Here is a 230,686-nt window from a genome sequence, read left to right as displayed (position 1 = left end):
CCGGATGAAGTCACCTTGACGCCCATCGATCCGTTTAAAGGAGAAGGAGCGAAATTTAAGCCGTTTCTTGGCCCGATGACGGGGGCCTTTATATTGCGTTACGAAGGAAATAAACCGGATGTCGAGCTGGATCTTGATTTATGGCAGCACGGCAAGAAAGTATCCGCGTCCGGTTCGATCGGCGATTTGTTCCTCCACCGGGGCGAACGGGACAATCGCGAGGTCGAAGTCATCCTATCCGTTCAAACCGCTGCCGTTCCGGGTAAGGACGATTTGAATACGGTGAAAGTATCCGTCAGCGGGGACGGCGGATCCGGCCTGTACACGTTTACTCTGCCGTCGGATCCTAAATTGACAGCTCGAGGTTTGATTCAAAATATGAACCCTGTAACCCTGTCCATGGATAAGCCTGCCTACGTATGGGGCATGCAGGCGACCAGCTCCAATTCCATTCGCACGGCGGATTTCTCGCCGGAATCGATGAGCGGACTGGAATGGGCGCTCATTGTCTCCTTGCGTATGAACGGCTGAGCCGGTGTAACCTTGACGTCCGCCCGAGAAGAAACGGCCGGCGCCGTGGATTAACGGAAAGCAGCGGCCTTCTCCGGAATATACAAACAAGCTCAAAGCAGCGGCAGGAATGGACTTGCTTTTACTAAATAACCCCCCGGATTTTTCCGGAGGGTTTGCGCTGTATGAAAATCACACATTTCTGTCCGCCAGCGCGGCGCTGAAGGAATCCAATTCAAAGTCCGCCGTAATTGGGGACATGTACCTTCTGCAGACTTGAACCTGATAGAAGTTGCGGATCCAGCGGTGCGCCTTCAATCGGTGTAGACATGGACCTTCTACAGGCTTTAAGCCTGATAGAAATTGCGGATCCAGCGGTGCGCCTTCAATTTGTCGACCTGCGCCGAGGGCAGTCCTTTGCCGTCGCCGACCTGCATGTTCAGCTCGACGTTGCGTACCGTTCGCATTCCCGGAATGACGGTGGATACGGCCGGATGGCTGAGCACGTAGCGAAGCGCCGTTTCGGCTGCGGCATCGGCGGAGATGCCCAGATCGGAGACGATGCGGTTTACGCGGTCGTACACCTGCTGCTTCCGGTCGCCGCGAAAATAGTTGTTGCGCCAGTCGCCTTCATCAAACGTCGTGTCCGGCGTAATCCGGCCGGTCAAACCGCCTTCGTCGAGCGCGACGCGGACGATGACGCCGACATTGTGCTTTTGACAAGCCGGCAGCAGCTCGTCCTCCGGGCTCTGGTCGAAAATATTGTAAATGACCTGCACGGTATCGACCAGTCCGGTTTCGATCAGCTTGATGGCGTTGGCCGGCTGATGGTCGTTGATCGACACGCCGAAATAGCGGATTTTACCCTGCTCCTTCAGCTTGCGGACGCCTTCCAGCCAGTCGCCTTGGCCGACCCACTCGTCGGACCAGACGTGGAACTGCTGCACGTCGATCGTATCGAGCCCGAGATTGCGCAGGCTTTGCTCCGTACAAGCGATAACATGCTCCGCCGGGAAAGCCTCGTTCGCGGGAATGCCCGCGGGCGCCGGCCACTTCATGTTTTTCGGCGGAATTTTCGTTGCGACGAATATTGGTTCCTTCCGCTCGCGGACGACTTGTCCGACGAGGCGTTCGCTGTGCCCGTCCCCGTAGCCGAGCGCCGTATCGATGAAATTCAGCCCGAGCTCAATCGACCGGTTCAGCGCCCGCACCGACTCGTCGTCGGATGCGCCGAGCCACATCGCTTTGCCGATTCCCCAGGCGCCGTAGCCGATTTCGGATACGCTCAGCCCCGTTTTACCCAGCGTTCTATAATTCATGGTATCCCCTCCAACATCGTTTCGTTTTGTCCACAACCCATTATAATGGAACGCGCATAACCGCATAAGAACTGAAAAACTGTTCAGTTAACGGCTGACCGGTATAGTTAATGTATTTTAAGGTAGTAACTGCGGTTCGTTATCGTATACCAAACGCTGTTTCTATTATAATGAGAGAAAATTAATTTATGGGTTAATCTTCCTTTTTACAGGCGGAAACGAGGTTCGAACGGGGGATGGAATAACGTTTCCGAAAGCGGGTGAAAATAGAGTTGGATCCGTTGATTTCCGCAGAAATGAATGGCTTTCGAGGATGAGCGGCCAAAGCGGAAAGCTGCGGAATATAAATCCATTTTGCGAATAAGGAGGATCCATTTGGCTTGCATATACGTTCCGGCCGATGCGGCTTCCATTATTTACGGCGTGAAATGGGCGAAAAAGCTATGTTACCATGAGGGGCGTCGGGAACGACAGCAATACACCAGAAACTGGAGGGATTTCTTCATGAAAATGCAACCGATTCGTGCAGGACTGGCCGGCGCACTGGCAGCCGGAATGATCGTGTTTGGCGGAGCTGCGGCCATACCAAAGGCGGAAGCGGCCACATTGAATACAACCTCCGTCACGTATAATGTGGTGTCGAACGATACGCTCAGTAAAATTTCCCAGCGTTACGGCATCGATTTGAACAAGCTGATTGCGGCGAATTCCGGGATCACGAATCCGGACGTCATTTGGCCGGGCATGTCGATCAAACTTCCGTGGACATTGCCGTGGCCGTTTAACGGCGCAACGCAGAACCCGCAGAACCCGCAGAACGGCGCACCCCAATACGGCGCACCTCAGAACGGAACACCTCAAACGGGCACGCCGGCAGGCGGCGGCACGAACGCCGGAACGGGCGCAGGCGACGTATCGCAAAGCAATTTCGCTTCGCAGGTCATCTCGCTGGTGAATCAGGAACGCGCCAAAGCGGGCTTGTCCGCGCTTTCTTCGGACGCGCTGCTGACGAAAGTGGCGCTGGATAAAGCGAAGGACATGTACACCAACAACTATTTCGACCATAATTCGCCGACGTACGGCTCGCCGTTCGACATGATGCGCGCATACGGCGTACAGTACTCCTATGCGGGCGAGAATATCGCCAAAGGCCAGCGTTCTCCGCAGGAAGTGATGAACGACTGGATGAACAGCTCGGGCCACCGCGCCAACATTATGAACGCGAACTATAACAAAATCGGCGTCGCTTACTATAACGGCGAGTGGGTTCAGGAGTTTACGTCTTAATCGGACAAGCCTCTTTCCGGCGGCTATAAGCGGTTTGCTCTCTCGGGAGCGGCCGCTTTTTTTGCATCCTGCCGCCGCTTCCGGCCGGGCCGGCTTGACCCGGTGACGAACCGGACGTAAGATATAACCATTGGTTATCAAATAACACGTCTGCGGAAAACGGAAAGGTTGACGGTCTGGATGACGACGAGAAGAAAGAAGCTTACGGAAGATATAAAAGCGAATATCCGCAGCGCGGCCGCCGGCCTCTTTGCCGATAAGGGATACCCGTCGGTAACGATGCGGGAAATCGCCAAGGCGGCCGGCTGCTCGCATACGGCGATCTACCTGTATTACAAAAGCAAAGAAGATTTGCTGCAGCAGATCGCCATTCCGCCGCTCGAGCAGCTGGAACGGCGCATGCGGGAGCAGCTGGACCGGCCCGATCCGGCGGAGGCCCCGCTGATGCGTCTGACCGCCATTTGCAGGGAATATGTCGAGTTCTGCTTGACCAATGCCGGAATGTACAAGGTGCTGTTCACCTCCGGCTCCGTCCGCGTCGACGAACCGGAGCCCGCGCTTGAAGTCAACCGCCTCCGCAACCGGCTGTTCGCCCACATTATGCATTCGCTGCGGCTGACGATCGACGAGACGGGCAGTCTGCCGGACGAGCATGCGCTGCAGGCGGCCCGTATGCTGTTTTATTACGTGCAGGGCTTCGTCAGCACCTATTCGGACCATGCCGAGCCGCTCGGCGAGCTGCTCGTCCGTACGCTCCCCATCATGGAGGAGGGAATTGGCGTCATAGTCGCCGGTTTGAAGGCGAGAGCCGCTGCCGACTGGCGCAAGTCATGAACGTCGCTCTGTGGCTTGAAGTCCGCAGACAGCGCCGGTTTGGCGTGTTTGGCACCATTTTCCGGTTCACAGCGGGGTTTGGAATGTGATATTCTCTAACGCGAGCCGAAACTTAACGTACGGGGGACATTCAGGAAACGAAAGAAACCGTTTCCTGCCGCCGGCCGATACGGTCAATCCAACCGTGATCGGCCGTACGGACTTTGCGGTCCCGCGCCGGCAGGCGCGGCCGCTTGGGGTGAGTCGCACGGCGTCAGCCGGGCGTAGGGCCGAACTCCTTTGGCCCGAATCCGACAACTAACCTCGCAGGCCGCATGCGGGTTCAAGGGCGGATTAACCGCTCGTCCCCGCGATGACGGAACGCGTGCTTCGCGGCGCGTTTTCGTAAATAAAGGAGGATATGGCTTTGTTCTATCGTCATTGGAAGAAGAGCGCGGCGGCCGCAGCGCTTGGCATTGCGTTTTTCCTTCACGCCGGCGCGGCGCATGCTGCAACCGCCGTGAAAGCGACGGACAGCGACACGTTCTGGCTGCTGTCCAAAAAGTACGGCGTTCCGCTGGACAAGCTGATGAACGCCAACCCGACAATCGATCCCTATAACATTTACGCCGGTCTCAGCATCACCATTCCGGCCGTTTCGAAGCCGGGCGGCGATACCGGGGCCGGCGCGCAGGCCATAAAGGCTGCCGGTTCCAACGCTCCTGCAGCCGCCAATAAAAATACCGTCACCGTAGGCGGCAAAACCTACGACGTGTCGGATGTCGTACAAGCGAAGGCCAGCGCATACACGTCGGATCCGTCGGAGAACGGCTGGGGCCCGATCGATTATTTCGGCAATCCGCTGAAGCTGGGCACCGTCGCCGTCGATCCGAAGCGGATCCCGCTCGGCAGCAAAGTATATATTACCGGCTATGACTACGATGGCCTGCCGCAAGGCGGCATGATCGGAATCGCGACGGATATGGGCAGCGCGATCAAAGGTGACCGAATCGATATTTTCGTTCCGGATTCGCAGTCGGAAGCTCGGCAGTTCGGTTTTCAATACGTCAAGGTGTATGTGCTTGACTGAGCGTCTTCGGTTTATGCACGGCAAGCTCCGCCTTCCGAGTGGTCTTCAAAGGGTCTTTTTTGACCGAAAAGCCAAAGGCGGTCTCCTACGGGGGACCGCCTTTGCGTTGTCAACGGCCGGATTGCCGCTCGGCCGGGCGGCCAAGCAGCTCGGGGACGGTTACAAGCTCGTAACCTTTGGCACGGAGCAGCTTGATGATGCGGGGCAGCGCGTTCAGCGTACCCGACAAGTCCTGACCGGTTCCTCCCCCGGCATGCAGCAAGATGATGGAGCCCGGCTGCAGCGTTTTTTGGATATTGGCCATGATTTTACTGCTGTCGATACCCCGCCAGTCGACCGAATCGACATCCCAGTTGACGACGATAAAGCCGCTGCGCTTCAGCCAGTCCGCCTGCTTCGGCATGATTTCGCCGTACGGCGGCCGCACCAGCTTCGGGCTGTAGCCGGCCAGCGGGCGGAGAACCGCATCCGTGCGGACGATTTCACGCTGGAATTGTTGGATCGGCAGCCGGGAGAAGACGGCATGGCTGTAAGAATGATTGCCGATGACGTGGCCTTCCCGGCTCATCCGCCGGACGAGCTGCGGATAAGCCGCCGCCCGCCAGCCGACGGCAAAAAACGTTGCGCGCACCTTGTGCCGCGATAATATGTCCAGCACCTGCGGCGTATATCGGGGGTCCGGTACATCGTCGAAGGTCAGTGCCGCGCGCCGCGTGCCGCGCGGCCCCCAGACGAAGAACGCTCCCGGGTACCGCTTTTGCATCGCGACCCACGAGACGGCGGCCTGCTTACCCGCGCGGCTGCGAGCCGGCCGTTTTTTTCGTTTCTTTTTACGGTCCGCGGAAGAAGCGGATGCCGCCTTTTCGTTTCGGTCGTTCCCTCTAATTTCAGGACTGATCGCCGTTTCGGGTACATCCTGCGTTTTAGCTGCGGTATAGGCCGTCACCGGAGCGGAGGATCCGCCTGCGTACGGCATATATAAACGTTCGGAGCCGGGGTGCGCTCCGCCGGCATGGCAGTCGGTCAGCGCGACCGCGAGCAGGATCAGTACGGTTTTTCTCGCGCCGTAAAGCGAAATCATGTCTTTAAGGCCCTCCTAAAGATTTCCTGTATGCGTCCCTCTAGTGTGCCCCGGCGGTTTTCCGAACATGCACGTTGAAACGGCCGGCAAACGGGGATAACCCCCGTCCCTTTTTTGTATAAACCGCTTTACAATAGGGAGGATTTGCACGTAACATGAAAGTATTCGCTGTTCATCTGAAAGGAGATCGTGATTCGAAATGCCGCTTATCGATATGCCCTTATCGCAATTGAAATCGTATTCAGGAATTAACCCCCGCCCGTCCGATTTTAACGATTATTGGGATCGCGGACTGGCCGAAATGCGCGCGGTCGACCCGCAGATCGAGCTTGTGCCAAGCCGCTTCCAGACGCCTTCGGCCGAATGCTTCGATTTGTATTTCACCGGTGTCGGGGGGGCGCGCATTCACGTCAAGTACGCCCGGCCGCGCGGAGCGGACGGGCCTCACCCGGCGGTCGTTCAATTTCACGGGTATACGGGCAACGTCGGCGATTGGCACGAGCGGCTCGGCTACGTCTCGCTCGGCTTTTCCGTTTTTGCCATGGACTGCCGCGGCCAGGGCGGCCGCTCCGATGATGCGGGCTCCGTCAAAGGCAACACGCATCACGGGCACATCATCCGCGGACTGGACGATGAGCCGGACAATCTGCTGTTCCGCAGCATTTTTCTCGACACCGCGCAGCTTGCCGGCATCGCCATGGGCATGCCGGAGGTCGACGCGGAGCAGGTATACGCGACCGGCTGGTCGCAGGGCGGCGGGCTGACGATCGCCTGCGCCGCGCTTGAGCCGCGCATCCGCAAAGCGGCGCCGGTCTATCCGTTCTTAAGCGATTACCGCCGCATATGGGAAATGGATTTGGCCAAGGACGCTTACGCGGAGCTGCGCACGTATTTCCGCCATTTCGATCCGCAGCATGAGCGCGAGTCGGACATTTTCACGAAGCTTGGCTATATCGACGTGCAGCATTTGGCGGAACGGATCCAGGCGGACGTGCTGATGGGCACCGGGCTCATGGATACGATTTGCCCGCCGTCGACCCAGTTTGCCGCCTTCAACAAAATCGCTTCGGCGAAACGAGTGGAAATTTTCCCGGACTTCGGCCATGAAGGGCTGCCGGGCATGAACGATAAAATTTACCAATTTTTCTTAGGCCAATATTGATTGGGAGGGAAACGCATGTTACTGGGGAAACACGATAAGCTGGTTATGATCGGCGATTCGATCACCGATTGCGACCGGGCGCGTCCGGTCGGGGAAGGGCTGTTCAACGCGCTTGGCAGAGGCTACGCCGGCAATGTGGAGGCGCTGCTGACGGCCGTTTATCCCGAGCTCGGCGTCCGGGTCGTCAATATGGGGATCAGCGGCAATACGGTGCGCGACCTTGCCGCGCGCTGGCAGACCGACGTGCTGGAGCAAAAGCCGGACTGGCTGTCGATCATGATCGGCACGAACGATGTCTGGCGGCAGTTCGATTTGCCCGTCATGACCGAAGCCCACGTCTACCTCGAGGAATACGAGAGGACGCTGGAGGAGCTGGTCGCCAGGACGAAGCCGCTGCTGAAGGGGCTCATTCTGATGACCCCGTTCTATATCGAACCGAACCGGGACGACCGCATGCGCGCCGCGATGGACCGTTACGGTGAAGTCGTCAGGCACCTTGCCGGCAAATACGGAGCCGTGTTTGTCGATACGCAGGCGGCGTTCGACCGGGCGCTCGAACAGTTGTATGCGGCTACGCTGGCATGGGACCGCGTGCATCCGAATCAGGCCGGCCACATGATTTTGACCCGCGCTTTCCTGAAAAGCGTCGGCTTCGACTACAATAAAGGGCTCTAGCAGCCTGGCAGTCCGTGTACACCATGAACCAAGGCAGCCGCCGTCCGGTAAAGGACAGATCGGCTGCCTTGTTTTGATTGTTATGCGGCGATGCCGCGGTTTATCGTGCGCCCTTACAGCCTGACGATCGTCCGGCCGCGATGGCTGCCGCTCAGCATCGCCTTAAGCACGCCGCCGAGTTCGTCCAGCGCGATTTCCCGGCCGATGCCGTCAAGCAGCCGCCGCGGCTTCAGGTCGGCAGCCATTCGCTGCCACAGCTGGCGGCGCGTATCCATGTCGCAGTAGACCGAATCGATGCCGAGCAGGCTGACGCCGCGCAGGATGAACGGGTAAACCGTTGCCGGAAGCGTGCTGCCGCCGGTCAGTCCGCTGGCCGCCACCGAGCCGCCGTACCGCGTCGTGCCGAGCACGTACGCCAGCGTCGGCCCGCCGACGGAGTCGACCGCCCCGGCCCACAGCTGCTTCCCGAGCGGCCTTGCATCCGCCGGCTCCAACTCGCTGCGGTCAATGACCGCGTGCGCGCCGAGCAAGCGCAAATATTCGCGCTCGACGGCTTTGCCGGTGCTCGCCGTCACCTCGTAGCCGAGCCCGGACAGCATCGAGACGGCCAGGCTGCCGACGCCTCCCGTCGCGCCGGTGACAAGCACGGGACCCTGACCCGGACGCAGGCCGTTCTGCTCCAGCCGGCGGATGGACAGCGCCGCCGTCAGTCCCGCCGTCCCGAGCGCCATTGCTTCCTTGGCCGACAGCCCCTTCGGCAGCGGCACGATCCAGTCGGCGGGGACGCGGGCGATTTCGCTGTAGCCGCCGTAATGGGCGGTCCCAAGCTCGTAGCCGGTGACGATCACCTCGTCGCCTTCCCGGTACCGGCCGTCCGCCGAGGACAGCACCGTGCCGGCCAGATCGATGCCGGGGACCATCGGATACGATTTTACGACGCGTCCGTTCGGGGAGCAGGCCAGTGCATCTTTATAGTTGACGCTCGAATAGCTGACGCGAATCGCGACTTCGCCTTCCGGCAGATCGTCCATCGTCATGTCCCGGATGCCGGTGTCCAGTCCGTTCTCCGTTTGCCGGATCAGAAGTGCGCGAAAGCCGGCGGTCATGTTACGACCACCCTTCCAATACGATTTTACCGATCGTCCGGCCGCTTTCGAGCTTCTCGTGCGCAAGCCGGAGATGAGCGGCGTTGATCGGCGACAGCCGTTCCGCGACCGTCGTGCTCAGCCTCCCGCCGTCGATGTCGTCCGCAATGCGGCAAAGCAGATCGTGCTGCTCGATCATATCCGGCGTTTCGTACATCGCCCGTGTAAACATAAACTCCCAGTGAAAGGAGGCGCTTTTGCTTTTCAGCAGATTGAGGTCGAGCGGGCCCTTGGCATCGACAATCGAGCAAACGGCGCCCTGTGGGGCGATCACTTCGGCGATCCCGGTCCAATGCTGCTCCGTGGCGTTCAGGCACAGCACATAGTCGACCGCCGGTATGCCAAGCGCCTTCAGCTGCGGCGCGAACGGTTCGTAGTGGCTGATGATATGCGCCGCACCGTGCTTCTTCGCCCACTCGCCGGATTCGGGGCGGGACGCGGTGCCGATGACGGTAAGTCCGGCACTTGCGGCGAGCTGAACGGCAATCGAGCCGACGCCGCCGGCCGCGCCGATAAGCAGGATCGTCCGGCCGCGGTTGTCCGCCGCGCTGCCGCTGATGCGAAACCGGTCGAAAAGCGCTTCCCAGGCGGTAATGGCGGTCAGGGGCAGCGCGGCGGCGGCGGCAAAATCGAGCGTCTCCGGCTTGCGGCCTACAATCCGCTCGTCGACAAGATGATACTCGCTGTTGCCGCCGGGGCGCGTAATGCTGCCGGCATAATACACCTCGTCGCCGGGCTTGAACAGCGTGACGCCTTCACCGGCTTGTTCCACGATGCCGGCGACGTCCCAGCCGAGAATGCGCGGAGAGGGCTCGACCTGCTCCTTCGGCGCGCGCACCTTCGTATCGACCGGGTTAACCGATACGGCCATCACCTTAACAAGCAGGTCGCGGCCGGCCGGCACCGGCTTCTCCGCTTCGAAATCGAACAGGCTTTCCGGTTCGCCGATCGGCAAATAGCGGGTTAACCCCACGGCCTTCATCGTTGCTTTGGTCATTATCATTTCCTCCTCGGGCGTTTGTTTGAGTCGCGGCTTGTTTCATTCGCATGGTTAAAATTATAAAGCTATTTGCTGCCGCATGTAAGTACGCACATGGATGTAAGACAGTCACAGCAATGTTACCGGCATAGCAAAAAGGCAGGTTCCGTTACGGAGTCCTGCCTGCCGGCTGCGATTCCGGCCAAACGAGGGAAACATAGTGGAATGAGTCCTTTGGTTCAATTTTCGATGTAGACAATCTGTAAAATATATGTTTAAAGAACTAGGTTGATGTCATATAATGGGTCTAAAGTCATTGATATCATCCATATAAATAGACAGAAGGGTGTGGTTGAGTTTGGAGGCAATACCATTAGTTCGACAAATCGAATATGTGTTTAAACAGTTGGAAGAGGAGCTCCTTCATGCCGTCGCCGGCACCGTCATCATTCAAATCCGAAACAACGTCGTCGGGAAATACGGCATCCGCCACAATCCCATCGAAAGCCGCAACGGTCAAATCGGGCAATCCGACAAAGGCATGACAGCGGAGCAGGTGCAGGATTTCCGCAAAATGGCGATCGAATCCATGAAGCTGAAACGAAACTGGACGCACGGCGAAATTTCGTACGATTTTTCCGTTCGTTCCAGCACGGGCGCCTGGTCCGCGAGCATTCAATTCGAATCGAATTACAACTTCGCCAACGGCATGTTCCGTTATCAGCCGAAATTCGCCCAGAAGTCGCTGAGCGAATATCTCTGATCTCCGGCTGTCCGTACATAAAAAATGCTGCCCCGCCTCGTGCAGAGCAGCATTTTTTTGGTTGGATGCGAATTAGCGGTTGAAGCTGCCTGCGCCAGCGATTTGCTGCTCAGCGATTTGCACGAGCTTGCGGGTGATGTAACCACCGAGTGCGCCAGTGTCGCGGGTAGCCATGTAACCATAGTAACCGTCTTGCGGAATTTGAATGCCCAGCTCTTGTGCGACTTCGAATTTCATTTGGTCGAGCGCTGCGCTTGCTTGAGGTACGACCAGCTGATTGCTGCTGCGGGATTGTCCGGCCATAGATGTCACCTCCTTGATGTTGTAACCTTAGTATGGTTGGATTGGAACCTTTTATACAAATTGGATAAACAAAATAAAATGTAAAATTATCCAACTGCAACCCCTCGGTCCGGACGTTTAATCGGGCAAAAGAAAAGCAAGCGCGAGCGGCAGCAGGAACAAGGCGTAAATCAGGGTGTCTTTGAGCAAGGAGCCGGATGGTCCATGGTCGCATTCGCAGTCGTACGGGAGTCGTCCGGCAAGCACGCGCAGAGCGGCGGCGAGCTGATACGCGCTGGTCACGCATAAGCCCGCAGCGGACAGCTTGACGCATACGGCCATGCCGGCCTCGACGTACAGCGCCAGCGCTTCCGTTCGCGCCAAATGGACGATGAAGAGGGCAAAGCCGGCCATAATCGCCGCCCTCAGCAGGTGGTGGCGCAGCAAACGCTTTTGTTCGATCGGCATTAATTCACGGTTCCCCTTTCCGGGCCGGGAAGCGCTACTCGGCTTCCTGGTGCGTATTGCGATGGCGCAGGACAGCGACGAGTCACACGCGGCCGTAACGATTTTTCATTCGCGCAGCTATTGCGAAAGCAGCCCCAGCGATTCGAAGGCGATTGAGCCGGCCAATACGGCGACGAACAGAAATGCGATAATGGCGCCGACCCATTTCCCCTTGAATGTCGAGAGCAGCATAAGCGTGCTTTTGAAATCGACCATCGGTCCGAATACAAGGAAGGCAAGCAGCGCGCCCGGCCCGAAAATACCGCTGAAGGAAGACGCGACGAAGGCGTCCGAGGTGGAGCACAGCGACAGCGCGAAAGCAAGCACCATCATAAAAGCGCTTGACACGACCGGACGGCCGCTCAGCTCCGCCAGCACCTGCTGATTCAGCACCGTCTGCATGACCGCCGCAATCAGCGAGCCGACGATCAAATATTTCCCGATGTCGAAAAATTCGTCCGATGCGTGGGCAAGCGTCGCGCCGATCCGCGCGCGCCAGCCGTAGCCGCTGTAATCGTGGTCATGGCTGTGCGAATGGCCGTGTGTGTGCGGGTGAGAATGCGCGTGCTGATGCAAATGGCTGTGCGCGAGCGGACCGCCTTTCGAATGGACGTGCGTATGCTCGTGAAAACCGGCGCTGTCCTGCCCGGCCGATGCATGGCTGTGCGGAGCGGCGGCATCCGCCGATTTCAGCGGATTTCCCTTCGAATAGCGGTACAGCAGCAGCCCGAGCAGGGCGCAGACGACGAACGCGAGCCCCATGCGGGCGTAGGCGACGGACGGATCGGCCGGAAAAGCGGCATACGTCGACGTGAAGACGACGGGATTAATAATCGGTCCGGCGAAAATATAGACGATCCCGATATAAGCGGGCATTCCTTTGCGGATCAGCCTGCGGACGAGCGGGATCATGCCGCATTCGCAGATCGGCAGCAGCAGTCCGAGCAGGCAGCCGAACAATACGCCGACGAGCGGGCTTTTCGGGGTCAGCCGCGCAACGGTGCGGTCGGAGACGAACACCTGCAGCAGCGCCGAGAAGAACACCCCGAGCAGCACGAACGGAAAGGCCTCCAAAATGACGCCGATGAACAGCAGCTTGAACCTGTGCAGGGCAGGGCTGTTATAGAGGAGCTCCAGAATGCCGTTCCGGTTCAAAAGGAGCAGAATCAGGGCGAAGCTGACGGCGGCGGCGAGCGGCGTTCCGAACCGGTACATCGTTTTCAAGGCGCGATTCTCCTTTGACCGAAACTTCTTTATACATGCTTATGCGGCTCGCACCCGGCACAGGACAACCCCGATGACATTTTCGGACGATCCCCTAAAACGTTTCAACCACAGCTCGTAAAATAATCGTTGCCAAGCAAAGTGAAAACAGGTAAAATGCATCTTGTGATAATGATTCTCATTATTAGTACTTACAACGATCAGAAACGGGGAGAGTCGTACCATGTTGTGGGGGAAAGCCAAACGGGCCAAAGGAGCCGCGGCCGCTTCGGCGCTGCTTGCGTGCTCGGTTGCCGTGACCGGCTGCAGTGACGGCGTGCATGTCAAGGTAAAGGATTACAATTTCGATACGGCGGGCAATATGTTCGCTTATGCCGAGTTCGAGCTGTCTGGCGAGCCGCTCGCCGAGTCGCTCGGTCTCGATCTGGACGTACTGGATGCGGGCAAAATCGATTCGCCGACGGCGTTCGATTACGCGGCGGGCATCGAGTCCTACGAATATTCGGAGGAAGCGATGTACGAGGTGGTGGAGAAATCGGGGCTCGGCCTCCATCTGGCGAACGGTCCTGCAATTGCCGCCGAAGCGCGGAAGTCGGGCAAGCCGGCGAATGAGGTGCTGGCGTCGCGGTTCGTTAAAATGGCGGAAAGCGTCGGCCAGCCGGCCGACCAAATCCAGCAGAACATGTTTCCGACGTTCATCGAATACGCTTCGGGCGATCCGCAGTACCCGCAGAAGGTGGACACGTCCAAATATGCGGATGGAGACAACGGGAGCTACATTCCGAAATACCAGGTCGATTTCAGCTCGCTCCGATGGGATCGCGGCAAAATGAAGAAGCAGCTCATTCCGGCCGCATACGGCGGCACCATGCTGAAGCAGGCGCTTTGGGCGGGCGATTTTCTGGGCAATCTGCACAATGCCGAATCCGACGAAGAAGTGGACGCATCGACGGCGGCGGAAGGTCCGGAGGCCGATCAAGGACTCAAGCTCGGCGTAAGCTCGGTGGACGGCATGCAGGGCATGATTTTGACCGAGGAAGTATGGAACAAGCTGCTGTTTATGCGCGATCACCTGTTTTACTACCCGGCCTCCAAAACGCTCGGCGCACTGCCGGCTATCGGCACCGGCGCTTATTTGCCGCATGCGGTCGATGTGACGGAGAACGGAGACGGCGATTATCCGAATGCGCAAAGCATGACGGTTTCAGACGGCAAAAGCATGCTGCAGGACCAATGGCTGACGCTGTGGCCGGCATCGGAATTTTACGGCATGACCGACCAGCGCAAGGCGAACCCGAACCGCAATCCGGCGTTCGGGCGCGTATTCGACGGCGATCCTTTCCCGGCGGCTCCGGCGGTCAATACGGACGCCGATCCGTCCAACGACGTGAAATCGGACGATCCTTATACGGCCGCCCGCCAGGTGCTGCTGGCCGTGTTCGACAACGTCAAGACGCATCACTGGAACGACAAGCTCGGCGCTTTTGTCACCGAGTACGACGGGGCGAAGCAGGGGACGGCGGTCGATACGTTCCAGGCCGGCTATACGATCGAAGCGCTGCGGATGTTCGAGCGGGCGATCGACGGGCTTCCGGTCGGCTACGCCAACGGCGAAGCTGCGGAAGGGCTCGGCACGAAGGAAGGCAAGCAGGCGAAGGACATGATCGTGAAGCAGGCGGACTTTATCCTGAAATCGCTGATCGGCAAGGACGGGCTGGCGGTGGCCGGCTACGATGCGGCGAAGGGCGAAGCCTCGCAGGAGACGACGCTGCTCGCGCAGCTCGGGGCGATTCGCGGCCTGACCTCCGCTTTCCTCGCCACGGAGAACGAGGCTTACCGCGACGCGGCAAGGAAGCTGTACGCGGCGATGGATGACAAGCTGTGGGACGACAAATTGAAGGCATACAAAACAAACGGCGATTCGGCATCCTACGATCCGTTTACCGTCGGCGGCGTCTCCGCCGTGCTGCGGCTGGCGCTCGAGAACCTGAAAAATACCGGCTCCGAGCCGGATTCGCCGAAATCGCTGGACCAAAGCGCCATTCAAGACCGGTACGTGACGTTTTTCCGGCAGGTCGTGAACGGGCCGGCGCTTGACGAAGGCATGCAGGCGAGCGAATTCTGGGATACCGGAGACGTCTATAAAGAAGGCGACGATTCCGGCAATACGGACGGCGACACGGTGCCGCAGGTTCAGAAGGGACATGGTGAGAATGGCATTGCCCCGGTGCTTCTTCCGGTTGACATTACGAATTAACGGACCGCTTGGCTGGAGGCTGGCGGCGGGCGCGGGAGCGCTCGCCGTCTTGGCGTTCCTTGCCGCCGCCTGCATGCCTTCGGCGGAAAAGGAGCCTGCGGGTCCGCAGTCGGGCAGCAGCATTACCGTCAGCCCGGACGGGGATACGATTTTCGTGGCGAACGGGGATGCCAATACGGTGACCGTCGTCGATGCCGGCAGCCGCAAGGTCGTGAAAGAGATTCAGGTCGGCCGGGAACCGCGGCAGCTGACGGTCTCGCCGGACGGCGGAACGCTCTATGTCACGTGCAGATACGCGAACAGCGTCGAATGGATCGACGTCCGCTCGGGCAAGGTACTCGGCACGGCGAAAACCGGCATCGAGCCGATCGGCATCGTCCGCAGCCCGGACGGCAAAACGCTGTATGTCACCAATTACCGATCGGGTACCGTGTCCGTCGTGGACGCCGTCAAACGGACGATTTTGAAGCAGCTGCCCGCCGGCGACAAGCCGAGGGCGCTTGCGCTGTCCGCCGACGGCGGGACGCTGTACGTCTCGGATTATTTGAGCGCCGATACGCTCGTGTACGATACGCAATCGATGAAGCGGAAGAGCGACGTGAAGCTTGCGCCTTCTCCCGACCAGAAGGACCGCAAAAAAAGCCAGGGCATTCCGAACACGATCGAGCAGATCCGCATTGCCCCGGACGGCAAAACGGCCTGGGAGCCGCATCTGCTCACGAACGTCGATACGACGATCCAGTTTGAGGAAGTTATTTTTCCCGCGTTTTCGGTGCTCGATTTAACGACGGACAAAGAGGACGCGAAAGCGCGCAAGGAGCTGTTCAAAGCGATCGACGTCAAGGACAAGTTCGGCAAATCGACGATCGTATCGAATCCGTCGGACGTTCTTTTCTCCAAAGACGGCACAAAGGCGTACGCGCTCTTGAGCGGCAGCGAGGATCTGCTCGTGTTCGACTTATCGCGCGGCGGCAGGGCCAGCCAAATCATCCGTCATTTGCCCGGGGATTATCCGGTGGCGATGGCGATGTCGCCGGACGGCAAAAACTTGTACATCCATAATGAAAATTCGCACGACATGAGCGTGGTGACGCTCCCTTCGGGCGAAGAGGGCGGGCAGCCGCGCGTGGACGGCGCGCCGGTGAAGCTGATCGCACGGGACCGGCTGACGCCGGAGGAGCGGCTCGGCAAAACGATCTTTTACAGCGCCAATACGGACGATTACCCGATTACCGGCTCGTTCTGGATGAGCTGCGCTTCCTGCCATTCCGACGGCAGAACCGACGGGCTGACGCTGACGACGGGCAAAGGACCGCGGAACGTGCCGAGCAACGTGCTCGCGTTTGAGACCGGGCTGTTCATGTGGGACGGCAGCCGCGACGATTTCGACGATTATATTCATACGATCCAAGGCGAAATGGGCGGTATGATGGATGTCGATCCGGCCAGGCCGATTCCGGCGGATAAGCAGAAGATGTTCGACGCCCTGGAAGCATACCTGCGCATGCCGGACGCCTATCCGGTGCCGCAGAGCCCGTACCGGACGGCGGATGATCAACTGACGCCGGAAGCGGAGCGCGGCAAGGAGCTTTTCGAGGGGAAAGCGCAGTGCATTACGTGCCATGCGACGGACGTTCTTACCGACAGCGTCAAGGCGGTCGGACCGGACGACAAGCTGACGACGGCCAATACCGATTTCCTGCACGACGTCGGTACCGTCAGCAAAACAGATACCGATTACGCCGGCGACGCGCGCGACGGCTTCAAGAACACGCGCAAGCGGGGCGAATACGACACGCCGACGCTTCGCGGCGTATACGCGACGGCCCCGTATTTGCACGACGGCAGCGCGCCGACGCTGAAGGACGTGATCGAGCGCGCCGGCGACAAACACGGCCGTACCAGCGGCCTCAGCGACCAGGAAATCAACGACCTCGTCGCCTATCTCCAGCAGATCGAGTAGTTTTCCGCCCCGCGCAAGCGGGGCTTTTTTGACTCCATGGCCGCGCAGAGGCCAAAAAGACCAGGCAGCCCAAGAGCGCCGAGAGGGAAGTGTGTCCCGCAAGGGACGAAAACGAGTGCAACCGTAAACGCCAGCTTGCGAGCGCCTCTGGACCTCCGACGTTATTGAAAGGCCGCGCAGAGGCCAAAAAAAACCTGGCAGCACGAGCGCACCGAAAGGAAAAGTGTGTCCCATCCCGCAAGGGACGAAAACGAGTACAACCGCAAACGCCGTCTCGCGAGCGCCTCTGGATCTCCAACGTTCTTTAAAGGCCGCGCAGAGGCAAAAAGACCAGGCAGCACGAGCGCTTCAAGAGGAAAAGTGTGTCCCGCAAGGGACGAAAACGAGTGCAATCGCAAACGCCGACTCGCGAGCGCCTCTGGACCTCCAACGTTCTGCTGTTCCGGGTGTCCAGAGGGCCGGGGCCCTTGGGGTCCCCCTCAGGGGGATTTAGGGGGGACTCACACTCTCTTGATCATTCCCCCGCGGACGAGTATAATCATCCTAAATGCAATGATGGGAACAAGTAAGCGCAAGGCGTACGCTTTCAGAGAGCCGGTGGGTGGTGCAAACCGGTGCGGACGCCGGCGGCCGAATGGATCCCGGAGCCGGGATGAGGAACGCGGGCTTAAGCCTGCCGGTATGCATCCCCGTATCGCATCCGCGTTAAGGAGCCAAAGGCTTGTTTATGGCGCTTCGCAATCTCCCGTATTGCGCCGGACAGGCGAATCAGGGTGGCACCACGGTCCTTCGTCCCTAGCAGACGAAGGGCCTTTTTTGCGTCCGTTCGGACATCAGAGTATATGAAGGAGGAATCCCTATGCCGAAACGCGTTCTTTCGGGCATTCAGCCAAGCGGTCAGCTGACCCTCGGCAATTACATCGGAGCGATTCAAAATTTCGTCAAGCTGCAGGAAACGCACGAATGCTTCTTTATGGTGGTCGACCTGCATGCGGTGACCGTGCCTCAGGAGCCGGCGGCTCTGCGCGAGCAGACCGAGGCGGTCGCGGCGCTCTTTATCGCCGCCGGCATCGATCCGGCAAAAGCGAGCGTGTTTGCGCAGTCGCATGTTCCCGCGCATGCGGAGCTCGGTTGGCTGATGACGACGCTGACCTATATGGGCGAGCTGGAGCGAATGACGCAGTTCAAGGACAAAGCCGCGGGCAAAGAATCGGTCGGCGCCGGTCTGTTCGTCTACCCGGCCTTGATGGCGGCGGACATTCTCGTCTATAACGCGGACCTCGTGCCGGTCGGGGACGACCAGAAGCAGCACCTGGAGCTGACCCGCGACTTGGCGCAGCGCTTCAACACGCGCTTCGGCGACTATTTCACGATACCGGAGCCGTACATTCCGAAAATCGGCGCGCGCATCATGTCGCTCGACGACGCTGCGAAGAAAATGAGCAAAAGCAATCCGAATCCGGCCAGCTTCATCGCGCTGCTTGATCCGCCGGACATGATCCGCAAAAAGATCAGCCGGGCGACGACGGATTCCGGGCGGGAGGTTGCATTCGATCCGGCCGGGAAGCCGGAAATCAGCAACCTGATGAGCATTTACGCCCACTGCGCGGGCGTCACGCTGGAGGAGATCGCAGGCCGTTACGAAGGCCAGGGCTACGGCGCGTTCAAGAAGGATTTGGCGGAGCATGTGGTGGCGGCGCTGGAGCCGCTGCAGGCGCGGTATCGCGAGATTCGCAGCTCCGGGGAGATCGGCGATATTTTAAAGCGCGGCGCGGAGCGCGTATCCGCCATTGCCAATCAAACCTTGGCGGACGTGAAGGAGCGGATGGGCTTCCTCGCGCCGCGCTGACCGGGATGATGCGGTAAGCAGGAGAGCCGTTCGAGGAGCAGCCAAGGGCGGCTGAAAACGAAGCAGCCGCACTGACCGGGACGATGCGGCAAGCAGGAGAGCCGTTCGCGGAGCAGCCTAAGGCGAAAACCGGAGGCGCTGAACCGCCGCGGATAACGGAATTCGTTCCGTTATCCGCGGCGGTTCATTTTCGCTTTATAGACGAATCCGGAAGCGATGCTGACCAGCGTCAGCACGAAGAACAGCACGGCGAGCCAGCCGCTGTAGCTGATCGATACCGCGGTGGCGGACATCAGCAGGACGGAGACGACGGCAAACAAAAGCGACATCGATTTGGACACAGGAATTCTCCTTTTCTGCTTTAGCGAAAATGTTTAAAAAATCATTGCAACCGTAAGCATATTCTTTTCGCGGGCGAACCATAATAAGTTTGCAAGCTTGCAACACACAACGTGAAGAGGATGAAAGGAGAATTTCCAATGGCAGGACAATCTCGCAGCAGCAATCAGCTGGTCGTACCTCAAGCAAGCGCAGCTCTTAACCAAATGAAATACGAAGTGGCTCAAGAGCTTGGCATTCAAATTCCGCAAGACGGCTACTATGGCAACATGGCCACTCGCGACGCCGGTTCCCTCGGGGGCTACATCACCCGTAAACTGGTTCAAATCGCCGAGCAGCAGCTGTCCGGTTCGCAATTCCGTTAAGCCGAAGCTGCCGTATAGGCAAATGGTATTAAACTGGCTCAAGGGCAACCTTGAGCTTTTTCCTATTGCCGGACGCAGCAAAAACCCCTTCTATTGTGCAAGAAGGGGCGGCCTATAGTCAATACGTATTCATGCGCAGACGCTTCTGCAGCCGGTCGTCGCTCAGCCAGCCGACATAGGAGCCGAGCGTCAAATAATCCTTATCCATCAGCAGCACGCCGACGAACGGATACTGCTTGCGGTGCCGGTAACGCACATCCGACCAGCGCACCTCGTAGCCCCACGTATGCTCGCGCACTTCGGCACAAGCGAACGAGGTGAAATACAGGAAGGCGCGGATCGACGCGTCGCTGCGCGATTTCTCCACGGCCGGGTGGTCGGAGCATCGGACGCGGTCGACCCAGCGCAGCTTGCCCCGCCGGTAATCGCCGATCAGGAACGTTCCGTCCGGCTGCGATTTGACGACGTTCCAGTCGTAGAGCGAGACGGTCGGGATGAGGATGTAGCTCTCGCCTTTGCGGTAATCGGCGTCGAGAACCGGCAGCCGTCTTCGCAGCGATCGATGCGCAGCGGTCCGCCAAATATAATACACGATCAAGACGGCGTACAGGATCGGGAAAACCGTTCTCGGATCGGCAAGCCGCAGCGCCCACAGCAGAATCGCCAGCACATGGGCCCCGAAAATAAACGGATCGAAAATATGGATGATGTTCCAGGAGATCCATTTTTCCGTAAACGGTCTTGCCGCCTGCGTGCCGTACGTGTTGAACAAATCGGTGAACACATGGACGGAGACGGCCAGCAGCACCCAGCCGCCGAGATGAAGCCAAGGGATGCGAAAGCCGAAGAGGGCCTGGATGAGCAGCGTAATCAAAACCGTCCAAATCGCGATAGCGGGCACGGAATGGGAAGCCCCCCGGTGATTGCGGATATAGACGGCGTTGCTCTTGATGCGTAGAATGCCGTCGAAATCCGGCGCTTCCGATCCGATCACCGTACCGATCAGGATGGCGGCATAAACGGTTTGGTCGGAGGCCACGACCGGATCGATGGAAGCGAGACCGGCCAGACCGAGTCCCATGACCAAATGCGTTCCGCTGTCCATGAAGATGAATCACTCCCCTCTATAGTGGTATACTTTTATATATACGTTTCAGTATTTTCTGAATCGCGGGCGTTTATAACGGGAGGGCGAAAATCATGCCGATCTGTTTTGTCGAATACAGGATCGACCCGGATTTCGAAGCGGAGTACCGTCATTGGATCGGGGAAAAGCAGGCTGCGCCGGGCGGATTCGAGCTGTACGAGGGGACCGATCAGCCGTTTCTTTTTGTCGAAGTCTGGAAGGCGGAAAGCGTGGAGGCGGCGGAGCGCATAAAAAAAGAACGCCTCCGCGAGCGTTCCGAATGGTCGCGCATGGCGGCCTGGGTGCAGGGGGGAGCTCCCAAAATCCATGCGTGGACGTTTCGTCCGGTGGCGCCCGCCTGACGGCGGGAGCCGCTTTTATCGGCCTAACGACGGCGCCGCGGAGCCCGCTGCGCCTCCTGTGGACGTGATCGGCGTCGTGTTCGTAATCGTTGCGCCCTGGAACGGATACTGATAGTTGATCGGCCCATCAAAAGTGACGTAGTCCAGGTTCAGCGTCAGCAGCAGGAAGCGCATGCCGGTCGACGGATCGCTGATAATAATATGGTCGCGTCCGGCCGCTTCGACGATGCCGCGGAAAATTTTGGCGTTCCATTCGCGGTTGTTTTCGTAGGTCATATAAAAGGTAGCCATTTTGCCGCGGTTGAGGCGCAAAATGTTTTCGACGTACGATTCCTCCACAATCGGAACCGCCATGATATTGCCGCCGGCCGGCGTCACGAGCGATCCGCTCGGCACCGCCGGAACGGCCCCCGCGCCCGCCGTCATCGGCATTTGCATCATCGGGAACGCCGAAGCGCCCGCCGTCATCGGCATTTGCGCCGGAAAGGCCGATGCTCCGGCCTGCGGATAAGCCGGATTCATGCCTCCTCCGTAGCCGGCTCCGCCTGTTCTTGCCGGACTGACCGCCGTATTGAAGCCGTAACCGTTTGCCATGTTGCCTCATTCCTCGCTTTCTTGATCTCAGTACACTCTCGGACATTCCCCGCTTGCCGGGGCGAAGAAGCAGTGGGCTTTATAACGCCCGACGTTGCGCTGGTTGTACCACTGCGCCGGACAACCCCCGGATGCCGGACGGAAATACCACAGGGCGTTTGTTGCCGGGTTCTGCCGCTCTCCGTTCACGACGCGTCTGGCCAGCTGGATTTCGCTTTCGCGCGCTCTCTGGTAGAAGTACCCTTTTTGCGTCGCCTCGAAGCCCCCGGGGCTCTGATAAACCATCTGCGGGACGGTCCGGATGTTCCGGAAATCGAGACAGTTTCCGATGATCCGGTTGACGCCGACGTTGCCGACCATCAGCATGCCGAGGTTGCCCTCGCCTTCCGCTTCGGCGCGGAGTAGCCGGGCCAGCAGCTTCAGGTCCGACGAATTTGCTTTTACGACTGCCATATCGAAACGTTCGTCACTTCCTTTCGCACGGGCTGGGCTAAAGACCACAATGACATCATATTGAGCGGCCTCGGAAATGGTAACTTGCCCAGCCCAAAAAAACGTTCTTCAAACCGTCAACAAGCGGTGTCAAAATCATGAACAACGGGCGCGAAGATTGTCAACCGCCTGTTTTTTCGGTATCATTAAGAACGATTTTACTATACAAATGATGGGCCTTTCGTGCCCTCACGCGGATCGGAAGCGGGGAAGCTGGCTGTGTTAAAAGATTATGTGGCCCTAACAAAACCGAGCATTATCCGACTGAACGCGATCGCCGCGTTCGGAGGCTTTTGGGTCGCTTCCAAATGGCATATAAATTGGTGGCTGCTGCTGTTCATGCTGATCGGCTCTGCCCTGACGATGGCTTCGGCTTGCGTCATCAATAATTACTGGGACCGCGAGCTGGACAAAAAAATGGAGCGCACCCGCGGCCGCGCGCTGCCGATGAACCGTCTGCGCCCGGGTCCGGTGCTCGTTTACGGCATCATACTCGGCGTTGTCGGGCTTGCGGTGCTGTTCGTTCTGGTCAACCCGCTGACGGGCTGGCTCGGTCTGCTCGGGTATTTCGTTTACGTCGTCGTGTATACGATGTGGCTGAAGCGCACCTCGACCTGGAGCACGTCGATCGGCGGCGTATCCGGCGCCATGCCTCCGGTTATCGGGTACTGTGCCGTGACCGGGCACGTCGATGCAGGAGCCTGGATGCTGTTCGCGCTCTTGTTCCTGTGGCAGCCGGCGCATTTCTGGTCGCTTGCCATCCGCCGGGTCGAGGAATACCGCGCCGCGGGCTATCCGCTGCTGCCTGTCGTGAAGGGCATTCGCCGCACGAAGCTGCAGATGATTCCGTATACGCTGCTGCTCATTCCAACCGGCATTCTGATGTACCTGTACGGCTACGTCGGCTATTTCTTCCTCGGCATTTCGATACTCGGCGGAGTGCTGTGGCTTGTCCAAACGCTGGTTGGACTGCGGACGTCGGACGATACAAAATGGGCTAAAATCAATTTTATTATTTCGGTCAATTATTTGATGGTCGTATTCCTGGTTATGATCGCGGATACGACTTGGTCCGTTTAAGCGGGAAACGGGCGGAGACCGACGCTGAAGGCAGGTTCTGCCGTACATTCGAATAAGGGGGAGGAGAACGGTGACGTTCGCAAAAAAGCATGCGTTTAAAATCGCGGTGCTCGCATTATGCGGCGCAATGGCCATTTATCTGTATGTTTCGGCTCATAAAGGAACCACGGTCAATCTGAACCAGAATTACAAGGCGCCGGAGTTTGCCATGAAGGATTTGGACGGCAACGAAGTTTCGTTGGCAGATACGAACGGGAAGGTGCGCGTGCTTTATTTCTTTTACGCCAACTGCCCGGACGTCTGCCCGCCGACGACGTTCCTGATGTCGAAGGCGCAGGACGAGCTGAAGAAGAAGGGCGTCTTCGGAAAGGACGTCGAGTTTATGTCGATTGACTTCAATCCGGCCGAAACGAACGACGTTATCCGAAAATTTGCCGGCAACTTCGATGTTGATTCCAGCGGGTGGAAATTTTTGCGCAGCAACAGCGACGAAGATGTCAAGAAAGTGATGGATGGCTTCGGACTCGGGCTCGTTAAGGACCAGAACGGTTACTATACGCATGCCGACGCCATTACTTTTATCGACCGCAAAGGCAACGTGCGCAAAGCGATTGTCGGTGCGAACGACCCGGAGTCGAGCGCGGATAAAATTGTCGATATCGTCGACGCGCTGCTCTGACGGCCTGTCCTCGTCCTGTCAGTCTGTGCGGACGATATGGCGCAGCGGATTATCACTGATCATCTTTGCTCCAGGGAGCGGGGTTTGCGGGAGGGTACACGATGTAGGCCTCCAGCCCCGCTTTTTCCAATTGCTCGATCAAATATTCCTCCGGCGTTTTCTCGACGCCGGGATAGCCGCGCCTCGTATGGATATGCTCGGCATCCGGGAACGCGTCGCGGAGAATCCCCCGAATGCGCTTGCCCGACGAGTCGTTATCGGTAAAAATAAACGGCTGCAAATCCCCCACCTGTTTGCGCAGCTTCTCGAGCTGCTCGGTGCCGGGCGTCCCGTATGTACAGAAGATCGGCACGTCGCCGGTCAGCACGCGCCTCAGCCGGCTCCGGTCGTTTTTTCCTTCCACGATGATCGCAATGTCCATAAGCAACCTACCTCCCGGCGACTATTGTACCAGAGGCCCGGCCGAAACGGAAAGACGGCCCGCCCCGCGAAGGGCAGACCGCCAAGCCTTGCACCGGTTATTTGTTCAATAGAACATGCCGCATAATACGATAACGAGCAGGATGAACAGCACGAGAATCGTGCCGGTCGACGTCCACAATCCGCCTAAGCCACGTTCTTCAGACATTGCGTTACACCCCTCTTTCGTTACGCATCCGGGCGGGCGGACTTGCCGGCAGCCCGGCCCAGCCGCTGCCACACCCTATTTTATGTCGAGGAAGGATAACCGCCCTGTGCAATTACCCAATCCGGGAAAAATGGGCGCCGGCGCCTTTGGTTCGAATCGTGTGGAAAGGCAGGAGGGAAACGGCGATCATGAGCGCGATAAAGGCGATGTAATACGGCGAGACGTAGTCGCGAAGATGACCGGCCAGCAGCGGCCCGATGAATGCGCCGACCGAGAAGGCGATCGACAGGATCGAGAAGGTGCGGCCGTAGCGCGCGCCGCCGCTCAGCTCGATCAGCAGCGTGGACAGCGCCGGGAAAATGACGCCCTTGGCCATGCCGAGCAGGAGCAGCAGCAGGTAAAAGGGCGCCGGGACGCCGGCCGCGATCGCAAAATACAGGAGCGCCAGGACGAAAGCCCCCCACAGCGACCTCATATAGGCGGACAGCTTGTTCAGGAACAGCATGCTGAGCGTCAGCAGCGCGCCGAGGCTGACGACGGAGAACAGGAGGCCGGTCGTCATCATCGCCTCCTGCGTCTTCGCCATCAGCGGCAGCTCGAAGGAAAGAATGCCCTGCGCGCAGCTCATCGCAATCGGCAGCGTATAGACGAGCCAGGGCACCTTGACCGGCGTGCCGGCAGGCTCCCCCTCCGGCCCTCCGTGATGCGGGGCGGCGCCGTGAAAAGCGTGACCTCCGCCGTGCAGGGCGCCCGCCTGTCCGTCCGCTGCGGCCGATGCGTCTAAAGGCACGTCGCGGATAAAGAACAGCGCGCAGGCGGCGGTAGCGACAAGGACCCAGCCGAGGATGAGAAAGGAGGTCGTAAAGCCGATTTGCGCCACGAGGAAGGCTCCGGCCGCCGGCGATACGACGGAAGCGACCGTGTGGACGAGCCCGTTGCCGGCCATCAGCTTGCCCTGCTGAATCCGGTCCCTTGTGATGCGCGCGAGCAGCGACATACACGCCGGGGACAGAAAGGCGAGCACGAAGCCGCTGATGGAGCGCAGAATCAGCAGCTGCCAGGGATTGGTGACGCTTGCCTGGAACACAAGCACGACACCTGCTGCGGCCAGGCTGAACACGATGAACAGCCGGCTGCCGAACCGGTCGACGCCGTAGCCGGCAATGACGTTGCCGGGCAAATGCGTAATCGAATAGAGGCCCATCATCAGCCCGATGAACGACGGCGCGGCACCGAGCGAGACCGCGAACGGCGTCAGGATCGGATACTGGGCATGCAGGTCGAAAAAGGCGACGAACAGGAAAAAATAAAGCCAGATTGCAGTTTTCACAGACGGACCTCCCTTATGGACCGGGCCGGAGCGGGGCGGCATGGCCATCTTTAACGCGTTGTTACTACTTGTACGCATGGATTTGCCGGGTTATGTCTGCCAAACGCCCCGCTCGTTCGTCATAAGGATGGGAGGTGGTTGCAGCTCGGTTTACGCTCCGCCGGGCATGGGATATAATATTTTGTATTAGAATCATCGAAGGCGTATAATGGAGGAGACTTCAGGCGTATGAACGTTGGCGATTGGAATTTCAATTACGATTCGGACGTATGGATGACGTTTTTTAAGGATAATTGGATCCTTTTGCTTGTTGCCCTCATTGTGCTGTTTATTATTGTCCGCATCGTCAACACCGTGGTCAAATGGCTGATTGCCGCGGTTATTGTGATCGGCATCGTCGCATACAGCGGGTATACGCTGCAGGATTTGAAGGACATCGGAAGCAAAGTGACGGATATCGGAGGCAAGGTGGCGGACAGCGTCAAGCAGGAAGCGATTTCGGCGATGGCCGGAGAAGCGAAAGACGCCGCCTATACGGATAACGGAGACGGAACCTATACGATCAAGACACGCAATTTGGAGCTGTCCGGTAAAACGGGAGACACGAAAGTGAAGGTTTCCTACCGGGGAACTTCGCTCGGCAATTGGGAAATCGACGATACGATCCGGACGCTGATCGATCAGGCGAAACGGAACGGATAGATGATCCATGGTTAAAGGAGACAGTGCCATGACATGGGTACATGCCCTGCTGAAGCCGGAACCGGTTGCCCTCTTGGTGCTGCTCGTCCTGCTTGTTTCGCTTATTCAAGGGATGACGAGAGGCGCATCGGGTTCCGCGAAGCGCCTTTTCTATTTTGTATGGCAGGCGATTGCAGCCGTCGTCTCGCTCGTGCTGGCCGGCAAGACGGCCGCCTGGCTGTCGCCGCTCGTCCATGATTGGCTGACGGAACGCCATATTGCCGTTCCGAATGAGCAGCTTCCCGCCTGGAAGGAAGCCTGGTACACGATCGTGACCAGCCTCCGGGACTTCGAGCTGTTTCGCTTCGGCGTGCTGTTTCTCGCCTCATATTTCTTGCTGCGCATCCTGCTCGGCTGGATGCTCCCGTTCGTCATGGCGCTCTTCGATCTGATTGCCGGCGGCGAGCGGAGCACCGGACGCGGCACGTTCCTGTCGCATACGGCCAGCAGAACGACCGGTGCGCTGCTTGGCGTACTGCTCGGCGCGGGAAGGGCGTTTATCGTGATCGCGCTGCTTTTTGTCTATGTATCGCTGCTGCCGGGCGGCCCTTTTGCCGACTCGATCAAAGCGTCGGCCTTCTACAGCAAGACGGCGAGCGAGCTCATCGAGCCGGTAGCCGGCGATGTGCTGAAGCGGGGACCGGTGCTTGCGGAGGCGGTGCAGGCGGAATTCCAGCGTGTGCTGTCGCGTAAATATGAAGTGATCGACTCGGCCATCCCGAACGATATCGCGCAGGCGGCCGTCGCCGTGACGAAGAATGCCCATACCGACAAGGAAAAGGCCCGCGCCCTGTACGACTGGATCGGCTCCCGCATCGCGTACGACTGGGACAAGGCCGACAATTACGAGAAGCACGGCGAATGGAAAGAACAGACGCCCGAGGATACGTTTCGGACGCGCAAAGGCGTCTGCATCGATATCGCCCGGCTGTATGCCGTGATGGCGCGTGCCAGCGGGCTTCAGGTCCAGGTCGTGACCGGGCTTGGCGAGATCAGCGACGGAACCTACGGACCTCACGCGTGGAACGAAGTGCGCCTGGCCGACCAGGGAGGCGTGTGGATTCCGCTTGACGCCACCTGGGCGCCGTCGGGCGACTGGTTCGACCCGAGCGGCTTTGACAGCACCCATGTCAGGCAGGCATGACGATTAGAAGGAGGCAGCTTTCGTGGAGGACGATCCACAGAAACGGGAAATCGCGAACCGGCGCCATTTTTCGTTCCGGCTTAATTTATTTTTCTTTGCGACGTTTTTTTTGTTCAGCGTGCTGATCGTGCGTCTGGCCATTCTTCAGTTCGTGGAAGGGCCGACGCTGAAAGTGGATGAAAAAGACCGTTCCTCGCATTCGGTTCCGACACCGCCGATCCGCGGCAACATTTACGATTCGAGCGGGCAGCCGATCGCCTATTCGACGGCGACCCAGTCGCTGTATTATACGATCCAGCCTGGCTCCGACCGGGAGGATTCCGAAGCGGTCGCCCGTCAGCTGATGGACGTCTTTACGAAGCTCGGCGATAAATCGATCACGCTTCAGGATATCATTGATAACATGGATCTCGACTACAAGAAGTACAGCGCGGGGACGCCGCGGCGTATCAAAACCGGATTGTCCGACCGGGAAGTCGCTTATTTCCTGGAAAACCGCGATAAATTCAAAGGGATCGACATTATCGAGGAGAGCGTTCGCCACTACACGCGCGATCCGGAGCCGATTGCGGTGCAGCTGGTCGGCTATTTGAAAAAATACGGCGGCGGGGCAGACAGCACGATGTATAAAGACAAGCCGAAGCCGACCGATCCGCAGCTGCAATATTTGCCGACGGAGGACGTCGGCTTCGACGGCCTGGAATATATGTATCAGGACTTCCTGCGCGGCAAAAACGGGCTGAAGACGTATCCGATCAATTCCCTCGGTCAGGTTGTCGGCGCTCCGGCCGTGACGCCGCCGCAGCGGGGCGACGACATTTATTTGACGATCAACCGTTACGTCCAGCTGAAGACGCAGGAAGCCATTACGGATCAGCTGCATCATTTGCAGACGACGGGCGGCAGCGATCAGGCGAAGAATGCCAAAACCGGCTATGCCGTCGCGATTGAAGTGAAGACGGGCAAAGTGATCGCCATGGCGAGCATGCCGGATTACGATCCGAACATTTGGGAAGGCGGACGGATCACTACTGACGAATACAACAAAATCCAATACTCGCTGCCGAACGGCACAATTAGCCCGGTCAACCCTTACAGCACGCCGAAAGAACAAAATAAGCATCCGTCCTCCATCGTCTTCCTCGGGTCGACGCAAAAGCCGCTCTCCGTGCTGATCGGCCTGAACGAGAAGCTGTTTACGACGTCGTCGACATGGACGGATACCGGGGCATTTTATTACGGCAAGGACCACCGACGGATCGGCAACGCCTACGGTCATGCCTACGGCACGCTCGATCCGTCCATGGCGATCGCAAAGTCGTCCAATCCCTGGATGGCCAAGATGGTCGGCGATGCGCTTTACCGGAAGGATGGCGACAAGGGCGTCGATATTTGGGACCATTACGTCAAGCAGTTCGGGCTCGGAGTCAGCACGGGAAGCGGCCTGCCGCATGAGAATAACGGCATTATCGGATATTTCCATGAACGGCAGGCGGCCAGTGCGCAATCGGCGCTTATTTTCTCCGCGTTCGGCCAAATGGGGCGCTATACGACGCTTCAGCTGGCTCAGTACGTGGCAACGCTGGCAAGCGAAGGCAAACGAATGAAACCGCAGTTCGTGAGCGAAGTCAAGGATGCGAACGGTAACGTCGTGCAGTCCTTCAAGCCGGTTGTGTTGAATACCGTCAACTTTCCGCAATCATATTGGAACGAAGTGTTTACGGGCATGTCGAAGGTCAGCGTGCCGGCCTTCAACGACGCGCCGTACAAGGTGCTGCGCAAAACGGGAACCTCCGAGCAGCAGGTGAGCGGCGGGAAAATCGTCGATAACGCCGTCTTTATCGCGGCTGCCCCCGCCGAGAATCCGGTGATCGCCGTCGCCGTCGTCGTGCCGGAGGGCGGATTCGGCGCCAGCGGCGCCGGACCGATCGCCCGTAAAATCATCGACGCTTACGACGAAGCGGTCGGCCTGCACGGCGTCCCGAAAAACAATGAGCAGCAATTGACTGCCGGAACGGATACTTCAACGGCGAACAACTAAATAGGTGAGCTCGGATATACGAGTGCCGAAAAGGCGAACGCATCGATTTTCGAATCGATCGCGTTCGCTTTTTTTCGGCCTCCTTTCCACACTGTACGCAGCAATCGGCGTCATTCAAGACGGAAATGCGCTGATCGATCTCGAGCACCCAAAGGTTTATTTTTCGCGCCCATCAATCGCTTCGATCGAACGGAAGAAATCTGCTTCACCGCTAAAAGAGGGGGCTCAGCCGTTTCTTTGTCCAAATTTGCACTCAGGAAACTTTTTTGCATACAAATAAATTATCGACTTTCGGCATGACTAATCGGCATTTCCTCGCGAAAGGAGGCACGTTTGATGCGATATAAAACACCGTCTCCGCTTCGCCGGTTTTTCTGGGCGATCCTTTTCCTGACGGGCGCACTGCTCGTAAATCTTGTCTGTGTCGTGTAATCGAAGTTTGGAATCGTCCGATTTTGTGCTAAAATCGGTGTGAGGTTGTTATTGCTGGGAGGCGCAAATGGGAGACATCAAACTGGTGGCGCTCGATATGGACGGGACGCTGCTGAACGACAGGCAGGAGGTCAGCGAAACGAACGCGCTGTGGATCCGCCGCGCGCTCGATGCGGGCATCACCGTTTCGTTCGCGACCGGAAGGGGATTCCAAAGCGCCGCGCCGTATGCGGAGCAGCTCGGGCTCGACACGCCGATGGTGACGGTGAACGGGAGCGAAATTTGGCGCCGGCCGCATGAGCTGCACAAGCGGACGCTGATGCCGGCGGAGACCATCGAACGGCTGCACGGCATCGCGAAGAAATACCCGGCGTGCTGGTATTGGGCTTATACGGCGGAAGGCGTCTACAACAAGGAGAAATGGCTGGAGCCCGGATCCGGCTACGAAGGCTTCAGCTGGCTCAAATTCGGGTATTACCTGGAGGACCGAGCCGTATTGGACCGGATTTACGAGGAGGCTGCGGCTTTCGGCAGCCTGGAAATCACCAACTCGTCCCCCTGGAACTGGGAGATGAACCCGGCGGGCGTTTCCAAGGCGGCAGGCTTGCGCGAGCTGTGCGCCATGCTTGGCATCGACATGTCCCAGGTCGCCGCCATGGGCGACAGCCTGAACGACATCGCGATGATCCGCGAAGCAGGGCTCGGGGTCGCGGTCGGCAATGCGCAGGAGGCTGTCAAGGAGATCGCCGATGCGATTACGACCGGACATAACGAAGATGCCGTGGCGCATCTGATCCGCGACTACGTGCTGAAGGAGTGAGCAGCCGGTGGAAATCGCCGGATGGATAATCGTCGCCGTATTGTTCGCGGTCGGCATGGCCGGAGCCGTAATTCCGATTTTACCGGGGGCGCTTGCCATATACGCCGCCTTTTTCGTTTACGGCTTCTTTATTTCCTTCAAGCCGTTCGGCTTCTGGTTCTGGACGATTGAGACGCTGATCGTCGCGCTGCTGTTTGTCGCCGACCATGCGGTAAGCGCTTGGGGCGTGAAGCGGTACGGCGGCTCGCGCGCCTCGATTATCGGCAGCACGATCGGCATTATCGCCGGGCCGTTCGTCATCCCGGCCTTCGGCCTGATCCTCGGGCCGCTGCTCGGAGCCGTGATCGGCGAGCTGTTCGCCGGTTCGGACGTAAATACGTCGCTGAAGGCGGGGCTCGGCGCGGTCGTCGGCCTGTTTACGAGCACGGTCGTCAAGTTTATTTTGCAGCTGGTCATGATTATCGTATTTTTCATTTGGATATAAAACGGGAGGCTGAACCAAACATGATCAAAGTGACGGTATGGAACGAATTTTTGCACGAGAAGCAGCACGAGGAAGTACGCAAGGTGTATCCGGACGGCATCCATAAAGCGATTGCGGACGGCATCGGGACGGACGGCTTCCAGGTGAAGACGGCGACGCTGGATCAGCCGGAGCATGGCTTGACGGACGAGGTGCTGGCGGCGACGGACGTGCTGGTCTGGTGGGGACACATGGGTCACCATCTGGTCGACGACGCGATCGTCGAACGCGTACATGCGCGCGTAATGGAAGGGATGGGTCTGATCGTGCTCCATTCGGGCCATTTCTCGAAAATTTTCAAAAAGCTCATGGGCACCGGCTGCGACCTGAAATGGCGCGAGGCGAACGAGAAAGAGCGCATTTGGACCGTCAATCCGGCGCATCCGATCGCGTCCGGCCTGCCGGAATATTTCGAGCTGCCGCACGAGGAAATGTACGGAGAGCATTTCGACATTCCCGCGCCGGACGAGCTCGTGTTCATCAGCTGGTTCGAGGGCGGAGAAGTGTTCCGCTCGGGCTGCACGTTCCATCGCGGCCAGGGGAAAATCTTCTATTTCCGTCCGGGCCACGAGACGTTCCCGACCTATTACGACGAGAACGTTCGCAAGGTCATCCGCAACGGGGTTCGCTGGGCGGCGCCGTCGGGCGCGGCGAAGCCGGTGCGCGGCAACCATAAGCCGCTGGAGGAAATCCGGTCCTAATCCATGTTTTTTCACGTTGGGAGATTTTGAAAGGCTATGGTAAAAAAAGACTCCTTAATCAAAGGCACGCTTATTTTGGCGGCTGCGGCGCTGGTAGCCCGGTTTCTCGGGCTGTTCCAGCGCATTCCGCTCGATTATATGATGGGAAAAGCGGGCGGCTCCTATTACGGGGAAGCCAACAACATTTATTTGATGCTGCTGATCGTGGCGACGGGCGGTATTCCAAGCGCGATCAGCAAAATGATTTCGGAGCGGTATGCGACGAACCGCTTCGCCGAAGCCCGGCGCATATACCGGGCCGCGATCTGGTTCGGTATTCTGACGGGCGTCCTATCGGCTGTCCTGCTGTATGTGCTGGCTCCGTTTATCTCAACGCATATCTTCCTCGACAAGGATGCGAGCTCCTCGATCCGGGCAATCGCACCGGCGCTGCTGCTGTTTCCGCTTATTGCGATGATGCGGGGCTATTTCCAGGGGCGTCAAATGATGGCGGCAGGCGGCATGTCGCAAATCGTCGAGCAGATTCTGCGCGTGCTGACGGCGACCGGCCTGGCGCTCGTGGTCTTGTCGTGGGGCTGGGGCGACCGCTGGATCGCCGCCGCCGCCATGTTCGGCAGCGTGTTCGGCAGCGTGGGCGCTTTTGCGATTATGCTCATTAATGCAAGGAAGCTGCGCCGGTTGGATAAAGCCGAGGCGGCTTCCCGATATGCGGAGGACCGGAGCGATCCGGCTGCGGCAAAAGCGCCTTTCATGGCGATTTACAAAGATATTTTCAAAATTTCGGTTCCGATCGTCATCGCATCCATGACCGTGCAATTCATTTATAATTTCGATACGATGTTTTTCCATCGGTTAACCGATTCGTTTTACGGCGGCTTGGATCGCTCTCAAGCGATTCTGGACGCTTTCTCCATTAAAGCGCAGGCGATGTCCGGCATCCCGCCGATTCTGGCCATTGCGCTCAGCACGTCGATCATTCCGGTCATTTCGTCGGCCTATTCCGTCCGTAATATGAAGGAAGTGGAACGGCAGACGTCGCTCGTCATGCGCATCGTCGTCTTTACCGGCGTGCCGGTTGCGCTGATGATGACCGTCGCTTCGGTTTCGATCACCGGGTTCCTGTTCCCGAACACATACGGCAGCGGAGCGGTTGCCGCCCTGACGGCGGGAACGATATTCCAAATTACGATGATGACCAGCAGCTCGGTGCTGTTCGGGATGGGCAAGCCTCGCCGGCCGATGATGCATACGTTCGCCGGGATCGGCGTCAAGGTCATTGCCAGCCTGATCCTGTCGCCGCTGCTTGGAGTTTACGGCCTGATCCTGTCTTCGACGCTCTGTTTCCTGACGATCGCGACCTTGAATTTGCGGGCGATCCGGCAGGAGGTGCCGCTGTCGGTGCTGGGCTCCCGCTGGGGAGGCTATTTGGCGACGATCGCCGTTGCCTCCGCTGCCGGCTGGCTCGTCGATATGGGTTTCCGGTCGATGCTGGGCGGATTGCCGGCGAAGCTGATGTACCTGGTTTCGGCATCGGCGGCGGGGCTCGTATCCTTCGCGCTCTACATGCTGCTGCTGACGCTGCTGCGGGTCGTGACCGCCGAAGACGTACGCCAGTTTCCGGGTCCGCTGCGCAAGCTGATGAGCCCGATAATCCGCATAACGGCGCGGCATGCGGCCAATTCGAACGGCTGAAACTTTTCATTCCCAATATCCCTGTCCCATGGTAAAATAGGCATTAGTCTTTTTACCCATGGGAGGGGATTTTTTACTGTGTTGAGAGAATGGTCGAGGCGTTACAAAATGATTTTTGCGGCCATGCTTGCCGTCCTGCTGGTCGTGCTTGCCGGCTGTCAGGCGCTCGGCGGGGTCGATTTGAACCAAATGCTGAAGCAGAAGCTGAAGGTAACGTCGGCGGAAAGCAGCCAAACGCTGCAGTTCAAACTGCTCCTTGCCGATAATGCGCTCAGCGGCATGCCGCCCGAGGGGGCGGAAGCGCTGAAGCTGTTATCCGACGTGACGCTGCAGCTGGACGATCTGAAAATTGCCGATACCGGAAGCATGTCGGCAAGCGGCAAAGTGTTATTCGGCGGGAAGTCCGTCGGTTTCGGGGTGAAGGCCGACGGCGAGCTGCTGGAAATCGATCTCGAAGGCGCGCAAAAGCCGTTCGTGCTTCATTTGAACGATTTGGCGCAGCTCGAAGGCGTCGATCCGTCGATGCTGCCGGCTCAGAGCTCGGCAGATCGGGAGAGCATGATTAAGCTCGGCAAGCAAATCGTCGATATCGTCGGCGGCTATGCCATCGATAATCTGCCGAATCCGGACGGCCTCAAGGTCGAGCCGGGACAGGAAAGCGTACATGGCGAAACCGTATCGGGCGTGCACGTACAGGCACAGCTGACCGGCACGCAGCTGTGGACGTGGTTTAAAACCTACATCGACGCCCTGCTCAGTGATCAGGATGGGCTGGAAACGATGCTGTCGAGTCTGATCGATGCACTCGAAAGCCAGCAAGGCGGGCCGGCCGCCGCAGCCGGGCAAAGTATTTTCGGCTCGCTGCCGGCCGGCGACGAGAAGGCCGATGCGGTCAATAAGACGTCAGACAGCATAACCGGCGCGCTCTTGTCGCTGAAGAACGAGATGACGAAAGCCGAGACGGAGCAGAAGAACACGCTGAACGTTTTCGTCAACGACCAGTCTTATGTGAAAGCCGATCTGTTCGTCGACAGCGGCCTCGATGTCCGCCAAACGACGCTGGATGCCGTCTTCAAGCCCGACTTTACGAAGAGTAAAGACAAATCGATGGCGGATTCGCCTGTGCTCGGGTTTACGCTTCATTCGGAAGGCGAGATCTGGAACGTCAACGGCACGGTTCAGCCGGACGCCCCGTCCGATGCGGGCCCGGTGCTCGATCTGAAAGCTGCGGCCAATATGCAAGGTTATGAGCTGCTGCGCAATTTTAACGCGGATTCGGTCGTTTACGGGCTGCTTCGCAACCAATTCCATATCAGCCGGCAGCAGGTGCTGCTCGCTCCTTATTACAGCGACAACGCGCCGATCGTGACGCCGGCGGGCATTACGATCGTGCCTTTGCGCGAAACCGTCGAGCAGCTGGGTGCCGCTTTGACGAAGGACGCCGCTTCGGGTACGATAACGGTATACGACGACGCGACGGCGACGACGATTGCGGTCAAGGCCGGCAGCAGGACGGCTGTCGTGAACGGAACGGCCCGGAATTGGGCTTTCCCCGCCACGGTCATCCAGGGCGTCACTTATGTATCCGCCCGGGATTTGGCCCATGCGCTGGGAGCGACGCTCCGCTGGGAATCCTTCGGGCCGGACGACCGCATTCTCGTTATCGAGCGCGAGCCGTAAACCGCGCGGGCGACGTGCGGGTTACAATGAAAAGGGGTGCCGCGCAGAATGGAAATGATTCGTACGGAGAAAAGCTTTCGCGAAACGATCGCTTCCGGGCAGCTGACCGTTGCCGTATTTAAGACGACCTGGTGCCCGGACTGCCATTTTATCGAGCCGTTTATGCCGGAAATCGAGACCCGATACGCCGACAAAATCCGGTTCGTGCAAATCGACCGGGACGACCTGCCGGATTTGTGCGCGGAGCTGAACATTCTCGGTATCCCAAGCTTTATTGCATTCCGCGAGGGGCGCGAGATCGTCCGCTTCGTCAGCAAGCTGCGCAAGTCGCGCGAAGAGATCGAGCAGTTTTTGAACCGCGCGCTGGACGTTTCGCAGGCGCTGAAACAGGGCTAAAGCCGCAGCGCGGCTGGCCGCCCGGGTGCCGGGGCAAGGCTCTGTAGCGGCAAGTGCCCGGCGCTGGGGAGAAGGTCCTATACTGGCTACCGCCTGGTGTTGGGGTATTACCCTAGTAAAGGCCACCGCCGGTTCTGGGGTAAGCGTCCGCTGCCGCCGGCGGCCTTTACTTTCCGCAGACGTTTCGGGTTTTTCCCGGACGTTCTGCGGATTTTTTGTGATGCCTGGGGAAGGCTTAACGGGAATAGGGGGCGTCCGTTCACAATACCGACAAGGCGCCGCTGCGGCGGGCGGCTGTTCACATTTTCAACATGGCATTTGTCGATTTTGTTCGATATAATGGGAAAGCCAAGAGACGCTAAGCGCTCGGCATTTCTTTTGGAAGCAAGGTGATGGACATGAATGAGGGCCGGTATCGCGTGCTCGCCGTTGTGACATGCATCGGGATGCTGCTTGTGCTGCTTGCCGGCGCGCTCGTGACGAATACGGGGTCGGGGCGCGGCTGCGGCGACGATTGGCCGCTGTGCAACGGCAAATTCATTCCGGCATATACCGTGGAATCCTTAATCGAATATTCCCACCGGCTGATCAGCGGAGCGGTGGGCCTGCTCGTTCTGGCATCCTTTATCGCTACCCTGGTGCTCTACCGGAAGCATCGCGAGCCGGTGTTTTACGCTTCCGGCGCGGGCGTTTTTACGATCGTGCAGGCTGTGATGGGCGCGCTGGCGGTCGTCTGGCCGCAATCGTCGTCGGTGCTCGCGCTCCATTTCGGCTTCTCCATCCTGGCGTTCGCCTTTACGCTGCTGCTCGTCCTGTGGGCGTTGCGGCTGAAGAGGGGCGAAGCGTCGATGCGCATCGAACCGCGGCTGCCCCGCTCCATTTACGGACTTTCGCTGGCGGCGCTTGTGTTCAGCTATGTCGTGATCTATTTGGGCGCTTTCGTCCGGCATACGCAGTCCTACGGCGGCTGTCTGGGATGGCCTTTATGCAACGGCAAATGGATTCCCGCATGGGAGGGAGCCACCCGGATCGTTTTTACGCACCGTCTCGGGGCGGCGGCATTATTTCTGCTCATCCTGTGGCTGCTGATCGTTATTGTCCGCACCGACCGGGTCGACAGGGGAATCAGGCGGTCGGGAAAGGCGGCGTTTATCCTCGTCTGCTGTCAGGTGCTGAGCGGGGCGCTGCTGACGTATACGCTGACCGACACCGACTGGTTTATTTTCACCAGCATGCTTCATAACTTGATCGTGGCGGCAATGTTCGGCGTGCTGGCCGATCTGACGATCCGATCCTGGAAATGGTCCGAAAGGCGGGAAGGTTCATGAGTTTTGCCGATTTACGCGCTTGGATCGAAGCGCTGCGGCGCGAAGGCGATCTGGCCGTGATCGACGCGGAGGTCGATCCTTACCTCGAATTGGCCGAAATTCATCGGCGGGTCATCGACGAAGGCGGGCCGGCGCTGCTGTTCACGAACGTAAAAGGCAGTCCGTTTCCCGTCGTTACGAATTTGTTCGGGACGATCCGCCGGGTCGATCTGGCGTTCGGACCGCGGCCGGAAGCGTTCATGAAGCGGCTGATCGGGGCGCTCGACCGCATCCTGCCTCCAACGCCGCGGGCGCTGTGGGGAGAGCGTTCGCTGCTGTGGGATGCGCTGAAAGTAGGGCTAAAGCAAGTACCGGCGTCCTCGGCGCCGGTACTTGGTGTTTGCAGGCGGGAACAGCCGCTGAAGGGGCTGCCCGCGCTGACGAGCTGGCAGCTTGACGGCGGGCCGTTCATTACGCTGCCGCTTGTTTATACGGAGCATCCTATGCATCCGAAGGAGCATAACCTAGGCATGTACCGGATGCAGATTTTCGACGAATCGACGACCGGCATGCATTGGCAGATCCATAAAGGCGGCGGCTTCCATTATTTCGAAGCGGAGAAGCGGGGTGAGGCTCTGCCGGTTTCGGTGTTTCTCGGCGGACCGCCGGCGCTCGTCGCCTCGGCGATCGCGCCGGTTCCCGAGCATTTGCCCGAGCTGCTGCTCGCTTCGTTCATTCTCGGGGACAAGCTCCCGCTCGTGCAGGATCCGCACGGCCCGCACCGGATACCGGCTGGGGCCGAATTCGTCATCGGCGGCAGCGTACCGCCGCATGTCCGCCGGCCGGAAGGCCCATTTGGCGACCATTACGGCTATTACTCGTGGACGCACGATTTTCCGGTCTTTCAGGTCAGCCATCTGTGGCACCGCAAAGACGCGATTTATCCGGCGACGGTTGTCGGCAAGCCGCGCCAGGAAGACTATTATTTGGGGGACTTCCTGCAGCGTCTGCTGTCGCCCGCCTTCCCGAAGGTGATGCCGGGCGTCTCGGATTTGTGGACGTATGCCGAAACCGGCTTCCACGCGCTTGCCGCCGCCGTCGTTCGGGAAAGCTATTCCCGTGAGGCGATCGGCACCGCTTTCCGCATTTTGGGAGAAGGGCAGCTGACGCTGACCAAGTTCCTGATGCTGACGGACCGGCCGCTCGATCTGGCGGACTTCGGCGGTCTGCTCGAGACGGTGCTCGCCCGCTTCAAGCCGGAGACGGATCTGCTCGTCATCGACAAGACGTCGCACGATACGCTCGATTACACCGGCGGCCGGCTGAACCACGGCAGCAAGGCGGTTATGCTCGGCGTCGGCGAGCCGGTCCGCGAGCTGCCGGCCGTCTACGACGAAGGGCCGATCCCTGAAATTACCGCCGCCGAGGTGTACTGCCGCGGCTGCCTCGTCGTATCCGGCGCTTCGTATGCGGAGGAGCCGGAGCTGGCGGAGCGCCTGCTCGCCCGGCTCCGTCAACGGGAGACGCACTGGCCGCTTGTCGTTCTGGCCGACGACGCGGCGGTCGCCCGCGGGCAAACTTCTTTTCTGTGGACGGTATTCACCCGGTTCAACCCGGCCGACGATATATATGCAAAGACGCATTTGAGCCGTCATCATATCGGGTACGAGCTGCCGATCGTCATCGATGCGCGGATGAAGCCGGGCTACCCGGACGAGCTGATTCCGCAGGACGATATCGTCAAGCTCGTCGACCGCAGATGGAAGGCCTATTTTAACGTCTGAGGGGGTCTAGGAATGCTGCGCATGCTGTTTGGGGAACCGCCGGGGAAGCCGGAAGGCAAATGGGGCGAGACGGTGGAGAAGATGAAACAGTTTGCGGCAATGCTTCACGATCGGATCGTGCAGGGGGACGACAAGGACCATCGGCTGCGCAAAGCAGAGATCTATACCCTCGGCCTGATCGCGTCGCTGGATGAGCTGGAGCAGAGCCGTTACGCGGCGCAGAGGTTTGCCGGGCGGATCGCCTCCGCCACGATCGAGGAGATGACGCCGGAAGAGACGCTCGACTATAAACGATACGTGTATTTCGACAAAAACGCGTTTATCCGGTTGTTTGCCGTGCTCGACAAGCTCGGAACACTGCTGAACGTCTTTCTCGGGCTGGGCACCGAACGGATTAAAGTGCATTTTTCCTATTTCACGGTCATTCGCACGATGCGTCAGCGCGGCGCCCATCCCGAGCTGTCGAAAGCGTTGAACGAGTTGAAAGAAGGCTTCTCCGAGCCGATGGGCCGTCTGCGAAAACGGCGGAACACCGAAATCCATTATATGAATCCGGAGATGCAGGACGATCTGGCGCAGAACGATCAGGCTTACGGCGAACAGCATCGTCTCGAAAATTTGCAGGAGCTTCAGGATGACTTGTCGAAAGGGTTAGAGATGGTTCTCGATTCGCTGCGTATTTCGTTCGACTACACCGGCCGGCTGCTGAGGAAAAGGACGAAGTAGCATCAACTCTGAGGAGTGTGCCAATGGAGCTGAAAGGGAAAACCGCTTTAATCACCGGCAGCGCCAAGGGGCTCGGCAAAATGACCGCACTGGCGCTGGCGGGCATGGGGTGCGATATTATCCTCAACTATGTGAGGAGCGCGGACGAGGCGAGGCTGCTTGCGGCCCGGATCGAGCGGATGGGCGTGCGGGCGACGGCCTTCCAGGCCGATATCGCCGTGCGCGAAGACGTGGACCGGCTTGCCGCGGAAGCGCAGGCGTGGGCCGGAGACGGCGTCGTCGACATCCTGATCAACAACGCCGGCCCGTTCATCCGCGAACGGAGGCTGTTCGCCGAATATGCCGAAGAGGATTTGATCGGGCTGGTGAACGGCAACCTGCTCGGCGTTATGCTGCTTGACCATAAGCTGATTCAGGGGATGCGCCGGCGCCGCTGGGGACGGATCATTCATTTCGGCTTCGGCCATGCGGGCGAAGGCCGCGCCTGGCCGCACCGCGCCGTTTATGCGACGGCCAAAACCGGGCTCGTTTCCTTTACGAAAACGCTTGCCGTCGAGGAAGCGGGCAACGGCATCACGGTACATATGGTTTGTCCGGGCGATATTCGGGGCATGAATAAGGAGCGCACGATCGCCGAGGTGACGGGCGAACGCGATGCGGAAGCGCCGCGCGGCCGCCCGGGCAGCGGCGAAGATATCGCGCGGGTAATCGCATTTCTGTGCCTGCCGCAGTCGGATTATTTGACCGGCAATATCGTCGACGTCACGGGCGGCTTCGACCCGATCAAAACGACGATCTGACCGGAGAAACAGAAAAAGAGTCTTGCCGAATCCTTTCGGCAAGACTCTTATGGTAAGCCGGGAAAATCCGGCTTAGAACACTTGTACAACTTCTTCAATGCCTTCGACTTCTTCGAGCAGGGCGCGCTCGATCCCCGCTTTCAGCGTGATTGTCGAGCTCGGGCAGCTGCCGCATGCGCCCATCAGGCGCAGCTTCACGATGCCATCCTCCACGTCGACGAGTTCAACGTCGCCGCCGTCGCGCTGTAGAAACGGGCGAAGCTTATCCAGGACATCAAGTACTTCGTCGTACATCGTGCTTTGTGCATTCTCGCTCATTGCAATCCACTCCTTTCTATCCTATTATAGTACAAAGCGAAGCAATTGAAAATGGATATCATTACGATTAGGGAGAAATGACCATGCTGAAACCGATCATTGAATTTTGCGCCAGCAATATGCACCACGGCACCGATCGCGTCATGAAGCGGCTTGAGCAGGATCCCGAGCTCGAAGTGATCGAATACGGCTGTTTGGGCAACTGCGGCGAATGTTATTTGTTCCCGTTCGGAATGGTGGGCGGCGAAATCGTTGCCGCTCCGACGGCCGACGAGCTGTACGACCGCATTATGGAAGCGGTCGAGGAACAGCAGGAGGAACGCGAAGCGCTCGACCGTCTTATTGATGACATGTAGACGTTAGAGCGGCTTCTCCGGGTTCCGTCATCAGCCGGAATGACGCTTCGATCTCCAAAGCACGCCGCTTTTCAAAATACGCGGCACGCGTCCCATAATCGGGGTGCGTCCCATCAAACCGAAGCCGGCTTTTTTGCCGAGCGAACCGAGAACGCCCTTGAGCTTGATTTTCGGCAGATGGGGCGTTTCGTTATGCCAAATGGAATGCATGACATGCGCGACCTGCTTGCCCTGCGCCTCCGCGGCCTGCGCGCTCGGCGAGAACGACATGGATGCGCAGTCTCCGACGACAAACACTTCGGTATGATTCGGCAGCTGGTGAAACTCGTTAATGATCAGCCGCCCTTGATGATCCTTGGGCAATTTCATCCGCTGCACGATGCCGACGGGCTGAATGCCCGCCGTCCAGACGGTGACATCGGTCCGGATCGGAATGGGATTGTTCGTGTCGTGGAGCAAGCCTTCCTCAAGCTTGTGAAGGGCGACGCGCCCGCGCATTTCAACCTCGTGCTCGTTAAACCATGACGAGACGTAATGCTGCAGCCTTCCCGGGAACGCCGACAAAATGCTCGGACCGCGGTCGAGAATGCGGAGGTTCAGGTCGGGACGCGCTTCGCGCAGCTCGGCCGCCACTTCGACGCCGCTCAGGCCTCCGCCGACGATCGTCACTTGACCGTACGGCTTGACATCCCCCAATGCCTGATACGCTTTCCGCGACGACGAGAAGGTCTGGATGCTGTGGGAATACAGCTCGGCCCCCTCGATGCCGTGATAGTTGTCCGTACAGCCGAGCGCGATGACGAGCCAATCGTAATCGAGCGGCTCTTGTCCGGCCATAATCACCTGCTTGCCGTGCAGATCGATATCCGTAACCTCGCCATAGGTCACAATCAGACGAGGGTCCGACGGAAAGCTGACGCGCAGGTCGATATCGGCCGACGTCCCCGCCACGAGCGAATAATATTCCGTTTTCAGCCCCTGAAAGGGCATGCGGTCGATCAAAACGACGACGACATCTTCCGGCAGATGGTTTTCCAGCAGTTCGTTTGCAACGGTTAATCCGCCGTATCCGCCGCCTAGAATAACAAATCGTTTCATGGGATATCCCAACCTTTGCGCAAAATAACGTTGTGAAGGTTGCTTAACCGGTAGTATGCTCGAATCCTCATAGGTGCATCACCGGCGCAAGCAGCTTAATAATGGCACTTCCTTACTCGTATACGCGGATTTCGTTGTAGAACGTATCGCGTTCGACGGGAATGCGACCGGCGCCTTTGACCAGCCAGATCAAATCTTCCCGCGTAATGCCCTCCGGCGTCAACGCGCCGGCCGCGTGGCTGATCCGCTCCTTCACGATCGTACCGTGGACGTCGGACGCCCCCATCGTGAGCGCAACCTGCGTAAGCTGAGTGCCGATGTTGATGAAATACGCCTTGATATGCCGGAAATTATCCAGCATAAGACGGCTGATGGCGATGGTCTTCAGATCCTCGAACGCGGAATTGCGCCTGCGGATGCCGGCATTCGGGCTGATCGGCTGCATGGACAGCGGAATGAACACCGCGAATCCGTTCGTCTCGTCCTGCAGCTCACGCAGCTGCACCAGATGGTGAATGCGGTCCTCGTGCTTCTCGACCGAGCCGTACAGCATCGTCGTCGGTGTCCGCAAGCCGAGCTTGTGAGCCGTGCGATGTACCTCCAAATATTGCGAGACGTTCGCTTTATCGACCTTCATCTTCTTGCGGTAATCATCGGACAAAATTTCCGCGCCGCCGCCCGTCAAGCTTTCCAGGCCGGCCTCGATCAGCCGCTCGAGCACCTCGCGATAGCTGAGCCCGCTGATGCGCGAGAAAAAGTCGATCTCCGCCGCCGTATAAGCTTTCAGCGTTACGTTCGGGAAACGCTCATGAAGCGCTTGGAGCGAATCGACGTAATATTGGAACGCTACATGCGGGTTATGGCCGCCTACAATGTGAAATTCGCGCACGCCGGGGGTTATGTGCCGCTCGACGTAATCGATCATCTCCGGGCCGGTCAGCGTATAAGCGCCTTCTTCGCCCTGGTCTTTCCGAAAATTGCAAAACGCGCAGTGAGCCTCGCATATATTCGTGAAATAAAGGCTCATCGTTTCGGTAAAATATACCTTACGCCCGTTTTTGCGAAGATTGACCTCATTCGCAAGCTGCCCGATCGTCAGCAGGTCGTCCGATTGATATAAAAAGACGCCGTCCTCGCGGGACAGCCGCCCGCCCGAGCGCACTTTCTCCGCGATCTGCTGCATTTGTTTCTCTTCCGTCTGGATGGCGATATTCATGACGGCTTTCCTCCTCATCGGTGCCGGGCGCGTCAGTCGGTCCGGTTTCACCCTAACTTTGTGAAAAAAGTAACTTGTGCTGCCTGCTTTGTCACCGTTCACGAACAAGAACTGAACTTATTATAAACCTCCCCGGCCGCAAGGGGCAATACAAAAGTCAAAACCCCTGCCCGGAAGGGAGGCGGAGGCCGGTCATCTATTGAGTACGGGCGGGAAGTGGAGTATACTTTACTATATAAAGTGGCATGACCGTTTGACTTATCCGATTTCAAGGAGGGACCGACATGATTACCATCAGCGAAACGGCGAATGAAAAAATAAAAGCCATGCTCGCGGAGGAAGAAACGCCCGACCTGTTCCTGCGCATCGGCGTCAAAGAAGGGGGCTGCAGCGGCTTTTCCTACGGAATGGGCTTTGACGACGAGAAGCATTCGGGAGACGAGGAATTGATGTTCGACGGCCTTAAGGTTGTCGTCGACGGGGACAGCATGAAATATTTGAACGGCCTCGAAATCGACTTCAAAGAATCCGCGATGGGCGGAGGCTTTACGATTCAAAACCCGAACGCGGTCGCGACCTGCGGCTGCGGACAGTCGTTCCGCACGGCGACCGAAGCGGGTAAGCCGAATCCGGAGCAGTGCTGATCGTGGAATGGCAATAAAGCGGGCCGCATACAGATGCGGCCCGCTTTTGTTCTTGATTGCAGCTTATGCTTTGATAAGCGCTTCAAACGCTTTTACCCATTCTTAGATGGTAGGCATCACGTTGCCGCCGCAAACCGGAATAAAGGCGCCGGTTATAAAGCTGGCCAGATCGGAAGCGAGGAACGCGACAACGTTCGCAATTTCCTGATCTGTACCTCGGCGCGCCAGCGGCACGCTCTTCTGATACCCTTCGTTATACTCGCTGTGCGCCAGCCGGTCGCGCTCGCTGATCATCCATCCGGGTGCGACCTGGTTCACGGTGATCTGATGTTCGCCGATTTCCTTCGCAAGCACGCGATACACGCCGTCCATCCCTCGCTTGCCGGCGACATAAGCGGATTGAGTCGGCGCATTCTGCATCGCGCATTCTGTGTTGATGGCGATGACGCGGCCGCCGCGGCGCTCGATCATGGCCGGCACGAATGCTTTGGACAGATGAACCGCCTGCAGAACGCACGATTCGAACTGGCTGACGTAATCCTCGGACGACTGCTCCAGCACGGACGTCCATTTGTACTGGCTGACCGCGTTAGCGACGACGATATCAATCGGGCCTAAAGCGGTGACGGCGGCTTCCTTCATGCGCAGCACCGAATCCAGCTCGCCTACGTTCGCCTGAACCGTAACGGCTTTGACGCCGAGCGCTTCGATTTCGGCGCGAAGCTCCAGCGCTTTTGCTTCATTATGAAAATAGTTGATCGCAATGTTGGCGCCGCATGACGCGAGCGTACGCGCCATGACGCGGCCGAGTTCTCCCGTCGCGCCGGTGATCAGCGCGTTTCTGCCGTGTAAATCAATATTCATATCGTACTCCTTCCCGCAATCCCGTACTTATTCCGAGACGGCAATTTCGCGGATTTCCGCCAGCGTCGCCTCGTCGAGCGTCACGTCGACAGCAGGGAGCACGCCGGTAATGTGGCTCGGCTTGCGAACGCCCACAATTGCGCTCGTAATCGCCGGGTGCGCCAAATCGTAGGCGACGGCAAGCTGCGGCAGCGTAATGTCGAACCGCGCGGCGATTTTTTTCAGCTTCTCCGCACGGTCGACGTTCTTGCGAAGTCCTTCGCCGGTGTGAGCGGCGTTCCGCGAGCGCCAGTCGCCCTCGGAAAACGTCGTGTCGTAGGTGTAGTTGCCGGACAGCAGGCCCGAAGTGAGCGGGCTGTAGGCGACGACGCCGATCCCGTTATCGAGACAGAACGGCAAAATTTCTTTTTCAACGGCCGGTCGAAGAATGGAATACGGCGGCTGCAGCGAATCGACGTGACGCACGGAAAGCGACTTGGTCAGCAGCTCGACGTTGTAGTTGCTGACGCCCACGTACCGGATTTTGCCGTCCTGAACCAGCTTGTCCATCGCACGCATCGTTTCTTCGGCCGGCACCTCCGCGTCGGGCCAGTGCATTTGATACAAATCGATATAATCGGTACCGAGCCGGCGCAGCGAAGCTTCCGCCTCGCGCAAAATCGAGTCGTAGGCGCCGCTGCGGCTCACATTGCCCGCCTCGTCCCAAACCAGACCGCATTTGGTGGCGACGACCACCTTGTCGCGGTCGCCCTTCAGCGCGCGTCCGAGCACTTCCTCCGAATGTCCGAGCCCGTATACCGCCGCCGTATCGAAAAAGGTGACGCCGGCATCAAGCGCGACGCGAACGCTTTCAATGGAAAGCGAATCGTCCTGCTCGCCCCAGGCGCTTGCCCATCCGCCGCCTCCGATTGCCCATGTGCCGAATCCGATAACCGAAATTTCAGGACCGTTTTTTCCCAGCTTGCGCGTTTTCATATTGATTTAATCAGCTCCTGACTTATTTATCGTCGTCCTCATTATAATGGAACGCCGCCGCCGGCGGAAAGAGCTGAAAATAGGGATACCTACTTACTTGGAGTTTACCCGATTGAGCACCGGAAAACGGCTGCATTCAAGCTCCCGTCGCCATTTCTGCCAGTACATCCCTGACCAAGAGCCCGGATGACCGCGGCCAGTACGAAAGCGGATGCTTTCGGCGCCGGCTTAAACGCACCGGTATCCTCATTCTATTAATCTTTTACGAAATCAGGCGGGTAGACGAGGTCATTCATCCAAGAGACAACTGTCTTTCCGGCATATCGTAGATAGTAGGTTGATATGAAAGGGGCAATGAACCGATGGGTGAGGGACAGGGAAGGCAATTGGCAAGCAAATGGGCCAAGACGGAGGCGCTGCTGTCGCATTCGCAAATCGCGCCGCATATTCCGCCGACCCGGATGATGACGCCGGACAATTTGCGGAGCATGCTCCACCGGCACGGGATGGTGGTCGTTAAACCGGTTCGCGGCACGGGAGGAGTCGGCGTCATCAAAGTATCGCGGGACGGTGCCGGCTACAAGCAGACGTATTATTCGAAAACGCGCCGTTTTTCGAGCTTCTCCGGGCTGCTCGGTTCGATCAACGCCATTCGCGGCAAGCGCAAATATTTGATTCAAAAAGGAATCCGTCTCGCGACGATTGGCGGCCGGCCGATCGATTACCGGCTGAAATACGTGAAGCAGCCCGACGGCAGGTGGGCGATTACCGCGCTCGTCGGACGCTTGGCGCGCAAAGGGCTGTTCGTCACCAACTTGTGCAGGGGCGGCTCACTGCTCTCCGGCTCGGAAGGTATTCGCCGCTCGTTCTCAGCCGGCGCGGTGACAGGGAAAAAACGGCAAATGCGCAACCTGGCGAGAATATCGACAAGTGTGCTGGAAAGCCGGTTTCCCGGAATCGGCCAGCTCGGATTCGATTTCGGCATCGACAAAAGCGGGAAAATTTGGATTTTTGAAGTGAACACCCGGCCTCATTAAAGCAATCGGAAAAGAGGCTCATATAATTGGTTGATAGGATGCTAGATTATTATTAAAGTTTTTTATTGCATGAACGGGTTCACAAGCTGTGTATAAGCGTATCCACAATATCCTCATTGATATTCCTGTTTTTTCGACCTTTACCCACAACTTGCTCACACCCTGTCCACATCCGGCTGTGGATAAGCGGAACGCTTGTTCTGCTCCTTGGGGGCATGCTAAGATGGACAAGGAAGAAACAGGAAGGGAGAGAGGACCATGGAGCTGCTGTCTGACGAACTGCTCGTGGACGCATATCATTCGGCCATCCAATACAATTTGGACGCCGACTTCATTAAATTGCTGGCGGCGGAAATGATACGCAGGCAGATCAATCCCGACACGTACCGGAACACCGCTTAGATAAAACTTTGCGCTGCCGATGCGCGTTTCCCGTTAACCGCCTCCTGGACCGGCTGATCCCATTCCGCTATGGAAACTTCGGACAAATTCCCGCAATTCGGACAATATAAAACATGCATGCAGCATTCGGACGCCTTTTCCGTTTCATCCGTCAATGCGTTCGTTTCTTCGTACGGCTGATAGGGAGCGTAGGGACCGAAATAGTCGACCGTGCGCCCGCAATCCGCGGCCGGCCCTGCACATACCTGACAATCGGCGGTGAGCTGCCTGAGCCCGTTACAAATGGGACATAACATAGAAGGGTATCCTCCTTTGCATGATTTCGGACGCTGTACGTCCGATCCGGCAAAGCTTAGGATACCCTCATTTGTTTGAAATTACAGTTTCATGCTGCTGCTGTGGCCGGGTGACAGCTTCGCGCCGGGATCCACATACACCTTGGCATTGTTTACGGCAGTAGGCGCTTCGCCGAAACCGACGGCAATCAGCTTCAGCTTTCCCGGATACGTCGTGATGTCGCCCGCCGCGAATATGCCGGGCACGCTCGTTTCCATGCGGGAATCGACGACGATCGACCCGCCGTCGATCTCGAGCCCCCATTCGGCAATCGGCCCGAGCGACGAGACGAAGCCGAAGTTGACGATGACCGTATCGACGGGAATTGTCTTTGTTTCGTTCGACTTCACTTCCTGCAGGGTGACCTGTTCGATCCGGTCCGAGCCGTGCAGCCCGGTAATTTCGTACGGCGTCAGGACGTCGACGCGCGAGCGGATCAGGTTCTCCACGCTGTGCTCGTGCGCGCGGAATTTGTCCCGGCGGTGGATAAGCGTTACGCTCGCCGCGATCGGCTCCAGCATCAGCGCCCAGTCGACCGCGGAATCGCCGCCTCCGCTGATCAGCACGCGCTGGCCTTTGAACTGATTCAGGTCGCTGACGAAATAATGCAAATTCCGGTTCTCGAACCGGGGAGCCTCCGGCAGCTCCAGACGCCGCGGTTCGAAGGCGCCGACACCTGCGGTCACGATGACCGCTTTGGCGAAATGGACCGTTTTGTCCGTCACGATTTCAAACAGGCGCTCGTCACGCTTGACGACGTCCTTCACTTTCTCCTCCAGGCAAATCTCGGCCTTGAAATGGTCCATCTGCTTTTTCAGCTGATCAACGAGCTCCTGGGCGGTTATCTTCGGAAATCCGGCCACGTCGTAAATATATTTCTCCGGGTAAAGCGCGGCGAGCTGTCCGCCGAGCTGGGGCATGCTTTCGATTAATTTTACCGTAGCCTGGCGCATCCCGCCGTAAAAAGCGGCGAACATGCCGGCCGGGCCACCGCCTATGATCGCAATGTCGACGACGGCTGAAGAATCGGGTTGTTGCAGCACGGTTGGCACCTCCAAAAAGTGGCATTATCATTTGTTCATTATATCGTTTCGACAAGCTATAATGAAACAAGAACTTTGTATGTTGTTCTAAAGAATTTCGTATATTTTACCCTTGAACTTTTAATGAAAAGTTTGTAATATGTGAGGTATTAAGTGAACGAATTTGTCGAATTCGTGTCGGTTAGGCATGCATAGATAACCGGCTTTTTTCACAAATTACAGAGATAGCCTTTAACGCTTTGTGTAGGATTGTGTATTTTTTCACAAAGCGAAAAGAAACAGGAATGGATGGGATTCTGCGATGAGCAACATACCGAAAATCGTCATATTGGGAGCCGGCTACGGCGGCATCCTTACGGCGCTGCGCCTGCAAAAGGAGCTGAACTACAACGAAGCCGACGTCACGCTTGTCAACAAGCATGACTACCATTACATTACGACGCATTTGCATATGCCTGCCGCCGGAACGGACAAGGCGGAGAACGCCCGCGTCAGCATCTCCAAATTAATCGATGAATTCAAGATCGATTTCGTCAAATCGACCGTCGTGCAAATCCGCACGCAGGACAAAAAAGTCATACTCGAAGACGGCACCCTTTCCTACGATTTTCTGGTTATCGGCGTCGGCGGCGAGCCCGAGACGTTCGGCATTCCGGGAATGAACGAATATGCCATGAACATCCGCAGCATCAACTCCGTCCGCCTGATCCGCGAGCATATCGAATATCAATTCGCCCGCTATAAGCGCGAGCCGCACCGCACCGATTACCTCTCGTTCGTTGTCGGCGGCGCAGGCTTCACGGGCATCGAATTCGTCGGCGAGCTGGCCGACCGCGTTCCCGAGCTGTGCCGGCAGTTCGACGTCGATCCGCAGCTGGTCAAAATCTATACGATTGAAGCGGCGCCGACGGCGCTCCCGGGCTTTGATCCCGAGCTTGTGGAATACGCGATGCAGGTGCTCGCGAAGAAAGGCGTTACTTTCCGCATCGGCACGCCGATCAAGGAATGCACGCCGGACGGCGTCATCGTCGGCGACGGCGAAGAAATCCGTGCGGCCACGGTTGTTTGGGCGGCCGGCGTCCGCGGCAGCAGGCTCATCGAAGAAGCGGGCTTTGAGACGATGCGCGGACGGGTCAAGGTCGACGAATTTCTGCGTGCGCCGGGCCATGAGAACATCTATATCGTCGGGGACAACTCGCTCATGTTTAATCCCGAGGGCCGGCCGTACCCGCCGACGGCTCAGATTGCCATGCAGCAGGGCGTCACGTGCGCGCACAATCTGGTCGCCTCGATCCGCAACCAGCCGCTGAAGAAATTCGAGTTCAAGAACAAAGGCACGGTTGCCTCGCTCGGCAAAGGTGAAGCGATCGGCATCGCTTTCGGCAAAAAATATAAAGGCGGATTTGCCGCGATGATCAAAAAAGCGATTGACATCCGTTACTTGTACATTATTGGCGGTATTCCGCTTGTTATACGTAAAGGAAAGTTTCTCTGATGCGCCACTGCAGCGTGCAGGTTCGCGGGCTGCTGACGCGCGAGGAGCTGGACAGATACAATGCGCTGATGGAGGTCGGGTCCTTCCTGGAATCGCAGGGACGGCACGATCTCGCTTATACGGTGCAGAAGGAAGTCGACATTCTGATTCTGCCGGCGATCGAGCGGTTGAAGGAGAAAAGCCGCGAACGCGACCGCCAGACGGAAGCGTACCTGGAAGCCAAGCGGCTGATGGAAGAGGACGACGAGGATTAACGGAACATAAAAAAACGGATGAAGCCCGGCAAGACGCGGCTCCATCCGTTTTTTGCATGACTCTATTCAGAGGCTGAGCATCCGGTGCAGCTTCTCCTCGTCCAGCCGGTTGCCGACGAAGAACTCGCCGAAGTCGCCGAACCGGGCGCTCACTTCATCGAAGCGCATTTCGTAAACGAGCTTCTTGAACTGAAGCGCGTCTTCGGCAAACAGGGTTACGCCCCATTCCCAGTCGTCGAAGCCAACTGAGCCGGTAATGATCTGCTTGATTTTGCCGGCATAGCTGCGCCCGATCATGCCGTGGCTCCGCATCATGGCGCGGCGCTCGTCCATGCCGAGCATATACCAGTTGTCGCCGCCTTGACGGCGCTTGTTCATCGGGTAAAAGCAGATGTGATTCCATTTCGGCAAAATCGGCTTCAGCCGTGCGACGATGTCCGGATTTTGCATCGGGTCCGTTCCGGGCGCCGCCATGTAATTGCTCAGCTCGACGACGCTGACGTACGAGTGGGCCGGGACGGTGAACGAAGCGAACGACGTCTTGTTGAAAGCCGTCTCGAGTTCGTTCAGTTCTTCCAGCGTCTCGCGCAAATGCATAAAGACAAAATCGGCTTTTTGGCCGACGATCGCGTAAAAAGCGGTGCTGCCGGTTTTCGCTTCTTCGGCGGCTTGGTACTGCTTCAGCAGCGCCTCAAGCTCGTCCGATGCGGCGCGGCGCACATGCTCGTCCGCGCGCTTCCAGGCGTTCCAGTCGATCGAGCGGAAATCGTGCAGGGCGTACCAGCCCTCCAGCGTTTGAGCCGCTTCACTCATGGGTCATCTCTCCCGTCGCGTAAGTGTCCTTCCCATTGTATCGTAACGCCGCTACGAGGCGCAAATGGCGGACTTGTGACAAACGGGCCGCATCAATTGACTTCCCTGGGGGGTTCCACTAAACTAAATCGTAGCGAAAATCCGCCTTTCTGAAGGCGGCAGCCGGCAATTCAACGTTAAGGGGACAACGAATACCATGCTTCAGCTCATTATTGCGACGATTCTGTTTTTCGTCATGATGTTCGGGATCGGGTTTATATTGAACATGCTGCTGAAGACGACCTGGTTTCCCATTTATTTGTATGTCATCGTGTTGATTCCGATTTTCATCTGGCAGACGTGGGATCATTCGAAGACGATCATCGGCAATTTCACCGCATTCACCATTGTCGATATCGTGCCGGCGATCGGCGCTTTGATCGGCGCTTATATCAGCGGATCGGCCATTCGCGCGCTGCGGCGCGGCGGTTACAAAATGTTCTAATGATGATTCGCACGGCGGCAGGGCCATACTAAGGATATTCGTCAGCCAAATTTGACAGATCCGAGGTGTTGAGCCTTGCCTTTTTTTCAAATCGGGGATACGGCCGTCCATGTTCATGAGCAGGGGGACCGCGGAACGCCGGTGCTGTGCGTTCATCCGCCATGCATCAGCAGCAGGCTGTTCACGTATGTGAGGACGGAGCTGGCGGATACCCGCCGCGTCATCACGTTCGATGCACGCGGCCACGGGCACAGTGAAGCGGGAACCGCGCGGCTCACACTGCCGCTGCTGGCTGAAGACATGCGGCGCATATTGGATTGGAGCGGAGCGAAGCAGGCGTATTTGTGCGCCTACGGCCCGGCATCGCTTCCGGCGCTTCAGGCGCTGCTGGCTTATCCGGACCGTTTCTGCGGAGGGATTCTGATTTCCGGAGCGGCCGCTTATACGGATATCGTCAGCCGTTCGAAGCTGCAGGCCGCTTACGTTTCCAGCCTGCTGAAAGCGAGGGAGCTGGTTGCGCTGCAAGCGGCCTGGCAGGAAGCGGACAATCGGACGGCGTTCCAAGCGCTGCAAGAGGAAGCGAAACAGGGCAGCGCCGTCCGCTGGAAGGAATATGTGTCGGCTTGTCTCGACACTTCGTTCGCCCGCGAGCTCGGCCGGATCAGGCAGCCGATGCTGGTCATTTACGGGACGGCGGATATGCGCGGCGCCATGTACGCCCGTGAGCTGCACCGCGCACTGCCGGACAGCGAGCTGTACGGCGTGCTGAAGGCCGGCCGCCATCTGCTTATGAAGGAGCCGGCGCGGACGGCGTTCGTCATCCGGCAGTGGATCGACAAGCAGGAGCGTCCGGAGGTTGCGGATACGTTTGAAGAACGCGAGGAGCTGCTGAAGCAAATCGCCGGACAAGGCGTGACGGCCGGTCTCGAAGAGGAAGGGCCGGGCGTGCGTCAGCCCTGAAGCAGAATCCCCCCGAAAGAAAATTCGGGGGGATTTCTTTTTTTTCGCGCCTCAAATCCGGGCCTTTTTTATGATAGAATAGGAGGACAGTCTAAGGGATGGAGCGGTAAAGCACGATGCGGATCGGAAACTTGCATCAATTTACGGAGCATCACCGGTATTACGTTTTTCGCGATTTTTCGCTGAGCGCGGTCGACCGGAAAATGCTCGGTATCATCTATCAGCCGATGATCGGCGCATTCGCCGCCGCGCTGTACGAGCTGCTGTTCCAGCAGGTGGCTGACGATAGGATCGGCTATTCCCGGCTTGAGCCGCAGCGGAAGCTTCTGCTCGGACTCGGGCTGGAGATGAACGAGCAGGGCCGCCAGGGGCTGGCCGAGCAGGCGTCGCGGCTGGAGGCGGTCGGACTGCTGCAGGTTTCGCGGCTCGGCGTCCCGGATCACGACGATTTCATATACGAATACGAGCTGGCAAAACCGCTGGCGCCCGACGAGTTTTTCCGGACGCCGCATTTGACGCTGCTGCTGCGCGACAAGGTGGGCAAATATGCGGTCATCGCGCTGCGCGAATCGTTCTACGAGAAGGAAGCGGACGAGTTGGCCGGCACGGAGCTGATGCGGGAAAACATTTCCGTGCCGTTCTATGAGCTGTTCCGGCTGAACGCGCAGTCGGTCGACCGGGAGCTCGAGCAGGCGCTCACCGAGGTGGCGCCGTCGCGTCAGCCGGCGGCAGCCAGAGGCTCGTCCGAAACGGCGGGTATCCGGTATGCCGACATCATCATGCGCTTTCCGCGCAATGCGTCGAACCGGCGGCATGTCGAGGGACTGCGAGGCGACGAGGAGCGGCTGGCCGAGCTGAACTACATCGCGTACAAATACGGGCTGACCGTGGTCGATCTGTGCCGGCTGCTGGACGAGGACGAAGCGTTTAACGCCCGCGGCGAGCTGATGCTGGACGAGCTTCAGCTTCGGGCGAACGAGCTTTTCCGCCAGGGACGGAAGCGGGAGGGGGACCGGCAGCGGCTTCTCGGCCGCAGCGGCGCCGCGGACACGGAGCCGGAACCGGCGGACGGCGGCGCCGCAGCGGACGATGTGCCCGAGGAAGCGGCGGTGCAGGCCGAATTTTACTTGGACGTTCCCGCGCAGCTCGCGGACCGATGCGACATTCACCAGTACAATATGCTGATGCGCAACGAACCGCATACGCGGTTTATTACCCGCTTTTTCCCGGGAGCGGTGCCGGAATGGATCATGCGCGTGTTTGAGGTGGTCGACCTCAATTACCGGCTGGACGGCGCGGTTATTAATGTCCTTATTCATTACGTACTCGGCATTAACGACGCCCAGCGGGTGACGAAAACCTACATAGACGCCGTCGCGTCCAATATGCTCGTGAAACGGATCGATACGTTTGAGAAGGCGGTCCGTTACGTCCGGGAGCAGGTCAGGCTCGAGGCGGACAAGGAGCGGCGGAGCGAGAACGGCGGAGCAGCCGGCGGCGCAGGCAGCCGCGGCGCCGCAGCGGGGAGCGGCAGAGGGCGCAGAAGCGCGGCGAAGCCGCCGATCTCCATTATCCAGGACGCGCCGGGCGCGGCGGTGTCGCCGGAGAAGCTGGAGGAGCTGCGGAAGCTGGCGCGCAAACTGGACGGTAAATCTTAGGAGGTGAACGGATATGGCCATGGAATCGCTTGGCGAACTGCTGCAGCGTTGGCCGGGCGGCAGCGAAGCGGTGCGCCGGGCCGACAGTCTGATGAAGGAGCTGCTGGCGGAGCCGCTTGTGCAGAAGCTGCGCGGCAAGCATCCGGAGCTGGACGAGGCGACCGTTCGGCTTCATTTGAACCGGGTATACCAATACGTGAAGGAGTACCGCAACTGCTCGAATTGCCCGGGACTTGGCAGCTGCCCGAACGATTTTGAAGGCCACTATACGCTGCTTTCATGCGATAAGACGGGCGGGACGGTCCAGCTGACCGACCGGAAGGTGCCGTGCAAGAAGCTCCTTGCGCGCCGGTCGGAAGAGCAGATCCGCAGCCGCGTCCGCAGCTTCTATATCGACGACCGGGCGCTGTCGCAGGGCTATTCGGCCGACGAGATTTTAACGAAGGATACGGAACGGATCGGAGCGGTCGGCAGGGTGCTGGAATATATCGACCGCACGAAGGAACACGGGCTGGGGCGGGAAGGACTGTATCTGGCCGGCAGCTTCGGCACGGGCAAGACGTTCCTGATGTGCTATATGCTTTATGAGCTGGCGAAATCCGGTTACACGGGCGCGATCGTTTATATGCCGGAGTTCGTCGAGGATTTGAAATCGCTGATGCTCGAGCCCGGCAAGCTGAAGGAAACGGTCGACATGATGAAGGAGACGGACCTGCTCATATTCGACGATATCGGAGCCGAGAACCTGAATCCGTGGGTTCGCGACCACGTGATGGGCTCGATTCTCAACTACCGGATGAACCGCAAGCCGACCTTCTATACGTCCAATTACGATTTGGACGCGCTGGAGCGGCATTTCAGCTTTACGAGCAAGGACGGGGACGAGCTTCACAAAGGGCAGCGGATTATGGACCGGATTCGCCCGTACGTCGAGACGGTTTACGTGTCGGGGTACAACAAACGCGGCCAGCGCTAAACGTGATAAAGACCGGGAGCACGCTGCTTCCCGGTCTTTGTTTATTTCGGCTGGATTTCTGCCGGACTTGGCCGGCCGGCAACCGGCAAGTAAAAAGGCCCCGCGCGAGGAGATTCGCTGCGAAGCCTTGGAATTACGAGATCGCGAACTTAATGATCACCGCGATGGCGAACACAACGAACAGAAAGCCGAAAAAGACGCTGAAGCCCATAAATACGTCGCCAAAATCGTCTCGCGGTTCTTCGTTTACGTGTTCACGAGGGTCTCTAACATTTTCCATTTTCAACTTCCTCCTCGAAGACAAAAATTGCTTCTCCTAGTATACCCAGAATTCCGAAACGTTGTAAAGCTTCGCGCGTGACAATTGTGAGGCGATTTTGCAAACAATCGGAGCGGCCTGCGCAGGGCGCTCCCGCTATCCGTTTTCCCGCTTCGCTGTGCTACAATAAGGAGAGCGCAGCATGGAGGAGGAGTTAGTCGGATGGAAGAAGTAAAGTCCGGGCGAAAATCCGCAGCCGAACGGATTCGCAGCAAGCTGGCGCTGCTGCCGGATAAGCCGGGCTGCTATTTGATGAAAAACGGCGAAGGCACGATCATTTACGTCGGCAAGGCGAAGGTGCTGAAAAATCGCGTACGCTCGTATTTCATCGGCAGCCATGCGGGCAAAACGCAGCGGCTCGTATCGGAAATACGCGATTTCGAATATATCGTTACGGCCAGCAACATGGAAGCGCTCATCCTCGAGTGCAACCTGATCAAGCAGTACCACCCGCGCTACAACGTGCTGCTGAAGGACGACAAGTCGTTCCCTTACATTAAAATAACGGGCGAGCGTCATCCGAAGCTGGAGGTAACGCGCCGGATCGTTAAGGACAAGGGAAAATATTTCGGCCCTTATCCGAACGCCTACGCGGCGCAGGAGACGAAGAAGCTGCTGGACCGCCTGTATCCGCTGCGCAAATGCAACACGCTGCCCGATAAGGTGTGTCTCTATTATCATTTGGGCCAATGCGTCGCCCCGTGTGAATTCGAGGTCGAGCAGGAGACGTATGATACGATGGTTCAGGAAATCGTCCGCTTTCTGAACGGCGGACACGACGAGGTGCGCAAAACGCTGAAGGCACGTATGGAAACGGCGGCAGAGGCGCTTGAATTCGAGCGGGCGAAGGAATTCCGCGACCAGCTGAATGCGATCGACGCGGTGATGGAGAAGCAGAAAATAACGATCAACGACGCGATGGACCGCGACGTGTTCGGTTACGCGACGGAAAAAGGCTGGATGTGCGTCCAGATCATGTATATGCGTCAGGGGAAGCTGATCGAGCGAAGAGCGACGACCTTCCCTTATTACGGCGAAGCGTACGACGATTTCGTCACGTTCGTGACGCAGTATTACAGCGACAATCCGGCGCTGCCGAAGGAGATTCTGCTTCCTGCTCCGTTGCAGGAGGCGGACGAAGCTCCGCCTGTCGCGGGCGGCGATGAAGACGCGGGACCCGCCCCGGGAACGGCCGGCGATGAGGTTCGCTCGTCGATGCAAAGCTGGCTGAAGGTCAAGATTTTCATGCCGCAGCGGGGCCGGAAACGGGACGTGGTGAAAATGGCGGCGGACAACGCGGCGGTCACGCTCGACGAGAAGTTCCGTCTGCTCGAGCGGGACGAGGACCGGACGCTGAAGGCGTCCCAAGGCTTGGCCGAGGCGATCGGCCTGCCGGAGGTGCGGCGCATCGAAGCGTTCGACAACTCCAATATCCAAGGAGCGAGCCCGGTATCGGCGATGGTCGTGTTTGCGGACGGTAAACCGGACAAGAAGGAATACCGCAAATATAAAGTGCGCACGGTGCAGGGGCCGGACGATTACGAAACGATGCGCGAGGTGATCCGCCGCCGTTATGAGCGAGTGCTGAAGGAAGGGCTGCAGCAGCCGGACCTCATCATCGTGGACGGCGGCAAGGGGCAGATTTCCGCCGCGCTGGACGTGCTTGAGAACGAGCTCGGCCTGAACGTGCCGGTCTGCGGACTGGTCAAGGACAACAAGCACAAGACCGCGCAGCTGATGGCGGGCGATACGATGGAAATCATTCCGCTCGCGCGCGACAGTCAGCCGTTTTATTTGCTGCAGCGCATTCAGGACGAGGTGCACCGATTCGCGATCTCGTTTCACCGCGAGCAGCGCGCCAAATCGATGGTCGCCTCGCGGCTCGACGCCATCCCCGGCATCGGCGAGAAGCGGCGCAAGGCGCTGCTGAAGCATTTCGGCTCGCTTAAAAAAATTAAAGAGGCCTCCGTCGAAGACTTCCGGCCTCTGTCCATCGGCGAGAAGCTCGCCGTTCAAATTATCGAAGCGCTGCGCGAAGAGCCATAAGCTCTGCGGCCGGACCGTTCGACGCCGCTCTGGCGGCGCCGGGCGATAAAGGGCCGCAGGCCCTGCAGCCGAGCCGTCATGCGGTACGGTACCTCCAGCGGGCGAAGCGGGCGATGACCCAAGCGATAACAGCCGGCAGTACGGCATAAACGGCGCCCATGACGATATTGCCGGCCCCGCCGAGGAAAATGAGCGACACCGCCATCATGACACTGTCCATGACGGCGTGAGCGAACAGGACCGTCATAAAGCCGTAGCGGAGCATTAATCCGCTCAGTATGAGACCGATAATTGTGAGCTCGATCAGCCTGGTCGTCGACGGGAATATCGGGTACGTGACGTGCCCGAGCGCCCAGATGACGGTCGGAATGAGCGCGGCGACAAACGTATTCTTGAACCATTTGCGCAGCAGGGCGATGCCGAACAGCCGGTAAACCGCCTCCTCGGATATGGCCGCGCACCACGCCAGCAGCGGGAACAGCCAGGGATAGGCGAAATTGTACGGCGACTGCGTCACGTCGGTCGTCGACCAGGCGCCGGTCGCGTTCATCAGGACGATGAAAATGATCGTCTGCAGGCCGAGCAGCATGAACGCAAACAAATAGCCGAGCTTCATGCTGGACCATACATGTCCGGCGTACCCGGGCGCGGCCGCTCTCGGCCATAGGCTGCGTCCCATCGACCGCCACAAGCCGTCCCCGGCTACAAGCGAGAAATAGGCCGCCAGCGCCATTCCGGCCGTCAAAAAGCAGGTGAAGCCGACCGCCACCGCCGCTTGAAGCGCGGCGTCCGGATCTTCGCCGAAGCTGGCGAGCAGCGCATCCTTCATATTGAAGTTGTTCGCCGTATACATGCCGAGAAACAAAACGGCCATCACGAGTCCGCGCACGAATGACGTGTTCCTGCGGTACAGGACGGCATAAATAATCGCGAGGATGAACATGACCAGCGACATGAGCAGACTGCCGATAAAAGACAGCTTCCCGGCGAGCCTTTCTTGCGCGTCGACATAGGACGAGTAGCTCTGCGGCACGGTAAACGCCGGTTTATACCCGGCGACGCGGATTCGGCCGTCCGCGGTCCGTTCGGTGCGGATTTGCAGCGTCAGCTTCGCATCCCCCGCCGAATAGCCGTTTACGTTCAGCCACACGGTGCCGTTGTTCGCATCCTCCCGCTTCACCGATAACGCATTCGCCTTGAACCCCTGCGAGACGGCGAATTTGACGGCGGCGTCGCGGCTTTCTCCCGCGCCGGGAGCCTTCGCCGGCTGCGGGTCTGGAACGCGGTTCCAGCCGACGATATTGCCGTGCTCCATGTGAATATAGACGAACAACGTGCCGCCACCCGGCATGTCTGCGTTCACCTGATACGTGTCGGTCGGAAATTTGACGTCGTATTTTTTGTCGTAAGCTTTGGTTAACTTCGTTTTCTCCAGGTAGCCGTAGAACAGACTGTCCGACTGGTAAACTGTCTCCATCTTCAGCGGAGCCTGATCGAACTGCCGTCTGGCGAAATCGGCCGCGGTGCGTTCGGCGGCGCTTTTCGGAATGACCTTTTCGCTCGAATTGCCGAAAAAAGCTTCGGACGTGGACGGAAGGACCTGCACCAGCAAAAAGAGAATTATTCCGGCGGCGCCCAGCCAGGCGAACAGGTTCCGGCGCGGCTGCTTCTGATCGTCATTCATACATGCACCTCGGTCGGCTGAATTGGGGGACAAAAAAGGGCTATACAACTACCATATCATAGTTGTTCCGAAATTATCCATGCGAATGGGCAGCCTGCGGATGGAGGATAAGATAACGGGACAAGAAAGCCCGCAACCGACCGATTTGCGGACGCCTAAGGCTCAATTTGAAGCAAAACGGATGGATTTCTTCCGTATTGACGGTTGGATTTTACGCGTCTTCCGTTTTATAATGTGAATCAATTGAATAAAACAGCCGAATTTCAAACTGAAAACGGGGGAACCATACTGCTGTCGGACGCGAACTGCTTATTCAGGCATGCTGCCGGCGGCACGGGGTGAATTTCGCCAAGGACGGGCACCGCGGATTGCATATTTGCCGCCGCAGTCTTCCCGGCTAATAGGGCCGCCTGTCCGGGCCCGAATCCGTCAGCTAACCTCGCAGGCTGGAACGAACAGGAATGACCGCATACAAGCACTCGGATTCCAGTGCTTTTTTTTGTGCGTACGGAGCCGTACAGTGGGGGGAACGAATGAAGATCAAATCGATATTGAACGTGGCAAAATGGTCCCCGCCCCGAATCTTGGTCACGGGCTTCGCCCTGATCATTCTGCTCGGCGGTCTGCTGCTGTCGATGCCGTTCGCGTCGAGCGCCGGCGTTTCGACTCCGTTTATGGATGCGCTTTTTACCGCCACTTCCGCTACCTGCGTGACGGGGCTCGTGGTCGTGGATACGGGCAGCCATTATTCGATCCCGGGTCAGATCATCATTATTACGCTCATTCAGGTCGGCGGACTCGGGTTCATGACCATGTCGACGCTTTTCGCTCTCGTACTGCGAAAACGAATCTCGCTTAAGGAGCGGTTAATCCTTCAGGAGGCGTTTAACCAGACAAGCATGGAAGGGATCGTGCGGCTGATCCGCAGGGTAATCCTGTATTCCCTCAGCATCGAGCTGGCCGGGGCCGTTCTCTTTTCGGTCCGCTGGGCGTTCGACATGCCGCTTGGAAAAGCGGTCTATTTCGGCGTCTGGCATGCGGTCTCCTTTTTTAATAATGCCGGCTTCGACCTGTTCGGCCAATTCGGCACGCCATTCGTCAGCCTGGTCGGTTACGTCCACGACCCGATCGTCAATCTCGTCACGATGCTGCTGATCATCCTGGGCGGACTCGGCTTCATCGTCATCGCCGATTTGATGGACTATCGCAAAAACAAACGGCTTTCGCTTCACTCCAAGGTCGTGCTGTCCGCGACCGGCATTCTGATCGGCGTCGGCGCATTCGTGATTTTCGTGTTTGAGTTTACGAACGACGCCACGCTCGGATCGTTGAGCTGGGGCGGCAAAATATGGGCTTCGTTTTTCCAGTCCGTCTCCCCGCGTACGGCGGGCGCCAATACGATCGATATCAGCTCGATGCGGCAGGCGACGCAGTTTTTTATCGTCATCCTGATGTTTATCGGTGCTTCCCCCGGGTCGACCGGCGGCGGCATCAAAACGACCACGTTCACGACGCTGGTCGGCGCCGTCATCGCCATGATCCGCGGCCGCGAGGATATCGTGATGTTCCGCTACCGGCTGGGGCGCGAGCGGATTTTCAAGGCGCTGACGATCACGATGCTGTCGCTGGCGCTCGTCATCTTCGTCACGATGGTGCTGTCGACGACGGAGGATAAGGCGTTTATCCGCATTTTATTTGAGACGACCTCGGCTTTCGGCACCGTCGGGCTGACGACCGGCATCACGCCGGACCTGTCGCTGGTCGGCAAAATTTTGATCAGCCTCACCATGTTTGCCGGACGGCTCGGCCCGCTGACGCTCGCATACGCGCTCGGTCCGCGCACGGAGAAAGAACTGTACCGCTACCCCGAGGGCAAAATGACCATCGGATAGGATAGGAGAATACATGCATGGAAACGCCAACGACCGATATCATTCACCACCTGCTTTTACTGATCCTATTAATCGTAAGCTCCGGCATGATCGCCGGATTTGTCTCATCCCGTCTGAAGCTTCCGGATGTGGCGCTGTTTATCGTCGCCGGCATGCTGCTCGGACAAGGACTGCACTGGATCAACGAGACGAGCAGCTCGCTGACCAACCAGCTCATCCTCGTGGCCGGGTCGGCCATCATCCTGTTCGACGGCGGGCGCAATATCCGGCTGCACGGCTTGAGGCAGGTTGGGTGGACCGTAGGCCTTCTCAGCGTGCCGGGCGTGCTCATCACGGTCGCCGTCGTCGGAACCGCAATTCACCTGCTGTTCGGGATCGAATGGCTTTATTCGCTGCTGGCGGCTTCCGTCGTCGCCTCCACCGATCCGGCTTCCATCATTCCGGTGTTCCGGCAGGTCAAAATCCGCGAGCGCGTAAGGGAAACGGTCGAAAGCGAATCCGCCTTCAACGATGCGACGGGATCCATCGTCACGTTCGCGCTGCTCGGAGCGGCGACGGGCAAATCCGCGCTGAACGCCGGGCATTTGATCGGCGATTTTCTCATTACGGCCCTCGGAGGCATCGTCATCGGCATCGCGTTCGGTTTTCTCGTCGTGTACCTCGTCGGCCATTTTCGGCTCGGCATCCTGCGCGATTATACGACGATCGCGATGATCGGGACGGCGGTCGCCGCCTACCTGATCGGGGACCTTCTTCACGTGAGCGGTTTTATGGCGACCTTCGTCGCCGGCCTGATCTGGGGGAACGCCGGTACGTTCGGTCTCGATCTGACCGACAAAGACCAGGAAATGACCCATTTTTCCGACAATATCACCGTAATCATGCGGATGCTCATCTTCGTGCTGCTCGGAAGCCAGGTCGATTTACGCCTGCTGGCCGGCTTCTGGTGGCAGAGCCTGATCGCCGTAGCCGTGCTGATGCTGATCGCGCGCCCCCTGACGGTGCTGGCAAGCGCGCTGCCGGATGCGAAATCGCGGTGGACGCTGCGCGAAATGGGGTTCATGTGCTGGGTAAGGGAGACGGGCGTCATCCCGGCTGCGCTTTCCGGCATGCTTGCCGGCATGGGCGTAAACCATGCCGACGTCATCGCTTCGGTGACGTTCATGGCCATCATGCTGACGATTTTGCTGCAGGCCAGCTCGACCGCCTGGATGGCAAGAAAGCTCGGTATGGATTTGGAAATGGAAAAATAGCCAACACTAACAAGGACAGGCCGATTTTGCCGGCGCTGTCCTTTTTAAACGGCTTCCGTTTTTTTGCGGGGGACCCTGCGGGGAATAAGCGAAAGCTTCTAGGGATGGCGTCACTTTTTGGAAATATCCGCGGCCGGCGGCTTCTTCTTGTACATAACGGAGATTTCGTCGATCCACAGCCGGACGGCAAGGCTTGGCGTTTCCGTTTCGGCATGGATGAGCGCCGTCGTTCGTTTCGTTTCGGCGAGCTCCGGAATCGAAAGCGTCATCAGCTCGTTATCTTCGAGCAGCTGCGCACGCAAATACGATTTCGGCAGCAGCGTGGCGGCACGGCACGTATGCAGCAGGCGCAAAATCGCCTCGAACGAGTCGATTTCCATCCGGACGTCGGGCAGCAGCCGGTATTTCTCGAACAGCTCGTCCGTCAGGATCCGGTACCACGTGCCTTTGGAAAATAAAATCATCGGCAGACCGTTCAAATAACTGATTTCCGGTCCGCCCTTGTCCGCGACGAACAGTCCGCGGGGAAGCACCAGCTCGAGGTGGTCGTCAAACAGCGGCACGCAGCGGATCGCCGGGTCGTCGATGCGCGAGGCGACGATGCCGAGATCGGCTTTTTTCTCGCGGACCAGCGTGACGATTTCGTGCGTTTTGCCGGTGATCGCCTTAATGTCGAGCTCGGGGCTGCGGTCCGTCAGCGCCTGAATCAGGTCCGGCAGCGTCGTCTGCAGCGTGGTCAGGCTGGCGCCGATCGTCAGCGTCGTGCGGCCGACGGCCTTGTATTCCGAGACCAGCTTCAAATAACGGAGATGCTGCTGGCGCGTTTCGACCGCGTAATCGTAAGTCAGCTGCCCGATCCGCGTCAGCTCGAGCCGCTTGCCGACGCGGTTGAACAGCTCCACGCCGAGCTCCTGCTCGAGCCGGGCGATTTTGCGCGACAGCGCCGGCTGCGACAAATTAAGCACGGCGGACGCTTTGTTCATGCTTGACTGCTCGACGACGGCGGCAAATATGCTTAACTCCTCCAACATCTCTTTTTCCTCCGGCTGCATATGCAGAATATGCATCATTTTTAATGAAAAAACGGCAATTCCATTATAAGCGAAAGAGGAGTACAATGTGAACGGTGAACAATTGGTGACAGGTAATTTTATTGACGCTTACAGGGGGCAGCGTTACAATGAAAAATGATTTTGGCGAAGTTTGGCGAATGAGACCCAGTTTTGAAAGGAGAACGCACGGATTATGAAAGGAAACTCGTATCTATCCCGCAAAATCCACTCTTTGCTCGGCGTAATCCCGCTCGGCCTGTTCATCATCGAACATATGCTGACGAATTACTCCGCTTTCGAGGGCGGGCCGCAACGATTTAACGACAGCGTGAAGTTCTTGAACGATCTGCCGCTCGTTTTTTTCCTTGAGCTGTTCGGCATTTGGCTTCCGCTTATTTTTCACGGGGTGTACGGCCTTTATGTCGCCTATCAGTCGAATGCCAATACGGGCAGGTTCCAATACGGCCGCAACTGGGCGTTTACGCTGCAGCGGATTTCCGGGGTCATCACCTTTATTTTCGTGTTCTGGCACTTGTATCAGACCCGCTTTCAGGTCATGATCGGCAAGGTGACGCACGAGGAGCTCGGCGCCCTGATGCACGGCATTACAACGAATAACTTTTATTTCGTGCTTTATTTGATCGGCATCGTTTCCGTAGCGTTCCACTTCAGCAACGGCATGTGGTCGTTCCTCGTCAGCTGGGGCATCACGGTCGGGCCGCGCGCGCAGCGCATCTCCTCCCGCATCTGGATGTGCGTTTTCGTCATCGTCGCGCTGCTGTTCATCCTTTCGCTCGTGTCGTTCCGGAGCTCGGAGTTCGCGGCGGCGGCATCGGCGGCTCAGGCTGTTCGGAATATTGTTTAAGTGAAGGAGAAGGAGTGAATCGATATGGCTAACAATAAAATCATTATCATCGGCGGCGGCCTGGCCGGACTGATGGCGACCATCAAAGCGGCCGAAGCGGGCGTGCACGTCGATCTGTTCTCGCTTGTGCCGGTCAAACGGTCCCACTCCGTCTGCGCCCAAGGCGGCATTAACGGCGCGGTCAATACGAAAGGCGAAGGCGACTCTCCGTGGCTGCACTTCGACGATACGGTTTACGGGGGCGACTTCCTCGCCAACCAGCCGCCGGTCAAAGCGATGTGCGAAGCGGCGCCGGGCATCATTCACCTGATGGACCGCATGGGCGTCATGTTCAACCGGACGCCGGAAGGACTGCTCGATTTCCGCCGGTTCGGCGGCACGAAGCATCACCGTACCGCGTTTGCGGGCGCGACGACCGGCCAGCAGCTGCTTTACGCGCTGGACGAGCAAGTACGGCGCTGGGAGACGGCTGGGCTCGTCACGAAGTACGAGCACTGGGAGTTCCTCGGTGTGGTGCTCGACGACGACGGCGTCTGCCGCGGCGTGTCGGCGCAGGATTTGCGCTCGATGCACGTGGAGACGTTCAAGGCGGATGCGGTTATTATGGCATCCGGCGGCCCGGGCATTATTTTCGGCAAAACGACGAACTCGGTCATTAACACAGGCACGGCGGCAAGCGCGGTTTACCAGCAGGGCGTCCATTACGCCAACGGCGAATTCATTCAGATTCACCCGACGGCCATTCCGGGCGACGACAAGCTGCGGCTGATGTCGGAATCGGCCCGCGGCGAAGGCGGCCGCATCTGGACGTACAAGGACGGCAAGCCGTGGTACTTCCTGGAGGAGAAATATCCGGCTTACGGCAACCTGGTGCCGCGGGATATCGCTACGCGCGAAATTTTCCACGTCTGCGTCGACATGAAGCTCGGCGTTAACGGCGAGAACATGGTTTATCTCGATCTGTCGCACAAGGATCCGAAGGAGCTGGACGTCAAGCTCGGCGGCATCATCGAAATTTACGAGAAATTCATGGGTGACGACCCGCGCAAAATCCCGATGAAGATTTTCCCGGCCGTTCACTATTCGATGGGCGGCATGTGGGTCGACTACAACCAGATGACGAATATCCCCGGGCTGTTCGCCTGCGGCGAATGCGAATACCAGTATCACGGCGCGAACCGGCTCGGCGCCAACTCGCTGCTGTCCGCCATTTACGGCGGCATGATAACCGGTCCGAAAGCCGTCGAATATATCAAGGGGCTCAAGAAGTCTGCGGAGGATGTATCGTCGGCCGTTTACGACCGCGAGAAGAAGCGCCAGGAAACCAAATACGAAAGCATCCTGAGCATGAACGGCACCGAGAACGCCTATGTGCTTCATAAAGAGCTCGGCGAATGGATGACGAACAACATGACCGTCGTCCGCTTCAACAAGAAGCTGGAAGAAACGATCGCAAAAATCAAAGAGCTGAAGCAGCGCTATTCGAGCATCAACATTAACGACACGGCGCGCTGGAACAACGCCGGCGTCGCGTTTACCCGCCAGCTGTGGAATATGCTTGAGCTGGCCGAAGCGATGACGCTCGGCGCGCTGCTCCGCGACGAAAGCCGCGGCGCTCATTACAAGCCGGATTTCCCGAAACGCAACGACGAGCAGTACCTCAAAACGACGAAAGCGAAGTGGACGCCGGACGGACCGGAAATCTCGTACGAACCGGTCGACGTGTCGCTTATCCCGCCGCGCGAGCGCGATTATTCGAAGGATCATTAGAAAGGAGCTGGCAGCGATGGCGCAAACGGCAACTGAAGCGAAAACAGTCAAACTGATCATTACCCGCCAGGACGGGCCGGATAAGCAGCCGTATACGGAAGAGTTCGAAGTGCCTTACCGCCCGAATATGAACGTGATCAGCGCGCTGATGGAAATTCAGCGCAATCCGAAGAAGCAGAACGGGCAGGCGACGGCTCCGGTATGCTGGGAGTCGAACTGCCTGGAGGAAGTATGCGGCGCCTGCTCCATGGTCATTAACGGCAAGCCGCGCCAGGCGTGCAGCGCCTTGATCGACCAGCTCGAGCAGCCGGTCCGGCTGGCGCCGATGAGCACGTTCCCGGTCGTCCGCGATCTCGTCATTAACCGCGAGCGGATGTTCAACGCGCTGAAACGCGTGAAAGCCTGGATTCCGATCGACGGCACGTACGACCTCGGACCGGGTCCGCGGATGGCGGAAACGAAACGCCAATGGGCCTATGAGCTGTCCAAATGCATGACATGCGGCGTATGCCTGGAGGCGTGCCCGAACGTCAATGACCGCACGAGCTTTATCGGACCGGCGGCGATTTCGCAGGTTCGCCTGTTCAACGCTCACCCGACAGGGGAAATGAACCAGGAGGAACGTCTGGAGACGCTGATGGAGGACGGCGGCATCGAAGGCTGCGGCAACTCGCAGAACTGCGTCCGCTCCTGCCCGAAAGGCATTCCGCTGACGACTTCCATTGCGGCGATCAACCGCGATACGACGAAGCATCTGTTCAAATCGTGGTTCGGCATGTAATTCGCCGTCCCGCACAACAAGAGGCTGTACCCGATCGCCGTTCGTAAACGGAATCGGGTACAGCCCCTTATTTGTTCGTCCCATCATTGCGGTGCATGCGGCAAATTCACGAAAAGCGGTGCCTTAGCACCACACTTCGCCCCAATTTTGAATCGACTCGATCACCGGCCGGAGCGCCTTGCCTTTCTCCGTTAATTCATATTCGATCCGGACCGGCATTTCGGGATAAACCCGGCGGTTAACAATTTGGCTGAGCTCGAGCTCCTTCATCCGATCGGTCAGCATTTTATCGCTCATTTCCGGGATTTGCTCTTTGATTTCCTTGAACCGCTTAGGCCCTCCAAGCAGTACGCGTATAATGAGTCCGGTCCACTTCTTCCCAAGCAGCTCCGTTGCGCATTCGTATTTCGGGCACATTTTGGAATAATCCAACAGTATCACCCCTCCATAGCTTATCTTATTGTAGCATAAGGCGCTTTCAAAAGGGAGAGGTTTTCGGTAATCTGCGAACATCCGGGACCCGGTTATAGATGATTTTAGTGCAATCGAACTATTTTTATCCCTATATTTCAGGATATGGAATTTGAATTAGGCGAATAGACATGGAGGGTTTTCAAGGCGCGAAAGCGAAGTCTTCCAATTAGTAGATTTCCTGGACACTAACGGAGGATGATGAATGAAAAGGAGAGTCGTGTGGGTCAACAAGCCGTTTGTCAAAAAATATAACCGCAAATGGCTGACGGAGGGCAGCATGCCGCTGCCGATCGTCAATTCACGGATGCTGTTCTGCTTGCTTGAGCAGTCGCTGACCGGCATTTTTCTATCCAGACAGGGGAAGGTCCTTTATTTGAATTCGCGTCTCGCCAATATGTTCGGTTATACGCAGGAGGAAATGATGCGCGCGGAGCCGATGCACCTGGTCCATCCCGAGGATCGCGGACTGGTCGTCCTGGAGATGCAGCGGCGAATGGAAGGCGAGAAAGGGACGTCCCCGTTTTGGATACGGGGCATCCGCAAGGACGGAACGTATTTTTATTATGAAATCCATGCCCAAAAAATCATCTATAAAGGCGCTCCGGCATTATTGGGAACGGTGCTCGACATGACGAGCAAGATCCAAGCCGACGAGCTGGGCCACGAGAACGACCTCCGCTACCAACGGCTCATTACCTATTTGCCCGAGCCGATATTCGTTCATGACGGCGCATCGCTGCTTTACGTCAATCGAGCGGGGATCAAGCTGCTCGGTTCGGCCGAAGCGGAAAGCATCTTGACCCGGCCATACCTCGATTTTATTCATCCCGACAGCCGCAATGCAATCCGGCAGCAGATCGACCAGGCGATGGCATCGGACGAACCGTTCGGGTTTATCGAAGCCAAGCTGATCAATTTGGACGGCAGCGTTATCGATGCGGAGTGCTCCAGCATCCGCATTCACAATTTTTTGGGGCGGCCACACGTGGTGCAGACGGTGTTTCGCGATATTACCGGACGCAAACGCGAAGAAGAGGCGCTGATCAAATCCGAAAAGCTTTCGGTCGCCGGCCAGATGGCAGCCGGAATCGCACATGAAATTCGGAACCCGCTGACATCGCTCAAAGGCTTCAGCCAATTTTTGAAAAAGAAAATTGACGGCTATCATTCCTACTTCGATATTATGCTCACCGAGCTCGACCGGATCAATTCGATCGTGCAGGAATTTATGGCCCTCGCCAAACCGCAGGCCAGCCGGTTCGAGAACTGCGAGATCGTTCAGGTGGTAAAAGGCGTCATCACGCTGCTGGAAACGCAGGCCGTCATGAACAATGTGCAAATCGAAATGGAGGTCAAGGACAGGCTCCCGCTTGTATACTGCGACGAAAATCAGCTGAAGCAGGTGTTTATCAACCTGCTCAAAAACGCGATCGAAGCGATGCCGAGCGGAGGACAGGTACATATCGTGCTGCGCAGCTCCGGTTTCGGTAAGATTGCCGTTTCGATCCAGGATTACGGGGAAGGGATCGCAAAAGACCGGCTCGAGCTGCTCGGCGGGCCGTTTTATACGACGAAAAGCAGCGGGACGGGGCTGGGACTAATGATTTGCAACCGGATTATTAACGCCCACCAGGGCGAGCTCCGTTTCGAAAGCGAACCGGGTTTCGGTACGACCGTCACCGTCGTGCTGCCCGCGGCGTATGCAGAGCCGGCGGAAACGGGCGGGAGAGCGATACATTTGCCTTCCGAACCGTTATAATAGGAGGCATGTATATCATTCTTTCTTCCTATTCTTAAACGATGACCGAGGTGCTGCATGACGGACAATTGGGGTTTTTACGAGAGGCGGTCGGATACGGAGGAGCTTCGTGTCCTGATCAACGTCGGCTACAAAGCCTCCGCTCCGCTGCCGGGCCGCAGCGCATTGCTTTCGGTGACGGTCAACCTGTACCCGGTCCGGGAGCGCAACCGGTCGAAGCGCGATTTCATCCGGCAGCTCGAACGGCTGGAGACGCAGCTTGAGCAGCGGCTGAAAACGACGGCGGACGGCATTTATATCGGGCGAATCAACGCGGCGACGCGTTTGGAATTTTATTATTACGTTCGTGCGGAGATGCTGGACAAGGCGAATTTCGAGCAATGGATCAAAACGGCATGGCCCTTCCGGGCGGAGCATTACGTAAAGCCGGATCCTGAGTGGGATCTGTACCGGTACCTGCTTCCGGACGCGCTTGAGGAGCTGTTCATGCATAACGCCCAAATGATCTATGCGCTCCTTCATAAAGGCGACGATATTAAACGTCCGCGGCACGTGTATCATTGGCTGCTGTTCCGGCAGGATGAGGACCGCCGGCAGGCGGAGTCCGCGCTGCGGGGGCTTGGATACCGGATCGAGCGGGAGAAGGAAGGCAGCCCCGACGACAGCTTTCCCTATCCGCTCGTCATCAGCAAGTTCGAGGATGTACGGCTCGATACGGTGAACGAGCGGGTGCGGGAGCTGTACCGGCTTATTTCGGGCTCGGGGGGACGGTACGACGGCTGGGGATCCGTCCTCAAGCTGACGGGCCTGGGGCGGCTCCGGCAGCAGATGCGCAAAATGATGGACGCGACTCAAGCTTATATTCGAAGAAGCAGCTCGACCCGCCGGTAACGCTTCGGACGGGATCGGCATTGGGCGGGGAAAGCGGCTCTATGACTCCGATTGAGGCGCAGGCTCGTGTCTTTGCCCGTTCCGCTCGTCGCGCTGCTGCTGCAAAAACTGCCTGCCGTATTCGCCGTGCGGATGAATCGTGGCGTGCTCGGTTTGTATCGTCGAGTGCGTGATGCCGTATTTGTCGCGCAGCAGCTCGTTTACGGCCAAAATGACGCAAAAGGGCTGCATATCGGCCGGCATGAAAATATGCGCGGTGAGCGAATAATGATCGGTCGAGATCGCCCACAAATGCATTTCATGGACGTCCTGGACGCCTTCGACCTTCAGCAGGCTGGCCCGCATCTCGTCGAGGTCGAATTTGCCCGGCACCGACTCCATCAGGATCATATACGACTCGCGGATGATTCGAAATCCGCCGATGAAAATGATGCCGCCGATGACGATGCTGATGAGCGGGTCGATCAGCAGCCAGCCCGTGAAATAAATGATGACGGCGGATATAATAACGCCGATCGAACTGAGCAGGTCGCCGATAAAGTGCCATAGCGCGCTCTGCACGTTTAAATTTTCTTCTTCCTTCATGCTCCGGCTGAGCACGATGGTCAGCGTCACATTGACGATCAGACCAATCGATGCGATCGTCAGCATGAGCGGAAAATCGACTACCTCCGGATGGATGAAACGCTTCACCCCTTCGACGAAGATGCCGATCGCGATAATGCCGAGCGCAAGCCCGTTCAAGAAGGACGCAATGATTTCAAAGCGCAGGTAGCCGAACGTATACCGGGCATTCGGCGGGCGCCGCGCCAAATAAATGGCCGCCATGCTGAGGCCGAGCGCGATGACGTCGGATATCATATGGGCGGAATCGGACAGCAGCGCAAGCGAGTTGCTCAGGAGTCCGCCGATAATTTCGACAACGGTGAAAAAAAAGGTCAGGATCAGCGTGACCCATAGCGAGCGTTTGGACGTTTCCTGTTCCTTGACATGCTTCAAATGATGGTAATCGTACATAAATCCCCGCTCCTTCAAAGCCCAGTTTACAATAGCTTGAACGAATTGTTATCGAATTGCAATCGTTTTGTTATCGTCTTTTCATATTACCGGGCTATGATAAGAGACAAGACCCCCTTTTTATTATATATCCTTTTCGGACCTGCCGCGCGCAAGTCCGCTTTTTTTGCCCTCCGGGTTTCGCCGATTCCTTGTGCGCCGGTATTAAAGCGGCACTTTAACCGGCTGCTTTTGTTTAAAATAATACCATTCCGTAAATCCGATTTCCTTCAGCCTTTTCGCAACTTGCTCCCATTCGTCGCCGACCCGGCCCGGCTTATGGGCATCCGAGCCGAACGTCACCTTGACGCCGAAATGAAGCGCCCTCTCCAGAATGGTGTCCGACGGATACCAGCCTCCGCAATCCTTCGTCTTGCCGGATGTGTTGATCTCGATCGCGGCGCTCGAATCCGCAATGAGCTTCAGCGCTTCGTCAATCGCATCGTCCGCCGGAATGTCCGAGAAAGCGGGATAATAGCCTTTCATGGCGTCGATATGCCCGAGTACCTGGAAAATGCCGCTCTGCGCCGACAGGCCGATCAGCTCGTAATAATGGCGCTTCTCGTCGGCATGCCGGTCGGCGGCAAGCTTTTTCCACCGGCTGCGGTTGAAAATGCTGACGCCTCTCGTTTGATGCACCGAGCCGATGATGTAATCGAACGGGTATTGGTCGTACATGCCCCGGTAAAGCTCCGCGTGCTCCGGAAAAAAATCGGATTCGACGCCGAGCAGAACGTCGATCCTCCCTTCGTATTTTGCCTTGAGCCGCAGCACCTCATCCACATAATGGGCGAATTCGCTTTTCGCCATGGCATTGCCCGGAAGAGGATGGTCGTCTTCGTTCGCGAAATAAGGCGAGTGGTCGGATATGCCGATCACGCCGATTCCTTCCTTGATGGCGGCTTGAATATAAGCCTCGATCGTATCGTCCGCATGCCCGCACCGGAAGTGATGCGTATGTAAATCGAATTTCATGGATGAGACCTCCTCAAAGTTTTGCGAAGCAAAACTCGCTTCGTAAGCCTAATCTTCGTTTTGCGAAGCAAAACTTGCTTCGTAAGCCTGATCTTCGTTTTGCGAAGCAAAACTCGCTTCGTAAGCCTGATCTACTCGCTGCTGATAAACTGGTCCTCCGGCATGCCCTTGAGGTCGCTTAGAAACTGCTTCATCGCCGTATTCAAATACCGGCCCGACTTGTACACGACGCCGACGGGGTGGCTCGGGTCCAGCTCGTTTACCTTGATCATCTTCAGCGTACCGAGCCGCACCTCGCCGGCGATCGACAGCTTCGATACGACGGCCGCGCCGAGGTTGATTTCGACCATCCGCTTTACTTCCTCGCTGCTCGACAGCTCCATGACGATATTCGGCTGAATGCCGTATTTGCGGAAAATTTGATCCAGAAACCGCCTTCCGAGCGTATCCGGCGACAGCATGATCATCGGGATGTCCCGCAGCGACTCGACGGTCGTATGCTTCAGGTGGCTCATCGGATGATCGGGCGCAACGACGAGCTCGTACGTATCATAGTATAGAATGGACGTTTCCACATTCGGATTTTTTTCCGACAAATAGGTGATCCCGATATCGACCGTGCCGTTCTCGACCGAAGCCATCACCTGGGAAGAGGGCATGGAGTGGATCGTCGTCTTGATGAGCGGAAACTGGTTTTGAAAATACGACAGCACCCGCGGCAAAATTTGAACCGCCATCGACGCCGTCGTACCGAGCACGATATGACCCTGCGGCGTATGGCTGAGGTCGGAAAGCTTCTGTTTCAGCTCTTCGACGATAGCTAGTATTTTCTCCGCATGCTCCAAAAAAACCTGCCCGCGATCGGTCAGGGTGACGGGCTGGTTCCGGTCGATAAGAACCGTCTTGAATTCGTCCTCCAAGCTTTTGATTTGCGCGGATACTGCGGGCTGCGTCAAATTGAGCAGTTCTCCCGCTTTGCGGAAGCTCATCGTCTTGGAAATGGTGAGCAGCGTTTCAAGCTGGTTAATATTCACGGAAACCCTCCTTTGTCGATTAAAGTTTTTTATCACATTACAATTGATTATAAAGGAATTTCAGCCGGGCGGCAAAGCGGGCGGGCCGGCACACGGATAAAAAGATTGTAAACATGCGCCGATCCGGGCGCCGGAGCCTTTCTTTACAGGAATTTTAGGAGGAATAAAAGCCGACCTGTCGAAAGAATGGGGGCGGCAATCACACAGGGGCATCATGCGGAAGGAGCGGGAAAAAAGGTGGATCGAAAAGCGGTGCGCGGCTGGCTGATGTACGACTGGGCGAATTCGGCGTTTGCCACAACAATTATGGCCGCCGTCATGCCCATCTTCTACAAAACGGCGGCGGGCGCCGGCCTGCCGGGCAACACGGCGGAAAATTATTGGGGGTATACACAGACGGCCGCGATGATCTGCGTGGCGGTGCTGTCGCCGATCTTGGGCGCCATCGCCGATTATTCGGGGTCGAAAGTGCGGTTTCTGACCGCATTTGCCGTCATCGGCTCGTTGTCCTGCGCGGCAATGGGCCTGGTCGGCCAAGGGGACTGGCTGCTGGCATCGCTTCTGGTCGTTGCCGGGACGATCGGTTATTCGGCCGGCAATACGTTCTACGACAGCCTGCTGACCGATTTGGCGCCGCCGGAGCAGCGGGACTCCGTCAGTTCGAAGGGGTATGCGATCGGCTATTTGGGCGGGGGACTGCTGCTGCTCGTGAACGTCGTCATGATCGAAGGCTGGAGCCGGCTCGGCTTTGCCGATAAAACGGAGGCGACGCAGTGGGTGTTCGTGACGGTTGGCGTCTGGTGGCTGCTGTTTTCGATTCCGTTGATCCGCAGCGTCAAGGAGCGGAAGAAGGGAGCGCCCGTCACCTTCGGCGATGCCGTCCGGACGGGCTTCAGCCGGATCGGCCGGACGATGCGGACCGTCAGACGTTACCCGGAGCTGCTGAAGTATATGGCGGCGTTTTGGTTCTTTAACGACGGGATCAATACCGTCATCATCATGGCGACGATTTACGGAAGCGGGATCGGGATCAACACGACCGACTTAATTTTGGCGCTGCTCATTACTCAGTTTGTCGGGTATCCCAGCACGCTGCTGTTCATTCGCGTGGCCAGGCGGTTAGGCTCGAAGAAAGCGCTGTACGTCTCCCTGGCCGTCTATATCGTCATTGTCGTGCTCGGCTTTTTCATGACGAGCGCCGCGCATTTTTACGCGCTGGCCGTCATGGTCGGGCTGGTGCAGGGCGGCAGCCAGGCGATCGCCCGCTCGATGTACGCCAATTTAACGCCGCCGGCGAAAGCGGCGGAATTTTTCGGGTTTCTCAGCCTGTCGAGCAAGTTCTCTTCAGTTGCAGGGCCGCTTGTGTTTTCCGTGGTCGGCACGCTGACGGGCAGCAGCCGGGCCGCGATTTTGTCCTTGGTCGCCTTTTTCGTCATCGGCATTGCGCTGCTGGCGACCGTCAATATGGAGAAGGGGCGGCAAGAGGCGCTGGCGGATTCATAAAGCGCTTTAAGACGGTCCGTTTAGCGTGACCGGCCGGCCGCCGCGCCAAAAACGAGCGTGCGAAAATAAAAAAGCCGGAAGCGTCGTGGTTCACGACCGCTTCCGGCTTCGCCGTCTCGTTACAGCCAATCCTTCTTGCGGAATATATACAGCATGCCGAATCCGAGCAGCAGCATGACGGCGAGAATGATGTACGAACCGTGCCGCACGTGCATGCCGGGGATGTCCTCAAGATTCATCCCGTAAATGCCGGTAATGAAGGTGAGGGGCATGAAGATCGTCGTCAGCGCCGTAAAGACGCGCATGATTTCGTTGGCCCGGTTGGCCAGGCTCGACTGGTACGCCTCGCGCAAGTTCGCCATCAGATCGCGGTACGTGTCGAACGTCTCGGCGATCTTCACGGCATTTTCATAAATATCGCTGAAATATTTTTGCAGCTGGTCGTCGATCAGCTTCAGGTCCTTCTTGTTGAGCGTTGCGATGACGTCCTTCTGCGGACCGAGCACCTTCTTCAGCCACAAAATTTCGCTTCGCAAACCGATGATTTCGTTCAGATGCGATTTCTTCGTATGCATCAGGATGTCTTCCTCGAGACTCTCGATGCGAGCCTCGATCCGGTCGCCGACGGTGAAGTAGTTGTCGACGACGAGGTCGACGAGATGGTACAGAAACCGGTCGGGACGGCTCACTTCCTCTTCCCACAAAATCGGCTTCAACGTTCGCAGCTCGTTAATTTTCGTTTTCGTAACCGTAATAATGAAATGACGTCCGAGAAATATGTTTAGCGCCCGCAGGAAAATTTCCTCATCGTCGAAACGGATGCTGTTGATCACGATAAAATAATGGCCTTCGTAAATTTCGATTTTCGGCCGCTGCTCTTCCTCGCTCAAACAATCCTCCACCGCCAGATCGTGCAGCGAGAAGAGCGGCTGAAGCACCGCAAGATCGTCGACGTCGGCATCGACCCAGTAGAAGCCCTCGACAGGCGGCTGGAGCGTTCTCTCGATGTCTTCGATCGGCGTAAAGACGCCTTGATTCACCAGACGGATTTTCATCCGCGCCCTCTCCTCTCATTCGTGTTATGGTTCGTCCCGTAAAATCCGGCCACACGAAAGGAAGAGGCGCAAGCGGCAGCCCGCCATGCCGGCGTTAGCCGTAAGTTTCGGTTACGGCGATGTGCGAACATGGTCCAAGCTGCGCCAGCGGACGCCTAGTCTTCCGGTACCGGCTTTCGATGCGGTTGCCCGCAGGCCTCGGGTCGCCTTCCATGTTCGTCAACACCCCTTTGTCGGTTCAATTCGGATTTTGGCAAACATAAGGCCGCAATCCTTGTCTAGTATACTCTGAGAGCGACTTTCCATTCAAGAAGAAACTAAACGAAAACAGCCGCTTCTAACAGCAGTATATGCTCGGCGCTTGGGGCGGTGTCCGCCGGCGGCCGCCAGGCCCGGAGTAAAATTTGACCGCTTGACGGGATTTGCGGAATCGGATAAAGTATTGATAAGCTGCAAGACCACAACCGAATAAGAAGCTTTCTTATCAAGAGCAGGCGGAGGGACTGGCCCGATGAAGCCCGGCAACCGGCGTAAAGCACGGTGCTAATTCTTGCGGAAACGGCAGGTTTCTGAGAGATGAGAGGCGCAGGGAACGCGAAACGTCTGCCCCCTCTTCAACCGGAGAGGGGGCTTTTCTCATTTGTCAGGGAGACGCCCGTCAGGATTTACATGCAGCAGAGAAGATGGAACGCAAAGGAGTGACGGAAATGCCGATTAAAGTACCGGACCATTTACCCGCAAAAGACATTTTGGCATCGGAAAACATATTCGTGATGGACGAAAGCGTAGCCTATCATCAGGATATCCGGCCGTTGCGCATTGCCATTCTAAACCTGATGCCGACGAAGGAAACGACCGAAACCCAGCTGCTGCGCTTAATCGGCAATACGCCGCTGCAGGTGGAGGCGGTGCTGCTTCGCCCGAAAACGCACAAGTCGAAAAACACGTCCGCCGAACATCTGGCGTCGTTCTACAAAACGTTTGACGAAATCGCGCACGAATATTTTGACGGGATGATCATTACCGGCGCGCCGATCGAGCATTTGGCTTTCGAGGAAGTCAATTATTGGGTAGAGCTGCAGACGATCATGGACTGGAGCGTCCGCCACGTGACGTCCACGTTCCACATCTGCTGGGGCGCTCAGGCCGGCCTGTACCATCATTACGGCATCCCGAAATACGAGCTGCCCGCGAAGCTGTTCGGCGTCTTCCCGCATACGATCGAGAAGCGCAACGTGCCGCTGCTGCGCGGCTTCGACGAGCTGTTCTACGTCCCGCAATCCCGGCACACCGAGGTGCGGCGCGAGGATATCGAGGCGGTGTCCGATCTGGAAATATTGTCGACGTCGCCGGAAGCGGGCGTCTATCTCGCCGCCTCCCGGAACGGCAGGCAAATCTTCGTGACCGGCCATTCGGAATACGACCCGTACACGTTGAAATTCGAGTATGACCGCGACAAAGCGAAGGGGCTGCGCATCAACGTGCCGAAAAATTATTTTCCGAACGACAATCCCGCGCTTGCGCCGCTGTCAAGCTGGAGAGCGCATGCGAACCTGCTGTATTCGAACTGGCTGAACTACTATGTTTACCAGCAAACGCCTTACGATTTGGGGGCGGGCATCTAAGCCGCCTCCGCAGCGGACGCTCCGGACGAACAGCCGATGCACCGGGATCCTTACCATATCATAAAAAGGGAGACATGCGAGATGAAAATCGAGAGCCGTTTGGCGCAAATCGGGTCCCGGCAGGAGCCCGTAACGGGGGCGGTCAGCTTCCCGATCTATCAGGCGACAGCGTTCCGCCATCCGAAGCTTGGCCAGAGCACGGGCTTTGACTACGCCCGCACGAAAAGTCCGACCCGCACCGTGCTGGAGGAAGCGTTCGCCGATCTGGAATCGGGCGACGCCGGGTTTGCCTGCAGCACAGGCATGGCCGCGCTTCAGACCATTTTTACGATGTTCTCGCAGGGCGACCACCTGCTCGTATCGCTCGACCTGTACGGCGGCACGTACCGCCTGATCGAGCAGATCATGAGCCGGTTTGGCGTCACCGCCTCCTATGTCGATACGAACGACATCGACGCGATGACCTCGCTCTGCACGCCGAGCACGAAGGCGGTGCTGATCGAGACGCCGACGAATCCGCTCATGATGATTACCGACCTTGAGCGCGTCTGCGCCTGGGCGAAGTCGAAAGGGCTGCTGACGATCGTCGACAACACGCTGCTGACCCCGTTTTTTCAGCGGCCGATCGAGCTGGGCGCCGATATCGTCATCCACAGCGCGACCAAATACCTCGGCGGGCATAATGACGTCCTCGCCGGCCTTATTGTTACGAAAGGCAAAGAGCTGTCGGAGCGGATGGCGTTTCTGCACAACTCGATCGGAGCCGTTCTCGGCGCGCAGGATTCGTGGCTGCTTATGCGCGGCATAAAGACGCTGGCGCTGCGTATGGAGCGCCACCAGGAGAACGCGACCCGCATTGCAAGCTGGCTGCTTGAACACGAAGCGGTAGAGGACGTCTATTATCCCGCGCTGCCGCATCACCCGGGACATGACATTCAAAGCCGCCAATCGTCCGGCAACACCGGCATCTTCTCGTTCCGGCTGAAGGATGCCCGCTACGTCGAGCCGATTCTGCGGCACGTCCAACTCATTTCATTCGCGGAAAGCCTCGGCGGGGTGGAGTCGCTGATGACCTATCCGGCCGTTCAGACGCATGCCGACATTCCGGAGGAAATTCGCCGCCGCGTCGGCGTGGACGACCGGCTGCTGCGCTTCTCGGTCGGCATCGAGCATGCCGACGACCTGATCGCCGACCTGGCGCAGGCGCTGGATGCCGCCAAACGCGAGCTGGGGGAGGCTTAAAGCGAATGGCAGGCATCAAATACGATTTCGACAAGATGATCGACCGCCGGGGGACGAGCTCCTATAAATGGGACCAGTCGGAGAAGCTGTTCGGCAATCCCGACGTCCTTCCGCTATGGGTCGCGGATATGGATTTCGAGGCGCCCCGGGAAGTGACGGAGGCGATCAAGAAGCGGGCCGAGCAGGGCATATACGGCTACACGTTCCGTCCCGAGTCCTATTACGAGGCGGTGAGCGGCTGGCTTTCCCGCCGCCACGGCTGGAAGGTGGAGCACGACTGGATCACATCGAGCCCCGGCGTCGTGCCTGCGCTCAGCATGATCGTCATGGCCAACACCGAGCCGGGAGACCGGATCATTCTGCAGTCGCCGGTCTATTATCCGTTCTACGACGTCATCCAAATGAACGGGCGCGTTGTCGTCGACAACCCGCTCCTGCGGAAGGACGGCCGCTACACGATCGACTTCGAGCTGCTGGAGCGGCAGGCGGCGGAGGGGGCGAAGCTGCTGCTGCTATGCTCGCCGCACAATCCGGGCGGACGCGTCTGGACGCGCGAGGAATTGACGCGGATCGGCGACATTTGCGTAAGGCATGGCGTGCTGGTAATCGCCGACGAGATTCATCACGATCTTGTTTTCCGCGGGCATCATCACATACCGTTCGCCTCGATCTCGGACGCCTTTGCGCAAATCTCGTTCACCTGCATCGCCACGAGCAAAACGTTCAATCTTGCCGGTCTGCAGGCGGCATCGGTAATCATTCCGAACGATGAGCTGCGCCGCAAATACAATGCCCTGCTGAAGGCGCTGTCACTCCATATGGAAAGCTATTTCGGACTTACCGCTGTCGAATCGGCCTATACGTACGGCGACGAATGGCTGGAGCAGCTGCTTGATTACCTGGAAGGCAACCTGAATGCCATGCTTGATTTTATGAAAACGGAGCTGCCGGAAATTAAAGTCATGAAGCCGGAAGGGACGTATATGGTCTGGATGGACTGCCGCGCGATCTCCGATCGGCCTGAGGTGCTGAAGAAGCTGATGTTCGAGCAGGCGGGCGTCGCCTTCAGCGAGGGATCGGTCTTCGGCAGGCAGGGAGCCGGATGGCTCAGGGTCAACCTCGCCTGCCCGCGGTCGATTTTGACCGAGGGGTTAGAACGATTCGGCCGGGCTGTCCGCGCCTGCCTGGCGGAGCGATAAGAAACGATTTCGGCCCGGTCCGCCGGCTGAAGCCGCAGGAGATACCGCCGCTTGTCACGTTTTCTTCAAGTGACGGCGGCGTTCTTTTTATGTTACGATGGGGGAGACATGAAGCACGGAGAGGGAGGGTCCGACCGATGAGCAGCGTGGACCGCATCCTGCAGGATGCGCTGAACGGGCGGCGTCTGGAGCTCGAAGACGTCGTCGCCTTGTTCGAATCCGATGAAGTCGAGAAAATGGGACATGCCGCCAACGAGCTGATGCTCCGGAAGCATCCGGAGCCGATTACGACGTTTGTTGTTGGCCGAAATATCAATTATACGAACGTTTGCGACGTTTATTGCCGGTTTTGCGCTTTTTACCGCGCGCCGGGCTCGCCGGAAGGCTATGTGCTGCCAAATGAGACAATTTTGCAAAAAATCCGGGAAACGGTTGATGTCGGCGGCACGGAGATTTTGATGCAGGGCGGTACGAATCCGAATTTGCCATTCTCCTATTATTTGGATTTGCTGCGCGAAATTAAGCGGCATTTCCCGGACATTACGATGCATTCGTTCTCGCCGGCCGAAATTCATAAGATGAAGGCCGTTTCGGACGGCTTGTCGCTCGAAGAGGTTGTGCGGCAGCTTCATGAAGCCGGTCTCGACTCGCTGCCTGGCGGCGGCGGGGAAATTCTCGACGACCGAACGCGGCGGAAGATCAGCCGGCTGAAAGGCTCTTGGACCGATTGGATGGACGTGATGACGACCGCGCACAAGCTTGGCATGAACACGACGGCGACGATGGTCATCGGCTTCGGCGAGGAGATGGAGGAGCGCGCGCTTCATCTGCTGCGCGTGAGGGAAGCGCAGGATGCGTGTTTGCGCAGCGGCTATCCCTCCAAAGGCTTCCTGGCCTTTATCCCGTGGACGTTCCAGCCGGACAATACGAACATGAAACGCGAGAAAGCGACGCCGGAGGAATATTTGAAGACGCTGGCAATCAGCCGCATCACGCTCGACAACATCGATAACTTCCAGTCGTCGTGGGTGACGATGGGGCCGGACGTCGGCAAGCTGTCGCTTTCTTACGGCTGCAACGATTTTGGCAGCACGATGATCGAGGAAAACGTCGTTTCCGCAGCGGGCACGACCCACAAGGTCAATATCGAGCTGATCCTGCAGCTGATCCGGGAAGCGGGCAAAATTCCGGCGCAGCGCAATACGCGGTACGAAATTTTAAAGATGTACAACGAGACGGACGGCGTCGAGCGCGATTTCGTCATGCAGAACTGACCTTCGTCCAGCCGTACGCGGCACCAAAAAAGGAGCTTCCCGCACAGCGCGGTGAAGCTCCTTTTTCTCCTTCAGGCCAGCCGGCTCGAACCGTCCTCGTCCGGCAGCGCGGCGACGACCGTCCGGTTTTTGCCGCTGCTTTTGGCCCGGTACAGCGATTCGTCGACCCGGTTGAAAAAAGCTTCCTTTCCTTCGAACGGCACATATTCCCCGAATCCGATGCTGACCGTGACCGGCTTGCCGGACAGCGCGTCGTGCGGCACGATCATGACCTCCTGGCGGATTTGCTCGATGTAATGGAGCGATTCCGTCATTTTTTTATCGGTAAACAGGATCGCAAATTCTTCTCCGCCGTACCGCGCGACGAAATCGTTGGCGTGCACCCTGCTCCGAATGAGCTCCGCTACGCATTTCAGCACGGCATCTCCCGCCCGGTGGCCGTACGTATCGTTCACCTGCTTGAAGTTGTCGATATCGAGAATCGCAAGCTGAAGAGAAAGCTCGTTCGTGTCGTTCTGCTCGATCAGCTTCTCGAAATATTCGTGAAACGTCATATGGTTGTACAGCTCGGTCAGCGCATCCGTTTTGGACAGCTTGTCCATCCATACATTTTGCACCAGCAGCTCCTGGTTCGTTTCCAGATACGTTTTCAGGTGATTCATCAGCTCGCGGCCGCGCAGCAAAATGCCCCAGGCGATCAGCGTAAAAACGGAAAACATGACCGTGATCGTCCCCATGCCGACAATCGTAATATCCGAATTGATCGCCCCGTTGGTCCAGTAGATCAGGTAAAGCGAGCAGAGTGTATTGAAGTAGGCGATGAGGAGCTTTTTCGGATGAAAATAAAAAATCGATACCATAACCGGCAAAAATAAAGCGATCAGTAGGTAGGTAATTGAATCGTGGATATCGACGATGATGAAGGCCAGCAGGGTAGAGGTGAGTATGATGACGTAATCCTGAAATTTATCGCTAAGCAGCCGTAAAGCGGTTTCAGCGGCGAGGAGCGTGCCAAGCTGCAGCAGAAATGGCAGCACCATGAAATGAAGTATGAAAGCGCCCGTTGGCAATTCGGTAATCGTTAAATAAAGGCATTCCAGGAAAATCGACAGCAGTAATATCGACCAAAAGCCGTTCAGCAGCGTTCGGTTCCATCGACTTCGTTTAAAGTCCAATGTTTCGTAATCCATTTGCTGTGCTCACTCCAAAGGGCAAATTCGTACAAATCCCAATATACCACGAATGCCCTTTCATTCCAATCCCCAACCGCTTTCGGCAGCCTTCTGCATCGTATATATGCTTTTGCAGGACCATATACTGATACAGAACCTTTACAAAACGGCTTCGCCGCGAAATTTGGCATAGGCTTCCGAAGCCAGTTTTGTTTCCATAAAGCCGGCTCCGCACCGGCAAGGCTTTGCTCACAAAACTTAACGTATGCTTCCGAAGTGAGTTTTGTTCCGTAAGCCGGATACTCCGGCATCTTCATACAAAACTTAAGCTTATGCTTCCGAAGAGAGTTTTGTTTAACGCGCCGCCCAAAACCGGCGCTGCTTCGCCACAAAACTTTGAGGAGTGAGCGCATGGAAATCTTCACGGTATCGATCATGTCGGCCACTTATGAAGCGATTGATCGGCTGCACGGCTGTTTGAACGAGGAATTCGCCGATTTACATAGCGCAGCCGGGTTATCCGGACACTCTTGCTCGCTTGAATTTTCAATCGACCGTCCAAATAAACGCATTCGCTGCACCGCCAAGCAGCGCAGCTTCAATGCTCTCGAGGCCGGCCCGTTCGTGATGAGAAAAGCGGCGAACGCCTTCGCCGAATATATCCTCACCGAGCTCGAGCCGCTTCTGCTCAAGGCGATCATTCGCAAGCAGTTCCATTACGAGCGGGAGGACGAGATCGAGACGATTGAACGATACTGCGCCGGTCTGCTCAGCGGCGGCACGCAGCTCAGCGAGGAAACGGCTTCGGAGATGAGGCTCGACCGGGACCGCCGGCGCAACAAGGTCGCCGCCGAGCTGGAGCTTTTCTTAAGCGGCTGCCCGCGCATTCACCTGGACGGCTTTGTCACGTTCCGCCTGGCTTCTTATTGGGAGGAGCTGCGCGAAATCGCGGCCTATGCGGTCGACGAATACGTCATGGATAAGCAGTACCAGGAATTTATATCGCTGCTCAAATATTTTGTGCGGATGCAGGAGGTCAAGCTTCCGATCGTCCACGTCCTGCATAAGGGCGGAAGCGAGTTCGCCTTGTACGACGAGCAGCACCGGCTGATCGACTCGGCTCCCGCGGACCGGATCGTAGCCGAAATGCTCGAGTCGGAAATGAATATGGAGGATATGATCGTCAGCACCCTGATTACCGTTTCGCCTCAGCATATTGTCATTCACACCCGGCAGCCGGATTTGCAGGTGATGCGCACGCTGGAAACGATTTTCGAGCAGCGCGTGCGGCTGTGTACGCATTGCGCCAGCTGCGGCGAATACTTCGGCGAAAGCGTCGCGCAGCCGGCGAAGGCGGCGGAGCCGAAGCCCGTTTTGCCCGCCGGAAGCGTTCGGACTTGACCGCCCCGCAGCCGGGGAATTATAATGTTGTCAGGTGAAAAGCGACGACAAAGACACGTACCCGCCGATTCGCGCGTGCCAGAGAGAGGAACCGTTCGGCTGCAAGTTCCTCACGCTGACGGCGGCGGATATACCCCTTTGAAGCTGCGCGGATGAACCCGGAGTAGGCGGACCTTTCGTCAATCCGGTTGTAAGCCGCGACGGAAGTCCCCGTTACCGGACGCTGAAACAAGGACCGAAGCCGCCATATTCATCATGACGGCCGGTTGAAGCAGGGTGGAACCACGGGTCATCACAAGCACTCGTCCCTTCGCGGGGGCGCGTGCTTTTTTTGTTGGCCGCGCCTCCGGGTAAGCTTGAATCTTCAATAAGTGGAGGGGTTACAAATGGCCATTCAAGTAAAGCTGCCGGACGGCGCCGTCCGGGAATACGAGCGCGGCACGACCGTCGAGGAGGTCGCCGGCTCGATCAGCCAAGGGCTGAAGAAAAACGCGATCGCCGGTAAAGTAAACGGCAAGGTGGTGGACCTGTATGCGCCGCTCGAAGGCGATGCGGACGTCCAGATCCTGACCGTCGATACGCCGGAGGGGCTGGAGGTATACCGCCACAGCACCGCCCATTTAATGGCGCAGGCGATTAAACGGCTGTACGGCAACACGGACGTCAAGCTCGGTATCGGGCCGGTCATCGAGGACGGCTTTTATTACGATATCGACATGGAGCAGTCGCTGACGCCCGAGGATTTGACGAAGATCGAGAAGGAAATGGAGCGGATCGTACAGGAGGACCTGCCGATCCGCCGCCGCTCGGTCAGCCGCGAGGAAGCGGTCGACGTGTTCACCGAGCTCGGCGATCCGCTCAAGCTGGAGCTGATCCGCGATCTGCCGCAGGACGTCGAAATTACGATTTACGACCAGGGCGAGTTTTTCGATCTATGCCGCGGTCCCCATCTGCCGTCGACCGGGCGGATCAAAGCGTTCAAGCTGCTCAGCGTCGCAGGCGCCTACTGGCGCGGCGATTCCAAGAACAAAATGCTGCAGCGCATTTACGGTACGGCATTTCCGAAGAAATCGCAGCTCGACGAGCATCTGCATTTTCTCGAGGAAGCGAAGAAGCGCGACCACCGCAAGCTCGGCCGCGAGCTGAACATGTTCACCTTCTCGCGCGAGGTCGGTCAGGGGCTGCCGCTATGGCTGCCGAACGGCGCCAAGCTGCGCCGCACGCTGGAGCGGTACATCGTCGACCTCGAGGACAGCCTGGGCTATCAGCATGTTTATACGCCCGTACTTGCCAACGTCGAGCTGTACAAGACGAGCGGCCACTGGGAGCATTACAGCGAGGACATGTTCCCGCTTATGGCGCTCGATAACGAAGAGCTTGTCCTTCGGCCCATGAACTGCCCGCATCACATGATGGTTTACAAAAGCGAAATGCGCTCGTACCGCGACCTGCCGGTCCGGATCGCCGAGCTCGGCACGATGCACCGCTACGAAATGTCCGGCGCCTTGACGGGGCTGCACCGCGTTCGTGCGATGACGCTGAACGACGCGCACATTTTTTGCCGTCCCGACCAAATCAAAGACGAGTTCACGCGGGTTATCGGGCTCATTCGCCGCGTCTATGAGGATTTCGGCATCCGGGATTACCGTTTCCGCCTGTCGTACCGCGATCCGCAGGATACCGAGAAATATTTTCCGAACGATGAGATGTGGGAAATGTCGCAGCGAATGCTGAAGGAAGTCGCCGAGGAGCTCGAGCTGCCGTATTTCGAGGCTGAAGGCGAAGCCGCATTCTACGGTCCGAAGCTGGACGTACAGATCAAGACCGCGCTCGGCAAAGAGGAGACGCTGTCGACGGCGCAGCTCGATTTCCTGCTTCCCGAGCGGTTCGAGCTTGAATACGTCGGCGACGACGGCAAGAAGCACCGTCCGGTCGTCATTCACCGCGGTATCATAAGCACGATGGAACGGATGACGGCCTTCTTGCTGGAAAATTTTGCGGGCGCGCTGCCGTTATGGCTGTCCCCGGTGCAGGCGAAAATCATTCCCGTCTCGACCGCGTACGAGGCGTATGCCCGCGAAGTCGAAGACAAGCTTCGGGCCGCCGGCATTCGTGTCGAATCCGACCTTCGCAATGAGAAGCTCGGCTATAAAATCCGCGAGGCTCAGCTGGAAAAAATGCCGTACATGTTTGTCGTCGGCGATAACGAAGCGCAGACGGGCACCGTTTCGGTCCGGAAGCGCGGCGAAGGCGACTTGGGCGGCAAGCCGTTGGACGAAATGATCGGCCTCCTTCAGGAGGAGATCCGCAGCAAAACGATCTGAGGAGGTGGCGGCAGGCTGGCGGTCGGAGCAGCCTGCCGGCCCGCCGCATAAAGCTTGTCACATCGGGGAACCCTTCGTTTAAGGAGGCTGCATCCCAGATGATGACAAGCTTTTTTTCGGCCCGGCGGCGTCTGGGTCTCGTCACGCTACTTAGCATTGCGCTGTTTGCCGGCTCCGTCCCTGCGGAAGGAACCGCTGCCGGCGAAGAGGAAGCGAAGCCGTCCGAGGCCGACAGGCGCGCGGGAGCCGCTGCACATAAAGAAGATGCTTTGCCGGCCGTTCTCTGGAACGATACGGCGGGCGCGAAGGCCCGGCAGGTGCAGGTCATCGCCACCGGCTACACGGCAGGCGTGGAATCGACCGGCAAAAGACCGGGCCATCCGCTGTACGGCATTACGTATTCCGGGGTTAAAGTCAGACGCGGCGCGGTATCGACGATCGCGGCGGACCCCAAAGTGTTTCCGATCGGCACGCTGCTGTACGTTCCCGGTTACGGCTATGCGATCGTAGCCGATACGGGGTCAGCGATCAAAGGCCGGAAGATCGACCTTTATTTTGAAACGAAAAAGCAGGTTTTCCAGCAGTGGGGCAAGCGCAAGGTCGTCGTGCGGGTGCTGCGGCAGGGAAGCGGGCGGCTTACCGAAGCTTCGCTGAACGCGCTGAACGAAGCCGTCGCCGCCGAGAAGCGTCTGCCCGGCAAAAGGCTGGAATCGTGACGAATTTTGCAGAAGAGTGGGACCGCAGGTTTCAAAAGGCGGGACATTCTTCTTTTTTTCGCATTGAAAATGTGGTAAAATAATGCAGGAGTTATCATTAATAGGGGCGGATCGAATGAACAATGAGTTTTCACCGATCGGTTGCGGCGATAGCGTGCAGGATCAGCAGCGTGAGGAGAAACTACTTGAACTTTACAGTCAGATGATTCGCGTCGCTTACTCAAAATGCAGAAACAAATCGGATGCGCAGGATGCGGTGCAGGAGGCGTGGGTGCGCATTTTAATGAAGCAGGACACGTTAAGGGAACAGAGCAAGCTCTCTTCATGGGCCAAGACGATTACGGCCAACGTCGCGATCAACATTAACCGCCAGACGATGCGGGCGCAGGCTTCCAGGCTGTTCGACCCGGCAGGCGAAACGGCCGGAGGCGGCGAAACGGCGCTGATGCTGGAAATTGCGGAGCTGCTGTCGCAGCTGGATTCGCGGTCGAGGACCATGCTATTATATAAATTTTATTACGGATTCAAGGATCAGGAAATCGCAGACAGAATGCATATCCCCGTCGGCACGGTAAAAGCCCGCATTCACCGCAGCAAGGTGCAGCTGAAGCAGTGGATGGGCGGGATGCAGCAGGGCTAAAGCCCGAACATGCGAAGCCGATACATAATGCTCCCAACCACCCGCCATACTAGTGGTGTACGGGGAGGTGATCACCATGGCAAAAAACAAAAACAAAACGAACGCGCCCCAAAACCAATACGATGCCGAATTTGCAACGGATCTCAATACGAACACGGCCAATACGGCCGACACAGCCAACAAAAGCGCTACGCAAAACGCACAAAAATAACGTTCGCCCCGCTTGGCGAACAAAGGAGGAGCCTGTCAACGGGCTCCTTTTTTTATCAAATAAGAAAATCAGCCTTTGCCTTCTTCTCGTTCCAGCCCGCCTGTCCGCGTCAAAAAAGCTGTTTTCAAATCCGTTCCGATCGTGTAAAATTGATCATGTAACGATTTATAACATGCAGGGATAGGGGAATTCTCATGACGGATCCGATTACGTACGGTTCGCCTTCGCGGGTGAAGCATCGCAAAGCTGCGGAAGTGATTCCGTTTTTGGAGGCTTATATCGCGAAGAAGGAACAGGAAATCGCCGAAATCGAGCAGATGGTCGAGCGCTACGAGAAGCGGCGCCTGTTGGAAGAACGCGCGTATCAATCGATGTCTGCGCTTCGCCGCCTGTTATCCGGTAAAAAGCCGGATCACCATCTTGCCCTCGAATATATCCATTATGTGAAGAAGCCGATGGAGAAGGTTCGCGCTCTCCGTCTTGAAGTCGAGAACGCGCGGGAGATCCTGAATCATCCGAATCCGTCCGAAATCGTCGCCGTCTCGAGCGAATTGGCGGGCGAACTGATCCGTTAACCGGAGCCGTCCTTTTCAGGACGGTTTTTTAATGGAAACCGTCAGCATTCCGGCTTCCTTCCCTTTAGCCGCCAGCGCATGGAACGATGAAAAAACCTCCGCTGCCGCGCAGCCCCGAAGGCTGCGCGATTTGCGGAGGTTTGTTTAATTTTCGGCCTTCAGCCGGTCCAAATCGAGAAAGTCGTGCTCCTGATTATAGGCCGGCACGCCGTGAATGCCGACATCGAGACCGATCAGCTCCTCATCCTTCGAAACGCGCACCGGCATTGCCTTGCGGATGAGCCAGAAAGCGGCCCAGGTGAGCGCGAAGCCCCAGACCGAAACGGTTGCAAGTCCAAGCGCTTGTACGCCGAGCAGCTTCCACCCGCCGCCGTAGAACAGGCCGTAGGCGTGGCCTGCGCCGAGCAGCTCCGGCTTCGCGAACAGGCCGACGGCGAGCGTGCCGAGACTGCCGCTGATGCCGTGAACGGCGAAGGCGCCGACGGGATCGTCGATCCGTCTGCGTTCTAGCATTTCGGTCGCAAACACCATCGCAATGCCGCATACGATACCGATGAAGATCGCCGCGCCGTCCGATACGAACGAGCAGCCGGCGGTAATACCGACAAGGCCGGCAAGCGATCCGTTGATGACCATCGGCGGATCTGCCTTTTGATACCGGAACATGGTGAACAGGATGCAGGCCGCGCCTCCGGCGGAAGCGGCGAGCATCGTCGTGACGGCGATATGGCCGATCGAGCCGTTCGTAGCGCTGAGCGTGCTGCCCGAGTTAAAGCCGAACCAGCCGAACCAGAGAATAAACGCGCCGACCGAAGCGAGCGGCAGATTCGAAGGCGGAACGATGCCGGCTTTGCCGTCCGGCATAAATTTGCCGATCCGCGGACCGATGAAGATCGCTGCCGCCAGCGCCGAGAAGCCGCCTAGCGCGTGGATGACCGCGGAACCGGCGAAATCGATCATCCCGAGCTTGTACAGCCAGCCGTCGACTTCCCACACCCAATGGCCGGCCAGCGGATAAATAAATCCCGTCATCACAATCGTATACAGGATGTAAGCGCGAAAATGAATGCGCTCGGCGACGGCGCCCGAGACGATGGAGATGACCGCGATGACGAAGGCGCATTGGAACAGCCAGAACGTATCGTGAGAGATATTCAGCTTGATATGCGACAGATCGCCGCCCAGCATAAAGCCGGACGTACCGATCAGGCCGCCGGCGTCTTTGCCGTACATCAGCCCGAACCCGAAGAAATAAAAAATAAGCGCGCCGAACGTGATATCGACGAACACCTTCATAATAATGCTGACGGCGTTCTTTTGTCTGACGAAGCCGGCCTCCAGCAGCGCGAAGCCGCCCTCCATCAGCAGTATCATGGCCGCCGTCAGGACGACCCATATCGTGTCGAGCCCCTTCGACAGCGTGGCCATATCCATGCGTTCATCCCCTGTCTTGAAGAAATTCATGTAAGGTTTTATCTCGAGCTCCAGTCCGTCCATCATTATATAGGCGCCGCGCAAACGATGTCAACGAATTCGGCGCCGCCCGCTCTCCGTCTGGAGATGTAGGACGGTTTCAACCGTCAGACCCTTTTAGGCTCACATCGGCATCGGGTATACTTTGAATACAACCTGACGACGGCCCCGGACCGGAACGGCCTCCGGCGGCCCTATCAAAGCGGGTGCGTACAAATTTGTAAAAGCGCGATTGGGAGCTGGTGCAGCATATGAACGGACAATTTGTAAGCCGGTTAATGTGGGGATTGTTCATTATCGTAATCGGGATCGGCTTATTGATGAGGCAGACCGGCTTTATCCACATCGACATCGGGGAAGTCGTTCGCCTGTTCTGGCCGGCGTTTCTGATCTTTCTCGGTCTGCAGGGGCTGCTTCGGCGGGCGGTCAGCGGCGGCGGCTCTTACTGGGGCAGCTGGATTCTGATGATTGTCGGCGCGGCGTTTCTCAGCCGCAATTTCGGTTTCTTCTTCAATTGGCAGACGCACGACCTGGTTCAGTCCATCGTCCCGCTCGTCATCATTTTGTTCGGGCTCCGCATGATCATGAGACCGAGGAAACGGAACACAGCCGCCCCTTCCGACGAATGGAAGGCATACAGTTACGGGCCTACGGACGATTCCGTGCCGCCGGCTCCGCCGCTTCATCCCGACCCGACGAAGTCGTCGCCGGACGATCGGGAGAAAGGCGCGCCCTTTTCCGAGGGAGAAGCGGGGCCGGCGGATGCTGGCACCCGCACCGGGTATGATCAGCAGTCGTCCGGTATTCCGGATTCGGGCGGACGCTACTACGGGAAGCATGGCTTTCACGGCATGCATCGCGGCTATCGGATGGAACGCAAGATGGACCGCTGGGAGCGAAAAGCCGAACGGATGCGCGAGCGGCTCGAATATCACGCCCGGAGGCATGCGGGCCGCCATAATCGGACCGAATGGTGGAATTACGATCCGAACGTGCAGAACCGGTCCGGCTTTATCGGCGATATTTATGTCGGGCAGGATTACTGGGAGCTGAAGCCGATGAACATCTCCCATTTTATCGGCGATACGGTGCTCGATCTGACGAAGGCGCAAATTTTGCCCGGCGAGACCCGCATCAACATCTCGTCGTTTATCGGCGATGTCAAAGTATTCCTGCCGAACGATTTCGAAATCGGCGTCAACGTCGTATCGAGCGCGTTCATCGGCGACGTCGCGGTGCTTGACCGCAAGGAAGGCGGCATGTTCCGGAATATGAACGTGGAAACGCCGTATTTTCATGAAACGGACAAAAAAATCAAGCTGGTCGTCAGCACGTTTATCGGCGACGTTCGCGTCTCGAAGGTGGGGTAGCGCAGAGCGATGATGGTTAAATTGCTCCGAAGCGGCAAATTGGAAATGATTTTGCTGTTCCTCGCCTCTTCGGCTTGTTCCGTCCTTATTTGGGAATTTGGCTGCGGCACGATCGATCCCGAGCGTAACAGCGATTTGTGGATCGTCGTGGCCGCCGCCTTTTTGCTTGTCAGTGCGGCGTTCGGCTATTTTGCCGCGCAGCGCATTCAGCGCCGCATCGATGTGCTCTACCTCGGCATCAAGCAGGCGGCGCACGGCAATTACGCTACGCGGCTGCCGGAGGACGGGGCCCGTTCGTTTACGGCGCTGTTCCAGGAATTTAACGATATGCTGCAGTCGATGGACGAGCGGATGCAGTGGATTCAGCGCTCAGGCGAAGAGCAGGTCATGCGGGAGGCGGCTTCCAACGAAGCCGCGGTGCTTGAGGAACGCAAACGGCTCGCCCGGGATTTGCACGATACGGTCAGTCAGCAGCTGTTCGCGATCCATATGTCCGCTTCCTCGCTGCCGAAGCTGCTGGAGCTCGACAGAGAGCGCGCCGGGGCGGTTATGGACCAGCTCATCCAGATGTCTTCGATGGCGCAGAAGCAGATGCGCGGCTTCATCGCGCAGCTTCGGCCGCTTGAGCTGGAAGGGCGCTCGCTGCGCGAGGCGCTCGACAAGTGGTTTCCCGATTACTGCCGGCAGAACGGGCTTCAGGGCGTACTGGAATGGCGGGTGAAGGAAAAGCTGTCGGAGGCGAAGGAACACCAGCTTTTCCTTATTATTCAGGAGGCGATGGCGAATATCGTCAAGCATGCGGGGGCTGAAACCGCGCTGCTGACCGTCGCCGAGACCGAGCGGCAAATCGTCATGACGCTGCAGGACGACGGCGCCGGCTTCCGGGCCGATCAGGTGAAGCGGGGCTCGTACGGGCTGTCGACGATGCGCGAGCGCGCAAGCAAGCTGGGCGGAGACGCCTCGATTATCAGCAAGCCGGGAAGCGGAACGCGCGTGCGCGTGACGCTGCCGAATTATATCAATGAAGGAGCCGAGACTGTCGATGAGCGGGAATGAGCAGTGGAACGTGATGATCGTGGACGATCACGATATGGTGAGGGCCGGCCTGCGCACCTATTTGATGCTGGAGCCGAAATTTAACGTCGTAGCCGAAGCGGGCGACGGCGAGGACGCGCTTAAGATGCTGCGGGAAGGCGTTCCCGCCGGGCAGCCGCACGTCATTTTAATGGATCTGATGATGCCCCGGATGGACGGCGTCGAAGCGACCCGCGCGATCATGCAGGAGTTTCCCGAGCTGAAAATCGTCATGCTGACAAGCTTTCTGGAGGACGAAAAGGTGGTTGCGGCCGTCGAGGCCGGAGCGGTCAGCTACGTGCTCAAAACCGTTTCCGCTGAAGAGCTGATCTACGCGCTGCAGGGCGCCGTCAAAGGCATGCCGGTCATGACCTCGGATGTCTCGCAGGCGCTTACCCGCGGTCTTCGGCAGAGGTCTGCGCAAGGGGCGGACGAGGGACTTACCGAGCGGGAGAAGGAAGTGCTGCTGCTGATCGCGGAAGGGCGTTCGAACAAGGAGATCGCCGACGAGCTGCACATCAGCATTAAAACCGTCAAAACGCACGTCTCCAATCTGCTGATGAAATGCGAGCTCGAGGACCGGACGCAGCTGGCCGTCTACGCCCACCGCAAAGGCTGGGTAAAAACGGGATAGGCGGGAACAAAACGGGGCAATCTATCGGCATGCGAACAATTTGCGAAGGAGATGCCGGTTATGATTCCTCTTCATTCCAGGCTGGAGTCGGTGGAGAACGAGTATGTGCAGGCGATGGCGAAGCTGGAGGAGCATCAGTTTGCGCTCGGCGGCGGATGGGAATACGATCGCGGCTCGTTCGACCGTTTTCTCGACGAAGGGCACAAGGTTTGGCTGCGGCTGCCGTTCCGCGTCCTCAGCGGCAATCTCGACGGCGAGACGGACGACAACAACGCGCGAATCCGTTTCGGGCAGCCGTTTGTACTGAAGCATCTGTACCGCGAAGGGACGGATCCGGACGCCATGACGCCGGCAATCGGCGGCACGCTGAACCAGTTCCAGGATCCCGAAAACCCAGACGCCGAAATCGAAGCGAAATGGATCGACAAGGCCAGACAGGTGCTCGAGCACGTTGAACCGCTATTTCCGTAACAAACGAACGACATCCGGCAGCGGCCGAACCATCGCCCGCACGCCGGATTTTTTGTTGCTTTTCGCCCGTTCCGCTGCGCTGCCTGAAGACGGCATCGGACGTTTCTTCCTTCTCGAACCGGCATTTTGATAGAAAGTCCAAGGTCCGGCGCGGCTAATCTTGTTCATTTGCCGATCGTAGAAGGATTTATTTTTTTATGTCGGTTTAAATTCTTTTTAAGTTTGATTTAAGGTAGATTGTGCATGATAGTAACAACGAAAGCGATATGATAGCAGCATTTCATGGGTAGTCAATACTCCCTTGAACGGGCCGGAGGCCCGGCCGGGGAGGACATGAGGAGGAGAAGACAAATGGACGATCAGAACAAAAAGCATCCTTTCGACGATTTCTTCCAAACCGGAGGACAAAGCGGGAAAGATGAGCACTATACCGAGCAGGACCGCAGTGGCGGAGAGGATCATAAGGAAGAAGCTTCCGGCCAGGAAGCGGGCAAATCGTCGTACTATTACTCTTACGGGCCGTTCAAGCCGGGCGAGCAGCAGATGAACGCGGAGCGTGACCAGGCCGGAAGCGCGGGCCCGGTGGAAATGACGCCGCCGCAGCTGCGGGCGTTCGCGCCGACGCAGCCTTCCCGGAGCGGCTGGCAGGTGAAAGAGCCGCGCCGGACGTCGTTCAGAGCGATGTTCTCCTCGTTCCTCGCTGGTGTCGTCATCGTTGGCGGTCTGATGTTCGCCGCCGACAGAGGGAACTGGTTCACGTTCAACCAGTCGCTTGCCGCGACCGCGTCGAACTCGTCGGGCGGAACCTCCGCTTCCGGCGGCGGAAACGTCTCGACCGCGGCCGACGTTGTACGGCCGAACAATATCGCGCAAATCTTCCAGCAGGCAAGTCCGGCTGTCGTAAAAATCGAAACCTATCAAAATCAGCAGCAGCAGTCAGGAAACCAAGGCAGCGAATTTTTCAACGATCCGTTCTTCCGTCAATTTTTCGGCGACAATTACGGCGATCAGGGCCAGGGCAACAACGGAGGAGACTCCGGTCAAGGCTCCAACAATTTGGTTGAAACCGGACTCGGCAGCGGCTTTTTCTTCGATTCTAACGGGTACATTTTGACGAATGAGCACGTAATCGACGGAGCCGACCAGATCAAAGTCGTGGTTCAAGGCAAGTCTCAGCCGCTCGTCGCCAAAAAGCTGGGCAGCAGCTACGATCTCGACCTGGCCGTTCTGAAAGTGGAAGGAACGGGCTTCCCGACGCTTCCGATCGGCAATTCGAACAACAGTGCCATCGGTGACTGGGTCGTCGCGATCGGCAATCCGGACGGCTTCGACCATACGGTAACGGTCGGCGTGCTCAGCGCGAAGGAGCGGCCGCTCGATATTCCGGATAACCAAGGCACGCGCCATTATCAGCATCTGCTGCAGACCGACGCTTCGATCAACCCGGGCAACTCCGGCGGCCCGCTGATCAACATGAACGGCGAAGTGATCGGCATCAACACGGCCGTCAGCACGCAGGCGCAGGGCATCGGCTTTGCGATTCCGTCCAGCACGATTCAGGATGTGCTTGATAATCTGAAAGCCAACAAGCCCGTTCCGAAAACGCCGCAGCCGTTTATCGGCGCGACGCTCGGCGATATTACGCCGGATATTCAGCAGCAGCTCGGACTTTCGGATACGGACGGCGCCATCGTGGTGAACGTGCTGTACAAAACGCCGGCCTATAACGCAGACCTTCGCCAATATGATATCATCACCGGAATCGACGGTACGAAGTATTCGGCAAAAGAAGATATGATCGCCTATATCCAAAAGAAGAAAGTCGGCGACAAGATCACGCTTAACGTCATTCGCAACGGCAAAACGATGGATTTGACCGTCACGATCGGCGACAAGAATCAATTTCCGCAGGCGCAGCAGCAATAACGAAACGTAAACGAAAGGCGCAGGCAGTCGAAGGGCTGCCCTGCGTCTTTTTTGCGGGCGTCACGGTCGGCGTTTAAGTTTACGGGACCTCCGTGCTTTGCGTTATAATAGGGATTATAGGTTCCGCAAGCCAAACGATGGGGGAAATGAGATGAGACCGCATATTCTGGTCGTGGACGACGACGAAAAAATCACCTCGCTGCTGCGCCGAAGCCTGACCTTTGAAGGCTATGTCGTAGAGACGGCGAACAACGGGCTGGAAGGGCTGAAGCTGATGCTGACCTGCGATCCGGACCTGCTCGTTTTGGATGTCATGATGCCGCACGTGGACGGCTGGGAAGTGTGCCGGCGGGTGCGCGAGGGCGGAAGCGGCGTGCCGATTTTGATGCTGACGGCCAAGGACGACGTGCAGGACCGCGTGAAGGGGCTGGATCTGGGAGCCGACGATTATTTGGTCAAGCCGTTCGCGCTGGAGGAGCTGCTTGCCCGCGTCCGCGCCCTGCTCCGGCGCAAATCCGACAAGCTGGAGGAGCAGACGTCGCGCCTGCAGTTTGAGGACCTGACGCTCGATCTCGACTCTCGCGAGGCGATTCGCAGCGGCCGCCGCATCGATTTGACGGCGAAGGAATTCGACCTGCTGCTCCTGTTCATGCAAAATCCGCGGCGCGTGCTGACACGCGATTCCATCATGGACAAAATATGGGGCTACGACTACAGCGGGGAGTCCAACGTACTGGAGGTTTACATTGCCATGCTCCGGCAAAAAACGGAAGAGGGCGGGACGAAAAGGCTCATCCAGACCGTGCGCGGCACGGGCTATGTGCTGAGAGGGGAAGGAGGCTGACGCAATGTCGATCCGGCTGCGCCTCACGCTCTGGTATTCCGTCGTGCTCGCGGCGACGCTGATCGCTTTCGGAATGGCCGTTTATTTTATTATTCATTATAACTCGTACAACGATTTGAAAACGCGCACCCGGGCCCAGGCGATCGAGCTGAACAACAATCTTACGGTCGTCATGAATTTAAACAATTCGCTGGACCTGTTTGTCGATCCTCAAGCGAATATCGACAACGAGCAGTATATTCAGATCGTCAATTATTCCAACAACAAAGTGAAAACTACGTCCAATTTGGGGGATCTTCAGTTTCCTTATCCGTCCTATGAGGATTTAAAGTCGAATCTTTTCTCGGAAAGATTTGTGCATACAAAGGTTGGCATTTATCCGTTTTTGATCGATGAACAGCCGATCCTGGTGCAAAATCAGCTGGTCGGATTTCTGCAGGTGGCCGCTTACTCCGGCCGGGAGGACAAACTGCTCTCCGACCTGCGCACGATCCTGGTCTTTTCGTCGATGATCGCCGTCCTGATCGCGTTCACGATCGGCCTCTTCCTGGCACGCCAGGCGCTGCGGCCGATCGAAAATATTATCCTGGCGTCCAATCAGATCCAGAACGGGGCCGACTTGAGCGTGCGCATTTCCCGGGAAGGGCCGAACGACGAGATGGGGATGCTCGCCGATACGCTGAACAATATGCTCGGCCGTCTGGAAACGACCTATAACGGCCTTGACGAAGCGTATAAGGCGCAGCGGCGCTTCGTCTCCGACGCCTCGCACGAGCTGCGCACGCCGCTGACGACGATTCGCGGCAACATCGAGCTGCTGGAGCGGATGTGGCTGCCCGAGCTCGAATCCTCTGCGCCCGGACCGGCGGGAGAGGAGGCGGGCAGCGTATCTCCGGCGCTGCGCGAAAAGGCGCAGCGAAGCGCTCTGACGCGCGAAGCGCTGCAGGACATTGCCGCCGAGGCGAAGCGCATGTCGAGCCTCGTCAACGATTTGCTGGCGCTGGCCCGCGCCGATGCCGGCTACGTGATGGAGAAGCAGGTGCAGCCGCTGCTGCCGATCGTCGAAGACGTCGCCCGCCGCGCCCAGCTGCTGCCGCGCAGCGCCGAATGGCGGATCGGCGACCTGAAGCCGCTCGAAGGCGCCAATGTGAACGCGCACGGAGACTTTCTGCGCCAGCTTTTTTTCATTTTCGTGGAAAATGCGTTCAAATATACGCCGAGCGGTTATGTCGAACTGCGCTCGCTCCGTGCGGCCGATCAGGTCGGCGTCGTCGTCGAGGATTCGGGGATCGGCATGGACAGCGACGAAATTCCGCACATTTTCGAACGGTTTTACCGGGCGGACGTTTCCCGCGGCAAAACGAGCGGAACCGGCCTTGGGCTATCGATTGCGAAATGGATTATCGACGAGCACGGAGGCTCGGTGGAAGTATCGACACGAGCGGGCGAAGGAACGACATTTACCGTATGGCTGCCGCTCGCTTTCCCTGGCCAGTCGAATCAGGTATAATAAACAGGACCGGGACTTTAGAAGGTTATCCGGTTTCAGGCTTGGCTTTCGGAAAGCAGGTGCAACAATGGAAATTGTCAAAATATCGCCCCGCGGCTACTGCTACGGGGTTGTCGATGCTATGGTGCTTGCTCTGCAGACGGCACGCAATCTCGAGCTTCCGCGGCCGATCTATATACTCGGCATGATTGTGCATAACAGCCATGTCACGAAGGCGTTCGAGCAGGAGGGCGTCATCACGCTGGACGGCGAGAACCGGCTCGATATTTTGGAGCAGGTGGACCGGGGCACGGTTATTTTCACCGCCCACGGCGTTTCGCCGGAAGTGCGAAGACGCGCGAGGGAGAAAGGACTCACGGTCGTCGACGCCACCTGTCCCGACGTTACCAAAACGCATGAGCTCATCCGCGAGAAGACGGGCGAGGGGTACGAGATCGTTTATATCGGAAAGAAGGGGCATCCCGAGCCGGAAGGGGCGATCGGGATCGCGCCGGAGCATGTCCACCTGATCGAGAAGGAAGAGGAAGTCGACCGGCTGACGCTGGACACGCCGCGGATCATCATTACGAATCAAACGACCATGTCGCAATGGGATATCAAGCATATTATGAATAAACTGCTGGCAAAATTCCCGACGGCCGAAATTCATAACGAAATTTGCCTGGCGACGCAGGTGCGCCAGGAGGCGGTAGCGGAGCAGGCTGGACAGGCCGAGCTTTGCATCGTCGTGGGAGACCCGCGCAGCAACAACTCGAACCGTCTGGCACAGGTTGCCGAGGAGATCGCCGGCGTTAAGGCGTACCGGGTGGCGGACGTAACGGAAATCAAACGCGAGTGGCTGGCCGGCAAGCGGCGGGTCGCGATAACTTCCGGCGCTTCCACGCCGACGCCGATTACAAAAGAGGTCATCGCGTATTTGGAGCGGTACGACGACAACGATCCCGAAACGTGGGAGGTTCGCCGAACCGTCAACAGGAACAAGCTGCTTCCGGCCGTTCGCGCGAAGACGTCCATATGAGCGAAAGGGGCGCAGATATGAAAACACCGCACAAAAAGCGCTCGATCTTCCGCTGGATGAAGCTGAAATATATCGGCTTGATGCGGGCGCCGGGAGGTCCTTCGTTCGTGGCGCTCGGCTTTTCGATCGGCGTTGCGGTCGAAATGTTTACCCTCCCGACGTACGGTCTGGCATTTTTTCTTATTTTCCCGCTCATTTATTGGCTCCGCGCCAGCCTTGCGGGCGCGCTGGTCGGTTTTGTCTTCGGCAAAATCATTTTCCTTCCGATCGCATTCATTAACAGCATGGTCGGCGGTATGGTACTGCCAAGGCATCTGCGGTTCCATTTGCATTTTCTGCCGCACTGGCTCAATCATATTTTGCTCGTCAATTTGAAGCTGATCGTCGGCGGCATTATTGACGGCGTGCTGCTTGGGTTCTTGTTTTATTTTCCCGTAAAGCTCAGCATCCGATATGTCGCCAACAAGCGCCGCGAGAAGCGGAAGCTTCGGCGGACGATGACCGATGTGAAACCGGTCGCCGAATGATAGGAAGCTCAAATCCGGTCTCTTGACGAGATCGGTTTTTTCCTGTATATTTGCTTTAGCGATTAAAAGCATAAAAGCCGCAAAGCATAAAAGCGGACACGCGTTGAAGCGGGAAAAGGAGTTGTCCATTATGATCGTCGTGACCAACAGCAACATTTCGGAAGAGCGTATCGGCGAAATTGTGAAGCACATTGAAAGAGCGGGTGTGCAGGCCCACGTATCGCGCGGGACGGACCGCACCGTTATCGGGATCATCGGCCAGGCGGATCCGACGCTCGCCGAGCATTTGCGCCAAATGAAAGGCGTCGAGAACGTCATTAAAATATCGAAAACGTATAAGCTGGCCAGCCGCGATTTCCACCCCGACGATACGATCATCGAGGTGAAAGGCGTCCGCATCGGCGGGGATAACCTGACCATTATGGGCGGTCCTTGCGCCGTGGAATCCCCGGAGCAGATTGACGAAATCGCCCGCCTGGTCAAAGCTTCCGGCGGCCAGGTGCTGCGCGGCGGCGCGTTCAAGCCGAGAACGGGCCCTTACAGCTTCCAGGGAGTCGGCGTCGAAGGCCTGAAAATGATGGCCGATGCGGGCAGCAAGCACGGGCTGCTGACGATTACGGAAGTCATGACGCCGGAGTATGTCGATATTTGCGCCGAATACGCCGACATTTTGCAGGTGGGCACGCGCAACATGCAGAACTTCGACCTGCTTCGCAAGCTGGGCACGATCCGCAAGCCGGTCCTGCTGAAACGGGGCTTCAGCGCGACGTACGATGAATTCTTAAATGCGGCGGAATATATCCTTGCGGGCGGAAATCCGAACGTTATGCTTTGCGAGCGGGGGATCCGTACCTTTGAAACGTATACGCGCAACACGCTCGACCTGGCGGCCATCCCGGTGCTTCAGGAGCTCAGCCACCTGCCGGTCATTTCCGATCCGAGCCACGGCACGGGCCGGCGCGAGCTGGTGGAACCGATGGCCAAAGCATCCGTCGCGGCCGGCGCGAACGGCTTGATCGTCGAAATGCACACCGATCCGGACAATTCGATGACCGGCGACGGCGTTCAGTCGCTTTTCCCGGACCAGTTCGCGAGACTTCTGAAAGAGCTGGAGCAGCTCGCGCCGCTCGTCGGCAAACGGTTCGAAACAACGAAGCAGCCGGCCGAGCATTTCGCCACCTGGAAGGTTGTATAAACGTCTGGCGCGAACGGTTTTCATACGTTAAGCGAAGGCCGCGGCTCCTTGTCGAACAAGGGCTGCGGCCTTTCTATTTTTCAAGGCTCAGGCGGCGGGAAAACATTCAACAAATGTGTGAAGATACCTGACACTTCCTCAAAAAATATCTTACATAACTATTGACGACAAAGTGCGCGAAATTTATAATAGGCACATAGTTTGTGTAAAAATTGAACGTTCGTCGTTCAAACCAACGCAAATGTTCGGAAATGGAGGAAGCTTACTCATGTCAGTTCAAAACGTTTTGAACACGATTAAAGAAAACAACATCCAGTTTGTCGATTTCCGTTTCGTTGACCTGTCCGGACGCGCCCATCATATTACCCTTCCGGCGACAGAAGTCGACGGCGACACGTTTGTCAACGGCGTTGCGTTCGACGGTTCCTCGATCCCGGGCTTCCGCGGTATCGAAGAGTCCGACATGGTCATGATGCCGGATACGGAGTCGGTTTTTGTCGATCCTTTCACGCAGCATGCGACGCTTAACGTGATGTGCAACATTTTCACGCCCGACGGCGAGCGCTATGACCGCGATCCGCGCAGCATTGCACAAAAAGCGGAAGAGTATCTGCAAAATTCCGGAATCGGCACGGCCGCGTTTTTTGCTCCTGAGTCTGAATTCTTCGTTTTCGACGACGTTCGCTATGAAAGCACGATGAATTCTTCTACCTATGTTGTGGATTCCGAAGAAGCGGCTTGGAACACGAACCGCAAAGAGGAAGGCGGCAACCTTGGCTTCAAAGTTGGCGTCAAAGGCGGTTACGTCCCGGTAGCTCCGGTCGATTCCCAGCAGGACATCCGCAGCGAAATGGTTCGCCTGATGCAGGAAAGCGGCATGCGAGTCGAGCGTCATCACCACGAAGTGGCGACGGCCGGCCAAGCCGAAATCAACTTCCGTTTCGATACGCTGACGAAAACGGCTGATAACCTGTTGAAATATAAATATATCGTACAAAATGTAGCTCGCCAATGGGGCAAAGTCGCTACATTCATGCCGAAGCCGCTTTTCGGCGACAACGGCAGCGGGATGCACGTGCACCAATCGATTTTCAACGGCGATTCTCCGCTGTTCTACGATAAAGGCGCATACGCCAACCTGAGCCCGATGGCTATGAATTACATCGGCGGCATTCTGCATCACGCACCGGCGCTGATCGCGCTGACGAACCCTTCGACGAACTCGTTCAAGCGTCTCGTTCCGGGTTACGAAGCACCGGTTAACCTTGTCTTCTCGAAGGGCAACCGTTCCGCGGCAATCCGTATTCCGGTCGCTGCAGTTACGCCGAAAGGCTGCCGGATCGAGTTCCGTACGCCGGACTCCACGGCTAACCCGTACCTCGCGTTCGCAGCGATGCTGTTGGCAGGTCTGGACGGCATCAAGCGGAAAATCGATCCTGTCGCATTGGGCTACGGTCCGTTCGACAAGAACATTTACGAGCTGTCCGACGAAGAGAAGAAAGAAATCCGTTCCGTACCGGGCTCCCTCGACGAAGCGCTTGACGCTTTGGAAGCGGACTTTGAGTTCATGACGGAAGGCGGCGTCTTCTCCAAGGACTTCATCGAAAACTACGTGGCATTCAAGCGTCAAGAAGCCAAAGCGGTATCGATCCGCGTTCATCCGCACGAGTACAGCCTGTACTTCGATTGCTAATCGAATTTATTCGTTATCTCATCGGGCTTCCCAACCGGGAAGTCCGATTTTTATTGCCCGGATTAGCGGATCAGCCGGCGATCCTGTACCAATAAGGGACCGAAAGCAGCAGGACGCACGACAAGGCAAAACGTGTCGAATAAAAGCGGGCCACAAAGCTTTGCCCAGAGGGCAAGAGCGGGAATTGGCACGAAAGGCCCATCGAAGACGGCCGCGCGGCAGGTCCGCAAATATTCGGGAGTCCAGAGGGCGGAGCCCTTGGGGTCCCTCCCTTGGGAGGGATTTAGGGTGGGGAAGCCCTTAGGGTGTGGGGACTTCATACTTGCTGATAAACTTCAAACTTGCTATCATAGTAGCCATATGTATCTATGAGACTGGAGTGGGTAATGTTGACGAAACGCGCGTTTAATTTTAACGCAGGTCCGGCCGCGCTGCCGCTTGAGGTGCTGGAGCAGGCGCAGCGGGAATTTGTCGATTATGCCGGCAGCGGCATGTCGATTATGGAAATGTCGCACCGCAGTGCGATTTATGAGCGGGTCAACAACGAGGCTCAGGAGCTGCTCCGCGAATTGTTCGGAATTCCGAGCCATTATCATATTCTTTTCCTTCAGGGCGGGGCAAGCACCCAATTCGCCATGATCCCGATGAATTTGCTGCCGGCCGGCAAGACGGGCGCGTACGTGCATACCGGGTCGTGGGCCGACAAGGCGGTGAAGGAAGCGAAGCTGTTCGGAGAGACGGCGATCGCTGCGACTTCCGCGGCGGATAAATACAACCGCATTCCGGACCTTGCCAGCATCGAAATGCCGGACAACGCCGCATACCTGCACGTGACCTCGAACGAAACGATTGAAGGCACGCAGTATAAAGCTTTTCCGCAGACAGGTGACGTTCCGCTCATTGCCGACATGTCCAGCGATATTTTGAGCCGCCCGGTCGATGTACCGAAGTTCGGGCTGATTTATGCCGGTGCGCAAAAAAATCTCGGTCCGTCCGGCGTCACGATCGTCATCGTGCGCGAGGATCTCGCGGCGGAAAGCCCCAAATCGGTGCCGACCATGCTGCGCTACGAAACACACGTCAAAAACAACTCGCTCTACAACACGCCGCCATCGTTCTCGGTTTATTTGGTCGGGCTGATGCTGAAATGGGTCAAAGCAAAGGGCGGCGTTTCCGCCATCGAGCAGCTTAACCGCGACAAAACGATGCTTATTTACGACAAGATCGATCAAAGCGGCGGATTTTACCGCGGATTTGCCGATTCCGGCAGCCGCTCGATGATGAATATTACGTTCCGGCTCCCTTCGGAAGAGCTGGAGAAGCAGTTCGTGAAGGAATCCGAACAGAACGGATTCGTCGGGTTGAAAGGTCACCGCAGCGTCGGCGGTCTGCGCGCCTCGGCGTATAATGCGGTGCCCCTCGAAAGCTGCAAGGCGCTGGCCGATTTTATGGTCGAATTCCAGCGGCGTCACGGATGACCGTCAGCTAGAGCTGTCAAACCAGGACCGCCCGGGTCTGAGATCGATCTCAGGCCCGGGCGGTCTTCGCACAAATAAGGAACCGGTAACGGCCGGACGGAGATCCTTTACCGAATGTTCCCCTGCGGGCTAAGCAGGCGAGGACGAATCGGCGGCGCTCGGTCCGGTCAGCTTGTAGCCGACGTTTCGCACGGTCATAATATATTCCGGCGTTCTGGCGTTGCGTTCGATTTTGTCGCGCAGGTGGCTGATATGAACGTCAACGATGCGGGTATCGCCAAGAAAATGGTAATCCCAGACGCCGTGCAGGAGCTGCTGCCTGCTTAACACTTTACCGCGGTGGCGGCACAGGAAGAGCAGCAGCTCGAATTCCTTCGGCGTCAGTTCGACAGGCTTGCCGTCGACATGCACATCGCGCTGCTCCGCAAATACGGCCAGACGGCCGATTTCATGGACGACGTTTTCGGCGGCTCCGGGCAAGGATTGCGTCCGTCGGAAAATCGCCTGGATCCGGGAAATCAGCTCCTGCGGAGAGAACGGTTTGGTCATGTAATCGTCCGCTCCGTTATCGAGGCCGGCGATTTTATCGGTCACATCCTGCAGGGCCGTCAGCATGACGATCGGCACGGCATTGTTTTGCTTGCGGAGCTCGCGGCATACCTGGATGCCGTCCATCTTCGGCAGCATGAGATCGAGAACAATGAGATCGGGACGGAATGGCTTCAGCATGTCGAAGACGGCTTCGCCGTCGTATACGGACCGGACGTCGAAGCCGGCCAGCTTGAGATTGAATTCGATTAGCATGGAGATGGAAGGCTCGTCATCGACGACCAATATTTTTTTCTTCATAATTCCGGTTCTCCTTTTCTTTCAATCTGGCTCTATTTTGGCAAATGACATTTTTCCGCAGATTAAGGGTACGTAAAATGGGTGTAAAAGTATAAGGAGGCGAAAATCAGAAGTGGCCTTTCATATCGTGCTCGTTGAACCCGAAATTCCGGCCAATACAGGCAATATCGCCAGGACATGCGCTGCGACCGGAACGCATCTTCATCTTGTCCGGCCACTCGGCTTCAACACCGACGACAAGACGCTTAAACGGGCGGGGCTGGATTACTGGTATGCGGTTACGATCCATTATTACGATTCGTTTCAGGAGGTGAAAGACCAACATCCGGACGGCCGTTTTTTCTTTACCAGTACGCGCGGGACGAAACGGTATACGGACTTCTCGTTTCGCGACGGCGATTTGTTCGTATTCGGCAAGGAGACGAAGGGGCTCCCGCAGCGGCTGCTCGACGAGCATGCCGACACATGCATGCGGATGCCGATGACGGACAAGGTCAGATCGCTCAATTTATCGAATTCGGCGGCGATCGTCGTCTACGAGGCGCTGCGCCAAACCGGTTTTGCCGGAATGGAATAAATGGAGCATCCTTCAAAGAACATCCATAACTTGCAGGATATTAAGAAAATGCTAAGCGAGGGCAGGAAAACAGGACACGCCATCGAAAGGTATAGGGGCGTAGGTAAACTTATGCATTGTAAAAAGATCTTGGAGAGGTGAAATCGTTGAAACCTGCTGGCGTTGTACGGAAAGTCGATCAGCTGGGCAGAATCGTGCTGCCCAAATCGCTTCGTAAACGATATCAAATGAATGAAGGAGATCCGGTCGAAATACTCGTTCAAGGGGACCATATCATTTTGGAGCGTTATCGTCCTCGCTGTGTATTTTGCGGTTCGATGGAAGATGTCCGCGAATTTAAGGAGCGTTATTTGTGTGCCGCGTGCATGTCCGATATGACGGCGCTTCGCCGCGGCTGATTCACTCGCACTCGATACTTCCTTTTAAACATAGGGAACGCATACGAAACTTAAAACGAGCTTTGCAGCCTTCGGGATGCAAAGCTCGTTTTAAGTTTCGTCGTGCAGCAAACCAAAAAGCTTCCGGCCGGATTGCATGCGCTAAACGGCGGAAGCTCTTCGGCGTTTATTTTAGATGCCTTTGGTTTTGTCGTCATTGTATGACGCCGTCAGAATGGCGGTCAAAAACAAAACCGTGATGACCACGAGGATGAGTAATTTTATCGACATCCTGCGCACCTCCAGTACTTTCATTATTATACCCAACCGGGCTCAAAAAGAAAATGCGTAAAGATGTGAACAAGTTGTTACGTTCGCGCGAATGAGCGGCGTTTTCGAACGGAACGAGGCGGCTTGGCGAGGAGAAAGGGAATTTCCGGTGGCTTCTCCGCCTATCGATGCGTACACTACTGCAGGGGCAAGTGTACGCAGGACCGCATGCTTAGCAAAATCCGGCAGGGAACTGCGTGCAAATTGGCGCGTGTACGAAGCCGCAAGGGTTCGTACACGCAGTTTGAATGACGAGGAGAGGAGACGGTGAAATGAAAATCCGATATTCGGAACAATTGCGGCGGATGATACCGGAAAACGAGCGCTTGCAGCAGCGGGAAACACCGGGACTCGATGTCGTTTCGTTCGAAGAAGGACTCCCGGCAGACGAGCTGATCCCTGTCGATGCGCTTGGGGAAGCGGCGCAAAGCGTGCTCGGCATGGGCGGGCGGGCACTGCTTTCCGGGCCGGCGGGAGGACTGGCGCCGCTGCGCGAACGGCTGTGCGAACGAATGGCGGCTGCAGGGATGACGGCACAGCCGGAACAGACGATCGTGACTTCTAGCTCGCTGCAGGCGATCGATTTCGCTGTACGGGTATTGGCGGAGCCGGGCGATACCGTGCTGGTCGAACGGCCGGCCAACCGGATGGCTCTGCAGCTGTTCAGGCTAAACGGCCTGCAAATCCTTTCCGTCGACAGCGGCGAGGACGGCATGGACCTTGAGGAAGCGGGGCGGCTCATCCGCGAGAAAAAAACGAAGCTCATCTATGTGATGCCGACCTTCGGCGATCCGACCGGGAGGACATGGAGCGAGAAGCGGCGGCTGCAGCTGCTGGAGCTGTGCGGCCGATTCGGCGTTTCCATTCTGGAGGACGATCCGTACGGCGCGATCAAATTCGGCCCGGAAGCGGGAGAGCGTTCGCTTTTTGCGCTTCAGGGCAATCCGGAAGACGGCCCGGTCATCTATATCGGTACGTACTCGAGCGTAATCGCTCCTTCGCTGCAGACGGCATGGGCGGCTTCCGGTTCCGGGACGGTTCGGATGATGGAGCGGGCGAGACGGGCTGCCGCTCCCGATACCGGCGGGTTCGAGCAGCGCCTGCTTGAGCAGCTGCTGCGATCGTTTCCGCTGGAGGCGCACATCCGGCGCATTGGAGAGGAATACGGCCGGCGAATGCGGGACATGCAGGCGCAGCTGCGCAGCTGCATGCCGGGTGACGTATCGTGGACGGAGCCGCGGGGAGGCCTTTTCCTGTGGCTGGAGCTGCCGGAGGCGCTTGATGCTGAAGCGCTGCTGCGGTGCGCGCTCCTGAAAGGCGCGGCTTTTATTCCGGGCGCCGCGTTTTATGTGGATCGTCCGAACCGCTCGACGGCCCGGCTGAGCTTCGCGCAGACGAGCGGCGAGCGTATGGCGGTCGGCATCGCCCGCATCGCCGAGGCGCTGGAGGAATTTACAGCCCGCCGCTAGCAGCAGCCTGCCCGCAGGGCCAGGGACGCGGTACGGCGGTTCCGTCTCCGGCCTCGCCGGTAGCAGCAGCCTGCTCGCAGGGCCAGGGACGCGGTACGGCGGTTCCGTTTCCGGCTCGCCACTAGCAGCAGCCTACCCGCAGGGCCAGAGACGCGGTACGAGGGTCCCGTCTCCGGCCGACGGGCGAAAAATTTCGTCAAAATGTGACGATGAAGAAATGATTGACAGCGTTTGCAATTGTCTATATGATGGAAACGTAAACGCGCGTTCATACAAACGTGTCAGCATGCCCCCGGCTTGTCCGATCGCCGACCGGCAGCATGATGGTATCGATCGGCGGCTGCAGGCAAAAGATGCGCACCCGATATTTGATATGAAGACGGAGGAGACGAAACGATGGAAAATGCCAGTAAAATCAAAATCGGCCTGATCGGTGCCGGCAACATTGGCGGCGTACATCTCTCGCAGTTTTCCAAGCTTGCGGACGAATGCGAAATCGTCGCGATTACGGACGAAATTTTATCTCGTGCGGAAACGCGCGCCCGCGACTATAACATTCCGGTCGTCGCCCGCTCGAACGAAGAGCTGATCCGGAATCCGGAACTCGATGCCGTCATTATCGGCGTGCCGAACCGTTATCATGCCGAGCTCGCCGTGCAGGCGCTGGAAGCCGGCAAGCATGTGCTGGTCGAGAAGCCGATGGGCATCAATGCGGAAGCGGCAAGACAGATCGTCAGAGCGGCGCAGAAGTCCGGCAACGTGCTGATGGTCGGTCATCAGATGCGCTGGGAATCGGTGCCGATGCAGATCAAGCAGCAGGTCGACCGCGGCGAGCTCGGGCGGATCTATTCGGCCAAGACGGGCTGGTTCCGCCGGAAGGGCATTCCCGGCTGGGGCACCTGGTTTACGCAAATGAATCAGTCGGGCGGCGGTCCGCTGATCGATATCGGCGTGCATATGCTGGACCTGGCGCTTTATTTGATGGGCAGCCCGAAGCCGGTATCGGTGTTCGGCTCGACCTACGCGGAGTTCGGCCCGAAGCGCAGAGGGATCGGCAGCTGGGGCACCCCGGATTGGAACGGTACTTACGATGTGGAGGACTTGGCTTCCGCGCTGATTAAAATGGAAGATGGCAGCACGCTGACGCTGGAGGTCAGCTGGGCCGTTCATATGGATACGGATAATACGCCGTTCATCCACTTGATGGGCACCGAGGGCGGCGCCGCTTACCGCGGCAGCGTCGGCAAGCTGCTCACGGAGAAATTTGACCGCCCGGCCGAGACGGACATTCGCCGTCCGGATAACGATGAAGGCGAGCGCGTGCGTCTGAGCCGCCATTTCCTGCAGTGCATCCGGGAAGGCAAAAAGCCGATCAGCGACGCGATGAGCGGCCTCGCGAACAACCTCGTGCTCGATGCGATCTACGAATCGTCGCGGACGGGCCACGAAGTGAAGCTGAACTGGGAGCTGTAGCCGCCGCGCTGCGCCCGGTTCCGCGCATTTTAACGTTACATGAACCGCAAGGTTCAAAATCGGTCCCAAACGAACAAACGGCTCCCGTGCAACCGCACGGAAGCCGTTTTTTTCGATTACGAGGATGCACACATTCAAACGATGCGGCAAGGCTCCTGCCCGGCATCCGCCGCGGCCGGAAACGCGTGCCGTATCCCGGCACCTTCCCCGTTCGACTTTATATACCCGTCCGGATTCGTTTTAACGTCCACGCTGCAGCTATCCTTCGGCTGACGAACCGTCAGTCGTCTGCCGGTGCCATCCGGCGATGACGTCCGCGAATTCGGCTACGGCGGCTGCGCCCCCGGGGCGCAGCCGGTAGACGCCGCGGCGCGCCCGCTCGAACCAGCCGTAGTAATCCTTCTGCAGGATATGCGCGGCGCGCGGAACGTCCGCCAGCTCCGCAGCCTGGCGCGGAGACAGCTCGCCGTATTCGCCGAGCGCCCACGCCACGCGCAGTGCCTTTTCGCGGTAGGCGGTAACCAGCTTGCGGCCCGTGCTGCCGCCCAAATTGTAATCCCCGGAGCGCTCGTTAAATTCGTCGAGCAGCCGCTCGCCGCGAAGCCTGCGCCGCCCGCGTACCGGCAGGTCGCCCGGCTGGCAAAGCAGCTCGATCTGCGGCGCCTTCGTCTTGAAGAAGGTGACGGTCATCAGCCCGAGCCCGAGCATCCGGCACAGCTCGGCCAGATCGCCGAACCGCTGGCCCACGGCGCCGGTTTTTTTGCGGTTGCGCTCGACAGCCAGCATCACCCGGCTGCTGAGCCGCAGCCGGTCGATCCCCTGCAGCAGCAGGGCGAGATTGAACGTCCGCTTCATTTCGACGAGGACGGTCTCGCCGCTTACCGGATGAACGGCGACCAAGTCGCAGTGCATGACTTCGCCCTTGACTTCGTATCCGCGCGCTTCGTAATACGATTTGATCGGTTGGTACAATTCGGTTTCGTACTTGACGGCCATCTCCCGGCAGCGCCCCTTTCTTCCGAGATTATACCATATTGCTCCGCGGGCGGATTCCGGCTGGAACGAAGAAGTATGGGGGATTTTGGAGAAATCTCAAATATAATTTAGAGCAATTTCCCTTAGGTTCGCGCATAGGTATGTATTACTTCATAAATTCAAAGTCCATTTAGAGTGGAAATGGATAGATAAGGGCCCTCGGCAAAGAATGCAATCAGGCATCGTCGGAAGGGACGAGAGGAGGTACGGCATGGATATTTTGAAGCGGATATCGGCGTACAAGGCGGAAAGCGAGAAGCTGGCATGGACAGGGACGTTCAAGGAATATATTGATATGCTGAGGAAAGATCCAGCCCCGGCCATGACGGCGCATGCGCGTGTCTATGAAATGATCGAGTCGTATGGGGTAGTCGAGGAACACGGACAAAAGAAATATAAGTTTTTCGAGCAGGAAATTTTCGGGCTCGACCGGGCGGTCGAGAAGCTGGTGGAGGAGTATTTTCATTCGGCGGCCCGCAGGCTTGACGTGCGTAAGCGGATTCTGCTCCTGATGGGGCCGGTCAGCGGCGGCAAGTCGACCATTGTCACGATGCTGAAAAGGGGGCTGGAACAGTTCTCGCGGTCGGAACGCGGCGCCGTTTTCGCGATTAAAGGATGTCCGATGCACGAGGAACCGCTGCATCTGATACCGCAGGAGCTGAGGGCGGATGCGGAGCGCGAGCTCGGCGTGCGCATCGAGGGCAGCCTGTGCCCCTCCTGCCAAATGCGGGTGAAAACGGAATACGGCGGCGAAATCGAAAACGTCATGGTCGAGCGCGTGCTAATCTCCGAGGAAAACCGCGTCGGGATCGGAACGTTCAGCCCGTCGGATCCGAAATCGCAGGATATCGCCGATTTGACCGGCAGCATCGATTTTTCTACCATCACGGAATTCGGCTCCGAGTCGGATCCGAGGGCTTACCGGTTCGACGGCGAGCTGAATAAAGCAAACCGCGGGCTGATGGAATTCCAGGAGATGCTGAAGTGCGACGAGAAGTTTCTGTGGAACCTGCTGTCGCTGACGCAGGAGGGCAATTTCAAAGCGGGCCGCTTTGCGCTCATCTCGGCCGACGAGATGATTATCGCGCATACGAACGAATCGGAATATAAAGCGTTTATTTCCAACAAGAAAAACGAGGCGCTGCAGTCGCGGATGATCGTCATGCCGATTCCGTATAACCTGAGAGTGACGGACGAAGAGAAAATTTACAACAAGCTGGTCGGCCAGAGCGACATGAAGCATATTCATATCGCGCCGCACGCGCTGCGGGCCGCGGCCATTTTCTCCATCCTGACCCGCCTGAAGGAAACGAAGAAGCAGGGCATGGATCTCGTTAAGAAAATGCGTATGTACGACGGCGAAGAGGTGGAAGGCTACAAGGAAGCCGACCTGAAGGAGATGCAGAGCGAATATTTGGAGGAGGGCATGTCGGGCATCGACCCCCGTTATGTCATCAACCGGATTTCGAGCGCGCTGATTAAGCAGGATCTGCAGTGCATCAATGCGCTTGACGTGCTGCGGGCGCTGAAGGACGGCCTCGATCAGCATCCGTCGATTACGAAGGACGAACGGGAGCGGTATTTGAACTTTATTTCGATCGCCCGCAAGGAATACGACAGCCTGGCCAAAAAAGAAGTGCAGAAGGCGTTTGTCTACTCGTTCGAGGAATCGGCCCGGACCCTGTTTGAAAACTACCTCGATAATATCGAGGCTTATTGCAACTGGGCGAAAATCAAGGATCCGCTGACCGGCGAGGAGATGGACCCGGACGAAAGGCTGATGCGGTCGATCGAGGAGCAGATCGGCGTCTCCGAGAATGCGAAAAAAGCGTTCCGCGAAGAGATTCTGATCCGGATTTCCTCCTACTCGCGCAAAGGGCGCAAATTCGATTACTCCAGCCACGAACGGCTGCGCGAAGCGATCGAGAAGAAGCTGTTCGCCGATTTGAAGGATATCGTGAAAATTACGACGTCGACCAAGACGCCGGATGAGCGGCAGTTGAAACGGATCAACGAGGTGACGAAGACGCTGATGGACGGCCACGGCTACTGCCCGGTCTGCTCTAACGAGCTGCTGCGGTATGTGGGCAGCTTGCTGAATCGATAAAGAACGCTGCCGAAAAATATAACGGGGACAGCGGCGCCGATGGGGATCGGCGCCGCTGTCCCTTTTGCCGCTTGTTTGCGCTGTTTGCCAAATTCGAGACGCTCGGCAGCGAGGCTGCGACACGCCCCGTATTGCCGGTCTGTTCGATCGGGCGCCCACCTTCCCGGGCTTGCCTGTCGCGACGCTGATGAACAGTTTAACACTAGCACGGCACCCGTCACGGAAGCATCATTGGGGAGGCAGGGGCATGGAGATCGGCCGTTGAGCAACGGCCGAGCATAATGAAAGACCGGCACAACCGCCGTTAACGGGGCTGTGCCGGTCTTTGTCATTCGAGCGCTGCCGCGCACGACAGCCATGCCGGAGCTACGGCGCGATGCCGCTGCCCGTGAAACGGCTGTGCTCGTACCGGCTGAGCGCGCGAGCCGCATCCTGAAGGTCCTCTTCATGCACCTGCAGCTCCAGGCCGAACGGCTTCAGGAAATCGCCTGCTGAATCGTCGCCTGCTTCTTCCGCCAGCAGCCGGCACCGGATGCCGCGCGATTCAAGAAACGCGAGCGTTTCCCGCAAATCGTCCGTGTGCTGTCCCGAAACGGATCGGATCGTTTTCCAGTGGCTGGATCGGAATACAATGGCGACCAAAAATATGAACACGGAAGCAAGAGAAACAACAAACGTCTTCTTGATTGTCATTCACCTCTTCGTTCCGGGGAGAGCCCCCTGTTCTCGCGATCCGATATCCCGCCGGACGTCAAATGAATTTCCGGCTCGTTTTTTTGCCGTCGCAGCTGAATACGATTCGTTTGTCTTCGACGAACGTTTCCAGGTGGACGTTTTTTCCCCACAGCTGCACGACATGAGGAAGCGTTCGTTCCACGTATTTCAGATCGAGCTCCACGCCTTCGTATTGGTGCACGAGATACAGCTCGCCGATGCGGTTGAAATCGCCGTCCGAGACGACGATGCTCGGGAAGCCGCCGTTCACGCGCGAATATACAAGCTGTTCGCGGATCGCCTCCCACGCCTTGTCGGTAATTTTCCATTCGGCGCCTTTTTTCTCGAAAATGTACAGGTCGAGATCGTCGACCAGCTTCTTCGTCAAGTAATTGCGCAAAAAGGAAATGTCCGAGTCCAGCTCTCGCACCTCGAATATTTTGTCTCGGCCCTGGCCGGGCTTGCGGCCGAACCGTTCCTGCTCCTCCTTCGTCGGCTTATCCCAACGCTGCTCGATATCCTCGAAAATTTTTAGCCCGAGATAATAAGGGTTCAGGCTGTGGCGCGACGGCTGCACGACCGAGGAATTGAGCTTGGCGAATTCGATCGTTTCCTCGCTCGTGAGGTCCAGTTCGCGGATAATCCGCTGATGCCAATACGAAGCCCAGCCCTCGTTCATAATTTTCGTCTCGATCTGCGGCCAGAAATACAGCATTTCGTCCCGCAGCATGGACATAATGTCGCGCTGCCAGTCCTGCAAGTACGGCGCATATTCCTCGATGAACCAGATCAGGTCCTTCTCCGGATGGGGCGGAAACTTTTTGCGGTCCTCCGTCTTGCCGTCGCCTTCTTCTTTCTCCAGGTCGTCAAGCGACCACAAATCCTCGTAGCCGGACTGCGCGGGCGGGCGCGGGGAACGCTTCTCCTTCTCCTTTTCCTTGCTCTGCATCTCGATATACCGCGATTTGTCAAGCCTGTAGGGCTTGATGATCGTCGGATCGACGTGCTCCTGAATGGAAAGGACGGCATCGATAAACTGCTCGACCTCCTGCGTGCCGTATTCGATCTCGTATTGGCTGATCCGCTCGGCCGTCGCCGCCATGCTTTCCACCATATTCCGGTTCGATGCGCTGAAGCGGGCGTTGTTTTTGAAAAAATCGCAGTGGGCGAGCACGTGGGCCACGATCAGCTTGTTCTGAATGAGCGAATTGCCGTCGAGCAGAAACGCGTAGCACGGATTGGAGTTAATGACGAGCTCGTAAATTTTGCTCAAGCCGAAATCGTACTGCATTTTCATTTTATTGAATGTTTTGCCGAAGCTCCAATGGCTGAACCGAGTCGGCATGCCGTAGGCGCCGAACGTATAGATGATGTCCGCCGGACAAATCTCGTACCGCATCGGGTAAAAATCGAGCCCGAAGCCCTGCGCGATTTCCGTGATTTCGTCGATGGCTCTCTCCAGCGCCTTGATCTCCTCCTGCTGCAATCGTCACTCCCCCCTTATGGAATGCATGATACGTTCATATCTATGTTTATGGCGGGCCGGGGAACCTTATGCCGGACGCAGCGGCTAATCGGCACCGGAATACGAAGCCCGATCCCGTCGTGCCGAGCCTACGGGTTATATAGCGGTTGCGCTGCTAAAGCTTGGTACATATAGATAAAAATAAAGCGGCGGCTTGTATTCCCCGGCCGCTGCAGGCTTGAGAGGGAGGTGAATACTCGCGATGAAAGGCTTCGATTGCGCCATACCTCTGAACGCCGCGCGAGCGAAAGCGCTTGCCGCGGCCGGCATGACGTTCGCGGCGCGTTACCTGGTGCCGCCGGCTTACGCCTGGAAGCGGCTGACGGCTGCCGAGGCGCAGATCATTTCGGACGCCGGCATGCGGATCGTGTCCGTCTTCGAGCTGTCGGCCAACCGGGTGTCGCAGGGCGCGGCCGCAGGCTTTGAGGACGGCATCTTGGCGCTTGCCGAAGCGCGTCTTGTCGGCCAGCCGGCAGGCAGCGCCATTTATTTCGCGGTCGATTACGACGCGCAGCCGGCCGATTACGATGCCATCGAACAGTATTTGCGCTCGGCGCGCAGCCAAATCTACGGTTACGACGCCGGCGTTTACGGCTCTTACGCCGTCATAGAAGAAATGGCCAGGCGGGGCGCGTGCGAGCGCTTCTGGCAGACGTACGCGTGGAGCCGGGGGAGCAGGAGCGGGCGGGCGAACATTTATCAATACCGGAACGGCGTTTCCGTGGCGGGGGTCCCGCTCGATTTGAATGAATCGTACGGCAGCGAGGGCTGGTGGAGTTTGAAAAAGGAGGTCAAACCGAAGATGAAGCAGGCGGATGCGGAAAAAATCATTCGTTTCCTGTCGGCGGCCTGGTTCGCCGCCACGACGCCGCAGGACAAGGCGGAATTCAACCGGCTGGCCAACGAGGTGCGCAAGGCGGCCGGCCTGCCGGAGCAATCCTGACTCGTGAGCTGTCCCGGGAGACTGCATGGGGCTCGGGACGGCTTATTCGGTCTGCGCGATCCATGCGGGCCGGAGGAAAGGCCATTCCGCCCTCAGCCCTCATGGCCGGACAAGCCTTAAAACCCTTATTTTGCTGGAAAATGCGCCTTTTGGGCACCATATTTTCAGGACAGGGAACGAACGGAAATCTCGGGATGAGGAAAGAGGCGTCACGATGCGAAAACCATTTCAGATGCGGCGGGCTGCGCTGCGGCTTGGGGCCGTCGTGCTTGCCGGCTCGGCGCTGATTGCCGCCATGTACCATTTGCTTGAGCCGGGCAAACGGGGGCTGGCTGCGATGAAGAGCGACCGGCTGGTCCGGGTGACCGATAACGGCAGGTGGATTTCGATGCAGCCGGCGGGCAAAGCGAAGGAGCCCTCCGTCATCTTCTATCCGGGCGCGTTCGCCGATCCGCGCTGCTACGCCGAGTTCGGCCGCCGGGTCGCAGCCGCCGGGCACCGCGTGTACCTCGTCGACATGCCGCTTCGTCTCTCGCTGCTCGGCCTAAACCGAGCGCTCGACGTGATGGCCGCGCAGCCCGGCGAATCGTTCGTGATCGGCGGCCACTCGCTCGGCGGCACCGCCGCCGTCCGCTTCTCCTCGGCCCATCCGGAGAAGGTGAAAGGCGTGTTTCTGATCGCCTCATTTGCCGACAAGACGGGCGATCTGCGGGCGAAAAAGCTGCCGGTGCTGCATATCGCGGCGACGAACGACGGCATCGTTCATGCGAATTTGTGGCGAAACCATATCGGCCGGCTGCCTGCCGATACCGAGTATGTTTCCGTAAAGGGCGGGAATCACATCCAGTTCGGCTCCTACCGCTGGTTTCCTCCGGACGCTCCCTCTTCCTTGACCGAGGCGGAGCAGCAGGAGGCCGTCTCGGCGGCGATGCAGGACTGGCTGCGCAGGCTGACGGGTGGCGGCGATGCGGCAGGGCGCCGGACTGCGGCCGAGTAAGGCCAAAAACAAGTTCCAGGGCCAGCAAGGCGCCGGAACAAGCAGTGAAAACGATCGCTTTCGCGCCGAGAACGGCGCAGACGCGCTTTGACTTTTGCCGGGTTGTGGCGGATAATAGGTTCCGATTTTATTCGAACCCCGATTGTGCGCCCGGAGAGCTTCCTTGATCCGCCGGTCCGCGAGACCGGTGGATTTTATAATGGAAGGAAGGCAATCGAAGCACGATGAGCATCCAGTCCGTATCCGGCAGCGTCAATTACCGCATCCCGCTGTTTTGCGCGGTCACGTTCTTGTTCTGGTTTTCGATGTATACCTGCGTCCCGATTTTGACCGCCTACGTAGAATTTTTGGGCGCATCGGGTAAAATGGCCGGCCTCATCGTCGGCATGTACGGCCTCAGCCAAATGCTGCTGAGGGTACCGGTCGGCGTTCTGTCCGACCGGCTGCATAAGCGCAAGCTGTTCATTATTCTCGGGCTGCTGTTTTCGGTCCTGTCCGGAGCGGGCATTCTCATTACGCACGATCTGACCTGGATTCTCGTGCTGCGTACGATCGCCGGCGTGGCGGCCGCCACTTGGGTCGATTTTACGATTTTGTTCGCCAGCTACTATTTGAAGCAGGAGACGACGCGGGCGATGGGAACGATCTCCGTCTACAACTCGCTCGGCCAAATGTGCGGCATTCTGTGCGGCGGCTGGTTCGCGGACCACTACAGCTGGGAATCGGCGTTTCTGATCGGCGCCGCCGTCGGGCTCGTCGGAGCGGCCGGGGCGCTCTTCATCGTCGAGAAGTTCGACGAGAACGAGCAGAAGATTACTCTGCAGGGCGTCATGGAGGTGGCCGGCGACCGTACGCTGCTGACCGTATCGTTCCTGTCGATCCTGTTTCAGGTGCTTACCTTTGCGACCGTGTTCGGGTTTACGCCCGTTTACGCGCAGTCGCTCGGCGCAACGAAGCTGGGGCTGGGGCTGCTGACGTTCTGCTCGACGTTTCCGACCGCGCTGGCGGCCTGGATGGGCGGCAAATATTTCGCGGAGAAGCTGGGCGAGCGGACGGTCATCGTCATCGGCTTCGTGCTGAGCGGCGTATTCACCGTGCTGATCCCGTTTACGGACTCGCTCGGGCTGCTCATTGCGACGCAGGCGATCGCGGGCTTCGGACGCGGCTTCACCTCGCCCGTGCTGATGTCGCTCAGCATCAAGCATATGGACACGGGCAAGCGCGCCACGGCGATGGGCTTCTATCAGGCCATTTACGGGCTGGGCATGTTCGCGGGACCGCTCTTCATGGGCGCGGCGGGCGACTGGCTGACGCTGCGCGAAGGTTTTGTCATCGTCGGAGCGCTCGGGTGCGTAACCGCGGTGATCGGTTTCATCTTGCTGCGAAGCGTGACGAGCAAACCGAAGCCCGCGAGCAGCATGGCAGTCTAATTGACGAGGAAAGGAATACGGGACGAAAGCGATGAAACCACTCACGATGAGCGGAAAATCCCGCGCGCCGCTGCCGCTTCGCCGGCAGGCGCAGGGGCGGATTCCGCTCTTTTATATCATGGCGCTGCTGTTTGTGCTGAAAATGGTGCTGCTTCGTTATTTCTTCTACGGCGAGATCGCCTGGGGCCGGGTGACGGCGGACGCGGCCTCCGTGCTCGTCCTCTTGAGCCTTGTCGAGCTGCTGTCTCCGATGAAAGCGAAAAATGCGGTCTACTGGGCACTCAATGCCGTATATTCGCTCGCCTTGTTCGCATCGACGCTCTATTTCTCCCACTTCGGCTCGGTGCCGACCTATACGGCGCTGACGGAGCTGCATCAGGTAGGGGAGATCGGGTCCAGCGTGCAGGCGACGATCCGGCTCAGCAACTATTTGTATTTTGCGGACCTGATCGCAGGCGCCGTCATAGGGATCGTGCGGAAGGCGGCCGGCGGCCGCCGTTTGACGAGCGCACGCCCGGTCTGGAAAACGGGCGCGGCGCTGACGCTCGTCCTGTGCGCGACCGTATGTGCCCGTTTCATACAGCTTGGCCTGCCGATCGATAACGAGCTGGTCGAGTCGGAGAACGTCGGTTTTCTGGGCTACCAGGTCGCTTCCGCAATCAAGTCCGCGGAGGATAACAGCGTCGAGGCGGAAGGCAGCCTGAGCGATATCGTGAAGGAATACGACGCGTTCGAGGCGGCCAATCCGTTCTCGCCGCCGGGACTCAAAACGCCCGTTTATTTCGGGTCGATGAAAGGGAAAAACGTCATTCTCGTGCAGATGGAGGCGTTCCAGAACTTTGCGCTTCATCTGAAGCTGGGCGGGAAGGAGCTGACGCCGGTGCTGAACAAGCTGGCGGATGAAAGCTTCTATTTTCCGCATATCTTTCAGCAGATCGGGCAGGGGAACACGTCCGACGCGGAATTTATGTCGAACACGTCCATCTATCCGACCGGAAAAATCGCGATGTCCACCGGGTACGGGGACCGGAAACTGCCAAGCATGCCGCGCCTGCTGCAGGAGCGGGGATACGAAGCCGATACCTTCCATGTGAACAACGTCGTGTTCTGGGACCGGATCAAGCTGTATCCGGCGCTTAACTTCAACCATTATTACGACAAGCCGTTTTACCATAACGATCACTTCAACAGCTTCGGCGCTTCCGACGAGGAGCTGTACCGGGTAGGGGTGGACAAGCTGTCCGCACTGCAGCAGCAGCATAAGCCGTTTTACGCCCAGTTCATCACCGTATCGAGCCATTTTCCGTTCGACGTGCCGGACGACCGCAAGAAAATCGACGTCCCGGCTTCCATGGAGGGGTCGCAGCTCGGCAAATATTTGACGGCGCTCAACTATACCGATTATGCGATCGGCACCCTGATCGACCGGCTCAAGGCAAACGGCATGTGGGACAATACGGTGCTCGTCCTGTACGGCGATCATTTCGGGCTGCAGCCGCAGGACAACGATCCCGGCGAAGTGACGAAGCAGCTAGGCATTCCATACGATCCGCGGATAACGCGATTTAATATCCCGCTGATCATCCATATGCCCGGGGAAACCGCGGGAAAAGTGATCGATCAGGTCGGCGGACAGCTCGACATTATGCCGACCGTCGCCAACCTGCTCGGAATATCGCTGAAGGACGAGAAATTCGTCGCGTTCGGCCACGATCTGCTGAACATCGACCGCAACGTATTCGGCATGCGGTATTATTTGCCGACGGGCTCGTTCTTTAATGACGACATCCTGTTCGTTCCCGGCAAAGGCTTCGATGACGGCACGGCGGTGTCGATCCGGACGCTGAAGCCCGTGAAGGACTTCTCGAAATACCGCAAGGACTACGATTACGTCCTGAAGCTGATGGACATCTCCGACCGCTACGTGCGCGCGCTCCCGAAGCGCAAATAACGGCGGCCGGTATACGCGGCCCGCACAAGGCTTCTTCGCCCTGTGCGGGCTACTTTTTGCGCTCGGCGGGAACGGCCGGACCCGAAAGGCCAAGGTTGGAAACGGCTTCAGCCGGCCGCGGTTCGGACTTCGTCCGCTTTTTCCACGACGCCTGGATGCGTTTTATTTTGCGGTAAAAGGTTTTATCCTTCAGGCCGAGAAAAAGGGCATGGGAAGGGTAATCGAAATTGACCTCGATGATCCACAGCCGGCCGTTCTTGTCGATGCCGTAATCGATGCCGATCTGGCGGCTGAATTTATACCGGTCGAACCGGGCACATACCTTCCGACTGACGGCGACCAGCCGGCCGGTGAAGCGCTCGATCTCGCCGCCGTCAAACCGGCCGGATACCCGCAGCGCGCCCGGAACCGTCATCGTATACCCGCGGCCGCGGCGCACGTTGGTCACGATGCTGCCCGGCCCCGCAACCTTGGCGATCATGCCCGCATACGTCCATTTGCCCCGGTAGCGCATCATCATCACCCGCACGTCGAACGCCCGTCCCTTGACGGAAGCAAGCTCGATCGCGCGCTGAATGACGTAGGCGCCCCGTTTGCCGCCGAGACCCATTTGCTTATGCAGCGCTTCCGTGCCCGGAACGGACGCGGACCTCCGACCGCGGACTTTGATGAAAGCATAGCCTTCGCCCGTACGCCATGCTTTCACGATGCCTTTTCCGGTATGCTCCATATCCGGCTTAATATAAACCGCCCGGTAACGATTCAAATAACGCTTCAGGGCAGCGGGACTGTACAGGGACGTGCTCGGCAGCAGGCCGCGCAGTCCCTCGTCGCGACTGTAAAACTGATGAAGCTTCCATTTTCCCAAACGATTGATCCTCCCGAACGTTGCAGGTATATTCGCGGTTCACGTCCCTTCAGCGATCACTCAGTCCGGAAGCAAAAGGCTTGGCGGTTTTAGGATCCGAGTGCGGTATCGCAAGCATCGGAAACGCTTATTCGCCGGCTTCGTCCTGCTTCCACACGACCAGATCGTGGCTTTCCACGCTCGTGATCCGGTTGTGCTCGTCGACGAACACGACGGCCGGCTTCAGGCGGCCGATTTCCGTTTCGTCGAGCAAACCGAGACTGAGCACGATGACCAAATCGCCAGGCGCGAACAGATGGGCCGGCGGGCCGTTCAGGCACACCTTCCCGGAGCCCTCGGGGGCGGGGATGGCGTACGTCTTCCACCGCGTCGCATTGCGAAGACTGGTGATCTGCACCATTTCATAAGGCTGGATGTTCGCTTCTTTCATCAGCAGCGCGTCGAGCGTAATGCTGCCCACATAGTCCAGCCGGGCTTCCGTGACGGAAGCGCGGTGAATTTTGCCTTTGCACATCAAGCGCAGCATTTGCGGCCTCCTTCACACGTTCCTATCCCATCGTATGGGTATACGGCTCAATGTTTCCCGGGGGCGGCTTAAAATAGGCTTACACCGTTTCGTTCCCCCTGCCGGCGAGTATGTTAAATAGGAATGGTGAGCGACGTCATGCGGCGAGCGAACGTCAAACGCGGGGCGGAGGATGAAATGGAACACTGCAGACAGGTGTGTGCGAAATGCGGCGCAACCGTATCGTTCAGCCTGAACGCGAAATGCGGTTGCGGGGGAACCCTGCTGGTCGAATACGATCTGGAGCGGCTGAGAAAAACATGGCCGAAGTCGTCGCTCGTCGGCCGCGGGACATCGATGTGGCGGTACCGGGAGCTGCTTCCCGTGAAGGATGAGCGGCATATCGTTTCGCTGGGGGAAGGCTGGACGCCGCTGCTTCGGCTGGAAGGGCTCGAACGCCGTCTCGGACTGAAGCGGGTATGGGTAAAGCGCGAAGAGCAAAATCCGACCGGGAGCTTCAAGGCGAGAGGCTTCTCCGCGGCGGTTTCGCTTATGCGCGAGCACGGGATCCGCTATGCGGCCGTTCCCTCCAACGGCAACGCGGCGTCGGCGCTTGCGGCTTATGCGGCGCGCGCGGACATGAAAGCCGCCGTCTTCGTCCCGAAGGACTGTCCGGGCGTTATCGTCGGCGAAAGCGTAAGGTACGGCGCTTCCGTCTATATCGTGGACGGATTGATTCACGACGCCGCCGCGATCGTGGAGGCAGGCCGCGCGGAGCAGGGCTGGTTTCATGCGGGGACGCTGAAGGAGCCGGGCCGGGTAGAGGGCAAAAAGACGATGGGGCTGGAGCTGGCTGAACAGCTCGACTGGAAGCTGCCCGACGTCATTGTGTACCCGACCGGCGGCGGATCGGGTATCGTCGGACTGTGGAAGGCGTTTCGCGAGCTGCATGCGCTCGGCTGGATCGAAGACCGGTTTCCCCGGCTTGTCAGCGTGCAGGAGGAGGGCTGCACCCCGATCGTGGACCGGGTGCGGCAAGAACCGGAATCGCGGAGCGGCTGCGTCTTTCCGCCAAGCCCGAGCCCGACCGGACTGCGCGTGCCGGAGCCTCCCGACGGCGAGCTCATCGCCGGGCTGATCCGGAAGACGGGCGGCACGGCCGTCGCCGTCACCGCCGATGAGATCGCCGCCGCGCAGCGGATCATTGGAGGCTGCGGCATCTCCAGCTCTCCCGAAGGGGCCGCCGCGGCCGCCGGGACGATCCGGCTTGCGGAGCGGGGATGGATTGCGCCGGACGAATCGGTGGCGATCTTCAATACGGCGCATGCGGATAAATATGTCCATTGGCAGCCGGAAATCAAGCTGCCGGTCATCCGGAGCTACGCCGATTTTATCCGCCTTGGCGAACGGACGGGGATTTAGAGGATACAATGCCGCGAACAACGGCAGAAGCGGAGCCGGCTGCCCGGCTCCGCTTCGGTTTGCGTATTAGGCGCCGCTTGCCTTGTTCGTGAAGAACGTTTTCAGCGCTTTATAGACCTCGCCTTTCTCGCGGATGACGGAATACATAAATTTCTTGTTCGAAATATGCTTGAAGGCCGACATCAGCGTACTGCTGCGGTTGTACTGGTTCACTTCTCCATAGCCGAACATGTTCGATTTCGCGAGCAGCTCGTCGATCAGCCGGACGCACCGTTCGTTGTCCGAGGTCAGGTTGTCGCCGTCCGAGAAATGGAACGGGTAAATATTCCAGTTTGCGGTCGGGTAGCGGCTGTCGATAATGTCCAGCGCCTTCTGGTAAGCCGAGGAGCAGATCGTGCCCCCGCTTTCGCCGCGGGTGAAAAACTCTTCCTCGGTCACTTCCTTCGCTTCCGTATGGTGAGCGATAAAGACGATTTCCACGTGCTCGTATTTGCGCCGGAGGAAACGGGTCATCCAGAAAAAGAAGCTGCGCGCGCAATATTTTTCGAAGGAGCCCATGCTGCCCGACGTATCCATGAGCGCCAGAATCACCGCGTTGGACTGCGGCCTTATGACTTCCTGCCACGTCTTGAACCGGAGATCGTCCGGCGAAATGCCGCCGATGCCGGAGATGCCCGCGTTCGCATTGCGCCGCAAATTCTCGATCAGGGTGCGCTTCTTGTCGATGTTGGACATGATGCCTTTTTTGCGGATATCCTGAAACACGATTTCGGTCGACTGCACGTTCTCCTTCTGCTTCTGCTCCAGATTGGGAAGCTCGAGCTCGTCGAATAAAATGTCCTCGAGCTGATCGATACTGATTTCCGTCTCCACATACTCGTCGCCGGGCTGGTCGCCTGCGCCCTGTCCTTTGCCGGGACCTTTGGCGGCCTGCGGATCGACGCCGAGCACGTCGCCTACCTGCGAATCGCCGTCACCTTGTCCGACATGCTGCTTTTTGTTGAAGTTATACACAAAACGGTACTCGTCGAGGCTTTTGATCGGCACTTTAACCGTTTTTTGCCCGTCGGACAGAATGATGCTTTCATCCGAAACGATATCGGGAAGATTCTGTTTGATCGCTTCGCGCACTTTTTCCTGATGGCGCGTTTGGTCCTGGTATCCCTTGCGGTGAAGGGACCAATCTTCACGAGACACGATAAACAGCGGATCTGTCATTGCCCGTCACCCTCTATTCCTTCTGGTATTTAAGCGGTTGTTATTCATTGTATTCAAGTCCCTTTAGGTTATGTGAAGCAAAATGCGCCCGAACTCTAGCAATCCTGAAGGGCTTCGTCGCAAGAAGCCCGGGCATCGGAGGCAGGCCGCCTAAACGGAAGAGCAATTTCGGTGAAAACGTTCGCAACCGCCGCTCTTTCCTTTCCCGGCAGGTGCGGTATGATCGTACCGTGAGCTTGTTTGCATCTGAATAACCGAAGGGAGAGGCTGGAATGCAAGGACCGTTAGGATCGATTTACCGGCTGCAGAAAGGCGTGAGAACGAAGCGGATTTCAAGCTATGACCGGAGCGGAGGAAACGGGGACTGTATCCGGATCGGAGCGGGAGAGACGGCGGAGCTGGCGCGCATCGAAGGGGCGGGCATCATCAAACATATCTGGTTCACGATCAGCGCGAAGGATCCGATGTTCCGGCGGAACGCCATCCTCCGCATGTATTGGGACGGCGAGAAGAGCCCGAGCGTCGAATCGCCGGTCGGCGATTTTTTCGGACAAGGCTGGGGCGAGCATTATACGTATGCCGCTTTGCCGCTGGCGGCCTCGCCGGCGGAAGGAAAAGCGCTGAACTGCTATTTTCCGATGCCGTTCGGCAGCGGCGCACGCATTACGCTGCACAACGATTCGGAGCATGAGGTACAGAGCTTCTATTATTACATCGATTACGAGGAGCATCCCCGGATCGACGATTCGCTCGGCCGCTTCCATGCCTGGTGGAACCGGGAAATCACGGAGGTCCATCCCGAGGAGGGGGAGACGGAGTGGGGTGTCGTGGCGGAGCAGGGACCGAATCAATCGGACCGCAGCAATTACGTGTTCGCGGATATTGAAGGCGGAGGGCATTTTGTCGGCATCAACTATTTTGTGGACAGCCCGGGGCCGATGTGGTACGGGGAAGGCGACGACATGTGGATGGTCGACGGGGAGCCGTGGCCCGGGTCGCTGCACGGCACGGGGACAGAGGACTTCTTCAACAGCTCTTGGTGCCCGAACGAGCTTTACGCGCATCCTTATTTCGGCTACGCCCGCATTCCCGGCAAGCTTGGCTGGATGGGCCGGACGCACTGCTACCGGTTTTTCCTGGAGGACCCCGTTTATTTCGAGAAATCACTCAGAGCCAGCATCGAGCACGGCCACAACAACAACCTGACGCTCGACCTCAGCACCGTCGCGTATTGGTACCAGAGCGAGCCGCACAAGCCGTTTCCCGCCATGCGGCCGCGGGAGCAGCGCGCCAACATGCCGGAAATCGGCGTGCCCGACGTGCACTTGTGGCGGCATGCTTGGCGCCAGGCGATGGGCGGAGCTCCGACGTTATGGGGCCACGAGCGCAAAAAGGAAGACTAAAGCTTCGGGAGCGCGGTTAACCGCGCTCAGCGCCGCCCAAACCTCGCGTGGGGAACCGCGCGAGCTGCGATAAGAGCCTCGCTGCCGCGAGGCTCTTTTTCACGGCCGGCCGGTCCGTCCCCGTGCGGACGTTACCGCGCATAGCGGCTTCGATATTCGGGGTATACGCGAAGTTGAATCGCTTTCGCCCGCCGCTGCGTCCGTTCTTTCGTATCCGGCATCTGCTCCGCCTCGACGTAATCGGCCAGCACGTCAAAAACGTCGTTAAACCATTTCGCCCGCCAATAGAGCTCCATACGCTCGAGGAGGTCTCCGCTTACCCGCTCGGCGAGCCGCGCTTTCCATGTCGGCCAGTTCTTTGACAGATAGAGCGGCCACAGCAGGACGGAATAATCCATCGCGGCATCCCCGCTTGCCGTCAGATCATCCCAATCGATGATCCAAAATGTTCCGTTTTCCCTTCAAGTCCAAAGTAACGTGGCTACTTCCGGTTCCGGTAATACGAGGCGGGGACGCCTTCGATGTTCTTGAACGTCCGGCTGAAGGCGCCCAGGCTGCCGAAGCCGAACTGCTCGGCAATTTTCGTCAAGTTGAGCCCCGTGAACTGGATCATTTCCTTCGCTTTCCCGATGCGCACCATCTGATGATAGTGAATCGGCGTCGCCGCAAACGCTTTCTTAAACAGGCGCACGAGATGGTATTTGCTGATGTTGAAGCGCGCCGACAGCTCGTCCAGCGTCACGTCGCGGTCCGTCAGATGCTCCAGGTACGCTTTGATTGCCGTCAGCTCGTCCATCCGGGAGTAGACCTCCGGATTTTCCGCCCTGTACATTTCGCGCAGCAGATAAGTCCACAGCTTCACGAACATTCCTTTGACGTTCATTTCGTAAAACGGCAGCTTCATCTGAAATTCGGCGATGACGTCAAAAAGCAGCTTTTCGAAATAGTCGGGATTGCCCAGCGCGATTTTGGCCGGCAGCCGCACAGGCAGCCCGGCCGTCCAGTCCTCGCGGATCATCGCCTTCTCCTCGGCGGTCATATGCCGCAGCGGCTTGAAGCTCACCTTGACCTTCGGGCTGTCCGGCCGGTAGATCAGATCGAAATGAATGTGCGGCTGGCGAAAACGGCTCGTCCCTTCCGCAAGCCGGATGGAATGCCGCTGCCCCGGCTTGAATAGGAAAATGTCGTCCGGCTTGCCCGCGTATTGCTCGTCCTCCACCGTTACGATGATATGGCCTTCCTTGACAAACAGCAGCTCGTAATCGAAAATGACCCGTTCCGGGATATGCCAAGGCGGTTCGATCACGCTGTCCATCGCCACGCGGATGTAGGGGGATAAACGATTGATGTCCACCTGCGATTCGCCCCTTTTTTCCAGTAAAAAACAGATTTGCGTCTTCTAATCGGCGGCGCTTTCATTCAGCCGGATTTTCGGAGCCAGCGCTTGCCGACTTTCGTGTTGTAGTCCATAATAGACATGGTAATGAAGACCAGCGGATCACTTATTATACCGCCCATTGTAACCTATTTGTCAGTCATTAGAAAGGATGGAGATGATCGATATGTTTGCCAAATACGGAGCTTTCGGCGCGATTCATGCGCTTCTCGCCGTTCTGCTCGGCGCCTTCGCGGCTCACGGGCTGAAAGAGAGGCTGAGCGAGGAGATGCTGAACGTCTTCGAAACGGGCGTCCGCTATCATATGTATCACGGCATCGGGATGTTTCTGATTGCGCTGGCCGCCGACCGGCTTGGCACGAGCGCTTCGCTCCGCTGGGCGGGCAGAATGATGCACATCGGCATCTTTCTGTTCTCGGGCAGCCTGTATGCGCTGAGCTTAAGCGGGATCAAGCCGCTCGGCGTCATCACGCCGTTCGGCGGCGTGGCGTTTATCGTCGCTTGGGCGCTCGCCGCGTATTCGCTCTGGAAAGCGAAAGAGGAGTAGCCGCCAGGCTGCCGTTTCGGCGGACTTCGCTTTCAATTAAACCACGATCCGGATGTTGGGCATGGGGGGAAGTGAGCGAGATCATGGATGCAGCGGATACGCCGGGCAAACGGCGGCGGAGAAAGCGTTTGAGCGTACGCGTCCTGTGGATGGCCAGCTGCTGCATCGGGGCGCTGCCCGTATTGTGGGACAGTTTTGCCCCGTTTTGGCTCGGACGGAGGGAGTACGGCTGGAGCGCCGCCGCACTGACGGCCGCCGCAATCGCGGCCATCGCCTGGCTGGCGGCTTTGTACGCCAGGCAGGTCCGCAGCGGCGAGGACGATACGTTAGGTTCGTCCATTTTGAACAGCCTGATTCGGTACAGCCCGCTCGCCTTGACGGTCGTAGACCGGAACGGCACGATCGTCGAAGCGACCGAATCGGCCGGCCAGCTGATCGGCTTCCGGCGCAGCGAGCTGATCGGCCAATCGTTCGTGCCGTATATGGACACCGGCAGCCGGAAGCAAGCTCTGCAGCAGTTCGAGCAGACGCTGCTCGGCTACCCGCAGGACGCGGTCCTGTCCCTCCGGCATAAAGCGGGTTATGCCATCGATCTTCACGTGATCGCTTCTCCGTTGAAGCGCGGCTCACGCATCGAAGGAGCCGTCATTTTGACGAACGATATCAGCGAGCGCAAGAGGACGACCGAGCGAATCAAGTACATGGCCAACTACGACGATATGACGGGCCTGCCGAACCGGAAATCGTTTATGCAGAAAGTAAGCGAAGCGCTGCCTCGCGGGGAAGGCCCCATGGCGGCCGTATTTTATTTGGACGTTGACCGCTTCAAGCTGATCAACGCTTCATTCGGCCGGGAGTTCGGCGACATGCTGCTGATGCAGATTGCCGAACGGCTGACCCGGGAACTGGCGTGGCTCGACATAGCCGCTCGCATGGAAGGCGACGAGTTTGCCATTCTGTTTACGGACGTTCTGTCGGAAACGGATGCCGGCGACAAGGCGCGGAGCATTATGCGCGGGCTGGAAGAGCCCTTCGAGCTGCAGGGCGTCCCGCTGCACATTACGGTCAGCATCGGCATCGGGTTAAGCGTGCCGGGATGCGACGACGCGGAAGCGCTTCTGAAGAAGGCGGACATGGCGCTGGCCAAAGTGAAGGAAAGCGGAAAAAACGGTTATCTCGTTTATTCCGAGCAGTGGGACAATCAGTCGCTCGCGCGGCTTACGCTCGAACACGACCTGAAACGGGCGTTCAAGCAGGGCGAATTTGTCCTGATGTACCAGCCTCAATATCATCTGATGACCGGGAACATCGTCGGCGTCGAGGCGCTCGTCCGCTGGCGGCATCCCGAGCGGGGCCTCGTTCCCCCGAGCGAATTCATACCGATGGCGGAGGAAAACGGCATGATCGTCGATCTCGGCGATTGGGTGATGCTTGAGGCGTGCCGTCAAAACAAGGCGTGGCAGGACGCCGGCCTGCCGGCCATACCGGTGTCCGTCAATCTGTCCATCCGGCAGTTTCTGCAGCAAAATTTAACGAAGAAGGTGGAGGATATCCTCCTTCGGACCGGGCTGAAGGCGAAGTACCTCGATCTGGAAATAACCGAAACGATGACGATGGATATCGGACATGCGGCGAAATGTCTCGTCGAGCTGACGATGCTCGGCGTCAATATCAGCATCGACGATTTCGGAACCGGCTACAGCTCGTTCCATTACCTGAAAAATTTGCCGATCGGCAAATTGAAAATCGACCGCTCCTTCGTCCGCGACATCGAGCAGGACCCCGGTGATGCGGCGATTGTGGCGGCCATCATCGCCATGGCGCACAATTTAAACCTGCAGGTCATCGCCGAAGGCGTCGAGAACGAAGAGCAGATGCGTTTTCTGCAATTGCATGCCTGCGATGAAATGCAGGGCTTCCTCTGGAGCCCGCCGGTTCCCGAGGGGCGAATCGCGGAAATGCTGCAGGCGCCGCCCGCCGGATAACGGCTGCGGCAAAAAGGGAACTGCCGGATCGAGCGGCAGTTCCCTTTTTCATGCACGGAAGTCAACATGTAAAATCGTCGATTTCGTTCAATCTGAACGAATAAACCTGTTTTTCGTCGACATGATAGGCGGTAATCGTCTCGCTGGCATCGTCGAAATTAATAATGCGGCAGGGGAGATTCAAGCGAACCCCGAAGCCCTTGTTGACCGACAGGCGGATCAGACGGTTATCCCGGATGATCTGTTTTATGCTGTCCGCCGCAAGCGCTTTGGCCGGGGGAGAATCGACAGGCGGCTTGGCCGGCGCTTCTTTCGCGGCCGTCCCGGCTGCTCCCGATTCCCGTTCGCCGGCGACTGGCGGCAATGAGGAGAGGGAGGGCGAACCTGCCGTTCCGTTTGTTTCCAGCTCCTGGATCAGCCTGCCGAGCCCGATCCCGGATTTGATGCGGAAATCGGCAAAACCGCCCCGGTTCAACGCATGCAGCAGCCGTTCCATCGCGAGCGCGTTCGATTCGCCCCGGACGAGCAGATCCACGTTGAACATGTAGGCGTTTGGCTTCGTATTGGCGTTGTCGGTTGGTTTCATAATGCCTCCGTCGATCAGCATGACTATATACCCACTATACCATGATCGGCCGGGTTCATGTAGTCCTGCTTTTTCCGCGAGGATGGCACCCGCCTTGAATGGGGCAGGTCTACACCGGCCGGCAATCCTCGGCATATAGTAATAAAGAAGCATTTTGCCGCATGAGTGATGACGGCCCATCATCCTTTCGCGGTAAAGGAGGTGGTTTGCATTGATGCGCATGGTTCCGATTCAGTTGGAAGGGGGAGAAACCGCGCTCGGCATCGAGGTCAAGCTTCCCAAGACGACGCTGCTTGCCGTTTCGACCGATAAAGGCTACATCATGTGCGGAGCGCTCGATGTCTCCCTGCTGAACGATCGGCTGAAAGACCGGGGCATTATTGCCGGGCGCGCGGTTGGCGTCCGGACGCTCGAGGAGCTGATGGAGGCGCCGCTCGAATCCGTCACCTGGAAGGCGGAAGAGATGGGAATCGTCAAGGGCATGAAAGGCGCGGATGCGGTCCGCCTCATGGTATGATGCGAAACGGATCGGATGACGAATGTGCCGATGAAGGAAGCAAAGGGCTGCTCCGGCTTGACACGGTAATCGAGCCAAGGCGCGGAACAGCCCTTTTGCGTCAGCGGCGGTTCAGGAGAACAGCGACTTCAGATGAACGTCGAACGGCGGGCGAATGATTCCCTTTTCCGTCACGATCGCCGTTACATATTCGTGAGGCGTGACGTCGAAGGCCGGATTGAACACTTTGATGCCCTGCGGCGCGGTCCGCTTGCCGAAGCCTTCGGTAATTTCCTCGGGGCTGCGTTCCTCGATCGGAATCAAATCCCCGGACGGGGTATTCAAATCGATCGTCGACAGCGGGCACGCGACGTAAAAGGGAATGTTGTGCGCCTTGGCCAGCACGGCGACGCTGTACGTGCCGATTTTGTTGGCGACGTCGCCGTTCGCGGCGACGCGGTCGGTGCCGACGATGACGGCCTGAACCCAGCCCTTGCTCATGACCATGCCGGCCATATTATCGCAAATGAGCGTCACGTCGACGCCCGCCTGCTGCAGCTCGAAGGCGGTAAGCCGCGCGCCCTGCAGCACCGGGCGGGTTTCGTCGGCGAAGACGCGCAAGGCGATGCCGCGCTCTTGGGCCAAATAAAACGGCGCAAGCGCGGTGCCGTATTTCGCCGTCGCCAGGCCGCCGGCATTGCAGTGCGTCAGGACGCCCATGCCGTCCGTAAACAGCGCCAGCGCATGCTCGCCGATGAGGCGGCACGTCTCTTCGTCCTCGCGCTGAACGGCGATGGCTTCGTCCAGCAGCGCCCGTTTGCACGCCTCGAGCGGCAGACCGCCGGCAGCCAGCTCTTCCGCCCGCGCCTTCATGCGGTCAAGCGCCCAGAACAGATTGACGGCCGTCGGACGCGAGGTGGCGAGCCGTTCCGCGCTGTCCCGCACGGCCTGCAGCCATTCGGGTCCGACGCCTTCCGCATCCCGGCTGCCGAGCACGACGCCGTATGCGGCGGCGATGCCGATCGCCGGAGCGCCGCGCACCTTCAGATGGCGGATCGCTTCCCAGACGTCCTCCACGTTCGTAAGCGGGAGATAGACGATTTCGTCGGGTAGCAGCCGCTGGTCCAGCAGCTCCACCCGGTCATGGGTCCAAATGACCGACTGCAGTCCTTGATAACCTTTCGTTTCCATAGCAAGCGTCCTTTCTGCGTTAAGCGTGGAACGCCGCGGCGGCCGACTCGGTGATGCCGGTCAGCTCCTCGATGGAAGCCGCGCTGCGGCCCCGCATGATGATCGACCGGCCGATCGACAGCGCGAGCCGCTGCGCCCGCTCTCTGGCGGCGGCGTCTTCGATGCGGTCGATATCGGCGACGTGGGCGAGTCCGACGATGCGCCGGATCATTTTGCAGCCGGCATAGCCGAACGTGTCGCGCAGCAGCCGCAGCATATAATCGTCCCGGTAGCCCGGCGCCGCCGATGCGAGCCGGTCGATGCCGTCCGATTCCCACAGCGCCCTGAATTTGGCTTCGAATTTCGTCCACAGCTCGCGGACCGTATCCAGCAGGTAGCGCCGATATTCCGCGCGAGCTACATCCTCCTTGTCGTGGCCTTCCCGCGCGGCAAAGTTCAGCAGCAGGTTGGCGATTACCGCGCCGATATCGAAGCCCATCGGACCGAAATAGGCGAATTCGGGATCAATGACCTTCGTCGAATCGGGCTTGATGAAGATGCTCCCCGTATGCAGATCGCCGTGAAGCAGCGCCTGCGCCTGCGTCAAAAATTTTTCGCGCAGCAGGGCGACCTCCAGATGGAGCGGCCCGTCGTGCCAAAGCGCCTGCGCTTCGTCCCGGATATGCGCTTCGAAATTGTTGTTGAGCGAATCGGTATACGGATCGTCAAAGATGAGGTCTTCCGTAATTTTGCATAATTCCGGATTGATGAATTCGCGCACGAGCTGCTTTTTCCGCTGCTGATTCATGCCGAGGTCGGACGTGAAAAAGAGCGTCTGCGCCAGAAAGGTCGAGATATGGTCGGCGAACAGCGGATAGCGCTCCCCTTCCATGAGGCCGCGGCGCATGATGACATGATCGCTTAAATCTTCCATGACCGTCAGCGCAAGCTCGCCGTCGTACTTATATACGGCCGGGACGAGCCCGGGAGCGAGCCTGCCTTCGAGCATAAGCGCTTCGCTCTCGATTCGTGCGCGGTCGAGCGTCAGCGGCCACGATTCGCCGACGACCTTGGCGTAAGGCAGCGCCTGCTTCAGAATGACGCTGCGCGCGCCGTCCGTAATATGAAAGACAAGGTTCAAATTGCCGTCGCCGATTTCGCGGCAGATCAGCTTCGCGTCTTCGGGAAAAAGGCTGTTCAAAGAACGGGCGATTTGCACCGCTTCCCGTTCGGTTAATGGATGATAAGCAGACAACGCTTGTCCACCTCCGTTATGGAATGAGACCGCCACATGCGGCCCGTCGAACCTCAAATAAGTATAGCGAATATTTTTTCGCGTTGGAATAGCCGGATTTGTTATAATGAAGCATAGCAGCTGACGAGCCTGCGCACGGGTTCGTCTGCATTGGGAAGGGTTGCATTGCGACAGGGGGGAACGGGTATGAGCAATACGTATAGTAACCGGCCGGCGGCGCTGCGGGAATGGGCCGTGGCGGTCAAGGCGTTGAAGGAAGGCCGGATGATCGTCGCGCTGCGCAAGGGCGGGATCGCCGAAGAAACGCGCGATTTCAAGCTGATCAGCAAAGGCTTTTATCTGCTGCCGGGATACGAGCACCAGAAGCCGGAGCTGCTGAAGGAGGAATACCGCGGCGGCATCGCCGAAACGCTGGCGGACTGGAGACCGGACAGCGGAACGGTAACGATTGACGTATATGCGGAAGCGGAAGAGGATATCGAAATCCGCGATCAGCAAACGCTGAACAAGCTCCGCGATTTCCATATTTGGACCGATACTTTCGCCGAGGAGCGGCTCCGGTGGAAGCGGACCAAGCCGCTGCATTTGCTGCTGCTTCGCGTATATACGCTGGAGACGCCAGCGGTCATGCCGCTGCGCGATTCCTATGCGGGCTGCAAATCGTGGGTCGCGCTGGAGGATCCGCTGCCGGAATCCCCGCGGATTCCGGTGCTGACGGATGAACGGTTCGCCCGTGCGGCTGCGGGGATCAAGGAGGCGCTTTCACGCTGAATCCGTTGGCAACGTCCCGGCACGGCCGCCTTTCGGCGGTCCGATTTGTTGATTTATAACAGCACTTATAATAAAATAATTATTGAGAATCACTGAGAATCAATTTAGAATAATTATAAAAAACAGGGAATGTCGACAGGGACATACAACGGAGGGAGCAGTTTACCAATGGCAACACATTTCAAAATCGACGGTCTGACGGCATCGATCGAAGATAAAGAAATTTTGAAAGGCATCAATTTGGAAATCAAGGGCGGCGAGATCCATGCGATCATGGGCCCGAACGGAACCGGCAAAAGCACGCTCGCATCGGCGCTGATGGGACACCCGAAATACGAGGTGACCGGCGGCTCGGTGGAGCTGAACGGCGAGGATTTGCTGGAGATGGCCGTCGACGAGCGCGCGCGTGCCGGTTTGTTTCTGGCCATGCAGTACCCGAGCGAAATTACGGGCGTGACGAACTCCGACTTCCTGCGGAGCGCCATTAACGCTCGCCGCGAAGAGGGCAGCGAAATTTCCTTGATCCGGTTCATCCGCCAGATGGAAAGCAAAATGAAGGAGCTCGAGATGAACCCCGAGTTCGCTCACCGCTACCTGAACGAAGGCTTCTCCGGCGGGGAGAAGAAACGCAACGAAATTTTGCAGATGCTGATGCTCGAGCCGAAAATCGTCGTGCTCGACGAAATCGACTCCGGCCTGGACATCGACGCGCTCAAGATCGTCGCGGCCGGCGTCAACAGCATGCGTTCCGAGGACCGCGGCTTCCTCGTCATCACGCACTATCAGCGTCTGCTTAACTATATTAAGCCGGACTTCGTGCATGTCATGATGCAGGGACGCATCGTCAAATCCGGCGGACCGGAGCTGGCGGAGCGTCTGGAGAACGAAGGCTACGATTGGGTTAAAGAAGAGCTTGGCATCGTGGACGAAACGGTCGGACAGGTTTAATCGGAGGAGGCGAACGGGTAATGAGCACACAACTATCGACTCCGGTGAATCGTCAAACCGCCGAGGCGCTGTCGCGCAGCAAAGGCGAGCCGGATTGGCTGACAGAGCTGCGGGCGAAGGGCGCCGAGCTGGCCGAAGCGCTGGACTGGCCGAAGCCGGAGAAAGTGCGTATCGACCGATGGGAATTGACGGCGCTCGGCAGCTACAAAGAAGAGCCGGCCGTTGAAGCGGCGGAGCAGCTGCCGGAAGCGGTGCGCGAGCTGTCTGGAGATGCGCCGGCAGGTTTTGTCGTCCAGCGCAATTCGGGTGCCGTATGGAAGCAGCTGTCGCCAGAGCTGCAGGCGAAAGGCGTCATTTTCACCGACCTGGAGACGGCGGCCCGCGAACACGGCGAGCTGGTGCGCAAGCACCTGTTCCAGGCGGTGCCGCAGGATGAGAACAAGCTGACCGCGCTGCATTCGGCGGTTTGGAACGGCGGCGTGTTCCTGTATGTGCCGCGCAACACGGAAGTGGACATCCCGCTGCAGGCGCTGCTGTTCAGCGACAATGCGGAGGCGACCTTTGCGCCGCACGTGCTGATCGTCGCCGAAAGCAACAGCCGCGTGACCTACGTCGACAACGTCGCGTCCGCGTATCCGGGACAGGCGGGGACGCTCGTCAAGCCGGCGGTCGTCGAAATTTTCGTGAAGCCGGGGGCGCACGTCCGCTTCGCTTCGATCCATCATCTGGCGGAATCGGTCATCGATGCGACCTACCGCCGCGCGATCGTGGAGAACGACGGCCGGATCGAATGGATTATCGGCGATTTGCATGAAGGGCATACGTTGTCCGACACGAAATCGGTGCTGAAAGGAAACGGCTCGACTTCGGATGCGAAGGTAATCAGCGTCGGAACGAAATCGCAGCAGATGAGCCTGACGACAGGCGCCGTCCATATCGGCCGCAGCTCGGAAAGCGGCATGGTGACGCGGGCGGTCATGAAGGACGAAGCGCGCGCGATCATCAACGGCATTACGAAAATCGAGAAAGGCGCGACGAAGGCGAACGGCGAGCAGACGGAGAAGGTGCTGATGCTCAGCCCGAAAGCGCGCGGAGACGCCAATCCGATCCTGCTGATCGACGAGGACGACGTCAAAGCGGGACACGCGGCAAGCGTCGGCCAGGTTAATCCGGAACAGGTGTATTACCTGATGTCCCGCGGCATTTCGAAGCGGGAAGCGGAGCGGCTCATCATTCACGGCTTCCTGGCGCCGGTCGTATCGGAAATTCCGATTGAAGCGGTACAGGAGCAGCTTCGTCAGCTGCTGGAAAGGAAGCTGGAAGGATGAACGCGCGGGAGCTGAAGGAACTGTTTCCGATACTGCAGCAGGATGTGAACGGGCATCCGCTCGTTTATCTGGACAGCGCGGCGACTTCGCAGAAGCCGCGTTCCGTTATTGAAGCCGTCACGCGTTATTATGAGCACGACAACGCCAACGTCCACCGCGGCGTCCATACGCTCGGCTCCCGCGCGACGGAAGCTTACGAGAACGCCCGCGAGAAGACCGCGAAGTTCATCCATGCGGCAAGCGCGCAAGAAATTATTTTTACGCGGGGCACGACGACGGCGCTCAATCTGGTGGCCGGCAGCTACGCGCGCTCCGTTTGCGGCGAAGGCGACGAAATCGTCATTACGCCGATGGAGCATCACAGCAATTTGATCCCCTGGCAGCAGGTTGCCAAGGCGACCGGAGCGACGCTGAAATATATACCGCTTCAGCCCGACGGAACGATCAAACTCGAGGATGCCGAAAATACGATTACGAGCCGGACGAAGATCGTGTCGGTCATGTACGTCTCGAACGTGCTCGGCGTTGTCAATCCGGTCAAGGAAATCGCTGCGATTGCGCACAGGAACGGCGCCGTCATGGTCGTCGACGGCGCGCAGAGCACGCCGCACCGGCGCATCGACGTGCAGGACCTGGATTGCGATTTCTACGCCCTGTCCGGCCACAAGATGTGCGCTCCGACCGGCATCGGCGCCTTGTTCGGAAAGAAGGCGCTGCTCGAGCGGATGGAGCCGATCGAATTCGGCGGCGAAATGATCGACCATGTCGATCTGTACGATTCGACATGGAAGGAGCTGCCCTGGAAATTCGAGGGCGGCACGCCGATTATTGCCGGCGCCGTCGGACTCGGGGCGGCCATCGATTTCTTGACCGAAGTCGGGCTGGACCAGATCGAGGCGCACGAGCATAAGCTGGCCGAGTATGCTTACGGCCGTTTGAGCGAGATCGAAGACGTGACGATTTTCGGTCCGAAGCAGGATCGCGCGGGACTCGTGACCTTTAATCTGGGAGACGTTCACCCGCACGACGTGGCGACTGTGCTCGATACGAAGGGCATTGCGATTCGCGCCGGTCATCATTGCTGCCAGCCGCTCATGCGCTGGCTGAATGTTTCTTCGACGGCGAGAGCAAGCTTTTATTTATACAATACCGAAGAGGACGTTGATCGTCTTGTGGACGCCCTCCATCAAACAAAGGAGTTCTTCGGTTATGGAATTGGATGATCTTTACCGCAGAGTCATCATGGACCATTACAAAAATCCGCGTAATCGGGGAACGCTGGAGGAAGGTTCGGTAACCGTCAACCTGAACAACCCGACGTGCGGCGACCGGATTCAGCTGCAGCTCCAGCTGGAGAACGGGAAAGTGAAACAGGCGAGGTTTACCGGAGAAGGCTGCTCGATCAGCCTTTCCTCGGCTTCGATGATGACGGAAGCGGTGCAGGGGAAAACGCTCGACGATGCGCTCGGAATGGCGGATAAGTTTTCCGGCTTTATGAAAGGCGAATCGGTCGATTTCGGGGACTATGAGGATATCGAGGCGCTGTCGGGCGTCAGCAAGTTCCCGGCGCGCATCAAATGCGCGACGCTCGCCTGGAACGCGCTGCGCAAAGGCATCGAACACGAGAAGACGAAATGAAGGATGCGCCGCCTTGCGGCGCTATACGATGGGAGGCTGTTACGATGGCGAAGCAAATGCCCGATTTGGAAGAATATAAATACGGCTTTCGCGACGAGCATAAGGCCGTGTTTCAATCCGGCAAAGGGTTGACGCCCGAAATCGTCCGCACGATTTCCGAAATGAAGGGCGAACCGTCCTGGATGCTCGATTTCCGTCTGAAATCGCTGGAGCAGTTCAACAAGACGGCGATGCCGCGCTGGGGCGGCAACATGGACGATCTGGATTTCAATGATATCCAGTATTATGTCAAGCCTTCGGAGAAGCAGGGGAAAACGTGGGAAGAGGTTCCCGCGGAAATTAAGGAGACGTTCGACAAGCTCGGCATCCCGGAAGCGGAGCAGAAGTTCCTTGCCGGCGTTTCGGCCCAGTACGAATCCGAGGTCGTCTATCACAGCATGCAGGAAGACCTGGAGAAGCAGGGCGTCATTTTTACCGATACGGATACGGCTCTTCGGGAATATCCGGACATATTCAAGGAATATTTCGGTACGGTCGTTCCGCCGACCGACAATAAATTTGCGGCGCTCAACAGCGCGGTATGGTCCGGCGGCAGCTTCATCTACGTGCCGAAGGGCGTGAAGTGCGAAATCCCGCTGCAGGCTTACTTCCGGATTAATTCCGAGAACATGGGGCAGTTCGAGCGCACGCTCATCATCGCCGACGAGGACAGCTTCGTGCATTACGTCGAAGGCTGTACGGCGCCGATCTACAGCACCAATTCGCTGCACAGCGCGGTCGTGGAAATCATCGTCAAGAAAAATGCCCGCGCCCGCTATACGACGATTCAGAACTGGGCGCCGAATATTTACAACCTCGTGACGAAACGGGCCGTAGCCGAAGAAAACGCGACGATGGAGTGGGTCGACGGCAATATCGGCTCGAAGCTGACGATGAAATACCCGGCCGTCATTCTGAAAGGCCGCGGCGCGAAAGGCATGGTGCTGTCGATTGCGGTAGCAGGCAAAGGGCAGCATCAGGACGCCGGCGCCAAAATGATCCATCTCGCGCCGGATACGACGTCCACGATCGTATCCAAATCGATCAGCAAGCACGGCGGCAAAGTGACGTATCGCGGACTCGCTTCGTTCGGACGCAACTCCGAAGGCTCCAAGGCGAACATCAAATGCGACACGCTCATTCTCGACAACCAGTCGACGTCCGATACGATTCCGTACAACGAAATCATGAACGACAACATTACGCTGGAGCATGAAGCGACGGTGTCCAAGGTGTCCGAGGATCAGCTCTTCTATCTGATGAGCCGCGGGCTGACCGAAGCGGAAGCGACGCAAATGATCGTCATGGGCTTCATCGAGCCGTTCACGAAGGAGCTGCCGATGGAGTATGCGGTCGAGATGAACCGCTTGATCAAGTTCGAAATGGAAGGCTCGATCGGTTAATCCGATACGTGCCCGGCGAAATGACCAGTTTAAAAAACTCCGAATACCGGCTGCCTAAGCCGGATTCGGAGTTTTTGTGCTACATATAGACCTGCTTGACTTCGAGCGACCGGTCGACGGTCAGGTCGACAAAATGGTTGTCGATCTGGATCAGCGGCCGGAAATATTCCGTCGGATGGGTCATAATAATCGTGCCGACCTCGCCCGTATGCAGCTCGACCCGTTTGCCTATGAAGTTCGGGATCATATGACGGATGAACGTATGCGTCGTTTGCGGCTCCAGCTCGCCGAAGCTCATGCGGTACAGCTCCCGAAGCACGAACAACAGATCGCGCTTTTGCTGATAGACGCGGGAGGAAATCATGGCGCTGTATACGTCGGCTACGGCGACGATTTGGGAGAACGGATGCATCCGGTCGCCGGTCAGTCCGTTCGGGTAACCGCTTCCATCAGCTCGTTCGTGGTGCTGCAGCGCGACCAGTGCGGGGACCGTGTCGGCAAAGGAAGCTTTTAAAATGTCGTGCCCGTGCAGCGTATGCGCCTTGATTTTCTCGAATTCGTCCTTCGTCAGGCGGCCCGGTTTGTTCAGGATGCTGCCTTCAATGCGGCATTTGCCCAAATCGTGCAAAAAGCCGGCTTTCCCGGCGTATACGGCATCCTGTTCGTTGTAGCCGAGCCAGGAGGCCAAATAATACGCCAGCATGCCGACCTGTACGGAGTGCTGATACGTATAATCGTCCTTCGTATTAAGCAGCAGCAGCATCGAGACGACGTCGCGTTCCATCCGGAAATTTTCGACGAGCGGCTGAAAGGATTCGTTGGCGTCCCGTTCTTCAATGAACCCTTTCTGAAGCGCATCCGCAAACAGCTGCTCGCAGCCGCTCACCGCATCCTGATAAATCGGCCGGACGGTTTCCAGCCATTTTGGACTGAGACCGGATTCGATCGTGCGATTGACGGTGATAGCGGGCAAACGGTCCTCGACATCGACGTATTCGATCTGATGCTGAAACAAACGGGCAATTTCCTTGGCGAACAGTATCGTTCCTTTCGAAAGCACATGCAGTCCGTATCCGTTAAATGCATCCCGGCTTAACCGATCGCCGTCTTTCAGCTCCATTACATGAACTCTCATGTTCCACCTCTAGCACTAGATTCCATCTCTGAGTTATGTCTATGGTAGCAACAAAACGATCGATTGGCAATAAGATACATTTAAAAAATAGGACAAGCTGCATCCTTTGTTCGGGGGGAACCGCTTGAGGAACCGTTCCTACAAACCGTAGATTTCGCTGTAAATCCGTTTGGCCGCCGCAAGATCTTCCGTCCCCTGGATCAACGTCCGTCCGTCGGGAAAAAGCACGGCCGTCAGCCCGTCGCCGCGGCGAAAGCGCACGAGAAACGGATTGCGTTCGACCTCGCCCGCGGCCGCAAGCCGTCCCGCCAGCTCCTGAAGCCGAATTTGCACCGGCCTTGCGGGCGAGATTTGAATCGTGTTGCGCCCGCACAGCGCGACGGCGGCGGGTTCATAGCCGGCTTCCTCCAGAAAATCGAACCGCCTTCGGCCGCATGCGGGACAATCGTCCTTCTTCGAAGCGCTTACGGCGAGCGGCATAAAGTGCTGGTGCCACAGGTCGATTTGGAGCAGACTGCGGCTGAGGGCGTCCCGGTTGCCGCTTAACCATTTGAGCGCTTCGGCCGATTGCAGGGAGGCGATAACGTCAACCGCCGGCGAGAGAACGCCGGCGGTTTCGCACGTATCGACCGCGCCCGCTTCTGGCACGTCCGGAAACAGACAGCGAAAGCACGGCGTGTCGCCCGGCACGATCGGCATCGTCATGCCGGTGGCGCCGACGACGCCGCCGTACATCCACGGGATGCCGTTCTTAACCGCCACATCGTTGATCAGGTAACGGACCGTAAAGTTGTCCGAACCGTCGAGGATGATGTCGACGCCGTCCAGCAGCTCTTCGGCGTTAACCGCAGTCAAATCGGCGACGACGGGTTCGACCGTAACCTGGCTGTTGATCTCGCCGAGCCGCTCCGCTGCGGCAACGGCCTTCGGCAGCAGCCGTTTGACGTCGCTTTCCGTATACAGCACCTGGCGCTGCAGGTTGCTCCATTCGAGCACGTCGCGGTCGATCAGCCGCACGAATCCGACGCCGGAGCGGACCAGATGCTGCGCGGCGACCGAGCCGAGCGCGCCCATGCCGACGACCGCGGCGCGGCTTTCGCCGATCCGCCGCTGCCCGTCGTCGCCGATCGGCGCGAAGCGGCGCTGCCTGGCATACCGGTCGGCGGACGAAGCAAGCTTTTCGCCATTCTGATTCGTCATATGTGTGACCTCCTAAGCGTTTTCGGAGAAAACGCGCATCGAAAGCATAGGCTCAGGCGTTTTCGGAGAAAACGCAGCATCGAAAGCGTAAGCTCAGGCGTTTTCGGAGAAAACGCGGCTTCCGGGTCAGGGATGGAGCGGCGCGGCAGGGTTCCATGGCCCCTGCTGATGGCCTTTCCATTCCGAGCCGTCTTCCCATACCTCTTTCTTCCAGATAGGTACGACCTGCTTCAGCCGTTCGATGGCATACCGGCTCGCTTCGTAGCAGGCGTCGCGGTGCGGGGCGGAGACGGCAATTACGACGCTGATTTCCGCGATGTCCACGAGACCGATGCGGTGTGCGATGGCGCACAGGGCTCCCGGCCAGCGGCTGCCGAGTTCTTCGCCGATTTGACGGAGCATTTTCTCGGCCATAGGCACATAGGCCTCGTACTCCAGCCGGACCGTCCGCTGTCCCTGCGTCCATTCGCGCGTCGTGCCGGTAAACGTCAGCGAAGCGCCGTGCTCGGGGACGATGACGAGGGCGGTCACCGCCTCGACGGACAGCGGCTCCGTCGTCACGACGTACCGGCCGGCGTCGGAACCGTCCTCCTCGCCGCCGGATACCGGCGGCAGCAGCGCAAGCTCGGACGAAGCGCTGACCGTCTCGCCGTCGGCCGCGTAGGCATGGTTGGAGGCGATAAACGAAACGCGGATCAGCGCTTCCAGCTCGGGGAAACGTCCGATCAGCGCTTCCTTGAGCGCTTGAACCTGCAGCTCGCCACTGTCCAGCTCCAGCGTAACGGCCGGCTGTCCGAACCGTTCGGCCAGTCCGGCGAACAAATGGATTTTCCATTGAAATGTCATGGAAGAAAACCTCTCATCCTTCGAATTGTCGGTTTATATAGCATACCATAATCAGTGTAAAAATGTTATGCTAGTAGGAAGAGGTCCAAAAGGGGTTTACTTCCGAGACAGACTTTGAAAGCTGAGAGGAGCGGGATCGATGCCGGCACTTATAGACCGTTTCGAACGCAAACACGATTACCTGCGCATATCCGTCACGGACCGATGCAATTTGCGATGCTTATACTGCATGCCGGAGGAAGGCGTTCAATTCGCGCCGTCGGACGACCTGCTATCATACGACCAAATCGTCGAAGTGGTGGAAACGGGCGCGGCGCTCGGCATTTCGAAGCTGCGCATTACGGGCGGCGAGCCGCTTGTCCGGCCGGGGCTCGATTCGCTCGTCCGCCGGCTCGCAGCCATTCCGGGCATCCGGGAAATTTCGCTGACGACGAACGGCGTCCTGCTGGCCGATCAGGCCGAGGCGCTTCGAAAGGCGGGCGTCACCCGGGTCAATATCAGTCTCGATACGCTGGATCCGGCGCGGTTTCGTTTTATTGCGCGGCGCGGCGAGCTGAAGCGGGTGCTGGACGGCATCGAGGCGGCAGCGAAAGCCGGCTTTGCGCCGATCAAGCTGAACTGCGTGCTGCTGAAGGGCGTCAACGAGGACGAAATCGCCGCCTTCCTGATGATGGCCCGCGACCAGCCGCTCCATGTCCGTTTTATCGAGTATATGCCGATCGGCCACGCCGACGAGAATTGGAAAAAGCATTATTTGCCGCTTTCGCGCGTCCTCGAAATGGCGCAGGAGCTCGGGCTGCAGACGGAAAGGCGGGACAACGTCGTCGGCAACGGGCCGTCGGACGATTACCGCATTGCCGGAGGGGCGGGTTCGTTCGGCCTGATTCATCCGGTGAGCGATCATTTCTGCCAGCGCTGTAACCGGCTGCGGCTGACCGCGGACGGCAGCATCAAGCCGTGCCTGTATTGGGTCGACGAGCTGAATGTGAAGCCGGCGCTCGGAAACCCGGAGGCGATGCAGGCCTTGTTCATGCGGGCGATGGACATCAAGCCGCTCAATCACGAAATGGCAGCCAAGCTGGCGGACGAGGCGCAAAGCCACGTGCCGACGGAAAGAAGAATGTCGCAGATCGGCGGATAGTCCTCGGGGAGGAAGGTTCGCGAAGAACAGGCGCGCAAGACGGGAAAGGAACGGTAACGATGAGCAGCGATAATCATAGCGTCCATATTCGGATCGAGCATTTTGGACTGCCGCCGCACGACACGACAGCCGGGGAAATGGCGTCGCTGGCCGGCGGCGTTTTTCCGCTGTCGGAGCGGGTGGAGAACGCAGCCGGGGAAGCGTTTGATTTTCACGCCTGGTATTCGGCCTGGCGCGCGGAGCGGCGGCTCGGGGACGGCGTCCCGGCGCCGACGCACCTGAAGACGGAGGCGGCCGATTCGTTCGAGGCGCTGATCCCGTGGGAGCAGCTCGGCCAGGCGGCCTTCCAATGCGGGCCGGGCGGCGAGCCGCTTCCGAAGGGAGGACCGGTCCGGCTTTACGTGCCGGACGGCTCAAGCGCGTGCCTGAACGTGAAAGGCGTCGTCCTGTGCCGCTTCATTCATGAGGAGGCGGAGCGAGGAAGCGTAACCTACGGCTTCAAACGGACGTTCTCGCCGCAGGAGCTGCGGCAAAAACGTTAATCGAACCATTTTCGGAGGCTTACATGAATCAAACGTCTTCCACTGCTCCCGAGCTCATTTTGCTGCACAGCAACGATATCCACAGCCGGCTGGAGCAGGCGGCGAAAATTGCCGCCTATATCGCGGAGACGCGGCGGGCGTACGGCGCGGAGCGGGTGCTGGCACTCGATATCGGCGACCATATGGACCGCATGCGCGTCGAGACGGAGGGCAGCGACGGCCTGGCCAACATTGCCCTGCTGAATGCGGCCGGCTACGAAGCGGTGACGCTCGGCAACAACGAAGGGCTGACCATGGTGCCGGAGCAGCTGGCTGAGGCGTACGGCGCATCCGCGGATTTTCAGGTCGTCTGCGCGAATATGCAGGAGCTCGGCTCGGGCAAACGCCCTGACTGGTTGAAAGCCCATGCGGTCATCCGCAAAGGCCGGCTGAACATCGGCTTGATCGGCGCGACGGCCGCGTTCGCCGATTTTTATTCGCTGCTGGGATGGGAGGCTTCCGACCCGATCGCGGCTGTCCGGGAAGAAGCGGAGCGGCTCAGGGACAAGGTCGACGTGCTCGTCGTATTGTCGCACCTGGGGCTGCCGATGGACCGGCGAATGGCGCGGGAGGTTCCGGGCCTCGATTTGATTCTGGGCGGGCATACGCACCATTTGCTGGAAAGCCCGGAGATCGTGAACGGCACGTGCATATGCGCCGCCGGCAAATTCGGCGAATACGTCGGCCGCGTGGAGATCGGCATCGATCCCGTCTCTGCGCGCCCGGTGTTCCGCTGCACGTGCGTGCCGATGGCCGCATATGCGGAGCAGCCCGAAGCCGCCGAGATCAACCGCGGCTTCCGGGAGGCGGGCATGCGCCGGCTCAGCCGGGTCGTCGCCCGGCTGGAAGCGCCGCTGCCCGCCAGCGCCGAGCGGGAATCGCCGCTCGGCAATTTGCTTGCCGCCGGCCTGCGGCGCTGGACCGATGCCGAGATCGGCATCGTTAACGCGGGCCAGCTGCTCGGCGGCCTCGCCGCAGGCGACGTCACCGAGGGCGATATCCACGCCCTCTGCCCGTCGCCGATCAATCCGTGCCGGATGCTGCTGTCCGGCACGGCGATTCGCCGGGCGCTCGAGGAGGCGCTGCTCGGCGAATATATCGGGATGGCGATCCGCGGCTTCGGCTTCCGAGGCCTGCAGCTCGGCACGCTGGCGGTTGACGGGCTCGTCGTGCACTGGAATCCGGACGGCCCTCCTTACGCCAAAATCGGCTCCGTCCAAGTGTGCGGCGCCGAGCTTGAGCCGGAGCGGACGTACAGCGTCGGGACGATCGACATGTTTACGTTCGGAGTCGGCTATGAGACAATGAAAAGCGGCGCGGACATCCGCTTTTATTTGCCGGAATTTATCCGCGACGTGCTGGCCCGTGAGCTGAAGGACGAAGGGGCGATCGAGGATTGCTCCCGCAGGCGCTGGATTGCCGAAGGCCCGTCCGGAAGCGGCCCGGTGCCGCAAGCGGAATAGAAGAGACAGAGTAAAGGAGAGAACCGGACCAGACTATGGGAGATATCATTAACGCGATTATTCTCGGGATTATCGAAGGATTGACGGAGTTCCTGCCCGTTTCCTCGACGGGGCACATGATTTTGGCCAACAAGCTGCTCGGCTATACGCCGGATGACCAGATCATCAAGACGTTCGAAGTCGTTATCCAGCTGGGCGCGATTTTGGCGATCGCGCTCATTTACCGCCACCGCATTTTGAATTTGTTCGGCCTCTCGAAAAAGACCGAGTCGGTCGCGACCTTCTCGAATATCGGGCACCGCCGCAGCAGGCTGAACCTGATCCACGTCGCGCTCGGCATCGTCCCGCCGCTCGCGCTTGCTTTTCTGCTGAGGAACGTCATCAAGGACGACGGCTTCAATCAAAAGCCGGTGCTGTTGGCGCTCGTAGTCGGCGGCATTTATATGATTGTGGCGGAATGGCTCGTAAGAACGCGCCGCATCCGCGTCGTTTCCGAAACGATGGACGATATTACATACAAGCAGGCGCTGATGATCGGCATTCTGCAGTGCCTGTCGCTTTGGCCCGGCTATTCCCGCTCCGGCTCGACGATTGCGGGCGGCATGCTCGTCGGAACGAGCTATCGGGCGGCCGCCGACTTCTCATTCCTGATGGCGATTCCGATCATGGTCGTCGCATCCGGCTACGAGATGCTGGACAACTATAAAAACATTACCGGCCACAACCTCGTTTTCTTTATCGTCGGATTTGTCGTCGCGTTTATCGTGGCGTGGCTTGTCATCATCGCATTTATGAAGGTTATCCAGAAGGTAAGGCTCACTCATTTTGCCATCTACCGTCTGGTCGTCGCCGCCTTGTTCTGGATCTTTATCATGCGGTAACCAAAACGGCTGGCTCTGTAAAGAAATGTCGATATTTGGCGATGAACCTGTTGCCCTTTTCCTTAAAATCCCTTACATTAACATTACGAGGACATCGATTTAGGAAAAAAGCTGCAAGTCAGGAGTCGATCCCATGCGGTTGCTGTCCATTCAGGCGTGCCGTCCCGGCATGAGGCTGGCCAAAAAAATCTATTCCGAGGAAGGGCTCGTCCTGCTGGCGGAAAATGTCGAATTGACCGGCAGGCTGATCGCGAAGCTCGAGGAGTGCGGCGTCAGCTTTGTCTATATCGCCGACCCCCGGACGGCGGATCTGGTCGTGCCGGATATGATCGGCGAGGAAACCAGGCACCGCGCCTTAACGGAGATCCGTACCAATTTCCGCATGCTGATGGACAAATCCGGGCATAAATCGGGCGGGACTTATCCGTATATCGCTCAGCCTTTTCGCCAGGTGATGAATATGGTCATCGACGACATTACCGCGCAGCGTGACGCCATGCTGCTGCTGATGAATATGGGCGCGGTGGACGATTATTTAGTCCATCATTCCTTGAACGTATGCGTCTATTCCACCTTGCTGGGCGCGGCGAGCGGCTATTCGCGCGACGAGCTGATGACGCTCGGTCTGGGGGCGATGCTGCACGACATCGGCAAAACGCAAATCAGCCCTCAATTGCTAAAGAAAGAGGGCTCGCTGACGCCGGCGGAATACGAGGAAATGAAGCGGCACGCGGAGCGTGGCTATATCCTGCTCAAGGATGAGCCGAACATTCCGCTTCTTGCCGCGCACTGCGCCTATCAGCATCACGAGCGACTGGACGGCAGCGGCTATCCGCGGGGGATCAAAGGCGAGGACATACATGAGTACGCCAAATGGATCGGACTGGTCGACTCCTACGATGCGATGACGACCGCGCGGGTATACCGCGCTCCGATGCTGCCGCATCAAGCGGTGGAGGCGCTGTATGCGGGCACGGGAACGCTTTACGATCAGCGGATGCTGCAGCTGTTCCGGGACAAGGTTGCCATTTATCCGCTCGGCATAACGGTCCGGCTGCAAACCGGGGAAACGGGCGTCGTCGTCGATATCAACTCGTCCTGCCCGCACCGGCCGGTTGTCCGCATTTTGTATAACGAATCCGGCGAGGAGCTCAAGGCGCCGTATGAAATCGACTTATCCAAGCAGCTGTCGATGATGATCGGCAGCGTGAACGACGGTCAGACGAAGCCGGCGGCCGCAAGCGTAACCATATAATTGGCGGTATGTTATGCCCCATTGGGGCCGAATGCCGCCCGGGGGGAGCCGCTGACAGGCTCCTTCTTTTGTTAGATCGGCGGGCTTGAAGCGATAAGCGGAGACACCCGGCGTCATTGCAAAGATTTGCAACAATCGCCGATGAACATTACAATGAAAAGAATACGAAGCGTTCATTATTCCTTTAGTCAGGTGCTGAAAACGAACATGTACAAGGCAAGCTCCTATTACCGGGAAACGGAGCCGGCGGCTCTGTCTCCTATCAACGATCCATGGGATCCGATCGTTTCGCTGCGGACATTCGGCCGTCACCGGCTGACCAGCGTCGAAATGACGGTCTCCAATTTGTGCAACATGCGCTGCGAGCATTGCGCGGTCGGCGATTCGCTCGTTCTGGCCGAGCCCCCGAAGCTGCCGGTTGACGATATGCTGCGGCGGCTTGACGAAGTCGAGCAGCTTCAGACGATCAGCATTACCGGAGGCGAGCCTTCCTTTTCCGAACGGACGGTCAAGGAGACGATTATCCCGCTGCTGAAATACGCGCGCAGCCGGGGCGTCCGCTCGCAGATCAACTCGAACGTGACGCTCGATTACAGCCGTTACGAGGCCGTCGCGCCTTATTTGGACGTCATGCATATTTCCTTCAACTATGTAAACACGGACGATTTCCACCGGATCGGCTTTGCCCGAAGCGGTCATCCCGTCGCGAAAGAAACGGCTGCCCGGATGTACGAGCGAATGATCGACAACGCCCGGCGGCTTAGCGAAGGCGGCTTATTCGTCTCGGCGGAATCGATGATCAATTTCCGGACTCACCTGCAGATCGCGGACATTCACAAGCTCATCGTCGAAATGGGCTGCAGGCGGCACGAGGTGCATCCCATGTATCCGAGCGCATTTGCCGCCGGCCTGCCGATGCTGACGAGAGACGAGATGCGCAGCGCGGTCGCCCGGCTGCTCGACGGCCGGGACCGGTCCGTCTGGATGCTGTTCGGAACGCTTCCGTTTTTCCGCTGCAGCGACGATCCCGAGGACCGCATGCTGCTGGAGCGGCTTGCCGCCGAGCCGAATGTGACCGTCCGCAACGACCCCGACGGCCGCAACCGGCTGAACGTCAACCTGTTTTCGGGCGACGTGTTTGTCACCGATTTTTCCGATGTGCCCGCTTTCGGCAATATCCGGGACGACAGGCTGGATGACTTGTTCGAGCGATGGCTCCGCCATCCGCTTGCCCGAAACGTCGATTGCCACTGTCCCGCGGCCGGCTGCTGCGGCCCGAATCTGCTCGTCAAAGAAATGTACTATCGCGATGTCGACTTTACATCGCGGCGTGCAAAATTTTAACGGCTGCCCGATTTTGGCACGGGAGGAGCGAACCGATCCTTGGAAGACGTTGAATTTGGCCGAATTGCCGTCAATCTGCTCGTTGTTTTCGTCCTTGTCCTGCTGAACGGTTTTTTCGTCGCGGCCGAATTCGGACTGGTTAAAGTCCGCCAGTCGCGGCTGACTCAGCTGGCCAACGAAGGCAATGTCCGGGCGAAATATGCCTTGAGGGTCAACAAAAAGCTGGACGTCTATTTGTCCGCTACGCAGCTGGGCATTACGCTGGCTTCGCTTGGGCTCGGCTGGGTCGGCGAACCGGTCATCTCCGAGCTGATCGTCGAGCCGATTATGCATGCGGCCGGCATGACGGACGAAACGATCATTTCCTCCGTTTCCGTCGTGATCGGGTTTCTCGTCATTACGTTTTTGCATATCGTGCTCGGCGAGCTGGCTCCGAAATCGCTGGCCATTCAGAAATCCGAATCGACGTCGCTGTGGCTGTCGGCGCCGCTGCTGCTCTTCTACCGGCTGTTCCTGCCGGCCATCTGGCTGCTCAATTTTGCTGCCAACCGGCTGCTTCGGCTGTTCGGCATCCAGCCTGCCGCGGAGCATGATACTGCCCATACGGAAGAGGAAATCCGGATTTTGATGGACCAGAGCGCCCGAAGCGGCATTATCGACAAGGACGAATTAAAGCTGTTCGATAACGTATTCGAATTTTCCGACCGGCTGGCGCGAGAGGTGATGCTTCCCCGCACCGACATGGACTGCCTGTACGCCGACCAGCCGTTCGCCGAAAACATGAAAACCGTATACCGGCTGAAGCATACCCGTTTCCCGGTCTGTGTCGAGGATAAGGACCAGCTGATCGGATTCGTCCATATTACCGACCTGCTTACGGCGGACCCCGACGAGGATCACGATTTGCGCAGCTTTTTGCGGCCGATCCTGAACGTGCCGGAATCGATGGAAATCAGCCATGTGCTGAAGCTGATGCAGCGCAATCACTCGCAGCTAGCCATTGTCGTGGACGAATACGGCGGAACGGCGGGGATGATGACGACCGAGCAGATTTTGGAAGAAATCGTCGGTGAAATTCATGACGAGTTCGATACCGAGCAGCCGAACGTCGTGGTTAAGGGGAGCGTCACGTCCGTCGACGGCCGCATGCTGATCGAAGATATTAACGACATGTTTAACTTGGATATCGAGGACGAAGACGTCGACTCGATCGGCGGCTGGCTGTTTACGAAGGTCGAAGGCAATCCGGTAAAAGGAAAGAAAGTCCATCATGGCGGCTACACGTTCGAAATTGCCGAAAGCAAACGGCTTCGCGTTCTTCGCATACATATTTACAAGCAGGAAAGCGTCCTGCCCGCGTTCGAACCTCTGGATCAAAGGCACTGAACGGTTGCCGAAGCCGGGGGCGTCGCTGAAAACCGCTTGGAAGACGCGCGGCGTCGTTTAACCCTTGTATATCGCCCTCTGTTTCGGCCATCTCGAGCCGAAACGGAGGGCGATTTTCGTTTGAACGGAAGGAAACGGCCGTTACCTCGGCAGGTTCGGATTGTCGCGGCTTTGAAACGAGGGACTTCCCCGGGATCAAAAAAATGGGCGCTGCGGGAACTAAAGATGGGCGAACGTCATAAGATAGCTAAAGAAAAAAGAAACCTAAGGAGGAATCCGCTGGTGAACGAGCCGAGTCAGACCCGCGAGTGGTATCCGTTCGTCGGGCCTTTCGACCCATGCCCCCCGAAGTACGTGAAAACCTACGTCGTGCCGCCCAACCAGTTCATCCCCTACCAGCCCATGAATTTACCGCAGTTTCCGCTCCATCAGGCGCTCCATGTCGGAACGCTTTGGCCTGCGCTGTACAGTCCGTATGAATCGAAATGCGGCAAAGGAGGACTGCAGCCATGAGCAAACAGCTGGACGAGAACTATTACCGGAAGCTCGAGGAGCTGCAGCAGCTGGAATTTGCGCTGGTCGAGCTGACCTTGTTTTTGGATACGCACCCGAACGACATGCAGGCGCTGCAGCAGTTCAATCAGCTGGCCCAGCAGCGCCAGCAGTGCGCTTACCAGTTCGAAATGCAGTACGGTCCGCTGATGCAGTTCGGGCACAGCTTTTCGAAATACCCGTGGCAGTGGGTCGACACTCCCTGGCCTTGGCAGGTATAACGAAAGCTCCCCGGACGGCGGCAGCCGATGACGGGTTCGGAGGGATGGAAAACAATGTGGATTTATGAAAAAAAGCTGCAGTATCCGGTTCGCGTCAGCAAATGCGATCCGATGATGGCCAAATTTCTGCTCGAGCAATACGGCGGCGCCGACGGCGAGCTTGCCGCGGCGCTGCGATACTTAAATCAGCGCTATTCGATTCCCGATAAAGTGATCGGGCTGCTGACCGATATCGGTACCGAAGAATTCGCGCATCTCGAAATGATCGCGACGATGGTTTACAAGCTGACGAAGGATGCCACGCCGGATCAGATGCGAGCGGCTGGACTTGGGGATCATTATTCGCAGCATGACAACGCGCTGTTTTATCAAAATTCCTCGGGCGTTCCCTGGACGGCGGCTTACATTCAGGCGAAGGGCGATCCGCTGGCCGACTTATACGAAGATATCGCAGCCGAGGAGAAGGCGAGGGCGACGTATCAGTGGCTGATCGACCTGACCGACGACGTCGATCTCCAGGACGGACTGAAGTTCCTGCGCCAACGCGAGGTCGTGCACGCCATGCGGTTCAAGGAAGCGGTCGAGATGATCAAAGCCGACCGAGATACGAAAAAGGTATATTGATGAAGCCATCCATGAACGGATAAAAATAAAAAGAGGAGCCGATTGCCATCGACTCCTCTTTGCAGCGGCCGTGATGAAGGGCCGCTTTGTTTGGACCGCTTCTAGCGGCCGTTTGTGTGTCATGAATAGTTCGGTTAGACCAGACCGTACCTTGCCGGGGGCGGTCTGTTTTCGTTATGGCTCACGTTCGTTTCCTGCGCTTACTCCCCGAAATTGCCACCGGCGCCAGGGCGGTCATGTTTCCGCTTTGGCTCACATCGATTTCTTCACTTGCTCCACGAAATTGCCCGGTGCGGTCTGTTGCCGTTATGGCTCATGTTCGTTTCCTGCGCTTGCTCCCCGATGCCGCCGCTTGCGCCCGGGCGTATTGTCCAGCAGTCCGCCTTCCTGCTGACGAAACGCCCGCGGCTTGCGAGCCCGGCTCGCTGCCGCCGGCAGCGGCGCCGCTCCCGCCTTCGGCCGCCGGACCGTTCGGCCCGGCTTCGGCACCCGAACCGCTGTTGGACGTCGACGTATCGGATGTCGAGATGGTATCGACGTTTCCGAAAATGATCGTTCCCGCGTTGTTGACGACGAGCACATATCCGATTCGGCAGGTCATGGAGCATCTTCCCTTTTCGTTCAATATACGTTATGGATATGAATCGGCTTGTATTTGTGCGTTGGCGGTTGCAAGAGATACAAACGCCTCTTTTTCACCGGTGCCTGCCGGTCTTATGCCTGCGGTCCCGGATCGTGCCGATTTTTGGCCGCAAACCGAAACTTTTTCGCGATTCGTCTCGTTTAATAGGTACATTTCAGCGTGAGAAACGAGGCGTCAGGATGGATACGAAGCTTACATCCGCTTCTTCGGTCACGTCCGAGCGCAGCCGGACGGCTGCGGCACGGCAGCGAAGAAGCGCAAAAAAACATAAAAAACGGCTCGGCCGCACACTGTTTCGCCTGTTCCTCCTGCTGGTCCTGCTGGCCGTATCGGCTGTGGGCTGGCTGTTTTTAACGCCTTCGGGCACGAATATCCGGTACCTTGCGGCCGATACGCTCATTACGACGCAGCACCGGTATTTGGCGAAATATATCATCGGCCAGGCCGAGCTGAACCGCCGGGTGGCGGAGTATCAGAAGCAGTTCGACGATATGGGCGTGGAGAAGGATCGTCACCAGATCACCCTGCCGCCGCCGGCGGTCGAAGAAGCCAAGCCGCTCGTGCAGGTCGAGGACATTTCCGGAGCGGGCTACAAAGGGTTTCTGATGATTGTCAACGATCCGACCAAAATCCGGCTCGGCGTGCCGGCTGTCCCGGGCAAGGGGGAACGGGTACTCAGCATGGTTCAGCGCTACGGCGCGATTGCCGGCGTCAACGCGGGCGGCTTTGCCGATCCGAATTGGGAAGGAAACGGCTTCCAGCCAATCGGCGTCGTCATTTCGCAGGGCAAGGTGTTTTACGACGACACGGGCAAGAGCAAGACGACGCAGATTGTCGGCATCGACAAAAACGGCAAAATGATTGCCGGGCGGTACACGCTGAAACAGATGCAGGACATGGGCGTTCAGGAGGCGGTGACGTTCCAGCCGCGTATTATCGTGAACGGTAAAGGACTGATCAAAAACGCGAAGGACGGCTGGGGCATCGCGCCGCGCACGGCAATGGGGCAGCGCGCAGACGGCGCGATCCTGTTCGTCGTCATCGACGGGCGGCAGCCCGGCCGAAGCATCGGCGCCAATTTGTACGACGTGCAGCAGATCATGCTGAAGCACGGCGCCGTCATTGCCGCCAATTTGGACGGAGGCTCGTCCACCATGCTCGTCAAGGACGGGAAGGTGCTGAACAAGCCGTCGACGAAAAGTCCGGAGGGCCGCTATCTCCCGACGGCGTGGCTCGTGTTCGAGCATCCGGAAGAGGCGCATATTGCGAACGTTTGGGCCGGTCTGCGGCCGCAGGATATCGATCCCGCCAAATGGTAACGCCGACCGATGCATAATTGCGCCCGAACGGCCGCATGCTAACCTTCGTGTTCAGCCATTATGGACAGGGAGGCGCCGCATGGGCGAGAACGTCAATTACAACCGCAACCGGCGCGGCCGGACCGACAACAACGATCAGCGGGATTCCGAAGTGCACGGAGGGGAGTTCCGCAACGGCCGTTTAAGCCAGTTTAAGAACAACAATCCTTTTGGTCACGAAGTGCCGAACGAATACATCGATAAAGCGGAGCGGAACAGCCTCGACTAAAGGCGCCGCCCGGCAAAGAAAAATCCCGGAAGCGGCCTGTCAAGGCGTTCCGGGATTTGCTTTTTCCTGGGCATCGGCGACTTGCGCCTTATCCCGGTTGTTTTTCTTTTGCCCGTACAGCCAAAGCGCATACTCGAGCGGCCGGGTAATCGCCCGCCGGTACGTCGTGCGCTCGCCGGCCTGGGCGAACACCTCGCGGGCCGGCTTCGGGTTGACCTCGAGCAGCCAAATGTGGCCATTGCGGTCGATGGCCAGATCGAGCGCGAGCTCGCACAGTCTGCCGTACGACTGTTCGAGAAAATCGGCGATTTCGACACCGAGCTCCTCCGCATGCTGTTTGACCGCCTTCGTCTTCTCCTCGTCGCCGAGCCACTGGCTGAGCAGGCTCTGCATCGTGCGCGCGTGCCCTCCGCCGTGCAGGTTGGACGTAATGCTCCGCGCCGCTCCGACCCGCCCGGCGCAGCCGGTTACCTCCCAGGCGCCGCGGCCGTTTTTCTGCACCAGCATCCGGTAATCGTGCACCCGGCCGTTCGGCAGCTTGAGCTGAATGCCCTGCTGCACGAGATAGCGCCTGTTCTTCAGGTTCCAGCCGGATAACCGGCTGTGCAGCGAGGAGAGCTTCACGAGCTGCGGGCTGATAATGCGCCGCGATAGATCGCGGCCCTGAATCAGGCAGGTGCCGTCCCGCTGCTTCTCGATCCGCAGGATTCCCCGTCCGCCGGTGCCGTCGATCGGCTTCAAATAAACGAGCGGATATTTGCGGACCATTTCGGTAAGATCGTTCGGCGATTCGTAAGATCGGGTAAGCGGCAGGTGGGAGCGGAACCGTTCCTCCCGCCGCATCGTTTTGTATACCGTCCATTTGTTGCGGAGCACCCGGTTCAAAAACGTCAAATGCCCGTATTTGCTGCGAAACACCTGCAGCCGTTCGAACCGGGAGCTGCGCTGGATCCGGCAGCGGTCGTAAATCAAATGGGGGAACGACCGCCATTTGCGCGACCAGCGTTTTGTCGCGGGATCGAAGATGAGCGCATGGATCCGGTTTTGTTTATAGTTGACGTCGTCCGGCGTAAAAACAAAGATGTCAAGTCCCAGCTTGCGGCCCGCCTCCGTCATTTTCTGATAGACCGTTCTTTCTTCCAGCAAGCCGTTGTCGTTTAAATAGAGCGTTAATATGCCCAGCACGGGCTGGCCCATGCGGATTCCTCCTAGTTCTCGGGCTCGCTTTCGAACCGGAGCGTCGGCTTTCCGGTCGGCCCGGCAAACAGGCCGACCGCCTTCATTCCGGCGCGAAAGCACATTTGCATGCTCGCCGGGTTATCGGCGGCGACGCTGCAGCTGAGCCGCCCCCAGCGGCTGCGCAGCGCAAGGAGAAGCGAGGCGCCTGTGCCCCGGCCTCTTGCCTCGGGGCGCACGGCGACGAGGCATGCGCGCTCGCCGGCGTCCGCGGCGAAGGCGACGCCGGCGAGCCTACCGCCGCCGACGGCGACGGCGACGGCTGCCGTGCGCCGCGGCTCGCGCGATGCCGGCACCCAGCTGCCGGCGGCTCCGCCGGCGTTGGCGGTGCCTGCGGCCGCGCTGCGGCCGGCCGGCCGTGCCGCTGCGCTTTCCGGCGCCGCCAGCTCCTCGGCCTTCAGCTCGCGCAGCTCGCGAAGGGCCGCAGCCGTCAGCCGGCTGTCGCCGTATTTCCGGCAGAAGGCCAGCAGCCGGTTGTGCACGGCCTCGAGTTGTGCCGGCGACAGCAGCCTCACTTCCATGCTCCGATACCTCCTGCATGATGCCCGTCGTTGAATGATCCGGACTTAGTCCCCGGTTCGGACCGGTCTCTTTTTTTTTGATTTCAGCACATACTGGCTGTACTGGAAAATACGCTCGAGCGACCGTTTCCGGATATCCGGCTCGTCGAATTTCATCGGCTTCGCGTTGGCCTCGAAAAACCAGACCGAGCCTTGCTGGTCGACGCCCAGGTCCATCGACATTTCCGCCAGCTTATGACGGGCGCCGCGTTCGATCTGGCGTGCGATGATGAGCGCCGTTCTGCGTATCTTTACAAGCAGCTTATGCGCTTCTTCCTCGCCGAATGCGCTCGAGAGCAGCTTCTCCGGGTCGTCGATGCTGCCGCCGCGCGGCACATGGGTCGTAATGCTGGCGGAACCGGCGACGCGGGCGCCGATTCCGGAAATTTCCCATTCGCCCAGTTGGTTTTTCTGGACGAGCGCGCGCAGGTCGAAGGAACGGTCGTTGTAGGAGGCAAGCCGGATGCCCTGCTGGGCGATATATCGCTCGCCGGAGCTTTCCTTCTTGATCCGTGTCCACAGACTGCTGATCGTACCGCAGTTGTAGGTGATGCTTTTTCGGTCGGCCTGGATTTTAAGCCGGTAAGGCAGCGTTTTTTCGGGGCGCACCTGAATCGCCATAATCCCTTTTCCGGCTTTGCCGCTGACCGGCTTTAAATACAGGAACCGGTGCTTCACCATCATTTTTCCGAGTCCCTCGCGCGTGAGCATCCTTCTCGTCGAGGGGATATAGGGCCGCGTCGTGGGCGACTGGCGAAGCCATTTGAACAGACTCCATTTGTTGAAAAACGATGGATTGAACAGCGTAACGCGCGGATCCTTCAGACAGGATATAATTTTTTGCCTGACGCCCGGCTGCAGTTCGTCTTCCCGGAGCGGAATGCGGTTGTAGATGAAATCGGGAAAAGGAAACTTGCCCAGCACCCACGTGTCCGTTTTTTCCTCGTAGCCGAAGCCGTCAAGCTGCTTGCGTCTCAGCTTTAAATCCCTCACTGCCAGCACATATACGATAAACCCGTGCTCGCGGCCGGTCATGATGAGGTCGGCGAAATTGCTGCGGTTGCCCCGGAACAGCTGGATGTCGTCCTCGATCGTCAGGATGGCCAGCACCGGCCGGCTGGCCTGAATGTTCAAAGCGGCGTTCTCACCCTGCACGACGGTTTCCATCAGCTGCTCCCTCCTTGAAACCGGCTTAAATACATGCAGTGTTCGAGAATATGACTGAGCGAGGAACGGCCTTGAGAACGGAGCGCCGGGTGGTGGAAGATGGAGCGGCCGGGCTTGGCGTTCGCTTCAAACATCCAGACCTCGCCGTCCTTGTCGATGCCGATGTCCAGACCGAGCTCGCCGAGCGTATGCGGGAAATTGCGCTCGATCGCTTCCGACAGTTTGACGGAAACCTTCTTCGCTTTATCGAGCATGTCGTCGGCCTCGTCGCCGAACGCCTGCTTCAGCGCCGTTTCCGGCGTCAGCAGCTGGCCTCCGTTCTTGATGTGCGTCGTTACGCTGCCGCGCCCGGCTTTTTTCGCGCCGATGCCGACGGGAACCCACTCGTTATTGCCGTTCTTGTGCATATGAAACCGGAAATCGATCGGGCAGCCGTCGATTTCGATCAGCCGGACGCCCTGCTGGCTGACGTACCGGCCGAGGGCGCTGCCGTGGCGGGCTTGCAGCATCCGCATCAGGCTGTTGAACTGGGTAAAGCGCAGCAGCACGTTTTTGCCGTTTCGCCGGTACCTTGCAAAATATCCTCGCTGCGGATGGTAGGTGAGCCGGTAAATGCCGATGCCGAGACTGCCGGCGGTCGGTTTGTAATAGATGAATTGGTGCTTCTCCAGCATTTCCTTGATTTTCTCGGGCCGCGGATTGTTGACCGATTCGGGCAGATGCCGCAGCGCTTCGACGTCCTGGTCGAGCAGCTTGTAGACGTCGGATTTATTGAAAAAGCTCCAGTTGAAGAACGGGATTTTGCGGCGGACAAAACGTTCGCGCAGCGTCACGATCGATTCGGTCGTTTCCGCTCTGCGGCTCGGGAGCCGGTTGTACACAACGTCCGGCAGCGGTATGGTTCTCCGGTACCAGCCGCCTTGACTCGTCAGGAAATACCCGTAAACCAGGTCCTGCTGCCAGTTGATGTCGCGCGGCGTGAAGGCGAACATATACGCTTTATTCTCGCCGGTGCGCAGCAGCTGCCGGATATAAGCGGTTCGCGAGCCGAACGGATGACTGGCCGTACGCACGGCGGAATCGGTCAGCACGCCGATGAGCGGGCCGATCTGGAACTCGCTGTCGCCGGATTGAAGCAGCGTGACGCTGCCCGTTTTCGGTATGCGGATCCGCTGACGGACGCCGGAGGATAAATACAGATGCTGTCCCGGCCGCTTGAGCGGTTTGACGACCGCGGTAACCGACTCGCCTCCGAACTTCAGCTGGATCGTTTTCTTGCCGGACAGCTTGAGCGTTTTAAGGAGCGAACCCGACAAGTAGATGACTTTATCGCTTTGCGGCGAAAAGTGTACGTGACACGATGTCAAACTCATGGAAGAACCTCCTGGACGTATCTCCTTTTGGATTCGGGCATCTGCAGGTTTCTTGTCGCGGCATTGGAATCGGTTGAAAGCTTAATGGCGGCTGGAAAAACGGGACCGCGGCGGCTCAGCAGCATCGCCGCGTATTGAATCGGCCTGCGGACGGCAAGCCGGGACAAATGCGGATCGGCTTCGAACGCTTCGCGTCCGGGCTTGGCGTTCGCTTCAAGCAGCCAGATCCGGCCGTCCGGCTCAATGCCGAAATCGAAGCCAAGTTCGGTTAGCCGGCCGAAGCGGCGCTCCAGGACGGCTGCCGCGCGCTCGCCGGTGCGGCGGATCCGAGCAAGCAGCTTCGCCGCTTGCTCCTCGCCGAAGAGCAGGGCCAGCCTGGTGCCGGCGGGGTAAGCCTTACCGCCGCCGTGCAGGTTGGAGGTGACGCTGCCCGGAGCGCCTTCGCGCACCGCCGCGCCCGTAAAGGCCCAGCGGCCGCGGCCGTCCTTCTGCACGAGCGCGCGGACGTCGAAGGCGAGACCGCCGCCGCTTGTCAGCCGCAAAAGCGGCTGCACGATATATTCGCTTCCGCCGGCAAATCGTTTCAGCCAGCGGACGGCAGCGGGCCAATGGGCGAATTCGCGGTCGAGCGGGCGGTTCGCCCGGTCCCGCCCGAGCACCGCAATCCGGCCGCCGTCTTCGCGGGCGGAGAGCGCGCCGCGTCCCTGCATGCCGGCAGCCGGCTTCAGGAAAAGGCCTTCCGGCCAGCGGCCGGCGAGCGTTTCCAGCGGCGGCCCTTCGCCAAGCCGGAAGGTCGGCGGCAAATAGGGGCGGACCGCCTCGTCGTCCTGCAGAGCGGCGTTGACGTCCGGCTTGCCGGGCAGCGAGCCGCCGAGCAGCACGAAGCGGTTCAGGCCGGAGAGGGAAGCGAGCGCACTGGAACGCCGCTCGCGTTCGGCCGGATTCCGGCACATCGACCGGTCGTAGATGAGCTCCGGCGGCGGCGCGGACTCGGTCCGCCACGCTCCCCGGTGAAGCCTCCAGCCCTGCAAAGAGCCGTTTGCCTCGGCGGACAGCACGGATTCGGCGTCGAAGACGAAGGCGTCAAGCCCGCTCTCTTCGGCCTGCAGGCACAGCCTCCGGCAGAACGTGTCCTCGGGCATGCCGGACGGCCGCTCCCGCCCATCATTCCGGCTGGGGCGCCTTTCGCTGACAAGGATGCCGAGAATGCCGCGGATACCGTGCGGCCGGCGCTTGGCGCTGTTCATGGCGGCTTCTCCTTTCGGTTAAAAATCGGCCAAATGCCGCGCATACCGGATCATATTGCGGACCGAAGGCCTTATTTTCCGGTCCTGCAGCGGCGTGTTATCGTTTTTCGACGGCTTGGAGTTCACTTCCAGCAGCCAGACCCGGCCGTTCGAATCGAGTGCGAGATCGATGCCGAGCTCGCCGAAATGGGCGGGAATGTTGGTGTCGATCGCTTTGGCGATGTCGAGTGCCGCCCGCTGCAGCCGCGCGGACGAGTCGCTCGCGCCGGACAAATTCGACTTGGCGACGGCTTCTCTGACGGTGCTGAGCGTTCCGCCGCGCGCCAGGTTGGAAACGAAATGGCGGCTGCCCGCCGTGCGGGCCACAATCGAGGTCAGCGCCCACTTGCCGGCTTCGTTTTTCTGCACCAGAGCGCGGAAATCGACCGGCCGGCCGCCGATATCGATCAGATGCAGCCCCTGCTGGATTTGATACCGGACCGTTTTCATTTTTCCGGAAATGGAACCGAAAAGCTTGAGCAGGCTCGGAAATTGCTGTCTTCGGGTCCCGGCTGCGGTGGCATACAAGGCTTGATAGCCGTCTTTATCCAAGCGGGAGATGCGGATGATGCCTTTGCCGAGGCTGCCCCGGACCGGCTTCAGGAAGACGGTGTGATATCTGGTGCACATCGTCTTCAGCATGCTGAAATTCCGGAGCAGATGCGATTCCGGCAAATAACGCACGACCGAGGGATCTTTGCTCAGCGCATCGAACACCTCCGGCTTGTCGAGAAACTTTTCGTTGAATACGGCGCTGTTGTGGCGCTGCTTCACTTCCTTCATAAAAAGCTGGACGGCGGGTCTATTTTCCAGTTTTCTGGACGTAAGCCGGTTATTGACAACGTCGGGAATCGGCATCGTCGTTTTGCGCCAGCCGCCTGCATAGATCCACCCGTCAACCGAGGTGCTGCCTGTAATCTGGTTCGGGGTAAAGAAATACGCATAGGCGCCCTGCGCGGCGCAGGCATCGACGAGCTCCTTGCAAAACATCGTGATCGAGCCGAACGGCCGCTCCGGATTCCCCGGATCGTCTCGGCTGACGAGCACGCCGATCAGCGGGCCGAGCGCAAGCGTGGAGCTTTGGCTTCGGTACTGAAGGCGCAGCGTCGTGTTTTCGAGTAGGCCGAGCCGTCTGGCGAGCGATTGCCCGATTCGCAGACCGTCGAAATGAAGGACCGGCACGACCTTGACGGGATGCCGCTGCGAGCCGAACTTCAGCGTTACAGGCTGGCCCTGCGGTATTTTCCACTTTTTGAGGTGAGCTTCGCCCAGCATGATCGCATCGTCCGGCAAGATGCCTGTGCTGATCACCTGAACGGCGACTTTTGTTTTCAGCATCGCGGATCTCCTTCCGTTTGCTGGAGGATGGAGGAATTAGCCAGCGGCCTGTAGGTATTTACACGAATTAATTCATCATATGAGGACATCTATCCCTTGGTGTTTGACCATAGACGGCTGCTTGACGAAATGGGCGTTGCCGCCGGCGGAGCGGAAGGCGGATAGGGAATAAGCGGTGGCATAAACCGGTGAATGGCGGCATATCCATAAGTAAGAAGGGAGCGGGTCAGCGTCAGCGGCACGCGCAGATCGCTTCAAATGAGGGTTGACACGCTTCGCCGCAGCCGCTATCATAGAGGCATAAATGATTTTCTTTTATCAAAACGGGAACGTTCCCAAAATGATCCGGGTTTCTTATCTATCCGGCTGTCGGTGCATAGAAATGAATGAATCGATGAATGGACTGCAGCAAACGGGAGAAGACGGAAGCATGGGATCACGGGCTGCAGGCAAAGAGGTCATTTTTGCAATGTTCTTTTTGGGAACGTTCCCATTTTTAGTTTCTCATCAGCAAATCGTGGAGACAGAAGTTTTCGGAAGGGCTCTTCGTAAATCGGGAACGTTCCCAATCTGATGGGTATCGCCGGAACCTTCTTTTTGGTAAAATGGGAACGTTCCCAAAATCAGGCGATATTAGAAAACCGGGTTCGGGAAACGTTAACGTGGAAAGAGTGATGGCAATGGGACCGACCATTCATGACGTCGCAAGGCTTGCGGGCACGTCCAAAAGCACCGTCTCCCGGTATTTGAACGGGCAAAAAGTGAAGAAGGCCACGCAGGAAGCGCTGGAGAAAGCGATCAAGGAGCTTAATTTCCACCGCAACGCCAACGCGCGCAGACTGGTGCTCGACAGGACGAATATCATCGCCGTCGTCGTAGACAACATTTCGAACATTTTCTATTCCGGCATCATCCGCGGGATTGAGCGGGTCGCCAATATGAAAGGCTATAACTGCATCTTTCTGAGCTGGACCTCCAACTATGCCGAAGAGATATCCTTTCTCAATCTGCTGTACGAAGGGCAGGTGGACGGCGTTATTCTCGTCAGCTTCCAAAAGCGCAGCGTAGCGAATCTGGAGCAAATCCGCGATTCCAGCTATCCGGTCGCGCTGGTCGGCGACCACGGCGAGATGGACAACATTTTCTCCGTCGATGTGGATAACGCGGCGGGCGTGTACGAAATCGTCGAATATTTGCACGGCCTGGGCCACCGGAAAATCGCGTATATTACCGGTCCGGATCATGCAGCCGCCAACAAATACCGGCTGAAAGGCTATTTGCAGGCAATGGAAGCGCTTCAGCTGACCTATAACGCAGACTGGATCGTCGAATCGGACTGGAGCAATCAGGGCGGTTACAAAGCGATGAAGAAGCTGCTCGAAACCGCCGGCTTTACCGCGGTCATCGGCTCGAACGACGAAACGGCGATCGGCGCGCTGCGCGCCGTCCAGGAATACGACCACAACGTGCCGAAGCAGATGTCGATCGTCGGCTTCGACGACATTACGATATCGGAATGGGTGTACCCGTCCCTCACGACGGTCCGGCAGCCGTTCCAGGATATCGGCATGAAAGCGGCCGAAGGCCTGCTGCAAAAAATCGAAGGAGGCGGCAAAGGACCTGCGGATCATTTCCTTTTGAAACCAAGGCTCATAATTCGCGACTCCTGCGGAAAATTATAGTGAAGAGGTGAGGATGAGTGGGCTCGAAGGTGAACAGATCGTATTACGGATACTTCTTTGTGGCGCCTTTCTTTATCGGATTTGCCGTTTTCGGTCTGGCGCCGATTTTGTACACCTTGTACTTAAGCTTCATGAAGTGGGACGGCTTTAGCGACCCGGTGTTCGTCGGGGTGGCCAACTATACGCGGCTGCTGCACGACAGCTTCTTTTATCAGACGATCTGGAACACGCTCATCATCTGGGTGTTTTCCAACACGCCGCAGCTCATTACCGCTTTGCTGCTCGCGCTCGTGCTGAACGAGAAGTTTATCCGGGGCAAGCATTTCTTCCGTGCGGTGTACTTCTTTCCGCACATCATTACGCCGGTTACGCTCGGCGTCATTTTCGCCCTGATGTTCGACTGGCAAACCGGCAGCATCAACAAAATTTTGCTGGCGCTGGGGATCGTTCAGGATCCCGTCAACTGGTTCAACAGCGCCTGGTGGTCGCGGATCATCGCTTCCGGGGTCATCGCCTGGCAGTATTTCGGCTTCAACATGATCGTCTTTATCGCGGGCCTGCAGTCGATCCCAAGCGAGGTGTACGAGGCGGCGGAGGTGGACGGCGCGACGAAGACGCAGACGGCGCTTCATATTACGCTGCCGCTTCTCAGGCCGGTGTTTCTGTTCGTGTTCATCACCTCGGTCATCGGCGGGCTGCAGCTGTTCGACGCGCCGCTCATCCTCGGAGACGGACCGAACAATACGGGCCGTACCATGGTCATGTATTTATACGAGACGGCATTCAAAAACTTCGATTACAGCTACGGCGCAGCGGTCGCATACGGGATATTCATCGTCGTCATGTTTTTTACGGCCATTACCGCCAGAGCCTCGAAGCTGAGGGAATAGGAGGCGAACGCGCATGACCAAAATCATCACGAGAAGCATCCTGTATCTGTTTCTCATCGTCGTTGCGGCGACGTGCCTGCTGCCGTTCTACAGCATGATCATCACGTCGACGCACACCAATTCGGATATCGCCCGCAAGCTGCTGCTCATCCCGGGGGACCAGTTTCTCGACAATTACGAGCGGCTGAAAAATACGGTCAATATTTGGCGGGGATTCGCGAACACGCTGTTCATTACGGTTACGTCGACGATCATCAACGTCTACTTCGCCGCTCTGGCCGGCTACGGATTCTCGAAATACCGTTTCCGCTACCGGAACTTCCTGTTTCTGTTCGTGCTCGGCACGATGATGATCCCGGGCCAGCTCGGCATCATCGGCTTCTATAAGCTGATGGACTCGTTTGACATGCTCAACACGTACTGGCCGCTCATCCTGCCGTCGATCTATAACGCATTCGGCATCTTCCTGATGCGGCAGTTCGCGGATTCGTCGGTGCCGACCGAAATCGTCGAGTCGGGGCGGGTGGACGGCTACGGCGAGCTGCAAATTTTCAACCGGATCGTGCTCCCGATCATGAGTCCGGCACTGGCGACGCTCGGCATCTTCGCGTTTATCGGAAAATGGAACGATTTTCTGACGCCGCTGATCGTGCTGTTCGATAACAACCTGCAGACGCTGCCGGTCATGATCGCCAGCCTGAAGTCGCAGTTTACGTCCGACTTCGGCGCCCAATATGTCGGTATCGTCATCGCCGTCGTGCCGGTGCTCGTCTTCTTCTCCTTTATGTCAAAGCGGATTATCGACGGCGTTGCCGCAGGCGCGGTGAAAGGCTGACAGGCGGCTCGCGGCACCCGGACTTACTCCATCGAAAGAGGTGATGCTTGCGGAAGAGGCGGGTAAGCCCATCCATCAAGAAGCGTTAACGTAAACGAGGGTCATTCCACAGCATGTGCAGTTCACTAATCGATGTAAGGGGAGAACGGTTTTGAAAACGAGAAAATGGCTCCTATTGGTCATGTCCGTCATCCTGGTCACCGTGCTCGCGGCCTGCGGCGGCAAAAACGGAAACAATTCTACGGGCGGTGCCGATAACGGCGCAGCCGGCGGCGGTTCGACGAATGCGGGCGGCCAAACGGGCGATACCGGCGGCGCGCAGGAGCTGAAGGGCCATCTGGTCATCTGGACGTTCTTCGATCAGGTCAAAGACATGGCCGATCAGTTCCATGCGAAAAATCCGGGCGTCACGATCGACGTGAAATTGTTCCCGGGCGACCAGTATCAAACGAAGCTGCTGACGGCGCTGCAATCCGGCCGCGATGTGCCGGATATTTTTGACCTGGAGCGCGGCTACATCGGCAAGTTCATCAATTCCAAATTTCTGACCGACCTGTCCGCAATGGGCGGAGACGACCTGGTGAAGGACTACATTCCGTACGTGAAGGAACTGGGTTACTCCGAGGACGGCAAGCTGCGCGCCGTGTCCGACCACTCTTCGCCGGGAGGCTTCTGGTACCTCCGCGACGTCGCCAAGAAATATCTCGGCACGGACGATCCGAAAAAAATCGGCGACATGGTGAACAGCTGGGATAAAATCATCGACCTCGGCAAAAATGTCGCAGCCGAAAGCGGCGGCAAAGAGCATCTGATTCAAAATGCCGGCGACCTGTTTGACATCGAGGCGTACAACACCCAGCCTTGGGTGAAGGACGGCAAGCTGAACATCGATCCGAAATGGAAAACGATTTACGAAACGCAGCTGAAAATCCGCCAAAACAACGTGGACGCCAAGCTTCCGTTCATGTCCGCAGGCTGGGGCAACGCGCTTAACGACGGCAGCGTCGTGCTGACCTCGATGCCGGCGTGGGCTGGCTTTATGGTCGACAACAAGGACAATAAGGCGAACGGCAAATACGGTGTCGCCGCTACGCCGGAAGGCTTCTATGAAGGCGGCACGTACCGCGGCATCTACGACAAGTCGCCGAACAAAGCGCTGGCGTACGAATTCATCAAATATATCGCCGGCGTGGAATGGCAGCAGCACAATTTGGAGAAAACGGGCAACATGCCGGGCAACGCCAAAGTGTACGAGAACAACCTGACGACGTTCAAATCGCCGCTCTTCGGCGACGAGAACATCCTCGTTCCGTACTATAACACGGTCAAAAACATTCCGCCGCTCAAAGCCGATAAATACGGCGAGGACATCCTGAGCAAGTGGAGAACGGTAGCCGGCGACGGCATTACGAACAACAAAAGCTTCGACGATGTCGTAGCGGCATTCAAGAAGGAAGTCAAGAATGCCTTCCCGGAGCTTAACGTAGATTAATCGACAGCATCGGTGCGACTGCTTCTGTTACGGGAGCAGTCGCCCCATTTTTGGAAGGAGAAGGGCCAAGGTGAGCACCATACACGAATATATCAACGAGCTTCGGGTCATTGACGGACACGAGCATCTGGCGACCCCGCAAATTCGCAAAAAAGAGAACCATGATTTTTTCTCGCTGATGCACTACCTGGATTCCGATCTCGTGACGGCCGGAATGGAGAGAGGCGCACTCGGAAGAAATGCCGGCAGCGACGAAGAAAGAGCTTCCGTTTTTTTGAAATATTGGCAGAGAACGGGCAATACGACCTACGCGCGCATGTTCCGGACGGCGATGCGCGACCTGTACGGGTTCGACGATTGGAGCGTTAGCGGCATTTTGGCCGTGAACGAGAAAGTGAAAGCGGCGACGCACAATCCGGATTGGTATCGCGAAGTGTTATCCGAGAAGTCGGGAATCGACCTTGCTTTTACGCTGATTCAGACGACGAAGCTGGAATACGAGCTGTTCCGGCCGATCATGTTTTTGGACTTTACCTATAAGCTGCGAACACGGAAGGATATCCACGAGGTTGCAAGAAGCGCGCGGACGAACGTGCATACGCTCGCGGGCTATTTGGATGCGGTGGATGCCTTATTGCATAAATTCAAGCAGGACGGCATGGTGGCGACGAAGCTCGGACACGCTTATTGGCGCACGCTGGCCAGCGGCAAGCCGACCTTTCAGGAAGCGGAGGCCGTATTCAACCGGCTGCTCGGCCTGACGCTCGAAGACGGGCTTTCGCAGCAGGAAACGGTCGCTCTTCAGGACTATCTCATTCATTTTATTATCCAGCGCTCCATCGCCTACGATCTGCCGATTCAAATTCATACCGGCCATCATGAAACGAGCGTCTCGGGGAACGGCAACCTCATCCCGAATTCGGACGCTTCGAAGCTGCTTCCGCTGCTTGCGGAGTATACCGACGCCAAATTCGTGCTGCTGCACTGCGGATTTCCGTATTTCGAGCCGTATTTAAGCATCGCGAAAAATTATCCGAACGTTTATACGGATTTCACGTGGACGTATATCATTTCCCCGACGGCGGGCAAGCAAATTTTGCACCAGATGATCGAAATGGTGCCGGAGACGAAAATTCAAGGCTTCGGCGGCGACTATAATCATATCGAGGGGACTTACGCCCACCTGAAGCTGGCGCGCAAAATCGTTGCCGACGTGCTCACGGAAAAAGTGGCGGAAGGCGCGATGACGGAGAAGGCGGCGATGACGTTTGCGGACCGGATCTTCCGGGACAATCTGATCGAGCTGTACAAGCTGAAGCTTTAAGTCCAGGGATCGGGGGTTTAAGATGATGGGATGGAGAGCCGAACAATCGGGCGGCCGCTATGAGCTGCGGGTTTACGAGCCGGGGAAGGAAGGCGGCCCGTTCTTCATGCGCTTTGGCCGGCTGGTCGAAGCCTGGAACGCTGCAACCGGCGAAAGCGAGGAGGTGCCGATCGCGGAGCTGGCCCCGGACGGGGAAGATGGGCTTCGGGTATCGGGAGCTTCCGCGTCGTTCGAGGCCGAAGCGAGGTGGACGGCGCTGGACGGCGAATGCGGCGGTTACGAGGTCGGCCTGGAGATGGTTTACCGGGGAGCCGAACCCGCCGAATTCGGGCTGACGTTCGGCTGCGAGCTTGCCGGACCGGGCCGGCCGGACTGGATGATTCCCGGCGCTTTCTATAAGGAGAACCGGTTCGAAAAAAATTTGCGCCGCTATCCCCGCTACGATTATAACGGCGGCGATAGGGACCAAATGGTGTCGGACCATTGGTCGTTCCGTTCGGACCGTGCCGCGCTGCCGGCGGTGTTCGCATGGAACGACGGCATGTGCGGCGCATTGTGTACGGACGAGATGTCGGAGCTGGGCCTGACGGGCCTCGGCTTCCGGGGCAGCGCGGACGGCACGTCGATCTGGCTGAATTACCCGTACCGGGAGGAGCCGGTCACCTTCGTCGGCGACGCCGTGCCGAAGCCGGCGGACCGGACGACGGCCCGGTTCGTACCGGGGCAGCGCATCCGGCTCAATCTGACCGTCTATGCCGCGGATGCCGATCCGCATGCCTACGATCCGTTCGTGCGCAGAATGTATCGGCTTCATGGCGCCGAGCACGGGCTGAACCCGTGGATGGGACTGGAGGAAGCGGCCGAGCTGACCGCTTACGGCCTTCATACGTGGCATTACAGCGACGAGCATAAAATCTTGTATGAGACGGCGGCGTTCGACCGCGAATTCAACAACAATGTGAAAGGGATGGGCGATCGTCCCCATATGCACGTCGGCTGGGTGAGCGGCGCGCCGTACGCTTACGCGCTGCTGGCTTACGGGCTCCGCAAAGGGATTGCGGCCTATACGGAAGCGGGCGCGGCCGTGCTGGATAAAATCGCATCCGGACTTTCGCCGAGCGGCATTTTCTGGGCGTCCTGGATCGTCGGCAAAGGCTGGACCGCAGGGTGGAACCCGAAATCCGACTGGCTGCAGGCACGTACGATCGCGGAAGCGACGCTGTTCATGACGCGCGCGCTCGCTTTCGAGCGGGAACGCGGCGAGAAGCATCCCGAATGGGAGACGGCCGTGCGGTCCAACCTGGAATTCGCGGCCTCGCATCAGCGGGAGGACGGCAATTTCGGCTCCTATTACAATGCCGCGACCGGCGAGGTCGAGGAATGGGACGGCGCGGGCGGCATCTTATGGATTGCCGCGCTGCTCGAAGGGGCGGATTTTTTCGGCAGGCAGGATTTTGCCGCAGCGGCGGCGAAAGCCGGTCATTATTACGCCCGTTTCGTGAAAGACGAATATATTTACGGCGCGCCCGAGGACGTCCATCTGACGCCGACCTCCGAAGATGCGTACAACGCCGTCGTTGCCTACGTACGGCTGTACGAGTCCGATAAGCGGACCGAATGGCTCGCGCTCGCTTCGAGCGCGGCCGACTGGATGATGACGTTCAGATGGACGTACAACCTGCGGTTTCCGCGCCATACGCTGCTCGCACAGTACGATTTTCGCTCGCGCGGCGCGGACCAGGCGTCGACGTCCAACCAGCATCTGCACAACTACGGCCTGTTCTGCGTGCCGGAAATGCTCCGGTTATGGACGTATACGCAGGACGCTTACTATCTGGACCGGACCCGCGACCATATCGCCTGCTTCCTGCAGTTCATCGCGCGGGAGGACGGCGACTTCAACGCGTATAAAGGCATGGTGACGGAGCGCTACTACAACACGAACTGCTTTCAGCCGAAAGGCATGATGCTGACGCTGTCGCATTCGTGGTGCATCGGGCTCATTCTGTATGCGGCCCAGGAGGCGGCGGCCTATGCGGATGCGCTGAATTTGCAGCCGGCGCAGAGCGGCTGATATCAAGCTATCAACCGGAGGTGAAGGGTCAGCATGCTGGTGGCGGGAATCGATATCGGAACGACGTCCGTCAGCGCCGCCCTCGTCTCGGCCGAAACCGGCGAAACGGTCCGGGTCGCCGGCAGGGCGAACGACGCCGCGCTTGAGAGCGGCCGCAGCTGGGAGCGGCTGCAGGATCCGGAGCGGATCGCCGCGATCGTCCGCGAGCTGATCGGCGAATGCCGGGCGCTTTGGCCGGAGGTGGCCGCCGTCGGCATTTCCTGCCAGATGCACGGCATCCTTTACGTCGATCGCGAAGGAGGCGCCGTCAGTCCGCTGTATACGTGGCAGGACGGGAGGGCGGATGTGCCGATGGAACCCGGCGGAGAGACCTACGCGCTTCGTCTCGGCCGAATAGGGGGCCGCGCGCTGGCCGCAGGCTATGGGCTGGCAACGCATTATTACAACGCGAACAACGGGGAAGTGCCGGATGACGCGGCGTACTTGTGCACGATCGGCGATTATATCGCCATGAAGCTGACAGGTGCAGCCGTTCCGCAGATCGAGCCTTCCAACGCGGCGAGTCTGGGGCTGTTCTCGCCGGAGGCGGACGCCTTCGACGCCGCGGCGTTACGGCGGGCCGGTCTGGATCCCGCCATTCTGCCCCCGGTCTGCCGCGGCATCGGCATCGCCGGAAGGACGCCGGACGGCAAGCCGTTGGCGTGCGCCATCGGCGATAACCAGGCCAGCTTTCTCGGGGCCGTTTCGCGGCTGGAGGGCACGCTGCTGGCGAACGTTGGGACCGGCTCGCAAATCTCGGTTTACAGCGGGCAGGCCGAGGAAATCGCCGGACTCGAAACGAGGCCGTTCCCGGGGGGAGGCTTCCTTATCGTCGGCGCCCCGCTCGGCGGCGGCAAATCGTACGCGCTGCTCGAGCGGTTCTTCAAGGAGACATGCCGGGCATTCGGCGCCGGGACGGGCGCCGGGGACATCTACGAGCGAATGAACGCGCTGGCCGCGGAGGCGCTCGAAACGGGCCTCGGACCGCTGCGGATCGGCACCCAATTTTACGGCACGCGCCGGAATCCGCTTGCGCTCGGCCAAATCGCCGGCTTGAATGACGACAATTTCAGGCCCGGCCATTTCGCCGCCGGCGTCCTTGCGGGCATCGCCGACGAGCTGATGGACTTCGTGCATCTGCTCCCGGGGCGGCTGCGCGGACAAATAATCGCGGCGGCGGGCTCCGGCAACGGTATCCGTAAAAATCCGGTGCTGCAGCGGCTGCTGCAGGAGCGTTTGAATTTGCCGCTGACGCTTGCCGCCACGCAGGAGGAAGCCGCATACGGCGCGGCCGTGTACGCCGCCGCTGCCGCGGGCTTGTTCCCGGACGTGAAGACGGCGCTGGCCGGCATGAGGAAAGGATGAAACAAGATGGGAGAGCATGAAACGGGCCAATGGGCGGAACGTCGGCTGGCCATTATCCATACGACCCCGGTGACGGTCGATCCGTTGAAGACGCTGGCGCTTGAGCTTATGCCCGGGATCGATGTGTTCAATATCGTGGACGACTCGATTTTGCCTCAGCTGGCCGCAAACGGCGGCCGTGTGGACGACATTCGCCCGCGCTGGCGGGAGTACGCGGGTATCGCCGAAAGCCTCGGGGCGGCGTGTATTCTGAACGCCTGCTCGTCGATCGGCGAGCTGTGCGCGCAGGTGCAGCCGGAAATCGGCGTGCCGATTGTCCGCATCGACCAGGCGGCGGCGGAATACGCCGTGCGCTCGGCATCCCGCATTGGCGTCGCCGCCACGCTTGCCACGACGCTGGAGCCGACGCAGCGGCAGCTGCTCGCCAAGGCGGAGCTGGCGGGCCGGCAGCTTAAGCTGACGCCGGTCGTTGCCTCCACCGCCTACCGGCGGCTGCTCGCCGGCGATAAGGAAGGCCACGACGAGGAGCTGGCGGCGGTGCTTCGCCGTCTGGCCGAAGACCATGAACTCGTCGTGCTGGCGCAGGCGTCCATGGCCCGCGTAACGGAGAAGTTCCCGGAGGACGAGCGGAAGCGGTTTTTGACAAGCCCGAGGCTCGGCATGGAGCGCGTCAAACAGGTGCTGCAGACGGTGTAAACAATCAGGCACGGAGTAGAATAGCTTTTATTGGAGAGGACAGAGGGAGACTATGCCGAAACATACTGAATTCAACAATGTCATCACCCTGAAACAGGCGCTGGAAACGGCGGAAGCGGGCCGGTTTGCGGTCGGCTCGTTCTCGCCCCGCTATACGCCGATGATCGCGGCGGTTCTTGAGGCCGGACAGCAGGCGAAATCGCCGCTGATCGTGCAAATCTCGCAAAAGGAACTGATCCGTTACGGCATTACCCCGGCCGAGTTCGGCGAGGAATTTTACCGCATGGTCGGGCAGCTGAACATTACCGTCCCCGTCGTGCTCCATCTGGACCACACGAAGGAGCTGAAGGTGATCGCCGAGGCGATCGACGCCGGCTTTACGTCGGTCATGATCGACGCGTCGGAGAAGCCGTTCGCCGAGAACGTGAAGGAGAGCAAGGAGGCGGCGGACTACGCGCACGCCCGGGGCGTGTCGGTCGAGGCGGAGCTCGGTATGATCGGCACGACCGATTACGTCGAGACCGACAAGGACGAGGAGCTGTACACGGACCCGCAGGAAGCGGCGGAATTCGTCCGCCTGACCGGAATCGACGCGCTCGCCGTTTCGTGCGGCACGGCGCACGGCGTCTATAACGTCAAGCAGCCGAAAATCGACTATGACCGGCTGTCGGCCATCAGCGCGCTGACGCCGGTCCATCTCGTGCTGCACGGCGGCTCGGGCGTGCCGGCGGACATGATGCGCCAGGCGTACCGTCTGCCGGGCGGCGGCGTCAGCAAGGTGAACATCGCCACCGATCTCGAGCTTGCGCTGCTGGCGGCGCTCGGGCGCGAGGAGCGGATGACGAACGCGGAATGCCGGGCCCTTTCGGCCGAGCAGCTGGCGTCGGGACGCGAGGCCGTGAAGCTGACCGTCATCGACAAAATGGAGCATTTCGTATGCAGCGCGGGCGAAGCGGGACGTTTCATCCTGTAAGAACCCTTCGCGGCGAAAAGCGATCGATCTGAACGCAAGAAGCGCGAATGGCTCTTTATCTAAGGGCAGCGCGCGCCTTTACTTATCTGGACAGGAGCTGAACCTTAAGACGATGAAGGACAAGAAGCTGTATATGATCGGCAACGCCCATCTGGACCCGGTATGGCTGTGGCAGTGGCAGGAAGGCTTTCAGGAAGCGAAAGCGACCTTCCGCTCCGCGCTCGACCGGATGAAGGAATCGGACGATTTTATATTCACATCCAGCTCGGCCGCGATGTACGAATGGATCGAGAACAACGATCCCGGCATGTTCGCGGAAATCCGGCAGCGGGTGGCCGAGGGCCGCTGGAACATTGTCGGCGGCTGGTGGATCCAGCCCGACTGCAACATCCCGGGCGGCGAATCATTCGTTCGCCAGGGGCTTTACGGACAGCGCTATTTCAAGGAGAAATTCGGCGTCACGGCCAAGGTCGGCTACAATGTCGACAGCTTCGGCCATAACGGCATGCTGCCGCAAATCCTGAAAAAGAGCGGCATGGATTATTACGTCATGATGCGGCCGATGCCGAATGAGAAAGGACTTCCGGGGCGGCTCTTCTGGTGGCAGTCCGACGACGGTTCGAAGGTGCTGACGTTCCGCATCATGTTCGAATATTTGTCCTGGGGCAAGGATTTGGAAGGCCACGTCCGGCGCTGCCTCGGCGAGTTCAAGGATCCGCTGAACGACCTGATGCTTTTCTACGGCGTCGGCAACCACGGAGGCGGCCCGACGAAGGAAAATATCGCGAGCATCCGCCGTCTGAACGAAGAAGCGGATTTGCCGAAGCTCGAGTTTGCGACGCCGGACCGGTATTTCGCAGACATGGAGAAATCGGGGCTGACGTTCCCGGTCGTGCACGACGATCTGCAGCACCACGCCAGCGGCTGCTATGCCGCCCATTCCGGCATCAAGCAGTGGAACCGCCAGGCGGAGAACCGGCTGATCGCGGCCGAGAAATTTTCGGCGCTCGCCTCCTGGATCACCGGCCAGCCGTATCCGAAGGAGCTGGAGCGGGCGTGGAAGAACGTGCTGTTCAACCAGTTCCACGATATTTTGGCCGGCACGAGCCTTGAGCCCGCCTACGAGGACGCGCGGTATTTGTTCGGCGAAGCGATGGCGATCGCCGACCGCTCGCTCAACTACGCCGTGCAGTCGCTGTCGTGGAACATCGGCATCGAGCAGGACGAATCGATGCGCCCGATCGTCGTGTTCAACCCGCATGCCTGGCAGAGCCGGGTAAACGTCGAGCTTGAGGTCGGCGGCATCAAAGAAAGCTCCGTGCTGCTGGACGATACCGGCAAGCCTGTGCCGTTCCAGACGGTGAAGTCGCAGGCCGCCGCCCGCGGACGCTACCGGCTCAGCTTTATGGCCGATCTTCCGCCGCTCGGCTACCGCGTCTACAAGCTGGCGCTCGAGTCGGCTTCGGTGAAGCCGGCCGGCGAACCGATCACGGCAAGCGATCTCGTGCTCGAGAACGACCGTCTGCGCCTCGAATTCGACCGCGAGACCGGCTTTATCAAAAGCCTGCGCGACAAGCGGCTGAACCACGAGGTGTTCAAAGGCGAAGGCGCAAAGGCGGTCGTGCTGCACGATACGTCGGATACGTGGAGTCACGACGTTCTGCATTTTAACGATATCGCAGGGACGTTCAAGGCCGTGCGCGTGCAGCGCATCGAGCACGGACCGGTCAAATCGGTCATCCGCGTCGTCAGCGAATACGGCAGCTCGCGGCTGGTGCAGGATTTCGCGATGTACCCGGCCAGCGGTCAAATCGACGTCAGCGTGACGGTGGACTGGCGCGAGAAGTTCAAAATGCTCAAGCTGGTGTTCCCGGTGAACGTTATTTTCAGCAAGCAAACGTACGAAATTCCGTACGGCACCATCGAACGGGAGCATAACGGCGAAGAGGAGCCCGGCCAAAGCTGGGTCGACTACACGGGCATCGTACAGGAAAGCAACCGCGTCTACGGGCTCAGCCTGATGAACGACGCCAAATACAGCTACAGCATCCATAACAAGGAGCTGGCGCTGACCGTGCTGCGCAGCCCGATCTATGCGCACCATGTCCCGTACGTGCCCGAAGCGGACGGCGAATACGCGTTTATCGACCAGGGCATTCAGCGGTTTCATTACTCGCTTCTTCCGCACGAAGGCACGTGGGAGCAGGCGGGCACGGTGCGCCGCGCGGCCGAGCTGAACTGCAGGCCGGTGGCGGTTATTGAGACGTTCCATGAAGGCAAGCTGCCGCAAACCGATTCGTACGTCTCGGTCGACAAGGACAACGTCATCGTCAGCGCGCTGAAAAAAGCGGAGGATAACGACGATCTGATCGTGCGCTGCTACGAAACGGACAAAAAGGCGACGACGGCGGAAATCCGGCTGCCGAAGTGGAACCGGACGATCCGTGCCGATTTCGGCCCGTCGGAAATCAAGACGTTCCGCGTGCCGGCAAGCGCCGACCTTCCGGTAACGGAGACAAGCCTGCTGGAGTGGGACCTGTAACGCGCGGAAGCGACTAGAACGATAACGGGGATGTGAACACGCGGTGAGCGCGATTTTTAACGGATTGTTTACGAAATATCCCGATCTGGAGCCGTGCAGGGAGCAGATCCGGGAAGCGTACGAGGCGATGAAAAACGCCTTCGAGCGGGGAGGCAAAATGCTGCTGGCCGGCAACGGCGGCAGCGCCGCCGACTGCGAGCATATCGTCGGGGAGCTGATGAAGGGCTTTATGTCGCAGCGTCCCCTTCCGCCGTCCGAGCGGGAAAAAATGATGATTCACGGCGAGGAAGGGGCTTACCTCGCCGACCGGCTGCAGGGCGCGCTGCCGGCGATTTCGCTCGTCAGCCATACGGCGCTGTCGACGGCGTACATTAACGACGTAGCGGCCGACATGGTATTCGCGCAGCAGGTATATGGCTACGGCCGGCCCGAGGATGTGCTCGCCGTGTTCAGCACGTCCGGCAATTCGGCCAATGTGGTTCGTGCCGTTCAGGTCGCGAAGTCGCTCGGCATGAAGACGGTCGGCTTTACGGGCCAGGGCGGCGGCCGTTTGAAGGAGCTGTGCGATGTGACGGTTCGCGTCCCTTACAGCAGCACGCCGGATATTCAGGAGCGGCATCTCCCCGTTTATCATGTTCTGTGCATGATGCTCGAGGAGGCATTTTTCGCATGAGCATGCTGCTTGGAGGGTTCGATATCGGCGGCACCAAGTGCGCCGCGGTGCTCGGCGTCGCCGAAGACGGCCGTGTGAACATCGCCGAGAAGCGCAGCTTCCCGACGCCCGAAACCGCGGAGGCGACGATCGGCTGGTTCTGCGAGGCGATGGCCGACATGCAGCGGGTCGCAGGCGGGGCCGGGCCGCTGCAAGCCATCGGCATCAGCTGCGGCGGGCCGCTCGACAGCCGCCGCGGGCTCGTTCTGTCTCCGCCCAATTTGCCGGGCTGGGACCGGATCGACGTCGTGACGCCGCTGAAGGAGCGGTTCGGCGTACCGGTGGCGCTGCAGAACGACGCCAACGCCTGCGCGCTCGCCGAATGGCGCTGGGGTGCCGGCCGCGGCGCGTCCGACGTCGTGTTTCTGACGTTCGGCACCGGCATGGGCGCCGGCCTCATTTTAAACGGGAAGCTCTACTCCGGCGCAAACGATATGGCAGGCGAAGTCGGGCATATGCGGCTGGAGCCGGACGGACCGGTCGGCTACGGCAAGGCGGGCTCGTTCGAAGGCTTTTGCAGCGGCGGCGGCATTGCGCGGCTCGGCCGTTTGATGGCCGAAGCGCATATCCGGGGCGGCGGCCGAACCGCCTTTTGCCGGGGACTGGAACAGCTGGACGCCGTTACCGCGAAGACGATATTCGAAGCCGCGGCTGCAGGCGATGCGCTTGCGCTGAAGGTGGTCGACGCCGTCGGCACCCGGCTTGGCAGAGGACTTGCCGTGCTGGTCGATCTTTTGAACCCCGAGCGGATCGTGATCGGCAGCATTTACGCGAGACAAGAGGCGCTGCTGCGGCCGATCGTCATGGAGGCTCTTGCGAGCGAAGCGCTGCCGATTTCGCTGCAGGCGTGCGAGATCGTCCCATCGGGGCTCGGCGAATCGGTCGGCGATGCGGCCAGCTTGTCGGTGGCGCTGCAGGCGTTGGAATAACCGGCCGTACCATTTGAAGCAGGCAGGAGGAGCTTATGTTCGAATTCAGCGAAAAAGGGGAGCTGCGCTCCCGAAGCAATCCGCAGGCCGACGTCTTCGGCACGTTCGAGGTCGAGGTGAGGCTAGATTCGCATCCGCAGCCGATCGCGCTGAAGGCGTGCGGAACGGAGCTGGAACGAGGCGATGACCGGGACGGTGCTCTCGATACGGCGGTTTGGCGGTTTCAAAACGACGACGATACCGTCCGCGCCCGGATTCGCTTGCGCATGACCGGCCGCGGGGCCGTTCTGGCGTCGGTCGAAGCGGAAACGGTGAATGATAACGATTTCGGCAAACAGAGGACGTTCGCCGCCGAGCACGCCATTGTCGTGACGGTCCGTCCGGCGGAAGCGATTGAAGGTCTAATGGCCAATTATCAGCATAAGGATTGGTGGACACGCCCCCACTTCGGCGCGAATCCGGAAGAGCTGCCCGGACGGACGCAGTCGATTTTGTGGAAGACGGCCGAAAGCTTCTTTCATCTGCTGCCGGTCGTCGGGCCGGTCTGGCGGACGGATGCCGCGGGAGCAAGCGGCGGCTTCGCGATTCGGCTGTCCGCTTATGAAAGCGGCCGCACCGCATGCGAATCGCTCGCATTTGCGCTGTCTGCAGGAAACGACCCGTACGCGCTGGTGGAGCAAAATGCGGAGTCGGCTCTTCGCGAGCTGGACTACCCGACGCTGCCGCGCAGCCGAAAAACGTATCCCGCGCTGCTGGACAGGCTCGGTTGGTGCAGCTGGGATGCCTTCTACCATAAGGTCGACGAAGCGGGGCTGCTGGCCAAGGCGGAAGAGCTGCAGCAGCTCGGTCTGCCGGTCGGCTGGGTCATGATCGACGACGGCTGGTCCGAAACGAAGGACGGCAGGCTGATGTCGTTCGAGGCCGACCCCGTCAAATTTCCCGGCGGCCTGAAACGGGCCGTGACTGCGCTCAAGGAGCGCTTCGGCATCCGGCACGTCGGCGTCTGGCATACGATTGCCGGCTATTGGGGCGGCGTCCATGAGGACAGCGGCATTGCGACAAAGTACGCCGAATCGCTTTACCGGGTGCCGCGGGGCAATCTCATTCCGTATCCCGAGGCGGGCCGGGGCTTCGGCTTCTGGCACGCGTGGCACGGCTTTCTGCGGCGGCAGGGCGTCGATTTCGTCAAAGTCGACAGTCAAAGCGCCGTGCTCAATTATCTGAAGGAACGCCGTTCGATCGGCGAGGCGGCCGCGGCGGCGCACGAAGCGTTGGAAGCGTCGGTCGCGCTGCATTTTAACGATACGGTGATCAACTGCATGGGAATGGCGGCCGAAAACGTATGGCACCGTCCGAAATCCGCGGTTTCGCGAAACAGCGACGATTTCGTCCCGCAGGAAAAGCGCGGCTTCCCCGAGCATGCGCTTCAGAACGGGTACAATTCTTATTATCATGGCGCGTTTTATTGGGGCGACTGGGATATGTACTGGTCGAAAAATCACGACGGCGTCCAGAGCGCCGTCCTGCGTTCGGTCAGCGGCGGGCCGGTGTATGTCAGTGACGCGCCGGGCAATACAGATCCAGCGCATATTTGGCCGCTTATTTACCGCGACGGCACGATAATCCGCTGCGACGGCCCGGCCGCCCCGTCGCCGGATTGCCTGCTGGCTGATCCGACCGAGCGGACGATCCCGCTCAAGCTGTGGAATACGGCGGCGGGCGCCGGTGTCGTGGCCGCTTTCCATATTCACAAGGAGGCCGGTCCGGTTGAAGGCGGCATCGGACCGGCCGATGTGCCGGGGCTCGCGGGGAACGAGTTTGCGGTCTACGAGCATTTCTCCCGCAGCTTCTCTTATTTGAAAGCGGAGGAGAGCAAAGCCGTTCGCCTAGAAGAAGGCGGTTTTGCGTTGTATGTTCTCGTTCCCGTCAAAGGCGCGGTCACACCGATCGGACTCGCGGACAAATACGTTTCGCCTGCGGCGGTGTTAAGCTGCACCGAGCAGGAAGACGTCACGGCGGTATCGCTCCGCGAAGGCGGACGGTTCATCTTCGCTTCGCGCACCGTCCCCGTGCAGGTGACGGTCAACGGGCAGGCAGCTGCCTTAGAGCGAATCGGCGATGATCTCTACGAAACGAATGCGGACCGGCCGGAGGGCGGGTCCGTGCAAATCGAAATCAGGCTGTCAAAATGAACGAAAGGCCGCCGTGCCGTTCGGATTCGCGCAGAACGGGCGGCGTGCCGCCCGTTCTGTTCGCGCGGCCGGGGAACGGAACGGACGAATCCCGAAAGCTGCGGTAAAAGACGTGATTGGCCGGTCGGCCGGAGCGGCAGGTCCGCGCTTGACCGGACGAATGTCCGCCGCAAGGAATGGGGAGGAATGATGGCATGAATCTTCAGATCGGCAAAGCGAACATTCCGGTGCTCGGCGAAGCCGATGCCGCCGTGCTCGGCGGGTCGCTTGCCGGCATCGCGTGCGCACTGGAACTGGCGAAAGGGGGAAAGCGCGTCTGGCTGGTCGAGCCGCGGACGTATATGGGCCGCGAGCTGACGGCGACGCTTCGCCCCTGGCTGGACGCGGCGGAGGAGACGCAGCCGCTGCCGGACCTGATCGCGCATCTTATTAACGAGCAGCGAGCCGCCGGTGAAGGGCTAAGCGCTTTCGCTGCCGGCAGCGGCCGTTTCACCGGCGAATATATCGCGCTGTACCCCGACCTGTTGAAGCGCGGTTTGGAAGACCGGCTCGAATCGGCCGGCGTCCGCTTTCTGTACGCTTCTCTCCCGGTTTCCATTGTGCTCCGCGAGGGGAAAGCCGCCGGCGTCGTGATCGCCAACAAATCCGGGAGGCAGCTGATCGACGCCCGGCTCATCGTCGACGCGACTGAAACGTCAATCGCGTGCACGCTGTGCGGCGAGGACGTTTCCCGCTTCGCGCCGGGAAGTACCGCCGTATACGCGCGGACGCTGGAGTTCGTCGATGCCGACCCGGAAGCGGGCTTACCGGGCGAAGGCGCGGCGGTGTCGGGCGGATACCGGAGGTTTGGCGTTCCGGCGGACATCGGCGTTTTGAATGACGAAGTCCGGCTGCGGCAGGGGTACAGAGGCGGCGGTCACCTGTATGCCGAGTATGCGCTGGAGCTGCCGGGCGCCAACAGCCTCGAAGCAAGCCGGGACCGCGAAATCGAGGCTCGCCGCCGCGGCATGAGGCTCGCCGTCCATCTGCTGCAGCGGGAGCCGGCGTTTCGCAAAGCGGTGCTTGCCTCATCCTCGCACGAGCTGGCAGGGCCTTATCCGCTTAGCGGACCGCGCACGGACCGGATCCCGCCGCTGCCGGAGCCGGCGGCCGCCGACGTACCGGGCGTGTATTCGCTGAACAAAGCTTTTTACCGTCTGGGCTGGGCCGCTCCGCAAGGTCCGGTCGGCGCCGCGGCGGCAGGCGAGCATGTCGGCAGGCTGCTGGCGGAAGCGTCGAGGCTGGAAGGGTTGAGCGCCGCAGACGGACCGCAGCCGCCGGAAAAAGGAGCGGCTGCCGGAGACCGTCTGCTGCGCGCCGAAACCGCCGAAAGCCCTCGAGCAAAGCCGGGGAAAAGCTTTGATACGGTCTGCCCGGCCGGAGCCGATGCCGCCTCTCACGACGACCAAGCGGTGATCCGCATCCCTTCGCCGGGTAGCGAAGAGACCGGTCCGCTTGCCGAGGTTCCGGCATCGGCGGTTCCGGTGCTGGCTTCCGTCGGCGTGCTGGTCGCGGGCGGCGGATCCAGCGGCGCTTGCGCATCGTACACGGCCGCGGGCGAAGGGGTCCGCACCGCTCTTGTCGACCTGAATCCGGGTCTCGGCGGAACGGGCACATTCGGCGGCGTCGACAGCTACTGGTTCGGACGCAAGGCCGGCTTCGCAGCCCGCATACAGGAAGCGGTGCTGGCGCTGCAGCGGGAGCTGCGTTACAAGGGGCACAAATGGAGCATCGAGGCGAAAATGCACGTCCTGCTCGAAAAGGCGGTAAACGGCGGCGTCGAGCTGATCCTGAACGCGGTTACCTTCGGCGTCGTCATGCAGGGCAGCCGTGCGAAAGGCGCGGTCGTCGCCACCTGCTGGGGGCCGAAGGCGGTACTGGCCGAGGCGGTCGTCGATGCGACCGGCGACGGCGATCTGGCGGCGTTCGCCGGAGCGGATTTCGTCTACGGCTCGGAGAAGGACCATACCGTAATGTGGTATTCGCTTGCGCAGTACACGTCTCCGGATAAAATCCAGAACAATTTTACGAGCATGGTTGACGTTTCGAATGCGCTCGATTACACGCGCGCCATCCTGGCCGGCCGCAGGCGCGGGACGAATACGCACGACCATGGCATCTATGTGGCGACCCGCGAAAGCCGCCATATCAAAGGCGACGTCGTGATGAAGCTGACCGACCAGCTGCTCCACCGCAAATGGCCGGACGTCATCAACGTCCATTTCAGCAATCACGACGTCAAGGGCGTCAGTGGCGCAGACTGGGTCAATATCGGCCTCATTCCGCCGAACCTCGAAATCGAGATCCCGTACCGGATGCTGCTTCCGCAAGGGCTGGACGGGATGCTCGTCGCGGGCAAAGCCGTTTCGGCGACGCACGATGCACTGCCGGCGATCCGTATGCAGGCGGACCTGGAAAATCTGGGCGCGGCGGCCGCATTGGCCGCCGTGCAGGCGGTCTGCACCGGTATGCCGCTGCGCGCCGTCGACCTGAAGCGGCTGCAGCGCCGGCTCGCAGCCGAAGGGCTGCTCGCGGAACGAACGGCCGAGCGGACGCTGCGGCCGATTCGATACCGCGACGGCGATTTGGAGCGGCTCGTCGAATCGATCGAAGCCGACAAGCCGTTATATGAGTATTCCAACATGCGGATGAACGAAGTTTACGAAGGGCCGATTCCGTTTGCCGAAATTTGCTCGGTCGGCCCGCGCATCGTGCCGTTTCTGGAACGGGCGCTTGGGCGTGCGGACGGCCTGCGCCGAATCCGCCTGGCGCAGGCGCTCGCCATGTTCGGCTCGAATGCGGGAGCGCCGGTTTTGATCGAGGCGATTTTGTCGGAGCTGAGCGGGACGGAGCTTCCGTCGCGCTCGGCGGAGATTATGTATGTGCAGCTGCCTCCCGATCACGGCGCGATGCCCGACGCGGCATACCTGCTGTACTCGCTCGCGCAGACGAAGGACCGGCGGAGCATTCCCGTCTGGGAACGCGTCGCCGGGCTGCTCAAGCCGGACGAAGACGATTTTAAAGATACCTGGAAAGGCATTTATTATTATATCGACGCGGTTTGCCAAGGCGCGGAACGGCTAGGAGACCCGGATGCGGTGCCGGCGCTGGAACGCCTTCACCGGATTCCATACTTGAACGGGCAGCAGTCGGGGCAGGGGTACCAGCAGGATTATTTCCTGGAGCGGCGGGCGATGCTCGAGCTTGCCATCGGCCGGGCGATGGCCGCCTGCGGCCGTCCGGAAGGCTTCGAAACACTGATCGGCTATTTGGCCGACGCGCGTTCGCTGCTTGCCAGGCAGGCGCTCCTGACGCTCCGGCGGCTGAGCGGCATGCCCTTCGGCAAAGACCCGGCTGCGTGGCGTGAATGGCTGGCATCCGCCGGGCCGGAACTGCAGCCCCGGCCTTTGGACATCCGTCTCGACCTGGAGACGAACAGCGAATCGCTTTTGCGGCAGGTGGAAGGAACGGATTAAATCGAAAGCCGGCCGCCGGATCGGGCGAAGCATTCTCGCAAATCCGGTTACCGGCGAAAGAAAGGATGAATACCGTCATGCTGCTTGCCATCGATATCGGCACGACGAATATTAAGGCGGGGCTTTTCCGCGAGGACGGCACCGCCGTATCGCAGGCCCAGCGGCCGAATGCGAAGACGAACGGACCGGAGGGGACGGTCGTTTACGACCCGCAGCGGCTGTGGGAAACGGCGGCCGCGTTAATCCGCGACGTCACCGCGGCCGCCGGCAGCCCGTCGGTCCGGGCCGTCGGGGTGACGAGCATGGCCGAAAGCGGGCTTCTGCTCGATCCCGTTAGCGGCGAAGCGCGGTCGCCGATTATGCCGTGGTTCGAGACTTGCTCGGCCCCGCATGCGGAAGCGGTGCGGGACGAAATCGACGCGCGCGAGCATTTTTGCCAAACCGGACTGCACGCTTCGTTTAAATTCGGGCTGCCTAAGCTGCTCTGGCTTCGCGAGCGGGAGTCGCATGCCTTTCGCGGCGCCGTATGGCTGTCCGTGTCCGCCTATATCGCCTATCGTCTGACCGGCCGGGTCGCCGAGGACGAAACGCTGGCCGCCCGCACGTTCGTGTACCGGATCGACAGCCGCGGCTGGAATGTGCCGCTGATCCGGCATTTCGGCCTTGCGCCGGAGCTGTTTCCGGACGTGGTGCCCGCGGGAGCCGTTGTCGGGACCGCTGCGGCGGCCGGCACGGAAACGCTCGGTCTGAACGCGGATACCGTCGTCTGCCTCGGCGGCCACGATCACATATGCGCTTCGCTCGCCTGCATGCTCGTGGAAGGGGAAGCGTATAACTCGATGGGAACCGCGGAGACGCTGGCCGGCACCTTTCCGCGGCGCCGGCTGGAGACGGCGGATTACGAATCCGGCTTGTCGTTCGGGCTCCATCCGGCGTCGGACCGGATGTTCTGGATGGGCGGGCACTCCTCGTCCGGCGGCTCCGTCGAATGGCTGCGCGAAACGATCGGAGACGGCAGCCTGAGTTACGAGGGGTTGATGGAGCTGCTCGAAGCGACCGAGCCCGGACCGACCGGCATCCTTTATTTTCCTTACTTGTCGGGCAGCGACGCCCCGCGGCTCCAGCCGTCGGCCAAAGCGGCGTTCGTCGGGCTGACGGGAAAGCACGGCAAAGGCGAACTGCTGAGAGCGGTGCTGGAAGGGAACGCTTTTCAGCTGGAGCTGATGCGGCGGAGCGCGCAGGGGGTTGCGGGCAGGCCGATCGAAGGGCTGAGCGTCGTCGGCGGCGGTACCCGCAACCGCGTCTGGCTGCAGATCAAAGCCGACGTGTCGGGTATTACGCTGACCGTACCCGATACGGCCGAGGCGGCCCTGCTTGGGGCGGCGCTGGCCGCCGGCGCCGGAGCCGGCGTCTTCGGCTCGCTGCGCGAAGCCTGCCATGCGGTACCGCGTCCGGGCGTCAGGCGCATCGTGCCGGATCCCGCCCGGCACAGCCGGTACGCCCGCCTGTACGAGCGCGGCTTCCTGGCTTTGCTGGAGCCGCTGACAGCTTATGACAACGACCGCTTATAAGGATAATCGCACCGAGGACGAACGCGTGAAAAAGGCGCCTTGCACCAGGCCGTGACGGCCGGAAGCGGGGCGCCTTTCATCATGGGTCCGACAGCCTCTCGTCAAGCGGGCTTGTCATGGATTTCGGGACGTACGGGCAGCTTGACGGTAAACACGACGCCGCGCTCCGGGTCCGATTCGGCCGAGACGGTGCCGCCGTAATGCAGGGCTCGCTCGCGGATATTGGCGAGCCCGAGGCCGGAATGCTCGCCCGATTTGGTCGTATACCCGGGCTTCCAAATGTTTTCCAGCTCGTCCTCGGTCAGCGTCCGCCCGCGGTTGGCGACGACGATGTGAAGCAGGGAGTGATCGGTGAACAGCTCCATCGTGACTTCGCGCTCGGCCGGATCGGCGATCGTCATCACTTCGTCGAACGCATTGTCGATCAGATTGCCGATCATGCGGACCAAATCGATATCGGTCACGGCGCCGAACGTATGCGCCGTATCGGAAATTTCGTACTGGAACCGGATGCCGCTCTGTTCGGCCGCGGCCGTTTTGGCCTGGAACAAGGCGGCAAGCGCCGGCGACGGCATATTGTCCATCGATTCGCTTACCGTTTTGATTTCCTGGACAACCTGCTCCATATAGCTGCGCAGCTGGTCGTACTTGCCGAGCCCGAGCAGGGAGTACATGACCTGAACGTGATTGATGAAATCGTGGCGCTGTCCGCGGATGGATGCAAACATGCGCAGCATATCGCCGATGTACGTCTCCTGCGCCGCTTGCACCGCTTCTTTGCGCGTGCGCGCGATTAAGTAAAAGACGTAGATGGCGATAATGATCGTAAAATAGATCGACAAATAGATAAAAATTTGATAAGACGAGCTATTTTCCGGCTGCGTAAACAAGTAACTGAACAGGATGGCCAGCAGGCAAAATTGGATGAAAAACAGCATCATCAAGGCAAAATACGAGCGCGAGCGAATATGGAGCAAAAAGTCGAACGCCCGTTTGGCCGGCGTCTTCCCGCTCTTTTGCATATAAGCCGTGACGAGGGCGAGCAGCGCGAGCGGCGGCCAGCATGCGGCGATTTTATCCCAAACCGAGCCTGCCATCATGCTGTCGTATCCGCCGAAGAAGAGCGCGCATAACGAAACCGTGCTTTCCAGCGTCAGGGCGACGAAATAGGCGAGCGACAGCAGCAGAAAACTTTTTTTGAGCTTGTACATGGGGAAAATGATCCCGATCAGAATGAAGTTCCCGGCAATCGAGTTGACGAAATATAGCCAATTCGGGAGAACGAACAGCATCCCGTCGACGTAAACGGAAAACAGCACCGCATAAACAAGCAGGCGGGGCAGAAAACGGTCCGGCTTTAACCCGAGCCACGCGCAGCTGAACCAAAGCACGAGCGCGGATTCCGGTATCGAGAACACAAACAGGATTTGAAGCTTTGCGATCAGTTCGGCGGTCATCTTGGCCTAGCTCCTTCAATCGTCGCAATTGTAAAACGAACCCTTCTTAGCGCCGATCTTCCCACGCGGTCAGACCTTCTATTCTACTTTACAATCTTTCTGCTAAAATGAAAATCACGAAACCATGTAAAAAAGGGGGACGCGCTTTGAACGCAGATGATCATGAAACGGCGGCGCTGACGAAGCACGAGCGGCTCATGCAATACATCGCCCAGCTGAAAATCGGAACGAAGCTGTCGGTACGGACGATGGCGGACGAGCTCGGCGTGAGCGAGGGAACGGCGTACAAAGCGATCAAGGAGGCGGAGGCGCTCGGCCTCGTCAGCACGAAGGAACGGATCGGGACGGTCCGGATCGAGCGCAAGCAGCGCGAGCAGCTGGACCGGCTGACGTTCGCGGAGGTGACCGACATCGTCGAAGGCGAGCTGTTCGGCGGCGCGGACGGGCTGGGCAAAACGCTGCATAAATTCGTCATCGGCGCGATGGAGCTGGACGCGATGGTGCGCTACATCGATGCGGGCAGCCTGCTGATCGTCGGCAACCGCGAAGGGGCCCACCGGTGCGCGCTCGAGCAGGGGGCGGGGGTGCTCATTACGGGTGGCTTCGGCACGAGCGCCGACGTGAAGCGGCTGGCGGACGAGCGCGGCCTGCCGATAATCTCGTCCCGGCACGATACGTTTACGGTTGCGACGATGATCAACCGGGCGATGTTCGACCGGCTGATCAAGCAGAAAATTATGCTGGTCGAGGATATCGTGACGTACAGCAGACCGGTGGAGACGATGCGCCTCGGCGAGACGGCCGCCGATTTCCGCAAGCTTTCGATGCGTACGGGCGGCACCCGCTTTCCGGTGCTTGACGAGCGCGGACGGGTCGTCGGCATGATGACCGCCAAAGACGCGGACGGCGAGCCGGACGGGCAGCCGGTGGAGCGGCTGATGACGCGCCGGCCGATTACGGCGGCCCCGAATATTCCGATCGCGTCGGCGGCGCATACGATGGCGGCCGAAGGCATCGACCTGCTGCCGATCGTCGACAAGAACCGCAAGCTGCTCGCGGCGATCAGCCGGGGCGAAGTGCTCGAAGCGCTCCGCTACGCCGGCAAGCGGCAGGAGTCGGGCGAAACGTTCGAGGATTTGATTGCCGCCGGCTTCGGGAAAAGGCAGGATACGGAGGGCGCGGCCTGGATATACCGGGGGAAAATCACGCCGCAGATGTCCGGCACGCTCGGCACGATTTCCGAAGGCGTCATGGTGACGCTGATGACGCAGGCGGCGAGAGGGCTGATCCGCGAGCTCGGCAAGCGGGACCACGTGATCGAAAGCCTGACGACCTATTTCGTAAGGCCGCTGCAGCTGGAAAGCGAAATGTCGGTCGTACCGAAGCTGTTGGAAATGAGCCGCAGAAGCGCGAAGCTCGAAGTCGAGCTGGCCGATGCCAGCGGTCTGGCCGCCAAGGCGATGCTGACCGTTCAGCTGATCGACCCGTTTTAGGGCGAAACCCGCGACGGCCGGACGGCGAGCCACCGGGCGGGCGCTACATTTTCATCGAGCGGTAAACGCTGTGATTGCGCAGCCCCGCAAACAGGTTGAACAGCCCGAGCACGATAAACAGCGCGCCGACGATGACCTTCAGCGTCGAACCGCTGTACGCGAGCATGAAGAAGAGGGCGATGAGCACGAGCATGAAGCCCATGCAGATGTTCATCCGGGCGGCGTTCAGGCCGCGCAGGCGCGCGTCGGACAACCGGCGGGATTTGAAGCTGAAATAGACCGACCCGACCGAAAGCAGGCAGATCAGAATGAGCAGCACCCAGTGCAGCGCGGTAACCATGGACGTTCAAGCAGCTCCTTTGCGATGTGCATTGTTCAAGTTCAGCAACATTGTACCACGAATGAAGACGAGCCGCGAATAATAACGGGGGTTCATCCGGGCGGCGGTTCCTTTTCTTTTGCCGTAAACCAGACCCGCAGCACGTTATCCGCAACCAGCATCGTCTTGATTTCCACCGCGTATTCTTTATCCTGCACCGTATATTCCTTGCGTGCCAGCAGCAGCCGGGCGAGCTTGGCGTCCGAGTCGATATCGTAAATGCTGCGGCCGATCAGGACGCCGAGCTCCTTGCGGATGGTCGCCCGCAGGATGCTTTTCGTCAATTCGTTCATCCCCGCATTCCGTCCGCCGCCGGTCCGGCTTTCCTCCATAATGGGCAAAATGCTTTTAATAATCGTATGCTGGTTTTTAAACTGGTTCAGCTTTTCCAGATCGTTCTCGGACTGGATCAGCCGTTCCTCCAGCTCGAGATTCGTGGTGCGCAGCGCGTTAAAGTTCATGAAAAAGATGGAATGATACACAAGCGCCCCGATCAGAGCGCCGACGATGAGCAGAGCCGTGCCCTGCGACAGCCGGGCGTACCGTTCGAACTGCGGCACCCGCATCGCCTTACGCCGCCCCTCGGCACAGCCAGCGGATCAGCTCGGTGCCTATATGCGCGCCGAGAAAGGCGCACAGCATGAGGGCGACCTGCACCGCGACGGGGTACAAATGACCCTCGATAATGTTGCTTTCGATGACGCGCAGCGGATCGATGGAGCCGCCGACGGCCGCGACCAATGCCCATATTTTCAGCTGCGACGCGGTTTGCAGCATGACGGCCGCGGGCGGCAGCAGGAAGAAGACCGAGCCGATGCCGGCCAGCATCGAGCCGCCGAACACGACGCCGAAGGCGATGAAGAAATCGAGAGCCGCCCTGGATACATAGGAATCGATGGCATTCATTTTCGAGTAGCACCCGCCTGACGATCGGATTGGAGCAGACGCTCGTCCCCTCCTGTTCCATTGTATGGGCGGAGGGCGATTCATTATGATAAACTAGTAGAAAAAGCATGCATCGACCGAAAGAAGGAAGGTCTATCCATGAGCGGCGGAACCGAATTCGTGCACCTGCACGTCCACAGCGAATACAGCCTGCTCGACGGCGCGGCGCGCATCCGCGATTTGACGGCCCGGGCGGCGGAGCTCGGGATGAAGGCGCTGGCGCTGACCGATCACGGCGTCATGTACGGCGCGATTCCGTTTTATAAAGCGTGCCGGGAGCGGGGAATCAAGCCGATTATCGGCTGCGAGGTTTATTTGACGACCGGTTCGCGCTTTGACAAAGGCCCGCGCCGGGACAGCCCGATCTATCATCTGATTCTGCTTGCCAAAAACGAGGCCGGCTACCGGAACCTGATGCGGCTGTGTACAATCGGCCATCTGGAGGGCTTTCATTATAAACCGCGCATCGATCTCGAAGCGCTGGCGGAGCACTCGGAGGGGCTCGTCTGCCTGAGCTCGTGCCTGAAGGGCGAAATATCGCAGCACCTGCTGCACGAACGGACGGAAGCGGCGCGCGCTTCGGCGATGCGCTACCGCTCGATTTTCGGCGGGGACTTCTATCTGGAGCTCCAGGATCACGGGATGCTCGACCAGAAGAAGGTCGCGCAGGGGATGGTCGCTTTGTCCCGTGAAACGGGCATCCCGCTTGCGGCAACGAACGACGTGCATTATTTGCGCCCGGAGGACGCCGCCATGCAGGATGTGCTCATCTGCATCGGCACCGGCAAAACAACCGAGGACGAAGGCCGGATGAAAATGCTGACCGACCAATTGTACCTGAAGTCCGGAGACGAAATGGCGGGCTTGTTTCGCCATGCGCCGGAGGCGGTCGCAAATACGGCGGAAATCGCGGACAAATGCGAGCTGGAGCTGACGTTCGGCCGCGCCCTGCTGCCGAAATTCGGCCCGATCCCAAGCGGCATGGAGTCGACCGGCTATTTGGAAGCGCTGTGCCGGGAAGGGCTTGAAGCCCGGTACGCGGGAAAGCCGGAATGGTCCGAGGGATCGGAATTCCGCCGTCTGGCGGAGGAACGGCTCGCTTACGAGCTGGGCGTGATCGAGACAATGGGTTTCAGCGATTATTTTCTGATCGTGTGGGATTTTATCCGCTTCGCGCATGAGCAGGGCATCCGGACCGGCCCCGGGCGGGGCTCCTCGGCGGGCAGCCTGGTCGCGTATACGCTGCGGATCACCGACGTCGATCCGCTCAAATACAAGCTGCTGTTCGAGCGCTTCCTCAATCCGGAGCGGGTGACGATGCCCGATATCGACATCGATTTTAACGACGAGCGGCGCGACGAGGTGATCGCGTACGTCTCGGCCAAATACGGCGAGGAGCATGTCGCCCAAATTATCACGTTCGGCACGATGGCGGCGCGCGCGGCCGTGCGCGACGTCGGCCGTGCGATGGCGGTGCCGTTCGCGGAGGTCGACCGCGCCGCCAAGCTCGTGCCGCATCAGCTCGGCATCACGCTGGAAGGCGCGCTTGCCGGCAGCGCCGAGCTGCGCGAGACGGCGGAGCGGCAGCCGAAGACGCGCGCGATGCTCGAGATGGCGGCCAAGGTCGAGGGCATGCCGCGGCACGCCTCGACCCACGCAGCCGGCGTCGTCATTTCCGGAGAGCCGCTGACGCATTACGTGCCGCTGCAGGCGGGGACGGAACGGACGCCGCTGACGCAGTATTCCATGGAGCATCTGGAGGCGGTCGGCCTCCTGAAGATGGATTTTCTCGGGCTGCGCACGCTGTCGATCCTGGAACGGACGCTGTCGTGGATCAAGCGCCAGCAGGGAATTACGGTCGATTTCCGACATATTTCGGATGACGATCCGGCTACGTATGAGATGCTCGGAAGAGGGGATACAACCGGTATTTTCCAGCTGGAATCGGCCGGCATGCGCCGCGTGCTGCGCGAGCTGAAGCCGACGCAGTTCGAGGATATCGTCTCGGTTGTGGCGCTGTACCGGCCGGGTCCGATGGAGTTTATCCCCAATTTCATCCGGTACAAGCACGGGATCGAAAAGGTGGAGTATCCGCATCCTTCGCTGGAGCCGATTTTGTCCGATACGTACGGCATCATCGTCTACCAGGAGCAGATCATGCAGATCGCGTCGCAGATGGCCGGCTTTTCGCTCGGGGAAGCGGACCTGCTGCGCCGCGCCGTCTCCAAGAAGAAGCGCGAGGTGCTGGACGAAGAGCGGGCGCATTTCGTGGCGGGAAGTCTGAAAATGGGTTATTCGCGGGAGGAAGCGGACCGCGTTTACGATATGATCGTGCGGTTCGCCGACTACGGCTTTCCGCGCGCGCATGCGGCGGCTTACGGCGTGCTGGCGTTCCAGACGGCTTGGCTGAAGGCGAACCATCCCGTGCCGTTCATGGCCGCGATGCTCGCGTCGGTGACGGGGAATCAGCGCAAGACGGCCGAATACGTCGACGAATGCCGGCGCATGGGCATCGAGGTGCTGCCCCCGGACGTGAACGAGAGCGGTGTGACGTTTACGCCCGTTAACGCTGCGGTCCGCTTCGGGCTGGCCGCCATCAAGAACGTCGGCACGCAGGCGATCGAATCGCTGCAGAAGGAGCGCGCCGAGCGGCCCTTCGACAGCCTGCTCGACCTGTGCCGGCGCGTCGACCTGCGCGTCGTTAACAAGCGGGTGCTCGAATCGCTCGTGCTGGCAGGCGCCTGCGACGCGTTCGGCGCGCATCGCGCGCAGCTGGTCGCCGCGCTGGACGAGACCGTCGAGGCGGCGGCGAAATGGCGCAAGGAGCGCGAGGAGCTGCAAATCGAGCTGTTCGGCTTCGACGAGGTGCAGAACTGGGACGTCGAGCTGCCGGACGTGCAGCCGTTCACGACGGGGCAGCTGCTTGCGCTGGAGCGGGAGCTGCTCGGCCTCTATTTGTCCGGGCATCCGCTGGACGATTTCGAGGCGGAGCTTGCGCAGCTGCCGCTCGACCGGCTCGTCGACCTGGCGGAAGCGCCGGAGGGCGGACCGGCCGTCGTGGCCGGCATGATCGTCGGCGCGAAGCCGCTGACGACGCGCAAAGGCCAGGCGATGGCGTTTCTCGAGCTGGAGGATCGTATCCTGCGCGTCGAGGCGGTCGCGTTCCCGTCCGTCTGGAAGCGGCACGCGGACGCGCTCGCGCCCGGCGGCCTCGCCGTCGTGCTGGCGACGGTGCAGCATCAGGACGACGATTACAAGCTGATCGTCGACGACGTCGTCCCGCTCGCCGGCGGAAGCCGGGCCGGGCTGGCGGATCAGGTCCGGCGGCTGGAGCGCCAGGCGCGCGCCAGAGCGGGGCGCGCCGCGGCTGCCGCCGGCTCCGCCGGAGCGCGGCCGGCGCCGGAGCGCGGGCTGCCGCCGGACGCCGCCGTACGCGCTCCGGCAGGCGGGGCGGCGCCCGGCGCGCGGCCCGTCGAAGCCGCCGCCGGCGCGCTCTCGGCCGGCGGCGGGCAGCCGCAGCCGCTCCGCGGCGGCCGCCGCGCGGAAGCGGCGCAGCAGGCGCCGGCCGCGCCCGGCCGCGCCGCCGCGCCGCCGCGCCCGGGCCGGGCGTCTGCGGGCGTCGAGAGCGGACGCCGCCGCCAGCGCGTCTACGTCAAGATCGCCGCCGGCCGCGAATCGCCGGAGGCGCTCGAGCGGCTGAAGGAGCTGCTCGCCGGAAGCGCCGGTCCGCTGGAGACGGTGCTGTTCTACGAAGGCCGCCAGCAGACGGTCGCGCTGAGCGATGCGTTTCGCGTCAAGCCGTCGCCGCGGCTGATCGCCGAAATCGAAGCGATCTTCGGCAAAGGCGCGGCCGTCGTCAAATAAACGCCGCCATAACACGATCGATTAGGCCGCCGCAGCGGCGGCCAAAATAAAATATGCACATGTTCCCCGTTGTCCGCATACATTTAGGAAACACGGGGCTGACAACCGCCGGACCGCCCGGAGACGGACGGCGGGAGCCCTCATTTTCGCCGCTCGAACGGAATGTCCGGCCAGCTGGTCCTTTATGGCTTTTGTATAAAGCATCAAAAGGCCGCCGCGTTTCGTACAAGCCGATGCGAAAGGGGTGAAGAGGTGTCTCTGGATGTGGAACAATGGCTGCTAAGACGCGGCGTATCGACAAGCGACGTGGCGGAAATCGTCTATTCGCTGCAGCGTCCCTATAATCCGGATCTGACGGTCGAGGAATGCAATGACAGCGTGCTGGCCGTACTCGGCAAGCGTGAGGTCCAATACGTGCTGTTCACGGGCATCGCCCTCGACGAGCTGGCCGAACGCAAAGAGCTGCCGCAGCCGCTTCAGGCGATCATGGAAGCGGACGAATCGCTGTACGGCGTCGACGAGACGCTGGCGCTCGGCATTACGAACGTCTACGGCATGATCGGGCTTACCAGCTTCGGTTATTTGGACAAAGTCAAGCCCGGAATCATCCGCAAGCTGAACGAGAAAGGCAAGCATGTGCACGTGTTCCTCGACGATCTGGTCGCCGGCCTTGCGGCGGCGGCGTCGGCGAGGATCGCCCACCAGGATCCGAAGGCGAACCGCTACGGCTGCTCCGGCTGACCGCTTGCGAAACGCCGGACGCCGAGCCGAATGCGGGACCCGTCCCGCCCGGCCCGGCGTCTGGCGTTGCGGTCAAAAAGGGATTTATGGTATCATGATGACATCATATGCCTAGTTGCCGTGAGTTTGCCTGACGCCGGACGGACATGAGCGCCGGCGCCCGGATTAACGTTGTCAGATGCTCGGGAGGTTCCATTCATGTGGACGGTCATATATATCGCACCTACGGCAAAAATCGCGGAGACCATCAGAAACAGGCTGACGCAGGAAGGTTTTCTCGTCAAAATCCGCCCGATTAACGTTTCCAAGCAGCAGTATGAGATTTTGGTTCCGTCCGGCGAATTGGAAGAAGTGCAGGAAGTGCTGAACAACATTTTGAATTCGCAGCGATCCTATTGAAAACTACTGCGCCACCAAAGAGGTGTCTTTCGTGTTCAAGGACTTATTTCATAAAAAGAAATACGCGACGATTCCTTCCGGGCAGCCTCGTCCGAAGCCGGACATTCCCGAAGGCCTGATGTCGAAATGCCCGAAATGCGGCAATATTCAATTCAGCAAGGAAATCGAGAAAAATTTGAAGGTTTGTCCGGAGTGCGGCCATCATTTCCGGCTGAACGCGCGGGAGCGGATCGCGCTTACGCTCGACGACGGCAAACTGATCGAATACGACGCCGAGATGGAGTCGGAAGACCCGCTCGGCTTTCCTGATTATGCGGCCAAGCTGGAGCGCCAGAAGAAGGCGCTCAATATGCGCGACGCGGTCGTGACGGGCGAAGGGACGATCGGCGGTTTTCCGGTTGTCGTCGCCGTCATGAGCTTCGATTTTTTCGCGGGAAGCATGGGGTCGGTCGTCGGGGAGAAAATTACGCGCGCGATCGAACAAGCCCACGCCAAAAAGCTTCCGATGATCATCTTCTCGACCTCGGGCGGCGCGCGGATGCAGGAAAGCATTCTCAGCCTGATGCAGATGGCCAAAACGAGCGCTGCGCTCGCTCATTTCCAGGGCGGCGGCGGTTTGTTCATCTCCGTGCTGACCGATCCGACGACCGGCGGCGTTTCCGCCAGCTTTGCGATGCTTGGCGACTACAATCTGGCCGAGCCCGGGGCGCTGGTCGGCTTTGCCGGGCGCGTCGTGATCGAGCAGACGATCCGCCAGAAGCTGCCGGACAATTTCCAGACCGCGGAGTTCAATCTCCAGCACGGCCAGCTCGACAAGGTCGTGCACCGCAAGGAATTGAAGGCCATGCTGGCCAAGCTGCTCGACATGCACGCCGTAAAGGGGGAGGTTACGTATGGCGGTTGATCTGCCGTTCGAAAAGCCGCTCAGCGAGCTGCGCAAAAAGATCGACGAGCTTCGCAAGCTCGGCCAGGAATCCGGGATCGATTTTTCCGAGGAAATCGCCCGTTTGGAGGAACGGTGCAGGAAGCTCCAGGACGATTTGTACAGCGAGCTGACGCCGGCGCAGAAAATGCATCTGGCGCGCCATCACCAGCGTCCGACCACGCTCGATTACATTCAGGCGATTTTCACCGATTTCATCGAACTGCACGGCGACCGCCTGTTTGCCGACGATCTGGCGATCGTGGGCGGACTGGCCAAGCTGAACGGGCTTCCGGTGACGGTGATCGGCCATCAGCGGGGAAAGGATACGAAGGACAACATCGCCCGTTTCTTCGGCAGCCCGCATCCGGAAGGCTTCCGCAAAGCACTTCGGCTTATGCAGCAGGCGAACAAATTCGGCCGCCCGATCGTGACGTTCATCGATACGAAGGGCGCTTATCCCGGCAACACGGCGGAGGAACGCGGCATATCCGAATCGATCGCCCGCAACCTGCGGGAAATGGCGACGTTCGGCGTGCCGATCGTCTGCGTCGTGATCGGCGAGGGCGGCAGCGGCGGAGCGCTGGCGCTTGGCGTCGGCAACCGCGTGCTGATGCTGGAGAACGCGATTTATTCCGCCATTTCGCCGAACGGCGCCGCCTCGATATTGTGGAAGGACGCCTCCCGCGCCGACGAAGCGGCGGCGGTCATGAAAATTACGGCGGCCGACATGGTCGAGTTCGGCATCGTGGAGGAGATCGTGCCGGAGCCGCAGGGCGGCGCGCACCGCGATTTGGCCGCGCAGGCGGAGACGATGAAGGAAGCGATCCGCCGCCATATCGGCGAGCTGTCGAAGCTGACGCCGGGGGAGCTGATCCGGGACCGCTACGACAAATTCCGCCGCATCGGCCGCATCCGCGAGCCGGAGCGTCCTCGGGAGCTGCCTGCCGAGCGGCAGGAGGAAGGCCCGCAGCCCCAGCAACTTTCCGATACGCCCGAATCCGCCGAGGCGCAAGTCTAGCGGGTTCGTGTTATAAATAATCAGGCTTTAGCCGAAGCAGCAGACGGAGGATGGAGAAGAACCATGCGCAAAACAAAAATTGTATGTACGATCGGTCCTTCCAGCGAGTCGCTGGAAAACACCAAGAAACTGATTAACGCCGGCATGAATGTCGCGCGCCTTAACTTTTCCCACGGCGATTTCGAGGAGCATGGCAACCGGATCAAAAACATCCGTCAAGCCTGCGGAGAGCTCGGCAAAACGGTTGCGATCCTGCTGGATACGAAAGGCCCGGAGATCCGCCTCGGCAAGCTGAAGGAAGAGCCGATCGAGCTCGTGCAGGGCGAAACAATCGCGATTACGACTGAGGATATATTGGGAGACCGCTATCGGATTCCGGTCACGTATTCCAACCTGCCGGCGGACGTCAAAGTCGGCTCGACGATCCTGATCGACGACGGCCTGATCGGGCTGACGGTCGAAGAGGTGCAGGGCACCGAGATCATCTGCCGCATCGTCAACAGCGGCCCGATCAAGAGCAAGAAAGGCGTCAACGTGCCTGGCGTTCATATCTCGCTCCCGGGCATAACGGAGAAGGATGCCGGCGACATCGTATTCGGCATTGAGCAGGGAATTGATTTCGTCGCCGCTTCGTTCGTCCGCAAGGCAAGCGACGTGCTCGAAATCCGCGAGCTGCTGGAGCGGCACGGCGCGGGTCATATCCAGATCATTTCCAAAATTGAAAACCAGCAGGGCGTGGACAATCTCGATGAAATTCTCGAGGTTTCCGACGGCCTGATGGTTGCGCGCGGCGACCTCGGCGTCGAAATTCCGGCCGAGGAAGTGCCGCTCGTGCAGAAAATGATGATTCAGAAATGCAACCGCGCCGGCAAACCGGTCATTACGGCGACGCAAATGCTCGATTCGATGCAGCGCAATCCGCGCCCGACGCGCGCCGAGGCAAGCGACGTGGCGAACGCGATTTTCGACGGGACGGACGCCATCATGCTGTCCGGCGAAACGGCGGCGGGCAAATATCCGGTGGAGTCGGTGATGACGATGTCCCGGATCGCCGAGCGGGCCGAAGCTGCGCTCGAATACCGCGAAATGTTCACGAAGCAGGCGAACGCGCAGCAGACGACCGTGACCGAGGCGATCAGCCAGGCGGTCGCCAACTCCGCGCTCGACTTGAACGCGAAAGCGATCATTACGTCGACGGAAAGCGGCTATACGGCGCGGATGGTTTCGAAGTACCGCCCGAAATCGCCGGTTATTGCCGTGACGCCGGTCGAGCAGGTGATGCGCCGCCTTGCGCTCGTCTGGGGCGTTATTCCGGTGAAAGGGACGCCGGCGGAAACGACGGACGACGTATTCGAAATCGCCGTGCGCGGCGGCATCGACTCCGGAATCGTCAAGCTTGGCGATACGGTCATCATTACGGCCGGCGTGCCGGTCGGCCGTTCCGGCTCGACGAACCTGATGAAAATCCATACGATCGGCGAGCTGATTGCCAAAGGCCAGGGGATCGGCACGCAGAGCGCGACGGGCAAGGTCGTCGTCGCCCGCAGCCCGCAGGAAGCGGCCGCCAAGATGACGGAAGGCGCGATTCTCGTCACCGTTTCAACGGACAAGGAGTACATGCCCGCGATCGAGAAAGCGTCCGCGGTCATTACCGAGCAGGGCGGCGTAACGAGTCACGCGGCCATCGTGGCGCTTAACCTCGGCATCCCGGTCATTCTCGGCGTTCAACAGGCGCTCGAGCTGCTGCACGACGGCATGGAAGTGACGGTGTACGCGGAGATCGGCGTCATCTATTCGGGTCAGGCGAAGGTGCTTTAAGCCGGAAGGCGGCGCGCCTCATCTATAAAGCAGACGAAAGCGATGGCGCTGACAGCGCCGTCGCTTTTGGTTTAATCGAAGGAAGCCTAAGGCGGCGATACGATAAACGTTCGGGAGGTGTCGGCGATGTCGACAGAAACGGGAACGCCCATCTGGCATCTGCATCCGCTGCGGGTCAGGTACCAGGAGACCGATCAAATGGGCGTTGTGTACTACGCCAATTATTTGACCTGGTTCGAGATCGGGCGGACGGAATTCGTCCGTCATTTCGGTACGACGTACAGGGAAATCGAAGCGAAGGGGCTGCTGCTGCCGGTCGTCGGCGCAGAGTGCAGCTATCTCTCTCCCGCGCGCTACGACGACCGGGTCGCGGTTTGTACCGCCATTGAGGAATGCTCGCCGGTACGGCTCGCTTTTCGCTTTGAAGTGAGGCGGATTGAAGAGGATGGGCCGCTGCCGGACGTTTGGAACGGCCAGGAGCCGCCCGGCGATCTGCTGGTCCGCGGCGGAACGCGCCACGTGTGGGTGAACGGGGACTGGCGTCCGTCGCGGCTGGATAAAGGCTTTCCGGAGCTGTACCGGCTGCTGCGGGCGGCCGCCGAAGGCCGGGACGGGCGGCTGGAGGGCGCCGCTGATGCTTAAATGGCTCGTGGCGGCTATTATCGTCGTTCCCGCCCTCGAGCTGTGGGGAATCGTGCAGATGGGCCGTTGGATCGGCGGCTGGGCGACATTCGGGTTGATCCTGCTCACCGGTGTTGCCGGCGCCCAGTTGGCCCGGCTGGAAGGGCGCAAGGCGTGGTTCGAGGTGCAGCGCCAGCTGCAATCCGGACTCCCTCCGGGCAGGGCGATGCTCGACGGCTTGTGCGTGCTGATCGGCGGGCTGCTCCTGATGCTGCCGGGCTTTTTCTCGGATATCCTGGGAGCGACGCTGCTGCTTCCGCTGACGCGGCCGTTTTACCGTTCGGTCATGTTCCGCTGGCTGGAGAAGAAAATGCGGGACGGGAGCTTCACCATCCGGCGCCGTTAACTTAGCGGAGCCAAACGGAAAAAGCGGCGGCAGTGCCGGAACCCGGAGTTCCGGTCTGCCGCCGCTTTTTCCCGGGCGGTGTCATTTTCCTTTCATAATATAAGCGTACAAGTCCCGAAAAACGTTCGCGTTATGTATGGTGGACAGAATGACAAGGGAAACCGGTCCGATAATCAGGCCGACGACGCCGAACAGCTTGAGCCCGACGAACATGCCGATAAGCGTAGGGAGCGGGTCCAGACCGACGCTGCTGGCCAGCACCTTCGGTTCGATCATGGAGCGTGCGACGAGTACGACGCCGTACAAGACGGACAAGCCGATGCCAAGCGACAGGTCTCCGTAAATGAACGTATATGCGATCCACGGCACCATGGCGGCGCCGACGCCGAGATAAGGCAGCAGGTCGACGAGTCCGATCAGCAGTCCGATCGAAATTGCGTAATCGACGCGCAGAATAAGCAGGCCGATGGTGACGACGACCGCCGTGATCGAAATCATGATGAACTGGGAGCGCAAGTAGCCGAACAGCGCGCGAAGCAGGTCGTTCCAAACGACCGATATCGTTTTGCGCATATGATCGGGAAGCCAGCCGGACATGCGGGTCCGGTGGCGGTACCAGTCCTTCGTAATAAAAAACGCGGCCAGCAGGACGACGATACTGATTGTGGCGACATTCGGCAGCGAAGACAGAAAGCCGACAATGCCGTTCAAAATATAGGTGATCAGGTCGGTGCTTGTCTTGGCGATCAGGTTGGCCGTGTCGGAGATGCGCGCGTTGATCGTGTTCTGGTAGTTCGGGTTGTTCTGATAAAACGAGCTGACCTTGTCGATCAAATTCTGAATTTCCGGAGCGGCGACAAGCCGTTGAAACTGGTCCCGCCACCAGTCGATCGTCGAATTGAGCGTTCTCGACAAATGGATGATTTCCACGACGATGCGGGTGACGAGCGCCGAGACGATGGTGACGACCGCGGCGACGAAGGCGAGCAGCGTTAACGTGACGCCGATCCACCTCGGAAGCTTCAGCCGCCGCTGCAAAAAATTGACGACGGGATGAATCGCATAAGCGATCAGCCAGCCGAAAATAAACGGATAGACAAGCGGCGTTACAAAGACGATGGCGAGAACGACGGCGGCAATTCCGACAAGAACGATAACGGCGCGGCCGAGCCGCTTCCATAGAGCCGGATCCATGCTGATCAACCCCCTTTGGGCGTAAAATGCGGTATCGAAGGACAATCTCCCTGCTTTAGCATATGCTTCCTTGATGCACAATATTGTAACATGACGGCAGACGTTTACAAATGACGGCGGACGGACACGGCCGTTTTACGCGGCATTTACAATCCCTTAATATGGGACTGACAGTGCGCCCTTATAATGGCTTATCGGCACCATCTCTTTAGGGGGACACCGCATGAACAAGCTGCTATCCCGGTACCTCAACCGCGACCTGAGCTGGATCGAGTTTAACCGGCGCGTGCTGGAAGAGGCGCAGGATCCGGACAATCCGCTGCTCGAACGGGCAAAATTTCTGGCGATTTTCGCGGGCAATCTGGACGAATTTATGAGCGTCCGCGTTGCCGGCATTCAGGACCAGATGAAGGCAGGCTATACGAAAAAAGATTTTACCGGCTATACGCCGGCCGGTTTATGGAAACGGATTTTAAAGCGGACGGCGCATATGGTGGCGGACCAATATAAAACGTACCGCGACGTCATGCGGGGACTGTCGCGGGCCGGCATCTGCCTGCGGACGCTCGGCGAGCTGACCGCCGCCCAAACGAAAGCGATCGATGATTATTTTCGCGAGATCGTCTTTCCCGTTCTGACGCCGATGGCCGTCGATCAGAGCCGCCCGTTCCCTCTGCTGCATTCGAAAGAGCTGTATTTGTCCGTCCTGCTGCGCCGGGAGGACGATCCGCCGGAGGAAGAACCTTATTTCGCCATCGTGCAGGTGCCGTCGATCCTGCAGCGTTTGGTCGCCGTTCCGGGCCGGGCGAACAGCAGGAAGGCCGAATTCGTTTTTCTGGAAGATTTGATAGAACGGCATATCGGCACGCTCTTTAACGGTTATACGACGGCAGGGGTCCATCCGTTTCGTTTGACGCGAAACGCCGATTTGACGCTGAACGAGGAAGGCGCCGAGGATTTGCTGGAGGAGATCGAGAAGGAGCTGCGCCGCCGCCGCTGGGGAATGCCCGTCCGGCTTGAATATGCCCGCGGCATGCATCCGTATGCGCTGCGCATGCTGAAGGAGGAGCTCGAGCTGGGCGAAAACACGATTGAAATCGAAGGCCCGCTCGACCTTGGCTTTCTGATGCGGTTCGCGGGATCGCTGCAGGGCTATGAATCGCTTCGCTTCGAACGGATGGAGCCCGTCTATCCCCGCGAAGTTGAAGAAGCGGACGACCTGTTCGCACTGCTTCGCGAGCGGGACGTGCTCGTCTATCATCCGTACGAATCGTTCGAAGCGGTGGACGATTTCGTGATGGAAGCGGCTTATGACCCGGATGTGCTCGCGATCAAAATGACCCTGTACCGGGTCAGCGGCCAATCGGCTCTTATCCAAGCGCTTGCGAAAGCGGGCGAATCGGGCAAGCAGGTGACGGTCGTCGTGGAGCTGAAGGCGCGGTTCGACGAGGAGCGGAACATCGCCTGGGCGCGCCAGCTGGAGAAAGCCGGCTGCCACGTCGTATACGGTCTCGTCGGTTTGAAGACGCATGCCAAAATTACGCTGGTCGTCCGCCGCGAGCAGCATACGCTTCGCCGCTACGTCCACGTCGGCACGGGAAACTATAACGGCAATACGGCCAAGCTGTATACCGATATCGGGCTGTTTACGTCTCATCCGGTCATCGGCGCCGACGCTTCCGCGCTGTTCAACGAGGTGACCGGGTATTCGTCGCCGTACGAATGGAAGGCGTTCGGCGTCGCCCCGAACGATCTGAAGCAGAAGCTGTTCGGCCTGATCGACCGAGAAATCGGATATGCGAAGGAAGGCAGGCCGGCCCATATCATCGCCAAAATGAACAGTCTGTCGAACCAGGAAATGATCGACAAGCTGTACGAAGCGTCGCAGGCCGGCGTCAGGATCGAGCTGATCGTCCGCGGCGTTTGCTGCCTGAGGCCGGGCGTCCCGGGCTTAAGCGAGCATATCCGCGTCATCAGCATCGTCGACCGGTTTCTGGAGCATTCTCGGATTATTTATTTTCGGGGCGGCGGCGCAGAGGACGTGTATTTGTCGAGCGCGGATTGGATGACGAGAAACCTGACCCGCCGGATCGAGCTGATGTGCCCCGTATTCGACGCGGGCTTGCGGGGGATGCTCGTAGGCATTTTGCGGCTGAACCTGAGCGACAACCGGAAGGCCCGGGAGCTGCAGCCGGGCGGCAATTACGAGCGGGTGCAGGACGAAACGGCGCCGCCGATCCGCAGCCAGTTCGAGGCGCAGCGGATCGAAAGCTGGAAGGGCTAAAGGTAATCGGGCGGCAGGAGCGCGGGCAGCATCCCCCACGTTTTCTTGAAATCAGCCGCCATTGATTCGACCTCCTTGCGTTCCACCGCAAGCGTTCCCTCGGCTCGAACGGCGCGCAGCTGCAGCCTGCCGCCATCCGTCCGAACGGTCAGCCGCCCGATCGCCTGCGTTTCGCTCCGGTCGAGCGCGACGGCCAGCTGAAGCAGCAAGCCTAATCGGCAGATCAGCTCCGCGTCCGCATCCGACAGCATCGGCTTGTAGGCCGCAGCGATCTGGCGGACGCGGCTTTTGTTTTTATAGGAGGCGATAGCGGCGACCAGCAGCGTTTCCCGGTGGGACAGGCCGTTCAGGTGGGAATTGACCATCAGGTAAAACGTATGCTTGCGGTAATCGTAATAATCGATGCTAGCTCCGATCCGGAACAGTGTGGAGGCGGTGTCGAGCCACGTTTTGGCCCGCTCGGGAAAAGGAAACGCGTCCTGCAGCGCTTCGAACAGCTGGATCGCCGTGCGGTTCACCTGGGCGACGTGATGACGCGGCGCTTCCGGGTGCAGGGCCGCCAGATTGCCGACGCTGTAAGCCAGCACGTCGTCCAGTATCGGACGGTCGGGAAACCGGGTCGCGTAGAAGAGGCCGTCCCTGAGGCCGGAGCCGCAGATGACATAGCGCGACGCCCGTACAGCCGAGAACAGCGTACGCAGGATGGCGAGGCCGGGCACGATGATGTCCAACCGGTCCTTGGAGAGGCCGGGCATTTTGCGGCGGCTTCCGATCGGCATCCGGCGAATCGTCTCGTAGAGCTCATCCGCGTCTTCAGATGCGACTTCGTAGTTATGGAAGCTGTCGAACGGATATTTGACGTGCGCCTGATGTATTTTGCCAAGCGCCCTGACCGTGCCGCCGACCCCGATGAGCGGCAGTCCCGGCGACCGGCTGAGCCACGGCTCGCGCTGCGCCTCCCGCTCGACGTGCTGGACGAGCGCGCGCAGCTGCTCGTCGCCGAAGCCGCCGCCGGCTGCAAAGCGACGGGTCAGGCTGACGCAGCCGAAAGGGAACGAGACGGACCGGACAAGCGTCCGGTCCTTGAACAGCGACAGCTCGGTGCTGCCGCCCCCGATATCGATCAGGAAGCCGTCCGTCACGTCCATTGTGTTGATCATCCCGAGAAAGCCGTACCCGGCTTCTTCTTCGCCGGAAAGCAGCTCCACGGCGAGGCCGGTCTCGGCTTCGACACGGCTCAGCACATGTTTCCGGTTGACGGCGTTACGAATCGCCGCCGTGGCGATCGCGCGGATATGACCGGCCCGGTGATGCGCGCAGATGAGCCGGAAGTGGCTGAGCATATCGACAAGCTCGTCGATCGCGGTTTCCGGCAGCCGTCCTTTTTCGTCGATCTGCTCGCTCAAGCGGGCGGACCGTTTGCTCCCGTCGATGACGCGGTGGGCGCCGGCGGCGGTCCGTTCATAGATGACCAGGCGGATCGAATTGGAGCCGATATCGATAATGCCGATGCGTTGTTCTGTCATGTGCGGGAGCCTCCGGTTTCCATCTGATATGACGTTCTTCAGCCCATTTTAACATGTGCAGGCCCAGGTCTAAAGAAATTCACCGAGCGGAAGCCGGCAAGTCCCGCCAAATCCGGTGAACCGGGGAAAAACGCCTGCGGTGTCGGAAATGAGGCAATTGCCGGTCGCCCATCGTCCCGCATGGACGGGATTTTTTACCTGTTCGGGTGTATTTTTGAGGTGGAAGTGGTACAATACGGCATGGTGCCGAATTCTCGGTTTTTTTGCCGCCCTGCAGGCCTTCCGCACTGGCAACAACTAATTTTAATGATGCCGATAAAGCATTTTTATGTCCGTTTTTGTTCACTTCAATATCAAAATCCGATATGATTAAAAGCGACGAGACGGATTCGAAGGTTTGGAAATGCTCAATTGAACATAAAAGGAGAGAAAAACATGACGGCTACCAAAGGTCTGGAAGGAATCGTCGCTACCACGTCCTCGATCAGCTCCATCGTCGACGGCGTGCTGACATACCGCGGTTACGATATTGACGATCTTGCGGCAAACGCTTCTTTCGAAGAAGTCGCATACCTGCTCTGGTACGGAAAACTCCCGACAAAATCCGAGCTGGACGGTCTGCTCAAGCAGCTGGGTGAATATGCTCCGATTCCCGCGCAGGTGATCGAGCAAATCAAGCTTTTTCCGAAAAACACCAACTCCATGGCGGCGCTGCGTACGGCCGTATCGAGCCTTGCGCTGTACGACGAGTCCGCAAACGATATGACTCCCGAAGCGAATCTCCGCAAGGCGGTCAAGCTGCAGGCGCAGCTGCCGACGATCGTTGCGGCGTTCGCCCGCATTCGCAAAGGCCTGGAGCCGGTAGCTCCGAAGGCCGGCGTATCCGTGGCTTACAACTTCCTGTACATGCTGACCGGACAAGAACCCGACCAGGTGGCGGTCAAAGCCCTTGACCAAGCGCTTGTTCTGCATGCCGACCATGAGCTGAACGCTTCGACGTTCGCCGCGCGCGTAACGGTCGCGACGCTGTCCGATATCTATTCCGGCGTGACGAGCGCAATCGCCGCTCTCAAAGGGCCGCTGCACGGCGGCGCGAACGAGGCCGTGATGGTCATGCTTGAAGAGATCGGTTCGTCCGCCAACGTCGAGCCTTATATCAACGCAAAGCTCGCGGCCAGAGAGAAAATCATGGGCTTTGGCCACCGCGTATACAAGAACGGCGACCCTCGCGCGAAGCATCTTCAGAAAATGTCGCGCGAGCTCGGCAAGCTGACCGGCAACATGGAGCTGTACGAAATGTCGGTCAAGATCGAAGAAATCGTGACCGGCCAGAAAGGGCTCAAGCCGAACGTCGATTTCTATTCGGCTTCCGTCTATACGACGCTTAACATCGAGCGCGACCTATTTACGCCGATCTTCGCCATCAGCCGCGTATCGGGATGGACGGCGCACATTCTCGAGCAGTACGAGAACAACCGCCTGATCCGCCCCCGCGCCGAATACACCGGTGCTGTCAGCCAGAAGGTCGTCCCGATCGACCAGCGCAGTTAATCGAAGCCCGCATCCGGCGGGACCGCCGCATCGTCAAGGAGCGGCAGGGTGCCGGCGCCCGGCTGCCAAGCCGCGCGCCGGCATCCGTTATCCTGCAGCCAAGCCAAAGTCATTATTTTAGGAGGAATACGACTCATGAAACTCGAAAAATTTGCACTTCCGACCGAGGGCGACAAAATTACGATCGACAACGGCGTATTGCAGGTTCCGAACAACCCGATCATTCCGTTCATCGAAGGGGACGGCACAGGCCGCGATATTTGGAAGGCGTCGAAGCGCGTCCTTGACGCAGCCGTGGACAAAGCGTTTAAAGGCCAGAAGAAAATCGCCTGGTACGAAGTGTTTGCCGGCGAGAAAGCGTTCAATTCGTACGGCGAATGGCTGCCGGCCGATACGCTGACGGCGATTCGCGAATATATCGTGGCCATCAAAGGCCCGCTGACGACGCCGATCGGCGGCGGCATTCGTTCCCTGAACGTGGCGCTGCGCCAGGAGCTCGACCTGTACGTTTGTCTGCGTCCCGTACGTTATTTCGACGGCGTTCCTTCGCCGGTGAAGCGTCCCGATCTCGTTAACATGGTCATTTTCCGGGAAAACACGGAAGATATCTATGCAGGCATCGAATATCAGGAAGGCACGGCGGAAGTGAAGAAAGTGCTCGAGTTTCTGCAGAACGAAATGGGCGTAAAGAAGATCCGCTTCCCGGAAACGTCGGGCATCGGGATCAAACCCGTTTCGTCCGAAGGCTCGAAGCGTCTCGTCCGTGCGGCCATCGAATATGCCATTAAGCACAGCCGCAAATCGGTCACGCTTGTCCATAAAGGCAACATCATGAAATTTACCGAGGGCGCGTTCAAAAACTGGGGCTACGAAGTCGCCGAGCAGGAATTCGGCGATAAAACGTTTACCTGGGGCCAATACGACCGCATCAAGGAAGCCGAAGGCACCGACGCGGCGAACAAAGCGCAGAAGGAAGCGGAAGCAGCCGGCAAAGTTATCGTGAAAGATGCGATTGCCGACATCGCCCTGCAGCAAGTTTTGACCCGTCCGACCGACTTCGACGTCATCGCGACGCTGAACCTGAACGGCGACTATTTGTCCGACGCGCTGGCTGCCCAAGTCGGCGGCATCGGCATCGCGCCGGGCGCCAACATCAACTACCTGACGGGCCACGCGATTTTCGAAGCGACGCACGGCACGGCTCCGAAATACGCCGATCTCGACGTCGTCAACCCGGGCTCCGTCATTCTGTCCGGCGTCATGATGCTTGAGCATCTGGGCTGGCAGGAAGCGGCCGACCTGATTTATAAAGGGATGGCAACGTCGATCAACAACAAGACGGTAACGTACGATTTCGCACGTCTCATGGAAGGCGCAACCGAAGTGAAATGCTCTGCGTTTGCGGATGAAATTATTAAAAATATGTAAGACTGCCTTCGAAGTGCCCCTGTCGCGTATGTTGGCGAAGCAAGTTTTGCTGATGGAAAAACGCGTTCGGGGATTCTGAGAAGTTTGCCATCTGGATACACTGGGAATGAGGGCGGAGCTTCTTCACCCCGGCCCGATTTTGGGACTGGCATCCCATGGACTCCATGTTCATGGGATATCTCTTCCGGTTCCCCTTAAGCGCCTTGCGAAGCAGGTTTCATCGGAATCGCTTAAGGGTCCAGGAGGCATTGCCCTCCGGACATCCGCCGGCTGACGGGGTGCTCAAGAGGTGCTCGTTTGCCGCTTGAGTGCGCCGCTTTCGTCCCGGCTGCCGGCTATCGCCGAGCGGCCGGGACCGGCGGCGTTTCGGGAAGATTTTCTCGCGCATCGGGCGAACGGTTCCTCGTCGTGCGAGTCATGCTCTTCGCCGCCCAGTTCCGCTATACGGATAAAACGTTTAGGAGGCAATGCCGATGGCTATCAAACGGAACAAGATTACGGTTGTCGGTGCCGGTTTTACCGGCGCGACGACGGCGCTAATGCTGGCGCAGAAGGAGCTCGGCGACGTCGTGCTCGTCGATATCCCGCAGCTTGAAAACCCGACGAAGGGCAAGGCGCTCGACATGATGGAATCGACGCCGGTCCAAGGCGTCGATGCGAAAATTACCGGCACCTCCGATTACGCCGCAACGAAGGATTCCGACGTCGTGATCATAACGGCCGGCATCGCCCGCAAACCGGGCATGAGCCGCGACGATCTCGTCAACACGAACGCCGGCATCGTCAAGTCGGTGTGCGAAAATGTAAAGGCGACGAGCCCGGACGCGTATGTAATCGTCTTGTCCAACCCGGTCGACGCGATGACCTATGTCGCCTATACGACGCTCGGCTTTCCGAAAAACCGCGTCATCGGCCAGTCCGGCGTGCTCGATACGGCCCGCTACTGCACGTTTATCGCCGAAGAGCTCAATGTTTCGGTGGAAGACGTGCGCGGCTTCGTGCTCGGCGGACACGGCGACGACATGGTGCCGCTCGTCCGGTACTCGAACGTCGGCGGCATTCCGATCGAGAAGCTCATTCCGGCTGACCGGATCGAAGCGATCGTGCAGCGCACGCGCGTCGGCGGCGGCGAAATCGTGGGTCTGCTTGGCAACGGCAGCGCCTATTACGCGCCGGCCGCTTCGCTTGTGCAGATGACGGAAGCGATTTTGAAGGACAAGAAGCGGATTCTTCCGGTCATCGCGCTGCTGGAGGGTGAATACGGCTACGATAATCTATTCATGGGTGTGCCGGCGATTCTCGGCGGCGACGGCATCGAGAAGGTGTTCGAGCTTGAGCTGACGGACAGCGAGAAAGCGGCGCTCGAAAAATCGGCGCAATCGGTGCGCAGCGTCATTGCGGTCGTTTCCGCGTAATCGTCCGTTTGACCGCCTCATGAAGTACATGAGACCCTGACCGTAACGGCTCAGGGTCTTCCTTTTTCAATCGATACCGTCAGAAAGGAGGAGGGTGAATGCTGGAGCAGGCGCTGCACATGCTGAAGCAGGTGTACGGCTACGACCGGTTTCGCAAAGGCCAGGAGGAGATCATCGGGGGGCTGATGGAAGGGAAGGATACGCTCGCCATTTTGCCGACCGGGGGAGGAAAGTCGGTCTGTTATCAAATTCCGGCGATGCTGCTGCCGGGCACGACGATCGTCGTATCGCCGCTCATTTCGCTCATGAAGGATCAGGTCGACACGCTGGGCCGCCTTGGGGTGTCCGCCGCCTATTTGAACAGCTCGCTCGATGCGGCGGCTTACCGCGAGGTCGTCCGGCAGACGGTGCAAGGCGCATACAAGCTGCTTTATGTTGCGCCCGAGCGGCTGGACGGGACCATGTTCGAATCGCTGACGAGCCAGCTGCATATCCCGCTGATCGCAATTGACGAAGCGCACTGCGTCTCGCAGTGGGGGCACGATTTTCGCCCGAGCTACCGGCAGCTTGCCGGCTGGATCGGCAGGCTTGAGAAGCGGCCGCCGGTCGCGGCTTTTACCGCCACGGCGACCCCGGAGGTGTCGAGCGACATCGCCGCCATGCTCGGGCTGCGCAGCCCGAACATATTCGTCACTGGCTTCGCGCGGACGAATTTGGCGCTGACGGTCGTGACGGGCACGGACAAGCGGAAATATTTGCGCGAATACGTCCGCCAGCGCCCGGACCAGTCCGGCATCGTCTATACCGCCACGCGGAAGGAAGCCGAGGAGGTGTGCGCCGACCTGACGAAGCTTGGCGTAGCGGCCGGCAAATACCACGGCGGGCTGTCCGATACGGAGCGGGCGGAAGCGCAGGAGCGGTTTCGTTTCGACGAGATCCGGGTTATGGTGGCGACCAATGCGTTCGGGATGGGCATCGATAAGCCGAACGTGCGCTATGTCGTCCATTGGCAGATGCCCGGCGACGTGGAATCGTATTACCAGGAAGCGGGACGCGCCGGGCGCGACGGCGAGGAAAGCGAATGCGTCCTCCTGTTCGAGCCGCAGGACGTGCAGGTGCAGCGTTTTCTGATCGAACGGAGCACCGCCGACCCGGAGCGCAGAGCGGTTCAACTTGGCAAATTGTATACGATGATGCATTACAGCCGGACGGAAAAATGCCTGCTGCAATTTATCGTCGGTTATTTCGGCGAAGCCGACGTGCCGACGTGCGGCAAATGCAGCAGCTGTCTCGATCAAAGCGAGAAAATCGACCTGACCGAGGAAGCGCGCAAAGCGCTGTCCTGCGTCGGGCGGATGAAAGGGCGCTTCGGCGTCTCGATGGCGGCGAAGGTGCTGAAGGGCTCGAGAGAGAAACGGCTGCTCGATTTCGGGCTCGACCGGCTTACGACGTACGGGCTGCTCCGAAATTGGGCGGAAAAGGACATCTCGGACTGGCTGTACTGGCTCGTGGCGGAAGGCTATATGCGAATCAGCGACGGCGAATATCCGACCGTCTCGCTGACTACGGAGGCCCTTCCGGTACTGGAAGGGAAGGTCACCGTTCTTCGCCGCCGCAGCACCGCCGTCCGGCGGCGCAGCGAAGGAGCCGCCGCCGGCGCGGAGAACGCGCCGCTATTCGAAGCGCTGCGGGAGTGGCGCAGAGAGACGGCCGCACGCGAGCACGTGCCGCCGTTCATGCTGTTTTTCGACGCGACGCTGAAGGAAATTGCCGACCGGCAGCCGGTCACGACCGAGCAGCTGCTGGCGATTAAAGGCGTCGGCGCAGCCAAAGCGGCGAAATACGGGCTGGACGTGATCCGCATCGTCCGGAGTCTGGAATCGGGAGCGCGTCCGGAGGCGGCTGCGGATTCCATAGGTGAAGGGGCCGGCGGCCGTACCGGAAGTCCGGAGGCCGGCCGCGCTGCGTCTGGTTCCGCCGGCAGCGGAGAGCGCCGGACGGCCGATGCCTATCCGGAGGCGGCTGCGCTGCTTGCCGAGACGGCCCATCTGGCCACTCATGCGCAGACGCTGGCCCTGTTCCGGCACGGTCTTACGCTCCCGCAAATCGCCGGGCTGCGCGGGATGAGCCGGGTCACGATCGAAAATCATTTGCTTCGCTGCGCGGACGAAGGCGAAGAGGTGGAGTGGAACGCTTTTATTCCCGGGGAGCATGAAGCGCTTATTGTCGAGACGATCCGGCGGGTCGGCGCGCAGCGGCTGAAGCCGATCAAGGACGAGCTGCCGGAAGAGATCGATTATTTCGCGATCAAAGCGGTCATGGCGAAGCACCGGCTTGGAAGCGCCGGGTGACGCCGGCTGCGGATTGTTTTGAATTCAAACGGTCGATTTAGTATACTTGATGAGGAAAAAACTTGCATACGGCTTCGGGGCAAGGACGGTTCACAATATGGTTCAGGAGGATGCGAAATGGTACAGTTCATCATCTTTTTACACGTACTTGGCGCGGCGGGAATGGGCTTTTACCTTGTGCTCCCATTTCTGGTCGGCAGGGCGTCCAAGCTCGACGGCGGCGGACAAGCCGGCTTGGCGGCGGGACTCGGAGCGGCCAACCGGATCGCGCAATATTTTCTCGTGCTGCAGTTTTTGACGGGAGGTTACCTGATTTCGCAAGGCGAATATGCGGTGGTCTGGATGATTCTGGTTATCGTCCTGTTTCTGGCCATTGCTGCCATCGGCGGTATTGTATCGAAGCCGCTGAAGCTGATCGCTTCCGAAATTCAGGCCGGCCGCAGCGCATCCTCGCATATCGCCAAAGTGCGTGCGCTGAGCGTAGTTATGCTCATTATTTATGTCGTCATCCTTTATTTCATGGTATTTCCGATCGCGAAATAATGCGTTCGATTTTCGACAGGAGGCGAAACGATTGTCGATGGAAAGTCCGCAACTGCTGACGTTTGGAGAAACGATGGCGCTGTTCATGCCGCCCGAGTACCGGGGGCTGGAGGGCGCCTCCACGCTGGAGCAAAGCTTCGGCGGGGCCGAAAGCAACGTGGCGATCGGAGCGGCCAGACTCGGCTGCTCGGTCGGCTGGTTCGGCGCTTTGGGCGACGACCCGTTCGGCCGTGCGGTCGTCAAGAGGCTGCGCGGCGAAGGCGTCGACGTGTCGCGTGCCCGGCTCTCACCGGATGCCCCGACCGGGATGATGTTCCGGGAAACGGTGGCGGGCAAGCTGGCGGTGCATTATTACCGCAAGCATTCGGCCGCCAGCCGGATGCGGCCCGAGGACCTTGATCTCGACTATATCCGGGGCAGCAGCATTCTTCATGTAACCGGTATCACCACTGCGCTGAGCGACAGCTGCCGCGAGACGGTGTTCGCCGCCGTGGACGCGGCGAAGCGGGCGGGCGTACGCGTCAGCTTCGATCCGAACCTGCGGCTGAAGCTGTGGTCGATCGAAGAAGCGCGACGCGTCGTGCTGCCGCTTGCGGAGCAGGCGGATTATTTTCTGCCGGGCTGGGACGAGCTGAAGCTGCTGTACGGCACGGACGACTTCGACGCCGTCAAAGCGAAGCTTTCGGCGCTCGGCGCTGTCAGCGTCGTGAAGGGCGTCGGAGAATCGACGGTTGTCCTCGAGCGGGGCGAAGCGACCTCGGTCCCGTTTTATAAGGCCGATCAAGTGATCGATACGGTGGGAGCGGGAGACGGGTTTTGCGCCGGTTTTTTGACCGGGCTGCTGAAGGGCTTGACTCCGGTGGAAGCGGTGCGGATCGGCAGCATCAGCGGCTCGCTGGTCGTGCAAATGCGCGGCGACTGGGAAGCGCAGCCGGACTGGGCGGCGGTCGAAAGCCGGCTGTCGGACAAAGGCTGGGTGGAACGGTAGAATGCCGGAGGTGCAGACGTCGAAAGGGCAGCTTCGCCGCGAAAGGCTGCTGAACGTACTGAAGCGCCAGGGGCGCATCACGATCCAGGAGGTCGTGGAACGCTTCGGCGTATCGGAGGCGACGGCCCGCCGGGATCTCGAGCTGATGGAGAAGTCCGGGCCGGTCATCCGCACGATGGGCGGAGCGATGTACGACGGGATGAACGCCGTCCGGGAGCTGCCTTTCGCCGAGAAGGAAGGACTGTCGTACGTCGAGAAGGAACGGATCGCGGGCGCGGCGAACGAGCTGATCGAGGAGGGCGACGTCGTCGGCTTGTCCGGCGGCACGACGAACCATTTTCTCGCCAAGCTGCTGAAGACGCGGCGCGGCATCACGGTCGTGACCAATGCGGTCAACGTGGCGATGGAGCTGGGCGGCAGCGACATTCAGGTCGTGGTCACCGGCGGCATCATGCGGCATAACAGCTTCGAGCTGTGCGGCCCGCTCGGCGAAGGGATGATCGCTCATCTCAATATCGCCAAAATGTTTCTCGGCGTCGACGGCGTGTCGTCAACCGGCGGCATTACGACGTATTCGGAGCAGGAGGCGCAGATTGCGAAGGCGATGATGGCGCGTTCGCAGGCAACCTACGCGATGTTCGACCATACGAAAATCGGCCGCACGTCGCTGTTCTCGATCGCGCCGCTCGGCAGCCTGCAGGGCCTGATCACCGACAGGCCGCTTCCGCCGCAGCTTTCGGCCGCCGCCAATGCGCACGGCATCAGTCAATATGTAGCCGGCGGCGACGCCGAGCCGGCGGGGATGCCGTAAGATGCGGAAGACGGCGCGCCGCCGCTAACGACAAACAAGCAATGGGAGCATTCCGCGTCTCCCATTGCTTTTTTTCATGCCGTTTATTCGGCTGCGAAAACGTTTCTCCCCGCCACCCAGGTCGAGCGGACGGCATTCAGCCCGGAATCGGCCAGAACGAGATCGGCAAGCTTGCCGGTCTCGATCGAGCCGGTGATGGGCCCCAGACCGAGCTGCTTGGCCGGATTGGCGCTGGCCATCCGGCTGATCGCCGGAAGCGGCAGGCCGGAATGCGCCAGCATGAAACGGACGGCGTCAATCATCGTCAGCGTGCTGCCGGCGAGCGAGCCGCCTTCCCGCAGGCGGGCGACGCCTTGGCGGACGTCGACGGCAAGGCCGCCCAGACGGTAATCCCCGTCGCCAAGTCCCGCAGCGGCGATCGCATCCGTAATAAGCACGACTTTGTCCGCCGGCTTCGAGAGGACGACAAGCCGGATGGCCGCCGGGTGGACATGGTGGCCGTCCGCAATCAGCTCGGCGTAGAGGCGCGGATCGGTCAGCACGGCGCCAAGCGTTCCCGGCTCGCGGTGGTGGAGGCCGCGCATCGCGTTGTACGTATGTACCGCCTGCGACAATCCCGCGTCCGCGGCAGCTAAAATCTCGTCGTATTTCGCGTCGGTATGACCGCACGACACGACGACGCCTTGCTGCGCCAGCCGACGGATCAGCCCGGTCGCCCCGGCTTTCTCCGGCGCGAGCGTCAGCTGCCGGATCAGCCCCGGATGCCGCTCCGTCCATGCTTCGACCCAGTCCGGACGGGGCGGCGCGATAAACGCCGGATTTTGCGCGCCGGGCCAAAGCTCGCTAATAAACGGCCCTTCCAGATGGACGCCTTCGAGCGCGGCGTACGGCATCTCGCCCTGTCGATAGCCGCCGGCTGCCGCAAGCACCGCTTCAATCGCTTCCGGCGGCGCGGTGACCGTCGTCGCCAGCATGCGCGTCGTTCCTTTGGAGGCGTGGAAACGGGTGATCGTTTCGTACGCCTCGCGGCTGGCGTCCATAAAATCGGCGCCGCCGCCGCCGTGTACATGCATATCGATAAAACCGGGCAGCAGCCACCCGCCGCCGCCGTCGATCGCCGTTCCTTCGAATGCCGATTCGCTTCCGGCCTCCGCGATTTCGGCAATTTTGCCGTCCTTGACGGTCACGCTGCCGTCAACGATCCGGTCCCCGGCGATGATTCGGACCCCGCGGATCCGCCAGTCGCCGTTTGTTGCCATCGAACCCATATTCATAACAGCCTCCCTGCAGCTTGATCGACCAGCACCGTGACGTCCGCATGCGTTTGCAGCAGCGACGCGGGGCACTCCGTCGTGATCGGCCCGGCCAGCGCCTGCCGGACGATCTCCGCTTTGTCCGCTCCTTTCACGACGAGCAAAATGGCGCGGACCTTCAAAATGGAGCCGATGCCCATCGTGATGGCCTGCTTCGGCACCTCATCCATCGAACCGAAAAACCGTGCGTTCGCCTCGCGCGTATTTTCGCGGAGCCGCACGACGTGCGTGCCGCCCTGAAGCGCATGATCGGGCTCGTTGAAGCCGATATGCCCGTTATGGCCGAGCCCGAGCAGCTGAAGATCGATCGGCCGCTCCGCGAGCAGCCGGTCGTACCGGGCACACTCGGCGGCGAGATCCGCCGCGACGCCGCTCGGGATGTTGGCGCCGCCCGGCGGCAGGTCGATGGAGCCGAACAGCTTGTCGCGCATGAAATACGCATAGCTCTGCGGGTGCTCCGGCGGAAGCCCCACGTATTCGTCCAGGTTAAAGGTCGTAGCGCGCCGGAAGCTGATTTCGCCCCGGGCATGCTTCGCTATTATTTTTTCATAAATTCCGATCGGTGTCGACCCTGTCGCAAGGCCAAGCACGGCGCCGGGCTTGGCATCCAGCAGGCCGGCGAACCGGTCTGCGGCATACCGGTCGAGTTCGTCCGTCTGTTCGAATGTTTTGATTTTCACTGCGGTAACCTCCCGGATAACGTCGTCTCTTTAAATTTTATGCCAGAACGATAAGAATGACAACAAATTTGATTGTAAATTTCATATAAATGAAAATATAGTTCATCATAATTATCGTATCACCCGAATTTCCGATAGGATGAAGCAAACTTGCTCCGCAGGCGTTCATTATGTGATGATAGACCTATACGGGCTCTTTGCTTCGAACACCAAGGGGGATGAAGGATGACGACACACCGAACCTATGAGGCGGACGAGCCGGGCGCGACGGTCAGACGGAAAGGCGAGCATATCCGGATCTGCCTGCAAGAGGAGGTGCAGGGAACCGGCGCCGGGACGGGGTTCGACCGCTTCCGGTTTCGGCATCAGCCGCTTCCGGAGCTGAACTTCCGCGATATCGACACCTCGGCCGAATTTCTCGGAAAAAAGCTGCGGGTGCCGCTGCTGATCAGCTCCATGACAGGCGGAACGGCCGAGGCGGCCGCGATCAACGCCCGATTGGCTGAAGCGGCGGAAGCCCGGGGCTGGGCGATGGGGCTCGGCTCGATGCGGGCGGCGATCGAGGATGAGCGGCTGGCGGACACGTTCCGCGTCCGGAAACAGGCGCCGACGATTCCGCTCGTCGCCAATCTCGGGGCCGTGCAGCTCAATTACGGCTACGGCGCCGACCAGTGCAGGCGCGCGGTCGAGCTGGCCGAAGCGGATGCGCTCGTGCTGCACCTGAACAGCCTGCAGGAGGTGTTCCAGCCCGAAGGGGATACGAATTTCCGCGGGCTGCTGGCCCGCATCGCCGATGTCTGCCGCCGGCTTGCGCATGACGGCGTTCCTGTCGGCGTCAAGGAGGTCGGCTGGGGCATCGACGAGGAAACGGCCGCGCGGCTGGCGGAAGCGGGTGCGGCGTTTATCGATGTCGCCGGGGCCGGCGGCACCTCGTGGAGCCAGGTCGAGAAGCACCGCTCGCGCGACCCGCTCCGGGCTGCGGCGGCGGAAGCCTTCGCCGGCTGGGGCACGCCGACCGCGGAGTGCCTTCGCGGCGCGCGAGGGCGGCTGCCGGGCGCCTGCCTGATCGCGAGCGGCGGGCTGAAGCACGGCGTCGACGCGGCGAAGGCGATCGCGCTCGGCGCCGATCTGGCCGGCTTCGGCCGCTCGCTGCTCGCCGGCGCGGCCGAAGCGAATGCGCCCGTGCCGCCGGCGGAGCAGCTTGCGCGCATCGAGCTCGAGCTGCGCGGCGCGATGTTCGGCATCGGCGCGGCTTCGGTCGCGCAGCTGCGGGCGACGCAGCGGCTTGTTTTCGCATAGCCGCCTTCGCTCTTCATGCTGCCCCTTACGTTCTTTGCCATACGCGCGGGCATTGAAGTACAATAGCAAAAGGCGCGGCTTAAGGACGCCGGCGCCCGGTCATGCGGCTGCCCGCCAGCCGCGGCGCAAGCCGGGAACGGGCGGCAGGATGCCGGGCCCGCGCCGGGAGACGGCACCGGATCGACTGGCACCGCGCGCGGCACCCGGCGAACGGTTTTGCGCAGCATGATCGTCATCTGATCGGCTGCATGTATGGATACAAAACGGAATTGGAACAGGAAGGTGCCTCCATGAGCGCTTCGGGCGCAGAAATGACAGCGAAGCCGGAAGGATTCAGCGGAATCGTCACGCAGGTGAAGGTGCCGCTTCCCTTTTCGCTGAAATGGGTCAACAGTTACATATTGCGGGACAGCCGCGGCTTTACCGTGGTCGATCCCGGTCTGCATACGGAAGAGGCGCTTGCGGCTTGGGACGCCTTCTTGTCTGAAAAGGGCATTCGCTACCCGGATATTCACACGATCGTGCTGACGCACCAGCATCCCGACCATTACGGGCTGGCCGGCTTGTTCCAGCGCCGCGCCGGCGCGCCCGTTTTGATTTCGCGGCGTTCGTATGCGTATACGCAGCGGCTCTGGGGGAAGGGCCGGACGTTCGGCGCCGATTTGACCTCCCTATTCTCGGAGCACGGCATGCCCGCCGAACAACTGGAGCAGGTCGCTCTTCATCTGGAAAGCTTCGTGGAAAAGGTGACGCCGCAGCCGGATGTAACATTCGTCGAAGCCGGCGCAACGGTCTCGATGGGCGGTCTCGACTGGATTGCCGTCGACGCGCCGGGACACGCGGGCGGCCAGCTGGTGTTTTACGCGGAGGAACGCGGGTGGATGCTGTGCGGCGATCAGGTGCTGCCGGATATAACGCCGAATATCAGCGTCGTTCCCGGCGAGGAGGACGATCCGCTGGAGCAGTTTTTGAACAGTCTGGACCGGCTCGGCGGCTATGAGGTCCGGCTGGCGTTTCCCGGCCACCGCGAGCCGTTCGCCGGATTCCGGGAGCGGACCCGGGAGCTGGCCGCACACCATGCCCGGAGGCTTGACGGTCTCGCGGAGATGCTGGCCGAAGGCCCGGCAACGGGCTTTGCCTGCTGCGAAAGGCTGTTTGGCGCCCGGATTGCGGGCAATGCGCACAATCTCCGGTTTGCCATGTCCGAGACGCTTGCGCATCTCGTTCATCTGGAGCGAAAGGGCAGAGCCGTTCGCGAGCAAAGAGGGGAGACGGTTTATTTTCGCGCTTCCCGTACTTGACGCAGAAGGAGAGAGAAATGCCGATGTCGATGTCACGCTCGGAATCGCGGCGGTCCGAAAAAAAACGAAAGGCGAGGCGGCTTCGCCGGATGCTGCAGCTGTATCTTTCGATGCTGACCGTGGTTGCCGTCTTGTTCGCGGTATATTGGACGATGCGCGATAGCCGGGACGGCGCTTCGGATGGCAGTAGGCCGAACGGCTCGCATCCCGCTGCGAATACCGGAGGCGGCGGGACGGGCGCCCCGCATCCGGGGAACGCCTCCGGTGAATCCGGCGGCGCGGACGGCAGCGGGAACGCCGACGGACAAAACGGCGGGCAAGCGACCGGCCCGGAAGGGAAGGACGGCCGGGAAAGCGGTTCGAACGGCAGCTCGGGCGGAGGGACGGTTACCCTCTCGTTTGTCGGCGACATTTTGCTGAGCGGATCGGTGGAGACGCGGATGGAGCGGGAGGGGTACGGCTACCCGTATGCGAAATCGGCCGATTTTCTGAAAAAGCCCGACCTGCTGGCCGGCAACCTGGAGACACCGGTCACCACGCGCGGCGAGCCCGCCGAGCATAAGCAGTATGTGTTCAAAAGCTCGCCAAAGGCGCTCCCGGCGCTTAAGGCCGCGGGGTTCGATCTCGTCACGCTGGCGAACAACCATACCCTCGATCAAGGCGTCGAAGGCTTGAGGGATACGATACGCCATCTGAACGATGCGGGCATCCCGAATGTAGGCGCGGGCAACAACGAGGCCGAAGCGTTCAAGCCGGTCGTGCTGGAGAAGGGCGGCATCCGCGTCGCCTACATCGGGCTGACGCACGTCGTGCCGGAAGTTTCGTGGAAAGCGGGGCCGAACACGCCGGGGCTTGCCGAAACGTACGACACGACCCGCGCCGTGAAGGCGATCGGCGAAGCGTCCAAGCAGGCGGATCTCGTCGTCGTGCTTGTGCATTGGGGCGTCGAGCGGGCCGATCGTCCGAACAGCCTGCAAAAGCGGGACGCGCACGCGTTTATCGATGCCGGCGCCGATCTTGTGATCGGATGCCATCCGCACGTGCTCCAAGGATTTGAAACGTATAAAGGAAAATGGATATCGTACAGCCTCGGCAATTATATATTTAATAGTACGAGGACGGAGAAAACGAAGGATACCGGCGTGCTCGACGCCGTGTGCGCCAAGGACGGACGCTGCAGGCTGAAGTTTCATCCGATGCGCTCGGAGGCTTCGCAGCCCGCTCCTCTGGCGGGCGAACAGGCGGCGGCGCTGCTGAAGCGGCTGTCGGGCCTTTCGCTCAACGCTTCCGTCGACAAAAACGGCTTTGTCCAACCGAGGAGGTGAAACGCGTTGGCCAATCCATGTGCCGCGCACCGCGGCGCTTCCGGACTGGCGCCGGAGAATACGATGGCCGCATTCCGCAAAGCGCTCTCGTTCCCGTTCGTGCAGTGGATCGAGCTGGACGTGCAGCTGTCCCGCGACGGCGTTCCCGTCGTCATCCACGACGACAGGCTGCATCGGACGACGTCCGGGTACGGCAAAGTCGGCGATTTCGACGCCTCTTATTTGCGGACGCTCGATGCCGGCGGCTGGTTTTCCAAGGCGTACGTCGGCGAACGCATTCCTCTGCTCGAGCAGGTGCTGGGCGAACTGGTGGGACGCTGCCGGTTCAATATCGAGCTGAAGACGTACGGCGGGCGTTACCCGGGCATGGAGCGCCGGGTCGTGGAGATGCTTTACGGCAAAGGGATGCAGTATGATACGGTTATAACCTCATTCGACCCGGAGGCGCTGACGGCGGTCCGAAGGCTCTCGGACGATGTGAGGACCGGACTGATTACCGACACCGCGCCGCGAACGCTTCCGGGCGATCTGCGGCGGCTCGGCGCGACGTTTCTGTCCATCGGCTACAAACGGGTTTCGCGGGCGCTGCTTGAGGCGATGCGCGCCTCCGGCACGGACGTGATGGCCTGGACGGTCAACGATATCGGCGCCATCCGGAAGCTGGCCGCCATGGACGGAGAGCTGATGATTTGCACCAATTACCCGGACCGGTTCGCCCGTGCGCTTCTTCCGCCCCCGGACGTTCCGTCCCCCGATCCCCGGTAACCCGGCGTTCACGACTCGTGAAGCCGGGTTTCTTTCGTTTACCGCATTTCGAGGCCGTTTGAACAGCAGGAGGAGGAAGCCCGCCGAATCGTCCATCTTTCGGTTGACAGCGCATTCATAGATTAGTATCCTAACTCTGACATGCAAAAACTCGAACTGGGCGAATTGTAAAATCATGGGGAGGAGCTGATCCGCGAATGAACAGGGCGCCCGCCCCCGCTGCAGGGGACAACCCGCTATTGCGCGCCGTCGGCGTGAAGAAAGTGTTCGGGAGCGGCGAATCGGCGGTTACCGCCGTGAAAAATATTAACCTCGACATCGCGCGCGGTTCCATGATCGCGCTTAAAGGCCGTTCGGGCTCGGGCAAAACGACGCTGCTTAATTTGCTGGCCGCGCTCGATCAGCCGACGGAGGGCCATGTGTATTACAACGGGCAGGAAATATCCCGGCTGCCGGAAAAGCAGCGCAGCGTCTGGCGGCGTTCCCAGATCGGCCTCGTGTTCCAGGCGTTCGGCCTCATTCCGCTGATGTCGGCTTACGAGAACGTTGAGTTCGGGCTGCGGATTGCCGGCAGCGACAGCCGCCTCCACCGGGAGCGGGCGGAACGCGCGCTCGAATGGGTCGGGATGAAGCCGCGCATGAAGCACCGGCCCCCCGAATTGTCCGGCGGTGAGCAGCAGCGCGTCGCCATCGCGCGAGCCATCGCGCACAGCCCCGCGCTGCTGCTTGCGGACGAGCCGACCGCCGAGCTGGACAGCCGGATGGGGCTGCAGGTGATCAAAGTGTTCCGCGACTTGGTACAGGAGCTCGGGATGACGGTCGTCATGACGACGCACGATCCCGGGATTATGGAAATCGTCGATCATGTCATCGAACTGGAGGATGGAGAGATTGCCGCACAACCGAACGCGTAGCCGCCTCGCCCGCCTCGCGGGGGCGTCCGCCGCACTCGCGCTTGCGGGAGCGCTGCTGTCGGGCTGCTCGCTGCTGCCCCGCCAGCAGAAGGAGCTGCAGCCGCCGCTCGTCAAACCGGCGCAGGAGAAATTCGATACGGTCGAAGCGAAGAAAGGCACGATCGAACGCTATTTCATCGGCACGGCAACCTTCGCTTCAAGCCGGGTCGTGCCGCTTTATTACACGGATGCCGGGCGGCTGAAGGATATTTACGTCAATCAGGGCGATACGGTGAAGAAGGGCCAGCTGGTCGCGGAGCTCGATACGGGCGATCTCGATACGCGCATCAACCTGGAGAAGCTGAACCTGGAGCGGGCGCAGATCGAGCTCGACAAGGCGGTCAAATCGGGCGCCGGCAAAAACGACTTGAGGGTGCGCCAAATCGACGTGGAGAGGGAACGGATTACGATCGATTCGCTTCAGGCGCAGTTCGAAGCGGCGAAGCTGACCTCGCCGATGGACGGCGTCGTATCGTACCGGGACACGCTGCAGGCCGGCGACGATGTAACCGGTTACAAGCCGATTGTCAGCATTGCCGACCCGAGCAGCCTGCAGCTGGTGCACGAGGCGGACGACCCGCAGACGCTGCTGCCGCTCCAGCCGGGGATGAAGGTGGTTGTGACGGTGGACGGAGCCGCTGCGAAAGGAGTCGTCACCCAGTCGCCATCCAGCGCGCCGATCACCGACGATAAGGACGTTGCCGAGCGGAACGGCAAGCTGCTGTATATCTCGCTTACCGGTCCGGCCGTTAAAGCGCAGATGGGCGACAGCGCCGACATCAAAATTTTGCTCGAGAAGCACGACAATGTCATCGTTCTTCCGCGCAGCGGCCTGCGGAGCTACCTGGGCCGGACCTATGTGCAGGTGCTGGACGGCGAGCGGCGCAAGGAGGTCGACGTCGAGTCCGGCATCACGACCGCAACCGATGTGGAAATCGTGAAAGGACTCGATCCGGGGCAGCAGGTTATCTTGAATAACTAGGCGGACGAGAGGTGTAACCATGGCCTTATGGACGATGATTTTTCGGAAAATGGCGAAGAATCGTTGGCTTCAGCTAAATTTGTGGTTCGGGCTGACGATTTGCGTTGCGCTGTTCAGCTCGATGCCGCTATACTCGCATGCGATTTTGCAGCGGACGCTGCTGAAGGAGCTTCAGCAGCTGCAGCAGGACCGCGGCGTCTACCCCGGGCTGCTGCGCGTATCGACGTCCGTCTCGGGTGGAGACGACGAATACGCCGTCACGCGCGCGCGGATCGCGAGCGCCGACGCCGTCATGAAGGCCGTGCCGGACCGCTTCGGCCTCAAAGCGCAGTCGTATCTCATCTCGCGCGCGACGCAGTCGTTCCGCGTGCTGCCGGCCGATGCGAGCGACATTGAGCGGCGCGAGCTGAACGTCACCGGCTCGTTCCGGACCATCACCGATCTGGACAAGCACTTCCATCTGATCGACGGCCGTTTGCCGAACGGGAACCGGAGCGACGGCGTCTATGAGGCGCTGGTGACGCAGAAGTTTCTGATCAATCTAAAGCGCGATCTCGGAGCGGAGTTCGTATATACGGACGAGGACACGAAGCAGACGTTTCGCATTATCCCCGTCGGGCTGATCGAAACGAAGACGGACGGCGGCTACGACCAGTTCGACGTGGACGCGTACAGCTCGTCCTTTTTCATCCCCTACGACCGTTTTCAGCGGGATTTCGTCGATACGAACAAGCTGCGGCTGTTCAGTATCCAATGGCAGTACGCGCTCGATTACACGCAGATCAAAATCGACAACCTGGACCGCATCACCGGCCAGTTCAACTCGCTTGACAATTACTTCAATATGCGGCTCGGCATCTCTTCGACGGAAATGCCGGCGAGCGCGCCGATCCAAACGTACGGCGATAAGAAGGAGAAGCTCGACCTCATGCTGTGGTCGCTCTATTCGCCCGTCATGTTCATGCTGGCGTTTTATTTATACATGGCCGCCAATCTCATCATTGAACGGCAGAAAACGGAAATTTCGGTGCTGCGCAGCCGCGGCGCCAGCCGTCTGCAAATCATGCTCGTGTTCGCGATCGAAAGCATCGTGCTTGGACTGCTGGCGCTGGCCGCCGGCCCGTTTCTCGGCGTCTTCTTCACGAAGGTGCTCGGCGCCTCGAGCGGCTTCCTCGAATTCGTTCAGCGCACGTCGCTTTCGGTCGTGCTCGACAGCGCCGCCTACCGGATCGCCGCCGCCGCCGTGCTTGGCTCCATCGTGCTCATTCTGGTGCCCGCCTTTCTGGCGACGCGGACCACGATCGTCGGACATAAACAGCAAATGGCGCGCGCAAACCGGATCTCGTTCTGGCATAAGACGTTTCTCGATTTCGTTTTGCTCGGCGTCTCGGTCTATTTGCTGTACAATTTCAACAAACGGATGTCCGATCTGAAGGCGCTCGCGCTGGATCCGAATTCGCTTCAGGTCGATCCGCTGCTGTTTTTCATGCCGGCGCTCTTCTCGCTCGGGTGCGGGCTGCTTGCGCTCCGCATCTACCCGTGGTTCATTAAGCTGGTTTACTGGATCGGCAGAAGGTGGTGGACGCCGGCGCTGTACTCCACGCTGCTGCAAATCAGCCGCTCGTCCACGCAATATTTGACGATCAAGGTGTTCCTGATCATGACGGTGGCGACGGGACTGTTCAGCGCCAATGCGGCGCGGACGATCAACGGCAATATGGACGACAAAATCCTGTACAACAATGGGGCCGATATCCGGCTGTCCGTTCAATGGGAGAACGATGCGCCGCCGCCTTCGCCTTCGGGAGGGCCGACGCAGGGCGACGCAGGCGGAGGCGGTGATGCCGCCGCCGCGGCTCCGCAGAAAATTACGTACACGGAGCCGCCGTTCTTGACGATGACGCAGCTGGCTGGCGTCGATACGGCAGCCCGAGTGTTCCGCAAGCCGGATGCGAGCGTCAGCGTAAACGGGAGCACCGATTCCACCGAATTGTACGGCATCGATACCGACGATTTCGGCAAAGTGGCCTGGATGCGGGACGGTCTGCTCGATTATCCGTTCAACAGTTATTTGAACCTGATTGCGCCCGATCCGAAGGCGGTGCTCATCTCCCGGTCGCTTGCCGATGCGTACAAGGTAAAGCCGGGCGATCCGCTGACGCTCAGCTGGAGCGGGCTTGACGAGGCCAGCTTCATCGTGTATGGCATTATCGATTACTGGCCGGGCTGGAACCCGCTGCCGGCTGGCGCCTCGGACGACGGCGATACGTCTTCCGACGCCGGAGACGACGATTCCGGCCCGAAAGCCAAAAAGCCGAACCTCGTCGTCGGCAACCTGTCGTATATCCAGAATCATCTCGCGCTCGAGCCGTATGAGGTGTGGATCAAGCTGAAGGACGGCGCATCCAGCCAGGTCGTGTACGACGATTTGCAGAAGAAGAACATCCCGGTACAGGATTTGGTCGACGCTAAACAGCTGCTTGTCCGGTCCAAAAACGATCCGTTCCGCCTGGCGATCAACGGCGTCATGACGCTCGGCTTCGTTATCTCGATGCTGATCAGCTTTTTCGGCTTCCTGCTGTTCTGGGTGCTGACGCTGTCCTCCCGCACGCTGCAGTTCGGGATATTGCGCGCGATGGGCATATCGTTTCTGCAAATCGTCGGCATGCTGCTGAGCGAGCAGCTGCTCACCTCCGTCGCCGCCGTTTTGATCGGCGTCTTTATCGGCAATGGAGTCAGCCAGTTGTTCGTGCCGCTGTTCCAGCTTTCGTTCAGCGCGTCGGATCAGTCGCCGCCGTTTCAGATCGTGCGCCAGCTCAGCGATTACGCGCAGCTGTACGGCGTCGTCGGCTTTATGCTGCTGATCGGACTGTCGATACTCGGCATCCGCATTTCCCGGATGAAAATTACGCAGGCGCTCAAGCTCGGGGAGGAATAAGCGATGATCTATTGCGACGGACTCGTCAAAATTTATAAAACCGACGATCTGGAGGTCGTAGCGCTGCAGGGGCTCGATCTGCAGGTCGAAGCGGGCGAGCTGATGGCCATCATCGGCAACAGCGGCAGCGGCAAATCGACGCTGCTGAATATGCTGGGCGGCCTCGACCGCCCTTCCGCCGGGACGCTCCTCGTCGACGGAAAGGACCTGCTGAAGTTCACGGAACGCGATCTCGTGAAATATAAGCGCGAATCGGTCGGCTTTGTCTGGCAAAACAACGCGCGCAACCTGATCCCGTACTTGACCGCGCTCGAGAACGTCGAGCTGCCGATTCTGCTGAAGGGGCGCCGCAAGCGGCTGCGCGCGCTTGAGCTGCTCGATGCGGTCGGCCTCAGCCACCGCATCAAGAACCGCCTGAGCGAGCTGTCCGGCGGCGAGCAGCAGCGGGTCGCCATCGCGATCGCGCTGTCGAACGAGCCGAAGCTGCTGCTGGCCGACGAGCCGACCGGCTCGCTCGACACGCGTACGTCGAACCAGATCCTCGACCTGTTTCGCGAGCTGAACCGCAGCACGGGCATTACGATCGTCATCGTAACGCACGATCCGCTGCTCGCCCGCAAGGTCGACCGCGTCGTTGCGATCCGCGACGGCAAGACGTCCTCGGAGATTCTCCGCCGCCAATCGTATGCCGACGAGCTGGCGGCACTGGAGCAGGGGGCCGCGGCGGAGCAGGAGAGCCACGTCGAATATGCCGTCATCGACAAAGCGGGGCGGCTGCAAATTCCGGCCGCTTATTTGCAGGCGGAGCAGTTCAAAGAAAAGAACAAGGTGCGGGTCGAGATGGAGGACGGCCGCATCGTACTGTACCCTCCGGAATAAAGCAAATAAAGGGCGTCTCTCGCAGGAGAGACGCCCTTTTTACAGGCTATCGTTATTTGGTCAGTTCTTCCATCTGGCTGATCAAATCCTCGAACACGCTCATCGCCTGCTCGATCGGCTCCGGTGTCGACATATCGACGCCGGCTTTTTTCAGGATGTTGATCGAGAAGTCGCTGCCGCCGCTTTTCAGGAAGCCGAGATAACGCTCGACGGCCGGCGCGCCTTCGTCGAGAATCTGCTTCGAAAAACTCGTTGCCGCCGAGAATCCCGTCGCGTATTTGTAGACGTAGAAGCTCGTATAGAAATGGGGGATGCGCGCCCACTCCATTTCGATGTCTTTGTCGACAACCATGCCCGGCCCGTAATATTTGACGTTCAGGTCGTAATAAATCTTCGACAGCTCCTGCGGCGTAAGCGAATCGCCCTGCTCGCTTTTCTCGTGAATGATTTTCTCGAATTCGGCGAACATCGTCTGGCGGAACACCGTCGTCCGGAACTGGTCGGCGTAATAGGTGAGCAGGTACATTTTTTCCTTCGGATCGGTCGATTTCTTAAGCAGATAATCCATCAGCAGCGCCTCGTTGAGCGTCGACGCGACCTCCGCCAGGAAAATCGTATACTGTGCGTCGCGGTAATCCTGGTTTGTATCCGAATAATACGAATGCAGCGCGTGGCCCATTTCGTGCGTGAGCGTAAACATGCTGTTCAGATTGTCCTTATGGTTGAGCAGCACGTACGGATGTGTGCCGTATGCGCCCCAGCTGTATGCGCCGCTGCGCTTGCCTTCGTTCTCGTAGACGTCGATCCAGCCGTTCTCGAAGCCCTGCTGCAGCACGTTCAAGTAGTCGCCGCCGAGCGGCTTCAAGCTTTCCTTGACCGTTGATTTCGCCTCGTCGTAGGTGATGTCCATCTTGAATTCGTCGACCAGCGGCGCGAACAGGTCGTACATATGGAGCTCGTCGACCTTGAGCAGCTTTTTGCGCAGCTCCATGTAACGATACATGAGCGGCAGATGTTTATGTACCGTATCGATCAGATTCGTGTAGACGCTCTTCGGAATGTTGTCGCCGTACAGCGACATCTCCAGAGCAGAAGGATATTTGCGAGCGCGGGCGTAAAAAATGTTTTTCGTCACGTTCGCATTCAGCGTCGAAGCAAGCGTGTTTTTCAGCCGGCCGTACGTTTCGTACATCGCCTTGAACGCAGCTTCGCGAACCTCGCGGTTGCCGCTTTCGAGGAACTGGATATAACGGCCGTGAGTCAGTTCCACTTCCTCGCCGTTCTCGTCCTTTACTTTAGGGAATTTCAGGTCGGCGTTGTTCAGGATGCTGAAAATCGTGCCGGGCGCCTGGCTGACGTTGCCGACCTGCGCAAGCAGCGCTTCCTCGGCTTTGGACAAAATGTGCGTTTTCTGGCGGCGCATTTCCTCCAGCGTATGGCGGTATTGGGCCAAATCGGGATTGGTAATAAACGATTCCAGCTCGGCGTCCGACAGGCTGAGCACCTCGGGCGTAATGAAGGAGAGCGCTTCGCCCGTTTCGACGCTGAGCTTCTTCGATTTGTCCGACAGCGCCTGATAGGCCGGCTCCGCCGTATCCTCGTGGTGCTTCAAATTCGCGTACACGTAAAGCCGTTCCACATGAAGCGACAGCTCGTCCTCCAGCTCGAAGCACGCCTTCAGCTGTTTCGGATCGGCCAGCTTGCCCTGGAAAGCGGCAGCCTGCTTCATTTGTTCCTTCGCTTCCTGGTACTCCTTGTCCCATGCCGCCTGATCGGCGAACAGGTCTTCGAGCTTCCAGCGGGTCTCTGGCGCGGTTTCGGTTCGTTTCGGTACGTGGTTCATCGGAATCCTCCTCGGTTCATGTAGAGTGGACGATGCCGCGGCGTCTTGCGCCGGCGGGTCCGCGGCTGCGGTCGGGCCAGACAGCAGGGACAGGGACAACAGGATCGGCAGCCATTTCAAGGCGGATTCACGCTCCCATGCAAGGTTTGCCCCTAGTGTAGCCGTTAAGCGGCGCCCTTATGACCCCATACTTGCCAAACTGTAAACAATCAGGAAAAAAGCGAGCGCGATCATGACGATCGCCGCGACGGCGACGCTCCTGCGCAGCCGGTCCGGAATTTGGTTTCGCTGCATGATCACGACGGCCCCGAGCGTGAAAGCCGCGATAATAAAAATGATCGTTGCGGTCGTATTCAAATGTGCGCGTCTCCCTTTCGCAAACCTATGCACGTCCCGTATAGGATATGTTCGATGTTCGGATGATTTTTCCTGCAAGCCGGCCATGCGGTCCGGCCCGCATCCGGACACGGCGTCAAACGCTGCGGAACCCCGCCATAATCGCCTCGAACTCCGCTTCCCGGCCGGCGAAATCCTCGGGACGAAAACGCTTCTCCGCCCAGTTCATCATTTCCGGGCGGCTGATGAACGTGTGGCATTCCTCGCCCCATTGATCGGAAATTTCACGTACGACAAGCGTTTTGCCCTGAACCTCGACGGTCAGCATGTTATATTTGTCCGTTTTGTAAATTTGCACCTTTTTGATCATACGGTACCCTCTCCATTCGATCGTCGTATCTTTTCATCATAGCGATATTCAGGGGTAGAAATCAAATGAAACGTGTGCTAGAATATGCCAACCGTATCCGGCTTTACCGATTGCCGGACGGATGACGAGCCGAGATGAGAAGAGAAAGAAGAGCAGAGCGGAGGAAAGCGGACATGATGAAAAGGTATGAACAGGAAGGCGTAGCGGTCACGTGCCGCAGTTTCGAGGAGTATGTGCGCATGTTCGACTTGAGCGAAGAGGAGCTTGCGGCAGGGGAAATCGTCGACATCGCCGCAGGCGGGTCGTCGTTTACGGCGGATGCGGCGGCCAGAGGGCTGCAGGCTACAGCGGTCGATCCGCGGTATTCCGGAGAGCCGGAGAAGCTCGTCCGGGAAGCGGGCGAAGAAATCGGCGTCTCTACAGCAAAGCTGGCAAAGCTTTATCGGCAGTACGACTGGACGTATTACGGCAGTCTGGAGCGGCATGCCGCAATGCGGCGGCAGTCGCTGCAGCGATTTGCAGACCATTTCGGCTCCGGACAAGGCCGCTCCCGTTATACGGCGGGCAGCCTCCCGGACCTGCCGTATGAAGGGGACCGGTTCTCGCTTGTGCTGTGCAGCCACTTTTTGTTTCTGTACGGGGATCAGTTCGATTACGGCTTCCATCTCCGGTCGGTACAGGAGATGATGCGCGTGTGCAGGCCGGGAGGCGTCATCCGGATTTATCCCGTTATGTCGCTGCGGTTCGAGCGCTATTCCCGCCTGGACGATTTGCTGGCGGCGATTGAGGCGGCAGGCGGGCGGCCGGAGCTGTTCCGCACCCGGCTTCCCTTCATCCCGAAATCTGAATACGGGCTGCTGATCCGGCGTCCAAGCCGCCCTAAGCTTTAATTGCAATGTCGCCGCTTACCGTTTATAATAGGAATTACTCGCCGTAAACGGCGGTTTATTTTAGGAGGTTGTTCAATTGAAAGGAACAGTAAAATGGTTTAACGCAGAGAAAGGGTACGGATTCATCCAGGTAGAGAATGGCGAGGACGTCTTCGTTCACTACTCGGCAATCCAAGGCGATGGCTTCAAAACGCTGGAGGAAGGCCAAACGGTCGAATTCGACATTACGCAAGGCAACCGCGGACCGCAAGCGGCTAACGTCACGAAATTGTAAGATTGCTGTTTCCGACCGGAAACTTCTTATAATGCAGTGTCCAGAGAGCGATTAACCCGGCAATTTCGATTGCCGGGTTTTCTTGTGTCCGGACGGACAAACGCGCCGCGCAGCCTTTGACCGAAGTACGGGCAAGGTGATAAACTGAGGGGTGCAAGCAGGTAACGAAACCTCAGGGGGAGCGATTGGAAATGCCGAAATTCAAGCTGTTCAAGGATCGCAAAGGCAAGGCCGACCAGGCTAAAAATAATAAATTCGTCAAGCTCGCGCGGGAAATTTATGTCCAAGCCCGCAGCGGCGGACCGAGTCCGGAATCGAATTTCGGGCTGAAAAACGCCATCGCCGCCGCCCGAGCGGAGCAGATGCCGACGGAAAATATCGAGCGCGCCATCAAGCGCGCGACGGGGAACTCCGATAACGTCGAGTATGCGGAAATTATGTACGAAGGCTACGGTCCGGGAGGGGTTGCGATTATGGTCCGCTGCCTGACGGACAATCGCAACCGCACCGCCGCCGATGTCCGCGCGGTCTTTAACAAACGCGGCGGCAATATGGGGGAGAGCGGCTGCGTCTCGTATATGTTCGACCATAAAGGGCTGCTCGTGATCAACCGGGAAGATTTCGGCGCTGACGAGGATACGGTCATGATGCAGGCGCTCGAAGCGGGGGCCGAAGACGTCATTGTCAATGAGGACAGCTTCGAAATTTTAACGCATCCGCACGAATTCGAGCAGGTAAAGACGGCGCTCGAGAACGAAGGCTACGGCTTCACCGAGGCCGGTGTCCGCTGGCTGCCGCAAACCATGGTGAAAGCTGAAGGCGAAAACGCCGAGAAGCTGATGAAAATGATGGACGCTTTCGAAGACAACGACGATGTGCAGGACGTGTATGTCAATTTCGAGCTTGAAGGCGACAGCGATCACGATTAAAAGGCTTTTTAACAAAAAAACCCCGAACCGCTTTTGCGCGGGCGGGGTTCTTTCGGCTTAAGGATAACATCAGTCCACAATCGTCAAAATGTCGTCGATTTCCTTGCGCGGCAGCTTGCCGGGCGTTTCGGCGGGATGGCCGAGCGCGATGACCATGTTGACGTCGAGATGGGCCTCGATGCCGAGGTATTCCTTCAGCTGGCGTTCGGCCAGCAGCACCGGACCGGTCATCGGACAGGTCGCGAGCCCCATCGCGTGAGCGGCCAGCATCAAATTTTGCGAAGCGAGGCAGCTGCTCTTGATGCCTTCCTCGCGCCAGACGTCATCCGTTACCAGGCCGATCGGATCGAAGATCCGTTCGCGGAATTTCGAAGCGTACGGCGTCGCGAGACATACAATCAGCGCCGGAGCGCCGGTGAAGGCGGTGGCGTACGGGCCGAACGATTTGATCAGCAGCCTGGCTTCCCGCGAGAGGCCCTTCGCTTCCGCCGCTTCGGCGCGCGCGTGCAGCTGCGCCCAGGTCAGCTCCTCGATCGCTTTAATTTTTTCCTTATTCGTGACGACGACGAACGCCCACGTCTGCGAGTTCGTATCGCTCGGGGCATACCGCGCGCAGTCGATCAGCTCGCGGATTTGATCGTGTGTAACCGGCTCGTCCGAAAATTTACGGACACTGCGGCGCTCGTGAATGAGCTGTTTGACCGAAACGTATTCCATGTTCTGCAATCACTCCCTTCCCCATTATAGTGAAAAGGCCAAGCATTGCAACCGGCGAAGCGGTCGAGGCTTATTTTCTCCTCAGAAAATGCTTGCCCAGAAAACCGGCGCAGGCGGCCAGCGCCAGACCCGCGGCCATGTGGAAAAAAGCGCCTTTGCCGTAATGGTCGTAGATCGCGCCGCCGACCGTGCCGCTGATGATGCCCGCGAAGCCGCTCCAGATGACGGCGTACACGGCCTGGCCGGACGAGCGGTACTCGTCCGGAATGATGCCCGACAAATAGCGGACGGCGGTGGCGAAATAGATGCCGAACGAAACGCTGTGCATCGCCTGGAGCGGAAGCACCCATACGGGTGACGTGATTTTGCCGATCAGGAAAAAACGGACGGCATACATCAGGCTGGCGATCGCAAGCAGCGGAAGCTCCTTGAACTTGTGCCCGTATTTGCCGAGCAGGAACAGTACCGGAATCTCGCTGAATCCCGAAATCATCGACGCCAGCCCGACGAGCGAATCGCTGGCGCCCATTTGCCGGAGCGTGACGGCGAGGAAGCCCTCGTACATCCGGTGCGCGATCGAGATGACGAGCACGAGCAGGAAGAAGAGAGCGGTGTCCGGTTTGCGGAGCAGCTTGAGAAAGCCGGAAAAGTCCATTTTTTTAAGCGCGCCCTGATAATCCTTCAGCAGAAACGAAAAGCCGATCGACACCGCAATCATCGCCATCCCGACAAAAGGCGCTGCGGACGTTCCGGTTTGCTTCAGCAGCAGGCCGAAGGCGTACGCGCAGACGGCGGAGCCGAGCGAACCGAAGATGCGCACCAGCGCATACGGCCTGCCCGTATATTGGCTGGAGAGCAGAATCAGGCTGTCGCTCAGCGGGTTCATCGGCGTCTGGCAGAAATAGAAGGCCAGCATGATCAGCCCGACAAGGATAAACGAATTGGTTGTAAAGAGGAGCGAAATCATGACGAGCTGCCCGAGCAGGAGGACGGTAAGCAGCTTTTTGATCGTCCGGTATTTGTCGCTCGCCGTTCCCGTAATGAGGTTGGCGAAGACGGAGATGAACGGGCCGGTCGAATATAAAATGCCGATTTGAGCGGCGCTGAAGCCGCGGTCGAGAAAATAGAGCGGAATATACGAGACGACCAGCGCCTGCGTGGCGTAGATGGAGAAGCTGAAGGCGCGCAGCAAATTCGTTTCTTTCGCGGCTCCGGCGGATGGAGCGGTCGCCGGCCCGGCGCCCGTTTGGTCGGCGGCCGGGGCGGAAACGCCGGATGCGGTTGTTTTCATGATCAAGTCACTCCAAATCGATGTCTGGACCGGCCTGGCGGACCGGATTTGAACAAGCTGTACATCAGTATAGCACGCCTCGAAAGTGAAAAGGGGAACAAGAACGGGGCAGCGGGGAAAAAAAGCTGCCGGGTCCGCCCGGAGCGCCCAGCGGCATGCGGATTCGCGCTGGATTATTGGAGGCCGAAATGGTACATTAATGGTTGGAGGTTTTATATAGTGGAACGTTTTTTCATCTGGAATGAGAGACTCGGCATCGAACTCCCCTTCTTTGAGCGTGAATGGGAAACCTATACTGCCCGCGAGCGGGAAGCCATTCTTGTAAGGTGGGAAGAGATCCGCGGCGCAATTCCCGATCGCGTCTTTGCGTTCGAGCGGCTGATCAACGAGAAGCAGGCGGAATTATTCGATGAAGAAGATT

At 59.0% G+C, this 230,686-nt stretch carries 211 protein-coding genes and 3 riboswitches (2 of these 214 cut by a window edge); of the genes, 145 read left to right on the top strand and 66 right to left on the bottom strand.

Going from position 1 to position 230,686, the window contains the following annotated elements; all coding sequences use genetic code 11:
• On the top strand, positions 1-531 hold the 3' portion of the coding sequence (locus tag PD282_RS19950) for a hypothetical protein (protein WP_274652535.1). The gene continues 93 nt to the left of window position 1, outside the view; only the last 531 of its 624 coding nucleotides appear in the window; the start codon falls outside the window, past its left edge; it ends in the stop codon at positions 529-531.
• A gap of 326 nt (positions 532-857) precedes the next feature.
• Here PD282_RS19950 and PD282_RS19945 read toward each other — a convergent pair whose 3' ends face one another.
• Complete coding sequence (locus PD282_RS19945) at positions 858-1,829, bottom strand: aldo/keto reductase (RefSeq protein ID WP_274652533.1); 972 nt, start codon at positions 1,827-1,829, stop codon at positions 858-860.
• 504 nt (positions 1,830-2,333) lie between these two features.
• Between PD282_RS19945 and PD282_RS19940 the strand changes: the two genes are divergently transcribed.
• From PD282_RS19940 to PD282_RS19930, 3 genes are all read left to right on the top strand, one after another.
• Complete coding sequence (locus PD282_RS19940; protein WP_274652531.1) at positions 2,334-3,116, top strand: CAP domain-containing protein; 783 nt, start codon at positions 2,334-2,336, stop codon at positions 3,114-3,116.
• Between the two features lie 180 nt (positions 3,117-3,296).
• On the top strand, positions 3,297-3,950 hold the full coding sequence (locus PD282_RS19935) for a TetR/AcrR family transcriptional regulator (RefSeq protein ID WP_274652529.1): 654 nt from the start codon (positions 3,297-3,299) through the stop codon (positions 3,948-3,950).
• 93 nt (positions 3,951-4,043) lie between these two features.
• Positions 4,044-4,276: riboswitch (cyclic di-AMP (ydaO/yuaA leader) on the top strand.
• An 80-nt stretch (positions 4,277-4,356) separates the two neighbouring features.
• A complete protein-coding gene (locus PD282_RS19930) occupies positions 4,357-5,019 on the top strand; it encodes a 3D domain-containing protein (RefSeq protein WP_420832313.1) in 663 nt (220 codons plus the stop codon).
• Positions 5,020-5,128: 109 nt separating this feature from the next.
• On the opposite strand, the gene PD282_RS19925 is transcribed toward PD282_RS19930, so the two are convergent.
• Positions 5,129-6,100, bottom strand: a complete 972-nt coding sequence (locus PD282_RS19925) for a polysaccharide deacetylase family protein (RefSeq protein ID WP_274652525.1) — start codon at positions 6,098-6,100, stop codon at positions 5,129-5,131.
• 199 nt (positions 6,101-6,299) lie between these two features.
• Here PD282_RS19925 and PD282_RS19920 point away from each other — a divergent pair, with 199 nt between their 5' ends.
• Together PD282_RS19920 and PD282_RS19915 are read left to right on the top strand one after the other, a co-directional pair.
• The gene (locus tag PD282_RS19920) at positions 6,300-7,262 is read left to right on the top strand and encodes an acetylxylan esterase (RefSeq protein WP_274652523.1); all 963 of its coding nucleotides are present in this window, start codon (positions 6,300-6,302) and stop codon (positions 7,260-7,262) included.
• Positions 7,263-7,277: 15 nt separating this feature from the next.
• Positions 7,278-7,937 (top strand): SGNH/GDSL hydrolase family protein, encoded by a 660-nt coding sequence (locus PD282_RS19915; protein ID WP_274652521.1) that lies wholly within the window; start codon positions 7,278-7,280, stop codon positions 7,935-7,937.
• 113 nt (positions 7,938-8,050) lie between these two features.
• Here PD282_RS19915 and PD282_RS19910 read toward each other — a convergent pair whose 3' ends face one another.
• Both PD282_RS19910 and PD282_RS19905 read right to left on the bottom strand, forming a co-directional pair.
• Positions 8,051-9,043 carry an acrylyl-CoA reductase family protein gene (locus PD282_RS19910; protein ID WP_274652519.1) on the bottom strand — a complete coding sequence of 331 codons (993 nt, stop codon included), beginning with the start codon at positions 9,041-9,043 and terminating at the stop codon, positions 8,051-8,053.
• A 1-nt stretch (position 9,044) separates the two neighbouring features.
• Positions 9,045-10,079, bottom strand: coding sequence for a zinc-binding alcohol dehydrogenase family protein (locus PD282_RS19905; RefSeq protein ID WP_274652517.1), 1,035 nt, complete (start codon positions 10,077-10,079; stop codon positions 9,045-9,047).
• 334 nt (positions 10,080-10,413) lie between these two features.
• On the opposite strand from PD282_RS19905, the gene PD282_RS19900 reads away from it, so the two are divergent.
• On the top strand, positions 10,414-10,824 hold the full coding sequence (locus PD282_RS19900) for an O-methyltransferase (RefSeq protein ID WP_274652515.1): 411 nt from the start codon (positions 10,414-10,416) through the stop codon (positions 10,822-10,824).
• Between the two features lie 72 nt (positions 10,825-10,896).
• Here PD282_RS19900 and PD282_RS19895 read toward each other — a convergent pair whose 3' ends face one another.
• From PD282_RS19895 to PD282_RS19885, 3 genes are all read right to left on the bottom strand, one after another.
• On the bottom strand, positions 10,897-11,127 hold the full coding sequence (locus PD282_RS19895) for an alpha/beta-type small acid-soluble spore protein (protein ID WP_274652513.1): 231 nt from the start codon (positions 11,125-11,127) through the stop codon (positions 10,897-10,899).
• A gap of 117 nt (positions 11,128-11,244) precedes the next feature.
• Positions 11,245-11,574, bottom strand: coding sequence for a DUF1980 domain-containing protein (locus PD282_RS19890; RefSeq protein WP_274652511.1), 330 nt, complete (start codon positions 11,572-11,574; stop codon positions 11,245-11,247).
• 117 nt (positions 11,575-11,691) lie between these two features.
• The gene (locus PD282_RS19885) at positions 11,692-12,828 is read right to left on the bottom strand and encodes a permease (protein WP_274655343.1); all 1,137 of its coding nucleotides are present in this window, start codon (positions 12,826-12,828) and stop codon (positions 11,692-11,694) included.
• Positions 12,829-13,060: 232 nt separating this feature from the next.
• Between PD282_RS19885 and PD282_RS19880 the strand changes: the two genes are divergently transcribed.
• The 3 genes from PD282_RS19880 to trpS all read left to right on the top strand — a co-directional run bounded on the left by PD282_RS19880 (position 13,061) and on the right by trpS (position 18,906).
• Positions 13,061-15,094 (top strand): hypothetical protein, encoded by a 2,034-nt coding sequence (locus PD282_RS19880; protein ID WP_274652509.1) that lies wholly within the window; start codon positions 13,061-13,063, stop codon positions 15,092-15,094.
• Positions 15,078-17,057, top strand: coding sequence for a beta-propeller fold lactonase family protein (locus PD282_RS19875; protein ID WP_274652507.1), 1,980 nt, complete (start codon positions 15,078-15,080; stop codon positions 17,055-17,057). Before PD282_RS19880 ends, PD282_RS19875 begins: the two co-directional genes overlap by 17 nt.
• 859 nt (positions 17,058-17,916) lie before the next feature.
• Entirely contained in the window at positions 17,917-18,906 is a 990-nt protein-coding gene (trpS, locus tag PD282_RS19870) for a tryptophan--tRNA ligase (RefSeq protein ID WP_274652506.1), read from the top strand.
• A 170-nt stretch (positions 18,907-19,076) separates the two neighbouring features.
• Here the strand turns inward: trpS and PD282_RS19865 are convergent, their stop codons facing one another.
• Positions 19,077-19,247 carry a hypothetical protein gene (locus PD282_RS19865; RefSeq protein WP_274652504.1) on the bottom strand — a complete coding sequence of 57 codons (171 nt, stop codon included), beginning with the start codon at positions 19,245-19,247 and terminating at the stop codon, positions 19,077-19,079.
• 138 nt (positions 19,248-19,385) lie between these two features.
• Here PD282_RS19865 and PD282_RS19860 point away from each other — a divergent pair, with 138 nt between their 5' ends.
• On the top strand, positions 19,386-19,610 hold the full coding sequence (locus PD282_RS19860; RefSeq protein WP_274652502.1) for an alpha/beta-type small acid-soluble spore protein: 225 nt from the start codon (positions 19,386-19,388) through the stop codon (positions 19,608-19,610).
• A 118-nt stretch (positions 19,611-19,728) separates the two neighbouring features.
• Here PD282_RS19860 and PD282_RS19855 read toward each other — a convergent pair whose 3' ends face one another.
• Entirely contained in the window at positions 19,729-20,715 is a 987-nt protein-coding gene (locus PD282_RS19855; protein ID WP_274652501.1) for a metal-dependent hydrolase, read from the bottom strand.
• Positions 20,716-20,810: 95 nt separating this feature from the next.
• On the opposite strand from PD282_RS19855, the gene PD282_RS19850 reads away from it, so the two are divergent.
• Positions 20,811-21,098, top strand: coding sequence for a hypothetical protein (locus PD282_RS19850; protein ID WP_274652500.1), 288 nt, complete (start codon positions 20,811-20,813; stop codon positions 21,096-21,098).
• 15 nt (positions 21,099-21,113) lie between these two features.
• Here the strand turns inward: PD282_RS19850 and gerQ are convergent, their stop codons facing one another.
• Together gerQ and PD282_RS19840 are read right to left on the bottom strand one after the other, a co-directional pair.
• Positions 21,114-21,692 (bottom strand): spore coat protein GerQ, encoded by a 579-nt coding sequence (gerQ, locus tag PD282_RS19845; protein WP_338045206.1) that lies wholly within the window; start codon positions 21,690-21,692, stop codon positions 21,114-21,116.
• Between the two features lie 27 nt (positions 21,693-21,719).
• Complete coding sequence (locus PD282_RS19840; RefSeq protein ID WP_274652499.1) at positions 21,720-22,145, bottom strand: cell wall hydrolase; 426 nt, start codon at positions 22,143-22,145, stop codon at positions 21,720-21,722.
• A gap of 222 nt (positions 22,146-22,367) precedes the next feature.
• Here PD282_RS19840 and cyoE point away from each other — a divergent pair, with 222 nt between their 5' ends.
• Together cyoE and PD282_RS19830 are read left to right on the top strand one after the other, a co-directional pair.
• A complete protein-coding gene (gene cyoE / locus PD282_RS19835) occupies positions 22,368-23,264 on the top strand; it encodes a heme o synthase (protein ID WP_420832312.1) in 897 nt (298 codons plus the stop codon).
• A gap of 70 nt (positions 23,265-23,334) precedes the next feature.
• A complete protein-coding gene (locus PD282_RS19830; protein WP_274652498.1) occupies positions 23,335-23,943 on the top strand; it encodes an SCO family protein in 609 nt (202 codons plus the stop codon).
• A 52-nt stretch (positions 23,944-23,995) separates the two neighbouring features.
• Here the strand turns inward: PD282_RS19830 and PD282_RS19825 are convergent, their stop codons facing one another.
• The 3 genes from PD282_RS19825 to PD282_RS19815 form a co-directional block, all read right to left on the bottom strand.
• Entirely contained in the window at positions 23,996-24,364 is a 369-nt protein-coding gene (locus PD282_RS19825; protein WP_274652497.1) for a DNA primase, read from the bottom strand.
• Positions 24,365-24,469: 105 nt separating this feature from the next.
• Positions 24,470-24,571, bottom strand: a complete 102-nt coding sequence (locus tag PD282_RS19820; RefSeq protein WP_274652496.1) for a sporulation protein YjcZ — start codon at positions 24,569-24,571, stop codon at positions 24,470-24,472.
• Positions 24,572-24,683: 112 nt separating this feature from the next.
• Complete coding sequence (locus PD282_RS19815; RefSeq protein ID WP_274652494.1) at positions 24,684-25,901, bottom strand: MFS transporter; 1,218 nt, start codon at positions 25,899-25,901, stop codon at positions 24,684-24,686.
• 228 nt (positions 25,902-26,129) lie between these two features.
• On the opposite strand from PD282_RS19815, the gene PD282_RS19810 reads away from it, so the two are divergent.
• The 13 genes from PD282_RS19810 (at position 26,130) to PD282_RS19750 (ending at position 40,688) form a co-directional block, all read left to right on the top strand.
• Positions 26,130-26,603 (top strand): hypothetical protein, encoded by a 474-nt coding sequence (locus tag PD282_RS19810; protein WP_274652492.1) that lies wholly within the window; start codon positions 26,130-26,132, stop codon positions 26,601-26,603.
• 28 nt (positions 26,604-26,631) lie between these two features.
• Complete coding sequence (locus PD282_RS19805) at positions 26,632-27,786, top strand: transglutaminase domain-containing protein (protein WP_274652490.1); 1,155 nt, start codon at positions 26,632-26,634, stop codon at positions 27,784-27,786.
• Between the two features lie 22 nt (positions 27,787-27,808).
• Positions 27,809-29,827 (top strand): peptidoglycan D,D-transpeptidase FtsI family protein, encoded by a 2,019-nt coding sequence (locus PD282_RS19800; protein WP_274652488.1) that lies wholly within the window; start codon positions 27,809-27,811, stop codon positions 29,825-29,827.
• Between the two features lie 499 nt (positions 29,828-30,326).
• Positions 30,327-31,079 carry a Cof-type HAD-IIB family hydrolase gene (locus tag PD282_RS19795; protein WP_274652486.1) on the top strand — a complete coding sequence of 251 codons (753 nt, stop codon included), beginning with the start codon at positions 30,327-30,329 and terminating at the stop codon, positions 31,077-31,079.
• A gap of 7 nt (positions 31,080-31,086) precedes the next feature.
• On the top strand, positions 31,087-31,563 hold the full coding sequence (locus PD282_RS19790; protein ID WP_274652484.1) for a DUF456 domain-containing protein: 477 nt from the start codon (positions 31,087-31,089) through the stop codon (positions 31,561-31,563).
• A gap of 20 nt (positions 31,564-31,583) precedes the next feature.
• Positions 31,584-32,303: a ThuA domain-containing protein gene (locus tag PD282_RS19785; protein WP_274652482.1), complete on the top strand. Its 720-nt coding sequence runs from the start codon at positions 31,584-31,586 to the stop codon at positions 32,301-32,303.
• A gap of 36 nt (positions 32,304-32,339) precedes the next feature.
• Positions 32,340-33,995, top strand: a complete 1,656-nt coding sequence (locus PD282_RS19780; RefSeq protein WP_274652480.1) for a putative polysaccharide biosynthesis protein — start codon at positions 32,340-32,342, stop codon at positions 33,993-33,995.
• Between the two features lie 78 nt (positions 33,996-34,073).
• Positions 34,074-35,675 (top strand): copper amine oxidase N-terminal domain-containing protein, encoded by a 1,602-nt coding sequence (locus PD282_RS19775; RefSeq protein WP_274652478.1) that lies wholly within the window; start codon positions 34,074-34,076, stop codon positions 35,673-35,675.
• Positions 35,676-35,723: 48 nt separating this feature from the next.
• Positions 35,724-36,071: a thioredoxin family protein gene (locus PD282_RS19770; protein ID WP_274652476.1), complete on the top strand. Its 348-nt coding sequence runs from the start codon at positions 35,724-35,726 to the stop codon at positions 36,069-36,071.
• Between the two features lie 392 nt (positions 36,072-36,463).
• Positions 36,464-37,399 (top strand): COX15/CtaA family protein, encoded by a 936-nt coding sequence (locus PD282_RS19765; RefSeq protein WP_338045205.1) that lies wholly within the window; start codon positions 36,464-36,466, stop codon positions 37,397-37,399.
• The gene (locus PD282_RS19760; RefSeq protein ID WP_274652474.1) at positions 37,396-39,162 is read left to right on the top strand and encodes a UbiD family decarboxylase; all 1,767 of its coding nucleotides are present in this window, start codon (positions 37,396-37,398) and stop codon (positions 39,160-39,162) included. Before PD282_RS19765 ends, PD282_RS19760 begins: the two co-directional genes overlap by 4 nt.
• Before the next feature lie 12 nt (positions 39,163-39,174).
• Positions 39,175-39,888 (top strand): Cthe_2314 family HEPN domain-containing protein, encoded by a 714-nt coding sequence (locus PD282_RS19755; RefSeq protein ID WP_274652473.1) that lies wholly within the window; start codon positions 39,175-39,177, stop codon positions 39,886-39,888.
• Between the two features lie 29 nt (positions 39,889-39,917).
• Positions 39,918-40,688: an SDR family oxidoreductase gene (locus tag PD282_RS19750; RefSeq protein WP_274655335.1), complete on the top strand. Its 771-nt coding sequence runs from the start codon at positions 39,918-39,920 to the stop codon at positions 40,686-40,688.
• Between the two features lie 72 nt (positions 40,689-40,760).
• Here the strand turns inward: PD282_RS19750 and PD282_RS19745 are convergent, their stop codons facing one another.
• Positions 40,761-41,006 carry a NifU family protein gene (locus tag PD282_RS19745; protein WP_274652471.1) on the bottom strand — a complete coding sequence of 82 codons (246 nt, stop codon included), beginning with the start codon at positions 41,004-41,006 and terminating at the stop codon, positions 40,761-40,763.
• An 86-nt stretch (positions 41,007-41,092) separates the two neighbouring features.
• On the opposite strand from PD282_RS19745, the gene PD282_RS19740 reads away from it, so the two are divergent.
• A complete protein-coding gene (locus tag PD282_RS19740) occupies positions 41,093-41,362 on the top strand; it encodes a YuzB family protein (protein WP_274655333.1) in 270 nt (89 codons plus the stop codon).
• Between the two features lie 30 nt (positions 41,363-41,392).
• Here the strand turns inward: PD282_RS19740 and PD282_RS19735 are convergent, their stop codons facing one another.
• Both PD282_RS19735 and mqnE read right to left on the bottom strand, forming a co-directional pair.
• On the bottom strand, positions 41,393-42,460 hold the full coding sequence (locus tag PD282_RS19735; RefSeq protein ID WP_274652469.1) for an NAD(P)/FAD-dependent oxidoreductase: 1,068 nt from the start codon (positions 42,458-42,460) through the stop codon (positions 41,393-41,395).
• A gap of 112 nt (positions 42,461-42,572) precedes the next feature.
• Positions 42,573-43,676 (bottom strand): aminofutalosine synthase MqnE, encoded by a 1,104-nt coding sequence (mqnE, locus tag PD282_RS19730; protein ID WP_274652467.1) that lies wholly within the window; start codon positions 43,674-43,676, stop codon positions 42,573-42,575.
• A 284-nt stretch (positions 43,677-43,960) separates the two neighbouring features.
• Between mqnE and PD282_RS19725 the strand changes: the two genes are divergently transcribed.
• Positions 43,961-44,320: a HesB/IscA family protein gene (locus PD282_RS19725; RefSeq protein WP_274652465.1), complete on the top strand. Its 360-nt coding sequence runs from the start codon at positions 43,961-43,963 to the stop codon at positions 44,318-44,320.
• A 102-nt stretch (positions 44,321-44,422) separates the two neighbouring features.
• Here PD282_RS19725 and PD282_RS19720 read toward each other — a convergent pair whose 3' ends face one another.
• Positions 44,423-45,184 carry an SDR family NAD(P)-dependent oxidoreductase gene (locus tag PD282_RS19720; RefSeq protein WP_274652464.1) on the bottom strand — a complete coding sequence of 254 codons (762 nt, stop codon included), beginning with the start codon at positions 45,182-45,184 and terminating at the stop codon, positions 44,423-44,425.
• Positions 45,185-45,211: 27 nt separating this feature from the next.
• Positions 45,212-46,159: an aldo/keto reductase gene (locus tag PD282_RS19715; protein WP_274652463.1), complete on the bottom strand. Its 948-nt coding sequence runs from the start codon at positions 46,157-46,159 to the stop codon at positions 45,212-45,214.
• Between the two features lie 362 nt (positions 46,160-46,521).
• Here PD282_RS19715 and PD282_RS19710 point away from each other — a divergent pair, with 362 nt between their 5' ends.
• Together PD282_RS19710 and sda are read left to right on the top strand one after the other, a co-directional pair.
• The gene (locus PD282_RS19710; RefSeq protein ID WP_274652462.1) at positions 46,522-47,196 is read left to right on the top strand and encodes a YheC/YheD family protein; all 675 of its coding nucleotides are present in this window, start codon (positions 46,522-46,524) and stop codon (positions 47,194-47,196) included.
• 258 nt (positions 47,197-47,454) lie between these two features.
• On the top strand, positions 47,455-47,598 hold the full coding sequence (gene sda / locus PD282_RS19705; RefSeq protein WP_274652461.1) for a sporulation histidine kinase inhibitor Sda: 144 nt from the start codon (positions 47,455-47,457) through the stop codon (positions 47,596-47,598).
• A 377-nt stretch (positions 47,599-47,975) separates the two neighbouring features.
• Here the strand turns inward: sda and PD282_RS19700 are convergent, their stop codons facing one another.
• Positions 47,976-48,977 carry an NAD(P)/FAD-dependent oxidoreductase gene (locus PD282_RS19700; RefSeq protein ID WP_274652459.1) on the bottom strand — a complete coding sequence of 334 codons (1,002 nt, stop codon included), beginning with the start codon at positions 48,975-48,977 and terminating at the stop codon, positions 47,976-47,978.
• A 301-nt stretch (positions 48,978-49,278) separates the two neighbouring features.
• Here PD282_RS19700 and PD282_RS19695 point away from each other — a divergent pair, with 301 nt between their 5' ends.
• On the top strand, positions 49,279-50,472 hold the full coding sequence (locus tag PD282_RS19695) for an NAD(P)/FAD-dependent oxidoreductase (protein ID WP_274652457.1): 1,194 nt from the start codon (positions 49,279-49,281) through the stop codon (positions 50,470-50,472).
• The gene (locus PD282_RS19690; RefSeq protein WP_274652456.1) at positions 50,472-50,726 is read left to right on the top strand and encodes a hypothetical protein; all 255 of its coding nucleotides are present in this window, start codon (positions 50,472-50,474) and stop codon (positions 50,724-50,726) included. Before PD282_RS19695 ends, PD282_RS19690 begins: the two co-directional genes overlap by 1 nt.
• A 66-nt stretch (positions 50,727-50,792) precedes the next feature.
• Here the strand turns inward: PD282_RS19690 and hemQ are convergent, their stop codons facing one another.
• Positions 50,793-51,539: a hydrogen peroxide-dependent heme synthase gene (gene hemQ, locus PD282_RS19685; protein ID WP_274652455.1), complete on the bottom strand. Its 747-nt coding sequence runs from the start codon at positions 51,537-51,539 to the stop codon at positions 50,793-50,795.
• Between the two features lie 196 nt (positions 51,540-51,735).
• On the opposite strand from hemQ, the gene PD282_RS19680 reads away from it, so the two are divergent.
• From PD282_RS19680 to dnaI, 4 genes are all read left to right on the top strand, one after another.
• Positions 51,736-52,023 carry a YuiB family protein gene (locus tag PD282_RS19680; protein ID WP_274652454.1) on the top strand — a complete coding sequence of 96 codons (288 nt, stop codon included), beginning with the start codon at positions 51,736-51,738 and terminating at the stop codon, positions 52,021-52,023.
• Between the two features lie 75 nt (positions 52,024-52,098).
• Positions 52,099-52,983 (top strand): alpha/beta fold hydrolase, encoded by an 885-nt coding sequence (locus PD282_RS19675; protein WP_274652452.1) that lies wholly within the window; start codon positions 52,099-52,101, stop codon positions 52,981-52,983.
• 116 nt (positions 52,984-53,099) lie between these two features.
• Positions 53,100-54,641: a replication initiation and membrane attachment family protein gene (locus PD282_RS19670; protein WP_274652451.1), complete on the top strand. Its 1,542-nt coding sequence runs from the start codon at positions 53,100-53,102 to the stop codon at positions 54,639-54,641.
• A gap of 19 nt (positions 54,642-54,660) precedes the next feature.
• Positions 54,661-55,617 (top strand): primosomal protein DnaI, encoded by a 957-nt coding sequence (dnaI, locus tag PD282_RS19665; protein WP_274655331.1) that lies wholly within the window; start codon positions 54,661-54,663, stop codon positions 55,615-55,617.
• A 133-nt stretch (positions 55,618-55,750) separates the two neighbouring features.
• Here the strand turns inward: dnaI and PD282_RS19660 are convergent, their stop codons facing one another.
• Positions 55,751-55,897: a YqzM family protein gene (locus PD282_RS19660; protein ID WP_274652449.1), complete on the bottom strand. Its 147-nt coding sequence runs from the start codon at positions 55,895-55,897 to the stop codon at positions 55,751-55,753.
• Positions 55,898-56,098: 201 nt separating this feature from the next.
• Between PD282_RS19660 and uvrC the strand changes: the two genes are divergently transcribed.
• A complete protein-coding gene (gene uvrC, locus PD282_RS19655) occupies positions 56,099-57,982 on the top strand; it encodes an excinuclease ABC subunit UvrC (protein WP_274652447.1) in 1,884 nt (627 codons plus the stop codon).
• Positions 57,983-58,058: 76 nt separating this feature from the next.
• Here uvrC and PD282_RS19650 read toward each other — a convergent pair whose 3' ends face one another.
• Positions 58,059-59,666: a CPBP family intramembrane glutamic endopeptidase gene (locus PD282_RS19650; protein ID WP_274652445.1), complete on the bottom strand. Its 1,608-nt coding sequence runs from the start codon at positions 59,664-59,666 to the stop codon at positions 58,059-58,061.
• A gap of 244 nt (positions 59,667-59,910) precedes the next feature.
• Positions 59,911-60,129: riboswitch (cyclic di-AMP (ydaO/yuaA leader) on the top strand.
• 70 nt (positions 60,130-60,199) lie between these two features.
• On the opposite strand from PD282_RS19650, the gene PD282_RS19645 reads away from it, so the two are divergent.
• Complete coding sequence (locus tag PD282_RS19645) at positions 60,200-61,558, top strand: TrkH family potassium uptake protein (protein WP_274652444.1); 1,359 nt, start codon at positions 60,200-60,202, stop codon at positions 61,556-61,558.
• A 17-nt stretch (positions 61,559-61,575) separates the two neighbouring features.
• Positions 61,576-62,811 (top strand): cation:proton antiporter, encoded by a 1,236-nt coding sequence (locus tag PD282_RS19640; protein WP_274652443.1) that lies wholly within the window; start codon positions 61,576-61,578, stop codon positions 62,809-62,811.
• 110 nt (positions 62,812-62,921) lie between these two features.
• On the opposite strand, the gene PD282_RS19635 is transcribed toward PD282_RS19640, so the two are convergent.
• Entirely contained in the window at positions 62,922-63,842 is a 921-nt protein-coding gene (locus PD282_RS19635; protein ID WP_274652442.1) for a LysR family transcriptional regulator, read from the bottom strand.
• Between the two features lie 214 nt (positions 63,843-64,056).
• Here PD282_RS19635 and PD282_RS19630 point away from each other — a divergent pair, with 214 nt between their 5' ends.
• Genes PD282_RS19630 through sdhB form a run of 3 tightly spaced genes read left to right on the top strand, consistent with a single transcriptional unit; the run spans position 64,057 to position 67,279 of the window.
• A complete protein-coding gene (locus PD282_RS19630) occupies positions 64,057-64,728 on the top strand; it encodes a succinate dehydrogenase cytochrome b558 subunit (protein ID WP_274652440.1) in 672 nt (223 codons plus the stop codon).
• A gap of 24 nt (positions 64,729-64,752) precedes the next feature.
• Positions 64,753-66,498 (top strand): succinate dehydrogenase flavoprotein subunit, encoded by a 1,746-nt coding sequence (sdhA, locus tag PD282_RS19625; protein ID WP_274652439.1) that lies wholly within the window; start codon positions 64,753-64,755, stop codon positions 66,496-66,498.
• 16 nt (positions 66,499-66,514) lie between these two features.
• On the top strand, positions 66,515-67,279 hold the full coding sequence (sdhB, locus tag PD282_RS19620; RefSeq protein WP_274652438.1) for a succinate dehydrogenase iron-sulfur subunit: 765 nt from the start codon (positions 66,515-66,517) through the stop codon (positions 67,277-67,279).
• 123 nt (positions 67,280-67,402) lie between these two features.
• Here the strand turns inward: sdhB and PD282_RS19615 are convergent, their stop codons facing one another.
• Positions 67,403-67,711 (bottom strand): winged helix-turn-helix transcriptional regulator, encoded by a 309-nt coding sequence (locus PD282_RS19615; protein ID WP_274652437.1) that lies wholly within the window; start codon positions 67,709-67,711, stop codon positions 67,403-67,405.
• A gap of 244 nt (positions 67,712-67,955) precedes the next feature.
• Here PD282_RS19615 and PD282_RS19610 point away from each other — a divergent pair, with 244 nt between their 5' ends.
• Entirely contained in the window at positions 67,956-69,512 is a 1,557-nt protein-coding gene (locus tag PD282_RS19610; RefSeq protein WP_274652436.1) for a PAS domain-containing sensor histidine kinase, read from the top strand.
• 57 nt (positions 69,513-69,569) lie between these two features.
• Entirely contained in the window at positions 69,570-70,403 is an 834-nt protein-coding gene (locus PD282_RS19605; protein ID WP_274652435.1) for a DUF695 domain-containing protein, read from the top strand.
• Positions 70,404-70,442: 39 nt separating this feature from the next.
• Here the strand turns inward: PD282_RS19605 and PD282_RS19600 are convergent, their stop codons facing one another.
• The 3 genes from PD282_RS19600 to PD282_RS19590 all read right to left on the bottom strand — a co-directional run bounded on the left by PD282_RS19600 (position 70,443) and on the right by PD282_RS19590 (position 73,468).
• A complete protein-coding gene (locus PD282_RS19600; RefSeq protein WP_274652433.1) occupies positions 70,443-71,420 on the bottom strand; it encodes a cation diffusion facilitator family transporter in 978 nt (325 codons plus the stop codon).
• Between the two features lie 204 nt (positions 71,421-71,624).
• The gene (locus tag PD282_RS19595; RefSeq protein ID WP_274652432.1) at positions 71,625-72,434 is read right to left on the bottom strand and encodes a histidinol-phosphatase; all 810 of its coding nucleotides are present in this window, start codon (positions 72,432-72,434) and stop codon (positions 71,625-71,627) included.
• Between the two features lie 131 nt (positions 72,435-72,565).
• Positions 72,566-73,468 carry a LysR family transcriptional regulator gene (locus PD282_RS19590; protein WP_274652431.1) on the bottom strand — a complete coding sequence of 301 codons (903 nt, stop codon included), beginning with the start codon at positions 73,466-73,468 and terminating at the stop codon, positions 72,566-72,568.
• Positions 73,469-73,705: 237 nt separating this feature from the next.
• On the opposite strand from PD282_RS19590, the gene PD282_RS19585 reads away from it, so the two are divergent.
• Complete coding sequence (locus PD282_RS19585) at positions 73,706-74,971, top strand: MFS transporter (RefSeq protein WP_274652430.1); 1,266 nt, start codon at positions 73,706-73,708, stop codon at positions 74,969-74,971.
• A 119-nt stretch (positions 74,972-75,090) separates the two neighbouring features.
• Here PD282_RS19585 and corA read toward each other — a convergent pair whose 3' ends face one another.
• Positions 75,091-76,026, bottom strand: a complete 936-nt coding sequence (corA, locus tag PD282_RS19580; RefSeq protein ID WP_274652429.1) for a magnesium/cobalt transporter CorA — start codon at positions 76,024-76,026, stop codon at positions 75,091-75,093.
• Between the two features lie 478 nt (positions 76,027-76,504).
• A riboswitch (SAM riboswitch) is annotated at positions 76,505-76,609 on the top strand.
• 124 nt (positions 76,610-76,733) lie between these two features.
• On the opposite strand from corA, the gene metA reads away from it, so the two are divergent.
• The 4 genes from metA to mqnC all read left to right on the top strand — a co-directional run bounded on the left by metA (position 76,734) and on the right by mqnC (position 81,366).
• Complete coding sequence (gene metA, locus PD282_RS19575) at positions 76,734-77,651, top strand: homoserine O-acetyltransferase MetA (RefSeq protein WP_274652427.1); 918 nt, start codon at positions 76,734-76,736, stop codon at positions 77,649-77,651.
• 81 nt (positions 77,652-77,732) lie between these two features.
• Positions 77,733-78,893: a PLP-dependent transferase gene (locus PD282_RS19570; RefSeq protein WP_274652425.1), complete on the top strand. Its 1,161-nt coding sequence runs from the start codon at positions 77,733-77,735 to the stop codon at positions 78,891-78,893.
• Positions 78,894-78,907: 14 nt separating this feature from the next.
• A complete protein-coding gene (locus tag PD282_RS19565; RefSeq protein WP_274655329.1) occupies positions 78,908-80,092 on the top strand; it encodes a MalY/PatB family protein in 1,185 nt (394 codons plus the stop codon).
• Between the two features lie 137 nt (positions 80,093-80,229).
• Positions 80,230-81,366, top strand: a complete 1,137-nt coding sequence (mqnC, locus tag PD282_RS19560; protein WP_274652424.1) for a cyclic dehypoxanthinyl futalosine synthase — start codon at positions 80,230-80,232, stop codon at positions 81,364-81,366.
• Between the two features lie 71 nt (positions 81,367-81,437).
• Here the strand turns inward: mqnC and PD282_RS19555 are convergent, their stop codons facing one another.
• Positions 81,438-82,556, bottom strand: coding sequence for a GGDEF domain-containing protein (locus PD282_RS19555; protein WP_274652423.1), 1,119 nt, complete (start codon positions 82,554-82,556; stop codon positions 81,438-81,440).
• A gap of 393 nt (positions 82,557-82,949) precedes the next feature.
• Between PD282_RS19555 and PD282_RS19550 the strand changes: the two genes are divergently transcribed.
• The 6 genes from PD282_RS19550 to PD282_RS19525 all read left to right on the top strand — a co-directional run bounded on the left by PD282_RS19550 (position 82,950) and on the right by PD282_RS19525 (position 88,405).
• On the top strand, positions 82,950-83,939 hold the full coding sequence (locus PD282_RS19550; protein ID WP_274652421.1) for a putative sporulation protein YtxC: 990 nt from the start codon (positions 82,950-82,952) through the stop codon (positions 83,937-83,939).
• A 386-nt stretch (positions 83,940-84,325) separates the two neighbouring features.
• Entirely contained in the window at positions 84,326-86,263 is a 1,938-nt protein-coding gene (gene thrS, locus PD282_RS19545; protein WP_274652420.1) for a threonine--tRNA ligase, read from the top strand.
• Positions 86,264-86,361: 98 nt separating this feature from the next.
• Positions 86,362-86,979, top strand: a complete 618-nt coding sequence (locus PD282_RS19540) for a 3D domain-containing protein (protein WP_274652419.1) — start codon at positions 86,362-86,364, stop codon at positions 86,977-86,979.
• A 115-nt stretch (positions 86,980-87,094) separates the two neighbouring features.
• Positions 87,095-87,619, top strand: a complete 525-nt coding sequence (locus tag PD282_RS19535; protein ID WP_274652417.1) for an RNA polymerase sigma factor — start codon at positions 87,095-87,097, stop codon at positions 87,617-87,619.
• Positions 87,620-87,695: 76 nt separating this feature from the next.
• Positions 87,696-87,830 (top strand): hypothetical protein, encoded by a 135-nt coding sequence (locus PD282_RS19530; RefSeq protein ID WP_274652415.1) that lies wholly within the window; start codon positions 87,696-87,698, stop codon positions 87,828-87,830.
• Positions 87,831-88,024: 194 nt separating this feature from the next.
• A complete protein-coding gene (locus PD282_RS19525) occupies positions 88,025-88,405 on the top strand; it encodes a hypothetical protein (protein WP_274652412.1) in 381 nt (126 codons plus the stop codon).
• A gap of 144 nt (positions 88,406-88,549) precedes the next feature.
• Here PD282_RS19525 and PD282_RS19520 read toward each other — a convergent pair whose 3' ends face one another.
• A complete protein-coding gene (locus tag PD282_RS19520; RefSeq protein WP_274652410.1) occupies positions 88,550-89,839 on the bottom strand; it encodes an ammonium transporter in 1,290 nt (429 codons plus the stop codon).
• A 290-nt stretch (positions 89,840-90,129) separates the two neighbouring features.
• Here PD282_RS19520 and liaF point away from each other — a divergent pair, with 290 nt between their 5' ends.
• The 13 genes from liaF to serC all read left to right on the top strand — a co-directional run bounded on the left by liaF (position 90,130) and on the right by serC (position 103,618).
• Complete coding sequence (gene liaF, locus PD282_RS19515) at positions 90,130-91,248, top strand: cell wall-active antibiotics response protein LiaF (protein WP_274652409.1); 1,119 nt, start codon at positions 90,130-90,132, stop codon at positions 91,246-91,248.
• Positions 91,249-91,257: 9 nt separating this feature from the next.
• Positions 91,258-92,304 carry a HAMP domain-containing sensor histidine kinase gene (locus tag PD282_RS19510; RefSeq protein WP_274652407.1) on the top strand — a complete coding sequence of 349 codons (1,047 nt, stop codon included), beginning with the start codon at positions 91,258-91,260 and terminating at the stop codon, positions 92,302-92,304.
• The gene (locus tag PD282_RS19505) at positions 92,291-92,956 is read left to right on the top strand and encodes a response regulator (protein WP_274652405.1); all 666 of its coding nucleotides are present in this window, start codon (positions 92,291-92,293) and stop codon (positions 92,954-92,956) included. Before PD282_RS19510 ends, PD282_RS19505 begins: the two co-directional genes overlap by 14 nt.
• 60 nt (positions 92,957-93,016) lie before the next feature.
• Positions 93,017-93,427, top strand: coding sequence for a YugN family protein (locus tag PD282_RS19500; RefSeq protein WP_274652403.1), 411 nt, complete (start codon positions 93,017-93,019; stop codon positions 93,425-93,427).
• The gene (locus PD282_RS19495; RefSeq protein ID WP_274652401.1) at positions 93,408-93,557 is read left to right on the top strand and encodes a hypothetical protein; all 150 of its coding nucleotides are present in this window, start codon (positions 93,408-93,410) and stop codon (positions 93,555-93,557) included. Before PD282_RS19500 ends, PD282_RS19495 begins: the two co-directional genes overlap by 20 nt.
• 221 nt (positions 93,558-93,778) lie before the next feature.
• Entirely contained in the window at positions 93,779-95,353 is a 1,575-nt protein-coding gene (locus PD282_RS19490) for a S1C family serine protease (protein ID WP_274652399.1), read from the top strand.
• Between the two features lie 151 nt (positions 95,354-95,504).
• On the top strand, positions 95,505-96,197 hold the full coding sequence (locus PD282_RS19485; protein ID WP_274652398.1) for a response regulator transcription factor: 693 nt from the start codon (positions 95,505-95,507) through the stop codon (positions 96,195-96,197).
• 4 nt (positions 96,198-96,201) lie between these two features.
• Positions 96,202-97,707, top strand: coding sequence for a sensor histidine kinase (locus PD282_RS19480; protein ID WP_274652396.1), 1,506 nt, complete (start codon positions 96,202-96,204; stop codon positions 97,705-97,707).
• 67 nt (positions 97,708-97,774) lie between these two features.
• Positions 97,775-98,725, top strand: coding sequence for a 4-hydroxy-3-methylbut-2-enyl diphosphate reductase (locus PD282_RS19475; RefSeq protein ID WP_274652394.1), 951 nt, complete (start codon positions 97,775-97,777; stop codon positions 98,723-98,725).
• A 17-nt stretch (positions 98,726-98,742) separates the two neighbouring features.
• The gene (locus PD282_RS19470; RefSeq protein ID WP_274652392.1) at positions 98,743-99,252 is read left to right on the top strand and encodes a DUF2062 domain-containing protein; all 510 of its coding nucleotides are present in this window, start codon (positions 98,743-98,745) and stop codon (positions 99,250-99,252) included.
• 130 nt (positions 99,253-99,382) lie between these two features.
• Complete coding sequence (gene aroF / locus PD282_RS19465; RefSeq protein WP_274652390.1) at positions 99,383-100,447, top strand: 3-deoxy-7-phosphoheptulonate synthase; 1,065 nt, start codon at positions 99,383-99,385, stop codon at positions 100,445-100,447.
• 268 nt (positions 100,448-100,715) lie between these two features.
• Positions 100,716-102,140, top strand: a complete 1,425-nt coding sequence (gene glnA, locus PD282_RS19460; RefSeq protein WP_274652388.1) for a type I glutamate--ammonia ligase — start codon at positions 100,716-100,718, stop codon at positions 102,138-102,140.
• Positions 102,141-102,529: 389 nt separating this feature from the next.
• Complete coding sequence (gene serC / locus PD282_RS19455; protein WP_274655328.1) at positions 102,530-103,618, top strand: 3-phosphoserine/phosphohydroxythreonine transaminase; 1,089 nt, start codon at positions 102,530-102,532, stop codon at positions 103,616-103,618.
• A gap of 129 nt (positions 103,619-103,747) precedes the next feature.
• Here serC and PD282_RS19450 read toward each other — a convergent pair whose 3' ends face one another.
• Positions 103,748-104,467 (bottom strand): response regulator transcription factor, encoded by a 720-nt coding sequence (locus PD282_RS19450; RefSeq protein ID WP_274652386.1) that lies wholly within the window; start codon positions 104,465-104,467, stop codon positions 103,748-103,750.
• A 112-nt stretch (positions 104,468-104,579) separates the two neighbouring features.
• Between PD282_RS19450 and trmL the strand changes: the two genes are divergently transcribed.
• The 4 genes from trmL to PD282_RS19430 all read left to right on the top strand — a co-directional run bounded on the left by trmL (position 104,580) and on the right by PD282_RS19430 (position 108,693).
• On the top strand, positions 104,580-105,044 hold the full coding sequence (trmL, locus tag PD282_RS19445) for a tRNA (uridine(34)/cytosine(34)/5-carboxymethylaminomethyluridine(34)-2'-O)-methyltransferase TrmL (protein ID WP_274652385.1): 465 nt from the start codon (positions 104,580-104,582) through the stop codon (positions 105,042-105,044).
• A gap of 146 nt (positions 105,045-105,190) precedes the next feature.
• Entirely contained in the window at positions 105,191-105,442 is a 252-nt protein-coding gene (locus tag PD282_RS19440; RefSeq protein WP_274652383.1) for an AbrB/MazE/SpoVT family DNA-binding domain-containing protein, read from the top strand.
• Between the two features lie 581 nt (positions 105,443-106,023).
• Entirely contained in the window at positions 106,024-107,220 is a 1,197-nt protein-coding gene (locus PD282_RS19435; RefSeq protein WP_274652381.1) for an aminotransferase-like domain-containing protein, read from the top strand.
• Positions 107,221-107,616: 396 nt separating this feature from the next.
• A complete protein-coding gene (locus tag PD282_RS19430; protein WP_274652379.1) occupies positions 107,617-108,693 on the top strand; it encodes a Gfo/Idh/MocA family protein in 1,077 nt (358 codons plus the stop codon).
• Between the two features lie 258 nt (positions 108,694-108,951).
• On the opposite strand, the gene PD282_RS19425 is transcribed toward PD282_RS19430, so the two are convergent.
• Entirely contained in the window at positions 108,952-109,689 is a 738-nt protein-coding gene (locus PD282_RS19425) for a DUF2161 family putative PD-(D/E)XK-type phosphodiesterase (protein WP_274652377.1), read from the bottom strand.
• 250 nt (positions 109,690-109,939) lie between these two features.
• Here PD282_RS19425 and PD282_RS19420 point away from each other — a divergent pair, with 250 nt between their 5' ends.
• Positions 109,940-111,835, top strand: coding sequence for a PrkA family serine protein kinase (locus PD282_RS19420; protein ID WP_274652375.1), 1,896 nt, complete (start codon positions 109,940-109,942; stop codon positions 111,833-111,835).
• A gap of 366 nt (positions 111,836-112,201) precedes the next feature.
• Here the strand turns inward: PD282_RS19420 and PD282_RS19415 are convergent, their stop codons facing one another.
• Positions 112,202-112,528 carry a hypothetical protein gene (locus PD282_RS19415; protein ID WP_274652373.1) on the bottom strand — a complete coding sequence of 109 codons (327 nt, stop codon included), beginning with the start codon at positions 112,526-112,528 and terminating at the stop codon, positions 112,202-112,204.
• Between the two features lie 58 nt (positions 112,529-112,586).
• Entirely contained in the window at positions 112,587-114,035 is a 1,449-nt protein-coding gene (locus PD282_RS19410) for a SpoVR family protein (RefSeq protein ID WP_274652371.1), read from the bottom strand.
• Between the two features lie 241 nt (positions 114,036-114,276).
• Between PD282_RS19410 and PD282_RS19405 the strand changes: the two genes are divergently transcribed.
• From PD282_RS19405 to PD282_RS19390, 4 genes are all read left to right on the top strand, one after another.
• Positions 114,277-115,017 (top strand): DUF1906 domain-containing protein, encoded by a 741-nt coding sequence (locus PD282_RS19405; RefSeq protein ID WP_274652369.1) that lies wholly within the window; start codon positions 114,277-114,279, stop codon positions 115,015-115,017.
• 214 nt (positions 115,018-115,231) lie between these two features.
• The gene (locus tag PD282_RS19400) at positions 115,232-116,014 is read left to right on the top strand and encodes an alpha/beta fold hydrolase (protein WP_274652367.1); all 783 of its coding nucleotides are present in this window, start codon (positions 115,232-115,234) and stop codon (positions 116,012-116,014) included.
• A 224-nt stretch (positions 116,015-116,238) separates the two neighbouring features.
• A complete protein-coding gene (locus PD282_RS19395) occupies positions 116,239-117,444 on the top strand; it encodes an MFS transporter (protein ID WP_274652365.1) in 1,206 nt (401 codons plus the stop codon).
• A 31-nt stretch (positions 117,445-117,475) separates the two neighbouring features.
• Positions 117,476-119,395: an LTA synthase family protein gene (locus PD282_RS19390; protein WP_420832311.1), complete on the top strand. Its 1,920-nt coding sequence runs from the start codon at positions 117,476-117,478 to the stop codon at positions 119,393-119,395.
• 49 nt (positions 119,396-119,444) lie between these two features.
• Here PD282_RS19390 and PD282_RS19385 read toward each other — a convergent pair whose 3' ends face one another.
• Positions 119,445-120,263 carry a YheC/YheD family protein gene (locus PD282_RS19385; RefSeq protein WP_274652363.1) on the bottom strand — a complete coding sequence of 273 codons (819 nt, stop codon included), beginning with the start codon at positions 120,261-120,263 and terminating at the stop codon, positions 119,445-119,447.
• 127 nt (positions 120,264-120,390) lie between these two features.
• On the bottom strand, positions 120,391-120,789 hold the full coding sequence (gene panD, locus PD282_RS19380) for an aspartate 1-decarboxylase (protein WP_274652361.1): 399 nt from the start codon (positions 120,787-120,789) through the stop codon (positions 120,391-120,393).
• Positions 120,790-120,966: 177 nt separating this feature from the next.
• Here panD and PD282_RS19375 point away from each other — a divergent pair, with 177 nt between their 5' ends.
• A complete protein-coding gene (locus PD282_RS19375; RefSeq protein ID WP_274652359.1) occupies positions 120,967-122,190 on the top strand; it encodes a threonine synthase in 1,224 nt (407 codons plus the stop codon).
• 66 nt (positions 122,191-122,256) lie between these two features.
• Here PD282_RS19375 and yhbH read toward each other — a convergent pair whose 3' ends face one another.
• The gene (gene yhbH, locus PD282_RS19370; protein WP_274652357.1) at positions 122,257-123,408 is read right to left on the bottom strand and encodes a sporulation protein YhbH; all 1,152 of its coding nucleotides are present in this window, start codon (positions 123,406-123,408) and stop codon (positions 122,257-122,259) included.
• Between the two features lie 272 nt (positions 123,409-123,680).
• Here yhbH and PD282_RS19365 point away from each other — a divergent pair, with 272 nt between their 5' ends.
• The gene (locus PD282_RS19365) at positions 123,681-124,811 is read left to right on the top strand and encodes a glycoside hydrolase family 172 protein (protein ID WP_274652355.1); all 1,131 of its coding nucleotides are present in this window, start codon (positions 123,681-123,683) and stop codon (positions 124,809-124,811) included.
• Between the two features lie 131 nt (positions 124,812-124,942).
• Here the strand turns inward: PD282_RS19365 and PD282_RS19360 are convergent, their stop codons facing one another.
• Both PD282_RS19360 and PD282_RS19355 read right to left on the bottom strand, forming a co-directional pair.
• A complete protein-coding gene (locus PD282_RS19360) occupies positions 124,943-125,209 on the bottom strand; it encodes a hypothetical protein (RefSeq protein ID WP_274652353.1) in 267 nt (88 codons plus the stop codon).
• An 83-nt stretch (positions 125,210-125,292) separates the two neighbouring features.
• Positions 125,293-126,165 carry an AraC family transcriptional regulator gene (locus tag PD282_RS19355; protein ID WP_274652351.1) on the bottom strand — a complete coding sequence of 291 codons (873 nt, stop codon included), beginning with the start codon at positions 126,163-126,165 and terminating at the stop codon, positions 125,293-125,295.
• Between the two features lie 208 nt (positions 126,166-126,373).
• Between PD282_RS19355 and PD282_RS19350 the strand changes: the two genes are divergently transcribed.
• Together PD282_RS19350 and PD282_RS19345 are read left to right on the top strand one after the other, a co-directional pair.
• Positions 126,374-126,754 carry a DUF423 domain-containing protein gene (locus tag PD282_RS19350; protein ID WP_274655324.1) on the top strand — a complete coding sequence of 127 codons (381 nt, stop codon included), beginning with the start codon at positions 126,374-126,376 and terminating at the stop codon, positions 126,752-126,754.
• 83 nt (positions 126,755-126,837) lie between these two features.
• Entirely contained in the window at positions 126,838-128,739 is a 1,902-nt protein-coding gene (locus tag PD282_RS19345) for a putative bifunctional diguanylate cyclase/phosphodiesterase (RefSeq protein ID WP_274652349.1), read from the top strand.
• Positions 128,740-128,800: 61 nt separating this feature from the next.
• Here PD282_RS19345 and PD282_RS19340 read toward each other — a convergent pair whose 3' ends face one another.
• The gene (locus PD282_RS19340) at positions 128,801-129,325 is read right to left on the bottom strand and encodes a hypothetical protein (RefSeq protein ID WP_274652347.1); all 525 of its coding nucleotides are present in this window, start codon (positions 129,323-129,325) and stop codon (positions 128,801-128,803) included.
• A gap of 211 nt (positions 129,326-129,536) precedes the next feature.
• On the opposite strand from PD282_RS19340, the gene PD282_RS19335 reads away from it, so the two are divergent.
• Positions 129,537-129,842, top strand: a complete 306-nt coding sequence (locus tag PD282_RS19335; protein ID WP_274652345.1) for a YunC family protein — start codon at positions 129,537-129,539, stop codon at positions 129,840-129,842.
• A gap of 111 nt (positions 129,843-129,953) precedes the next feature.
• On the opposite strand, the gene mtnA is transcribed toward PD282_RS19335, so the two are convergent.
• Together mtnA and mtnK are read right to left on the bottom strand one after the other, a co-directional pair.
• Positions 129,954-131,012: an S-methyl-5-thioribose-1-phosphate isomerase gene (mtnA, locus tag PD282_RS19330; RefSeq protein ID WP_274652343.1), complete on the bottom strand. Its 1,059-nt coding sequence runs from the start codon at positions 131,010-131,012 to the stop codon at positions 129,954-129,956.
• A 19-nt stretch (positions 131,013-131,031) separates the two neighbouring features.
• The gene (gene mtnK / locus PD282_RS19325; protein WP_274652341.1) at positions 131,032-132,246 is read right to left on the bottom strand and encodes an S-methyl-5-thioribose kinase; all 1,215 of its coding nucleotides are present in this window, start codon (positions 132,244-132,246) and stop codon (positions 131,032-131,034) included.
• Between the two features lie 186 nt (positions 132,247-132,432).
• Here mtnK and PD282_RS19320 point away from each other — a divergent pair, with 186 nt between their 5' ends.
• The 6 genes from PD282_RS19320 (at position 132,433) to sufB (ending at position 138,373) form a co-directional block, all read left to right on the top strand.
• Positions 132,433-133,017 (top strand): DUF1802 family protein, encoded by a 585-nt coding sequence (locus tag PD282_RS19320; protein ID WP_274652339.1) that lies wholly within the window; start codon positions 132,433-132,435, stop codon positions 133,015-133,017.
• Between the two features lie 168 nt (positions 133,018-133,185).
• The gene (gene sufC, locus PD282_RS19315) at positions 133,186-133,965 is read left to right on the top strand and encodes a Fe-S cluster assembly ATPase SufC (RefSeq protein ID WP_274652337.1); all 780 of its coding nucleotides are present in this window, start codon (positions 133,186-133,188) and stop codon (positions 133,963-133,965) included.
• A gap of 20 nt (positions 133,966-133,985) precedes the next feature.
• On the top strand, positions 133,986-135,293 hold the full coding sequence (sufD, locus tag PD282_RS19310) for a Fe-S cluster assembly protein SufD (protein WP_274652335.1): 1,308 nt from the start codon (positions 133,986-133,988) through the stop codon (positions 135,291-135,293).
• Entirely contained in the window at positions 135,290-136,516 is a 1,227-nt protein-coding gene (locus PD282_RS19305) for a cysteine desulfurase (RefSeq protein WP_274652333.1), read from the top strand. Before sufD ends, PD282_RS19305 begins: the two co-directional genes overlap by 4 nt.
• Entirely contained in the window at positions 136,503-136,931 is a 429-nt protein-coding gene (sufU, locus tag PD282_RS19300; RefSeq protein WP_274652331.1) for a Fe-S cluster assembly sulfur transfer protein SufU, read from the top strand. The genes PD282_RS19305 and sufU overlap by 14 nt, the downstream gene beginning before the upstream one ends.
• A 44-nt stretch (positions 136,932-136,975) precedes the next feature.
• Positions 136,976-138,373: a Fe-S cluster assembly protein SufB gene (gene sufB, locus PD282_RS19295; protein WP_274652329.1), complete on the top strand. Its 1,398-nt coding sequence runs from the start codon at positions 136,976-136,978 to the stop codon at positions 138,371-138,373.
• A gap of 79 nt (positions 138,374-138,452) precedes the next feature.
• Here the strand turns inward: sufB and PD282_RS19290 are convergent, their stop codons facing one another.
• From PD282_RS19290 to PD282_RS19280, 3 genes are all read right to left on the bottom strand, one after another.
• Positions 138,453-139,508: an HD-GYP domain-containing protein gene (locus PD282_RS19290; protein WP_274652327.1), complete on the bottom strand. Its 1,056-nt coding sequence runs from the start codon at positions 139,506-139,508 to the stop codon at positions 138,453-138,455.
• 138 nt (positions 139,509-139,646) lie between these two features.
• Positions 139,647-140,708: a ThiF family adenylyltransferase gene (locus PD282_RS19285; RefSeq protein WP_274652325.1), complete on the bottom strand. Its 1,062-nt coding sequence runs from the start codon at positions 140,706-140,708 to the stop codon at positions 139,647-139,649.
• A 126-nt stretch (positions 140,709-140,834) separates the two neighbouring features.
• A complete protein-coding gene (locus PD282_RS19280; protein ID WP_274652323.1) occupies positions 140,835-141,554 on the bottom strand; it encodes a molybdenum cofactor biosynthesis protein in 720 nt (239 codons plus the stop codon).
• A 139-nt stretch (positions 141,555-141,693) separates the two neighbouring features.
• On the opposite strand from PD282_RS19280, the gene moaA reads away from it, so the two are divergent.
• The 10 genes from moaA to PD282_RS19230 all read left to right on the top strand — a co-directional run bounded on the left by moaA (position 141,694) and on the right by PD282_RS19230 (position 151,002).
• Positions 141,694-142,695 (top strand): GTP 3',8-cyclase MoaA, encoded by a 1,002-nt coding sequence (gene moaA, locus PD282_RS19275; protein ID WP_274652321.1) that lies wholly within the window; start codon positions 141,694-141,696, stop codon positions 142,693-142,695.
• 59 nt (positions 142,696-142,754) lie between these two features.
• On the top strand, positions 142,755-143,237 hold the full coding sequence (locus tag PD282_RS19270) for a hypothetical protein (protein WP_274652320.1): 483 nt from the start codon (positions 142,755-142,757) through the stop codon (positions 143,235-143,237).
• A 23-nt stretch (positions 143,238-143,260) separates the two neighbouring features.
• Positions 143,261-144,739, top strand: a complete 1,479-nt coding sequence (locus tag PD282_RS19265; RefSeq protein ID WP_274652318.1) for a bifunctional metallophosphatase/5'-nucleotidase — start codon at positions 143,261-143,263, stop codon at positions 144,737-144,739.
• A 35-nt stretch (positions 144,740-144,774) separates the two neighbouring features.
• Positions 144,775-145,620: an undecaprenyl-diphosphate phosphatase gene (locus PD282_RS19260; protein ID WP_274652316.1), complete on the top strand. Its 846-nt coding sequence runs from the start codon at positions 144,775-144,777 to the stop codon at positions 145,618-145,620.
• Positions 145,621-145,753: 133 nt separating this feature from the next.
• Positions 145,754-146,875, top strand: coding sequence for an HD-GYP domain-containing protein (locus PD282_RS19255; protein ID WP_274652315.1), 1,122 nt, complete (start codon positions 145,754-145,756; stop codon positions 146,873-146,875).
• A 207-nt stretch (positions 146,876-147,082) separates the two neighbouring features.
• Entirely contained in the window at positions 147,083-148,219 is a 1,137-nt protein-coding gene (gene yfkAB, locus PD282_RS19250) for a radical SAM/CxCxxxxC motif protein YfkAB (protein WP_274652313.1), read from the top strand.
• A 39-nt stretch (positions 148,220-148,258) separates the two neighbouring features.
• On the top strand, positions 148,259-149,605 hold the full coding sequence (locus PD282_RS19245; protein WP_274652311.1) for a hemolysin family protein: 1,347 nt from the start codon (positions 148,259-148,261) through the stop codon (positions 149,603-149,605).
• Positions 149,606-149,887: 282 nt separating this feature from the next.
• Positions 149,888-150,118: a spore coat associated protein CotJA gene (locus tag PD282_RS19240; RefSeq protein WP_274652310.1), complete on the top strand. Its 231-nt coding sequence runs from the start codon at positions 149,888-149,890 to the stop codon at positions 150,116-150,118.
• The gene (locus PD282_RS19235) at positions 150,115-150,378 is read left to right on the top strand and encodes a spore coat protein CotJB (RefSeq protein ID WP_274652308.1); all 264 of its coding nucleotides are present in this window, start codon (positions 150,115-150,117) and stop codon (positions 150,376-150,378) included. Before PD282_RS19240 ends, PD282_RS19235 begins: the two co-directional genes overlap by 4 nt.
• Before the next feature lie 54 nt (positions 150,379-150,432).
• Positions 150,433-151,002: a manganese catalase family protein gene (locus PD282_RS19230; protein ID WP_274652306.1), complete on the top strand. Its 570-nt coding sequence runs from the start codon at positions 150,433-150,435 to the stop codon at positions 151,000-151,002.
• A gap of 313 nt (positions 151,003-151,315) precedes the next feature.
• On the opposite strand, the gene PD282_RS19225 is transcribed toward PD282_RS19230, so the two are convergent.
• Positions 151,316-151,603, bottom strand: coding sequence for a hypothetical protein (locus PD282_RS19225; RefSeq protein WP_274652304.1), 288 nt, complete (start codon positions 151,601-151,603; stop codon positions 151,316-151,318).
• 221 nt (positions 151,604-151,824) lie between these two features.
• On the opposite strand from PD282_RS19225, the gene PD282_RS19220 reads away from it, so the two are divergent.
• Positions 151,825-152,964: a phosphodiester glycosidase family protein gene (locus PD282_RS19220; RefSeq protein WP_274652302.1), complete on the top strand. Its 1,140-nt coding sequence runs from the start codon at positions 151,825-151,827 to the stop codon at positions 152,962-152,964.
• Between the two features lie 79 nt (positions 152,965-153,043).
• Positions 153,044-153,232 (top strand): hypothetical protein, encoded by a 189-nt coding sequence (locus tag PD282_RS19215; protein ID WP_274652300.1) that lies wholly within the window; start codon positions 153,044-153,046, stop codon positions 153,230-153,232.
• 39 nt (positions 153,233-153,271) lie between these two features.
• Here the strand turns inward: PD282_RS19215 and PD282_RS19210 are convergent, their stop codons facing one another.
• From PD282_RS19210 to PD282_RS19185, 6 genes are read right to left on the bottom strand one after another with little or no spacing between them, the layout of a single operon-like run.
• Positions 153,272-154,429, bottom strand: a complete 1,158-nt coding sequence (locus PD282_RS19210; protein ID WP_274652298.1) for a YheC/YheD family endospore coat-associated protein — start codon at positions 154,427-154,429, stop codon at positions 153,272-153,274.
• Between the two features lie 11 nt (positions 154,430-154,440).
• Positions 154,441-154,989 (bottom strand): N-acetyltransferase, encoded by a 549-nt coding sequence (locus tag PD282_RS19205; protein ID WP_274652297.1) that lies wholly within the window; start codon positions 154,987-154,989, stop codon positions 154,441-154,443.
• A 45-nt stretch (positions 154,990-155,034) separates the two neighbouring features.
• The gene (locus tag PD282_RS19200) at positions 155,035-156,195 is read right to left on the bottom strand and encodes a YheC/YheD family endospore coat-associated protein (protein ID WP_274652295.1); all 1,161 of its coding nucleotides are present in this window, start codon (positions 156,193-156,195) and stop codon (positions 155,035-155,037) included.
• Positions 156,195-157,568, bottom strand: coding sequence for a YheC/YheD family endospore coat-associated protein (locus tag PD282_RS19195; protein WP_274652293.1), 1,374 nt, complete (start codon positions 157,566-157,568; stop codon positions 156,195-156,197). The genes PD282_RS19200 and PD282_RS19195 overlap by 1 nt, the downstream gene beginning before the upstream one ends.
• Complete coding sequence (locus PD282_RS19190; protein WP_274652291.1) at positions 157,565-158,815, bottom strand: YheC/YheD family endospore coat-associated protein; 1,251 nt, start codon at positions 158,813-158,815, stop codon at positions 157,565-157,567. Before PD282_RS19190 ends, PD282_RS19195 begins: the two co-directional genes overlap by 4 nt.
• A gap of 18 nt (positions 158,816-158,833) precedes the next feature.
• Positions 158,834-160,192, bottom strand: coding sequence for a YheC/YheD family endospore coat-associated protein (locus tag PD282_RS19185; RefSeq protein WP_274652289.1), 1,359 nt, complete (start codon positions 160,190-160,192; stop codon positions 158,834-158,836).
• Positions 160,193-160,854: 662 nt separating this feature from the next.
• On the opposite strand from PD282_RS19185, the gene PD282_RS19180 reads away from it, so the two are divergent.
• The 15 genes from PD282_RS19180 (at position 160,855) to PD282_RS19110 (ending at position 183,023) form a co-directional block, all read left to right on the top strand.
• Positions 160,855-161,874 carry a LacI family DNA-binding transcriptional regulator gene (locus tag PD282_RS19180; RefSeq protein ID WP_274652287.1) on the top strand — a complete coding sequence of 340 codons (1,020 nt, stop codon included), beginning with the start codon at positions 160,855-160,857 and terminating at the stop codon, positions 161,872-161,874.
• 29 nt (positions 161,875-161,903) lie between these two features.
• A complete protein-coding gene (locus PD282_RS19175; protein WP_274652285.1) occupies positions 161,904-162,764 on the top strand; it encodes a carbohydrate ABC transporter permease in 861 nt (286 codons plus the stop codon).
• Between the two features lie 13 nt (positions 162,765-162,777).
• The gene (locus tag PD282_RS19170) at positions 162,778-163,599 is read left to right on the top strand and encodes a carbohydrate ABC transporter permease (protein ID WP_274652283.1); all 822 of its coding nucleotides are present in this window, start codon (positions 162,778-162,780) and stop codon (positions 163,597-163,599) included.
• Positions 163,600-163,750: 151 nt separating this feature from the next.
• Positions 163,751-165,091 carry an ABC transporter substrate-binding protein gene (locus PD282_RS19165; protein WP_274652281.1) on the top strand — a complete coding sequence of 447 codons (1,341 nt, stop codon included), beginning with the start codon at positions 163,751-163,753 and terminating at the stop codon, positions 165,089-165,091.
• 70 nt (positions 165,092-165,161) lie between these two features.
• The gene (locus PD282_RS19160; RefSeq protein ID WP_274652279.1) at positions 165,162-166,415 is read left to right on the top strand and encodes an amidohydrolase family protein; all 1,254 of its coding nucleotides are present in this window, start codon (positions 165,162-165,164) and stop codon (positions 166,413-166,415) included.
• Between the two features lie 22 nt (positions 166,416-166,437).
• Positions 166,438-168,489: a hypothetical protein gene (locus PD282_RS19155; protein WP_274652277.1), complete on the top strand. Its 2,052-nt coding sequence runs from the start codon at positions 166,438-166,440 to the stop codon at positions 168,487-168,489.
• A 33-nt stretch (positions 168,490-168,522) separates the two neighbouring features.
• Positions 168,523-169,893: a sedoheptulokinase gene (locus tag PD282_RS19150; protein ID WP_274652276.1), complete on the top strand. Its 1,371-nt coding sequence runs from the start codon at positions 168,523-168,525 to the stop codon at positions 169,891-169,893.
• Between the two features lie 6 nt (positions 169,894-169,899).
• The gene (locus tag PD282_RS19145; protein WP_274652273.1) at positions 169,900-170,589 is read left to right on the top strand and encodes an aspartate/glutamate racemase family protein; all 690 of its coding nucleotides are present in this window, start codon (positions 169,900-169,902) and stop codon (positions 170,587-170,589) included.
• Positions 170,590-170,641: 52 nt separating this feature from the next.
• Positions 170,642-171,562 (top strand): class II fructose-bisphosphate aldolase, encoded by a 921-nt coding sequence (locus PD282_RS19140; protein WP_274652271.1) that lies wholly within the window; start codon positions 170,642-170,644, stop codon positions 171,560-171,562.
• 112 nt (positions 171,563-171,674) lie between these two features.
• A complete protein-coding gene (locus tag PD282_RS19135; RefSeq protein ID WP_274652269.1) occupies positions 171,675-174,104 on the top strand; it encodes an alpha-mannosidase in 2,430 nt (809 codons plus the stop codon).
• 43 nt (positions 174,105-174,147) lie between these two features.
• Positions 174,148-174,777 (top strand): D-sedoheptulose-7-phosphate isomerase, encoded by a 630-nt coding sequence (locus PD282_RS19130; protein WP_274652267.1) that lies wholly within the window; start codon positions 174,148-174,150, stop codon positions 174,775-174,777.
• Positions 174,774-175,745 carry an ROK family protein gene (locus PD282_RS19125; RefSeq protein ID WP_274652265.1) on the top strand — a complete coding sequence of 324 codons (972 nt, stop codon included), beginning with the start codon at positions 174,774-174,776 and terminating at the stop codon, positions 175,743-175,745. The genes PD282_RS19130 and PD282_RS19125 overlap by 4 nt, the downstream gene beginning before the upstream one ends.
• A gap of 35 nt (positions 175,746-175,780) precedes the next feature.
• Positions 175,781-177,937 carry a Sip1-related alpha-galactosidase gene (locus PD282_RS19120; protein WP_274652263.1) on the top strand — a complete coding sequence of 719 codons (2,157 nt, stop codon included), beginning with the start codon at positions 175,781-175,783 and terminating at the stop codon, positions 177,935-177,937.
• 194 nt (positions 177,938-178,131) lie between these two features.
• Complete coding sequence (locus PD282_RS19115) at positions 178,132-181,452, top strand: FAD-dependent oxidoreductase (protein ID WP_274652260.1); 3,321 nt, start codon at positions 178,132-178,134, stop codon at positions 181,450-181,452.
• Between the two features lie 77 nt (positions 181,453-181,529).
• Positions 181,530-183,023, top strand: a complete 1,494-nt coding sequence (locus PD282_RS19110) for an FGGY-family carbohydrate kinase (protein ID WP_274652258.1) — start codon at positions 181,530-181,532, stop codon at positions 183,021-183,023.
• A gap of 101 nt (positions 183,024-183,124) precedes the next feature.
• Here the strand turns inward: PD282_RS19110 and PD282_RS19105 are convergent, their stop codons facing one another.
• Positions 183,125-184,480, bottom strand: a complete 1,356-nt coding sequence (locus PD282_RS19105) for a sensor histidine kinase (protein ID WP_274652256.1) — start codon at positions 184,478-184,480, stop codon at positions 183,125-183,127.
• A 197-nt stretch (positions 184,481-184,677) separates the two neighbouring features.
• Between PD282_RS19105 and PD282_RS19100 the strand changes: the two genes are divergently transcribed.
• Complete coding sequence (locus tag PD282_RS19100; RefSeq protein WP_274655322.1) at positions 184,678-185,973, top strand: DRTGG domain-containing protein; 1,296 nt, start codon at positions 184,678-184,680, stop codon at positions 185,971-185,973.
• Between the two features lie 43 nt (positions 185,974-186,016).
• Here PD282_RS19100 and PD282_RS19095 read toward each other — a convergent pair whose 3' ends face one another.
• The 3 genes from PD282_RS19095 to PD282_RS19085 form a co-directional block, all read right to left on the bottom strand.
• The gene (locus PD282_RS19095; RefSeq protein ID WP_274652254.1) at positions 186,017-186,313 is read right to left on the bottom strand and encodes a YtpI family protein; all 297 of its coding nucleotides are present in this window, start codon (positions 186,311-186,313) and stop codon (positions 186,017-186,019) included.
• 92 nt (positions 186,314-186,405) lie between these two features.
• Positions 186,406-186,918, bottom strand: coding sequence for a sporulation membrane protein YtrI (locus PD282_RS19090; protein ID WP_274652253.1), 513 nt, complete (start codon positions 186,916-186,918; stop codon positions 186,406-186,408).
• 4 nt (positions 186,919-186,922) lie between these two features.
• On the bottom strand, positions 186,923-187,249 hold the full coding sequence (locus PD282_RS19085) for a YtrH family sporulation protein (RefSeq protein WP_274655321.1): 327 nt from the start codon (positions 187,247-187,249) through the stop codon (positions 186,923-186,925).
• Positions 187,250-187,396: 147 nt separating this feature from the next.
• Between PD282_RS19085 and PD282_RS19080 the strand changes: the two genes are divergently transcribed.
• The 8 genes from PD282_RS19080 to PD282_RS19045 all read left to right on the top strand — a co-directional run bounded on the left by PD282_RS19080 (position 187,397) and on the right by PD282_RS19045 (position 197,089).
• Entirely contained in the window at positions 187,397-191,161 is a 3,765-nt protein-coding gene (locus tag PD282_RS19080) for a DNA polymerase III subunit alpha (RefSeq protein WP_274652252.1), read from the top strand.
• 252 nt (positions 191,162-191,413) lie between these two features.
• Positions 191,414-191,902 (top strand): phosphatidylglycerophosphatase A family protein, encoded by a 489-nt coding sequence (locus PD282_RS19075; RefSeq protein ID WP_274652249.1) that lies wholly within the window; start codon positions 191,414-191,416, stop codon positions 191,900-191,902.
• Positions 191,903-192,100: 198 nt separating this feature from the next.
• The gene (locus tag PD282_RS19070; RefSeq protein WP_274652247.1) at positions 192,101-192,301 is read left to right on the top strand and encodes a glutamate decarboxylase; all 201 of its coding nucleotides are present in this window, start codon (positions 192,101-192,103) and stop codon (positions 192,299-192,301) included.
• A gap of 31 nt (positions 192,302-192,332) precedes the next feature.
• Positions 192,333-193,205 carry an acetyl-CoA carboxylase, carboxyltransferase subunit beta gene (gene accD / locus PD282_RS19065; RefSeq protein WP_274652245.1) on the top strand — a complete coding sequence of 291 codons (873 nt, stop codon included), beginning with the start codon at positions 192,333-192,335 and terminating at the stop codon, positions 193,203-193,205.
• Positions 193,195-194,244 (top strand): acetyl-CoA carboxylase carboxyltransferase subunit alpha, encoded by a 1,050-nt coding sequence (locus PD282_RS19060; RefSeq protein ID WP_274652243.1) that lies wholly within the window; start codon positions 193,195-193,197, stop codon positions 194,242-194,244. Before accD ends, PD282_RS19060 begins: the two co-directional genes overlap by 11 nt.
• Positions 194,245-194,307: 63 nt before the next feature.
• Positions 194,308-196,062: a pyruvate kinase gene (gene pyk, locus PD282_RS19055; protein ID WP_274652240.1), complete on the top strand. Its 1,755-nt coding sequence runs from the start codon at positions 194,308-194,310 to the stop codon at positions 196,060-196,062.
• A gap of 126 nt (positions 196,063-196,188) precedes the next feature.
• Positions 196,189-196,704, top strand: a complete 516-nt coding sequence (locus PD282_RS19050; protein ID WP_274652238.1) for an acyl-CoA thioesterase — start codon at positions 196,189-196,191, stop codon at positions 196,702-196,704.
• Positions 196,697-197,089 (top strand): FxsA family protein, encoded by a 393-nt coding sequence (locus PD282_RS19045; protein ID WP_274652236.1) that lies wholly within the window; start codon positions 196,697-196,699, stop codon positions 197,087-197,089. Before PD282_RS19050 ends, PD282_RS19045 begins: the two co-directional genes overlap by 8 nt.
• 81 nt (positions 197,090-197,170) lie before the next feature.
• Here PD282_RS19045 and ytvI read toward each other — a convergent pair whose 3' ends face one another.
• Entirely contained in the window at positions 197,171-198,283 is a 1,113-nt protein-coding gene (gene ytvI, locus PD282_RS19040; RefSeq protein ID WP_274652234.1) for a sporulation integral membrane protein YtvI, read from the bottom strand.
• A gap of 223 nt (positions 198,284-198,506) precedes the next feature.
• Between ytvI and ppk1 the strand changes: the two genes are divergently transcribed.
• Positions 198,507-200,567, top strand: a complete 2,061-nt coding sequence (gene ppk1, locus PD282_RS19035) for a polyphosphate kinase 1 (RefSeq protein WP_274652232.1) — start codon at positions 198,507-198,509, stop codon at positions 200,565-200,567.
• On the opposite strand, the gene PD282_RS19030 is transcribed toward ppk1, so the two are convergent.
• Complete coding sequence (locus PD282_RS19030; RefSeq protein ID WP_274652230.1) at positions 200,564-202,093, bottom strand: Ppx/GppA phosphatase family protein; 1,530 nt, start codon at positions 202,091-202,093, stop codon at positions 200,564-200,566. The genes ppk1 and PD282_RS19030 overlap by 4 nt on opposite strands.
• A gap of 435 nt (positions 202,094-202,528) precedes the next feature.
• Here PD282_RS19030 and citZ point away from each other — a divergent pair, with 435 nt between their 5' ends.
• From citZ to PD282_RS18995, 7 genes are all read left to right on the top strand, one after another.
• Entirely contained in the window at positions 202,529-203,644 is a 1,116-nt protein-coding gene (gene citZ, locus PD282_RS19025) for a citrate synthase (protein WP_274652228.1), read from the top strand.
• Positions 203,645-203,779: 135 nt separating this feature from the next.
• The gene (icd, locus tag PD282_RS19020) at positions 203,780-205,072 is read left to right on the top strand and encodes an NADP-dependent isocitrate dehydrogenase (RefSeq protein ID WP_274652225.1); all 1,293 of its coding nucleotides are present in this window, start codon (positions 203,780-203,782) and stop codon (positions 205,070-205,072) included.
• 473 nt (positions 205,073-205,545) lie between these two features.
• Positions 205,546-206,487, top strand: coding sequence for a malate dehydrogenase (mdh, locus tag PD282_RS19015; RefSeq protein WP_274652223.1), 942 nt, complete (start codon positions 205,546-205,548; stop codon positions 206,485-206,487).
• Positions 206,488-206,585: 98 nt separating this feature from the next.
• Positions 206,586-208,838, top strand: coding sequence for a DNA helicase RecQ (recQ, locus tag PD282_RS19010; protein ID WP_274652221.1), 2,253 nt, complete (start codon positions 206,586-206,588; stop codon positions 208,836-208,838).
• A gap of 117 nt (positions 208,839-208,955) precedes the next feature.
• Complete coding sequence (locus PD282_RS19005) at positions 208,956-209,381, top strand: hypothetical protein (RefSeq protein ID WP_274652219.1); 426 nt, start codon at positions 208,956-208,958, stop codon at positions 209,379-209,381.
• Between the two features lie 37 nt (positions 209,382-209,418).
• On the top strand, positions 209,419-210,369 hold the full coding sequence (locus PD282_RS19000; protein ID WP_274652217.1) for a sugar kinase: 951 nt from the start codon (positions 209,419-209,421) through the stop codon (positions 210,367-210,369).
• 1 nt (position 210,370) lies between these two features.
• Positions 210,371-211,180 (top strand): DeoR/GlpR family DNA-binding transcription regulator, encoded by an 810-nt coding sequence (locus PD282_RS18995; protein WP_274652215.1) that lies wholly within the window; start codon positions 210,371-210,373, stop codon positions 211,178-211,180.
• Positions 211,181-211,263: 83 nt separating this feature from the next.
• Here PD282_RS18995 and nagA read toward each other — a convergent pair whose 3' ends face one another.
• Together nagA and nagB are read right to left on the bottom strand one after the other, a co-directional pair.
• Entirely contained in the window at positions 211,264-212,439 is a 1,176-nt protein-coding gene (nagA, locus tag PD282_RS18990; RefSeq protein WP_420832370.1) for an N-acetylglucosamine-6-phosphate deacetylase, read from the bottom strand.
• An 11-nt stretch (positions 212,440-212,450) separates the two neighbouring features.
• Positions 212,451-213,173 (bottom strand): glucosamine-6-phosphate deaminase, encoded by a 723-nt coding sequence (nagB, locus tag PD282_RS18985; protein ID WP_274652211.1) that lies wholly within the window; start codon positions 213,171-213,173, stop codon positions 212,451-212,453.
• A gap of 225 nt (positions 213,174-213,398) precedes the next feature.
• On the opposite strand from nagB, the gene fni reads away from it, so the two are divergent.
• The 8 genes from fni (at position 213,399) to PD282_RS18945 (ending at position 223,615) form a co-directional block, all read left to right on the top strand.
• Positions 213,399-214,472, top strand: a complete 1,074-nt coding sequence (gene fni / locus PD282_RS18980) for a type 2 isopentenyl-diphosphate Delta-isomerase (protein WP_274652209.1) — start codon at positions 213,399-213,401, stop codon at positions 214,470-214,472.
• A gap of 101 nt (positions 214,473-214,573) precedes the next feature.
• Positions 214,574-215,773: an MBL fold metallo-hydrolase gene (locus PD282_RS18975; protein WP_274652207.1), complete on the top strand. Its 1,200-nt coding sequence runs from the start codon at positions 214,574-214,576 to the stop codon at positions 215,771-215,773.
• Positions 215,774-215,862: 89 nt separating this feature from the next.
• The gene (locus tag PD282_RS18970; RefSeq protein WP_274652205.1) at positions 215,863-217,098 is read left to right on the top strand and encodes a CapA family protein; all 1,236 of its coding nucleotides are present in this window, start codon (positions 215,863-215,865) and stop codon (positions 217,096-217,098) included.
• Between the two features lie 6 nt (positions 217,099-217,104).
• Entirely contained in the window at positions 217,105-217,863 is a 759-nt protein-coding gene (locus PD282_RS18965) for a glycerophosphodiester phosphodiesterase (RefSeq protein WP_274652204.1), read from the top strand.
• Between the two features lie 197 nt (positions 217,864-218,060).
• Positions 218,061-218,777, top strand: coding sequence for an ABC transporter ATP-binding protein (locus tag PD282_RS18960; protein ID WP_274652203.1), 717 nt, complete (start codon positions 218,061-218,063; stop codon positions 218,775-218,777).
• The gene (locus tag PD282_RS18955) at positions 218,755-219,798 is read left to right on the top strand and encodes an efflux RND transporter periplasmic adaptor subunit (protein ID WP_274652202.1); all 1,044 of its coding nucleotides are present in this window, start codon (positions 218,755-218,757) and stop codon (positions 219,796-219,798) included. The genes PD282_RS18960 and PD282_RS18955 overlap by 23 nt, the downstream gene beginning before the upstream one ends.
• A gap of 19 nt (positions 219,799-219,817) precedes the next feature.
• A complete protein-coding gene (locus PD282_RS18950) occupies positions 219,818-222,736 on the top strand; it encodes an ABC transporter permease (protein ID WP_274652201.1) in 2,919 nt (972 codons plus the stop codon).
• A gap of 3 nt (positions 222,737-222,739) precedes the next feature.
• Complete coding sequence (locus PD282_RS18945) at positions 222,740-223,615, top strand: ABC transporter ATP-binding protein (RefSeq protein ID WP_274652200.1); 876 nt, start codon at positions 222,740-222,742, stop codon at positions 223,613-223,615.
• Positions 223,616-223,667: 52 nt separating this feature from the next.
• On the opposite strand, the gene pepF is transcribed toward PD282_RS18945, so the two are convergent.
• The 3 genes from pepF to PD282_RS18930 form a co-directional block, all read right to left on the bottom strand.
• Entirely contained in the window at positions 223,668-225,458 is a 1,791-nt protein-coding gene (gene pepF, locus PD282_RS18940; protein WP_274652199.1) for an oligoendopeptidase F, read from the bottom strand.
• A 177-nt stretch (positions 225,459-225,635) separates the two neighbouring features.
• Positions 225,636-225,815 carry a hypothetical protein gene (locus tag PD282_RS18935; protein ID WP_274652198.1) on the bottom strand — a complete coding sequence of 60 codons (180 nt, stop codon included), beginning with the start codon at positions 225,813-225,815 and terminating at the stop codon, positions 225,636-225,638.
• 115 nt (positions 225,816-225,930) lie between these two features.
• A complete protein-coding gene (locus PD282_RS18930) occupies positions 225,931-226,164 on the bottom strand; it encodes a hypothetical protein (RefSeq protein ID WP_274652197.1) in 234 nt (77 codons plus the stop codon).
• 173 nt (positions 226,165-226,337) lie between these two features.
• Here PD282_RS18930 and PD282_RS18925 point away from each other — a divergent pair, with 173 nt between their 5' ends.
• The 3 genes from PD282_RS18925 to PD282_RS18915 all read left to right on the top strand — a co-directional run bounded on the left by PD282_RS18925 (position 226,338) and on the right by PD282_RS18915 (position 228,257).
• Positions 226,338-227,054 carry a class I SAM-dependent methyltransferase gene (locus PD282_RS18925; protein ID WP_274652196.1) on the top strand — a complete coding sequence of 239 codons (717 nt, stop codon included), beginning with the start codon at positions 226,338-226,340 and terminating at the stop codon, positions 227,052-227,054.
• Positions 227,055-227,130: 76 nt separating this feature from the next.
• Complete coding sequence (locus PD282_RS18920) at positions 227,131-227,328, top strand: cold shock domain-containing protein (RefSeq protein ID WP_274652195.1); 198 nt, start codon at positions 227,131-227,133, stop codon at positions 227,326-227,328.
• A 191-nt stretch (positions 227,329-227,519) separates the two neighbouring features.
• Positions 227,520-228,257, top strand: coding sequence for a YebC/PmpR family DNA-binding transcriptional regulator (locus PD282_RS18915; protein ID WP_274652194.1), 738 nt, complete (start codon positions 227,520-227,522; stop codon positions 228,255-228,257).
• 69 nt (positions 228,258-228,326) lie between these two features.
• Here the strand turns inward: PD282_RS18915 and PD282_RS18910 are convergent, their stop codons facing one another.
• Complete coding sequence (locus PD282_RS18910) at positions 228,327-228,974, bottom strand: nitroreductase family protein (RefSeq protein ID WP_274652193.1); 648 nt, start codon at positions 228,972-228,974, stop codon at positions 228,327-228,329.
• Between the two features lie 70 nt (positions 228,975-229,044).
• Positions 229,045-230,265, bottom strand: coding sequence for an MFS transporter (locus PD282_RS18905; RefSeq protein WP_274652192.1), 1,221 nt, complete (start codon positions 230,263-230,265; stop codon positions 229,045-229,047).
• 219 nt (positions 230,266-230,484) lie between these two features.
• Here PD282_RS18905 and PD282_RS18900 point away from each other — a divergent pair, with 219 nt between their 5' ends.
• Positions 230,485-230,686 carry the 5' portion of a hypothetical protein gene (locus PD282_RS18900; protein WP_274652191.1) on the top strand. 113 nt of this gene lie beyond the right edge of the window, so only the first 202 of its 315 coding nucleotides appear in the window; it begins with the start codon at positions 230,485-230,487; the stop codon falls past the right edge of the window.

The organism is Paenibacillus humicola, assembly GCF_028826105.1.
Taxonomy (GTDB): Bacteria; Bacillota; Bacilli; order Paenibacillales; family Paenibacillaceae; genus Paenibacillus_Z; species Paenibacillus_Z humicola.
Note: the sequence above shows the minus strand (reverse complement) of the source record. Positions and strands in the feature narration are given on the sequence as shown.

Coding starts and splice junctions, on each gene's coding strand:
- PD282_RS19945 (WP_274652533.1), bottom strand. CDS start 1,829: ATGAATTATAGAACGCTGGGTAAAACGGGGCTGAGCGTATCCGAAATC.
- PD282_RS19940 (WP_274652531.1), top strand. CDS start 2,334: ATGAAAATGCAACCGATTCGTGCAGGACTGGCCGGCGCACTGGCAGCC.
- PD282_RS19935 (WP_274652529.1), top strand. CDS start 3,297: ATGACGACGAGAAGAAAGAAGCTTACGGAAGATATAAAAGCGAATATC.
- PD282_RS19925 (WP_274652525.1), bottom strand. CDS start 6,100: ATGATTTCGCTTTACGGCGCGAGAAAAACCGTACTGATCCTGCTCGCG.
- PD282_RS19920 (WP_274652523.1), top strand. CDS start 6,300: ATGCCGCTTATCGATATGCCCTTATCGCAATTGAAATCGTATTCAGGA.
- PD282_RS19915 (WP_274652521.1), top strand. CDS start 7,278: ATGTTACTGGGGAAACACGATAAGCTGGTTATGATCGGCGATTCGATC.
- PD282_RS19910 (WP_274652519.1), bottom strand. CDS start 9,043: ATGACCGCCGGCTTTCGCGCACTTCTGATCCGGCAAACGGAGAACGGA.
- PD282_RS19905 (WP_274652517.1), bottom strand. CDS start 10,079: ATGACCAAAGCAACGATGAAGGCCGTGGGGTTAACCCGCTATTTGCCG.
- PD282_RS19895 (WP_274652513.1), bottom strand. CDS start 11,127: ATGGCCGGACAATCCCGCAGCAGCAATCAGCTGGTCGTACCTCAAGCA.
- PD282_RS19890 (WP_274652511.1), bottom strand. CDS start 11,574: ATGCCGATCGAACAAAAGCGTTTGCTGCGCCACCACCTGCTGAGGGCG.
- PD282_RS19885 (WP_274655343.1), bottom strand. CDS start 12,828: ATGTACCGGTTCGGAACGCCGCTCGCCGCCGCCGTCAGCTTCGCCCTG.
- PD282_RS19880 (WP_274652509.1), top strand. CDS start 13,061: ATGTTGTGGGGGAAAGCCAAACGGGCCAAAGGAGCCGCGGCCGCTTCG.
- trpS (WP_274652506.1), top strand. CDS start 17,917: ATGCCGAAACGCGTTCTTTCGGGCATTCAGCCAAGCGGTCAGCTGACC.
- PD282_RS19860 (WP_274652502.1), top strand. CDS start 19,386: ATGGCAGGACAATCTCGCAGCAGCAATCAGCTGGTCGTACCTCAAGCA.
- PD282_RS19855 (WP_274652501.1), bottom strand. CDS start 20,715: ATGGACAGCGGAACGCATTTGGTCATGGGACTCGGTCTGGCCGGTCTC.
- PD282_RS19850 (WP_274652500.1), top strand. CDS start 20,811: ATGCCGATCTGTTTTGTCGAATACAGGATCGACCCGGATTTCGAAGCG.
- gerQ (WP_338045206.1), bottom strand. CDS start 21,692: ATGGCAAACGGTTACGGCTTCAATACGGCGGTCAGTCCGGCAAGAACA.
- PD282_RS19840 (WP_274652499.1), bottom strand. CDS start 22,145: ATGGCAGTCGTAAAAGCAAATTCGTCGGACCTGAAGCTGCTGGCCCGG.
- PD282_RS19825 (WP_274652497.1), bottom strand. CDS start 24,364: ATGGACATTGCGATCATCGTGGAAGGAAAAAACGACCGGAGCCGGCTG.
- PD282_RS19820 (WP_274652496.1), bottom strand. CDS start 24,571: ATGTCTGAAGAACGTGGCTTAGGCGGATTGTGGACGTCGACCGGCACG.
- PD282_RS19810 (WP_274652492.1), top strand. CDS start 26,130: ATGAACGTTGGCGATTGGAATTTCAATTACGATTCGGACGTATGGATG.
- PD282_RS19805 (WP_274652490.1), top strand. CDS start 26,632: ATGACATGGGTACATGCCCTGCTGAAGCCGGAACCGGTTGCCCTCTTG.
- PD282_RS19795 (WP_274652486.1), top strand. CDS start 30,327: ATGGGAGACATCAAACTGGTGGCGCTCGATATGGACGGGACGCTGCTG.
- PD282_RS19785 (WP_274652482.1), top strand. CDS start 31,584: ATGATCAAAGTGACGGTATGGAACGAATTTTTGCACGAGAAGCAGCAC.
- PD282_RS19780 (WP_274652480.1), top strand. CDS start 32,340: ATGGTAAAAAAAGACTCCTTAATCAAAGGCACGCTTATTTTGGCGGCT.
- PD282_RS19770 (WP_274652476.1), top strand. CDS start 35,724: ATGGAAATGATTCGTACGGAGAAAAGCTTTCGCGAAACGATCGCTTCC.
- PD282_RS19765 (WP_338045205.1), top strand. CDS start 36,464: ATGGACATGAATGAGGGCCGGTATCGCGTGCTCGCCGTTGTGACATGC.
- PD282_RS19760 (WP_274652474.1), top strand. CDS start 37,396: ATGAGTTTTGCCGATTTACGCGCTTGGATCGAAGCGCTGCGGCGCGAA.
- PD282_RS19755 (WP_274652473.1), top strand. CDS start 39,175: ATGCTGCGCATGCTGTTTGGGGAACCGCCGGGGAAGCCGGAAGGCAAA.
- PD282_RS19745 (WP_274652471.1), bottom strand. CDS start 41,006: ATGAGCGAGAATGCACAAAGCACGATGTACGACGAAGTACTTGATGTC.
- PD282_RS19735 (WP_274652469.1), bottom strand. CDS start 42,460: ATGAAACGATTTGTTATTCTAGGCGGCGGATACGGCGGATTAACCGTT.
- mqnE (WP_274652467.1), bottom strand. CDS start 43,676: ATGAATATCGCCATCCAGACGGAAGAGAAACAAATGCAGCAGATCGCG.
- PD282_RS19725 (WP_274652465.1), top strand. CDS start 43,961: ATGATTACCATCAGCGAAACGGCGAATGAAAAAATAAAAGCCATGCTC.
- PD282_RS19720 (WP_274652464.1), bottom strand. CDS start 45,184: ATGAATATTGATTTACACGGCAGAAACGCGCTGATCACCGGCGCGACG.
- PD282_RS19715 (WP_274652463.1), bottom strand. CDS start 46,159: ATGAAAACGCGCAAGCTGGGAAAAAACGGTCCTGAAATTTCGGTTATC.
- PD282_RS19710 (WP_274652462.1), top strand. CDS start 46,522: ATGGGTGAGGGACAGGGAAGGCAATTGGCAAGCAAATGGGCCAAGACG.
- sda (WP_274652461.1), top strand. CDS start 47,455: ATGGAGCTGCTGTCTGACGAACTGCTCGTGGACGCATATCATTCGGCC.
- PD282_RS19695 (WP_274652457.1), top strand. CDS start 49,279: ATGAGCAACATACCGAAAATCGTCATATTGGGAGCCGGCTACGGCGGC.
- PD282_RS19690 (WP_274652456.1), top strand. CDS start 50,472: ATGCGCCACTGCAGCGTGCAGGTTCGCGGGCTGCTGACGCGCGAGGAG.
- hemQ (WP_274652455.1), bottom strand. CDS start 51,539: ATGAGTGAAGCGGCTCAAACGCTGGAGGGCTGGTACGCCCTGCACGAT.
- PD282_RS19680 (WP_274652454.1), top strand. CDS start 51,736: ATGCTTCAGCTCATTATTGCGACGATTCTGTTTTTCGTCATGATGTTC.
- PD282_RS19670 (WP_274652451.1), top strand. CDS start 53,100: ATGCGGATCGGAAACTTGCATCAATTTACGGAGCATCACCGGTATTAC.
- dnaI (WP_274655331.1), top strand. CDS start 54,661: ATGGAATCGCTTGGCGAACTGCTGCAGCGTTGGCCGGGCGGCAGCGAA.
- PD282_RS19660 (WP_274652449.1), bottom strand. CDS start 55,897: ATGGAAAATGTTAGAGACCCTCGTGAACACGTAAACGAAGAACCGCGA.
- uvrC (WP_274652447.1), top strand. CDS start 56,099: ATGGAAGAAGTAAAGTCCGGGCGAAAATCCGCAGCCGAACGGATTCGC.
- PD282_RS19650 (WP_274652445.1), bottom strand. CDS start 59,666: ATGAATGACGATCAGAAGCAGCCGCGCCGGAACCTGTTCGCCTGGCTG.
- PD282_RS19645 (WP_274652444.1), top strand. CDS start 60,200: ATGAAGATCAAATCGATATTGAACGTGGCAAAATGGTCCCCGCCCCGA.
- PD282_RS19640 (WP_274652443.1), top strand. CDS start 61,576: ATGGAAACGCCAACGACCGATATCATTCACCACCTGCTTTTACTGATC.
- PD282_RS19635 (WP_274652442.1), bottom strand. CDS start 63,842: ATGTTGGAGGAGTTAAGCATATTTGCCGCCGTCGTCGAGCAGTCAAGC.
- PD282_RS19630 (WP_274652440.1), top strand. CDS start 64,057: ATGAAAGGAAACTCGTATCTATCCCGCAAAATCCACTCTTTGCTCGGC.
- sdhA (WP_274652439.1), top strand. CDS start 64,753: ATGGCTAACAATAAAATCATTATCATCGGCGGCGGCCTGGCCGGACTG.
- sdhB (WP_274652438.1), top strand. CDS start 66,515: ATGGCGCAAACGGCAACTGAAGCGAAAACAGTCAAACTGATCATTACC.
- PD282_RS19610 (WP_274652436.1), top strand. CDS start 67,956: ATGAAAAGGAGAGTCGTGTGGGTCAACAAGCCGTTTGTCAAAAAATAT.
- PD282_RS19605 (WP_274652435.1), top strand. CDS start 69,570: ATGACGGACAATTGGGGTTTTTACGAGAGGCGGTCGGATACGGAGGAG.
- PD282_RS19600 (WP_274652433.1), bottom strand. CDS start 71,420: ATGTACGATTACCATCATTTGAAGCATGTCAAGGAACAGGAAACGTCC.
- PD282_RS19595 (WP_274652432.1), bottom strand. CDS start 72,434: ATGAAATTCGATTTACATACGCATCACTTCCGGTGCGGGCATGCGGAC.
- corA (WP_274652429.1), bottom strand. CDS start 76,026: ATGAAAATCCGTCTGGTGAATCAAGGCGTCTTTACGCCGATCGAAGAC.
- metA (WP_274652427.1), top strand. CDS start 76,734: ATGCCGATTAAAGTACCGGACCATTTACCCGCAAAAGACATTTTGGCA.
- PD282_RS19570 (WP_274652425.1), top strand. CDS start 77,733: ATGAAAATCGAGAGCCGTTTGGCGCAAATCGGGTCCCGGCAGGAGCCC.
- mqnC (WP_274652424.1), top strand. CDS start 80,230: ATGAGCAGCGTGGACCGCATCCTGCAGGATGCGCTGAACGGGCGGCGT.
- PD282_RS19555 (WP_274652423.1), bottom strand. CDS start 82,556: ATGGATTACGAAACATTGGACTTTAAACGAAGTCGATGGAACCGAACG.
- PD282_RS19550 (WP_274652421.1), top strand. CDS start 82,950: ATGGAAATCTTCACGGTATCGATCATGTCGGCCACTTATGAAGCGATT.
- thrS (WP_274652420.1), top strand. CDS start 84,326: ATGGCCATTCAAGTAAAGCTGCCGGACGGCGCCGTCCGGGAATACGAG.
- PD282_RS19540 (WP_274652419.1), top strand. CDS start 86,362: ATGATGACAAGCTTTTTTTCGGCCCGGCGGCGTCTGGGTCTCGTCACG.
- PD282_RS19535 (WP_274652417.1), top strand. CDS start 87,095: ATGAACAATGAGTTTTCACCGATCGGTTGCGGCGATAGCGTGCAGGAT.
- PD282_RS19530 (WP_274652415.1), top strand. CDS start 87,696: ATGGCAAAAAACAAAAACAAAACGAACGCGCCCCAAAACCAATACGAT.
- PD282_RS19525 (WP_274652412.1), top strand. CDS start 88,025: ATGACGGATCCGATTACGTACGGTTCGCCTTCGCGGGTGAAGCATCGC.
- PD282_RS19520 (WP_274652410.1), bottom strand. CDS start 89,839: ATGGATATGGCCACGCTGTCGAAGGGGCTCGACACGATATGGGTCGTC.
- liaF (WP_274652409.1), top strand. CDS start 90,130: ATGAACGGACAATTTGTAAGCCGGTTAATGTGGGGATTGTTCATTATC.
- PD282_RS19510 (WP_274652407.1), top strand. CDS start 91,258: ATGATGGTTAAATTGCTCCGAAGCGGCAAATTGGAAATGATTTTGCTG.
- PD282_RS19505 (WP_274652405.1), top strand. CDS start 92,291: ATGAGCGGGAATGAGCAGTGGAACGTGATGATCGTGGACGATCACGAT.
- PD282_RS19500 (WP_274652403.1), top strand. CDS start 93,017: ATGATTCCTCTTCATTCCAGGCTGGAGTCGGTGGAGAACGAGTATGTG.
- PD282_RS19490 (WP_274652399.1), top strand. CDS start 93,779: ATGGACGATCAGAACAAAAAGCATCCTTTCGACGATTTCTTCCAAACC.
- PD282_RS19485 (WP_274652398.1), top strand. CDS start 95,505: ATGAGACCGCATATTCTGGTCGTGGACGACGACGAAAAAATCACCTCG.
- PD282_RS19480 (WP_274652396.1), top strand. CDS start 96,202: ATGTCGATCCGGCTGCGCCTCACGCTCTGGTATTCCGTCGTGCTCGCG.
- PD282_RS19475 (WP_274652394.1), top strand. CDS start 97,775: ATGGAAATTGTCAAAATATCGCCCCGCGGCTACTGCTACGGGGTTGTC.
- PD282_RS19470 (WP_274652392.1), top strand. CDS start 98,743: ATGAAAACACCGCACAAAAAGCGCTCGATCTTCCGCTGGATGAAGCTG.
- aroF (WP_274652390.1), top strand. CDS start 99,383: ATGATCGTCGTGACCAACAGCAACATTTCGGAAGAGCGTATCGGCGAA.
- glnA (WP_274652388.1), top strand. CDS start 100,716: ATGTCAGTTCAAAACGTTTTGAACACGATTAAAGAAAACAACATCCAG.
- PD282_RS19450 (WP_274652386.1), bottom strand. CDS start 104,467: ATGAAGAAAAAAATATTGGTCGTCGATGACGAGCCTTCCATCTCCATG.
- PD282_RS19435 (WP_274652381.1), top strand. CDS start 106,024: ATGAAAATCCGATATTCGGAACAATTGCGGCGGATGATACCGGAAAAC.
- PD282_RS19430 (WP_274652379.1), top strand. CDS start 107,617: ATGGAAAATGCCAGTAAAATCAAAATCGGCCTGATCGGTGCCGGCAAC.
- PD282_RS19425 (WP_274652377.1), bottom strand. CDS start 109,689: ATGGCCGTCAAGTACGAAACCGAATTGTACCAACCGATCAAATCGTAT.
- PD282_RS19420 (WP_274652375.1), top strand. CDS start 109,940: ATGGATATTTTGAAGCGGATATCGGCGTACAAGGCGGAAAGCGAGAAG.
- PD282_RS19415 (WP_274652373.1), bottom strand. CDS start 112,528: ATGACAATCAAGAAGACGTTTGTTGTTTCTCTTGCTTCCGTGTTCATA.
- PD282_RS19405 (WP_274652369.1), top strand. CDS start 114,277: ATGAAAGGCTTCGATTGCGCCATACCTCTGAACGCCGCGCGAGCGAAA.
- PD282_RS19400 (WP_274652367.1), top strand. CDS start 115,232: ATGCGAAAACCATTTCAGATGCGGCGGGCTGCGCTGCGGCTTGGGGCC.
- PD282_RS19395 (WP_274652365.1), top strand. CDS start 116,239: ATGAGCATCCAGTCCGTATCCGGCAGCGTCAATTACCGCATCCCGCTG.
- PD282_RS19390 (WP_420832311.1), top strand. CDS start 117,476: ATGAAACCACTCACGATGAGCGGAAAATCCCGCGCGCCGCTGCCGCTT.
- panD (WP_274652361.1), bottom strand. CDS start 120,789: ATGCTGCGCTTGATGTGCAAAGGCAAAATTCACCGCGCTTCCGTCACG.
- PD282_RS19375 (WP_274652359.1), top strand. CDS start 120,967: ATGGAACACTGCAGACAGGTGTGTGCGAAATGCGGCGCAACCGTATCG.
- yhbH (WP_274652357.1), bottom strand. CDS start 123,408: ATGACAGATCCGCTGTTTATCGTGTCTCGTGAAGATTGGTCCCTTCAC.
- PD282_RS19365 (WP_274652355.1), top strand. CDS start 123,681: ATGCAAGGACCGTTAGGATCGATTTACCGGCTGCAGAAAGGCGTGAGA.
- PD282_RS19360 (WP_274652353.1), bottom strand. CDS start 125,209: ATGGATTATTCCGTCCTGCTGTGGCCGCTCTATCTGTCAAAGAACTGG.
- PD282_RS19350 (WP_274655324.1), top strand. CDS start 126,374: ATGTTTGCCAAATACGGAGCTTTCGGCGCGATTCATGCGCTTCTCGCC.
- PD282_RS19345 (WP_274652349.1), top strand. CDS start 126,838: ATGGATGCAGCGGATACGCCGGGCAAACGGCGGCGGAGAAAGCGTTTG.
- PD282_RS19340 (WP_274652347.1), bottom strand. CDS start 129,325: ATGAAACCAACCGACAACGCCAATACGAAGCCAAACGCCTACATGTTC.
- mtnA (WP_274652343.1), bottom strand. CDS start 131,012: ATGGAAACGAAAGGTTATCAAGGACTGCAGTCGGTCATTTGGACCCAT.
- PD282_RS19320 (WP_274652339.1), top strand. CDS start 132,433: ATGAGCAATACGTATAGTAACCGGCCGGCGGCGCTGCGGGAATGGGCC.
- sufC (WP_274652337.1), top strand. CDS start 133,186: ATGGCAACACATTTCAAAATCGACGGTCTGACGGCATCGATCGAAGAT.
- sufD (WP_274652335.1), top strand. CDS start 133,986: ATGAGCACACAACTATCGACTCCGGTGAATCGTCAAACCGCCGAGGCG.
- PD282_RS19305 (WP_274652333.1), top strand. CDS start 135,290: ATGAACGCGCGGGAGCTGAAGGAACTGTTTCCGATACTGCAGCAGGAT.
- sufU (WP_274652331.1), top strand. CDS start 136,503: ATGGAATTGGATGATCTTTACCGCAGAGTCATCATGGACCATTACAAA.
- sufB (WP_274652329.1), top strand. CDS start 136,976: ATGGCGAAGCAAATGCCCGATTTGGAAGAATATAAATACGGCTTTCGC.
- PD282_RS19290 (WP_274652327.1), bottom strand. CDS start 139,508: ATGAGAGTTCATGTAATGGAGCTGAAAGACGGCGATCGGTTAAGCCGG.
- PD282_RS19285 (WP_274652325.1), bottom strand. CDS start 140,708: ATGACGAATCAGAATGGCGAAAAGCTTGCTTCGTCCGCCGACCGGTAT.
- PD282_RS19280 (WP_274652323.1), bottom strand. CDS start 141,554: ATGACATTTCAATGGAAAATCCATTTGTTCGCCGGACTGGCCGAACGG.
- moaA (WP_274652321.1), top strand. CDS start 141,694: ATGCCGGCACTTATAGACCGTTTCGAACGCAAACACGATTACCTGCGC.
- PD282_RS19270 (WP_274652320.1), top strand. CDS start 142,755: ATGAGCAGCGATAATCATAGCGTCCATATTCGGATCGAGCATTTTGGA.
- PD282_RS19265 (WP_274652318.1), top strand. CDS start 143,261: ATGAATCAAACGTCTTCCACTGCTCCCGAGCTCATTTTGCTGCACAGC.
- PD282_RS19260 (WP_274652316.1), top strand. CDS start 144,775: ATGGGAGATATCATTAACGCGATTATTCTCGGGATTATCGAAGGATTG.
- PD282_RS19255 (WP_274652315.1), top strand. CDS start 145,754: ATGCGGTTGCTGTCCATTCAGGCGTGCCGTCCCGGCATGAGGCTGGCC.
- yfkAB (WP_274652313.1), top strand. CDS start 147,083: ATGTACAAGGCAAGCTCCTATTACCGGGAAACGGAGCCGGCGGCTCTG.
- PD282_RS19235 (WP_274652308.1), top strand. CDS start 150,115: ATGAGCAAACAGCTGGACGAGAACTATTACCGGAAGCTCGAGGAGCTG.
- PD282_RS19230 (WP_274652306.1), top strand. CDS start 150,433: ATGTGGATTTATGAAAAAAAGCTGCAGTATCCGGTTCGCGTCAGCAAA.
- PD282_RS19225 (WP_274652304.1), bottom strand. CDS start 151,603: ATGACCTGCCGAATCGGATATGTGCTCGTCGTCAACAACGCGGGAACG.
- PD282_RS19220 (WP_274652302.1), top strand. CDS start 151,825: ATGGATACGAAGCTTACATCCGCTTCTTCGGTCACGTCCGAGCGCAGC.
- PD282_RS19215 (WP_274652300.1), top strand. CDS start 153,044: ATGGGCGAGAACGTCAATTACAACCGCAACCGGCGCGGCCGGACCGAC.
- PD282_RS19210 (WP_274652298.1), bottom strand. CDS start 154,429: ATGGGCCAGCCCGTGCTGGGCATATTAACGCTCTATTTAAACGACAAC.
- PD282_RS19205 (WP_274652297.1), bottom strand. CDS start 154,989: ATGGAAGTGAGGCTGCTGTCGCCGGCACAACTCGAGGCCGTGCACAAC.
- PD282_RS19200 (WP_274652295.1), bottom strand. CDS start 156,195: ATGGAAACCGTCGTGCAGGGTGAGAACGCCGCTTTGAACATTCAGGCC.
- PD282_RS19195 (WP_274652293.1), bottom strand. CDS start 157,568: ATGAGTTTGACATCGTGTCACGTACACTTTTCGCCGCAAAGCGATAAA.
- PD282_RS19190 (WP_274652291.1), bottom strand. CDS start 158,815: ATGAACAGCGCCAAGCGCCGGCCGCACGGTATCCGCGGCATTCTCGGC.
- PD282_RS19185 (WP_274652289.1), bottom strand. CDS start 160,192: ATGCTGAAAACAAAAGTCGCCGTTCAGGTGATCAGCACAGGCATCTTG.
- PD282_RS19170 (WP_274652283.1), top strand. CDS start 162,778: ATGACCAAAATCATCACGAGAAGCATCCTGTATCTGTTTCTCATCGTC.
- PD282_RS19155 (WP_274652277.1), top strand. CDS start 166,438: ATGATGGGATGGAGAGCCGAACAATCGGGCGGCCGCTATGAGCTGCGG.
- PD282_RS19150 (WP_274652276.1), top strand. CDS start 168,523: ATGCTGGTGGCGGGAATCGATATCGGAACGACGTCCGTCAGCGCCGCC.
- PD282_RS19145 (WP_274652273.1), top strand. CDS start 169,900: ATGGGAGAGCATGAAACGGGCCAATGGGCGGAACGTCGGCTGGCCATT.
- PD282_RS19140 (WP_274652271.1), top strand. CDS start 170,642: ATGCCGAAACATACTGAATTCAACAATGTCATCACCCTGAAACAGGCG.
- PD282_RS19135 (WP_274652269.1), top strand. CDS start 171,675: ATGAAGGACAAGAAGCTGTATATGATCGGCAACGCCCATCTGGACCCG.
- PD282_RS19125 (WP_274652265.1), top strand. CDS start 174,774: ATGAGCATGCTGCTTGGAGGGTTCGATATCGGCGGCACCAAGTGCGCC.
- PD282_RS19120 (WP_274652263.1), top strand. CDS start 175,781: ATGTTCGAATTCAGCGAAAAAGGGGAGCTGCGCTCCCGAAGCAATCCG.
- PD282_RS19115 (WP_274652260.1), top strand. CDS start 178,132: ATGAATCTTCAGATCGGCAAAGCGAACATTCCGGTGCTCGGCGAAGCC.
- PD282_RS19110 (WP_274652258.1), top strand. CDS start 181,530: ATGCTGCTTGCCATCGATATCGGCACGACGAATATTAAGGCGGGGCTT.
- PD282_RS19105 (WP_274652256.1), bottom strand. CDS start 184,480: ATGACCGCCGAACTGATCGCAAAGCTTCAAATCCTGTTTGTGTTCTCG.
- PD282_RS19100 (WP_274655322.1), top strand. CDS start 184,678: ATGCAATACATCGCCCAGCTGAAAATCGGAACGAAGCTGTCGGTACGG.
- PD282_RS19095 (WP_274652254.1), bottom strand. CDS start 186,313: ATGGTTACCGCGCTGCACTGGGTGCTGCTCATTCTGATCTGCCTGCTT.
- PD282_RS19090 (WP_274652253.1), bottom strand. CDS start 186,918: ATGCGGGTGCCGCAGTTCGAACGGTACGCCCGGCTGTCGCAGGGCACG.
- PD282_RS19080 (WP_274652252.1), top strand. CDS start 187,397: ATGAGCGGCGGAACCGAATTCGTGCACCTGCACGTCCACAGCGAATAC.
- PD282_RS19070 (WP_274652247.1), top strand. CDS start 192,101: ATGTGGACGGTCATATATATCGCACCTACGGCAAAAATCGCGGAGACC.
- PD282_RS19060 (WP_274652243.1), top strand. CDS start 193,195: ATGGCGGTTGATCTGCCGTTCGAAAAGCCGCTCAGCGAGCTGCGCAAA.
- pyk (WP_274652240.1), top strand. CDS start 194,308: ATGCGCAAAACAAAAATTGTATGTACGATCGGTCCTTCCAGCGAGTCG.
- PD282_RS19050 (WP_274652238.1), top strand. CDS start 196,189: ATGTCGACAGAAACGGGAACGCCCATCTGGCATCTGCATCCGCTGCGG.
- PD282_RS19045 (WP_274652236.1), top strand. CDS start 196,697: ATGCTTAAATGGCTCGTGGCGGCTATTATCGTCGTTCCCGCCCTCGAG.
- ytvI (WP_274652234.1), bottom strand. CDS start 198,283: ATGGATCCGGCTCTATGGAAGCGGCTCGGCCGCGCCGTTATCGTTCTT.
- ppk1 (WP_274652232.1), top strand. CDS start 198,507: ATGAACAAGCTGCTATCCCGGTACCTCAACCGCGACCTGAGCTGGATC.
- PD282_RS19030 (WP_274652230.1), bottom strand. CDS start 202,093: ATGACAGAACAACGCATCGGCATTATCGATATCGGCTCCAATTCGATC.
- citZ (WP_274652228.1), top strand. CDS start 202,529: ATGACGGCTACCAAAGGTCTGGAAGGAATCGTCGCTACCACGTCCTCG.
- icd (WP_274652225.1), top strand. CDS start 203,780: ATGAAACTCGAAAAATTTGCACTTCCGACCGAGGGCGACAAAATTACG.
- mdh (WP_274652223.1), top strand. CDS start 205,546: ATGGCTATCAAACGGAACAAGATTACGGTTGTCGGTGCCGGTTTTACC.
- recQ (WP_274652221.1), top strand. CDS start 206,586: ATGCTGGAGCAGGCGCTGCACATGCTGAAGCAGGTGTACGGCTACGAC.
- PD282_RS19005 (WP_274652219.1), top strand. CDS start 208,956: ATGGTACAGTTCATCATCTTTTTACACGTACTTGGCGCGGCGGGAATG.
- PD282_RS19000 (WP_274652217.1), top strand. CDS start 209,419: ATGGAAAGTCCGCAACTGCTGACGTTTGGAGAAACGATGGCGCTGTTC.
- PD282_RS18995 (WP_274652215.1), top strand. CDS start 210,371: ATGCCGGAGGTGCAGACGTCGAAAGGGCAGCTTCGCCGCGAAAGGCTG.
- nagA (WP_420832370.1), bottom strand. CDS start 212,439: ATGGCAACAAACGGCGACTGGCGGATCCGCGGGGTCCGAATCATCGCC.
- fni (WP_274652209.1), top strand. CDS start 213,399: ATGACGACACACCGAACCTATGAGGCGGACGAGCCGGGCGCGACGGTC.
- PD282_RS18975 (WP_274652207.1), top strand. CDS start 214,574: ATGCGGCTGCCCGCCAGCCGCGGCGCAAGCCGGGAACGGGCGGCAGGA.
- PD282_RS18970 (WP_274652205.1), top strand. CDS start 215,863: ATGCTGCAGCTGTATCTTTCGATGCTGACCGTGGTTGCCGTCTTGTTC.
- PD282_RS18960 (WP_274652203.1), top strand. CDS start 218,061: ATGAACAGGGCGCCCGCCCCCGCTGCAGGGGACAACCCGCTATTGCGC.
- PD282_RS18950 (WP_274652201.1), top strand. CDS start 219,818: ATGGCCTTATGGACGATGATTTTTCGGAAAATGGCGAAGAATCGTTGG.
- PD282_RS18945 (WP_274652200.1), top strand. CDS start 222,740: ATGATCTATTGCGACGGACTCGTCAAAATTTATAAAACCGACGATCTG.
- pepF (WP_274652199.1), bottom strand. CDS start 225,458: ATGAACCACGTACCGAAACGAACCGAAACCGCGCCAGAGACCCGCTGG.
- PD282_RS18930 (WP_274652197.1), bottom strand. CDS start 226,164: ATGATCAAAAAGGTGCAAATTTACAAAACGGACAAATATAACATGCTG.
- PD282_RS18925 (WP_274652196.1), top strand. CDS start 226,338: ATGATGAAAAGGTATGAACAGGAAGGCGTAGCGGTCACGTGCCGCAGT.
- PD282_RS18915 (WP_274652194.1), top strand. CDS start 227,520: ATGCCGAAATTCAAGCTGTTCAAGGATCGCAAAGGCAAGGCCGACCAG.
- PD282_RS18910 (WP_274652193.1), bottom strand. CDS start 228,974: ATGGAATACGTTTCGGTCAAACAGCTCATTCACGAGCGCCGCAGTGTC.
- PD282_RS18905 (WP_274652192.1), bottom strand. CDS start 230,265: ATGAAAACAACCGCATCCGGCGTTTCCGCCCCGGCCGCCGACCAAACG.